Source organism: Erysipelothrix larvae, assembly GCF_001545095.1.
Classification (GTDB): Bacteria; Bacillota_I; Bacilli_A; order Erysipelotrichales; family Erysipelotrichaceae; genus Erysipelothrix; species Erysipelothrix larvae.
Genome location: NZ_CP013213.1, coordinates 115,344 through 346,029, shown reverse-complemented (window position 1 = coordinate 346,029; position 230,686 = coordinate 115,344). Strand labels below are relative to the sequence as shown.

Annotated in this window: 225 protein-coding genes, 5 tRNA genes and 1 other annotated feature (2 of these 231 only partly in view); of the genes, 60 read left to right on the top strand and 170 right to left on the bottom strand. The window is 37.3% G+C overall.

The window, feature by feature from the left end; all coding sequences use genetic code 11:
* The 15 genes from AOC36_RS01675 to cysS form a co-directional block, all read right to left on the bottom strand.
* Window positions 1-182, bottom strand: partial view of a hypothetical protein gene (locus AOC36_RS01675; protein WP_067630531.1) — the start only. The gene continues 409 nt to the left of window position 1, outside the view; the window shows 182 of its 591 coding nt (coding positions 1-182); it begins with the start codon at window positions 180-182; its stop codon lies beyond the left edge, outside the window.
* Window positions 183-201: 19 nt separating this feature from the next.
* Entirely contained in the window at window positions 202-864 is a 663-nt protein-coding gene (locus AOC36_RS01670; RefSeq protein WP_067630528.1) for a hypothetical protein, read from the bottom strand.
* A 270-nt stretch (window positions 865-1,134) separates the two neighbouring features.
* Window positions 1,135-2,469 (bottom strand): uracil-xanthine permease family protein, encoded by a 1,335-nt coding sequence (locus tag AOC36_RS01665; RefSeq protein ID WP_067630525.1) that lies wholly within the window; start codon window positions 2,467-2,469, stop codon window positions 1,135-1,137.
* Window positions 2,470-2,689: 220 nt separating this feature from the next.
* Window positions 2,690-3,520 carry a histidinol-phosphatase HisJ family protein gene (locus AOC36_RS01660; RefSeq protein WP_067630522.1) on the bottom strand — a complete coding sequence of 277 codons (831 nt, stop codon included), beginning with the start codon at window positions 3,518-3,520 and terminating at the stop codon, window positions 2,690-2,692.
* Entirely contained in the window at window positions 3,517-4,506 is a 990-nt protein-coding gene (gene fni, locus AOC36_RS01655) for a type 2 isopentenyl-diphosphate Delta-isomerase (RefSeq protein WP_067630518.1), read from the bottom strand. Before fni ends, AOC36_RS01660 begins: the two co-directional genes overlap by 4 nt.
* Window positions 4,507-4,514: 8 nt before the next feature.
* Window positions 4,515-5,483 (bottom strand): phosphomevalonate kinase, encoded by a 969-nt coding sequence (locus AOC36_RS01650; protein ID WP_067630514.1) that lies wholly within the window; start codon window positions 5,481-5,483, stop codon window positions 4,515-4,517.
* Entirely contained in the window at window positions 5,480-6,421 is a 942-nt protein-coding gene (mvaD, locus tag AOC36_RS01645; protein ID WP_067630510.1) for a diphosphomevalonate decarboxylase, read from the bottom strand. Before mvaD ends, AOC36_RS01650 begins: the two co-directional genes overlap by 4 nt.
* Window positions 6,414-7,358 (bottom strand): mevalonate kinase, encoded by a 945-nt coding sequence (gene mvk, locus AOC36_RS01640; protein WP_067630507.1) that lies wholly within the window; start codon window positions 7,356-7,358, stop codon window positions 6,414-6,416. Before mvk ends, mvaD begins: the two co-directional genes overlap by 8 nt.
* A 116-nt stretch (window positions 7,359-7,474) precedes the next feature.
* Window positions 7,475-8,014, bottom strand: a complete 540-nt coding sequence (nusG, locus tag AOC36_RS01635) for a transcription termination/antitermination protein NusG (protein ID WP_067630504.1) — start codon at window positions 8,012-8,014, stop codon at window positions 7,475-7,477.
* 4 nt (window positions 8,015-8,018) lie between these two features.
* Window positions 8,019-8,198, bottom strand: coding sequence for a preprotein translocase subunit SecE (gene secE / locus AOC36_RS01630; RefSeq protein ID WP_067630501.1), 180 nt, complete (start codon window positions 8,196-8,198; stop codon window positions 8,019-8,021).
* Between the two features lie 12 nt (window positions 8,199-8,210).
* Entirely contained in the window at window positions 8,211-8,369 is a 159-nt protein-coding gene (gene rpmG / locus AOC36_RS11755) for a 50S ribosomal protein L33 (RefSeq protein ID WP_078055037.1), read from the bottom strand.
* A 289-nt stretch (window positions 8,370-8,658) separates the two neighbouring features.
* A complete protein-coding gene (locus AOC36_RS01625) occupies window positions 8,659-9,273 on the bottom strand; it encodes a sigma-70 family RNA polymerase sigma factor (protein ID WP_067630499.1) in 615 nt (204 codons plus the stop codon).
* Window position 9,274: 1 nt separating this feature from the next.
* On the bottom strand, window positions 9,275-9,988 hold the full coding sequence (rlmB, locus tag AOC36_RS01620) for a 23S rRNA (guanosine(2251)-2'-O)-methyltransferase RlmB (protein ID WP_067630496.1): 714 nt from the start codon (window positions 9,986-9,988) through the stop codon (window positions 9,275-9,277).
* Window positions 9,985-10,362 carry a Mini-ribonuclease 3 gene (locus AOC36_RS01615; protein ID WP_067630493.1) on the bottom strand — a complete coding sequence of 126 codons (378 nt, stop codon included), beginning with the start codon at window positions 10,360-10,362 and terminating at the stop codon, window positions 9,985-9,987. Before AOC36_RS01615 ends, rlmB begins: the two co-directional genes overlap by 4 nt.
* Entirely contained in the window at window positions 10,359-11,687 is a 1,329-nt protein-coding gene (gene cysS, locus AOC36_RS01610) for a cysteine--tRNA ligase (RefSeq protein WP_067630490.1), read from the bottom strand. The genes AOC36_RS01615 and cysS overlap by 4 nt, the downstream gene beginning before the upstream one ends.
* Window positions 11,688-11,819: 132 nt before the next feature.
* Between cysS and AOC36_RS01605 the strand changes: the two genes are divergently transcribed.
* On the top strand, window positions 11,820-12,389 hold the full coding sequence (locus AOC36_RS01605) for an NADPH-dependent FMN reductase (protein WP_067630486.1): 570 nt from the start codon (window positions 11,820-11,822) through the stop codon (window positions 12,387-12,389).
* A gap of 10 nt (window positions 12,390-12,399) precedes the next feature.
* Here the strand turns inward: AOC36_RS01605 and AOC36_RS01600 are convergent, their stop codons facing one another.
* From AOC36_RS01600 to AOC36_RS01560, 9 genes are all read right to left on the bottom strand, one after another.
* On the bottom strand, window positions 12,400-13,281 hold the full coding sequence (locus AOC36_RS01600; RefSeq protein WP_067630483.1) for a MurR/RpiR family transcriptional regulator: 882 nt from the start codon (window positions 13,279-13,281) through the stop codon (window positions 12,400-12,402).
* Between the two features lie 335 nt (window positions 13,282-13,616).
* A complete protein-coding gene (gene glgP / locus AOC36_RS01595) occupies window positions 13,617-15,863 on the bottom strand; it encodes a glycogen/starch/alpha-glucan family phosphorylase (protein WP_067630480.1) in 2,247 nt (748 codons plus the stop codon).
* 131 nt (window positions 15,864-15,994) lie between these two features.
* Window positions 15,995-17,419 (bottom strand): 4-alpha-glucanotransferase, encoded by a 1,425-nt coding sequence (malQ, locus tag AOC36_RS01590; RefSeq protein ID WP_067630477.1) that lies wholly within the window; start codon window positions 17,417-17,419, stop codon window positions 15,995-15,997.
* Window positions 17,412-19,661, bottom strand: coding sequence for a glycogen/starch/alpha-glucan family phosphorylase (gene glgP / locus AOC36_RS01585; protein ID WP_067630474.1), 2,250 nt, complete (start codon window positions 19,659-19,661; stop codon window positions 17,412-17,414). Before glgP (AOC36_RS01585) ends, malQ begins: the two co-directional genes overlap by 8 nt.
* A 13-nt stretch (window positions 19,662-19,674) precedes the next feature.
* A complete protein-coding gene (locus AOC36_RS01580; protein ID WP_067630471.1) occupies window positions 19,675-20,673 on the bottom strand; it encodes a LacI family DNA-binding transcriptional regulator in 999 nt (332 codons plus the stop codon).
* 18 nt (window positions 20,674-20,691) lie between these two features.
* On the bottom strand, window positions 20,692-22,194 hold the full coding sequence (locus tag AOC36_RS01575; protein WP_067630468.1) for an alpha-amylase family glycosyl hydrolase: 1,503 nt from the start codon (window positions 22,192-22,194) through the stop codon (window positions 20,692-20,694).
* Window positions 22,191-23,042 carry a sugar ABC transporter permease gene (locus tag AOC36_RS01570; RefSeq protein ID WP_099091532.1) on the bottom strand — a complete coding sequence of 284 codons (852 nt, stop codon included), beginning with the start codon at window positions 23,040-23,042 and terminating at the stop codon, window positions 22,191-22,193. The genes AOC36_RS01575 and AOC36_RS01570 overlap by 4 nt, the downstream gene beginning before the upstream one ends.
* Complete coding sequence (locus AOC36_RS01565; RefSeq protein ID WP_067630465.1) at window positions 23,042-24,409, bottom strand: carbohydrate ABC transporter permease; 1,368 nt, start codon at window positions 24,407-24,409, stop codon at window positions 23,042-23,044. Before AOC36_RS01565 ends, AOC36_RS01570 begins: the two co-directional genes overlap by 1 nt.
* A 66-nt stretch (window positions 24,410-24,475) precedes the next feature.
* Window positions 24,476-25,672 (bottom strand): extracellular solute-binding protein, encoded by a 1,197-nt coding sequence (locus AOC36_RS01560; RefSeq protein WP_067630462.1) that lies wholly within the window; start codon window positions 25,670-25,672, stop codon window positions 24,476-24,478.
* A 298-nt stretch (window positions 25,673-25,970) separates the two neighbouring features.
* Here AOC36_RS01560 and AOC36_RS01555 point away from each other — a divergent pair, with 298 nt between their 5' ends.
* The gene (locus AOC36_RS01555; RefSeq protein ID WP_067630458.1) at window positions 25,971-26,198 is read left to right on the top strand and encodes a hypothetical protein; all 228 of its coding nucleotides are present in this window, start codon (window positions 25,971-25,973) and stop codon (window positions 26,196-26,198) included.
* A gap of 101 nt (window positions 26,199-26,299) precedes the next feature.
* Here the strand turns inward: AOC36_RS01555 and AOC36_RS01550 are convergent, their stop codons facing one another.
* The 14 genes from AOC36_RS01550 to ulaG all read right to left on the bottom strand — a co-directional run bounded on the left by AOC36_RS01550 (window position 26,300) and on the right by ulaG (window position 41,569).
* Complete coding sequence (locus AOC36_RS01550) at window positions 26,300-28,153, bottom strand: hypothetical protein (RefSeq protein WP_067630455.1); 1,854 nt, start codon at window positions 28,151-28,153, stop codon at window positions 26,300-26,302.
* 2 nt (window positions 28,154-28,155) lie between these two features.
* Entirely contained in the window at window positions 28,156-29,586 is a 1,431-nt protein-coding gene (locus AOC36_RS01545) for an alpha-amylase (RefSeq protein ID WP_067630451.1), read from the bottom strand.
* A gap of 675 nt (window positions 29,587-30,261) precedes the next feature.
* Window positions 30,262-31,470 (bottom strand): bifunctional folylpolyglutamate synthase/dihydrofolate synthase, encoded by a 1,209-nt coding sequence (locus AOC36_RS01540; protein WP_067630448.1) that lies wholly within the window; start codon window positions 31,468-31,470, stop codon window positions 30,262-30,264.
* Between the two features lie 2 nt (window positions 31,471-31,472).
* Window positions 31,473-32,123: a uracil-DNA glycosylase gene (locus tag AOC36_RS01535; RefSeq protein WP_067630445.1), complete on the bottom strand. Its 651-nt coding sequence runs from the start codon at window positions 32,121-32,123 to the stop codon at window positions 31,473-31,475.
* Window positions 32,116-33,492 carry a type 2 periplasmic-binding domain-containing protein gene (locus AOC36_RS01530; protein ID WP_067630442.1) on the bottom strand — a complete coding sequence of 459 codons (1,377 nt, stop codon included), beginning with the start codon at window positions 33,490-33,492 and terminating at the stop codon, window positions 32,116-32,118. The genes AOC36_RS01535 and AOC36_RS01530 overlap by 8 nt, the downstream gene beginning before the upstream one ends.
* Before the next feature lie 368 nt (window positions 33,493-33,860).
* Window positions 33,861-34,976: a hypothetical protein gene (locus tag AOC36_RS01525; protein ID WP_067630439.1), complete on the bottom strand. Its 1,116-nt coding sequence runs from the start codon at window positions 34,974-34,976 to the stop codon at window positions 33,861-33,863.
* Entirely contained in the window at window positions 34,954-35,439 is a 486-nt protein-coding gene (locus AOC36_RS01520; RefSeq protein WP_067630436.1) for an RNA polymerase sigma factor, read from the bottom strand. Before AOC36_RS01520 ends, AOC36_RS01525 begins: the two co-directional genes overlap by 23 nt.
* Window positions 35,440-35,653: 214 nt before the next feature.
* Window positions 35,654-36,682 (bottom strand): hypothetical protein, encoded by a 1,029-nt coding sequence (locus AOC36_RS01515; RefSeq protein ID WP_067630433.1) that lies wholly within the window; start codon window positions 36,680-36,682, stop codon window positions 35,654-35,656.
* Window positions 36,672-37,538, bottom strand: a complete 867-nt coding sequence (locus AOC36_RS01510) for an L-ribulose-5-phosphate 3-epimerase (protein WP_067630430.1) — start codon at window positions 37,536-37,538, stop codon at window positions 36,672-36,674. Before AOC36_RS01510 ends, AOC36_RS01515 begins: the two co-directional genes overlap by 11 nt.
* Complete coding sequence (locus AOC36_RS01505) at window positions 37,525-38,238, bottom strand: L-ribulose-5-phosphate 4-epimerase (protein WP_470295750.1); 714 nt, start codon at window positions 38,236-38,238, stop codon at window positions 37,525-37,527. Before AOC36_RS01505 ends, AOC36_RS01510 begins: the two co-directional genes overlap by 14 nt.
* A 44-nt stretch (window positions 38,239-38,282) precedes the next feature.
* Window positions 38,283-38,570 carry a PTS sugar transporter subunit IIB gene (locus AOC36_RS01500; protein WP_067630427.1) on the bottom strand — a complete coding sequence of 96 codons (288 nt, stop codon included), beginning with the start codon at window positions 38,568-38,570 and terminating at the stop codon, window positions 38,283-38,285.
* 12 nt (window positions 38,571-38,582) lie between these two features.
* Window positions 38,583-40,037, bottom strand: a complete 1,455-nt coding sequence (locus AOC36_RS01495; protein ID WP_067630424.1) for a PTS ascorbate transporter subunit IIC — start codon at window positions 40,035-40,037, stop codon at window positions 38,583-38,585.
* A gap of 18 nt (window positions 40,038-40,055) precedes the next feature.
* The gene (locus tag AOC36_RS01490) at window positions 40,056-40,511 is read right to left on the bottom strand and encodes a PTS sugar transporter subunit IIA (protein WP_067630421.1); all 456 of its coding nucleotides are present in this window, start codon (window positions 40,509-40,511) and stop codon (window positions 40,056-40,058) included.
* Window positions 40,508-41,569, bottom strand: coding sequence for an L-ascorbate 6-phosphate lactonase (ulaG, locus tag AOC36_RS01485; protein WP_067630418.1), 1,062 nt, complete (start codon window positions 41,567-41,569; stop codon window positions 40,508-40,510). Before ulaG ends, AOC36_RS01490 begins: the two co-directional genes overlap by 4 nt.
* Before the next feature lie 214 nt (window positions 41,570-41,783).
* Here ulaG and AOC36_RS01480 point away from each other — a divergent pair, with 214 nt between their 5' ends.
* Together AOC36_RS01480 and AOC36_RS01475 are read left to right on the top strand one after the other, a co-directional pair.
* A complete protein-coding gene (locus tag AOC36_RS01480) occupies window positions 41,784-42,563 on the top strand; it encodes a hypothetical protein (RefSeq protein WP_067630415.1) in 780 nt (259 codons plus the stop codon).
* On the top strand, window positions 42,550-43,329 hold the full coding sequence (locus tag AOC36_RS01475) for a DeoR/GlpR family DNA-binding transcription regulator (protein WP_198401188.1): 780 nt from the start codon (window positions 42,550-42,552) through the stop codon (window positions 43,327-43,329). The genes AOC36_RS01480 and AOC36_RS01475 overlap by 14 nt, the downstream gene beginning before the upstream one ends.
* A gap of 38 nt (window positions 43,330-43,367) precedes the next feature.
* On the opposite strand, the gene pepF is transcribed toward AOC36_RS01475, so the two are convergent.
* From pepF to AOC36_RS01450, 5 genes are all read right to left on the bottom strand, one after another.
* A complete protein-coding gene (pepF, locus tag AOC36_RS01470) occupies window positions 43,368-45,167 on the bottom strand; it encodes an oligoendopeptidase F (protein WP_067630408.1) in 1,800 nt (599 codons plus the stop codon).
* Window positions 45,168-45,290: 123 nt separating this feature from the next.
* Entirely contained in the window at window positions 45,291-45,974 is a 684-nt protein-coding gene (locus AOC36_RS01465; protein ID WP_067630403.1) for an ABC-2 transporter permease, read from the bottom strand.
* On the bottom strand, window positions 45,958-46,827 hold the full coding sequence (locus AOC36_RS01460) for an ABC transporter ATP-binding protein (protein ID WP_067630400.1): 870 nt from the start codon (window positions 46,825-46,827) through the stop codon (window positions 45,958-45,960). The genes AOC36_RS01465 and AOC36_RS01460 overlap by 17 nt, the downstream gene beginning before the upstream one ends.
* Entirely contained in the window at window positions 46,820-47,203 is a 384-nt protein-coding gene (locus tag AOC36_RS01455) for a GntR family transcriptional regulator (RefSeq protein WP_067630396.1), read from the bottom strand. Before AOC36_RS01455 ends, AOC36_RS01460 begins: the two co-directional genes overlap by 8 nt.
* Window positions 47,204-47,285: 82 nt before the next feature.
* On the bottom strand, window positions 47,286-48,128 hold the full coding sequence (locus AOC36_RS01450; protein ID WP_067630393.1) for a Cof-type HAD-IIB family hydrolase: 843 nt from the start codon (window positions 48,126-48,128) through the stop codon (window positions 47,286-47,288).
* 188 nt (window positions 48,129-48,316) lie between these two features.
* On the opposite strand from AOC36_RS01450, the gene AOC36_RS01445 reads away from it, so the two are divergent.
* From AOC36_RS01445 to AOC36_RS01435, 3 genes are all read left to right on the top strand, one after another.
* Window positions 48,317-48,934 carry a sugar O-acetyltransferase gene (locus AOC36_RS01445; protein WP_067630392.1) on the top strand — a complete coding sequence of 206 codons (618 nt, stop codon included), beginning with the start codon at window positions 48,317-48,319 and terminating at the stop codon, window positions 48,932-48,934.
* 78 nt (window positions 48,935-49,012) lie between these two features.
* On the top strand, window positions 49,013-49,648 hold the full coding sequence (locus tag AOC36_RS01440) for a hypothetical protein (protein ID WP_067630389.1): 636 nt from the start codon (window positions 49,013-49,015) through the stop codon (window positions 49,646-49,648).
* 133 nt (window positions 49,649-49,781) lie between these two features.
* Window positions 49,782-51,785, top strand: a complete 2,004-nt coding sequence (locus AOC36_RS01435; RefSeq protein WP_067630386.1) for a heavy metal translocating P-type ATPase — start codon at window positions 49,782-49,784, stop codon at window positions 51,783-51,785.
* Window positions 51,786-51,823: 38 nt separating this feature from the next.
* On the opposite strand, the gene AOC36_RS01430 is transcribed toward AOC36_RS01435, so the two are convergent.
* The 7 genes from AOC36_RS01430 to AOC36_RS01405 form a co-directional block, all read right to left on the bottom strand.
* A complete protein-coding gene (locus AOC36_RS01430; RefSeq protein WP_078055033.1) occupies window positions 51,824-52,585 on the bottom strand; it encodes an alpha/beta hydrolase in 762 nt (253 codons plus the stop codon).
* Window positions 52,586-52,598: 13 nt separating this feature from the next.
* Complete coding sequence (locus AOC36_RS01425; RefSeq protein ID WP_067630382.1) at window positions 52,599-53,480, bottom strand: ROK family protein; 882 nt, start codon at window positions 53,478-53,480, stop codon at window positions 52,599-52,601.
* A gap of 72 nt (window positions 53,481-53,552) precedes the next feature.
* Window positions 53,553-53,822 (bottom strand): PTS sugar transporter subunit IIB, encoded by a 270-nt coding sequence (locus tag AOC36_RS01420; protein ID WP_232505380.1) that lies wholly within the window; start codon window positions 53,820-53,822, stop codon window positions 53,553-53,555.
* 43 nt (window positions 53,823-53,865) lie between these two features.
* Window positions 53,866-55,161, bottom strand: coding sequence for a PTS sugar transporter subunit IIC (locus AOC36_RS01415; RefSeq protein ID WP_067630378.1), 1,296 nt, complete (start codon window positions 55,159-55,161; stop codon window positions 53,866-53,868).
* Between the two features lie 12 nt (window positions 55,162-55,173).
* Window positions 55,174-56,052 carry an AraC family transcriptional regulator gene (locus AOC36_RS01410; RefSeq protein WP_067630374.1) on the bottom strand — a complete coding sequence of 293 codons (879 nt, stop codon included), beginning with the start codon at window positions 56,050-56,052 and terminating at the stop codon, window positions 55,174-55,176.
* Between the two features lie 1,378 nt (window positions 56,053-57,430).
* Entirely contained in the window at window positions 57,431-57,556 is a 126-nt protein-coding gene (locus AOC36_RS12570) for a hypothetical protein (protein WP_257721651.1), read from the bottom strand.
* Window positions 57,557-57,565: 9 nt separating this feature from the next.
* Window positions 57,566-57,898 (bottom strand): periplasmic substrate-binding domain-containing protein, encoded by a 333-nt coding sequence (locus AOC36_RS01405; RefSeq protein ID WP_067630370.1) that lies wholly within the window; start codon window positions 57,896-57,898, stop codon window positions 57,566-57,568.
* A 101-nt stretch (window positions 57,899-57,999) separates the two neighbouring features.
* On the opposite strand from AOC36_RS01405, the gene AOC36_RS01400 reads away from it, so the two are divergent.
* Both AOC36_RS01400 and AOC36_RS01395 read left to right on the top strand, forming a co-directional pair.
* Window positions 58,000-58,075, top strand: a tRNA-Asn gene (locus AOC36_RS01400).
* 18 nt (window positions 58,076-58,093) lie between these two features.
* A tRNA-Glu gene (locus AOC36_RS01395) sits at window positions 58,094-58,169 on the top strand.
* 431 nt (window positions 58,170-58,600) lie between these two features.
* On the opposite strand, the gene murJ is transcribed toward AOC36_RS01395, so the two are convergent.
* The 7 genes from murJ to wecB all read right to left on the bottom strand — a co-directional run bounded on the left by murJ (window position 58,601) and on the right by wecB (window position 67,208).
* Window positions 58,601-60,118 carry a murein biosynthesis integral membrane protein MurJ gene (gene murJ, locus AOC36_RS01390; protein ID WP_067630365.1) on the bottom strand — a complete coding sequence of 506 codons (1,518 nt, stop codon included), beginning with the start codon at window positions 60,116-60,118 and terminating at the stop codon, window positions 58,601-58,603.
* Between the two features lie 112 nt (window positions 60,119-60,230).
* The gene (locus AOC36_RS01385) at window positions 60,231-60,944 is read right to left on the bottom strand and encodes a hypothetical protein (protein ID WP_067630361.1); all 714 of its coding nucleotides are present in this window, start codon (window positions 60,942-60,944) and stop codon (window positions 60,231-60,233) included.
* The gene (locus AOC36_RS01380) at window positions 60,945-62,024 is read right to left on the bottom strand and encodes a glycosyltransferase family 4 protein (RefSeq protein ID WP_067630358.1); all 1,080 of its coding nucleotides are present in this window, start codon (window positions 62,022-62,024) and stop codon (window positions 60,945-60,947) included. It abuts the gene before it with no gap.
* A gap of 45 nt (window positions 62,025-62,069) precedes the next feature.
* Window positions 62,070-63,209, bottom strand: coding sequence for a glycosyltransferase family 4 protein (locus AOC36_RS01375; protein WP_067630354.1), 1,140 nt, complete (start codon window positions 63,207-63,209; stop codon window positions 62,070-62,072).
* A 12-nt stretch (window positions 63,210-63,221) separates the two neighbouring features.
* Window positions 63,222-64,427 carry an O-antigen ligase family protein gene (locus AOC36_RS01370; RefSeq protein WP_067630350.1) on the bottom strand — a complete coding sequence of 402 codons (1,206 nt, stop codon included), beginning with the start codon at window positions 64,425-64,427 and terminating at the stop codon, window positions 63,222-63,224.
* Window positions 64,428-64,647: 220 nt separating this feature from the next.
* Window positions 64,648-65,850: a glycosyltransferase family 4 protein gene (locus AOC36_RS01365; RefSeq protein ID WP_067630345.1), complete on the bottom strand. Its 1,203-nt coding sequence runs from the start codon at window positions 65,848-65,850 to the stop codon at window positions 64,648-64,650.
* Between the two features lie 311 nt (window positions 65,851-66,161).
* The gene (gene wecB, locus AOC36_RS01360) at window positions 66,162-67,208 is read right to left on the bottom strand and encodes a non-hydrolyzing UDP-N-acetylglucosamine 2-epimerase (RefSeq protein ID WP_067634534.1); all 1,047 of its coding nucleotides are present in this window, start codon (window positions 67,206-67,208) and stop codon (window positions 66,162-66,164) included.
* A 119-nt stretch (window positions 67,209-67,327) separates the two neighbouring features.
* Here wecB and istA point away from each other — a divergent pair, with 119 nt between their 5' ends.
* Both istA and istB read left to right on the top strand, forming a co-directional pair.
* Complete coding sequence (gene istA / locus AOC36_RS01355) at window positions 67,328-68,776, top strand: IS21 family transposase (RefSeq protein ID WP_157777120.1); 1,449 nt, start codon at window positions 67,328-67,330, stop codon at window positions 68,774-68,776.
* Between the two features lie 11 nt (window positions 68,777-68,787).
* Window positions 68,788-69,534 (top strand): IS21-like element helper ATPase IstB, encoded by a 747-nt coding sequence (gene istB, locus AOC36_RS01350; protein WP_067630339.1) that lies wholly within the window; start codon window positions 68,788-68,790, stop codon window positions 69,532-69,534.
* 124 nt (window positions 69,535-69,658) lie between these two features.
* Here istB and AOC36_RS01345 read toward each other — a convergent pair whose 3' ends face one another.
* From AOC36_RS01345 to AOC36_RS12130, 17 genes are all read right to left on the bottom strand, one after another.
* Window positions 69,659-70,888, bottom strand: a complete 1,230-nt coding sequence (locus AOC36_RS01345; protein ID WP_067630336.1) for a nucleotide sugar dehydrogenase — start codon at window positions 70,886-70,888, stop codon at window positions 69,659-69,661.
* A gap of 378 nt (window positions 70,889-71,266) precedes the next feature.
* Window positions 71,267-72,541, bottom strand: coding sequence for a glycosyltransferase family 4 protein (locus AOC36_RS01340; RefSeq protein ID WP_067630333.1), 1,275 nt, complete (start codon window positions 72,539-72,541; stop codon window positions 71,267-71,269).
* Between the two features lie 74 nt (window positions 72,542-72,615).
* On the bottom strand, window positions 72,616-73,308 hold the full coding sequence (locus tag AOC36_RS01335) for a sugar transferase (protein WP_157777119.1): 693 nt from the start codon (window positions 73,306-73,308) through the stop codon (window positions 72,616-72,618).
* A 568-nt stretch (window positions 73,309-73,876) separates the two neighbouring features.
* The gene (locus tag AOC36_RS01330) at window positions 73,877-74,611 is read right to left on the bottom strand and encodes a CpsD/CapB family tyrosine-protein kinase (RefSeq protein WP_067630325.1); all 735 of its coding nucleotides are present in this window, start codon (window positions 74,609-74,611) and stop codon (window positions 73,877-73,879) included.
* A complete protein-coding gene (locus AOC36_RS01325; protein ID WP_067630320.1) occupies window positions 74,608-75,333 on the bottom strand; it encodes a YveK family protein in 726 nt (241 codons plus the stop codon). The genes AOC36_RS01330 and AOC36_RS01325 overlap by 4 nt, the downstream gene beginning before the upstream one ends.
* A gap of 822 nt (window positions 75,334-76,155) precedes the next feature.
* Entirely contained in the window at window positions 76,156-77,220 is a 1,065-nt protein-coding gene (locus AOC36_RS01320) for an EpsG family protein (RefSeq protein WP_067630317.1), read from the bottom strand.
* A 23-nt stretch (window positions 77,221-77,243) separates the two neighbouring features.
* On the bottom strand, window positions 77,244-78,344 hold the full coding sequence (locus tag AOC36_RS01315; RefSeq protein WP_067630313.1) for a glycosyltransferase: 1,101 nt from the start codon (window positions 78,342-78,344) through the stop codon (window positions 77,244-77,246).
* Window positions 78,337-79,494 carry a glycosyltransferase gene (locus AOC36_RS01310; RefSeq protein ID WP_067630309.1) on the bottom strand — a complete coding sequence of 386 codons (1,158 nt, stop codon included), beginning with the start codon at window positions 79,492-79,494 and terminating at the stop codon, window positions 78,337-78,339. Before AOC36_RS01310 ends, AOC36_RS01315 begins: the two co-directional genes overlap by 8 nt.
* Before the next feature lie 85 nt (window positions 79,495-79,579).
* Complete coding sequence (locus AOC36_RS01305; protein WP_067630305.1) at window positions 79,580-80,707, bottom strand: glycosyltransferase family 4 protein; 1,128 nt, start codon at window positions 80,705-80,707, stop codon at window positions 79,580-79,582.
* Between the two features lie 26 nt (window positions 80,708-80,733).
* Complete coding sequence (locus tag AOC36_RS01300; RefSeq protein ID WP_067630301.1) at window positions 80,734-81,594, bottom strand: NAD-dependent epimerase/dehydratase family protein; 861 nt, start codon at window positions 81,592-81,594, stop codon at window positions 80,734-80,736.
* A gap of 42 nt (window positions 81,595-81,636) precedes the next feature.
* Window positions 81,637-82,233 carry a sugar transferase gene (locus AOC36_RS01295; RefSeq protein ID WP_067634532.1) on the bottom strand — a complete coding sequence of 199 codons (597 nt, stop codon included), beginning with the start codon at window positions 82,231-82,233 and terminating at the stop codon, window positions 81,637-81,639.
* A 25-nt stretch (window positions 82,234-82,258) separates the two neighbouring features.
* Window positions 82,259-84,118 carry a polysaccharide biosynthesis protein gene (locus AOC36_RS01290; RefSeq protein ID WP_067630298.1) on the bottom strand — a complete coding sequence of 620 codons (1,860 nt, stop codon included), beginning with the start codon at window positions 84,116-84,118 and terminating at the stop codon, window positions 82,259-82,261.
* Between the two features lie 371 nt (window positions 84,119-84,489).
* Complete coding sequence (locus AOC36_RS01285; protein ID WP_067630295.1) at window positions 84,490-85,215, bottom strand: CpsD/CapB family tyrosine-protein kinase; 726 nt, start codon at window positions 85,213-85,215, stop codon at window positions 84,490-84,492.
* The gene (locus AOC36_RS01280) at window positions 85,215-85,937 is read right to left on the bottom strand and encodes a YveK family protein (protein ID WP_067630292.1); all 723 of its coding nucleotides are present in this window, start codon (window positions 85,935-85,937) and stop codon (window positions 85,215-85,217) included. The genes AOC36_RS01285 and AOC36_RS01280 overlap by 1 nt, the downstream gene beginning before the upstream one ends.
* A gap of 634 nt (window positions 85,938-86,571) precedes the next feature.
* Window positions 86,572-87,543 (bottom strand): CPBP family intramembrane glutamic endopeptidase, encoded by a 972-nt coding sequence (locus AOC36_RS01275; RefSeq protein ID WP_067630289.1) that lies wholly within the window; start codon window positions 87,541-87,543, stop codon window positions 86,572-86,574.
* A gap of 17 nt (window positions 87,544-87,560) precedes the next feature.
* Entirely contained in the window at window positions 87,561-87,812 is a 252-nt protein-coding gene (locus AOC36_RS01270) for a hypothetical protein (protein ID WP_067630286.1), read from the bottom strand.
* Between the two features lie 54 nt (window positions 87,813-87,866).
* On the bottom strand, window positions 87,867-88,019 hold the full coding sequence (locus tag AOC36_RS12130) for a hypothetical protein (protein WP_157777118.1): 153 nt from the start codon (window positions 88,017-88,019) through the stop codon (window positions 87,867-87,869).
* 211 nt (window positions 88,020-88,230) lie between these two features.
* Between AOC36_RS12130 and AOC36_RS01265 the strand changes: the two genes are divergently transcribed.
* Window positions 88,231-88,458: a CsbD family protein gene (locus AOC36_RS01265; RefSeq protein WP_067630284.1), complete on the top strand. Its 228-nt coding sequence runs from the start codon at window positions 88,231-88,233 to the stop codon at window positions 88,456-88,458.
* 46 nt (window positions 88,459-88,504) lie between these two features.
* Here the strand turns inward: AOC36_RS01265 and AOC36_RS01260 are convergent, their stop codons facing one another.
* Complete coding sequence (locus AOC36_RS01260) at window positions 88,505-89,401, bottom strand: hypothetical protein (protein WP_067630281.1); 897 nt, start codon at window positions 89,399-89,401, stop codon at window positions 88,505-88,507.
* Window positions 89,398-89,601, bottom strand: coding sequence for a helix-turn-helix transcriptional regulator (locus tag AOC36_RS01255; protein ID WP_067630278.1), 204 nt, complete (start codon window positions 89,599-89,601; stop codon window positions 89,398-89,400). Before AOC36_RS01255 ends, AOC36_RS01260 begins: the two co-directional genes overlap by 4 nt.
* A gap of 140 nt (window positions 89,602-89,741) precedes the next feature.
* Here AOC36_RS01255 and AOC36_RS01250 point away from each other — a divergent pair, with 140 nt between their 5' ends.
* The 3 genes from AOC36_RS01250 (at window position 89,742) to AOC36_RS01240 (ending at window position 93,633) form a co-directional block, all read left to right on the top strand.
* Window positions 89,742-90,410, top strand: a complete 669-nt coding sequence (locus AOC36_RS01250) for an AIM24 family protein (protein WP_067630276.1) — start codon at window positions 89,742-89,744, stop codon at window positions 90,408-90,410.
* 398 nt (window positions 90,411-90,808) lie between these two features.
* Window positions 90,809-91,999 carry a hypothetical protein gene (locus AOC36_RS01245; protein ID WP_067630274.1) on the top strand — a complete coding sequence of 397 codons (1,191 nt, stop codon included), beginning with the start codon at window positions 90,809-90,811 and terminating at the stop codon, window positions 91,997-91,999.
* A gap of 20 nt (window positions 92,000-92,019) precedes the next feature.
* Window positions 92,020-93,633, top strand: coding sequence for a gamma-glutamyltransferase family protein (locus AOC36_RS01240; RefSeq protein ID WP_067630272.1), 1,614 nt, complete (start codon window positions 92,020-92,022; stop codon window positions 93,631-93,633).
* Window positions 93,634-93,693: 60 nt separating this feature from the next.
* Here the strand turns inward: AOC36_RS01240 and AOC36_RS01235 are convergent, their stop codons facing one another.
* The 6 genes from AOC36_RS01235 to AOC36_RS01210 all read right to left on the bottom strand — a co-directional run bounded on the left by AOC36_RS01235 (window position 93,694) and on the right by AOC36_RS01210 (window position 100,683).
* Window positions 93,694-94,536, bottom strand: coding sequence for a metallophosphoesterase (locus AOC36_RS01235; protein ID WP_078055029.1), 843 nt, complete (start codon window positions 94,534-94,536; stop codon window positions 93,694-93,696).
* A 469-nt stretch (window positions 94,537-95,005) separates the two neighbouring features.
* Window positions 95,006-95,365, bottom strand: coding sequence for a hypothetical protein (locus AOC36_RS01230; protein ID WP_067630269.1), 360 nt, complete (start codon window positions 95,363-95,365; stop codon window positions 95,006-95,008).
* Window positions 95,366-96,126: 761 nt separating this feature from the next.
* Window positions 96,127-96,834 carry a hypothetical protein gene (locus AOC36_RS01225; protein WP_067630267.1) on the bottom strand — a complete coding sequence of 236 codons (708 nt, stop codon included), beginning with the start codon at window positions 96,832-96,834 and terminating at the stop codon, window positions 96,127-96,129.
* A 1,108-nt stretch (window positions 96,835-97,942) separates the two neighbouring features.
* Entirely contained in the window at window positions 97,943-98,224 is a 282-nt protein-coding gene (locus AOC36_RS01220) for a hypothetical protein (protein ID WP_157777117.1), read from the bottom strand.
* 421 nt (window positions 98,225-98,645) lie between these two features.
* A complete protein-coding gene (locus AOC36_RS12420; RefSeq protein ID WP_232505379.1) occupies window positions 98,646-99,074 on the bottom strand; it encodes an ATP-binding protein in 429 nt (142 codons plus the stop codon).
* 448 nt (window positions 99,075-99,522) lie between these two features.
* Window positions 99,523-100,683 carry a hypothetical protein gene (locus AOC36_RS01210; RefSeq protein WP_067630261.1) on the bottom strand — a complete coding sequence of 387 codons (1,161 nt, stop codon included), beginning with the start codon at window positions 100,681-100,683 and terminating at the stop codon, window positions 99,523-99,525.
* Window positions 100,684-102,122: 1,439 nt separating this feature from the next.
* On the opposite strand from AOC36_RS01210, the gene AOC36_RS01205 reads away from it, so the two are divergent.
* The 5 genes from AOC36_RS01205 to AOC36_RS01180 all read left to right on the top strand — a co-directional run bounded on the left by AOC36_RS01205 (window position 102,123) and on the right by AOC36_RS01180 (window position 105,693).
* Complete coding sequence (locus AOC36_RS01205; protein ID WP_067630258.1) at window positions 102,123-102,323, top strand: hypothetical protein; 201 nt, start codon at window positions 102,123-102,125, stop codon at window positions 102,321-102,323.
* Window positions 102,324-102,753: 430 nt separating this feature from the next.
* Window positions 102,754-103,533 (top strand): hypothetical protein, encoded by a 780-nt coding sequence (locus tag AOC36_RS01195; protein WP_198401187.1) that lies wholly within the window; start codon window positions 102,754-102,756, stop codon window positions 103,531-103,533.
* Window positions 103,524-104,576: a hypothetical protein gene (locus AOC36_RS01190; RefSeq protein ID WP_067630249.1), complete on the top strand. Its 1,053-nt coding sequence runs from the start codon at window positions 103,524-103,526 to the stop codon at window positions 104,574-104,576. Before AOC36_RS01195 ends, AOC36_RS01190 begins: the two co-directional genes overlap by 10 nt.
* On the top strand, window positions 104,573-105,265 hold the full coding sequence (locus AOC36_RS01185) for an ABC transporter ATP-binding protein (protein WP_067630247.1): 693 nt from the start codon (window positions 104,573-104,575) through the stop codon (window positions 105,263-105,265). Before AOC36_RS01190 ends, AOC36_RS01185 begins: the two co-directional genes overlap by 4 nt.
* Window positions 105,265-105,693: an ATP-binding cassette domain-containing protein gene (locus AOC36_RS01180; RefSeq protein WP_067630245.1), complete on the top strand. Its 429-nt coding sequence runs from the start codon at window positions 105,265-105,267 to the stop codon at window positions 105,691-105,693. The genes AOC36_RS01185 and AOC36_RS01180 overlap by 1 nt, the downstream gene beginning before the upstream one ends.
* Window positions 105,694-106,258: 565 nt before the next feature.
* Here AOC36_RS01180 and AOC36_RS01175 read toward each other — a convergent pair.
* The 12 genes from AOC36_RS01175 to AOC36_RS01120 all read right to left on the bottom strand — a co-directional run bounded on the left by AOC36_RS01175 (window position 106,259) and on the right by AOC36_RS01120 (window position 119,549).
* Window positions 106,259-106,334 (bottom strand) — tRNA-Glu (locus AOC36_RS01175).
* 20 nt (window positions 106,335-106,354) lie between these two features.
* Window positions 106,355-106,430 (bottom strand) — tRNA-Asn (locus AOC36_RS01170).
* 104 nt (window positions 106,431-106,534) lie between these two features.
* Window positions 106,535-107,767: an ABC transporter permease gene (locus AOC36_RS01165; protein WP_067630243.1), complete on the bottom strand. Its 1,233-nt coding sequence runs from the start codon at window positions 107,765-107,767 to the stop codon at window positions 106,535-106,537.
* A 1-nt stretch (window position 107,768) separates the two neighbouring features.
* Window positions 107,769-108,668, bottom strand: a complete 900-nt coding sequence (locus AOC36_RS01160) for an ABC transporter ATP-binding protein (protein ID WP_067630241.1) — start codon at window positions 108,666-108,668, stop codon at window positions 107,769-107,771.
* Between the two features lie 676 nt (window positions 108,669-109,344).
* Window positions 109,345-110,529 (bottom strand): O-antigen ligase family protein, encoded by a 1,185-nt coding sequence (locus AOC36_RS01155; protein WP_067630239.1) that lies wholly within the window; start codon window positions 110,527-110,529, stop codon window positions 109,345-109,347.
* Between the two features lie 42 nt (window positions 110,530-110,571).
* A complete protein-coding gene (locus AOC36_RS01150) occupies window positions 110,572-111,231 on the bottom strand; it encodes a hypothetical protein (RefSeq protein WP_067630237.1) in 660 nt (219 codons plus the stop codon).
* 42 nt (window positions 111,232-111,273) lie between these two features.
* Window positions 111,274-112,689 (bottom strand): Asp-tRNA(Asn)/Glu-tRNA(Gln) amidotransferase subunit GatB, encoded by a 1,416-nt coding sequence (gene gatB / locus AOC36_RS01145; RefSeq protein WP_067630235.1) that lies wholly within the window; start codon window positions 112,687-112,689, stop codon window positions 111,274-111,276.
* Window positions 112,679-114,037: an amidase family protein gene (locus tag AOC36_RS01140; protein ID WP_067630231.1), complete on the bottom strand. Its 1,359-nt coding sequence runs from the start codon at window positions 114,035-114,037 to the stop codon at window positions 112,679-112,681. Before AOC36_RS01140 ends, gatB begins: the two co-directional genes overlap by 11 nt.
* Window positions 114,034-114,330: an Asp-tRNA(Asn)/Glu-tRNA(Gln) amidotransferase subunit GatC gene (gene gatC / locus AOC36_RS01135; protein WP_067630228.1), complete on the bottom strand. Its 297-nt coding sequence runs from the start codon at window positions 114,328-114,330 to the stop codon at window positions 114,034-114,036. Before gatC ends, AOC36_RS01140 begins: the two co-directional genes overlap by 4 nt.
* 13 nt (window positions 114,331-114,343) lie before the next feature.
* Window positions 114,344-115,444 (bottom strand): CamS family sex pheromone protein, encoded by a 1,101-nt coding sequence (locus AOC36_RS01130; protein WP_067630225.1) that lies wholly within the window; start codon window positions 115,442-115,444, stop codon window positions 114,344-114,346.
* Window positions 115,441-117,420, bottom strand: coding sequence for an NAD-dependent DNA ligase LigA (ligA, locus tag AOC36_RS01125; protein WP_067630222.1), 1,980 nt, complete (start codon window positions 117,418-117,420; stop codon window positions 115,441-115,443). The genes AOC36_RS01130 and ligA overlap by 4 nt, the downstream gene beginning before the upstream one ends.
* A complete protein-coding gene (locus AOC36_RS01120; RefSeq protein WP_067630219.1) occupies window positions 117,417-119,549 on the bottom strand; it encodes an ATP-dependent helicase in 2,133 nt (710 codons plus the stop codon). The genes ligA and AOC36_RS01120 overlap by 4 nt, the downstream gene beginning before the upstream one ends.
* A gap of 104 nt (window positions 119,550-119,653) precedes the next feature.
* Here AOC36_RS01120 and AOC36_RS01115 point away from each other — a divergent pair, with 104 nt between their 5' ends.
* Together AOC36_RS01115 and AOC36_RS01110 are read left to right on the top strand one after the other, a co-directional pair.
* Window positions 119,654-120,505: a class I SAM-dependent methyltransferase gene (locus AOC36_RS01115; RefSeq protein ID WP_067630216.1), complete on the top strand. Its 852-nt coding sequence runs from the start codon at window positions 119,654-119,656 to the stop codon at window positions 120,503-120,505.
* Window positions 120,489-121,151: an RluA family pseudouridine synthase gene (locus AOC36_RS01110; RefSeq protein WP_067630213.1), complete on the top strand. Its 663-nt coding sequence runs from the start codon at window positions 120,489-120,491 to the stop codon at window positions 121,149-121,151. Before AOC36_RS01115 ends, AOC36_RS01110 begins: the two co-directional genes overlap by 17 nt.
* A 45-nt stretch (window positions 121,152-121,196) precedes the next feature.
* Here AOC36_RS01110 and AOC36_RS01105 read toward each other — a convergent pair whose 3' ends face one another.
* The 4 genes from AOC36_RS01105 to AOC36_RS01090 are packed head-to-tail and all read right to left on the bottom strand — an operon-like array spanning window position 121,197 to window position 124,842.
* The gene (locus tag AOC36_RS01105) at window positions 121,197-122,081 is read right to left on the bottom strand and encodes a patatin-like phospholipase family protein (RefSeq protein ID WP_067630210.1); all 885 of its coding nucleotides are present in this window, start codon (window positions 122,079-122,081) and stop codon (window positions 121,197-121,199) included.
* A gap of 9 nt (window positions 122,082-122,090) precedes the next feature.
* Complete coding sequence (gene cls, locus AOC36_RS01100; RefSeq protein WP_067630207.1) at window positions 122,091-123,608, bottom strand: cardiolipin synthase; 1,518 nt, start codon at window positions 123,606-123,608, stop codon at window positions 122,091-122,093.
* Between the two features lie 14 nt (window positions 123,609-123,622).
* On the bottom strand, window positions 123,623-124,039 hold the full coding sequence (locus AOC36_RS01095; RefSeq protein WP_067630204.1) for a GNAT family N-acetyltransferase: 417 nt from the start codon (window positions 124,037-124,039) through the stop codon (window positions 123,623-123,625).
* 2 nt (window positions 124,040-124,041) lie between these two features.
* Window positions 124,042-124,842, bottom strand: a complete 801-nt coding sequence (locus tag AOC36_RS01090) for a hypothetical protein (protein WP_067630200.1) — start codon at window positions 124,840-124,842, stop codon at window positions 124,042-124,044.
* A 67-nt stretch (window positions 124,843-124,909) separates the two neighbouring features.
* On the opposite strand from AOC36_RS01090, the gene AOC36_RS01085 reads away from it, so the two are divergent.
* Window positions 124,910-125,368, top strand: a complete 459-nt coding sequence (locus AOC36_RS01085) for a hypothetical protein (RefSeq protein ID WP_067630197.1) — start codon at window positions 124,910-124,912, stop codon at window positions 125,366-125,368.
* Window positions 125,369-125,412: 44 nt separating this feature from the next.
* Here AOC36_RS01085 and AOC36_RS01080 read toward each other — a convergent pair whose 3' ends face one another.
* Window positions 125,413-125,613, bottom strand: coding sequence for a cold-shock protein (locus AOC36_RS01080; protein WP_067630194.1), 201 nt, complete (start codon window positions 125,611-125,613; stop codon window positions 125,413-125,415).
* Between the two features lie 230 nt (window positions 125,614-125,843).
* On the opposite strand from AOC36_RS01080, the gene AOC36_RS01075 reads away from it, so the two are divergent.
* Entirely contained in the window at window positions 125,844-126,722 is an 879-nt protein-coding gene (locus AOC36_RS01075) for an RluA family pseudouridine synthase (RefSeq protein WP_067630191.1), read from the top strand.
* A 27-nt stretch (window positions 126,723-126,749) separates the two neighbouring features.
* On the opposite strand, the gene AOC36_RS01070 is transcribed toward AOC36_RS01075, so the two are convergent.
* The 6 genes from AOC36_RS01070 to AOC36_RS01045 form a co-directional block, all read right to left on the bottom strand.
* A complete protein-coding gene (locus tag AOC36_RS01070; RefSeq protein ID WP_067630188.1) occupies window positions 126,750-127,601 on the bottom strand; it encodes a hypothetical protein in 852 nt (283 codons plus the stop codon).
* 3 nt (window positions 127,602-127,604) lie between these two features.
* Entirely contained in the window at window positions 127,605-128,498 is an 894-nt protein-coding gene (locus tag AOC36_RS01065) for a lipoprotein (RefSeq protein ID WP_067630185.1), read from the bottom strand.
* Window positions 128,495-129,910 (bottom strand): sensor histidine kinase, encoded by a 1,416-nt coding sequence (locus tag AOC36_RS01060; RefSeq protein WP_067630182.1) that lies wholly within the window; start codon window positions 129,908-129,910, stop codon window positions 128,495-128,497. Before AOC36_RS01060 ends, AOC36_RS01065 begins: the two co-directional genes overlap by 4 nt.
* Window positions 129,897-130,565 carry a response regulator transcription factor gene (locus AOC36_RS01055; RefSeq protein ID WP_067630179.1) on the bottom strand — a complete coding sequence of 223 codons (669 nt, stop codon included), beginning with the start codon at window positions 130,563-130,565 and terminating at the stop codon, window positions 129,897-129,899. Before AOC36_RS01055 ends, AOC36_RS01060 begins: the two co-directional genes overlap by 14 nt.
* Before the next feature lie 94 nt (window positions 130,566-130,659).
* Entirely contained in the window at window positions 130,660-131,820 is a 1,161-nt protein-coding gene (locus AOC36_RS01050) for a DUF349 domain-containing protein (protein ID WP_067630176.1), read from the bottom strand.
* An 89-nt stretch (window positions 131,821-131,909) separates the two neighbouring features.
* Window positions 131,910-132,698 (bottom strand): methyltransferase domain-containing protein, encoded by a 789-nt coding sequence (locus AOC36_RS01045; protein WP_067630174.1) that lies wholly within the window; start codon window positions 132,696-132,698, stop codon window positions 131,910-131,912.
* Between the two features lie 82 nt (window positions 132,699-132,780).
* Here AOC36_RS01045 and AOC36_RS01040 point away from each other — a divergent pair, with 82 nt between their 5' ends.
* Window positions 132,781-133,317 (top strand): hypothetical protein, encoded by a 537-nt coding sequence (locus AOC36_RS01040; RefSeq protein ID WP_067630171.1) that lies wholly within the window; start codon window positions 132,781-132,783, stop codon window positions 133,315-133,317.
* Window positions 133,318-133,341: 24 nt separating this feature from the next.
* Here AOC36_RS01040 and AOC36_RS01035 read toward each other — a convergent pair whose 3' ends face one another.
* Window positions 133,342-134,013, bottom strand: coding sequence for a DsbA family oxidoreductase (locus AOC36_RS01035; RefSeq protein WP_067630168.1), 672 nt, complete (start codon window positions 134,011-134,013; stop codon window positions 133,342-133,344).
* Window positions 134,014-134,121: 108 nt separating this feature from the next.
* Here AOC36_RS01035 and AOC36_RS12415 point away from each other — a divergent pair, with 108 nt between their 5' ends.
* Window positions 134,122-134,319, top strand: coding sequence for a nitroreductase family protein (locus AOC36_RS12415; RefSeq protein WP_232505378.1), 198 nt, complete (start codon window positions 134,122-134,124; stop codon window positions 134,317-134,319).
* Between the two features lie 117 nt (window positions 134,320-134,436).
* On the top strand, window positions 134,437-134,868 hold the full coding sequence (locus AOC36_RS12410; RefSeq protein WP_232505377.1) for a nitroreductase family protein: 432 nt from the start codon (window positions 134,437-134,439) through the stop codon (window positions 134,866-134,868).
* A 24-nt stretch (window positions 134,869-134,892) separates the two neighbouring features.
* Here the strand turns inward: AOC36_RS12410 and AOC36_RS12295 are convergent, their stop codons facing one another.
* The 13 genes from AOC36_RS12295 to rplJ all read right to left on the bottom strand — a co-directional run bounded on the left by AOC36_RS12295 (window position 134,893) and on the right by rplJ (window position 152,532).
* Window positions 134,893-135,015, bottom strand: coding sequence for a putative metal homeostasis protein (locus AOC36_RS12295; RefSeq protein ID WP_099091531.1), 123 nt, complete (start codon window positions 135,013-135,015; stop codon window positions 134,893-134,895).
* A gap of 409 nt (window positions 135,016-135,424) precedes the next feature.
* On the bottom strand, window positions 135,425-135,982 hold the full coding sequence (locus AOC36_RS01025) for a helix-turn-helix domain-containing protein (protein ID WP_067630165.1): 558 nt from the start codon (window positions 135,980-135,982) through the stop codon (window positions 135,425-135,427).
* Between the two features lie 113 nt (window positions 135,983-136,095).
* Window positions 136,096-137,049 (bottom strand): ABC transporter ATP-binding protein, encoded by a 954-nt coding sequence (locus AOC36_RS01020; protein WP_067630162.1) that lies wholly within the window; start codon window positions 137,047-137,049, stop codon window positions 136,096-136,098.
* Window positions 137,042-138,121: an ABC transporter ATP-binding protein gene (locus AOC36_RS01015; protein WP_067630161.1), complete on the bottom strand. Its 1,080-nt coding sequence runs from the start codon at window positions 138,119-138,121 to the stop codon at window positions 137,042-137,044. The genes AOC36_RS01020 and AOC36_RS01015 overlap by 8 nt, the downstream gene beginning before the upstream one ends.
* A 9-nt stretch (window positions 138,122-138,130) precedes the next feature.
* Entirely contained in the window at window positions 138,131-139,159 is a 1,029-nt protein-coding gene (opp3C, locus tag AOC36_RS01010; RefSeq protein WP_067630158.1) for an oligopeptide ABC transporter permease, read from the bottom strand.
* A 2-nt stretch (window positions 139,160-139,161) separates the two neighbouring features.
* The gene (locus AOC36_RS01005; protein WP_067630155.1) at window positions 139,162-140,094 is read right to left on the bottom strand and encodes an ABC transporter permease; all 933 of its coding nucleotides are present in this window, start codon (window positions 140,092-140,094) and stop codon (window positions 139,162-139,164) included.
* Between the two features lie 74 nt (window positions 140,095-140,168).
* Complete coding sequence (locus AOC36_RS01000) at window positions 140,169-141,803, bottom strand: peptide ABC transporter substrate-binding protein (RefSeq protein WP_067630152.1); 1,635 nt, start codon at window positions 141,801-141,803, stop codon at window positions 140,169-140,171.
* Window positions 141,804-141,957: 154 nt separating this feature from the next.
* On the bottom strand, window positions 141,958-142,857 hold the full coding sequence (locus tag AOC36_RS00995; RefSeq protein ID WP_067630149.1) for an NAD(P)-dependent oxidoreductase: 900 nt from the start codon (window positions 142,855-142,857) through the stop codon (window positions 141,958-141,960).
* A 62-nt stretch (window positions 142,858-142,919) separates the two neighbouring features.
* Window positions 142,920-146,699: a DNA-directed RNA polymerase subunit beta' gene (gene rpoC / locus AOC36_RS00990; protein WP_067630146.1), complete on the bottom strand. Its 3,780-nt coding sequence runs from the start codon at window positions 146,697-146,699 to the stop codon at window positions 142,920-142,922.
* A 14-nt stretch (window positions 146,700-146,713) separates the two neighbouring features.
* The gene (gene rpoB / locus AOC36_RS00985) at window positions 146,714-150,874 is read right to left on the bottom strand and encodes a DNA-directed RNA polymerase subunit beta (protein WP_067630143.1); all 4,161 of its coding nucleotides are present in this window, start codon (window positions 150,872-150,874) and stop codon (window positions 146,714-146,716) included.
* Window positions 150,875-150,955: 81 nt separating this feature from the next.
* Window positions 150,956-151,555, bottom strand: coding sequence for a class I SAM-dependent methyltransferase (locus AOC36_RS00980; protein ID WP_067630140.1), 600 nt, complete (start codon window positions 151,553-151,555; stop codon window positions 150,956-150,958).
* A 39-nt stretch (window positions 151,556-151,594) separates the two neighbouring features.
* Entirely contained in the window at window positions 151,595-151,966 is a 372-nt protein-coding gene (gene rplL, locus AOC36_RS00975) for a 50S ribosomal protein L7/L12 (RefSeq protein WP_067630137.1), read from the bottom strand.
* Window positions 151,967-152,031: 65 nt separating this feature from the next.
* The gene (rplJ, locus tag AOC36_RS00970) at window positions 152,032-152,532 is read right to left on the bottom strand and encodes a 50S ribosomal protein L10 (protein ID WP_078055022.1); all 501 of its coding nucleotides are present in this window, start codon (window positions 152,530-152,532) and stop codon (window positions 152,032-152,034) included.
* A gap of 33 nt (window positions 152,533-152,565) precedes the next feature.
* Window positions 152,566-152,688: a sequence feature (ribosomal protein L10 leader region), on the bottom strand.
* A gap of 239 nt (window positions 152,689-152,927) precedes the next feature.
* Between rplJ and AOC36_RS00965 the strand changes: the two genes are divergently transcribed.
* Window positions 152,928-153,539: a transposase gene (locus tag AOC36_RS00965; RefSeq protein WP_078055021.1), complete on the top strand. Its 612-nt coding sequence runs from the start codon at window positions 152,928-152,930 to the stop codon at window positions 153,537-153,539.
* A gap of 103 nt (window positions 153,540-153,642) precedes the next feature.
* On the opposite strand, the gene AOC36_RS12125 is transcribed toward AOC36_RS00965, so the two are convergent.
* The 4 genes from AOC36_RS12125 to AOC36_RS00955 form a co-directional block, all read right to left on the bottom strand.
* Complete coding sequence (locus AOC36_RS12125) at window positions 153,643-153,810, bottom strand: hypothetical protein (protein ID WP_157777116.1); 168 nt, start codon at window positions 153,808-153,810, stop codon at window positions 153,643-153,645.
* A 31-nt stretch (window positions 153,811-153,841) separates the two neighbouring features.
* Window positions 153,842-154,045: a hypothetical protein gene (locus AOC36_RS00960; RefSeq protein WP_067630133.1), complete on the bottom strand. Its 204-nt coding sequence runs from the start codon at window positions 154,043-154,045 to the stop codon at window positions 153,842-153,844.
* Window positions 154,046-154,191: 146 nt separating this feature from the next.
* On the bottom strand, window positions 154,192-154,353 hold the full coding sequence (locus AOC36_RS12120; RefSeq protein ID WP_157777115.1) for a hypothetical protein: 162 nt from the start codon (window positions 154,351-154,353) through the stop codon (window positions 154,192-154,194).
* Between the two features lie 607 nt (window positions 154,354-154,960).
* Window positions 154,961-155,329 carry a hypothetical protein gene (locus AOC36_RS00955; protein ID WP_157777114.1) on the bottom strand — a complete coding sequence of 123 codons (369 nt, stop codon included), beginning with the start codon at window positions 155,327-155,329 and terminating at the stop codon, window positions 154,961-154,963.
* 205 nt (window positions 155,330-155,534) lie between these two features.
* Between AOC36_RS00955 and tnpA (AOC36_RS00950) the strand changes: the two genes are divergently transcribed.
* The 10 genes from tnpA (AOC36_RS00950) to AOC36_RS00905 all read left to right on the top strand — a co-directional run bounded on the left by tnpA (AOC36_RS00950) (window position 155,535) and on the right by AOC36_RS00905 (window position 165,297).
* Window positions 155,535-155,810, top strand: coding sequence for an IS66 family insertion sequence element accessory protein TnpA (tnpA, locus tag AOC36_RS00950; RefSeq protein ID WP_067630130.1), 276 nt, complete (start codon window positions 155,535-155,537; stop codon window positions 155,808-155,810).
* Window positions 155,803-156,102, top strand: coding sequence for an IS66 family insertion sequence element accessory protein TnpB (tnpB, locus tag AOC36_RS00945; RefSeq protein ID WP_067630129.1), 300 nt, complete (start codon window positions 155,803-155,805; stop codon window positions 156,100-156,102). The genes tnpA (AOC36_RS00950) and tnpB (AOC36_RS00945) overlap by 8 nt, the downstream gene beginning before the upstream one ends.
* Before the next feature lie 86 nt (window positions 156,103-156,188).
* On the top strand, window positions 156,189-157,592 hold the full coding sequence (locus tag AOC36_RS00940) for an ISL3 family transposase (RefSeq protein WP_078055020.1): 1,404 nt from the start codon (window positions 156,189-156,191) through the stop codon (window positions 157,590-157,592).
* Window positions 157,593-157,752: 160 nt separating this feature from the next.
* Window positions 157,753-158,166, top strand: a complete 414-nt coding sequence (locus AOC36_RS00935; RefSeq protein ID WP_067630128.1) for an IS66 family transposase — start codon at window positions 157,753-157,755, stop codon at window positions 158,164-158,166.
* Window positions 158,102-158,821, top strand: a complete 720-nt coding sequence (locus tag AOC36_RS12545) for an IS66 family transposase (RefSeq protein WP_067630127.1) — start codon at window positions 158,102-158,104, stop codon at window positions 158,819-158,821. The genes AOC36_RS00935 and AOC36_RS12545 overlap by 65 nt, the downstream gene beginning before the upstream one ends.
* Window positions 158,822-158,949: 128 nt before the next feature.
* A complete protein-coding gene (locus tag AOC36_RS12645) occupies window positions 158,950-159,309 on the top strand; it encodes an IS66 family transposase (protein ID WP_067630126.1) in 360 nt (119 codons plus the stop codon).
* Between the two features lie 262 nt (window positions 159,310-159,571).
* Entirely contained in the window at window positions 159,572-161,299 is a 1,728-nt protein-coding gene (locus AOC36_RS00920) for an ABC transporter ATP-binding protein (RefSeq protein WP_067630125.1), read from the top strand.
* Window positions 161,292-163,070 carry an ABC transporter ATP-binding protein gene (locus AOC36_RS00915; protein WP_067630124.1) on the top strand — a complete coding sequence of 593 codons (1,779 nt, stop codon included), beginning with the start codon at window positions 161,292-161,294 and terminating at the stop codon, window positions 163,068-163,070. Before AOC36_RS00920 ends, AOC36_RS00915 begins: the two co-directional genes overlap by 8 nt.
* Entirely contained in the window at window positions 163,067-164,080 is a 1,014-nt protein-coding gene (locus AOC36_RS00910; protein WP_067630122.1) for an ArsR/SmtB family transcription factor, read from the top strand. The genes AOC36_RS00915 and AOC36_RS00910 overlap by 4 nt, the downstream gene beginning before the upstream one ends.
* A gap of 119 nt (window positions 164,081-164,199) precedes the next feature.
* The gene (locus tag AOC36_RS00905) at window positions 164,200-165,297 is read left to right on the top strand and encodes a glycerol dehydrogenase (protein ID WP_067630120.1); all 1,098 of its coding nucleotides are present in this window, start codon (window positions 164,200-164,202) and stop codon (window positions 165,295-165,297) included.
* A gap of 89 nt (window positions 165,298-165,386) precedes the next feature.
* Here the strand turns inward: AOC36_RS00905 and AOC36_RS00900 are convergent, their stop codons facing one another.
* From AOC36_RS00900 to AOC36_RS00885, 5 genes are all read right to left on the bottom strand, one after another.
* Entirely contained in the window at window positions 165,387-165,833 is a 447-nt protein-coding gene (locus AOC36_RS00900) for a hypothetical protein (RefSeq protein WP_067630119.1), read from the bottom strand.
* 93 nt (window positions 165,834-165,926) lie between these two features.
* Window positions 165,927-166,082 carry a hypothetical protein gene (locus tag AOC36_RS12115; protein ID WP_157777113.1) on the bottom strand — a complete coding sequence of 52 codons (156 nt, stop codon included), beginning with the start codon at window positions 166,080-166,082 and terminating at the stop codon, window positions 165,927-165,929.
* Window positions 166,083-166,173: 91 nt separating this feature from the next.
* Window positions 166,174-166,869 (bottom strand): hypothetical protein, encoded by a 696-nt coding sequence (locus AOC36_RS00895; RefSeq protein WP_157777112.1) that lies wholly within the window; start codon window positions 166,867-166,869, stop codon window positions 166,174-166,176.
* Between the two features lie 15 nt (window positions 166,870-166,884).
* Window positions 166,885-167,163: a hypothetical protein gene (locus AOC36_RS00890; protein WP_067630117.1), complete on the bottom strand. Its 279-nt coding sequence runs from the start codon at window positions 167,161-167,163 to the stop codon at window positions 166,885-166,887.
* Window positions 167,164-167,428: 265 nt separating this feature from the next.
* Complete coding sequence (locus tag AOC36_RS00885; RefSeq protein ID WP_067630116.1) at window positions 167,429-167,620, bottom strand: hypothetical protein; 192 nt, start codon at window positions 167,618-167,620, stop codon at window positions 167,429-167,431.
* A gap of 420 nt (window positions 167,621-168,040) precedes the next feature.
* Here AOC36_RS00885 and AOC36_RS00880 point away from each other — a divergent pair, with 420 nt between their 5' ends.
* Together AOC36_RS00880 and AOC36_RS00875 are read left to right on the top strand one after the other, a co-directional pair.
* Window positions 168,041-169,234, top strand: coding sequence for a coenzyme F420-0:L-glutamate ligase (locus AOC36_RS00880; RefSeq protein WP_067630115.1), 1,194 nt, complete (start codon window positions 168,041-168,043; stop codon window positions 169,232-169,234).
* A gap of 943 nt (window positions 169,235-170,177) precedes the next feature.
* Entirely contained in the window at window positions 170,178-172,388 is a 2,211-nt protein-coding gene (locus AOC36_RS00875) for a hypothetical protein (RefSeq protein WP_067630114.1), read from the top strand.
* A gap of 216 nt (window positions 172,389-172,604) precedes the next feature.
* Here the strand turns inward: AOC36_RS00875 and AOC36_RS00870 are convergent, their stop codons facing one another.
* From AOC36_RS00870 to AOC36_RS00855, 4 genes are all read right to left on the bottom strand, one after another.
* A complete protein-coding gene (locus tag AOC36_RS00870) occupies window positions 172,605-173,183 on the bottom strand; it encodes a YdcF family protein (protein ID WP_067630103.1) in 579 nt (192 codons plus the stop codon).
* 86 nt (window positions 173,184-173,269) lie between these two features.
* Window positions 173,270-174,715: a glycoside hydrolase family 1 protein gene (locus tag AOC36_RS00865; protein ID WP_335338932.1), complete on the bottom strand. Its 1,446-nt coding sequence runs from the start codon at window positions 174,713-174,715 to the stop codon at window positions 173,270-173,272.
* Between the two features lie 56 nt (window positions 174,716-174,771).
* Complete coding sequence (locus AOC36_RS00860) at window positions 174,772-175,593, bottom strand: ZIP family metal transporter (protein WP_067630095.1); 822 nt, start codon at window positions 175,591-175,593, stop codon at window positions 174,772-174,774.
* Between the two features lie 253 nt (window positions 175,594-175,846).
* Window positions 175,847-176,449, bottom strand: coding sequence for a histidine phosphatase family protein (locus AOC36_RS00855; RefSeq protein WP_067630092.1), 603 nt, complete (start codon window positions 176,447-176,449; stop codon window positions 175,847-175,849).
* A 322-nt stretch (window positions 176,450-176,771) separates the two neighbouring features.
* On the opposite strand from AOC36_RS00855, the gene tnpA (AOC36_RS00850) reads away from it, so the two are divergent.
* The 7 genes from tnpA (AOC36_RS00850) (at window position 176,772) to AOC36_RS00820 (ending at window position 182,662) form a co-directional block, all read left to right on the top strand.
* Window positions 176,772-177,176, top strand: coding sequence for an IS200/IS605 family transposase (gene tnpA / locus AOC36_RS00850; RefSeq protein ID WP_067630089.1), 405 nt, complete (start codon window positions 176,772-176,774; stop codon window positions 177,174-177,176).
* The gene (gene tnpB / locus AOC36_RS00845) at window positions 177,173-178,306 is read left to right on the top strand and encodes an IS200/IS605 family element RNA-guided endonuclease TnpB (RefSeq protein WP_067630086.1); all 1,134 of its coding nucleotides are present in this window, start codon (window positions 177,173-177,175) and stop codon (window positions 178,304-178,306) included. Before tnpA (AOC36_RS00850) ends, tnpB (AOC36_RS00845) begins: the two co-directional genes overlap by 4 nt.
* A gap of 311 nt (window positions 178,307-178,617) precedes the next feature.
* Complete coding sequence (locus tag AOC36_RS00840) at window positions 178,618-179,286, top strand: response regulator transcription factor (RefSeq protein ID WP_067630083.1); 669 nt, start codon at window positions 178,618-178,620, stop codon at window positions 179,284-179,286.
* Between the two features lie 77 nt (window positions 179,287-179,363).
* Window positions 179,364-180,287, top strand: coding sequence for an ABC transporter ATP-binding protein (locus tag AOC36_RS00835; RefSeq protein ID WP_067630080.1), 924 nt, complete (start codon window positions 179,364-179,366; stop codon window positions 180,285-180,287).
* Complete coding sequence (locus AOC36_RS00830) at window positions 180,271-181,014, top strand: hypothetical protein (protein ID WP_067630077.1); 744 nt, start codon at window positions 180,271-180,273, stop codon at window positions 181,012-181,014. Before AOC36_RS00835 ends, AOC36_RS00830 begins: the two co-directional genes overlap by 17 nt.
* Window positions 181,015-181,026: 12 nt before the next feature.
* Window positions 181,027-181,764, top strand: a complete 738-nt coding sequence (locus AOC36_RS00825) for an ABC transporter permease (RefSeq protein ID WP_067630073.1) — start codon at window positions 181,027-181,029, stop codon at window positions 181,762-181,764.
* Window positions 181,765-181,774: 10 nt separating this feature from the next.
* Window positions 181,775-182,662: a sensor histidine kinase gene (locus tag AOC36_RS00820; protein ID WP_067630070.1), complete on the top strand. Its 888-nt coding sequence runs from the start codon at window positions 181,775-181,777 to the stop codon at window positions 182,660-182,662.
* Window positions 182,663-182,781: 119 nt separating this feature from the next.
* Here the strand turns inward: AOC36_RS00820 and AOC36_RS00815 are convergent, their stop codons facing one another.
* The 8 genes from AOC36_RS00815 to AOC36_RS00780 all read right to left on the bottom strand — a co-directional run bounded on the left by AOC36_RS00815 (window position 182,782) and on the right by AOC36_RS00780 (window position 190,281).
* A complete protein-coding gene (locus AOC36_RS00815; protein ID WP_067630068.1) occupies window positions 182,782-183,486 on the bottom strand; it encodes a GntR family transcriptional regulator in 705 nt (234 codons plus the stop codon).
* Between the two features lie 10 nt (window positions 183,487-183,496).
* On the bottom strand, window positions 183,497-183,967 hold the full coding sequence (locus tag AOC36_RS12605) for a DnaJ domain-containing protein (RefSeq protein ID WP_067630066.1): 471 nt from the start codon (window positions 183,965-183,967) through the stop codon (window positions 183,497-183,499).
* Between the two features lie 9 nt (window positions 183,968-183,976).
* Window positions 183,977-184,381, bottom strand: a complete 405-nt coding sequence (locus AOC36_RS00805) for a hypothetical protein (protein ID WP_067630064.1) — start codon at window positions 184,379-184,381, stop codon at window positions 183,977-183,979.
* A 145-nt stretch (window positions 184,382-184,526) separates the two neighbouring features.
* A complete protein-coding gene (locus tag AOC36_RS00800; protein ID WP_335338931.1) occupies window positions 184,527-184,976 on the bottom strand; it encodes a hypothetical protein in 450 nt (149 codons plus the stop codon).
* 141 nt (window positions 184,977-185,117) lie between these two features.
* Window positions 185,118-185,774, bottom strand: coding sequence for a potassium channel family protein (locus AOC36_RS00795; RefSeq protein WP_067630062.1), 657 nt, complete (start codon window positions 185,772-185,774; stop codon window positions 185,118-185,120).
* A 42-nt stretch (window positions 185,775-185,816) separates the two neighbouring features.
* Window positions 185,817-187,448 carry an ATP-binding cassette domain-containing protein gene (locus AOC36_RS00790; protein WP_067630059.1) on the bottom strand — a complete coding sequence of 544 codons (1,632 nt, stop codon included), beginning with the start codon at window positions 187,446-187,448 and terminating at the stop codon, window positions 185,817-185,819.
* Complete coding sequence (locus tag AOC36_RS00785; protein ID WP_067630057.1) at window positions 187,445-189,046, bottom strand: ATP-binding cassette domain-containing protein; 1,602 nt, start codon at window positions 189,044-189,046, stop codon at window positions 187,445-187,447. The genes AOC36_RS00790 and AOC36_RS00785 overlap by 4 nt, the downstream gene beginning before the upstream one ends.
* A 131-nt stretch (window positions 189,047-189,177) precedes the next feature.
* Window positions 189,178-190,281 (bottom strand): ABC transporter ATP-binding protein, encoded by a 1,104-nt coding sequence (locus tag AOC36_RS00780; protein WP_067630055.1) that lies wholly within the window; start codon window positions 190,279-190,281, stop codon window positions 189,178-189,180.
* A 104-nt stretch (window positions 190,282-190,385) separates the two neighbouring features.
* On the opposite strand from AOC36_RS00780, the gene AOC36_RS00775 reads away from it, so the two are divergent.
* Together AOC36_RS00775 and AOC36_RS00770 are read left to right on the top strand one after the other, a co-directional pair.
* Window positions 190,386-191,210, top strand: coding sequence for a helix-turn-helix domain-containing protein (locus AOC36_RS00775; RefSeq protein ID WP_067630054.1), 825 nt, complete (start codon window positions 190,386-190,388; stop codon window positions 191,208-191,210).
* Window positions 191,211-191,221: 11 nt separating this feature from the next.
* A complete protein-coding gene (locus AOC36_RS00770; protein WP_067630053.1) occupies window positions 191,222-192,367 on the top strand; it encodes a TraB/GumN family protein in 1,146 nt (381 codons plus the stop codon).
* 147 nt (window positions 192,368-192,514) lie between these two features.
* Here the strand turns inward: AOC36_RS00770 and AOC36_RS00765 are convergent, their stop codons facing one another.
* From AOC36_RS00765 to AOC36_RS00740, 6 genes are all read right to left on the bottom strand, one after another.
* The gene (locus AOC36_RS00765; protein WP_067630050.1) at window positions 192,515-193,363 is read right to left on the bottom strand and encodes a hypothetical protein; all 849 of its coding nucleotides are present in this window, start codon (window positions 193,361-193,363) and stop codon (window positions 192,515-192,517) included.
* Window positions 193,357-194,058 carry an ABC transporter ATP-binding protein gene (locus AOC36_RS00760; protein WP_067630047.1) on the bottom strand — a complete coding sequence of 234 codons (702 nt, stop codon included), beginning with the start codon at window positions 194,056-194,058 and terminating at the stop codon, window positions 193,357-193,359. Before AOC36_RS00760 ends, AOC36_RS00765 begins: the two co-directional genes overlap by 7 nt.
* The gene (locus AOC36_RS00755) at window positions 194,051-194,422 is read right to left on the bottom strand and encodes a GntR family transcriptional regulator (RefSeq protein WP_067630044.1); all 372 of its coding nucleotides are present in this window, start codon (window positions 194,420-194,422) and stop codon (window positions 194,051-194,053) included. Before AOC36_RS00755 ends, AOC36_RS00760 begins: the two co-directional genes overlap by 8 nt.
* A gap of 71 nt (window positions 194,423-194,493) precedes the next feature.
* Entirely contained in the window at window positions 194,494-195,852 is a 1,359-nt protein-coding gene (locus AOC36_RS00750; protein WP_067630041.1) for a PFL family protein, read from the bottom strand.
* 10 nt (window positions 195,853-195,862) lie between these two features.
* The gene (locus AOC36_RS00745) at window positions 195,863-196,126 is read right to left on the bottom strand and encodes an ACT domain-containing protein (protein ID WP_067630038.1); all 264 of its coding nucleotides are present in this window, start codon (window positions 196,124-196,126) and stop codon (window positions 195,863-195,865) included.
* An 85-nt stretch (window positions 196,127-196,211) separates the two neighbouring features.
* Window positions 196,212-197,045: a DegV family protein gene (locus tag AOC36_RS00740; RefSeq protein ID WP_067630035.1), complete on the bottom strand. Its 834-nt coding sequence runs from the start codon at window positions 197,043-197,045 to the stop codon at window positions 196,212-196,214.
* Between the two features lie 281 nt (window positions 197,046-197,326).
* Here AOC36_RS00740 and AOC36_RS00735 point away from each other — a divergent pair.
* Window positions 197,327-197,403: transfer RNA gene (locus AOC36_RS00735), tRNA-His, on the top strand.
* Window positions 197,404-197,545: 142 nt separating this feature from the next.
* Here AOC36_RS00735 and AOC36_RS00730 read toward each other — a convergent pair.
* Entirely contained in the window at window positions 197,546-198,007 is a 462-nt protein-coding gene (locus AOC36_RS00730; protein WP_078055019.1) for a DUF1307 domain-containing protein, read from the bottom strand.
* A gap of 498 nt (window positions 198,008-198,505) precedes the next feature.
* On the opposite strand from AOC36_RS00730, the gene AOC36_RS00725 reads away from it, so the two are divergent.
* Window positions 198,506-198,709 carry a cold-shock protein gene (locus tag AOC36_RS00725; RefSeq protein ID WP_067630029.1) on the top strand — a complete coding sequence of 68 codons (204 nt, stop codon included), beginning with the start codon at window positions 198,506-198,508 and terminating at the stop codon, window positions 198,707-198,709.
* Between the two features lie 28 nt (window positions 198,710-198,737).
* Here AOC36_RS00725 and AOC36_RS12110 read toward each other — a convergent pair whose 3' ends face one another.
* The 3 genes from AOC36_RS12110 to AOC36_RS00715 are packed head-to-tail and all read right to left on the bottom strand — an operon-like array spanning window position 198,738 to window position 199,631.
* Window positions 198,738-198,899, bottom strand: a complete 162-nt coding sequence (locus tag AOC36_RS12110) for a hypothetical protein (protein ID WP_157777111.1) — start codon at window positions 198,897-198,899, stop codon at window positions 198,738-198,740.
* A gap of 32 nt (window positions 198,900-198,931) precedes the next feature.
* On the bottom strand, window positions 198,932-199,258 hold the full coding sequence (locus tag AOC36_RS00720) for a YbjQ family protein (protein WP_067630028.1): 327 nt from the start codon (window positions 199,256-199,258) through the stop codon (window positions 198,932-198,934).
* A gap of 34 nt (window positions 199,259-199,292) precedes the next feature.
* The gene (locus AOC36_RS00715) at window positions 199,293-199,631 is read right to left on the bottom strand and encodes a zinc ribbon domain-containing protein YjdM (RefSeq protein WP_067630026.1); all 339 of its coding nucleotides are present in this window, start codon (window positions 199,629-199,631) and stop codon (window positions 199,293-199,295) included.
* Window positions 199,632-199,774: 143 nt separating this feature from the next.
* Between AOC36_RS00715 and AOC36_RS00710 the strand changes: the two genes are divergently transcribed.
* From AOC36_RS00710 to AOC36_RS00670, 9 genes are all read left to right on the top strand, one after another.
* The gene (locus tag AOC36_RS00710; RefSeq protein ID WP_067630024.1) at window positions 199,775-200,431 is read left to right on the top strand and encodes a response regulator transcription factor; all 657 of its coding nucleotides are present in this window, start codon (window positions 199,775-199,777) and stop codon (window positions 200,429-200,431) included.
* Window positions 200,428-202,008, top strand: a complete 1,581-nt coding sequence (locus AOC36_RS00705; RefSeq protein ID WP_067630023.1) for a HAMP domain-containing sensor histidine kinase — start codon at window positions 200,428-200,430, stop codon at window positions 202,006-202,008. The genes AOC36_RS00710 and AOC36_RS00705 overlap by 4 nt, the downstream gene beginning before the upstream one ends.
* On the top strand, window positions 201,995-202,846 hold the full coding sequence (locus AOC36_RS00700; protein WP_067630022.1) for an ATP-binding cassette domain-containing protein: 852 nt from the start codon (window positions 201,995-201,997) through the stop codon (window positions 202,844-202,846). The genes AOC36_RS00705 and AOC36_RS00700 overlap by 14 nt, the downstream gene beginning before the upstream one ends.
* Complete coding sequence (locus AOC36_RS00695; protein WP_067630006.1) at window positions 202,843-203,598, top strand: ABC transporter permease; 756 nt, start codon at window positions 202,843-202,845, stop codon at window positions 203,596-203,598. The genes AOC36_RS00700 and AOC36_RS00695 overlap by 4 nt, the downstream gene beginning before the upstream one ends.
* Window positions 203,599-203,990: 392 nt before the next feature.
* Entirely contained in the window at window positions 203,991-204,803 is an 813-nt protein-coding gene (locus AOC36_RS00690) for a MetQ/NlpA family ABC transporter substrate-binding protein (protein ID WP_067629996.1), read from the top strand.
* A gap of 486 nt (window positions 204,804-205,289) precedes the next feature.
* On the top strand, window positions 205,290-206,102 hold the full coding sequence (locus AOC36_RS00685; RefSeq protein ID WP_067629991.1) for a MetQ/NlpA family ABC transporter substrate-binding protein: 813 nt from the start codon (window positions 205,290-205,292) through the stop codon (window positions 206,100-206,102).
* A gap of 325 nt (window positions 206,103-206,427) precedes the next feature.
* Complete coding sequence (locus tag AOC36_RS00680) at window positions 206,428-207,240, top strand: MetQ/NlpA family ABC transporter substrate-binding protein (RefSeq protein WP_067629982.1); 813 nt, start codon at window positions 206,428-206,430, stop codon at window positions 207,238-207,240.
* A 323-nt stretch (window positions 207,241-207,563) separates the two neighbouring features.
* Window positions 207,564-208,034, top strand: a complete 471-nt coding sequence (locus AOC36_RS00675) for a DUF6431 domain-containing protein (RefSeq protein ID WP_067629969.1) — start codon at window positions 207,564-207,566, stop codon at window positions 208,032-208,034.
* Window positions 208,035-208,167: 133 nt separating this feature from the next.
* Window positions 208,168-209,643 carry an ISL3 family transposase gene (locus AOC36_RS00670; RefSeq protein WP_067629964.1) on the top strand — a complete coding sequence of 492 codons (1,476 nt, stop codon included), beginning with the start codon at window positions 208,168-208,170 and terminating at the stop codon, window positions 209,641-209,643.
* A gap of 171 nt (window positions 209,644-209,814) precedes the next feature.
* Here AOC36_RS00670 and AOC36_RS00665 read toward each other — a convergent pair whose 3' ends face one another.
* The 20 genes from AOC36_RS00665 to glgD all read right to left on the bottom strand — a co-directional run.
* Entirely contained in the window at window positions 209,815-211,995 is a 2,181-nt protein-coding gene (locus tag AOC36_RS00665; protein ID WP_067629958.1) for a transglutaminase-like domain-containing protein, read from the bottom strand.
* Window positions 211,992-213,020: a DUF58 domain-containing protein gene (locus AOC36_RS00660; RefSeq protein ID WP_067629955.1), complete on the bottom strand. Its 1,029-nt coding sequence runs from the start codon at window positions 213,018-213,020 to the stop codon at window positions 211,992-211,994. Before AOC36_RS00660 ends, AOC36_RS00665 begins: the two co-directional genes overlap by 4 nt.
* Window positions 213,020-213,946, bottom strand: coding sequence for an AAA family ATPase (locus AOC36_RS00655; protein WP_067629952.1), 927 nt, complete (start codon window positions 213,944-213,946; stop codon window positions 213,020-213,022). The genes AOC36_RS00660 and AOC36_RS00655 overlap by 1 nt, the downstream gene beginning before the upstream one ends.
* Before the next feature lie 69 nt (window positions 213,947-214,015).
* On the bottom strand, window positions 214,016-214,483 hold the full coding sequence (gene ybaK, locus AOC36_RS00650; protein ID WP_067629949.1) for a Cys-tRNA(Pro) deacylase: 468 nt from the start codon (window positions 214,481-214,483) through the stop codon (window positions 214,016-214,018).
* Window positions 214,484-214,615: 132 nt separating this feature from the next.
* Window positions 214,616-215,620 (bottom strand): type I glyceraldehyde-3-phosphate dehydrogenase, encoded by a 1,005-nt coding sequence (gene gap, locus AOC36_RS00645; protein ID WP_067629947.1) that lies wholly within the window; start codon window positions 215,618-215,620, stop codon window positions 214,616-214,618.
* 80 nt (window positions 215,621-215,700) lie between these two features.
* Entirely contained in the window at window positions 215,701-216,615 is a 915-nt protein-coding gene (locus AOC36_RS00640) for a GNAT family N-acetyltransferase (RefSeq protein ID WP_067629939.1), read from the bottom strand.
* Window positions 216,616-216,632: 17 nt separating this feature from the next.
* Entirely contained in the window at window positions 216,633-216,899 is a 267-nt protein-coding gene (locus AOC36_RS00635) for a hypothetical protein (RefSeq protein WP_067629936.1), read from the bottom strand.
* 20 nt (window positions 216,900-216,919) lie between these two features.
* Window positions 216,920-217,861, bottom strand: coding sequence for a DNA-binding protein WhiA (gene whiA, locus AOC36_RS00630; RefSeq protein ID WP_067629933.1), 942 nt, complete (start codon window positions 217,859-217,861; stop codon window positions 216,920-216,922).
* Entirely contained in the window at window positions 217,851-218,804 is a 954-nt protein-coding gene (locus AOC36_RS00625) for a gluconeogenesis factor YvcK family protein (RefSeq protein WP_067629930.1), read from the bottom strand. Before AOC36_RS00625 ends, whiA begins: the two co-directional genes overlap by 11 nt.
* A complete protein-coding gene (gene rapZ, locus AOC36_RS00620) occupies window positions 218,797-219,657 on the bottom strand; it encodes an RNase adapter RapZ (protein ID WP_067629927.1) in 861 nt (286 codons plus the stop codon). Before rapZ ends, AOC36_RS00625 begins: the two co-directional genes overlap by 8 nt.
* 198 nt (window positions 219,658-219,855) lie before the next feature.
* The gene (locus AOC36_RS00615) at window positions 219,856-220,521 is read right to left on the bottom strand and encodes a hypothetical protein (protein ID WP_067629923.1); all 666 of its coding nucleotides are present in this window, start codon (window positions 220,519-220,521) and stop codon (window positions 219,856-219,858) included.
* A 13-nt stretch (window positions 220,522-220,534) separates the two neighbouring features.
* Window positions 220,535-221,083, bottom strand: coding sequence for a TetR/AcrR family transcriptional regulator (locus tag AOC36_RS00610; protein ID WP_067629920.1), 549 nt, complete (start codon window positions 221,081-221,083; stop codon window positions 220,535-220,537).
* 162 nt (window positions 221,084-221,245) lie between these two features.
* Window positions 221,246-221,647, bottom strand: coding sequence for a hypothetical protein (locus AOC36_RS00605; protein WP_232505376.1), 402 nt, complete (start codon window positions 221,645-221,647; stop codon window positions 221,246-221,248).
* A 154-nt stretch (window positions 221,648-221,801) separates the two neighbouring features.
* Entirely contained in the window at window positions 221,802-222,734 is a 933-nt protein-coding gene (gene trxB, locus AOC36_RS00600) for a thioredoxin-disulfide reductase (protein WP_067629917.1), read from the bottom strand.
* Entirely contained in the window at window positions 222,713-224,170 is a 1,458-nt protein-coding gene (gene lgt, locus AOC36_RS00595; RefSeq protein ID WP_067629914.1) for a prolipoprotein diacylglyceryl transferase, read from the bottom strand. The genes trxB and lgt overlap by 22 nt, the downstream gene beginning before the upstream one ends.
* On the bottom strand, window positions 224,167-225,114 hold the full coding sequence (hprK, locus tag AOC36_RS00590; RefSeq protein ID WP_232505375.1) for an HPr(Ser) kinase/phosphatase: 948 nt from the start codon (window positions 225,112-225,114) through the stop codon (window positions 224,167-224,169). The genes lgt and hprK overlap by 4 nt, the downstream gene beginning before the upstream one ends.
* 4 nt (window positions 225,115-225,118) lie before the next feature.
* Window positions 225,119-227,944, bottom strand: a complete 2,826-nt coding sequence (gene uvrA / locus AOC36_RS00585; protein WP_067629908.1) for an excinuclease ABC subunit UvrA — start codon at window positions 227,942-227,944, stop codon at window positions 225,119-225,121.
* 89 nt (window positions 227,945-228,033) lie between these two features.
* Entirely contained in the window at window positions 228,034-228,801 is a 768-nt protein-coding gene (locus tag AOC36_RS00580; protein WP_067629905.1) for a tyrosine-protein phosphatase, read from the bottom strand.
* A 222-nt stretch (window positions 228,802-229,023) separates the two neighbouring features.
* Complete coding sequence (gene glgA / locus AOC36_RS00575; RefSeq protein ID WP_067629903.1) at window positions 229,024-230,451, bottom strand: glycogen synthase GlgA; 1,428 nt, start codon at window positions 230,449-230,451, stop codon at window positions 229,024-229,026.
* A protein-coding gene (glgD, locus tag AOC36_RS00570) for a glucose-1-phosphate adenylyltransferase subunit GlgD (protein ID WP_067629900.1) crosses the window boundary here: on the bottom strand, window positions 230,448-230,686 show its final stretch. It continues 916 nt past the right edge of the window; the window shows 239 of its 1,155 coding nt (coding positions 917-1,155); its start codon lies beyond the right edge, outside the window; it ends in the stop codon at window positions 230,448-230,450. The genes glgA and glgD overlap by 4 nt, the downstream gene beginning before the upstream one ends.

Here is a 230,686-nt window from a genome sequence, read left to right as displayed (position 1 = left end):
TTTATCAAATAGAGACTGACCTCAAAGTCCATTGTATTATCAAACTCATAGGTAAACGTTGATGACGTACCTGGATGGACATCATCAACGTTTATTTCAAGTAAAACTGCATTTTGATTTTCAAATGCACGATTAAGATCAATCACTGAGATTGGCGTGAACAAACAAATGAATGTTGCCACTAATGCTCTCATATAGATACTATGGTTCAACTACATTTGTGTCAGCTACATACTCTTGTACTTTTTTCCAAGCATCATCTCCTGATATATCTTTATTATTTCTATACTGTAAAGCTTCAGTTTGAAGAGTTAGTTCTAAATCCTTTCTTTGTGCATTATTGCCAGCATCTGGACTAAAGTAAATTGTGTATGTTACTTCATATTTTTCGACTCCGTTAACTTCAGGTTCTTTTTCCGCTGAACCTTCAATAACCTTCGTCCCAGAAATATAAGAGTTTGATGTTAGATTCTTTGCATTTTGAGGTGTAAAATTAGAGGTAACTTCTCCTTCATATACTAAAATTACTGGTGTCCCTTCACCTGTAGTGAGTTCAGCAAGTCCCCCGGTTAATCCGATTGAATTACGAATCCATGCACTCTTTGTTCCTCCGTTTGTGAAGCTCGCTTTTACTACAACATAATCCCCTGGATTAAAGTTTAAGAGCTTGTTATCCGGCACTTTCTCTTCACTACCATTATAGTAGAGTTCATAAGTACCATCGATATCCAACGTACCTGCTGTAATGCTTGCCTCTCCAGTTACCTTATCGCTGAAGTACGCTACAAGTGATCCAGCGAAAATAAATAATGAACATAAACTAATAAAGAGTGCTAAACTCTTTTTCTTTGTATTATCTTTCATAGACAATCCCCCTTTAACGCCCCCATTATAAAATAAATTTATTCATACCACAAACTCTAAAATTTTATGATTATAAGTTAGATTAATAATAATTAGATTTTTGGATATCCCCTTTATTTCACACTTTGTTTCTCCATTAATGTGTTCGTTCAGTCCCTTAAAGTTCTTATTTATTGGTAATTTTTGTCCTTTCTTGTTTTATGCCAATTAAAAATACCTGTAACAAATTTCTGTTACAGGTATCATTATTTCATGATGTTGTGTGTATCTTTATTCTGTTTCCTTTTTAAAACTGAGCAAGATATTAAACAATATTCCGACGATTGATGCGGTTGCGATTGCAGGTAATTCCCATGTTCCAATCAAAATCATGCCGCCTTCAAATGCGAATGAACCACCAAGCCCGATGATCAAGATTACTGAAATGATGGCAAGGTTTCGTGCATCAAAGAGGTCAACGCCTTTATTAATAATAATCGCAATCCCTTGTGCCCCAATAACACCAAAGAGGTAAATCCCAACGCCATTGATTACAGCGGATGGAATCGAGCTAACAAGTGCTGAGAGTGGACTTACAAATGAAATTAACATTGTGATAATCGCAGCGGTACCAAGCACATACACTGAGAAGTTATTTGTGATTGCCATCGTTGAAATATTTTCGCCGTAGTTTGTTCCTGCAGGACCACCAAACATTGCGCTGACAATATCACCCACACCATCACCGATGAGGTTTGAGCCTAAACGATTGCCAATATCATAACGTTTCTTAGAATTCTTCATTTTCGCTACGTTGTTTACATAGATATCCAATTGGAATAAATGCGCAGTTGATTCTGGTATGGTTGCGATTGCAATTGGCATAATTGCTGTCACTGCCTTCCAGTTTGCACTTGGTAGGGTGATATGTGGTGCCTGAAGTACTGGTTGAGAGAATATTGATCCAAAGTCAATCATACCTAACGCAATACTCAAACCATATCCAACAAGAATTCCCATAAGAATTGGCACTTGACCTAAGATACCTTTTTTTAGGTATACTGAGAATAGAATGGTAGAAGTTAAAGTAACAATCGCAACGATTGCGGACTTCATATCCATTGATGCAACCCCGTCAACCACTTGATATCCAAGTGCACCGGTCATTGCAGAACCTGCGAGGGAAAGACCAATAATAATCGCAATTGATCCTGTTACTGTTGCAGGCAAGAATTTTTCAATTTTATCTTGTCCGAATTTATTTACGACAAGTCCTGCGATAATTGATACAAGACCGGACATGATAATTCCAAATTGTGCTTGTGAGATTAAAATATCTGGAGCTACTTCTCCATAGGTAGCACCGGTGATTCCGACAATTGCGGAAATATATGAGAAACTTGATCCATAATACAATGGAATTTTCCCCTTAGTTACAAATAAGAAGCATAATGTTGCAAGCCCACTTGCGAAAATAGTGGTAGAAACATGGAACCCAGTTAATAGTGCAACCATAACGGTCGCTGGGAACATTACTAAAATCTGTTGTACTGCAAACAGTACAAGTTTGCCAAACGATGGCTTTTCATCTGGTAAATAACCAGTAAATGTTTGATTTGTTGACATCAAACGTCCTCCTTCTCCCTTAATTTTAGAAGAAGTCCTTAATCGCACAAAAAAAGAGCGGTTGCCCTTAAAATGTTGCTACAACACCTTGTTGATCTCTCGGGATCATCTTAAAGGACTTTTCCTTAAAGGAATTGTAGCACAAACAGATGGTTAGATTCAATAGATATTAGTAAAGTCTATACGATTGAATCAGATCCATTGCTTTAAAACTTTTAAATTAAAGTGCATGAAAGATGGGAACCATATTGTCAAAAGTACAGGTGGCTTTAAACCCAATCTCTCTTAAAATTTGCTTCGATTCTTCAATATGAAACCCCAGATGATCTTGTTGATGAGCGTCACTTCCAATCGTGATAATGGTGCCTCCCAGTTGATGATATAACGTTAAAATTTCACGTGAAGGTGTTAGTCCTTTTACCCCATAACGCACTGAGGATGTATTCACTTCAATCCCTTTTCCATCTTTAATCACCAGCTTCAAAATCTGCGTGATTTGATCTTTTGTGGATTCAAAAGCATCGACTTCCACATCAAGGTAACGGCGCAACAAATCCATATGTGCTAAACAACTGTAGTTTTTAAATTGAGTGATAACATCAAGCATTTCTTGATAATACGCTTGATAACATTGAGCGTGTGTCTTACCCGCTTGAAATTCCCCCGTCCAAAATTCTTGATCTTTGATTTGATGGATCGACAACAGCACAAAATCCATCGGATAGCGTTGAAATAATGCTTCGTACAAGGGGATTGTATGTGTTTGAATGCCAAACTCTAATCCCTTTTTCACACAAATCAACCCTTTATATTTCTCTTGAAGGGACGCAATTTGCGCAAAATAGTTTGGGTAATCCACATTCAACAATTTAAACCCTTGAACAGTCTTGGGTTCACGGGGATCATCCCAATCAATCTTGATTCCATAATCTACATGATCCGTAAAGCATATTTCAGTTAATCCTAATTCAATCGCGTCTTTGACGACGGTTTCCATTTCATACCATGAATCATCGCTGTATGCACTGTGTACGTGATAATCTGCTCTCATGAGTGTCTCCATTGTATGTCTTCGCATACATAGTGTACGGTAGTCAATTCGGATAGTGTGCGTTTATTCAACATCACCATAATATGTTTTAAGTCTTCAATAAACCCATCCAGATCCATATCATCATGAACTGCTAAATCTAAGAACATTTTAGAAATTCCCACACCGTGAGCACCCAACACTAGACATTTAATGACATCCAGCGGTGTTTTAACACCTCCTGATGCAAGAAACTCAACATCATGCATATTTACTTGATTATCCAGTAGTGATTCAAGGGTGCTCATGCCCCAGTCTTTGAGGTAATCATACCGTGGTTTTTCATTTCGACTGTCTTCAATCCAAATAAAGTTGGTCCCACCTCGCCCTGAAACATCCACACTTTTTACGCCAATTTCAATGAGTTTTCGTACAGACTCACGATCCATACCATTCCCAACTTCTTTCACAAGCACCGGAACATCCACACCTGCAACAATTTGTTCGATATGAGAAATCCAATGTCTAAAGGTGCGATCCCCTTCACGCATTGTGAGTTCTTGGGCAACATTAATATGAATTTGAAGTGCATCTGCTTTGATCATCTCAATGGCACGTTGTGCATCTTCAAGTGTCGCATTACAATTTACATTTCCCATAATAAATCCATCCGGATTGACTTCACGAACAATCGCATACGACGATCGAAGTGATGCATCATCAAGGGCTGCATGTTGCGACCCAACTGCCATCGCAAGACCATACTTCTTCGCAATCAACGCTAACTTGCGATTGATTTCTTTTGTTTTCTCACTGCCTCCTGTCATGGCATTGATATAAAACGGAACAGCAAAAGAATGCCCTAAGTAGGTTGCACTTAAATCAACATCGGCTACATCGATTTCGGGTAAACTGTTTTGTTTCAATCGCATGGATTCAAACGGACTCTTTTGATCTGGTTGTTTTAATGCGAACTCAACATGTTCGTCTTTTCGTTTTGAACGCATAATTCCTCCTATATCTCCACAGGAATAATCCCGTGCTTTTCCCATTCACGATACAAAGGGGTTGGATCAAGATCCCTACCTAGGGCAATACCACAATCACCACCACCTGCTCCACTTACTTTCGCAACAAAGCCACAATCTTGTGCACTTTGGATGAGATGTGTTAACTGTTCTGTTTCAATCGCTTGATGCGTCCACTTTTGAAATGATCGCATCCAATCTCGATACATATCAATATACTTCAAGTTTTGTGGATTGGATATAAATCCCATCACAATTTCTTGGGCCTCATCACAACGCTTCACATACGCATCCGGATACAGTGTTTCAAATCTTTTTGCATGATTCAAAGCATCGGGAGTTTTATATGGGGATTGGGTCCATCCCACAAAGATATCAACGTCCAGTTTTAGGGGTTGGATCATTAATTGATTCCATTCCATTTCAACACACCGAATATCCGCAGTCACACACGCAGTATCATAGCGCGTATAGGCCAGTGATTGTCCATATACGGCAACCGCAATATCGCCACCTGAACTCATTTCATGCATCAAATATTGCGTATATACACTCAGTTTAAACAGGGTCAATGCATCCACATTGAGTGCATGATAGTGAAGCATCGCATCCAACACACTCACAATCACAACACCACTTGAACCAAATCCATACTTCTTACCTTCCACATCAAGGGTACTGGTAATCTTCATTTTAAATGGCTTGAATGAAACCTGTTTAAACCTTAAATATGCTTCACAGACTTCATACGCTTGTTTAACATAACGCAATGATTTCTCATCACTGTGTTGTGGTCGAAATGTCCCATATTGGGTTTCAATGCGTGTCTCTGGTGATGCTTCAATACGTGTTATCATTTTTTGTTTCACCGCAATAAGCACTGCACTGTTTCCAGGTTGCATTACAGAGTACTCACCCATCACATAGAGTTTTCCAGGGTGTTTAACTTCAATCATACGACATATGCCCCTGGACCAGGTTTACTGATATGAACTTCAATTCCATTCAAGACCTTTAATACATCGTCTACATATTCTTGGGTCGTAATGAGTTTTACATTTGGTCCAGCATCCATCGTAAAGTACACTGGAATACTGTCCTGTAGATCTCGAATTCGATTCATAATATCAAGGGTTTCAGGTTCAAAATACCACAGGCCCACTGCCATTAGCGAAGCATGCATACGCAAAGCATTTTCCTGGGAAATTTTCCCAACCGTATGAATATCATGTGCTTTTAAGGCGTTTTCTAAGTTCACAAGGTCACGTTCACTTTGCCTAACCCACCCTTCATAGTACACGGATTCTTCCACTGTCTTATCCATCGCCATTGAACTTGAGAAACGTTTTTGTTTCGAATTTAATACACAGACGATCATCCGGATATCATCCCAAGGGTTCATATCAATCGGATGGGCAATGCTTGTTTGATCATCATCACCCTGTTCCCACTTCACAAATCCACCATAAATAGAACGACTTGCACTTCCTGACCCCATGCGCGCCAGACGGGTAAGTGTGGTATCATCGAGGTCTAAATCAAGGGTTGCGGCTTTCGCAAGCGCTGCAAATGCTGACGCAGATGATGCAAGCCCTGCTGCCATAGGCACATGATTCCATGACTCAATTTTCGCTTTTTGTGGTAAATCATAGCGCGAACGCAGAAAACGCATAAAAGAGAATACACGTTGTGCTTCTTCTTGGTCTTGGTATACGCCATCCAAATAGAACACATCGTGATCTAAGGAATCATCGTAGGTCACGGATGTTTCGGTATAAAACCCATCCAATGTTAAGGAAAGACTTGAGTTATACGGCAACCTCAAGTCTTTATCTTTCTTACCCCAGTATTTAATCAAGGCGATATTAGTGTGTGCTCTTACGCGTTTACTCATGTGAAACAATCTCCTTTAAATCATAGAACCAAGTATTGCTAGCACCTGCTTCTTTTAGTTTTTGTGAAACATAATTTGCTGCTTCATAAGTTGAGCATAAGGCAATCATACACCCACCTTTGCCACCGCCTGTCAGTTTAGCGCCCAATGCACCACTTTCGATTGCAACCTCAACAAGATGCTCAAGACGATCATCGCTGACATCAATTTGTCGCAGTAATGCTTGAGCTTCATTCATGGTCCGTCCAAGCATAACACTATCATTTGTCTCAAGACATTCGCTTGCAAGCATTGTAAGTTCTCCCAAACGATCCAAGATTGGATTGATATGATCTGGATTATTATTCCATAGAGTACGTACAGAGCTGACTGCTTGCTTGGTTTGTCCAAATACACCCGTATCCGCAACAACAAGCACTCCGTCAATTGACATTGGTAAGTACTTCTTTCCTCGATTTTTCTCAAAAAACACGGCTTTTCCCGATGCGATGGTCGTTGCATCTAAACCACTTGGACTTTCATGATAAATGGATTCCGCTACCCCAACCAATTCCGTTAAAACATCTTCGGTTAAATCCACTTTAAACGCATCGTATAACGCACGAACAACCGCGACAGAAACCGCGGCACTTGAACCCAATCCACGTTGGGCGGGTAAGTTTGATTCAATTCTTAATTGCAATCCATCATTCTCTTTGCCCAGTTCTTTCATCGTCCGTTCAACCAGTGCACGAACACCCTCAAGCAATACGGGTGCTTCATTGAGTTTTCCATGATAAAAATCGCAATCTACTGTATTGTCACCTTGAATAAAATCAACGCTACACTGTATCGCAACTTTAGAAAAAGGTAACGCAATTGCAGGTTGCCCATAAACAACAGAATGCTCCCCCATTAAAATTATTTTGCCACCAGCAATACCTTGTCCAACTGTCATTTAATCACACTCCGATAACTTCTATCCTAATTATAGAATCCTTTACTCTTGTGTGCAACATATAGTACTTGCTTCACACAAGAAAACAAAGTAAAAAGAGCACATTAGCGTGCTCCCTATAGTTTCTCCAAATCAGTATATGATATCTCAGTTGGTGTTTCACGACCAAACAAGATTGTAAGTACCATTGCTGTTTGTGCATCATCATTCATTGAATCAATCACGCCATCTAAACCACTAAAAGGTCCAGATAAGATTTTAACGCGATCACCCACACCAAAATCAACCACGAGTTTCTTATCACTCATACCAATTCTACGTAGAATTGATTCGATTTCTTCTGGAGATACAGGGAATGGTTTCGCACCACCACCTGATGATCCAATAAATCCGGTTACGCCGGGTGTATTTCGAACAACATACCACGCTTCATCGGTCATAATCATTTCCACAAAGAGATACCCTGGGAAGAGATTACGCATTTTCTCAACTTTTTTACCTGATTTATTAAATTCAATCACTGTTTCTTCTGCAACCAACACTCTGAATAAAGAATCTTGAATTCCCATCGATTCAACACGACGTTCTAGATTTTCTTTAACTCTATTTTCATGACCGGAGTAAGTGTTTACGACATACCAAAGTTTTTCTTCCATAATATTAGAATGCACCTACTACTTTCAAGAATGCAGAAATTAAGAACTCAGCTGCAATGAAGAATACTGCAAAGAATCCCACAAAAGCCAAAACAGTAAACGTATTCGAGACATTCTCTTTACGCTTAGGCCATTCAATTTTACGAATTTCTTCTTTTAGACCACTTAGTGTAAACCATTTCATACTTGACACCTCCTATTTTGACTCTCGATGTAATGTATGTTTGCCACATCGCTTACAATATTTCATCATTTCAAGTCGTTCTTCTGATTTAACATGATTTCGAAATGTGGAATAATTCCGCGACAAACATTCTGTACAAACGAGTATCACTTTTTTTCGCTTATTTGTCATACTAAAAACCCCACTTTCGTGCTACATAACTTTATCATAGCGCACCTTTATTGTCAATGTTTAGTGCTTATCTCATCATTATGAAGCCACCCCTTTGACTACACAACATTCTCATTTAAATTTGACCTGGGTTTGCCCTTTAAATAATTGCGACTAAAGAACTCACATACATCATTAAATCATGTCTAAATCACCGCAGCTAAGACAGTCCTTTGACCAGGTTCTTTGTCACGCTTAATCGTGATGGATTACCTACCCCCACATAATTTCATAAAATAATGAATAGCTATTAGTTCATGTAATCTTTAAACAACTCTACTTTACGGGTTAATTTTTGGAGAATGTTGTCAACTTGTTTTGATGTGAGATCCAGTGTTTGCGCAATTTCTTTATAGGCATACCCTTGTGCTTTCATAACGAATATACGCCGTTCTGTATCTGTGATGGTGCTTTTAAACATATAACTCATTTCATGATCCACTTCTTTGATATAGGTATAGGTTTCCGGACAAAAGGAACGATTTTCACTTGCGATTACATCATGATAATCCAGTTTCCCGTCTTCACTGATTGTACTATCCAAGGACACTGCATAGTGATTCATCATACCTTTGAGGGATATGTGTGTTCGAATGGATGTTCGTATGTGATCAATTACCGTGAGCTTGACAAAATGTGCAAGCCCCGTTAATCGGCTTGCATCATAGTTTCGAATGCTCTTTTCATACCCCATAAATCCTGCTTGTCGTGCATCATGGAGTGTTGTGTTTGAGAGATGATACTTCATCAAGTAAACATTCGCCATTTTATACACGAGTAATTTATACCGACAATCCAATCCTTCTTTTGCTTCAAAATTTCCTTTTCGAATCATATAGAGCGCTTCAAAATCATGATACGACACATTAATCTCCCCTTCTTCGCATTACCTCGTATAGGATTACTGCACTTGCGACAGACACATTCAATGAGTTAACGGTTCCAACCATTGGAATGGTGACTAAAATATCGGCATTTTCTTTCACAATCCGTGAAATTCCTTTTCCTTCTGATCCCATAACAATGACCAACGGCATATCGACTGGGAATTGTGTATATGAAACTGCATCAACGCCATTCTCACACGCTACCACCCAATACCCTTGTTCTTTGAGGCTTTGAAGTGTTTGCGAAAGGTTTGTGACACTTGCAACCGGGACGGTATGAATGGCACCTGTAGATACTTTCGCAACCGTTGCATTGAGTCCAACACTGCGGTGTTTTCCAATTATTACCCCATCCACACCGACAGCATCACAGGTTCTGAGAATCGCACCCAAATTATGTGGGTCTTCAACCTGATCAAGCATCACCAATAACTTATGTGCTCCGTTTTGTATAATTGATTCAAGCGGTGTTGTCTTATAGCCATCGATTTCTAATAGAATGCCTTGATGATTTCCGTTTGCTTTTTGGTCCAACTGTTTTTTATCAACACGTTGCACAGAAACATTCATCTTCTTTAAAAGTCCTTCGATTTCATTGAGATTACCTTGTTTTAAACTATACGCCTTGAGCGGTCTGTTTCCATTCTTTAAATATGCAAGTACATTGTTTTTTCCATATAAAATTTCACTCATTGTGATTCCACCTTCTTAATAAACTCAGACCACAACTGGTCGAGCCGCTTATGATGTCCTTCTAAATATAAATATCCCCACAGTGCTTCAAACCCCGTTGCGATACGATATGTGATCACATCGGCATTTTTCGCAACAGATTTTGACTTCGCATTTCTACCCCGTTTATAGACATTCACTTCTGTCTCATTTAAAAGATCGGATTCAATCAAAGACACCATAAACTCTGCTTGGGCACTGGCACTGACAAATCGCGTGGATTGTTGTTGGAGGCGGCTCAGTTGGGACACACCTTTTGACACCAAGTATTCCCGTACTTGAAGTGACAATACCGCATCTCCAATAAAAGCAAGTACATTCCCCGATTCGTTCATAAAACCCCCTCAGCTTGAAGCACATTACGCAGTGCATCGGCCGTTTCAAAGTCACGATTTGCCTTGGCTTCTAGCCACTGAAGATACATCTCACGTTGGGCTTGTGTCAATTCAAAGACGTCAAATTCCAAGCCTAAAACATCCAACATAAAGCGTAGGGTATTGGTATATTTTGAGACAGCATCCAATGCATCCTTTTGACGCAGTGCTTGATTTAAGTGTTTCATACATGCATAAAGAGATACCGTTGCATTCGCGACATTCAAATCATCATACAGTGCATTTAAAAAATCACGGTTTAAATCCTCATCGATCAAAGATGTCTCGATGTGATTCAGTGAGAGGGTGCGTTGTGCTTGTTTAAGCACGGTTTCAAACTTCACAATATCATTTTGTGCTTGTTGGATTGTTTCATCGGTAATGTTCAATACAATGCGATAATGTGTGGACAATAAAAGCCACCGGGTTGCATTTGAACCCAGTTTTTCAATAAAGTCTTTGGCCCAAATTACATTACCAAAGGACTTGCTCATTTTCTCGCCATCAATGTTCAACATTGCATTATGAACCCACAGGTTGGCGAGATCATGGTGGTGAAGCGCATGTGCTTGCGCTGCTTCATTTTCATGGTGTGGAAATTTCAAGTCTTGTCCACCCCCATGAATATCAATGCGTGTGCCAAAGGTGTTATAGATCATGACCACACATTCAGTATGCCATCCAGGACGGCCCATTCCCCATGGTGATTCCCATTTAATGCCTGCATCATCTGTAACTTTCCATAACGCAAAATCTAAAGGATCTTCTTTCTTATCATTCTCATCAATGCGTGCACCTACTTGAAGTGCTTCAAGGTTTTGGTGTGAGAGTGTTCCATAATTGGACACATTGCGTACTCTGAAATACACATCACCTTCCACACAGTAAGCATACCCTTTTGTTTCGAGTTCTTTGATAAACGCGATGATGTCGTCCATCACTTCAGTAACACGTGGTGTTTTATAGATTCCCTCAGCATGAAGTGCCTGTCTAACAGATTCATAGGCATGAATATAACGCTCTGAGATTTCTTTTTCTGTTGTCATTTCTTCCAACGCTTTTCGAATAATTTTATCGTCTACATCCGTATAGTTTGAGACAAACTTAACGTGATATCCTTTTGTTTCTAAGACACGTCTTAATAAATCAAAGACAACAATCGGCCGTGCATTTCCAATATGTGCATAATTATAGACCGTCGGTCCACACAAGTACAAAGACACTTCTGGTGCATTGATTGGCACAAAGTCTTCGATTTGGTTTGATTTAGTATTGAATAGTTTCATACGTTGCCTCCATCTTTATTTAGTATACCATACACCATCGTGCTTTTTTTCACACAGATGCCTAATTACTTCACTTTTAATATCATCGCAAGTTTCGTATAATAGTGTTCGTAAAAAGGAGCATACATTGCCATGAATATCGTCGCACTAATTGGTTCAGTTTCAGGAAAGAAAACAAAAACCGCATTAAATACCGTCATGAACTGTTTCGATGACGTACACACAAAAACAAGCTTAAATATTGGTGAATATGCCCTTCAATTTAGTGATGGGCGTCCGATTTGGGAATACAATGAAGATACACAGACACTCATCAATACAATCCTTGCCTGTGACATTTTAATTGTTGGGACACCAACCTATCAAACGTCCATACCCGGAGCCCTTAAAAATGTCTTCGATTTATTACCACCCAACGCACTAAAAAACAAGGTGGTTGGTATTGTGGCATTGGCAGGCTCTTCAAAACACTACCTCATGGTTGAATCACAACTGAAACCAATCCTTGCATATATGGGTGCATTCTTAGTTCAAAAATATGTATTTATTGAAGATGCAGACTTTGAGGATGGCATCATAGCCAACACCAACATTCTCCATCGCATCCATCAACTGTGCTATGACAGTATGTTTATGGCAAAAACCTATGAGCACTCAAAAGGTGCATACAACCCAACACATACACAGACCCATACTTTGTAATCGAAGGGTGTTATTCATGATTTTTGGTGTTCTCTTTGGGACCAATCCCTTCAAAAAGCTTGAAAAATGATGTGCGCTTATGATCGAGATGTGCTTTGTAGTCAAGGCTAAAGAATGCCGCAAATATAATATCCAACACATACATGATGGTAAGCCGTGTCGCAAAGGATGAGATCTTATCATAATGATCTTCAAAGGAAGCAAGATATAACACATAGTCCGATGCATCAACATGCGGATTGCCTTGGGTGGAAGTCAACAATAAGATCTTCGTTTTATTGATCTTGAGAATATTATAAATCAATTGTACCGTAGGACCCCGTCCACCATACGAAATAATAATCGCAAAGTCATCCTCTGTACTGTTTGCAGCGGTCAACCGCTGTACATACTCTTCCACAGGAGCCAATACATCAATCCCAATCTCTTGCATTTGAAACTTAAAATTTTCTGCGAAGTATAGATTTGCAGAGGAAGCATAGAGACTTATGCGCTTTGATTTTCGCATCTGATTCACCACTTCACCCAAAACATCCAAATCCATCAATCCATCGGACTCATCAATCGTTTTAAGGTAGATTTGATGCATGTTCTTCATAATTTGATAGTTTGTATCCGTCTCTAGAATTGGGAAGTTATAGTCCTCTATGGACGTTTCATGGCGTGATCCAATCAAGGACTTCGCAATCTCGCCTTTTAAGTCTGAAATGCCACTTAACCCTAATTTATCCACAAGGCGATAAATGGTGGATACTGATACATACGATGCCTCAGCGATTTCTTTTGGCCGTAGGCTCACAATTTTTGAAGGATCCTCTAAAATAAAATCAACCAACACTTTTTCATTGTTTGTTAAGTCTTTAAGCTCAACCAGTTTTCTTAGTATTGACATAACTCAGTTTCCTTTCACGTTGTTACTCATGAGAAAAAAATTTCAAAGATGCTTTTCTTACCTTCATTTTACGATAGAATCTTATCATGCACAACGGCATTTTCCCTTTATAATATAAATATAGACGGAAAAAACCAACCAACCAAGGATATCACAAACCATGTTTACCTCATGGATTTACATTACACAAATAACTTCCTAAAACGTGATATCCGCTCCGTCTTTTTTTTGCGTACGTATTAGCTCAATCTAGCCCTTCATGCCAATCATAAATCTACAGTGAGCGACTCCATTAACACTAAAGGCTGTCGATTTTTGGATCAACAGCCTTGGTTTTACTTTAAATTCCAAATGTCTTCGTTATACGATGCGATTGTGCGATCACTGGAGAAGAATCCAGCATTCGCAATGTTCATCATCATCTTAGAAGCCCATTCCATTCTATTTTCATAGTCTTCAAACATTTCATTTTTAACCCAAACATAGTCTTCAAAATCAAGTAAGGTCATGAACGGATCATGATCTACTAGGTGATAACGAAGGCGGTTCAAGCAGTCAAAGGTTCCAATATTACGCATCGGTTCAGATGTAAGGAAATCCACACAACGGCGAATCCATGGTGTATTTTCATACATAGCACGTGGATTATACGATCCAGACCCCAGCAAATCAATGACTTCATCCGAGTGTTTCCCAAAAATATAGATGCTTTCATCGCCAACATGTTCAGCGATTTCTACATTCGCCCCATCAAGGGTTCCTAATGTTAAAGCACCATTCAACATGAGTTTCATGTTACCCGTACCACTTGCTTCTTTACTTGCCAGTGAAATTTGTTCAGACACATCACATGCAGGAATCAACATTTCCGCTTTGGTTACATTGTAATTTTCCACAAAGACAATTTGAATGTGTTTGCGAACGTCTTCATCCGACTCAATCAATGTTTGCATAACAAGCAATGCATGAATAATGTCTTTCGCAATCACATAAGCGGGTGCAGCTTTTGATCCAAAGAAAAATGTAATCGGACGTTTTGGCACAACACCATCTTTAATGCGTAAATACAGATAGATAATGTAGAGTAAGTTCATTTGTTGACGTTTGTATTCATGAAGGCGCTTGATTTGAATATCAAAGATAGAATTCACATTAACCTTGCGTCCCGATATCTCGTAGATATAGTCGACACATTGTTGTTTCTTAAGGTGTTTAATATCTAAAAGTTCTTGAAGTGCTTCTTTGTCCTCTTTGAATGCCTCAAGTTTCACAAGGCTCATTGCATCTTGAGTGAAGTCTTCACCAATCTTGGATTCTATCCACGATGTGAGTTCACGGTTACTGAATTGTAACCAACGACGGAAGGTAATTCCGTTTGTTTTGTTGTTGAAGCGTTCAGGATACAACTCATAAAAGCTCTTTAAGGTTGTCTTCTTTAAGATTTCAGTATGCAACGCCGCAACACCATTAATGCTGTGGGAGAAGTTACATGCTAATGCAGCCATGTGAACAATGTAGTAATACCCAACAATCCCAATGAACGGATCTTTGCTGCGTGAGCGTGCTTCACGGTCTAATTTCCAAATCATTTCCGATAAGTTACGATCAATGGTCTCAAAATATGAGATTGGCCATGTTTCAAGTGCTTCTGCCAAAATCGTATGGTTTGTATACGCACAGGTCTTGGTGACAATTTCCACAATTTTATCAAATGCAATCCCACGTTTCTCAAGTTCAAGGGCTAGCATTGGAATCACCATCACAGGATGGGTGTCGTTTAATTGAATCGCTACATGTTCGTGTAAGGTTTCAATATGCGCTTCATGTTGGCTTAAAACCCATGCTAAGTTACATTTCACCATAAAATACTGTTGGATAAAACGCAACCGTTTTCCTGCATCCGTTGAATCGTCTGGGTATAAGAAAAGGGTTAAGTTTTTATCGATGGCTTCTAAGTTAAATTGAATGCCATCACCCACTAGTGTTTCATCCACACTCTCTAAATCAAATAAACGCAAGGTTGTTTTTTCACCATTGTATCCCAAAATATCAAGGTTATACATACGTCCAATCACAGAGGTGCTTCCCAGTGTTACTGGAACTGTGAAATCTGTTTTTGTAAGCCAGCTTGGTTTTTCTAACCACACATCTTTGGTTTCATGTTGGAAATGATCCTTACCGAATACTTGTTTAAACAGTCCAAAGTGATAGTTTAGACCTAAGCCTTCACCATTAAGACCCAGTGTTGCGATTGAATCCAAGAAACATGCCGCAAGACGTCCAAGACCACCATTGCCCAATGATGGTTCAGGTTCGTATTCTTCAAGGTCAGATAAGCGATAGCCCATGCTTTCTACTGCTTCCTTTACTTCATCGTAAATGCCTAAATTCATAAGGTTGTTTGATAAGAGCTTCCCAATTAGAAACTCAGCTGACATATAGTAAAGGGTTCGGTCCCCACTAACATGGGGTATGTTTTTCATTTTGTTTTGTACACATTGGTTCACTGCGTGATAAAGTTTATCGATTGTTACACCGTCTAAATCTTGTCCAAGCAACGCCAATAATTCTTGACGAATCATAAAAAATCTCCTTTTATTCCTTGTATACTTTACCACAAAATTGGATGTAAACCAAATAAGATGTGAAAATAAAAACGAGTCAGACCAATTGATTTGACATAAGTCAATTGATTTGCCTCGTTTTTTACTTTTTAGTTTCGGTTGGTTTGTTCCATCATGATTTTGAATTTCAACAAGCGTTTATTAAATTCATCATCAAAATCCACGACTTTCCATTCCCAGTTAGGACTGCCAACGGTTCCTGGTGCATTCATACGTGCTGCATTACCCAAGCGCAAAATATCTTGCATCGGTAAGATCGCATAGTCCGCATTCAATGAAAGGGTATAATGACATACACGGTCAATAAAGTTGAAATCCTTGATGCCACATTTGCCGATATCACGGCGTACTTCCATTCTACGTTTCCACGTATTATCTTGAACCCAGCCACCAATTGGTTGATTATCATGAGTTCCAGTATAAATCAGAAGATTTTGCGGCATTGTTTTATCCCGTTCAATTTCTTCTTTTTTAATTGAATATTGAATGATTTGCATGCCTTTAAGTTTGTAATCATCCCGTAATTCAAGCACTTCCGGTCTTAAATCGCCTAAATCTTCCACAACAATCTTTAAATCTGGGATTTGGGCATACATTGAATCAAAGAATTGATTGCGTGGCCCAATACGCCACTCACCATCTTTAGCGGTGGTTGACTTGCCATCCACAACCCAATACGTATCAAAAGCCCTAAAGTGGTCAATACGAATGATATCAAACATGGTCTGGTTCCATGACAAACGATCAACCCAATAGCGGTAGTTATCCTTTGCCATCCGTTCCCATGCATAAATCGGATTGCCCCACAACTGACCTTCATCACTGAAGTAATCAGGTGGAACACCTGCAACCAATGTTGATGTCCCATCTTCATCCAAGAAGAAAAGATCACGGTTAAAGTATACATCTGCTGAGTCATGACCTAGGTAGATTGGAATATCTCCCATAATCAAAACATCTTTTGCGTTGGCATACGCTTTTAATTCAAGCCATTGTTCCATAAAAATATATTGGAGGAACTTATGGTAATTCACAATGTCTTCATCTGGTATGAGTCGGGTCCACTGTGTCCAAGATACAAAACCATTGATCGTACGCAGTGACATAAACACAGCATAATCATGAAGCCATGCCGTCTCTTTCACAAACTTCTCATAGTTTTCATCCGGTACAAAGTGTGCATACGCTTCTTTTAGAAAGACATCTTTCTTAATTCGAACCGCATCATAGTCAACATGCCCTGTCTTTACATCAAAGCTTGGCACACTTAATCCAAGCGCTTGATACAGTTTCTCCACAGAGATATATATTTCATCCCCGGCAAATGCAGAATAGGATTGATAGGGCGAATTCCCATACCCTAATGGGTTTAATGGGAGAATTTGCCACAATGATGCATGTGTACTTGACAACTTGTCAATCCATTCATAAGCATGTTTCCCTAAATCACCGATCCCAAAGGATCCTGGAAGACTCGATACCGCAAGCAGTATTCCGCCTCGTCGATTATTCATGGTTCACCTTCCATATTTCGTCTGCATATTGCGCAATCGTACGATCACTTGAGAAGTATCCCGCATTGGAAATATTCACAATCATCATCTTCGCCCAGTGAAGACGATCCTCATATGCATCAAGCATTCTATTTTTTGTTTCAACATAATCATCAAAATCCAAGAGTGTCATAAACCAGTCTTTACTGATTAGTTCATGGTGAAGGCGTGACAAGTTTTCGTGTGTTCCTTCTTTCAACATTTCTTCACTTACCAAGGTATCAATTGCACGTTTAATGTTGTCATTGGTTTCATAGTAATGACGTGCATTGTATCCAGAAGTTGCGTATAGGTCAATGACTGTATCACTGTGTTTTCCAAAGATAAACACATTTTCAGGTCCTACAAGATCAGCAATCTCTACGTTTGCACCATCGAGTGTTCCTAAGGTTAAGGCCCCATTCAGCATCAACTTCATATTCCCTGTACCACTTGCTTCTTTACTTGCAAGTGAAATTTGTTCTGAAATATCACCCGCAGGAATCAAATGTTCTGCTTTGGATACATTGTAGTTTTCCACAAATACAATTTGAAGATACTGCGATACCACAGGATCTTTTTCAATGATTGAAGAGAGTGTAAGCAATGCGTGAATGATATCCTTCGCAATGGTATAAGCAGGTGCTGCTTTTGAACCAAAGAAGAAGGTTACCGGACGTTTTGGAAGATGCCCTTCACGAATCTCATGCATCATATGAATAATGTAAAGTAAGTTTAATTGTTGACGTTTGTACTCATGAAGCCGTTTGATTTGAATATCAAACACAGATGTAGGATTTACATCAATCCCTTCTGTTTTCTTAATGTAGGATACAAGATCGTCTTTACGTTCTTGTTTGATGCGCAGTACATCTTCTTGGACTCTCGCATCATCTTTAAATGCTTCAAATGCACGAAGTTGGGTTGCTTCACTTAAGAATCCATCGCCAATTTTGTCAATGAGATATTGAGTTAGTTCAGGATTACTGAATTGCAACCAACGACGGAATGTAATCCCATTTGTTTTGTTGTTGAAGCGATCTGGATATAGATCTGCAAATGCCTTCAACTCAGAATTCACTAAAATATCAGTATGTAGGGATGCAACACCATTGGTACTGTAGCTGAAGTGAATGGATAAAGAAGCCATATGAACACGTTTGTCTTTATCTAAAATCGCAACCGCTGGGTCTTTTGATACCGCATCAACTTTCTTTTGTAATTTCTTAATAATCACCACTAATTCATGATCCATAGCTTCAAAATAGCTCAACGGCCATTTTTCGAGTGCTTCCGCAAGAATTGTGTGGTTTGTATATGCAAACATTTTTTGAACATCACTGCATGCTTCATCAAATGATTTGCCATGTTTCATCAAGCGTTGGATTACCAATAAAATTGACATCGCAGGGTGCGTATCGTTGATTTGTACAACGACGGATTGATAGAGATGGTCAATATCATCGTGATGCTTATCAAAGATATAGCTCACATTACTCATTGTCATGAAGTATTGTTGCGCAAAACGAAGACGCAATCCTTGTTCTGTTGAGTCATCTGGATATAAGAATAAGGTTAGGTTTGAATCCACTTTACTTTGATCAAAATCAATGCCTTGTGTTACCAGTGTCTCATCAATTGAATCAAGATCAAAAAGACGCAGTGTGGTTTTTTTCCCACGATATCCTAAGACATCAATTTCATGCATTCTTGATGTGACATTCACATCACTGAGTTTAAAAGAATACACGGTATCTGTTTTACGTAACCATGATGGTTTATCAAGCCATACATCCTTTGTTTCAACTTGCATGTGATTTTCAAACACTTGTTTAAAAAGTCCAAAGTGATACACAAGTCCCAATCCTTCACCATTAATGCCCAAGGTTGCGATTGAATCTAAGAAACACGCTGCAAGACGTCCCAGTCCACCATTTCCTAAGGATGGTTCTGGATCATAGCCTTCTACTTCAGAAATATCACGACCATGTTCTTTCAAGGTTTGTGCGATTTCATGATAAATACCAAGGTTCATCATGTTATTTGATAAGAGTTTCCCAATTAAGAATTCCGCAGACATATAGTAAACCGTACGATCACCGTGAACATGTTCCATATTCTCAATGCGTTTTTGTGTTACCGATAAGACTGCTTGATATAAAGCATCCAATGATGCTTCTTCGATGTTATTGTTTGTTATTGCCAAAAGTTCCTCGCGAATCATAAATTCCTCCTCTTTAAAGTATGACATCGTCGTAGTTAATACGATCAATTTTATAAACAATGTGTTTTATACGTCCCTCTTCCCCCAAAAACAGACGATGTGCTTCATCCACAGCAGACTCAGAGATTTCGAAGAAATCTTGACATACTGTTAGGATGCGATAATTCATATAACCCAGTAGTTTGATGCCATCATAACCACAGACAGGTCTAAATATATCTTTCTCTTTGAGTGCTTTAATTGCGCCAATGGCCATCAAATCCGAAGCACAGACTACAATATTGGCTTTCTCACCGTATTTCATGCATAAATCATGGGCTTTGCGTTCACTAAAGTCCGCAAATTGAACATTGATGTCAACGCCACATTCTTGTCCTGCTTTCAATACACCTTTAAGTCTCAGTTCTGTAACAAATCCATCTTGACGTCCTCCCAAATACAGGATTTGACGTAAGTGATTGCCATCAAAGCCATCAATCATCTGTTTTGTAATATCATATTGTGCCAACAAATGATCTACCATAACCGATGTTGTTCGCTTTGTTACAATCGGTGCATCGACAACGACACTTAGGAAATGATCTTCTTCAATCATTTCTTTAAAATGCGGTTGTTCCTTATGGAGTCCATAAACGATTAATGCTTGGACTTGTAAAGACTTGAAGAACTGAATTAACTCTTTTTTATTTTTATCCTCAAACATTGTCGAGAATATCGTAACGAGTTCATACTTATACTCCTTGGAGCGATTAAACGCCCCAAAGAGATATTGCATGTTGATTTCATCGATTGCTTGTCGTTTATTATTGATAAACACAACGATCGCAATCCGTTTGTTTTGTTTCGATGATAAAGCACTGGCAACAGTATTGGGTACATAGTCAAGCGCGTCGACTGCATCCATTACTTTTTTCCGCGTCGTATCACTGACATAAGCATAGTTATTGAGTACTTTCGAGACCGTTGATACCCCAACCCCTGCTTTTTTTGCGACATCATTAATTGTTGCCATACTTCCACCTCACTTGTTTTATTGTGTTATGGTTACAACCACACTTGACCATCCGCCCAGAGTCAACTCATTTTGAGAATGCGATTGTGTTCCATCCACTAATGTTACCTTTTCTATTCCATTTATTTTAACAGTTTGTGAATCATCTGAGAAGTTGTGAATCACAATAATTTCATCCATTTGTGTCGCATAGATCGATTCTTCACCCAAATCGACCACTTTAACACTTGCTCGTGAAATTTGTGGATACATATTTCGCACACATACAACCCGTTGGTAATGCATCAACAACGACGTTTTATCTTCAAGTTGTTCTTTTACCCCTTTTTCAAGCGTATTGGTTTGGGTTGCATTGGGTGGGGGATTTGGAATAAAGGCATCATCGCTGGTACTCCATACCATCGGTAAGCGTTTGTTTTCATCAATCCCACTTCCCTTCATCCCAATTTCTTCTCCATAATAAATGAAGACATTTCCTGGCATTAAAAGGTAAGTACTTGCTGCCATGCGTTGATAGTTTTCATTCACACTTAAATAACCCGCACTGCGGTTATTGTCATGATTGGATAGAAAGACTGCATCCAAGGCACCTTCATTGAACGATTGAATCGTATCCGTGTGATTTACCACAAGATTAGCAAGTGCGTTTCCTTGGCCTCTTTGAATTGATTTCACGATATCACCACTTTGTTGACTGAAATCAAAGTTGAAGAAACTATCCACACCACTTGCAAACATACGATTCACAATACTTCCAGAAGTCCATGCCTCACCCACAAGATAAGCATCGCTTCGTTCTTGTTTAACTATATCATTAAACCAGGTTAAGAATTCAACATTCTTTTCAAGATTTTCCGCAAAGAAATGGGTTGTTGCATCAAGACGGAAGCCTTTTATGCCTTTATCCATCCAAAATCCAACAATATCTTGAATTTCAGACCGAACCGTTTCATTCGCAAGATTTAAGTCAGGCATTCCTTCCCAAAACACTGCTTCAAAATACAAATCATTGCCAGCTCGGGCGAACCCTGTTTGTGGCGTTGTTGAGAAATTATAGAAATCACACTCTGGTGTTTGATCACAGGTGCCATTCAGCTGTGCTGAAACAGCTTTTAAAAACCAAGGATGACGTGATGAGGTATGGTTAAGTACGAGATCAAGAATCAAGTCCATCCCCCGTTCATTCATTTCATCTACCAAGGCATCAAAGTCTTCCATTGTTCCAAAATCTTCATCAACACCATAATAATCGACAACATCATATTTATGATAAGTTGGGGATGGATGGATTGGTGTGAGCCAAATAGCATTTGCACCCAAATCATATTGGATGTAATCTAACTTCTCACGAATACCGTTTAAATCCCCAATACCATCGCCATCACTATCACTAAATGATCCTACAAAGATTTGATAGTAGGTGCTGTTGATTTCGGGTTTAACATACTCCAGTTCATCAGAACTTGAAGCACACCCCGTCAACAATAAGATACTGAGAATAAGAGAAAGTAGTCGTTTCACCCTTTAACAGATCCTCCAGTAACTCCCGAAACATAGTATTTCTGCATGAAGATAAAGAGAATTGTAATTGGAATCGCAACCACAACCGCACCGGCACAGAATTGTGTAAAGTAAGTCCCAATATTTTCACGTTTCAACATTTCATACAAACCAATCGCCATGGTGAAGTTATTATAACTATCACGCATAATGATTGAAGCAAACACGAAGTCTACCCATGGTGCCATAAAGGATGTAAGAATGGTATAAATAACGATTGGTTTTGACATTGGAAGGGTAATCTTCCAGAAAATTTGACTTTTTGTTGCGCCATCAATCATCGCTGATTCATCAATTGCCTTTGGAATCGTATCAAAGAACCCTTTGGAGATGTAATACCCCATTGCAGCGCCCCCTGAATACACAAGGATTAATGCCCAAAGTGTTTGTGTTAGTCCAAACATTTTCAAGATATGATAAATCGCAATCATCGACATAAAGCCTGGAAACATCCCGATTACAAGAATAATCTTCATGTATTTCTCACGCATACTAAATCGTAAACGAGAGAATGCATAGCTGGTCATCAACACAAGCATTGTGGAAATAACACAGGAGATGACTGCCACAAATAATGTGTTTCCAAACCAACGCGGAAAGTTAAACAAGCGAGTATCTGTAAATAAGTTAATGTAATTATCAAAGGTAAATTGTCTTGGAATAATGTTATTGGTAGGTCCAGTTGATTCGCCTCTAAAGGATTGTAGAACAAGCCATACAATCGGCAACAACCACACCGTACATAGTACCGTAAGGAATGAATGTCCAGTAATTGATGTGAGTCTTTGTTTGAATTTTATACTTTTCATTATTGGAATGTACTCTCCCTTCCGTCTTCAAGTGTTCTTCTAAATACTACAAGTGATAACGTAGCCATAATCATAAAGATTATGATCCCAATTGCAGATGCAAGTGCATAGTTCTTTTCAGTAAGTGCAAGTTTATAAAGCCATGTTACAAGTAAGTCCGTACGTCCCGCTTTATAATAACTCAAGGTTAGCGGTCCACCACCGGTGAGAAGGAAGATTACGTTGAAGTTATTGATATTTCCTACAAACTGAGTAATCAGATACGGTGTTGTGACATTTAACATATATGGCAAGGTAATTTTTCTGAATTGTACCCAAGCGGATGCACCATCAATGCGTGCACTTTCATACATATCTTGCGGTACGTTCATCAAGATTCCCGATGTAATCAACATTGTATATGGAATCCCTACCCATACGTTCACAACAATTACCGTAATACGGGCAATGTTAGGATCCGTTAAGAACTTGATCGGTTGGAATTCACTGATCCAACCCCACGATGCAAGCAATCCATTCAATGCACCATTATCGGATAAGAGTTGGGACATCAACATTAAACTTACAAATTGTGGTACCGCAATGGTAACAACCAACAGCGTACGCCATAGTTTTTTGAGTTTAATTTGTTTGTGATTGATTAACATCGCCACAAGCATTCCCAAGACATAGTTTAAGAATGTTGCAAAGAATGCCCAAATGAGTGTCCACAGTAACAACGAATAGAATGTTCCTGAGATAATTCCATTGCTTGCAACTAAGTCTCTAAAGTTATTGAGCCCAACCCATGTAAACAAGTTTCCTGGAGGTTGGTGGTTAATATCGTAATTGGTAAAAGCGATAAAGATCATAAAGATCAGTGGTAGTATCGTAAAGATTGTAACAAGTACTGTTGGTAATGAAAGTACTGTGATATGAAACTTCCCATCCATTAAATCATGACAATCTTGTTTGAATGATATGAGTGGTTGTTTGGACTCACATAACTGCTGATTCTCAACGGCGTTTTTTACACTTAAGCGATAGACACCCACAAATGCAATGAATAGAAGTACAGCCATAACTCCAAAGAGAAGAAACAACATTGAGTTATCCCCTTGAGTATAGACATAGATACCCCGTGCTTCATCAAAGACTTGCCCTTGTTCTACCGTACCTAAGGTACGAAGACCCGCAATTTGCGATAAACCTGACGTTATCATATATGCGATAAATCCAATTTGAATCAAAAGATATGTAAACCCTCTTACGTATTGTTTTCGCAAGAATGATCCCGCTCCCATCACAACCAGTGACAGTTTCGTTTTTGAATCGCCATCTTTTATTGCAAACTTAAATGGTTCGAAAAATTGTTTAAGTTTCTCCATTATTGACTCCTTTATAAAACACAAAATTGGAGGTGGACAACCACCTCCAACCCATGTTTAGTTATTTTACTTAGTGATTTGAGCAACCATTTCATCCAATAGTTCTTGCATTGGACGTGTGCTTCCGTTTTCAATTTCAGTACCGAATGCTTCAGCAGGACCCCAGAATGTATCAATAACATCCATTTGGCTTGATGAGTAAGGTGCTTGAGCAGCAAGTGCGCTTAATGCAACGTTTGCTTGTACAGCTTCGCTTGCAGCAGCTTTTAAGTTAGAAGGGCCTGTAGCACGTTCTTCAAAACGAATAATTTGGCTTTCTTCATTACTTAAGAATTCAGCAAGTTTCATTGCTTCTTCAGGGAATTCTGTACTTGTTTTCACACCGTACAATTTATATCCACCAAAGCTACCTAATTGAACTTGTTCACCAGCTTTTGTAAATGTTGGAAGTTTAGTAGCAGCATAGCCTTCACCAAATGCGTTCTCAAAGTCATCAGCCATCCATGTTCCAGAAACAGCCGCAATAATTGAACCATCTTCTAATCCTGCAAGTAATGCAGCATCGTCACCAGTAATGTGTGCTTGTGAGTTAGCGAATGTACGAATTGCTTCACCAACTGCAAGACCTGCTTCATTATTCCAGTCAACAATTTGTTTACCATCAGCTAAGCTCAGTTCTCCACCAGCTCCTAAGAAGAATGAAGCAATATACCAACCATTTGATAGGTCGAAGTAGATTCTCTTACCTTCAGCATCAGCACGTGCAACCATTGCATCCAATGATTTTACGTCTTCTTCTGAGAAGATTTCTGAGTTGTAGTACATGAAGTATCCATTATCTGCTGAGAATGGATAAGCAAATAGTTTGTCATCTAACATAGAAGCTTCAACTGAACCTTGTCCATTTGCAGCGATAATTGCATCTTTGTTTAGTGTGATTTGGTAAAGAGCACCTGCATCAACTAATGTACGTAATTGGTCATTAGGGAATGCAAACACGTCAGCAGCTGCATCTAAGTCAGCAAGTACTTGTTCACGTGCGTCTGGTTCACCAACAACACCAAGTTCGATTGTATAGTCTGTATCTGGGTTTGCAGCTTTAAACGCTTCAACACGTTCTTTCAAGAACGCTTGGTCATCTTGTGACCCCCATAATTTTAAAGTTACTGGACCTTTGTCATCACCACTTGATGTAGATCCGCATGCTACTAGTGCAAAAGTAGCCAGTGTAATCGCTAATAAGCGAAAACCTTTCTTAAACATATTATTTCCTCCTACGAAAACTTATGAAATCGTTTTCCTACCACTATTATACAAAAATTATGCTACGTGTCAACACTTATGTATGCGATTTCAGAAAACGTTTCCCACAAAATGTTGGAAACCTACTTTTTAAGCACTTTTCTGGATATAAATTTTTTTTGTATTTTTTTAAGATTTTGCAATGATTGTTTTTGTTATAAGAATATTCGGATCAAATCTATCTTTACAAACTTGACTGTTTGTTTGATGATTTGCTTCAATGATTCATATAAGGCGAAAGCCAATGGGGATAGCTCTTATGATAAAATCAATCAATACACTTTTAAACCTTTTACTGATTGCGACACTTCTTGGCGTCGTATTTGTCGCTTATTATTTGAACTTTTCAATTGCATTGGACGCCTTAGATTGGAATTGGAGTGCTGAAGAATACCTGAATGCCAGTGCACCCTTTAGATATTATATTTTCCTTTCACCTTATTTGGTTTCAGGGTTATTTATTGGAAAAAAATTCAACAATCGTTAATCAAAAGTTACAGTAAAAGAGGTGCTCCCACATTTGTGATCGCACCTCTTTTTGAAACCATATCCTTTAGATTTTTAATTAACTAAACCCACGCTTTATGATTAAGCATTGATTTCATACCCAATCGTTTTATCCACAATGTTTATGTTCCATGTTGTATTACCATACACGTAGATTAAGGTAGTGTCGTTCATACGGGCATGGTATCCTTCAGTTACCTGATACATATCATTGCGTACTTGAATCCATTTCTGAACCGTTTCATTCATCGATTGATACGCATCCAGTGTTTTCCATCGAATCATATTAATGTCATCGGGTGATTGATACGAATTATGATCCCCTTGTTTATCTCTAAAGAAGCTTTGACCAATTTGTAAGAATGCAACCCCTTGTGACATTAAAATAATTCCAATCATAAACAATGCTTTTTCCCATGACTCACCATTCATCTTCACACGATCTGCGACCGTTAAGTTATCATGACATTCGACATAGTTTACACTTTGTTTGGTATGTGTAAAGACGGTTGGTCTATACCCTGGATCTGCGCTCCCAAAGATTGCGGATACGATTGAATCAACAGGGATTCCACGATGACCAGCAAACCCTAAGTCTTCTCCATCCAAAGAACCACCAATGGTATTTCTAAAGACATCATTGAAAAACCCAACATCAGGGAGTTTGTATTGATTTTCAATGGTTGCGCACAGTCCATCATCAAGAACTGTTGGCATTTTCCACCCTTCACCGTATACCATAATCTCTGGCATACGCACTTGGATTTGACGCATCGTTTCAATATCTGTAAGCCCCATTAAATCAAATCTAAAGCCATCAACTTTAAAGGTGTCCACATAATAGGCACAGGTATCAACAATCAGTTTGCGACACATTACTTTCTCTGATGCGAGCTCATTTCCACAAAATGACCCGTCACTCAGTTTCATATCCTCACGATATCTAAAGTAATAATAAGGGACAAGAATATTTAGGGGATGGTATTGTTGTTTATACACATGATTAAACACCACATCCATATTCACACCCACACCTGCTTTATGATACCCATCAACTACTTTCGCAAAATCACGAATGATTTGATGTGCATCTTTGACATTGCTGCTGTAACTTCCTTCAAGTGCCATATATTGCATGGGATCATAACCCCAGTTGTATTTACGAAGCGGGTTCAATTCATCCACCGTTTCAAAATCATTGATCGGCATGAGTTGAATGTGACTCACCCCTAAATCAAGAATGTGTTTCATGCCATAATTCCCATGACTTTCTAAAAGGCCTAAGAAATTACCACGATTTATAAAAGGAACTTCAGGGTCCATTGAGAAATCACGCACATGGACTTCAAGCAAAGTTTGCGGTCCTTTTGGTTTAAAGTCTTCGATTTCAAGGTCAAGTTTAGTGAAATCCACAACCACAGACCCACCCCGATTTGGCATGGACGCTTTAGCATAAGGATCGGTTGTTGTTAAGCGTTCACCATGTGCCACCACTGCGTAGGCATATAAAGCGCCATGCAAATTTTGATCAAATTGCGCCGTATAGATCCCTTTAATATTTCGGGTCATTGGATAGGTATTGCCATCGAGTTTTAATTGAACATCTTCAGAAGTTGGAGACCATACAGCAAAATAGGTTTTTTCATCTTCTACCCACGATCCAAGACGAGCATCTTCGACACCAAAGGTGTCTTCAAACCACTGTGTCTTCACAATCATCCGTGGAATTACATGAACATACACATCGCCAATCACAAGTTCAATTGGCGTTCCAATCGGTAATTCAGGACAACTTAGTTCATAAACCCATTGTCCTTCATGACCATTTACACTCAACACTTCCAACGTATTAATGCCATACAACACCTTATCAACTAAAGGCGTATCACTGAGCAGGTGTAAAATATGAACATCATCATAATAAGCAATCATCATCGTTATCGTTCCTCACTCACATAGACGGAGATGCTTTTCTCCATTACTGAGAACACAGCGGTCCCGTCACTATCTACTTCTACCACTAAATCTGGGTTTAGTGCATCTACAAACGTCTTCCCTGCGTTTCGTTTCCCAACAAACATCCGCTTTTGCGCTTGGTTTGCGTTATTTATCACCACAACACAACCATCCCCTTCATCGTTTCCTGTATAGACCCATCCTATCTGATGTGCATCATCCAGAAAATCAAAACGGGTACCGTAGAGGTTTGTTTGGCGTAATTTCATTAACAGTTCCAAACATTCGACTTTCTCCATGCCATTCTCAGGATCTCCATACAAATCACCATAAAATACACAGGGTGTCCCCGCATCTCTTAATAGAGTCAATGCATACGCATGCGGTTTAAACCAATGTTCCACAAAGGATTCAAGAGATTGCCCAGGTTGTGTATCATGGTTATCAACAAAGGTTATTGAATAATGGGGGTTATTACTTACAAGTGTACCATTAAATATCGTCCGTAAATCATAGTTTTCTTTCTCTATCGAGGCATTTTGTAGTGCATGGTGCAGTGGGACATCAAATAAACTCATTGAAAAGTCCACATCCATTAAGTAATTATGAAGCGCTTTTAAATCACCACTCCAATATTCACCCACTGCTACAAGTGTATTGTCTTCACCCCGTAATGCACGCAGTGCTTCTTTAAAGAATGGGAATTGAATGTGTTTTACCGCATCCAATCTTACACCATCAAATTTCACGAGATCTTTATACCAGCGAATCCAACGCAACAACTCATCACGCACTTCTTGATTGCTGAAGTCAACATCCGCACCCATTAGGTAATCATAGTTAACGTACTCAGCATCCACTTTTGTCGCCCATTCTTTACCATCAAACAAGAAAACACCTTGTTCATGATCACGTGCATCATAATCAATTCCCGTAAAATGCGTATGATTCCACTTAAAGTCAGAATACACATCCCCACGCCCTTCAAAATTATATTGCGTCCACGCTTCAATCGTTTTCTCTTCAATTTCTTCCATTCGATTTTCACTATTTACGAGCTTGGCTGGAACTTCTTCAGTACCATCCGCCCCAATCCGGTGATTCAGAACGACATCGACCATCACATCAATTCCCTCGTCCTTTAGTGCTTGGATTGCTTCGAGGTATTCTTGCTTTGTACCATACTTCGTACGCTCAGACCCCTTTTGATCAAACTCCCCTAAATCGTAGAGGTCATAAACCCCATACCCTGTATCATTTGATCCTGCTGCCCCTTTATAAGCTGGGGGAAGCCATATCATTGTTAGTCCAAGTTCTTTATAGTGTTTTGCTTCTTCTTTAATCTTTACCCATAGGTTATCTTCAGTTTTTACATACCATTGAAATGCCTGGAATAATGTTTTTCGGTTCATAAACCGTTACCTCCATAATTTCTAGCCTCAATTATAACACAAACAAATACAACTAAAATTATTGTCACCCTCAAATAAATCGTCATCCAGTATAAAATCACTAATGAACCCCCAGTAAACTTATATAATTTTAATCGATTTTAGGAATTTGTTAAGGGATTGCTCAATTTAACAAGATTCTTTAAAAATTCATGATATCAAACGAGCATCAACAACGGTTGACGTCCACATTATAACAAATCCCCAACCACTATACATCATTACCACGCCTTTGAAAACCTTGACGTCGCAAAAAATACACTTTATTCCCATAAATTTATGTCTGACTCACCTTGCGTCTCCATCTATCTTGTCCATCTTCTCGTGAATTGATGCGCCATACTTATCGCAAAATCGGTGATGGTATAAATCAACACAGGGTACAGCCTGATCATTTATGGGGTATCAACAACCAGCATCCTTTATCAGTGCAATCATCAATGGTCTTAAAAAGAGCTCACCTTATTTGCATTCAATGAAGGATGCAAAGCACTTATGGATAAACCTATTTAAGTAGTGTCTGAAAATAATAAAGAACCACATCATGTGGTTCTTTATTTTAAGTGGACTATGCAAATATGAGCTCTTTTTTGTCTTTGATAGGTTTATAACATATGCTCAGACATACACTCAAACTCATTGTTGACTCAAATATTCACGAGCTTCGGAAATAAAGTAAAGCGATCCTGTAATGATAAACGTGCCACCATTTCTATGGTTTAGTCCATAATCAATGGCTTCATACTTATCTTTAATCACAATGGCATCATGTCCCATCGCCAAATTCTCTGCAGATTCAGCACGACTAAAGTTAAATTCAGTAATGATGAGTGTATCCGCTTGTGCTTCAAGCAAGCTAACCATGGTCTTATATTCTTTATCTTTTAATGCTGTAAATAATATTGTCCACGGTTTTGGAAGCAGTTGAAGACTCTCTATAAGCTTTGTGACACCATTCATATTATGTGCACCATCAAGATAAACAGATTCACGAATCTCTTCAAAACGCCCCGCCCAGTGTGTTAATTCTAACCCTGATTTAATGGTATCGCTCGATATTTGGGGATCATATTGTTTCACAATATACGCAGCTAAGGTTGCATTCTCAACTTGATAAATCGGTTGATTCACCAAACTAATCTCTGTATCAAAGACCTTAAAGGTGACTGATTTTTGATCAACTTTGTAATCTGGTATGTTGATTTGAAGATACGGTGCATGTCTTTGTCTTGCGACTTCCTTAATGACATCTTGCGCACTTTTTTGTTTTTCTGTGGTAAGCATTGGGACCCCTTGTTTAATGATTCCAGCTTTTTCAAAGGCAATCTTTTCAAGTGTATCCCCTAAGATATCCATGTGATCAAAATCAACATGGGTTATGGCACTGACTTTAGGAATGATCACATTCGTTGCATCCAAACGCCCCCCTAAACCCACTTCATAAATACAGACATCAACCTTTTGATCTCTGTAGTAAATAAGGGAAATCAGCATATCGATTTCAAACATACTGAGTCCATGTTTTTCCCACACTGCATGGGTATCATTAATGTACTGAAGCAACACATCATCAGCAATAGGCTCATTATTAATCCGAATGCGATCATTGTGTGCGATTAAATGTGGTGAAGTAAAACTTCCGACACGGTATCCTGCATTTTCAAGGATGCTTCGTGTAAAATCTGTGGTAGAACCTTTTCCATTGGTTCCCCCAATATGAATACATGACAGTGCGTTTTGAGGATTGTTGTATTCAGGCAATGCATTGAGTAGACCATCTATTCCCAGTCTTCGATTCTTGCGCGCTTCTAAGACTTCAAGCGCTTCTTTTAAGGTATCAAACATAATTAGCTCCAATCAATCGGTGTTTTATTCATCTTCTTTAATTCTTGATTAATTCTTGAAAAGGGCTTTGACCCAAAAAAACCACGATAAGCACTTAATGGAGAAGGATGTGGACCACTGATTAGTATATGATGGTCGTCGATATATTTTGCTTTCGATTGCGCTTCCTTACCCCACAATACAAATATCACGGGTTCTTCACGTTTATTCAGTGTGTGAATCACTGCATCACTTAATACTTCCCATCCCTTATTTTGATGGGATAAGGGTTTTCCATGTTCAACACTTAAAAGTGTATTCAACAACAACACCCCTTGTTGAGCCCATGAGGTTAAATCACCACTGAGTCGGGTAATCTTCAAATCATCATACAGTTCCCTGTAGATGTTCGCCAAGCTTTTAGGGAGTGGTACCCCTTCATTAACAGAAAAACTCAACCCCATCGCTTGGTTTGGTCCATGGTATGGATCTTGCCCTAATATCACGACCTTGCATGCATCAAAGGGGGTTACGTTAAAGGCATTGAAGAGTTGTTCCTTGGGTGGGTAAATCGTTTTTGTGGCATAAGCTTCATCAACAAAGTTCATTAAGTCCTTAAACGCTTGCGAATGAAGGACCTCTTCAAGTGCTCTTTCCCATGTAGCATCAATCATCACTTGCCTCCACTGCGTGAGTGTCAATCCATTCAGTAGCACGTTGGACAATGACCTCTTGAACTTCTTGAGCACTTAGTTTTTGATCGTATAAATCTTTGAGGACATCCATGATATCGACTTCTTGAAACACATAACGCGATAATACTGCAGGATTATCATCCAGTGTCATTACCGGAACAGAATCACTGTAACTATAAGCACGAATCTTATTTAAGGTTTCATCATCAACCTGTAAGTTTTGAAATTCATGACGCATCATCACAAAGGTTTTACTTGAAGCACTTGAATAAACACTTGCGGCAGCAGGCGCTCTTAAGATTCTTAAGACCTCTGCAGTTGCGGAAGGATATTCAACATCGTTCGACATCACATAGCCATCCACTTCAGCCATCGGTGAAAGACGGGTCCCTTTAAAACTTGGGAACGGTGCATACACATATTCATCCCCAGTTAATGCACTGTGCTCATCCAATTGCATCCAGTCAATTGCGATTGTAAAGAGGGTTTCTCTATTATACAGCGCTTCTTCATAACGCCATGCTAAAGATTCAGCACTCGAAACTGTACCATCTTCTTGCGTTGGCACAATCGGTGCATCACGCAATGCTTCAATCAGAGCTAATCCATCCAGAAATTCACTGGAACCAAATCCAGGATCTGAACCACGGTTTGTGAAGTTAAGCAGCCAACGTCCTCCTGTTAAGAAGGGGTAAAAGGATTCTTGGTCCACAAAGGTCAGCGGGAATACAGTATCCATTTGTTCAAGAAGTTGTGGTGCGAATTCAATAATATCTTCCCAGGATTCAAAGATATCGGGTAAACCCGACAAATCTTCATCGGTTAGGTCATAGCCTAATTCTTCAGCAAAGGTTTTGTTATATACAAAAAGCCACCCCTTTGTGCTATTAGGTACAAATACAATTCCCGATGCATTGCTGGCATCTTGCAGCTGGGTTGGAACATTGGCAAGAATGGTATCTCCCACAGCACTTCCCATATCAAACACCTTATCCATAATAAAAGCAGCACTGGTTTGCCCCGTTACATTTAGATCAAAAGGTAAGCCCTCAGCGGCTAATTCATCTAAAGTTAAACTTTCTCTAACCGTGATTTCAAGTGCCCCTTCATATTCAGGGTGTAGGGTAATCCATGTCTCTTCTAGGTATTGCTTCAAAGAATCAGATTCAACCTGAACACTGACCTTTGCATCTTCTTCAAGGTAAAACACTTTATTATTCTCATCATAACAAATCTGTGTTCCATCCAATACACATCGTGCGTTCCAAATAATAATTCCTGTGATTACCCCTGAGATAAGGATAACACCAACCAATATCATAATCATGTTTTTTTGTTGTTTACTCATAAGTTATTGTCCAATCTTCACGTCATTATAATCATATCAAAATTGAAACATTTTATGTAGTGTTAACACTTGAAACATGTATGATTTTCGTGTGAACTTGTGTTAGATTATTTCAAGAATGAAAAAAATGTCTTTGAAACGACATAAAAAGAGTTGCAACAAAAGTATATGAAATTCTACACTATTTCGTTACAACCCTATTTATTCTAAGACTAATTTGTTAAGGATATTAAACTATACCCTATGAAAAACTTAAGTGTGGTATTTCCGTGATTTTTTTATGACTCGTTTATCGCGATTAATAAACCATTTCTTTGTACCCGTTGTTTCTTAGCTTCAATTCACTCATGATGAGACTGTTAATTTCATCATGGTTTCAGTTGATAAATGGCATCTAAGACACTTTGATAAGCGAATCCATCAAACTGATCAAAGTATATTCCGCCTGAGTGAATTGTTTGCTGCGCATCGATCTGCGCACTCCAAGCATCATTACCTTCATAGCCCTTATAGAGATTCACAAACAGGATGACATCATCCCCTTCTTGAAGGATTGTCGATGTATCATAGTATTGAACGACGATGACATCATCAAAAACATGGTTCGTAAACGAATCTTTGATTTCGATGGTCACAAAGGTTCTACTTGCATTTGAAGCTTCTGGCAGTTCAATGTGTAAAACAGTGCCTTGAATCAGTTCAAACATTTCAAATGCTTGACCAAACGCACTTGTCTTTAACATAAAGGTGGCGTCGTTGAGGCGTTTGTTCAGATCTTCAATCAAGGTTGTATACGGTTTACCATCATATTTATTAAGTCCTTCAAATGCAGTATGTGAGTTTAAATTTCCCATATCATCAATTTCAAATAAGACAAAAGTGGTGTAGGATAAAGTCCACCCGCTCTCTCCCATATAGAGTGGAAGGACATACACCCCACCGACCCTTAAATCCGTTTTAGGGTATGTTTCATAATACATAGTGCTACTTGATAACCCAACATCAAAGGCCTTAATTTGACCCTTCAAATCTCCCTTTACGGACTGAAGGATTTCAAGTGTGACCGGTGTTATGATGCTGAATTCTGTTTCATTTGGTTCACGAAGTTCAACCACTCTTGCGATTACAATTGCTTCTATTTCATGTCTAAACCAATCGTCAATTGTTTCAATCACATAGGCTAGGGAGTCTTCAGTTTTCGAATTACTATCATTTAATCGATCACTGACAAGTAAGGATGTATCAATCGGTAATCCTGTGATGGTCTGTGTTTCAACGCCGCCATCAATCGGCCGATTTCCTGGTATTATTTGTTGGTAAATCAGCACCATTGCGACCACCACCATCATACTGACACTCAACCTCAACCCGCTTCTTCTGAAGGTCATCCTTTGTTCTTTTGCCCGTTTGCTTACCTTATCCACAAGTTCTTCACTGGGATTAAATGCTTCCTTAATGGTTTTAATATCGCTCTTCTTCATCATTTGATTCCTCCAAGATGGCTTTTAGGGATGCGCGTCCACGTTTCATCTGCATACGTACCGTTGATTCCTTTCGTCCTAATAGCGACGCAATTTCTTTTGTTTTATAATCCTCGAAATAGTAAAGATATATAACCGTTCGTACGGTTTCATCCAGTGAGAAAAGTGCATCAATCACTTCTTGATGTGTTTCATGTTTGATTGGAGCACTGATATGTTCCTCATCCAAAGTTTCATAAGACCTTTTATTTTTGATATAGTTCTGGCAACATATCATCGTTGTCTTAATGAGCCATCCTTTGCGATGCCCTTCGTTGAGAAAAACGCGGGGTCGCTTAAAATATGCCATGAATACTTCTTGAAAAATATCATCCGCATCAGTGGCACCCTTTACACGAACCAGTGCAATTCCATATACTACGCTCTTATACATTTCCACAACTTCTCGATCTTTATCGAATGGCACACGCCTCATCCTCACTCACGTTTTAAACATATCTTCATTATACAGTATGAACCAAACAACGCCTTGCAAGAATCGTTCATTTCGCATGGCGCTGTTGATCACACACAGCGCTGTTCACTAATAAATGGAAGAAATCGGTCAAAATGTCACAAATATTGGGGAATATTTTTTATAGGGTCGTAATTAAAAAAAGGGTGATTGTCACTCACCCTCATCATGATTCGTTTTCTAAGATATAAACCGCCGCTTCATTTCGAGTATGATTTGCTGCAGCAATGATCACTTGATCACCACGATACCCTACCGCTAGGTTTGCAGGACCTCCGTGATCAATCACATTCAAGCTGTACTGACCGTTTTCATAGGTAATTGTAAAGAGCTCACAATTTACACGCCGAATGCCACCCACAAAGGCTGGTTTTCCAAATAAATCCGCACATACGAGCGCATGGCCAAAGTCAAGTTCTCCTGGGAAGGTATAAACCGCTTCATACGCACCGTCTTTTGCTTCATAGACTTTGATTGTATTTCCATGGAAGGGTTCGATGGTAATCAACTCATCCACCCCATCTCCATTTAGGTCCATGACCGCAACTTCACTGATCATCGAATCCATAATTTTTTCAACCTTCCAGTCCTTCTTACCATGATTCAGCGTAATAATCCCCTGATCACTGGTAAAATACCCTAAAGGTCCATCCAAGGTTTCTTTTCTAAAATATCCATGATTGCGATAAAACCCAGTTTCAATCATCGAAAGCTTGATGCCCTCACGTGGATCTTCTGGAAGTTCCCCACTGTAAATCGACCCAGGCAGTGACCAATCATCCTTATATTGTTTATCATCTGCAATCGTAGCACACACAACGATGTTTTTTCCCTCAATGGGATAGATATCAAAACGATGCAAATACGGAAGGAACATGACATCATGAATTACCCAACCCGTATCTTTATGATACTTACCCCAAACAAGTTTGGATTGAGATGGCGATACCTTAAGGTAAAAATCCATGACTGCGAGAAACTCATTTTTCTTATTTGGGATTGGAATAATGGACATACATCCACCCCCTTTTTCCCATAATAGTTCGCGGTGCTCAAAGTTCTCTCCACGATACATATATCCTGGATAACCAGCTTCTTCAGACGCAATCAATACAGCCAATTCATCATCTACTTCCATAACCTGGGCTGCATAGGCTCGGTAGAGTTCATCACAGTGAATATGTTTAATCTTCATGCTTTTCTCCTGCTATTTTATCAAGTATTCTTCGTATAAATATGCCATTATCTCTGATTGCATGGCAGAAATCAGGATTTTTTTGAGCCCAAAATTCGCATCCAAATAAGCGAACCCCTTGGTCCCAGAGTGCTTGAATTCCTGCTTCAAAATCCACAATCCCTTCCCCAAACTGCAAGTCGCGATACACGCCTTCTTTCGCTTCTTTAAGGTGTGCTGCGACAATATAACCGCGTCCACATTCGATATCACGGAGTATTGATGTTTGATAGAGATTATTGGAGTTTGTGATATTGCCTAAATCTGGATACACTTTTAAATATGGGTTTTGAAATGTATTACACCATGAAACTGCCTTTTCAATGGTATCCATAAACGGTGTTTCCATGGTTTCAAAAGCACAGATAATCCCTTTCTTTGAAGCATAATCCAAGCATTTTTTTAAGTTTGTTTTAAATCGTTGGATTGTAGCTTCATCAGAGTCTTCATAATAGACGTCATAGCCTGCCATTTGTATGATTGATGCGCCAATAAAGACTGCAAGATCAACAGTACGGTAGAAAATATCGAGTGATCGCTCTACAATTGAGGGATCATTTGATCCCAAAGGATACCGTCGATGACCACTTAAACAAATTGAACGTGTGTTTACTTTCGATTCCACAATCGTATCAAGGATATGTTCTTGTAAGTCTTGGTCATATAAGCGTTCTAGTTTTTCATCCGTTTCATCAATGGATAATTCAAGAAAGTCATACCCAAACTCTCTGACGAGCAAGTACTTCTCAAGCAAAGGCTTATCATTAGGCATTGACTTTTCATACAATGAAATACAATAGTCTCTATTTTTGCCCATAATATGCATCCTTCCCATGTTTTCTTAAATAGTGTTTATCAAGTAAGGTTTGTTCAATTGAATCAAGGGTATGATGTCCAAGGGATAAGGATACAAAATTCATGTTCGCGACTGTTTCCAATATGACCGCATTGTGCACTGCTTCAAAAGCATCTTTTCCCCACACAAATGGACCGTGGTTTCGTACAAGTACTGCAGGAATGCTTGTGTAATCTACAGATTGGAAGGTTTCCACAATGACCTTTCCTGTATTCAATTCATAGTCTTGAATAATTTCAGCATCATTCATTGAACGGGTACAGGGTACAGGCCCATAAAAGGTATCTGCATGGGTTGTCCCTAATGGATTGATGTCTTGTCCCGCTTGTGCAAAGGATGTTGCCCATTTTGAGTGCGTATGTACCACGCCATTTATTTCAGGAAAACACTGATATAAATGAAGGTGCGTTGCAAGATCAGAACTTGGATTGAGCGTTCCTTCAACCACAGTCCCTTCCATATCAACCACCACAATATCGTCCACACTCATGTCATCATATTCAACCCCACTGGGTTTAATTGCAATTACACCTTGATCACGATCAATCTCTGATACATTCCCCCATGTGAATGTCACAAGTCCATACTTTGGTAATTGTAAATTCGCATCCAAGACGCGTTGTTTCAGTTCTTTTGTTCTCATATATTCGTGAATTAACACAGTCCCCTCCTTTATATAATACAATAGGGCTTGCGCCCTATTGTTTACGCAAGTTTTGCGTTTTTTAAACCTTCAATCACTTCTTGTTCAGACATGACGTTTTGGATTGGAATTACGTGTACTCCTTTTTCTTGTGCACCTTTGAATAAGTGTACGAACGTCGGTGATGTAAATACAACATCATACATTGTAGCTGAAGATTTTCCTTCAGATATTGATGTATGGTGCATATTTGTTATTTTAAGCCCCAACGTTTTCATTGCCTTCTTAACCGTCATACTAAGCATTAAACTTGTTCCGGATCCATTTGCACATGCAACAAGTATTTTCATTTTTGCCTCCTATTATTTAGCTTTCATTTCAGCGTATTTATCATAATCTTCTGTAATTAAGAAATATCCTTCCGGATCTGCTTTATATTGAAGCTGAGGGATTGCGAATAGAATCAACGCTACAACTGCAACACCAGCATAGCCTAAGAAGTGTAGAATGTATGTAAAGATTGGCCATACCGTTGCCCAGTCAAACATACCTAAGTAACCACCATATTGCGCAAGTCCTACGGATGTCGCAATGAGTGCAGAACCAAACACTTGGAGTAATCCAGAGGTGAATGGGAAAATCATTGCTGCTTTCGATCCACCACGGTTGTTTGCGAATACACCGATTGCAGCATTGTCAAAGAATACTGGTATAAATCCTGCGATAACAATCGTTGGTGATTTCAGTAAAATGAGGAGTCCAATTGCTAAGAATTGTCCTAAAGCACCAAACATAAAGCCAATGGTTACAGCATTTGGTGAACCAAAGCCAAAGGTTGCAGCAACATCAATACCTGGTACAGCACCTGGTAAGATTGTATTTGAAATCCCTTGGAATGATTGAGTAAGCTCACCAACGAAGGTACGAACACCCAGTTGTAAGATTGCAAGGTAAACGGCAAAGTTAAGCGCTGTCTTTAAGATATAGAAGAAGAAACTGTCTGCTTGTTTCATAAATTCAGCAGCTACTAAATAATCTTTACCCAATACCAACAGAATGATTCCAAAGAAGAATAGCATCAGAATTGAAGTCGATACCATGTTTTCTTGGAAGATTGATAAGAATCCTGGTAACTCAATGTCTTCAAGACGTTTCGATGTTTTCGTACGTGTTTTTTCAGCTAATTTCGCAAAGATTGCTACCCCAAACATTTGTTGGTGAGCAATCGCAAAGCCAGCTCCTTCCGTTAGTTCTTGACAGATATCAACTGTAATATTTGATCCAACGGCCCAATATAACCCCAGTAAAATTGACATAACAACAAGCATTGGTGTTCCTGTAAGTTCAGGAATTGCCCATAGAATCAACCAAAATGCAGTTGCAGCTTGTTGAATTTGTACGTTCCCTGTCGTAAACACGGCACGCATCTTAGTGAATTTCTTAAGTCTTACTAAGAGCAAGTTAACCACAAACGCAATCAACAATAACCACATGACATTGGTGAACGTTTGATTGAACGTTGCTTCAATCCCTGCATCCACAGCATTTTGACCAAAGTATGGATCGATAACCATCGCATTCAAATTGAAGCGATCTTTCAGACCTACCAAGATTGGTCTAAAGTTATTAACTAACCCCCCAGACCCCACTTGCAAGATCATGTATCCCACGGTTGCTTTTAAGAACCCCGCTAGCGATTCATACCATGGTTTACGAAGTAAAATGTAACCAATTAACACAATGAATCCGATAAAGAAGTTCGGTTGTGTTAAGATGTTGGTCATAAAATATTGCCAAATTCTTACAAAGATTTCCATATATTTATTCTTCCCCTATTATAAGTTATATGTATTCGCGATTGTTTTTAAGTCTTCCAATGACTTTGTTTCTTTCAAGGCTTCCACAACATCTTCATTCATGAGTAGTTCCATAAGATCTGTAATGTTTTGAAGGTGTTGATCTGCGTCTTCAGCTGCCAGTGTAAAGAACAATTGTGCATCCTTAATTTCTCCATTATCATCAAAGAGTACCGGTTTTTCAACTTTCATAAATGCGATCCCAGTTTTAAATACACCTTCTCCTCCTTGTGTAGAATGCGGCATTGCAATTCCTGGTAAGATTACAATATAAGGACCGTGTTCGTGAATATTATCCACAATGGCGTTCTCATATTGTTCATTGATATATCCTTGATTCCTTAATGTGTTACATGAGGCACGTACCGCTTCTTCCCATGTATCGAAAGAATCATAAAATGCTACTAACCCATCATTAATGAACTTGCTAATCATAAGATTGACTTAAAGGGTACGTTTGGTTCATCTGTGAAGGCATCTTCAAATCCACGACGATAATGATATTCTCGTTTATCCTTATCAACGGGCCAAACAAATTTGCCACCCACATCCCAAATAAATGGTTTGAATTTATATTGAAGCGCATATTTTTTTGCTTCATATAGCATTGCAATTTCTTTTGGATCTGCTTTAAAGTTTGTCCACACATCATAATGCAGTGGAATGAGCACTTTACAATCCAAGGCTTCTGCCATTCTCAATAAGTCAATTGATGTCATTTTATCTTGGTTTCCAATTGGGTTTTCCCCAAAAGAACCAAACGCAACATCAATATCTGGATAATCATTGCCATGTTTTTTGAATTGAACACTGTAATGTGAATCCCCTGAATGATAGACTGTTCCTGCTGGCATTTTGATGACATAGTTTACGGCTTTTTCATCCATATTATCTGGAAGAACACCGCGTATGTCTTCATCCGCTGTGACTAAACACGTTCTATCAAAACTATCCACTACATGAATTTCAGTGTCTTTAACTTTAATGACATCCCCTGGTTTCACGACCACACACCGTGACGCTGGAACACCATATCCAAGCCATTTATTCACACTTTCTTGAGGCCCAATAAATGGAACTTCTTCACTGATGTTCTCAAGTACCGCTGCTGCGAAAAACGGATCAATATGATCATTATGATAATGTGTTGATAGCACTGCATCAACATGTGTTACTGCAAATGGATCAAACACGATTGGTGCTGCACGTAGATTCGGTTGTGTCATACGACCACCCGTCATGTTTCGCATTTGATGGAATGGATCCATCTCTTTTTTCTTCTGTGTCCGTTTTCCATTTCCAAACCATAAGTCGATTGCGATATTTGTATTATTTTCTGTTTTGAACCAAACACCCGTACATCCAATCCACCACATCGCAAACGTATTCTTATCGACTACTGTTTCATCGATTTCTTCGTTGAGCCATGTTCCCCATTCAGGAAACGCACCCAGAATCCATGATTCTCGAGTTATATCTTTTATCTTTGGCATTTTGAATACCCCCTCCTTTACACCCTTAATTTAATCTATTTTCACTGTACCTACAATGGATTTTTATGAACGATTTCATTTATTAATGATTGATTGATAGATAATTTCTATTATTTGAACAATCACACCAATTTTATGAACAATTCGAAATAATTAACCATTGATTCACTGAAAAGTACATGATATTCTTTAGATAATAAGGGGGGCGTTTTACATGTGGTTCATCAAAAAACATCTAAAACTGATTGGAAAGAGTCTTCTTTACCTCGGTTTTCTTTTTGTGATATTTACGCTATGGACATCACAAAATTCTACGTTAATGAAAGGGGTTCTTACCTTAATCATGGTCTTTGTTCTTATGTCCAATATCCTTTATGACTATCTAAAGAAGTTAAATGAAGACCTACAGATTGCATTGGTTGTTGAATGTGACCTTGATAAAGTATCATCGATAATGGAAAGAATAAAACGCTTTGATGTATTTAAAGGCATGAAACCAACGCTCATTTTGACACAAACACTTGTTTATCTTGACGCACATAATCCACAAGGTTGTATCAATCATATTAAAGAACACGAATCATTTTTCACCGGACATCCTGATTACTTATTAATACACTATCATTCATTGTTTAAATCTTATGTTTACTTGGGGGACGTTGATGAGGCGACTGAAAACTATACACAACTTCAACGGTTCAAGCAAACAAGCAAGAAGAAAAATGATATATCTCAATTATATAGTTGGCATGAAATTGACGCAGATTACTACCACATCACCAAATCCTATAAAAAGAGCCTTGAAGCATACAAGGCAGTGGATCTCAAACGCTATAATAATCGCGAATGCATTCATTATTATTATGGACGTGCTTGTTTAGAACTTGATATGAAACACCGATCAAACATCCGTAAATATTGTAAACAGATCGAAGACATCAACAAAGACTCACCCTATATAGGAGCACTGAATGCTTATGATGAAACAATCTAAAGACGTTATCTACAAACGCCGCGATGCTATCTTTCTTGATTTATTGAAACATCGTGATTTATCCGTAACACACCTTTCAAGTACTTATGATGTATCCGAGCTCACCATTCGTCGTGATTTCATGTATTTTGAAAAAAAGGGACTGATTGAACGTTATTATGGTGGTGCACGCCTTCTTGATTATAAAAATACAAGTATCCCTGAGAAAAACCTCTCTATGCTTAAAAACTCAATCGCGAAGGCCGCGGCTGATTTGATTGATTCGGGAGACATTGTCTTTGTGAACACATCTTCTACCGCAATCCTTATCTTAAAGTATCTTGGAGACAAGGAAGTGACCATTATCACAAACAATGGTCAAGCTTCATTGATTCCCTATAAGAATCGATCGAATGTCATCCTTACAGGGGGTGAGTTGACACCACCCAAAGACTCAATGACGGGTGATTTCGCACTGCAAATGATTTCCCAAATCAGAGCAACTAAAGCAATCTTAGGATGCAGTGGGTTTTCAATTGAACAAGGGATGACAACATCGGTCCGACGCGAAGTCGCAATCAATCAGATGATGATTAGTAATTGCCGTGGTCGGCGTATCTTAGTGGTAGACCATGGAAAAATTGGGCAAGAGGCAAATTACAAAACAGGCTCAGTACACGAGTTTGACTATCTTATAACCGATCCTTTTGCCAATGATGAAGTAGTCCAGGAAATTGATGAACAAACCGGTATTAAGGTGATTAAAGCAGACTTAATTTCTTATTAAAATAACGAAAGGCCCGCAAATTGCGAGCCTTTTTTGTTTTACTTAATAATGATTGAACGTAACTCTTTGAGTCGTTTATCAAATGCTTTAAATGTTTCATTGACTGCAGTTGGTTCAGTCATATCAACTCCAGCTTCTTTAAGCACATCAATTGGGTACTTGCTGCTTCCCGATTTAAGGAAGTTTAAGTAAGGTGTCACATCGCCACCGTTGTAGATGTGTTCACTAAACATCGTCGATGCTGAGAACCCTGTTGCATATTGATATACATAGTAGTTGTAGTAGAAGTGAGGGATGCGTGACCATTCATGACGAATTTCAGGCGTGCTGATTGCATCACCATAATAGAACTTGTTAAGGTCATAATAAGTATCTGCTAAGAAATCCGATGTTAATGGGGTTCCTTCTTGATCCTTCACATGAATAATATGTTCAAACTCTGCAAATTGAGTTTGACGGAATACCGTTCCCTTGACCGTGTCTAAGTAATGATTCAATAAGTAAGCACGGATTTTTGGATCCGTATATTGATCCAACAAGTAATTCAACAGTAAGTTTTCATTGGTTGTTGATGCAATCTCAGCCAAGAAAATTGAATAGTCACCATAAATGTACGGTTGATATTTACGTGTAAAGTATGAGTGAACAGAGTGTCCTAACTCATGCGCAAGGGTAAACATGTTGTCAATGTTTTCTTGCCAGTTGAGCAAGATGTAAGGGTTTGTTCCATAGACACCAGATGAATAAGCACCACTGCGTTTCCCTTTATTCTCAGTCACATCGATCCACCGTTCAGAGAATGCTCGCTTAAGGACTGAACGATATTCATCGCCTAACACACCCAATGCTTCAAGAATAATTTCTTGAGCTTCATGATATGTAAACTTAAGGTCAACATCTTCAACCATTGGTACATAGATATCATACATTTGAATATCATCAACCTTTAAAGCATCTTGTCGCAAGGCAACATAATCATGGAGTAGGCCAATATTTTGATGAACACCATCAATGAGGGCATCAAATACTGATTCATCAATATGATTTGAGAACAACGCAGCATGACGTGCTGAGTTAAACCCACGCAATATTGCTTTAAAGTTTTGACCTTTAACATTGCCGGTTAATGTACTCGCAAGGGTATTTTTAAGTTTTCCATAAGTTTCATGAATTCCCAAGAATGCTTCTTTACGTACATTACGATCTTTACTCTCCATAAAGAGTGCATAACGACCATGTGATAATTGCGCATCTTCGCCGTGTTCATCCTTGATGGTTGGGAAGATAATGTCCGCGTTATTGAGCATTCCAAATGTTTGTGAAGGGCTTGAGAACACTTCTCCAGCACCCGCTAAGATTTTTTCTTCTTTTTCACTTAAGATATGTTCGCGAGACTTAAATAATTGATCAAACTGGTGTTTATAAAGGGATAGCCCTTCATTTGTTTCGAGATACTCACGCAATACTTTCTCATCAATTGATAACAGTTCTGTGTCATAAAATGAGAAATTTGCACTAAACTTCGCAACCAATGACATCACTTTGCCACTCATTGCTTGTGCTTGGGGGTCGGTTGTATCTACGTCAAAATTTAAATGAGCATACACATACAACAGCTCCAAACGATGACTTAAATCATCTCTAAATTTCAGTCCTTCAAGAAGACTGGCGGCACTTTTACCTAAAGTACCTTTATAGTTGGCAATCTTATCCATTTCTGAAACCACTGCATCAAACGCATCGTTCCATGCTGCGTCGTTTTCGAAAATTGGCGTCAGATCCCAAGTATCTTCAAGCTTCACATCTTTACGTGAAGGTAATTCTTTCACATTTGCCATGTTTCATATCTCCTTTTGTTCCTTAAGCTCAATTTTACCATATTTCTGTAAAGAAGTATTTATATGAGCGACAACAAATTAGATATGTTTATGAAAACATGCACAAAGTTTCATAATAAGACCTTAACTTTGTGAGTGGGATATTGTCATTTCGCGGTTTTCATAAAATTTTAGTGACAGAAAGTAAGAAACCCCAAGCGCAGCTAACACCAAACACCCTCCGATGACCACAATCAGCCACAGATGGCTGGCTAGAAATGCGAGGGTTTGGATGCTCATAACTTGCGATAACAGATAGGAAGAACCCACAATTAAGGCCATCATTGTTACCATTAATAGGTAGGTATACGTCTTTGCTTTTATATACCCAACTTTAAAGAAGATGGGAAGTTGTGTCGCTTGCATCACGATAAACACCCCCAGTAATCCTACAAATATCGCGATTGTTTCAGTATGATTCATGGGAATCTTAAATAGCCATGAAAACACATATGCCACACCAAGCGAGCACAATGCACCGATAAAATTCATCAATAACATCCAAAGATATCGCCCTTGAACTACGTGTTTTTTATCAATGCCACAAATGATATATAAGGTATCAATACCATTTTGATCTCCTACCGCAAATGGGTAACTAACATAGATAGTGATAAACATCATCATCATTGCCATTGATGCACTGATTGATTGATTACTGAATGCGAAAAATCCAGCAATCCCTAAGTAAATCATGATATTTTTAAGCGTTAAGAATGGTTTGATTGTAAGAAAATCGAGTTTAATAAAATTATGAATTGCTTTCATGTGTACCTCCACGGTTAAAGAAAATAATAATCTGGTCCAGTGTGATGGGTTCAATCAATAACCCATTTGAATTTGATGAAATCTTTTCGATAAGCATCATACATTCAAATCCTGTCGAATGTTTCTTAAGTCCAATTAATGTACTTGCATCAAGTCCCTCAAGATCATCCAATCCCCCCTTAACAATCACATACCGTTCTAGAAGATCTTGTGTTGGACCAGAATATAGGATCGAACCATTTAGAATAAAGACAATGTTATCCGCGATCGCCTCTAAATCTGACGTAATGTGGGTTGAAAATAGGACTGTATGTGCTTCATCGCATACAAACTCTTGCAATAAGTCACACACTTCTTCACGTGCTACAGGATCAAGTCCACTGGTTGGCTCATCAAGAATTAAAATTTTCGCTTCATGGGATAAGGCCACAGCAATCATCAATTTCACACCCATACCCCGTGATAGTTCTTGAACGCGTAAGGACGTGTCTATTGAAAAGCGTTTTAGATAATTGAAGAAGCAGGTTTCATCCCAATTTGAGTAAAATAAGGAAAACACCTGATTCACTTCTACCATGGTCCATTCCTTTACAAGTGTGGGCGAATCCATAACCACCCCAATCTCTTGCATATACGCTACATCTTTTGAAGAAATCGTCTTGCCTAAGACCTGAATTTCTCCCCCATCTGCTTTTATCATTGACAGCATTGATTTGATTGTCGTTGTTTTCCCAGAACCATTTGGTCCAATAAACCCGGTGATGTATCCCCTGGGTACTGTAAAAGACACCGTGTCTAAGGTAAATGTTTTAAAGTGTTTTGTTAGGTTTTTGACTTCAATAGCATTACGCATCATGACTCTCCTTCATAATTGTTCTCAGTATTTCTATCAATTCTTCTTCTGAACATTGAATCCTTGAAGCCAATTCAAACGCTTCAAAAAAGTGAGCTTCTATTTGTCGCATCGTATTTTCATAATTAATGCTTGGATTGATTGGCAAGACATAACAACCCTTTCCTTGAACATTCACAACATACCCTTCAGATTCTAAGTCTTTGTATGCCCGTGTTGTCGTGATGACACTGATTTTTAAATCTTTGGCCAATTGTCGGATCGAAGGCAAAAGATCATCCGCCTGCACATCCCCAGCTAATATTGCTTCAATAATTTGTTGTTTGATTTGTTCATAGATTGGCACTGAAGACCGATTTGATAGTACAATTTTCATAAATTCACCTCTGATGTATATACACATATATACAGTATAATCACTTACGCTCTTTGTCAAGTACTAATTTAAAAAAACTGCCCTAAGGCAGCTCGTTGATATATTGGTCAAGGATATGTGCAATCCCATCTTCATTGTTTGTTAAGGTAATGAGGTCTGCGGACTTTTTCACTTCATCCACAGCATTTCCCATTGCGACACCAATGTTTGCATATTGAATCAATGCTAAGTCATTATGACTATCACCAAAAGCAATGGTTTGACTTTGGTCAATCCCATACTTATGCAGAACTGAATCTAAGGCAAACGCCTTGTTGACACCTTTACTTGTGAATTCAATAAAGAATGGTGAAGAAAACGCGACGGTCATGTCATCCTCAACGGGTTCTTTAAGTGCATCATACATTTCAATGAGCTCATCAGGATCTCCAGAAATCAGGATTTTATAGACCGGAAAATCTACGTAGGTTTTCAAATCTACTTCCATAACTTTTAAATTACAAACACGAGCTTCATTTTTTATAATATTTCCATAAGTACCATTAATATTTACATCCTTAGGGTATGCATCATTCACAAGCAAATACTCACCCTTCACTACCATCGGAATGACATCAAAATCTTCACAATGCTTTAAGAACTTTTGTGCAAGTTCTGGTTCAACTGTATTTTCATAGATTACTGTATCTGATGTACAATCGGTAATGCATGCACCATTATAGGATGCAATCAACCCTTGATGATGTTCCAATCCTAACGTCTTTGAATAATAATGCATTCCAGGTGTTGGTCTACCTGATGCTAAAACGACTTTAATACCCTTCTTTTGTGCTAACTCTAACTTTTGCTTTGTACGATTACTAATTGTGTGGTCACTTTTCGCCAGTGTCCCATCTATATCCAAAATAATTGCTCTAATATCCACTTCACTCACCTCTTTGTACATTATACGTGAAACGAAACAAGAGTCCACATAAGTTGGGATACTTTCAAAAAAATATCACAAATACCCCCTAACACAACCAACCCTTTGAAATCTTATTTCTTTGCAATAGCTATGGAAACCCTTTCAATAATAAAGTATGATTAATATGAATAATTTGGAGGAAACAAATGTCTCAATATACAAAAATGATTTCACAACAACTTTATGATCCTGCGGATCAGCAACTTGTAAAACTACGCGCTCATGCACGCTCGCAAATACACCAGTTCAATCAGTCACTGGATCGTGACCAAAGAAAAGCCTTGCTTAAAGATTTCCTAGGAAATATCGGGGAACACATTCTAATCGAACCACCCTTTCGATGTGACTATGGGTTCAATATCCATATAGGCGAAAACTTCTTTGCGAATTTTGGATTCACAGTCCTCGATTCTGCCCTTATCACCATTGGAGATAACTGTCAGTTTGGACCAAATGTATCCCTTTATACACCCATTCACCCACTTACCCCCCATGCACGAAACACCGGCATTGAAGGCGCAAAACCCATCACCATTGGTGACAATGTTTGGCTTGGTGGAAGCGTTACTGTAAATCCAGGTGTAACCATTGGCAATAATACAGTCATTGGTTCGGGTTCCGTTGTAACCAAAGATATTCCAGATAATGTCATTGCGGTAGGAAACCCTTGTCGTGTCTTACGCCAAATTACTGATGAAGACACACACTATTGGGACCAACACGTCGAAGAGGCTCAAGCCTCATCGCAAAATGAAACACAGTGAACCCTTGATTTCATGCTATACTTAAGATAATAAGTATGACAAACACCCATTATTACCGGTGAGTACGACGTTTTCGCGATGTCAGACAGCATCATTCACAGTGACATCACCATTAATATCAAGAATACAAAGATTGGAGTATCAATAATGATTGAACTATGTCTTGCAGGAATTGTGATTATTAGTATCGGTTTCATGCTTTTTGAGTGCTTTAGAAATAAACGCTTTAAAACATTACTCATTTATATTCTTTGTATCGCAATTTGTGGAGGTATTGGTGGAATCTATTTCCTTGTTCAACCAAAAATCCAACAAAAAAGCGCACTGAACACATGCAACAAAAATACCTTAGGTCAACCTCAATATGGAACTTCCTATCAAGTTGGTGAATCCAAAACCATTCTATTTGAAGATGCATTTTATCTTGATGGATCACAACACTGCTCACAACTACAATTCACAATCGATCTCATTCAATATAACAAGTCTGCCAAGCAACTTAAGAAAAATGTTATTAACATTCAAGATCAATCCGGAGTTGTCTCAATCCTTGACAACCTATCATCGGTATACATTCAAAATGGACTGATGGAGGTCGATGTTGACTTTGTCATCCTTGATACATCCCAAGAAGAACCCGTCCGTTTACATGTACGTGGTAAATATACCTTCTCTGAATCAGACTTTACATTACTTGAGAAACGACTTTTCTAACATGAAAAAATTCCTCGAAACGGGGATTTTTTTGACTTAATCATAAAAATATTTTTGATTGACATAAATATGTTCCCACTTTATAATATTAGTATATGAACACATGCTCATATACTAATATAAGGAGGACACCATGACACATCAAGCACATACGCATGAAACATGCCACCATGACCACGCGCATCATGACCATCATGGACACGATCATCATGGACATGATCATCATCATGAACACGACCATGCTCATGGACACCATCATGACCACAACCATAATTCACCCGGTTTAATCGCCGCCTACTTCGTTGGACTTGCACTGTATATCGTCGCCCTATTGATTCCTCAAGGATTCTTAAGAAACACATTATATGTCGCAACCCTTTTATTTAGTGGACTCCACATTATACTTGAAGGATTTCAAGATACATATTATGCAACAAAATCAAACCACAAATTCACACCCAATGTCCATGTCTTAATGACACTGGCTGCCTTTGGTGCCATCATCATTGGCGAGTATCAAGAAGCTGCACTTCTGATTCTCATCTTTGCAGGTGCCCACTTCTTGGAAGGCTATGCTGAAGGACGCAGTAAAAAAGAAATCACAAACCTTTTAAAACTCAAACCAACACAAGCACGTCTTTTAAATCAAGACGGATCTATCACACTTGTTGATGTGTCTACGTTAAAAATCGGGGATCACTTACAAGTATTAAGCGGAGATCAAATCGCGACGGATGGTTTTATCATAAGTGGTTGGGCTACCATTGACCAATCTTCCATTACAGGGGAAAGTATTCCTGTTGATAAACAAACGGGTGATCTCGTATTTGGAAGCACCATCAATGGAAACACTGTTTTCGAGATGGAAGTATCCAAAGACAGTTCTGATACAGTATTTGCGAAAATTGTTGCTTTAGTAAGTCAAGCACAATCAAACATCTCAAAGACTGCAGTGCTTATCAAACGCATTGAACCCATCTACGTAACAGGTGTCCTAATCGCAGCACCTATCTTCTATCTCTTAGGTCTCAGTGTCTTTGGATGGGGTCATACAATGAGTTTCTATCGAACCATGGTAATGTTAATTGTCGCATCCCCATGTGCCCTTGCTGCTACGGATATCCCAGCAACCCTCTCTGCGATTTCAAACCTCGCAAAACGGGGCGTACTCTTTAAGGGTGGATCCTATCTTTCAAATCTATCAGACATTAAGGTCGTTGCATTTGATAAAACAGGAACACTGACTGAAGGGAAACCCGTAGTCACAGATGTTCAATTTACAGATGCACTTGACCCTAAACAACAAAAACAAGCACTTAACATCTTTGTTAATATGGAACGCAAATCAAATCATCCACTTGCTGATGCTATTACGGCGCACTTCAAAGATGAACCTATCCTTGATATCGAAGTCATTAACTTAATTGGGTCTGGACTGAGCGCACGTTATGACAGTCGCTCTTATATTATTGGAAAGCCTAGCGTATTTTCCGATATCAACGCAGATATTCAAAGCAAAACACGTCAACTTGAAGATGATGGAAAAACCGTAATTTATCTATCAATTGATAGCAGTGTTGTCGGATTAATTGCAATCCAAGACATCCCAAAACAAAGTGCTGCTCATGCTATTCAATACTTCAAGGATAACAATGTTCATACAGTCATGCTTACAGGTGATGCAAAACAAACCGGTGAAGCCATTGGTAAACAATTGGGCATCGATGAAATCATCGCAAACGTGCTTCCTGAAGATAAAGCGACGATCATAACGTCACTTCAATCAAAACACGGTCCAATCGCGATGCTTGGGGATGGTGTCAATGATGCTCCCGCCTTAGTTAATGCCGATATTGGTGTTGCGATGGGGGATGGCACTGATATCGCTATTGATGCCGCCGATGCTGTTCTTATGGAAAATGACCTCTCTAAGTTTGTGTACACACATAAACTATCCAAAAAACTGCGCCGTGTTGTAATTCAAAATATTATCTTCGCAATGGGTGTGGTAGTCTTCTTACTCATAATGAATATTATCGGTCAAATGGACATGTGGTTTGCGGTATTGATGCATGAAGGCAGTACTATACTCGTCATACTCAGTGGTCTAAGACTTCTAAAAGGCATACAAGAATAAGAAAAGGGTGTGAATTATCACACCCTTTTCTTTCTCATTTATCGCTTTAAATAAGCAATAAATCGTTTAATAGATTCGTCCCAAAACGTCCACGAATGATCATCATCCAATTCAAAATATTCATGATGAATATTCTTTGAAGCGACATACTTCACAAACTCCCGATTATTCTCAATTAAGAAATCACGCGATCCACAGCTTAAATAGAGATAAGGAATGTCCCCTTGATTTTGGTCCAACATTTGATAGATATCAAACGCACTCGGATTTTCTTCAAATTGTGCTTGATAAGACATACCAAACATATTAATACCACTGTAGTTTTTCTTTAAGTCGTCAGACTTTTGGATTGGCGCAGAGAATGAACCAATTACTGAAAAAACATCACGATACTTTAACCCATTCATCAAGGATCCAAAACCACCCATCGATAACCCTGCGATGTAGGTATCTTCTCGCTTAGGTGATAAGGGGAACATGCGACGGGTCATCGACACCAACTCATCACCAATCCACGCACTATAATCAACATTTGAAAGGGCGTTGTTAACATACATTGAGTTTTCACCACTCGGCATGACCACCGCAATATTTGCTCCTTCGAGGTAATTATGTAATAAGGTTCGATCAATCCAATCGTGTCGATTCCCCAACATTCCATGGAGTAAGTATAAGGTCTTAAATGGTTTTAAGTCTTCATACTTAAACTGTTGATTTAACGCATCTACAGGGAGTAAAACGGTTAATTCCACATGTCTCTTTAAAGCATTTGAATAATAATCAACTGATAATTTTGCCATTACTGTGTCTCCTTCATTGTTTATTTTCTTCGTAATTCATCAGTGCACCAAATAGATTTGCATCATTTCTAAAAGCAGCTTGAATAAGTCTTGGTTTTGCAAGTTTGAAAGGAATTGCTTCATAGTATGCATCAACATGATGTTGAAGTGCTTCTACAAACACATGCCGTGAACTAATGCCGCCTCCAATCGCAATCACTTCAGGATCATAGACGAATTGCAAGTTAAAAATATAAGGCACTACGCCACTACAATATTGATCCATGGCTTGTCTTGCTTCCATTTCTTGTGCCTCATAGGCATCAAAGAAAAGATGACCATCTACCAAATCCGGTTCAAGATTCTTTAACCTTGCATATATTCTCAGCATTTTATGCACACTTCCGTCCATTCCGAAATAATGACCTTCTGAACCACTTCCAGAACCCATGAAACTGAATTCCCCGGCAGAAAAATGATGGCCACGATGAACCGCGCGATTTTTGATAATCCCTCCACCGATTCCGGTACCAAACACTAACACAATCGCATCATCTATCCCCTGAAGTGAGCCAAGTTTTGCTTCTGCATTCGCAGCACACTTACCATCATTATCAAATGCAACAAAAACGTCACAAAAACTATGAAACAGCTCAACCATATTGGTCTCATCTAAATAGAGTAATGCACCAGAGGTGTAAGCATACCCTCGTATATTATCAATACGTCCAGGCATACTCACTGCTATCCCCGCTATATCATCAAACGACTCATAAATCTCTTTGACACACTCTACAAACTTTTCCTTTGATTTCTTAGGTGTATCAACACTTCCTTTTTCTAAGATTTGATGTGCTTCATTTATCAGTGCATACTTAATGTGTGTTCCACCAATGTCATAAACTAATACATTCATATCATCATCCTTTCTATAAAAAATATAGATGTTACAATCACACCTATATTTTATCCTTTTTATTTGTAGTTGTTATGAACTTGTTAACTCGATAACCCGTTCAATCACTTTTTTTCCATCCATCATGCCATATGCGACCATGTCAATAGCCTCAACAGGAATTGGATCGACTGATAATTTAATAGATTTTAATTGATGTCGAATCTGAGGACCGATTAATATAACATCAACTTCTGGTTTCTTTTTTGAAACGAAGGCAGATGGTTTAGCTTCGATTGAGCATTCAAAACCAATTGAATCCGCGTAGGCTTTCATTTTTGTAACTAGTAAACTTGTTGACATTCCACCATTGCATAATAAGAGTATATTTTTCAACACTAGTCCTCTATGCGTACGTTCTTGCCGACTCAACCGGTTGATTTTCTTCTTCATAAGCGAGGTTATCTGCTTTGCGGAAGAATGGGTAATAGATTAATGCATCTACAACAATTATTAACACTACAGTTAAAACACCAGCAAATCCGATTGTGAAAAATGGTGTGATAAATGCTGGCATAATCCATGGTAAACTGATTGTAGGATTAAGTGTATTAAAAACGCCTAAAGTATAAGCGAGGTATCCGAGTAAGGTATTCACAATTGATGTTGCAACCATAGGTGTTAAAAACAATGGATTCAACATAATTGGTAAACCAAAAATGAATGGCTCATTAATGTTAAATAGGCTTGGTCCAACCGATAATTTTCCTAAAGCTTTATAGCGTTCAGATTTCGCGATAAATGGAATAATCAAAGCTAGACCTAATGTATTTCCAGTTCCACCTACCGCATAGAATGCGAATGATGCGCTAAATGCAAGATAAGGCATTGTTTCTCCAGCCATAAATGCAGTTAAGTTAGCTTGTCCTACAGTCATCAATACTGGCATATAAACACTCAATAGAGTCATTGGGTGAATTCCAAAGAACCAAAAAACGTTAATCAGAACTAATAACGCTAATACTGATGGTAATGATGTTCCCAAATTTACAATCGGTTGTCCAAGAACTGTTGTGATAAAGTCATAGAAATTTCCATATTGAGTCATTCCAAAACCAACACGCACAAAGAACACACCTGTGAATATTATGATTGCGATAAATGTTGGTGATAAAGACTGACTAACCATCGGCGGTACAGATTCAGGAAGTTTTACTACGATCCCTTTTTTATCAAGATAAACAAATAAACTCGATATAATGACTGCAACAATCATCCCTCCAAAAATACCATTGCTTCCAAGATAGTCGAAATTTAGTCCTGCTACTACGCCTCCATCATATGCAATGGTTTGCGGCGCAAGAATAAGGAATGCTGCAAGTGAAATAATTCCTCCTGTAACGCCACTTCTGCCTCTTAGGGCTGTGTTGTTGTAACCAATCATAAAACTCATATAAAGTGCTGCAATTTCCATCGTTACCTTGATTGTTGCAGCTAAGTGTACATCAATTCCGTTTGTGGTCAACCATGTAGTCCAAGCTTCAAACGGTAGATTAAGTAATATTGCTAATAAACTTACCCCCAGTGTCAATGGCATTGTTGCCATAGCCCCATATTGAATTGCTTTTACGACTGTATTTTCTGAGATTTTCGCTGCAAATGGAACGATTTTCTCATCAACAAATTGTCCAATTCCTGACATTAAATTTTCCTCCTATAAACTGCCTTTTTCTTTCATGTCTAATCTATATTTTAGTGGTGTAATACCTGTTACTTTTTTAAAGTTACGTATGAACGTATGCTCAGACGAATATCCACATTCAAATGCAACGTCAATTATTCTCTGGTTTGATTGTTCTAGACTGTACATAGCTTTCCGTATACGTATGCTATTCAAGTAATCATTAAACGTTTGATTTTTATATTTCTTAAATAAATAGGCGACATGCTGTGGTGTGTATCCAAAGAAATGAGAGATTTTTCCAAGGCTCAAAGGACTTCTGTAGTTTAGCAGTATATGATTACATATTTGGTCCAACACATCATGTACTTCTACTTTACTTTCAACATCCTCAGAGTAATTGATGCTATCAAGCATTAATGCTAATAGGCTTAATAATGCTCCCTTGAACCTAAGCTGACTTTGTACTGTACGTTTACTGATGTTTTCTACAAGTCTTGCTAACTCAATGGTAAATGCCTGCTTGTCTCGAATCAGAAAAGCATTCCCAGATAATGGTTCCAAGCATTGATTTTCAATCAGAACACTCGGGTTAATGTGCAGACATTGTGTGTAATGCGCGCCATGACTGACCACAATTTTATGTGGTGTTGAAGAACCAATTACCAAAATTTGCCCAGCTTCAACTTCAAACATCTTTTCATCAGTGTATACAGTTGACTTCCCCTTTAATACATACAAAACTTCAATCCATTCATGCCAATGTAACTCCACAATATTATTATGAGGAAAATTTCCTTCTAAATGCATAAACATTGTCACATTTTGTGCATCAACAAGACTTATCTCAAGTGGTTTTAGGTTTTGGTATTCTTCATCATGAATAAACTTTGGAGTTCGATCTGTGTTCATACATATCCCCATTTCATTTATTTTGATTTACAGCATCCACTGTTCTCAAAATTGACTAGTATATAACATTAAACGTCAATTGGTGCACCCTTACACTTGTTAATTTTGATAGCCATATGATAGCACTTACAAGACGATAGTTATGTCTAAATTGTAACGTATTCATGTACATTTATTAAGATGATAGACAATTATATATAGAGCCATTATTGTTAAGATTTTCACATTTTTACTCAAGAAAATAGTCATTCACAGTTTATACATTAACAAACACTTAGTTAAACGTTGTCACATATTAGTATTTGAATATTTCCTCAAGAACACTTAATTAACAACAGTTTTGAAGTGATGGACAATTTTTAAGATTATCAAACATCAAGAAAATAGCTATCAGTATAAAATTGGAGGTCTAATATGTATAGTAGTAATAGAACAATCACGAACTATTTTAGTTCATTTTCTCAATTAAGTATGCAAAACACTTTTTCAATAAATATAATTAAGTTATTTAAAAACATTTTCAATTTAAAAAGTGTAAAGATTCTCTAATACTGAAGTCAATTCGATAACAATGTATTATCCAGACCTAAATATCCAACAACTTCACAGTCTACTTCACCACGGGTTTCCCATGAATTTATGAATTTACCAATGTGTTAGGTTTGTTTCTTAATGTTGACAATAGATTTGCTAGAATTTGGAAACCTCACTCTCTTTGTAAAACAAAACCAATGACCAATCATGCATTGTTTCTGAGGATTCCCTTGATGTTGTTTCATCCATTCATTGTGATGCTTCATATACCATCACGCCCTTATTAAATATATGTTCTTTAACGTTAGGTCCGGTTCGTTTGAGCCAACGATAGGTGCTATATCCTATATTGATTCAACTGTTATGTCATTGTAAAAACATTTGGATTTGATTCAAACACCGACCAACATAAACGCACTTATAAGCAGCAACTAAAAGTTTTTCTAAAGTAATGCTTCAACAAACTTTCCTATTAGTTTGTTGGACTATATCAGATTACACCATATATTTATATACTTCTTTTCAAAGAATTGAGTATAACTATAATTTTAATCTGAACGTATCCACATTATTTTTGCGAGTCAATTGGCATTAGTATCATCTCAAGATAGGTCAATCCATCTATATCTCCATATTTTCTTCAATAAGTTTGAAACTAGACATTTCACAAAACAATTGTCTTTTTTCCATAAGAAAAGCCAGCAAACACGATGGCATACAGTGATTTGCTGACTGATATAGGGCCTGTCCTCTTTACGGAAGGGGGACAGTGACCAAATGATCCATACCCTATTTATATATTAACACCAACTCAAACAGATTGAAAATCAATGTTTTCTATGATTTACTGACCACCTTTTTTCTTCACATGCGTAAACTCATTTGAAGCTTGTGTTTTATCTTGATATGGAGTGCCTTCAAATTCAGCTTTTATTGGCGTTTTATATCCATTTTCAATGATAAAAATCATCGGTAAGTCTTATGATAAAATCTTTTGAACTTCATCATAATATTGCTTACGATCTTTAACTTCTGAATACTGATCTGCTTTGCCTAGCAATTCATCCAAATGAGGATTTTTATATCCTGCAATGTTCACTGAACCAACAGTTTTTACACGATTATCAATTCCAGAAACATCCGGTCCTTGATATCCTGCAAGCATTGTTATTGAGAAGTTCTTATCGTACATTATTTTAGTTTGCCATGCTGACATTTCTTGTGAATTTAGTTTAAGCCTAATTCCTGCTTTTTCAAGATTCTCAGCGACAATCGTTGCGATATCTTCATTATTACAACTTATAAATAACATCGTTAAAATGACATCTGCTCAACTTAATATTTACTTCTATGAATATAAGTAAATATATGCTTTACGAATATCTTTTTTTGGGTTATAATTAACTAGCAATTGCCTGAATAGCTCAGTCGGCAGAGCAACTGGCTGTTAACCAGTGGGTCGTAGGTTCGAGTCCTACTTCAGGCGCCATTTTATTATTTCACCTTCGGCCTGTTGGTGAAGCGGTCAACACACATGCCTTTCACGCATGCATTCACGGGTTCGAATCCCGTACAGGTCACCATTAATATTAATCAACCTCATTGAGTATCAATGAGGTTTTTTATTATAGTAAATGCAGCGATTCTCTCTTGTTTATTTTATGCAAATGAGCTGCTGCTGTAGTATCCCTTTCTATTATCTTCTTGTATATGTTGTCAATTATTTTTCGGATTAAACTATTATGAAAAAGCTGTGCTACACAAAACAACCCATACAACAATGGATGCTGAAAAGGAGAAAGATAAGTATAATTGACTAATATAGCGACTTACCATAAAATTCGCTAAGAGACATGAGAAAAATTATTTCACCTAATATAGGAATGTAAGAATTACTCTAGTTCCTCATGATGTGATACATCCTAAATATCAAGATTGTTAAGTTCTCAATATTTATGCATCTCCCTTAGAACTATGTAATTTTGATTTAAATGATAGCCCCTAATCACTTTCTTTAACGTAATTTAATCTTTTTCCTTAAGCTATGTACAATATTAGCAACACCATCTATTTTCAAAATAATTATTAAAATAGAATATATGACGGCCCCAACGATAATGACGCTAATCAGAGACATACTTGAACTGATTGAAGTAGATAATCTCTTGTAAAGCAGTAATGAAATCACAGCCATACCTAATGATGCAAACGCTATTTTAACTAGGGACTTAAATGTACTCATAGTATCTAGAGAGCCTATCTTTTTCCTCAAACTAATGTATAGCAATATCGTTGTTACTAGCGACGACAAACTTGTTGCAAGAGCAAGACCACCTATGCCTAAGTAACGAGTCAAGCTCAAAAGTAAAATAATATTGACTACAACGCCTATCGTTGCATTGATAACTGGAGTTTTTGTATCCTGAATCGAATAAAACGCCTTCGATAGAACGTCTCGTAAGCCAGTCCATAACATACCGACGGAATAATAGAACAAAGCAGTTGAAGTCATTTTGACTGCATTATCATCAAATGCACCTCTGCCAAAAAGAAGAGATACTATCGGTTCTGCAAATATCATTGCACCAACAGATACAGGAATTACTAGAAGACTAATCCCTACAATAGACTGTGAGACATTTTTCTTAAGACCAACCATATTCCCTTCAGCTGCCATCTTTGAAATAGTTGGGTATAAAACGGTTGTTATAGAAACTACAAATATTCCTCGAACAAATCCGTTTAATTTGCCAGCATAGTTTAATGCTGATATGCTTCCGACTTCTAATGATGAAGCAATCGTCCGGTCTATTAAAACATTGAGATCATTAACTGAAGTTCCTAATATTATTGGTATAGAAATCAGGAGCATCATCTTTATGTGTTTATCTTTGAGATTCAAAGACAAAGAATGTTTGTATTTTTTCTTTTTAATAAATGGAATAAGCAAGCCTAATTGAGATATTGTCGCAATCAAAGTACCAACCGCTAATAACAAAACATTAGTTTTTCCGCTGATAACTATAAAGATAACAGTGATTAAATTTAGTGGGAAGCCAATTAATGCTGGAATTGCATAATTTCCGTTTAGTTGTAGAAAAGGAGTAAAAACATAAAGAATCGCTGTGATATTGATTCCTATTAAGCTAATTCTAGTAAATTTAATTGCCAAATCAAGCGTTTCACCCTCAAATCCAGATGCAAACATGCTTACAAGATTTGAAGTAAATATCATTCCAAGAATTGTAACGCCAATACACATTACCAGTAATATATTAACTAAGTTACTAGTAAATATATGTGCATTTTCTTCCCCTTCATCATTTTTAATTTTACTATACATTGGAATATATCCAGTACTAATACCAGCACCAACAAAAGAGAAAATTACTGAAGGAATAGTCATAGATATTAAGTAAGCATCACTAACACTAGTAGCCCCATAATAGAATGAAAGTACCATATCCCTTCCAAACCCAAACACTTTTGATAACATAGTTAAACACATAATCAGTATTGCAGTTTTCTTCATTTTGCTCCCTCATTTTCTTTTTAGACACAAACGTTAATTTAACAGAGTATATATCCAAACAATATTTAAATTTGTAAGCACTACATTCAAGACATTTTAATTAAACACGTTTTTAATCTGTATATGATTTGTACTTTTCCTGTATCTTTCGAGAATTTTCTATTGGTGAACCAATGGTATCTATATCAATTGACTCACCAATCTTTTGATATGATCTTCTCATAATATTGAAACACTTCATATTTTGCACCAAGCCTTCAATTAGTTGGTCATCATCCATAGAATCAAAACGACGTTGGAGGTCATTACGTTGTCTAATTCTTTTTACAATATCACTGTAATCTAAATTGCAGTTCACACAAATTATTGAGTCAACATAGCCTATCATACTCTCAATCAGACTAGATAGCAGGTTTTGATTATTAATAGTGTCTACATGAGAAATAGAAGCAGTATATTGTAATATACCTTCTTCTAGTATCATGACCTCCCCACATCCTTTATCCTTCACTCTTCTGACTTGATACAGCAGCTTTATTAATCTCAAAGCATACAGTACTCGCTCTTTACTAACATCGAACAAAAACAAATACTTCATAATCTTAATATTTTGAGTTCTCTGTTTTCTAGAAAATGCCGCAAACGTTACCGTTATTATTTTGCTTATTCTATGCTTTTCTTTATAAAAATAAACATCCTTCAAATTCAGGAAATGAACACCTTCCTTTTCCATTAAGTTTTCTAATTCATTTACAATGGTAGTTTTACCACATCCAGGCAATCCGTTAAATTCAATTAAAATACATGTATTGTTTCTAGTTCCCATTCATAACGATCCTTTTGTTTTACATGTTTTGTCATCATAAATTCCAATATGCTCCAAGAATTTTGGTATGACTGTTTTAGTATCATATTTTTCTGATGCTAAGAAAGCGTTAATTTTCATGTTTAACAGTAAATCATTCCTATTTGCAATCACTGAAAGTTTAGATATCAAGTCCTGTGTATTGTTTGGTTCAAATAATAACCCCGTTACTTGGTCGGTTATAACTTCTTCGTTATACTTCCATCGTGAAGCAAGAACAGGTAAGCTTGCAATAAAAGCATCAATTGCAGCTCCTGGAAAACCCTCTCCTTCATAATAAGTAGGAAACACCATGAAATCATATTTTGATAGCGTTTCTGTAATCTCGTTTTGTGTTAAAACCCCTTTGTAGGCGATATTATTACCAACATTATCTTGTATGACGTTAGTAAAATCATTTTCATATCCTTTTTGAATCGGCCCATAAATATCTAAAATAATAGGAGTTTCGTTATTGTTGTTGAATGTCCTTATTGCTTCCACTGCAATTTCTACGCCTTTTTCTCTTGAAACCCTCGAGAAAAACACTGCTTTCAAAGGAGCGTTAATTGTTTCATTGCATTTATTTTGATCTCCTGATCGTCGGAAATTGGGTAAGTAGTAGGCATTTTTCACGCCTATTCCACTTAATCGACTTATCATTTGCTCTGTCTCAACATAAATCCCATCTATTCCCTGACTATAATTCAGCAGTCTTTTTGAACTTTTCAAAAGGTCGGGCAACCAACCACCAATTACAACATAATTCAATCTTCGTTCCGTTTTTTTACTTTTCCATTTTATAAACATAGGCAATAGAATAGATAAACCTTTTTTACCCAAAGCAAACACTGTATTATCAGAGTCTTTTAGGTTCCTTCTCATGGTTTTAAAGAATTTTATTGGCTGCTTTCTTATATACGACGTATCACTAAATAGGACATTTTTCTCTCCAAGCAGGTTCACAATCTCATCTTTTAAGACTCTCGTCTTAATAGTTTGACCATCTATTTGATTCGTCCGATAACCAAAATTCCCACATATAAATATTTTTCTGTTCATTATCTTGTTCCCCCCTAAGATGTTTCAAAGCTAGTCTGATTGTGATTATCTTGTGAATAATTCAATATATTTTTTCGCCATTGATTCTGAGGAATATCTATGCTCTATGGTTGATCTTGCATTGGCCCTTAACGTTTCGTCCTCTTTTATGGTGCTTAAGTTATCCATAATCACTTTTGCAATCTCATTAGCATCTCCATAATTTACTAGATAGCCATTTACTCCATTTTGAATTATATTAGTCAAGCCTCCGATACTGGACGCGATGACTACAAGTCCTGCAGCCATTGCTTCTCCACAAGAATAAGAAAATGATTCTTCTCCATTATCCCCATATGGGATGGATGGGACTAGTGCTATATCATATTCAATCATTTTTTTATTTGCCTGATTTCGAGGAATCACTCCCAAAAACTTAACATTATCTTCGATCCCAAGATCTTTAACAATGGTATTTAGATTATTAAATTCTGGCCCATCCCCAATGATATCAAAGTAAACATTAATGTCATTATCAATTAATATCCTAATAGCTTCCAGCGCTATATGGACTCCTTTATATTTTAGTAGACTCCCTATGAACATACACTTAAGTATTGAGTCCTGTTGTTTTTCAATTTTCTTTACCGGTATGTCATCAAGAATGAGTCCATTAGAAATCATAGCGATATCATTTCTATTTGATTGGTCCTTAATATACTTCTCAATAAATGTACTTACAGCGACTACCTTCTCGATATTTCGGTAAGCTTCTATCTCAATTTCTTTAATTTTACTAATTGAACTGCTACTATATCCTTTAGCTCTGATTTGTTCTGAATAGATAGAATGTACAGTTAAGACAACTGTAATATTCTTGTTATTTAGGTACTGTTTAACTGTCCCATACCAATCTACGGATTCAATGTTTATAATTATGTCACTTCCATTTTCTACAGCTTCTTTTAGTGCTTTCTTCACATAAATTTCTCTAGTAATGTATCTCCACTTAAATGCTAAATCCTTATTTATGAATCCTAGAATTTTATGTGGCAAGGAAACAATGCACCTATAAATACCTTCAGGATAGGAAGATATCATATTAGTCTCAACGTTATATGCGTTCAATCCATGTTTTAATGACTCAACATGTGTTCTAACACCACTGGAAACTTTCTTTGGAACACCAAGTATTACTACTTTCATAAACTAGACCTCCTAATCAATTCTCGAAATGTATTTATATTCTTTTTCTATTTCTCTAAACAGTAAAAAATAGACATAGTTCCATGTGAAAAAATTTAAGAAATGATCCGAAACGAGACCAGTGACTAAATAAGCAATTAACAAGGAAAAGAACGAAATTGCTATTGGTGATTTACTATTTTTCATGATTATTTTGCTATCTATAAATATTTTGATTAAGAAAATAATAAATGCTATCAACCCAAGTAACCCTCCGATAATAAGGGCTTGTAAAAACATATTATGTGAATAATGTCCATAGAAATCCATTGCTCTCAACCCTTGAAATCCAAGAGGTGTAAAAGGATGTTGAGTGCTCCAACCAAGTAACTCTTTCCATATAGTTAACCTATTAGCAAATGCAAAATTCACATTTCCTGCATCTCTAGAAGACAAATTTTCAATAGTTACTAAATACCGATTCAACACTTCATAGAAATGCTTTTGTAAAATATACACACCAATAAAACTCATAATACTGATATAACTAACCCATTTTAAAAATTTCTTGGGCGAAAACAGAACGGAAATTAATAGAAATGAGACGATTGAAATCAATAGGGTCATCAATGCCTCCCTAGAACCTGTTGCAATAATCCCAACTAGATTAACACCCATATAAACCACAAATAACTTTTCTTTTGTTTCAAAAAAGTGACCCAAACCAATTACAAATGCTAATACAAAAAGTGACCCTGCTAGGTTTGCGCTACTAATAAATCCAGATCCTCTAATACCAGTTCTTAAATATAATAGAATAGCGACTCCAATTGATGATGATATCATGATAGTGGAAATATACTCTTCGAGCTGTGGTCTTCCTTTGTCAATAAAAACCAGCGGTGTCAAACTAAGCAACCAATATGTGATATCTTTAATTTGGGAAGTAATATACTTAGATGTATAAAAGAAACTAATTATCGATAAAATAACAATGGTGTAAATAGCCATTAGTGCTAATTTATTTCTTAACGGAGTTGTATTCACATACAACTTTCTCATCAACAAGTCCTTTACAACATTTAGGAAAATTATAATAAATACAATAGTCTCAACTTGTATCGTAATCCGACCTACATTAAATAAAGTAATAAAAGGGAAAGTATAGATGACAAATATTAATAATTTATTGATACTCACACTTGCATTATCTGAACTTCTCATTTCCTCTTTTTTCATACAATTCGATCCTCCTTTCTGTACCATCAGCATATTTATTTTTCTAGTACACGTGTAATCAACTGCTCGGCTCTAAACTTGATTTATTTTAGTGATATGAACAATCCAAAGTGCATCAATTTGACTATGTATGCATTGTCTTGAGGATTATTTTATTATCATCAGATATATCAGAGTTTATTCATGCATTCCAAAACATTCTCCATCTCACTAACACATGTTATTTATTAACGATAATAAGTTCATCAAAAATACTTTCAATCGTATTAATCCACTTTGTACCAACAAATAGTTCCTGCACTCTTTCTTTTGAATATTTTATAGCACTAAGATATTTTTGCTCATTATTTAGTAACCCTTCAATTTTGTCAGCGATTTGATGCGTCATTTTTTCTTTGTCTGAAAAGTGAACAATGTACTCCATATCTCCAACCACTTCTTTAGAACCACCAGCATCAGTTGCGATTACTGGTATTTCAAATCCCATTGCTTCTCTTAACGATCCAGGGAGTCCTTCACTTCTTGATGCTGATATAAATAGATTTAAACTTTTGTAAAAGAGCTCTTTATCACTTATCCAATCTTCAATCCTTAATTTGTCACCTAAGTGATTAATATCATCGTTTACTTTGGCATCCAGTAGAAGATCATCAGTTTCAGTTTTTCCTGCTACATAAAAAATAATATTTTGTACTTTCCTTTTATTGATTAACTCATTAGCTACTTCAACAACATAATCAAAGCCTTTGCTATACCTACACCCTCCTAAAAAACCAATCGTAAATGAATCCTCGGTAAACCCCATTTTCTCTTTTGCAGTTTTCTTTGAGTAGTTATTTGTGAATATCTTTGAATCAATTTGTGAATATACGGTTGAGATATTATTGACTCTTCCAATTGATTCAAAGTTCTTTCTTTGAAAATCTGCTTCAACGATTATATAGTTTGCTATGAATGAAATTAGTTTTAAAGCAAATTTGGAATTTATTGTACTCCACATATTCGAAACAACTCGAGTTTTTTTAAATTTATATTTCGACGCTAACAATAATAATGTAAAATTTTCGCACCATATAATGTCATAGTTTTCATGCTTTATGCCTTTTAAATATGAATTTGATGATAAGATTAGAAGCAATGGCAACACAATTTTCCTTAACTTCCTATTATTAAGTGCAAATTTGATGCCTTTTGTAAACGGCTCATAATGAACATATATTCCTTCATTCATTGCGTTTAATGATAAAGGACATTCCTCTTGAACTAGTAATGTGGCCTCATACTTGTCTTTATTTATATTCTTTAAGATATTAAGGAGCATTGTTTGTCCACCCGACATGGTATTTTTTGATACTGCCATGAATAGAACCTTAGTTTTCTTTTTTTCTAATGTGTTCTTTTTTGCAATACATTCATCACTCATATCATCGTCTCCTAAATACTTACTCTTTTTCAGGCAAATTATTCCCTTTAGTAAGCCTTCTAATCTTCTAGTGTCTTTATTTAACTGTTGTTAAATACACGCTAATCTATCCTTGAATCTTAAACACTTAAAGATTCATAAATGTATAAATCGTATTTCTATATTTGTATTTTTACTTAACTCTATGCGTTGATACTCCTATGATGAGTCTATTAATTAACGAATCGTTTACTATCATTTTTGTTGCAATGTACGTTTCTCTACATTAGCAATGATACTTTTAGTCTGTATTTGATTCGAATTCATAAACCTTAAAGATTTTCTAGAATATCAACGATTTTCTTACTTGCAAAACCATCTCCATATGGATTACTTGCTCTACTCATCTTGTTATACGCTTCTACATCTTCAAGAAGACTCTTAAAGCTACTATAGATTGCTTCTTCTTCTGTGCCTACCAACTTCAGTGTTCCCGCATCAATACCTTCTGGTCTTTCGGTAGTTTCCCTCATCACAAGTACTGGTTTCCCTAAACTTGGTGCTTCCTCTTGAATTCCACCACTATCAGTTAATATGAGGTAAGATCTCGATAGGAAATTATGAAAATCCAATACATCAAGGGGTTCAATTATTCTTATTCTGTCTGTATCACAAAATATTTCTTGAGCGGCCTCTCTTATGATAGGATTCATGTGAATTGGGTAGATAACTTTTATATCCGGTGTTTCATCGATAATTCTTCTTACGGCTCTAAACATATTTTGCATGGGTTCCCCAATATTTTCCCTTCGATGAGCAGTTATCATAATGAGCCTACTATCATTCGCCCACTCTAAATGTTCATGCCAATAACTCTCTCGTACTGTTGTTCTGAGTGCATCGATTGCGGTATTACCTGTAACATATATTGCTTTTGGATTCTTGCCCTCTTTAAGTAGATTTTTTTTCGTTGTTTCTGTCGGAGTAAAATTCAAATTGGATATAATGCCTACTGCTTGCCTATTGAACTCTTCAGGATAAGGCGAATAAATATCATAGGTTCTCAATCCAGCTTCGACATGCCCTACTGAGATTTGCAAATAAAAGCAAGCTAAGGCTGTTACAAAGGTTGTGGAAGTATCACCATGTACCAAGACTATATCAGGTTTTACTTCTTCCAAAACATGCTTCATTTTCTCTAAAATACTGATTGTTACATCATATAGTGATTGACTAACCTTCATAATAGATAAATCATAATCAGGGACCACATTGAAGGCATTTAACACTTGATCGAGCATTTCTCTATGTTGTCCGGTTACGCAAACAACTGTTTCTAATTTTTCCCTTGTTTTGAGTTCTTTAACCAAAGGGCACATTTTTATTGTATTTGTTAATCTAAAAGTGGGCCAATTCTCAATTGAAAACTGGTCCACTATTTTTATAACTTCAGAAGTGTGTGATAATGCTTTTGGAGGTGAAAGAGGTGATATCACAAATGAGCAAATATTCAATTATCACATTAAAAAAGAAAGGATGGTCCAACAGAAAGATTGCCCTTGAATTGGGTATAGACCGAAAGACGGTCGCACGGTATCTTCAGGAATATAATAAATGTCAAATACAATTGATTGATAATCATGATTTATCAGACGAAAGAAAAGTAGAAGTCATTGATCAAATTGTTGGGGACCGTCACTATGATGCAAGCAAACGAGGTAAGCGCAAGTTAACGCAAGAAATTCAAGCACGCATCATTGAAATTATGGATTCAGAAAAAGATAAAGATATGTTACTAGGAAGACATCATAAGCAAAAGTTAACAGTCACTCAAATTTTTGAAATTATCAAAAGCGAGGGACATGATATTGGTCAGACAACCATACGAAATTTTGTGCATGAAATTCAAGCTTCACGAGAAACATTTATTCGACAAGATTATCGATATGGTGAGCGGTTAGAGTTTGACTTTGGAGAAGTAAAGCTTTTAATTAATGGTGAACCAAGAACATATTATCTCGCTGTTTTCTCATCACCAGCAAGCGGATATCGGTATGCATATTTATATCCAAACCAACGCAAACAAGTATTCATAGATGCACATGTTCGCTTCTTTGAGCATTCTAAAGGCTCTTGGGGTGAAGTTGTATATGACAATATGAGAAACGTCGTGAAGCGCTTTATAACGCCTTATGAAAAAGAAATTAATGATGATTGCCTCAAACTGGCACTCTATTATAATTTTGAAATTAACCTGACTAATATACGAAGTGGTCATGAAAAAGGAAGTGTAGAAAACAGTGTTAAGGTAATTCGAAATCGTGTATTCGCAAAGGACTATAAGTTTGAAACATTTGAAGAGGCATGTGTTCATCTTGAACAGACTCTTGATGAAATCAATATAAAGAGTTCAATCGAAGATGAAAAGAAAGAACTTCAACCTTACAGAATTCCTTATGAATTCGCTGATATCGAAGTATATAGTGTTGACAAGTATGGTTGTATACACGTTGAAAATAATTTTTATTCAGTCCCAGACTATCTCCAACACAAAAGAGTTACGGTCAAAAACACCGTAAATTCGATACGCATCTATTCAAATCACACATTTGTGTACGAACATAAAAAGATAGATGGTCATCATCAATATCAGCTTGTGTTGGACCACTATCTGAATACAATGATGACTAAGCCGGGATCTGTAAAGAATTCACTTGTCCTAAAACAACATCCTGAGCTTTATAACATCTACCATAATCATTATAAAACAAGAACTAAAGAGTTCATAGAAATTCTTCAAGAAAACAGGAATGAAACGTATAAAACGCTCAAAGATGCTTTAAAGTATCGGTTGGTTTCAAATACAATTGACACCGTTGAGTATGATGACAGCATACAAGAACAATCACGTAAACAACTTAAGAAAATAAGCCAATTAATGCACTAGGAGATAAATTAATGGAAACAATTGAACAATTGTCAAAAGAATTAAAACTTTCATTCATAAAAACACACTATGAAGCAGCAATACAGGAAGCGAAACACAAAGGATTGGATTTTCAAGAATTTCTTAACGAACTGCTTTATTGCGAACGAAACAATCGTCGTGACAACGGAATAAAACAACGCATTCGTGCTGCTCGATTTCCTCAAAACAAGACATTGGAGGATTTTACGACTGTAAAATTTAATTCAGAATTAAAACGAAAGTTTAAAGAACTGGAAACATTGAACTTTATAGAAAATAAAGAAAACATTATCTTAATGAGTAATCCTGGAATGGGAAAAACACATTATGCGACCGCACTTGGAATCAAAGCTTGTCTAGAAAATAAAAAAGTGCTATTTATCAGCGTTCCTAATCTAATTATAGAGTTAAAAGAAGCTATGTCAAAAAATCAAATTACGCAATACAAAAAGAAGTTTGAAAAATTTGATCTAGTAATTCTTGATGAACTCGGCTATGTATCATTTGATAAAGAAGGAAGTGAAATTCTATTCAATCTAATCTCAAATAGAATAACAGTGGGCTCTATGATTATTACAACAAATTTAATGTTCGATAGATGGGAAGAAATATTCAAAGACCCCATTCTAACAACTGCTCTAGTCGACCGCTTAACCTATAAATCACATCTATTAAATATGAGTGGAGAGAGTTATCGTGTTGAAGAAACAATTGCTTGGCTAAAGAGCAAAGAATGACAAACGGTAGTGGACCAGTTTTCAATTGAGATTTGGACCATTATTCAGTTGACAAATACATTTATCGCTTCTGGTCTAGTGCCAAAGACCACCATTACTTTTTTCATTTTTAATTAGTCCATTCTTAAAGTTTGTAGATGCCATCAAAATCACAGATATTTTTTGTGTCAAGGATCAATTTATGTTTTACTATGTTAAGACTACTCTTGATATGATCATGAGCTGTAATTATAACTAGAAGCTCAACATCATTTAAGAAATCTTCAAAATCCATAACTTGACACTCTACTATTTTCTCTTTAACGTATGGATCATACACTTTGATCCTACTTGCTAAGTGATTTTCCATTTTTTCAAGCAACTGAAGGGTTGGACTTTCTCGTGTGTCATCAACATTCTCTTTATACGTTAACCCATATATTCCAACTTTAGAAATATCATTAATTCCATTGTCGCTCATTATATCTTGTATCCTGCCTATTACGTGCACAGGCATTGAATCATTGACTTTTCTTGCAGTATGGATCAAGTTTGCCAAATCAGGATAATCCCCTACTAAGAACCATGGATCTACAGATATACAATGCCCGCCAACTCCAGGACCCGGTTGTAATATATTGACTCTTGGATGAAAATTGGCAATTCGAATTATCTCATAAACATCCATATCATCAGACCTGCAAATTTTTGCTAACTCATTACTGAATGCTATATTTACATCCCTAAATGTATTTTCAACAACTTTTGACATTTCTGCTGATCTTATATCAGTTACAACAATTTCAGATTTACAGAAAGTGGCATAGAGTTCCTTTACCTTTTCTCCAATAGAAGCATCATCTGCTCCTATGGTTCGCGAATTGTGTTCTAGTTCGTAAATCATATTCCCTGGAATGATTCTCTCGGGTGCATGAACTAAATGAACATCCTTGCCAATGGTTATGTTTCTGTTCTCGATAATTGGACGAATATACTTATCAATAGAACCAGGTGAAATTGTAGACTCAATAATGATAATTGATTGTGGCTCACATATATCTAATATATTATTTACTGCAGCAATAACATACTTCGGATCCAATTTTTTACTTGAACTTTCATATGGAGTTGGGACTGCAACAATATAAATATTGGTTTTAAAGTATTCCGTAGTGAATTTAATTCCGTTATTTCTTGCTTCACTAAATAAAGACTCAAGCCCATCCTCCTCAAACGTTAAATCGCCTTTAGATAGTGACTCGACAAGTTTATTATTCAAATCAGTACCTACAACATCAACACCGTTCTTTGCAAACATCAACGCTGTCGGCAATCCTATATAACCTAATCCAATTACATTTAAATTTGGTTTCATATTTCCCCCTTAGTATCCTAATGAATCACTTTTTATTATTTGAATACCTGTTTTACCTTACTTTTACGCCTTGTCTATATATTATGATTTCTACCGAAATCGGGACATATCACTTCTTGATATGCTTCTCTTATTCCCCATTGTCTTTGAATCATTGGATTTATTTTTCGCATTCACTAATTCCAAAGATAAACGAAAGGTTTTATACTTAACACCCTGAAAAACAGTTCTTGATCTATTAACCCAATTAAAAAGTGAGTCTATGCATCGTTATTCAATTTATCATTTTACTGTTTTAGATAGTCTGAGTGAAATGTAATGTCAATCCTATGCTTGCTGAGTCACAGTCTCTGACAAGTGTATTAGAACATTGAATCATTAAAATTCTCTTTCCATGACTGACACTAATTTCTTTGTGAGTTCTACATAATCAAAATCTTTTGCACCTTCAATCGCATTGTTGCTCATCGTTAAATATTCATCTTTTGACATATTATAGATTTCTAGTATCCCATCAGCAAGCGCTATAGATGTATCTTGCGCTAGTGTAATGCCACAGTTGTATTTTTCAATTGGTGAATATCCTATTTTGACTGTTGATATTATTGGTTTTCCTGATGCCATGTACTCAAATAGTTTATTTGAGCTATTACCTCTAGACCAATTATACCTACTTTGAGAATAGTTCAAGATATTCACTGAAGAATTACTCAAAATGGTAGATACATACTTTTTATCAACATATCCTTTTAATTTTACGTTAGTAATTTGTTCCTCAATAACTCGCTCTCTTAGTGATTCTAGTTCGTTTCCATCTCCATAAATTAGAAATTGGATATCCTCATAGTTTGCTAATAACTTTGCAGCATCTACAATGTTTCCAACATTGTTTACCGGTCGAATCGCTCCAATATAAATCACATTGAACTTTTCGCCACCTAAATCAAGATCACTATAACTATGCTTCACCTTATTCTCAGTGAACTCTTTTAAATCGATTCCATTGTTAATGTAATGGCACTTATTAGTGTCAACATTTCCACCTTGCAAAGTAGACCATCCTTTATCGGTGATATATGTAACATCACCTTCTTTTAGAAAGATTAATGCATCAGATTTTTTATAAATCCAGCGTTCTCCCCGTAATAACATTTTTCCAACAAGTCCATTTTCATTCAGTCTTCCGCCATGAAAGAACACCTCAGGCCAAAAATCACGTACTTCACAAATGCATGGCACTCCAATTTTCCTAGATAATTTGAGCCCTGCAAACATTGTTAATGGATGTGGTGAGGAGGCAATGATAATATCTGGTATGTTCCCTTTCTTTATGAGCACTTTTGCTGTTTTTATAAGGTTCCTATAATAAGACACCATATTCAAAACTCTTTTTAAGCCATTACTAGATGATGGATATGTCTTTATAAACGTAAATGGAACCATCGAGTCATTATCTTCAATGTATAATGAATCATCTTCAATCAAATTATCACCAGTATAATGAAGGTATGAAGCCGAGAATACTCTGGATGAATAACCATATTTATGCAATTGCTTTGAAAACTCGTATGGCCTTGTAAGTCCACTCATTGTTGGTGGAGTTGCATAGTGATGAAACATCCAAACCTTCTTGTCAGTATACGCTTTTCTCATTTAATCCCCCCGTGAAGTAAAAAGTTCCTTTCCATTTTTCTTTATAAGTCATTCTCTCTTATTTGAACAGATCGTTATCTCGCACCTTCTTTAAAGAAAATGACCTTGAAAGTCATAAACAGGATTTTAAGGTCCAACCATAAGCTCGCATCGTTAATGTATTTTAAATCATAAGCTAATTTTTCTTTTGGGTTTAGGTCATATCCACCATTGACTTGAGCTAGTCCAGTAATCCCTGGCTTTACAGCAAGTCTCTTATAGAAGCCGGGAATAGTCTGATTAAACTTATTTGTTAGTGCTATTGTTTCAGGACGTGGTCCTACAAAACTCATTTCTCCTTTGATCACATTTATCACTTGTGGTAGCTCATCAAATCGTATTTTTCTAATTATTTTCCCTACCTTAGTAATTCTACAATCATTTTTAGTTGTCCAAACCATATCCCTTGATTTATCCAAAGGAGCATGAGACATTGTTCTTATTTTGAAAATAGTAAATGACTCTCCGTCTTTCCCAAACCGTTCTTGTTTAAACAAAATTGGACCCTTTGAATCTAACTTAACAGCCAAACCTGTTAGTAGCACGATTAACAGAGATGGAACAAGGAAAATCGCAGAGAGTATTAAATCAATAACTCTTTTAATAAATAAAAATAAAAAAGACACACCAATCTCCTGACTTAAGTTCTCGAAAGAGTCAAAATTATCTCCATTTTCATATTTTATTTCGTCATATTCACTTTTTAAAACAGTATTCGTTCTATTCATTCCTTTCACCTTACAACTTTCCGTACTTACAATTTGATAATCTATAGACAAAATCTGAATAAACATTAATACTCGCGCTCTCTTTTTAAAAACTATCAATGTCAAAATGGATAAGACAACCGAGTAGAATCAGTGAACATACTACGAGTTTGTTTGAAATTACGTTTTGCGCTACTTTCAATTGATTTATTATATTTGTTTCAAATTTTCCAAGTGCGGATATTTCATTTTTTGAGTTATCCCAATTACTTGTCTCTTAATCTCTTGATTAACATTCTTCTTATATGCTAAAACTCATCATGAAATTATTTTCCTTTTTTAAAATCAATTGAGTTGTTTATAAGTTAAAGAATGTGTTACTGCAAAAACATCTCTACACACTACCTCACTGCAAATGCTTAATCTTCTTAATTATTAACGAAAAAAATGTATCCAATATATTCTATAAATAATATCATATCAATCAATTTCTAACTTGCATTTGATCCCCCCATAAATGGTTCATTTACTCAATTGGCTTACGCATTCCTGCTTCGTCATTCCTCGGTAAGTACGACTTCATAAAATTCTATTTATTACCACTTTGATAATAGTAGGAGTACTTATCCCGACTGCCTTTGCGTTTTGATCTCTCATCTATATAATCATTAAAAATAATACCTAGAATATTCGCTTCCATCGATACCAGATCTTTCATAGCATTTTTAACTAGTTCTTTTTCCGCATGATTTTGTCTTACCACATAAAGAACGCCATCAACATGTTGAGACAATACTACCGAGTCTGTTACTACCCCAGCTGGTGGTGAGTCTATGATGATATAGTCATAGCGTTTTCGAAGTGTTTCAATCGAGGTCTTTGCGCGATCCCTTGAAAGTAACTCCACGGCATTTGGTGGAATCGGTCCTGAGAAGATGACATCCATTTCAAGACTAGGACTTTTATAAATTGCGTCTTTAATTTGAGCTTTGCTCGCAAGTACCGAGGATAATCCACTGGTAATTTTATAGTTTACATTTAGGTACTTTTGGATTACAGGGGCTCTCAAATCCGCATCAATTAACAGTACCTTATGACCCGCCATCGATAATGTACGTGCAACATTTATTGAAACGGTACTCTTCCCTTCATTCGGCACAGAACTTGTCACAAGTATTGTTTTCACTTCACCACTAAAGGTCAAAAAGCTTAAATTTGTTCTTAACGACTTATACCCTTCTAGATATGCAAAGGGAGACTTGTTACTTAAAATGTATGTTTTATTCTTCTTGACTTGCTTATTTCTTTTCTTAAAACTGATCATTTTCTCATACCTCGGCTTGCATCTTCAAAATTGGGAATAATACCAATAACTGGAAATCCCAACTCTTCTTCAACATTTTCAGGGATTTTATATGTTCGATCTAAGAAGTGCTTAATTAGAACGATTCCGATACTAAGTGCTAGCCCCAATACAAAAGCAACTAATGTATTCATACGAACATTAGGTGAGACCGGAGATGTTGGCAACTGTGGTGTTGATACAACTCCCACTGAACCAGCACCTACAAGTTCTACAATTATATCTGGTGCGACATTCACTATTTCTTGAGTATAGCGAAGTGCTGCCTTTTTATCAGTATCACGCACAGACACACGGATTACTTGTGTACTATCTACTGCAGAAACAGTGACTTTCTTTGCAAGTGACTCTGGTGTAATGTCAAGCGACAAATTATTCACCACATTTCCCATCACGTTATTACTCTTGATGATAATGCTATAAACTGATGCAAGATTCTTGGCAGATGTAATTTCATCATTCGTAATTGAACTTCCTCCAGAATCTTTTCGGTTGGTTACAATAAGTACCGCATTACTTTCGTATACCGGATTAATAAAGAATACAGAAAATATATAAGCAAACAATGCAAACGCAACCCCCACAATTGCAATTTGCACAAGTTTTGATCGGATTACCCCCAAAAGATCAACAATGCTTATTTCTTCTTCCTGATTCATTTTTATGTTATTCTTAGGTTCCACATTTACCTCCCGTTTCCATAATGAAACTATGGCAACTCTCTTTCAAACCTTTGATATGAAGGACAATATAATTAGTGTTCTTCACAGGCATACCTAAGATACATCGCGATAAAAAAACTAAAAAAGCGAGATTTCTTAAGTAGACTGTTATGCTTTGTGAATGAACATTCACGCATATAGACTAATTTTAAGAATCCCGCTGTAAGAGTAGTAAATAATCCGCTCAATAATATGTAAAAACACTTTAAAAAACTTAAAGATACAATAAAAGAATTAAATGGCACTACCCCTTGGAATTCCACCCATTGCCACATCAACTTATAAGATTACCTCTAAATTCTAGCAGATTTGTATTTTTTTTACCACGCTCTCAAAAAAATAGAAATCTGCTGCATGAAACTGAATGTTAAGTCAATCAATTTGATATAGAACGACTATTTATCTAAATTCTGAATTAAAAAATAATAACCCATTAAACACTTAATAAGCGAAAATGTGTGATAATTATAGTTAATATCGTCTTCCCCAATCAATCTTTGGTTTGATATAGAAATCATTCATGTCAAACGAAATTCATTTTTTCTAACGAATCCTATTCATCATTTGATCGTATTATATTCCAATCCATTTTGCTATAAATGTCTTTTTTCGCTGTTAGTTATTAATTTCATTAATCTCAAATCACATTATTGGCTACATTTATTTTCAACCCGTTTATTCTTCAATACATAAGTTATCTTCTTCTTTTACAAAAAAACCTCCCCCAACACTTTGGTATCAGTGTAATAGGAAGAGGTTAGATCAGAGATATTCAACAATGCTTTATGGCCAAAAAAAACGAAACGGAACGATTTCAAAACCATCGACTTGCATGAACACGATATAGATGGAAAGCATCAATATCATCACACCATAGTTAATCAATACCTTCACTTTATAATCTTTAAGAGAATAAATCACTTCAGGAACCAAAACAATAATGAAGATATAGTAATAGTCTACGATTCGCATCACGTTAGTTCCTACAGACGCAAACATCATCATCGAACATCCAAGAATTACATAATTATAGAGCCCAATTGTATGTTTACTATACTGTATTGCATATCGATAGCGTGTGAAGCAACCAATCAAAATAACTGTACTAAAGATTAATCGATTATACGCAGCACTTTCTACTACCTCATAACTACTGTAGAAACTCTGAGATACCCAGGTATATAAGGGTACTCGAAGTATAAAAAGCAATAAGTTTAGTCCAAGCAGTGCAATAACCGTTATTTTTTTAAGATGGATTGTGTGTATAAAGTATGCAAAAACGAAGATTAGAGCAGATCGATGAAATAACGATGCAAAGAATATAAGTAAAAGAAATGACACTAATTTCCGTTGTCGAATAAACGTATAACTTGTAAGTATAATCGCATATGCAATGGATTGTCGAAGTCCTGAGAAAACAAATGAATAGTACTCAAATGCAATATATAACAAAAAACTCATAGTTGGATATCGCGAATATCTGTAGATAAAGACCCCAACTGGAATAAGACAGATCAGTGCTATTATTGTCAGAAATATCTGATTATCAGGAAAGAGAACACTGATTAGTTTATTCAATATGATGTACCCATTTTCAAATCGATTTTCAAGAAGTACAGATAACGTCGTAGATCGTGCTGATTCAAAAAAATCTAAGTATACCTTAACATCAACCCCAATTAAGTCATCCCTAATCGCTAATATAAGTATTAATTGAAAGGTAATCAAGCCAATCATCACTTTTTTTATCTTTTTTCGTTTGGTATCACTCTGATGATTCAATGTAATCAGCCGAAAGATAAACGCATTGATTCCTATCAATATGAGATTAATTCCATATATAGTCATCAGAAGCAGTCATTTCCTCTCTATTATTCATGATTATTGTGAACATTGCGTTTCAGCCATGTTTCAAACTCCTTTACTTTGCCCTCAAGCGTATACCCGGCTGATTCCAAATCTTTTTTTCTTGATATTCTATGCTTAATGTTCGTCTTCATTATTCCATCCACCCAATGATCTACGGAATCAATTGGAAGAAACTCTATGAGTTCAGTGATTTCACTTTCTCTTGGAATTGTATTCGAAGCGAATATGGGAAGATCACTTGCTTGTGCTTCAACAAGCACGATTCCAAATCCCTCATGAATCGACGGAAGTAAGAATATATCAGAAGCACTCATATATTGACCAACATTGTGTGTCGTTCCCACAAAGTGAACACGTTTGTCAAGCTTCTTTTGCTTTACCAACGCTTCAATCGAAGGTCTTGTGGCACCATCTCCCACAAGCAATAATGCAAATCGATCATCCAACCTTTCTATGATATCGATTAAGAACGGGTGGTTTTTTTCACTAGAGAACCTTCCTACATGAAGTAGGATGATCTTATTACGAAGATTCAGATTACGTCTAAGTTCATCTCGCCAAGTTTTTCTAAAGATAAACTGATTTAAATCAATAACACTGCTCACTAAAAGGTTTTGTGATGTAGGTTTCCAATCAATCCCATGCAACCATGTTCCTGCATCACAAGATGCAGCAAAGTAATGACTCGCAAGATTATGATTTAGTTTTTTAAGGACCTCGTAAATCATCGTTTTTTGAATTGACTGCTGTCTATTAACACTATGAGAGTGATTAATCCTTATACCAACCTGCGCTTTTTTTGCAAGATAAAGTGGTACTACACTCGCAAGATTTAGATGACTATGCACGACATCATAATTTCCATAGTTAATAATATTCCGTATTTCCGTGAAGTTCTTGATCAGTGATTTCTTCTTTGGCGTCACATGATAAATCTTAGAACCCAATGCTTTTAATTCTTTTTCTAACATCCCAGTTGATGGCTCATGAACGATAAAATCGAAGCAAATCTGCTTTCGATTTAAGTATTTATAGTATGTATACAAAAGCGATTCAACACCACCACTTCCAAGATCTGATACGACATGAAGTACTTTAATCATAATTCTCTCCTAAAAAGAAGGCTTTAAAGAATGCCTCGTCTTTAGTCTTGAGAATTTCTGGATAAAAGTGTTTGCTGTGTATAAAATTCTCTGATGCCATATAAGTCAATGATGCCTTTTTAAGTGAACTTAAAATGCTTGAAATGTGATTCACATCTCCGACATTAAATGTGTTTTCACCCTCAATTAATTCCGGAATCCCTCCGACGTTCGAACCAAATACTGGGCACCCCTGATTCATTGCTTCTATAAGCGCTCGCGGCAGTCCTTCAGTTTGACTTGGTTGAATATAAAGATCAATTTTATTCAAAAATCTCACAATTTCTTTGCGATTCAAAACACCCAAAAAATGTAATTTATCAATGACACCTTCTTGTGTGGCAATTTTTTTGAGATAGGTATTATCCCCTTTCCCCACAAGATAGTATTCAAACTCATACCCTTGTCGCTTTAGTTGTCCTAATGCTTTGATCACATAGTGTTGTCCCTTGTATTTAATATCTATAGGTCCAATGGTCCCTAATATAAGATGTGAAAGGTTGCTTTCATTTATTTTCTTAATACGATTTGTCAGAACCGATTGATTCATATTATCTAAATTCACATCAGAATATCCTGCAGTCTTCCCAATCGAAGGATACCGTTCTTGGAGATATTTTTGTGTTACGTATCGCACATAATCAGCCTTTTTCACAACACAACGTGTAAAATATGAAAGGTATGGTGCAAGTATCTTACCGATTTTACCATGAAACCTAAATGCATCGTGAGCATCACCAACAACTTCTACCATCAGTGGTTTTTTATATTTTATGGCATAGTGTGCAGCAATGATACCGTAGATACTGGGTAATTGAACAATAATTGAATCACTCCCTTTGACAGATTGCTTGATGCGTCGAATTGCACTGCCAATTGTTTGTATTCTCCAAAAGTTTGGTAATGGTTCAAACGAAACATTCTTCACACGACTTGATTCATCCAAAGGCAAGCCACCGTTTTCTTCTGCTATTTTACAGCGAGCCATTATTTTCAAGGTCGAACACCACCGAAGATAACGATCAAATACATTATTTGATAATACCCCTGAAGAATAGATTTTCGATTCTTTCAATACAAACTCATGATCATGAACAAATAAACATCTCATATGAGACTCCCCCCTTAACTAAATATGCTGTGATTATGTGCGTCATTTTATAAAAACGCATGCTCTTTATACGATTAATTGTTGATCAAGAACCCATTACCTCACTGTAGAGCTTTGACATTTCTTCCATAACATTATTGAGCGAATAACATTGAATTTTTGATTTACTGTTTTTCATAAACTTTGACTGTACTTCCGATGACTTTTGAATACGCATGATTGCTTGAGCATACTCATGACTGTTGTTATTGCGAACAACAAATCCATTATGTCCATGATTCACAAGATCAACATTCCCTCTGCATCCTGACACAACAACGGGTAATCCTTCTGCCATTGCTTCCATCAATGCAACAGACAGTCCCTCACGGATTGAAGGAAGTACAAATACATCGGATGCTTTCACAATTTCAATGACATCATTTCGATACCCAAGGAGATGAATACGCTCAGAAACCCCCATTTCACTCGACAACTCAAGAAGTGTTGATTCTAAGGGCCCAGCACCACAAACTATATAGTGAAATTGCTTCGATTCTATGCGCGACATTGCTTCAATGATTATGCGATGATTCTTATTTGTGCTTAATTCTCCGACTGATAAGATGCAAAACGCATCGTGAGGAATGTTTAATGCCTTCCGTTTTTCATTTCGATCAATTGTAATACCATTTATAGCATCAAGATTAACCCCTACACCATTTGTAAAGCTGACCTTCTTTGCTTTAAAACGAAGTGCACGTAAATAATCCTCTTGGTTTATAGTGATTAAGAGGTCTGTATACCTGGAAAGCCATCTTTCGATTGAGTAAAAGAGAATCCAATTCAGCAACCGGGCCCCTTTATAAAAGTGGAAACCATGTGCAGTATAAATGAGTTTTGTTCCATGTTTTCGAGCACTGCGAGATGCGAGCCGAGTTACCGTTCCACCAACAGGGGTGTGGCAATGTATAATGTCAAAATGTGTTGTATCCACAAGTCTCTTTATCGCCTTATACGCTTGAAAATTCCCTGTCCTGAATGGATTGCGTTCAAACGGAAGTTCATGAAACACATCACAGTGTGGAATGATACAATCATCAGCGTTTTCATAATCGTTTTGGGCACAAACATGAACTTCATACCCATTGTTTTTAAACCATTCGAGGTACGGAAGATGAAATGCCGCAATATGCCGCTTCACAACCGTTGCTACAAACATTACTTTCTTCATATTTTTCTCTTTCTATTTAACATGATTTATGTTTTCTTCATTTCCTGATTTGAGATTTCTTGAATTGACTCTTCAAGATTACATACCCTATATTCACGTTTATACTCAGACATACTTTTGTCATAGACCAGATTTCCCGTCAATTTCTTTACCATTGGGAGTTTCATTGCTCTAAGTAAAACTGCAAATCCCTTTGACAAAATAATGGGTTTACCATAATAGCGGCCAATTAATTTAACTAGATTTCCCGTGTCGACATACTCATTATTTTGTGGATAAAACACTCCAGAACTCTGGTCATCAATAATTTGTTTGCTGATTTCAGACACATTATCAATGTAAATCATGCTTCTTTGGTTGTTAATATATGGAAAAATCGGGCACTTACATACAAAGTTCTTTAGTTTTGTAAAATTACCTTTACTGTTCAAACCATACACCATCGGAAGGCGCAATATTGCAACTTTGAATGATTCATCTGAGAGAGATTCAAGCAACTGCTCCGCATGCAGTTTTGAGAGTCCGTAATAAGTTTCTGGATTTGGAAATGTATCAAGGGTAATTATTTCTTGTTTTGTGCCATACACACTCATTGAGCTTAGAAAGATAAACTGATGAACCTTCTCTTTTTTTGCTTTAAGTGCAACTTGAAAACTCAAGTCACGATTTACCTTTTGATAGAGATCGCTGTTCGCCTTTGTTTCTTTGATATGTGCGATTCCTGCTGCATGATAAATAACATCGTACTTTGAGAAATCCATCGTTTTCCATGTGCCATTCCGTAATGAAATGCGTGTAATACTATAATTGTGTTTCGTTTTGTTTAACCATAATTCTAATTGCCTACCAATATAACTATTTGAACCTGTGATTAAAATATTTATCATACGATCCTCCATCTATTAATCCAGTTGCGTTAATTAATTCAATTACTTATGATTCTTTTTTCCTTCAACAACTCCATCACTACTAATTACTTTAAAAATTGTTCGTATAAAACACACCACGTCCATTTTAAGACCTATATTGGTAACATATTGCCCATCAAACCACGCTTTTTGGTCATTTGACAGTTCATCCCTTCCGCTAATTTGGGCAAGTCCTGTTAACCTAGGACAGACATCAAATGCACTCACATCATCACGCAATTGAGTGAGTTCAATTTGGTTTGGCAACTGCGGGCGTGGACCGATAATTGACATATCACCCTTAATTATGTTGATCAATTGTGGCAGTTCATCAAGACTGGTTTTTCTCAAGAATGCACCAACGCGTGTAATAAGCATGTGTGAATTTTGGAGTTGGTCTGTTGGTACATTATCTGGAGTATTCGTCGTCATCGTTCTAAACTTCAAAATGTAAAATTCTTTCTTGTGTTTTCCGAGTCTTTTTTGCTTAAACAAGATGGTTCCATCAGAATCCAGCTTGATTGCTGCTGCAACAAGCGCCATAATTGGGAATAAGATGATGAGTCCCAGTACCGAAATATTAATATCCATCAAACGCTTCAAAACTAAATAGTTCATACCTTTATACAAATTCCCTTCATGATTATCTTTCTTCAAATACATAGGTCCTTACAACGGATTGTAATGCGTGTTTTATCTCCCTTGGCTCACAGTACATCGTTGCATTTTTTAATATTTGAAGATATTTTTCGATGACTTCATCTTCCCAAACTTGTGGTTGTGCGATAAAAATCAAATCATTTGCAGTTCGTCTGAGCCCCTCTTCATCCATAAGAAGCTCTTCATATAATTTCTCCCCCGGTCTTAAACCAACAAATTTAATTTGGATGTCTTTGTTTAGTTCATATCCTGATAACTGAATCATTTTTTCTGCTAAATCTTTAATTTTCACAGGTTTCCCCATATCTAGAACAAAGATTTCTCCCCCTTTAGCAAGGGTTGATGCTTCTAGAACAAGGTTAACGGCTTCTGGAATTGTCATGAAGTATCGGACGATGTTTGGATCGGTAACCGTAACTGGACCCCCTTGTTCAATTTGCTTTTGAAAGAGCGGAATCACAGATCCATTTGAACCTAAGACATTCCCAAATCGAACTGCCACAAAGCGCGTCTTTGACTTCATGCACGTTTCACTATGTATCATCATTTCCACAAAACGCTTGGTGGCTCCCATTACATTTGTTGGGTTAACTGCTTTATCCGTTGATATATTCACAAAAGTTTTTACATTAAATTCTATGCTTACGTCAATGAGCATTTTTGTTCCAAAAATATTATTATTAATCGCTTCCCTTGGTGTCCGTTCCATGAGTGGAACATGTTTGTATGCTGCTGCATGGAACACTTGATTACATCCATGTCTTGCAAATATTTTTCTCAGTTTCTCTTTATCGTTGATTGATCCAACGATTGCGACGATTTCAATTCCTTCTTGAATATTTCCCTGTCTTTGGTCAAATAATAATTCTTGTTCAATGTGATATAATCCACTTTCATTGATGTCATAAAGGACAATACTTTTTGGGTTATACTTAACGATTTGCCGTACGAGTTCACTACCTATGGAGCCCCCCGCTCCAGTCACTAGAATCGATTGTTCAAATAAGCATTCCTTTATATGATCGGTATCAAGATGAACTACATCTCGATTAAGTAAATCGTGTATTTCAATCTTACGAATTGGTGAAGCTTGCGCATGTGGCTTATCAAGACTAAGTGAAGACATCAGGGACACATTTACGACACCAGTATCCAGCACTTTATTGATAACTTGTTTCCTTTGTTTTGGATTGGTCCTTTGGATCGCGATGATTACATGATCAACGCGATGTCTTTTCACAATGTCCCCCAACATGGATCCGTCTCCTAACACTGGTACTCCTTTAATTGTTAAACCTTTGAGTTGAGGGTCGTCGTCGATAAATCCAATGATTCGATATTGATATTTGTCATTGGTCTGCAACTCTTTTAGCGCTAATCTTCCTGCATTACCTGCCCCATAAATTACAATTCTCTCTTGAAACGAGCGAACAATGATTTTGCGCTTATAAATTGAGAGTATTCGATAATGAAAATGATTCAGTTCCATTATCAACGTGATGACAAAGAAACTTATGAGTATCGTGTTCATCGGTAAGCTTCTTATGATTGCTGTATATTCACGCAATAGAATTGTCGAGGCAGTAGCGATGATCGTTGCAATTACAATGTTAACGCCTACATTAACACTGACATCTCTTAACAATGTATGATATAACCGTAACATAGCGAATGCTACGAAATAGATGAGTAATAGATAGGGTGTAACACGAAGCATGTCATCAAGTGCAATTGAAAATGTAACTGAGCTATCTGTGTGTATCCAATAGGAAAGAATGTATCCAAACCATACAGTCAGTAAATCAATCCCCAATATGATCGTTGTTATAATTTTGTACTTCATTTTTTAGTTCCACCTTTAATAATAACTTCCAAATATTCTTTCACTTTATAAGGGTTTCATCATGGAATGCACATTTCAAAACTCTTATTTTTTTCACTGTATCAGTATTTTTCCCCTTCCATACTGACCAGATTAACGCTTAATGTGAACATGCTTTACGGGAGTCATAATCTTTAAATCAAAAAGATATAACCCGGGAAATCAACGTTCTTCCTTATAGTTTCAAAGTGCTTGTTTGGGCTATCACCCATCGCCTATCCATGCAGTGCAATTTTTTTCAACATGGTCTTTTGATATATATATCTCGATTTATTGATCTACCATAATGTGTGTTTTAGTCTCTATGATCATTTCTTTTTTAAGTCATCACGCTAGTCTTCACTTGAGTAGTAATTGTTAAACTTACGCTTACGCGCAAAGTTATCTTGTGTGAAATTATTAAAGACTACTCCTAAAATGTTCGTACCAGATGCTATATAATCTTTTGTTGTTCTTTTGATTAGATCTTTCTCAGCAAAGTTTTGGCGAACAACATACAGAAGTCCATCCACACTTTGGGACAATACCTTTGCATCTGTGACGATACCTGAAGGCGGAGAATCAATGATAATGTAATCGTATCGTTCTCTTAATTCACCAATAAGTCGCTTAGCACGTCCTTTCGATAACAGTTCAACCGCATTTGGAGGGATGGGTCCCGAAAACATAATTTCAATTTCCATTGCTGGATACTTGTAGATTGCTTCTTCTGCTGGAATCTTATTTGCAAGTACAGAAGATAGTCCATTGTTGATGTTGTTTGTGATTTTCAGATACTTTTGAATTACTGGTGCTCTTAAGTCCCCATCAATTAACAACACATAGTTTCCGGCCATTGCTAAAGAGCGTGCCAAGTTTATCGCAATTGTACTCTTTCCTTCATGTGCTACACTGCTTGTAACTAGAATCGTTTTTACTTCTCCGCCATAAGTTAAAAAACTTAAATTAGTACGCAACGATTTATATCCTTCTAAATATGCGAAGGGAGATTCATCATGAATTATATGAGTCCCTTCAAAAATATTCAGTTTATTTTTCTTAACTTTCTTCCTAAACATCAACGTAATCCTCGACTTACTTGTTCAAAATTTGGAATTATTCCAATAACTGGAATCCCCAGTTCTTTCTCCAGAGGTTCTGGTAACCGATAGGTTCTGTCTAAGATATGACCTAATAGAACAACCCCAATTGATATCATCACACCAAAAACAAACGCCATAATTGTAATCATTTTTACGTTTGGTGATACTGGATTAATCGGAAGCTGTGGAATAGATGCTACGCCAACCGAACCTGCTTCAACGAGTTCTACTATTATTTCAGGTGCAACTTCAACAATTTCTTGTATGTAAAGTAATGCATTGTTTGGATTCTCATCCCTTACTGCAACATTAATAACCTGTGTTTTATCAATTGCTGATACGGTCACTTTGGACGCTAATTCATTGGTTGTCATATCCAATGACAAGTTCTCGATGAGTCTTCCCATGACGATATTACTTTTGATTATTATGCTATAGACAGGTGCTAGATTTTGTGCTGATGTAATTTCATCGTAAGTAATTGCTTGATTTGATTCATCCCTTCGATTGTTCACAATCAAAATTGCACTGCTTTCGTAAATCGGGCGAATGAACACCGATGCAAACCCAAATGCACATCCCCCACATATAAGTCCAACGATCAAAATCAGTATCATCTTCTTTTTGATGGCTTCGTATAATTCCACAAAACTCAAATCATCTTCTTGATCTGTCAATAAATCTCTAGTTGGTTCCACACTTTCCTCCTACTCTCATTGTGACAATGAGAATCCTTCAATAATCTCGTATTGTTATGACTAACCACTCTCACAGGTTTCGTAATATTTCATAAGCAAAAAACGCGATTCTTAAGTGGCCAGGATTTGATAAAAATGCAGGACGCATTATATCAATCAACACCTTCCAGGTAGAATCACGTTTTATGAGTAGTATAAAGAACGCCGTATAAGTATCTCACAGCGTGTAAATGATAAAGAATCACTCTTTATGAGTTCTATGGCACTACCCCAATGAAAATTCCCCCATTGCCACATAAACATATTTGATTACATGAAAATTCTAGCAGATAAAAAAATTTTTGTATCGTTTTAAAATAATTATTTAACATTAGTATGGTCATAGATTTCTTATATATTTGAGTACTCAAAAAAATACCATACATATTGTTATAATGTTTTAGTTAACTTTCATTACCCATTCCCACTTCACCAAAATTATCGCCATTTTCAAGCGTTATGTTATAAATATTTAATGCGTGTATTAGGCCTAATTTCCAGTAGTATGACACCTCAAAAGAAAAGACTCAATAAGGTTTGATCATTGAGTCCATGGATAGATAGGCTTTAAAATTGATTGATAAAATGGAATGCTTTATCGCTTTCCAACTAATAATACCATCGAAAGAATACCCATAAGGATTAGGAGCATTCCACTAATTGAAACAAACATATATAAATGGCTTCCCTGATGGGTCTTATTATCTCTGATGTACATTTTGATATCATGACTGTGTTTCAAAACGAAGTATAAACCAATGAAAAACAGAGTCAGTTCAAAGTAAAAACTGATGCTTTGCCTTTGTTCTACACGATATCTGGATATGAGGTATGTAAAAGCATAACTCAGTATTGCATTGTTAATAAAGTGATAAATCATTGCCCACCCTACTGAATATTCTATCGCCACATATCCCAGTACAATTCCAATAAAAAAAGCATTGACAGATTGTGGGATATTTCCATGAATCAAAGAAAACATGATTGATGATGCGACGATTGCAAATACTTTCCCAAATCGAATAATTGGATTGATGAACACATCCCGAAACAATAATTCTTCACCCAGTGGCGCAATGATTATCCCTCCCAGCATTAATGGAATGCTAAATAAAACCTCATCAAAAATAATGAGGTCCACATAGATAGAATATCCAAAGGTATTGCATAGATACTCGATTACCGTAAGTACAACAGTCGTAATTAAATGAAGTCCACCCATCACTGTGAGTATTTTCAAAAACGAAACAACATTCATTGTTTGGGGACGCTCATTCCACCACTGATACCTCTGAGTGTGCTTCACAATAAAGACGTATCCAATTCCAACAAGCATTCCACCAATACTAAGCCATACATCAAGTTCGAGTTCACTGAGTTCGCCACTGATCCAATTATGATTTTCATTAACTAAATACTGAGACACGATTAATTTAATCGCAACAAAAACGCCTAAAGCAATCAACTGATACCAAATTAAGATACGATTTTGCTTTCTTAAAATTTTTGCCTTCTCAAAAAGACTCATCCGTGTTACATCATCTTCATCAACATGAACTCTGCGCATATTCCCCCATAATTGTTTTACCAATAACTAAAAATAAAAATCATCTCTCCTATTTCTTCACATACCATGATATATGCCTGCGTTTCAGGATTTGTACTTGGATACTTTGTTTCTATTAAGTATCCGTCATAGGAACCACAAGCTTTCGCTTTTTGAGTGAAATCTATTGAATCAAACGTTCCCTGCATCGATTGCAAACTTCCAGATGCAACTTGATTATACTGTGTTTTTTGAACAGTCCATGATTCAAGTTCAACTGCATCCAACATTTGAACATACGCATCATCATATTCATAAATGATATAATCACTTGCTTCACCAAACTAACGATCTTCTTGATACACATCCTCACGAATCGAACTCTTCGGTGCGCTTAATCCAAAATCCTTAAAATCTTTTACAGCACTATTGGTCTGACCACAGCCAACTAACAACACAAGAAAACTCATAAATACCTTGAATGTTTTACGATCCATACAATGTTTACACTCCTAATATAATAATTTTATCAACAATCGTTAACTTAAACAATCCTTCATTCCCTTTACCTATAAGAACACAAAATACCCCATAATTTACCGACAATTATCATCGATGGGTTTTTGAAACAATTATAAGTCACACAAAGCATAACAATTGTTGTTGGGTATCAATGGTGCTACTATAATGTTAAAGGAGGGCTCGACCATGCCAGACAATTCAACAGGCGACAAAATCAAAGGTAAAGTTAAAGAAACCGTTGGTGACTTAACTGGAGATACTAAAACCAAAGCTGAAGGAATCTTTGATCAAGCAGTAGGTAAAGTTAAGGAAGTTGCCCATGATGTAAAAGAAAAAGCAGAAGACGTAGCACACGACGTCTTTGACAAAGCTGAAGATGTTGTTGATGATATAAAAGATAAATTCAACAAATAATCTGCTTAATATACAGGGATCATACACACTATGACCCCTGTTTTTTTTATTCAACAACCAGTATCACTATCCCCATATCAAAATCATTAAATACAACGCTCACTGGACTAAGTCCAAGATAGAACAAATCCGGGTCCATATTTTTTGTGTAGACATGATCCTCTCTCGCTTTTTGATACGCGTCAATCGTGCCATTGAATACCCGAAGGCTATCAATATCTAGATTCAGTATCCGATTTAAAATTCTATAATTATCTTGTGAAACAACAATTGATTGTGTCTTTGAATCTAACTGCCCTTCAATAGGACCAAAGCTCACACTCGATCCAGCGGTTTGAGTAAACCCTACGATGGTTACATTGTTTTTTTGATGATCAGATTCAATATTTTGTATCCTTTGCCATCCCACAAAGAGTCCAATCGTAATGATTGCAATACACACACTTTTAATAAATGAATGCTTCAAAACAAGTGATTGCTCATCTGATTCATATACTTTCTTAATTGAATGATAGGTCAAGAGTTGGTAAATCGTAAAGAGAACTGCCATCAAGAAAAGCAAATCTGCGTTTGTGAACACGTTAATGTGTAGCCACGATTCCAGAATAACCCAAATAATAATTGTCGCCATTAAGAGGATCGAGGCCGTTGATCTTCGAACACTTGCATCAATCTGATATGCACGCTCATCTTCATCAAGCACATCAATATGCTCTTTCAAAAACAACTTCAAAGGAAGCCCTGATTTTCGCTTTTCAATAATCAAACTCGAAACCAAGAAAACAACAAACCCAACCAGCATTACTAAAAAGAAGACAAAATCCTTAGATGTAACTCTACCTAATGTCACATCTTTAATAAATGCACGATAGACTTGGTGCGAAAAAAAGAGACCCCACACCACAATGACAAGATACACCACTCGATTCCTAAACCGTTTCATTTTTCATCCTCCATCATAAATATGTCATTTATATTCGCATCCAATGCGATACTAATCTTAAAAGCAAGTTCTAAAGTGGGATTATAGGACCCCTTTTCAAGGGAGATTATGGTCTGCCTTGAAACTTGCACCATCGAAGCGAGATCAATTTGAGTGTACCCTTTAATTTCTCGAATTTCTTTAATTCTATTTGTAATCACCACACCACCTCCTATGTAAAGTAAACTTAACATAGAATCGATGTGATGTCAAGTATACTTTACACTATTGTTTGAATATTTAGATAATGATATAATTTTCTTATTAGTCACATGCATACACGCATCTATAAGGAGGACTCATGAAGTACCGTATTGTTGGAGAACCATTACCAGTTGCAATTTGTGAATTGGAAAAGGGCGAAAAAATGTTTAGTGAAGTCGGTGGACGTACATGGGTAAAAGGCCCCATTAATACTGAGACTAAAGGCGGTGGGCTTGGAAAAATGATGGGTAGGATGGTATCTGGTGAAAGTTTATTCCTCAGTTATTATGAAGCCCAAGGTCCAGTAGAAATAGCATTTGCATCCTCTTTTCCAGGAAGTATTCGTGCTTATGAACTCCAAGCGGGTCAATCCCTAATTTGTCAGAAAAGAGCATTTCTTGGCGCAACAGAATCCGTAAAGCTTGAGATTCATATGCAAAAGAAACTCGGAGCAGGTCTTGTTGGGGGTGAAGGATTTATCCTTCAGAAGATCACTGGTCCTGGAATTGCTTTTGTAGAAATTGATGGTCACGCTGTTGACTATGAACTACAATCAGGGGAAGAACTTGTTTGTGATACAGGAATCATGGCCGTTATGGATTCAACTTGTTCCCTTGAGGTTGTCAGCGTTAAGGGACTCAAGAACAAATTACTTGGCGGTGAAGGATTCTTTGATACCGTAATAAAAGGACCTGGAACTGTGACATTACAATCAATCACAATTACAGGTCTTGCAGGCGTACTTGCTCCATTTGTTGCGAAATAAGGTTGATACATCGTATCACCTTTTTTTTCGCAGATTTTCTTACTTCTCACTTATTTCCGAAGTAATAACTCAGTTGTAATTATTCAAAGAATTCTGTATTTGTTATACCTTTTTGAAACTGTGCTTAACATCTATGGAACGTAGTTTTGCTACCCTAATTATGAGGAATAATTTGATCTAAAAGCGTGCCCTAATTTCCATAGATACATTTCACTCTTGAAAATATCGTCCGTCCTTTTCATATAATTCTGCAAATATTTTCACAAGTTAGTTCATTTTCATCACATTTTCATGATTTGTTACAAATCCTTGAACTGCATTTCGTAAATAATCCCTTGAAATCAATAAACCCCAGTGCTATACTGTATCGCAATATACAAAAAAAGGGAGAAGTGTATATGACTATATTTGGAGCATTATTAGTGTGCTTTGGAATTTTCGCAATCGGAGACTTTTTAGGCATTGCGACCAAGGCAAAAGTATCATCTGTATTTGTAGCGTTAATTATCTTTTTGGTAGGATTTATGAGTGGCATTATACCAAAAGATATTATCGCAATTTCTGGATTAGATGTAGTATCTACATGGGCTGCAGGATTCTTAGTATTCCACATGGGTACCATGATTAACATCAAACAACTTATCCAAGAATGGCGAACCGTTTTACTGACTGTTTTATCCATGGTTGTAGCGGGTGTAGCACTTTTGGTCTTGATCCCAGTTATTGGATCAAACAATGTGATCGCATCAATTCCAATTATTAATGGAGGACTCATCGCGACGAAAATGATGTCTGATGCTGCGATGGCGGTGGATGCACCGACAGTTGCTGCATTTGCCGCAATCCTCTATGCTGTTCAAAAATTTGTTGGAACCCCAATTGCGTCCTTTTTTGGACTCAAAGAGGCACGACTCATCATCGAACGATACCGTGCTGGAAAACCAACAAGTCCGCTTGTAAAAGAAGGCAAAGCAGTAGAAAAGGAAACAACTGTACCATTTTATGAAAAATATGATAAGTATTTTACAGACTTTGTCTGCCTTGGTTTGAGTGCCTTATTTGTATTTATCGCAAACATCAGCGCAAAAGGATTATTACAAGTTGGCATAAACATCCACTATACGATTCTTTGTCTACTCTTTGGTGCTGTTATTGGTTATACAGGATTAGTACCACCAAAAATACTTGAAAAAGGGAAAACATCTGGATTCTTATCAATTGTGGTATTTGCATCCATCATTCCTTCACTCGCGTCAATTTCATTCAGCGATTTCGCCGAATTAGGACTTAACTTACTCTTAGTCTTTGTTGTCACAATCGCAGCATTACTCTTAGTATTCTATGTGTTACCGACTGGAAAAATCGTGGGTTCAAAAAACATTGCTGTTGGGATTGCTGTTGGACAACTCCTTGGATTCCCATCAACCTACTTAATTGCAAACGAAATTGCTAAGGCAGTGAGTGATGACAAGGATGAACAAGCTGCAGTGCTTGAAGTAATTGCACCAACCTATGTAATTGCAGGTTTTGCTTCAGTTACAACTTTCTCAGTTGTAATTGCTGGAATTCTTGCACCACTGATTAAATAACAAAAGGAGGTATTTAGTTTATGTTAAAATTTAACCCATACGTTCACTACTATACATCACAGCGAAACCTCGTTTATGGTGCCAATGGAATGGTAGGAAGCTCAAACCCCTATGCTGCACAAGCGGGACTTGAGATCTTAAAAAAAGGGGGGAACGCCATTGATGCCGCAATCGCAACAGCCGCAACCCTTACCGTGTGTGAACCTTCAGGAAATGGTATTGGTGGTGACGCATTCGCAATCATCAGTTATCAAGGAAAACTATATGGCCTAAATGGTTCTGGTTTTGCACCTGAACTCATTAACGCAGATGAATTACGTAAAAAAGGTGATACGATTGATCTCTTTGGTGTGACACCCGTTACTGTACCTGGTATTCCAAAATCATGGGCAGCATTATCCAAAAAATTTGGAAAATTGCCTCTGATTGATGTGCTTGAACCGGCGATTTTTCTTGCAGAAAACGGCTATGCTGTAGCCCCAACTGTAGGCAGGCTATTCAAACGATACGCGAAAACTTACGGTGACCAACTCAAAAATCACCCAGAGCTGAAGACATGGTTTGATACTTTTAAAATCCATGAGGGTATCCCTCAAGTTGGGGATAAGATTGTCCTCAAAGATCACGCAAAAACTTTGCGACTTATCGGTGAAACGAATTCCGATGCATTCTATAAAGGTGAAATTGCGGATGCAATTGATGCCTTTATGAAGGATTACAATGGGTATTTACGTAAAAGTGATTTAGAAAAATTTGACGTTGAATTTGTTCAACCCTTATCCACAAATTACCGAGGTTACGATGTGTGGCAACTACCACCAAATACCCAAGGTCCCGTTGTTTTAGAAGCACTTAACATCTTAGAAAACTTCGAACTAAGTAATGGGAAAGATGTCGACTCATACCACAAGATTATCGAATCCATCAAGCTTGCATTTAGTGATGGACTCCAATACATTGGAGATCCAAAATTCACTCATGTAAATCTCGACATGCTCTTGTCAAAAGAATACGCAAAGAAAAGAGCAGCTGTAATTGATTTAAATGAAGCATGCATGCCAACATTTGATGAAGCACCTGGTGGTGGAACCGTTTATCTTGCAACTGCAGATAACGAAGGAAACATGGTATCATACATACAAAGTTGTTACACTGGATTTGGTTCAGGGTGCTTTGTACCAGGTTATGGCGTCGCACTTCATAACCGTGGTGCGCAATTTAACCTAAAGAAAGGTCATGCTAATGAACTCGCACCATTTAAACGACCTTACCATACCATTATCCCAGGATTCTTAAGTCAAGATGATGTCCATCTAGGACCTTTTGGAATTATGGGAGGACCCCTTCAACCTCAAGCACACGTACAGGCAGTTACAAACCTCATTGATTTCCACCTTAATCCACAAGATGCATTGGATGCACCGCGTTGGCAATGGCTCAAGGATAAAACAATTGAAGTTGAACCCGACTTCCCAAAGAGCATCGCTTTAGGACTCTTAAACCTGGGACACAATGTCATTTATGCGAATGAATCTTTGATGTATGGACGTGGACAAATCATCATCAAACAAAAGAATGGCGTTTATGTTGGAGGCACAGAATCCCGTGCCGATGGAACACTGGCCGCTTATTAGTAATCCAATTGAAAAGCTCCGTACAAGGAGCTTTTTTATTCCATTCATCTAAAACCTACTTTATGATCCTAAGCGAACCACCACAAGCTCAGGTCGATTATTGATGCGTAAAGGAATGATACTATTTCCCAATCCTCGACTCACAACCATCCGTGTTTTGTCCCTTTCATAAACCCCTTCTGAATAATCAGGGAACAACCCTTGATTAGGGGCGACAAGTCCGCCCAAAAACGGCAACCGTACTTGACCACCATGTGCATGTCCCGTAAGTACTAGATCAACACCGGATGATGTATAGACATCAAAAAACTCTGGTCTATGTGATAGCACAATCGAATAGTCATGTTTCGTTTCAATAAGCTGTTCCAGTTTCTTAGATAAGAAACCTTCCCGTTCAATTACATCAAGTCCTCCTGTAAAATCTGGATCACTTAATCCAATAAGCTGAATAGAAACATCATTCACCTCGATGATCGTATCGGTATCTTCTAAGATAAATACGCCTGCTTCAAGTAATTGTTGTTTTAGGTCCGCATATTGATGCGTCCATGCTTCATGATTCCCTGTTATAAAGTATATTGGAGCAAAATCAGTGAGTCCCCGAATCAGTGTCATCGCAGCCTCAACATCAGTATGACTTGAATCAATTAAATCACCTGTGATTGCGATAATATCTGGCGACTCCTTCTTAATGCGATCAATGAGTTTGTGTTGTTGTGACCCAAATGATGCATTATGAACGTCTGAAACCTGTACAATCGTAAAACCCTGCAACCCTTGTGATGCTTCATTAACTGCCACTGTAATCGTGGTCGTTTGAATCGCATGGTTTCCCCAATACAACCACATACAGATGCCAACAACACCAATAAATACGCATAGTTTTCTTTTTTTCTTCGACATAAGCACCTCTTTTTGTGATAATCATACCATACAAAGCAATCATATATAATGCCTACTAGCATGATTTATTATTGGTGATTGTAACATGAAGTCTCGTTTAAAGAAGGTGTATGAAGAATAAACCCATGCACGTTTTAAAAAAACTTCTGAGAAAACCACCATGACTATGATCTTGCGCAAATACTCCCTCACATCTTATTTGATTTTGTCAAAGTTGGTCTTGCATATTGTCTAATCGCACTTAATCTAAATGGGAAGATTCATTATCAAAGGGTATGATACTAAGATTTTGCATGATTATCTAAAGACCCCAGATAATCTTTCCATGATGTTTTTATACTATCCACCTATTCGCTGCATATGCTGTAATAGTAACCACGGTAAAAGCTAAGGAGAATGCAATAATCATGCAACTAATTTACTTAAATAAAACGTAAATTTATGAGTGCTTTTTTGCAACACTCCCTTACTATTCCCTTTCCTTTTTCTTTAATATTTCTGAAAAGTAAAAATCCGACTCACTTGACCACACATCTTTTACTAGGTGCGTGTATTCGTAGAACTCTAAAGTAATATCATGGTAGACAAGTTGCAGTTTCCCTAAATGAACTAGATCTTTAAATCTATATGCTTTATCTGACACATGATAAGCGTCTACAGAACCGTCTATATTAAAATAAACAAGCTGAAAATCAGGATCATTCTCTAAAACATCTCCCCTGATATAAGGGTGTTGCCACACTTCATAATTTTCGTGTTTTTCAATTCTTCTAGAATAGATAGCTGTCAAATCAGATTCTTCTATTACAGTTCCGTCTTCATATATCATAAAATCCCCCTTGTACTTAATAGGTTGTGTCAAAACTGATTAGTAAATCAACCAGTAAAACAGCTCACGACCCCTTTATTCACTACTGTTTTATATCATTTTTTGTCTTTCCCCCCCTTAGTTTGGGTGGACTTACAAACATTTAATGCCCTCATATTCAAAAAGAGGTAGCAATTCTCTACAATTGTAAGCAACTAACCACAATAGGAGAACTACTATCATGGTTAAGATTATATCACTTCAGCTTTCAATTTTAAACTTCATTTCTAAATCAATTTTCAAACATTGTTTTTTCTTATTCGTTTCCTACCTAAAGATAAAAACCCATCTCCAGTATCCGATCCTTACCGATACTTTCGAGTTGATCAACCACCTGATATCCATAAACAACATACTCCCATAACTTTTGAACAAGCGAAGGCTGAATGCTTTGAACGAAAAGGTAAGGACCAGACGCAAAGGTTCAGCGATTCCTAAGAAGACTTCTTGTCCACGATGTGGTGCTCCCCATGACTATACTCACGATAACAATGGTAAGTCAACTCAGTTTCAGTGTAAGGCGTATAATTAGATCAATGAGGAATACTCCTTGGATGATTTTAGTGCCAACGTTTCAAAAGTCTTTTTTGATGCATAGATTTCAATTGGGATACTTGCAAAAGCATGAACCTCTTGGTGATACAAAGGTGGTCTGCTTACTGAATTCATTTATTTCTTTGAAATACATCCTTGATTTGATGCACTCTATCGAGGTTTAACCACTACTCATGCATAAATGCCTTAATATCATTAATTAATGTTGTGTAAGGCGCTCCATTGTATTTACGAAATTGCTCATAATTGGAATGTGAATCAGTATTTCCATTTTCATCAATTTCAAAGAGGACAAACAAATCATATTCAATCCGCCATCCTTCCTCTTCGTTCGCAAGGGGAAGCACATAAACGCCACCCTCCCGTGTTGCATACCATGAATGCTGGGACATTTCCGTATACGCACTAAACCCTATTTCGCGTACAGTCAGTGTTCCTTCGACACTCCCTACAACTGTTTCAAGCACTTCTACCGATACATCCGTAATAACATTAATAAGCTCATCACTTAATCTTGATTCTCCAATATCGACTACTTTCGCAATCACAATTGCATCTATGTCATGTTTAAACCAATCATCAAGCCCCTCGATTTGATAATCCAACATCAGTGAAACCGATCCATCTTTTTGCCAAGCATCCGGTACAATAAATGAATCTTCGATGGGCAATCCAACAATACCTTGTACTTCGTCTCCTTTTGGTAACATACTTTGAATAATAGCTAAACCAACAACAAGTACCATCACAAGCACAAACCCAAAACCCACTTGCTGTTTCTTTTTAGCAACTTGTACACGTTGTTTCGTTTTTTCCACAAGTGCATCACTGGTTTCAAATGAAGATTTCAAAAACTCAATTTCTCTTTTATTCATCTCTCAATTCCTCCAATTTTTTTTAATTTTCCCTGCCACATTTCATCTGTATCCATACTGTACCTTCTTTTACATTTAAGATTGAGTCAATTTCTTTCGTCAAATATGCTTCAAAATAGTATAGTTACAGCTCCGCTCGATACTTATCATCAAGCTTCAACAACCCATCCAAAACAAATTGATAGGCATCATGCGTAGAACACTTAACATCATATTCCTCAGTCAGCTCACTAACATTCCGCGGTTTACTTTCAAATCAGTTTTGGCGTCTAATCAATGTTGTCTTGATTAGCCAGCCTTTACAATGACCTTCACTCACAAAAATTCGCGGTCTCTTACAATACGACATGAATACTACTTGAAATATATCATCCGCATCATATCGATTTCCAACACGTATCAGTGCTATTCAATAGACCGTGCTTTTATACCGCTCAATGAGTTTATAAGCCCTGGTATTTTGTGTCTTCAACCGATTTTCCATCAAACCCTCATTTTCTACACCATCCGCATTTAAGCTATTATCTGTGAACTTACATCAATGTTAATCATCATTCTTTCGATGCATCAAATATCAACGGTTGATTGGTTCACTAATAAATGGTCGAAACAACTTAAAATGTCACAGACTCACATGTATTTAATCAAAATTTGCAACAGTTTTTTCATCACGATCCAAACAAATGCCCTTCCCAAAATAAAAAGAACCCAATATCTGAACGATAGGTTCTCTAATAAGAATAAAAGGCCAGCCCTAAATTTCATCAATAATTAAAAAAGCACGCCGAGCACAATTCTACAAAATTATCATTCTTTTCACGTCCTATCTGTTTTAATTTATAAACCTGAAATGCCTAGATTGCGATAAGAACAAGATATAAACCAATTATATTAACTGCTTCAAATTTTCTACTAGTACTATCAAAATCCCATTTTGTAGTCGGAAGAGTTTATACACCTCAAACCCAAAGAGTTTCAATCGTTTCACAATTATGCCATGCCCTTATCACGCATTAAATTAAATATCAACGAAAATATACGCTGTGTATTTCGAAGCACCATAATACATCATTGTGATTTTTAAATTGCGTACAGCTTTGCACTATGACTATTTAAAATTATAATAGCATAAACAATATGCGTAATATGGATCACTGATTCTATTCTGATCCCCTCCCCATAGAACCACCCCTGTTATTTGGTGGGGATAAAGGGGATCGAATTGTATTGTATAACCCAATCCTACATTCGTATTATTCCTTGTATTTATCGCAAGTAATGGAGGTTTCATTTTTGAAAGCCTATTACAGTCAATAAGTTCTGCTGTTCTTGAAATAACCAAAACTGAAATTAAGACCAATGATAACTTGAGTATTATTCTTTTTTTCATTCGATGCCCCCCTTTAGGTATAATTATGATAAGGAGTTTGGTAACATACAAGATTAACTTAGCTATACCTGTCAACATTAGTATGTAGTATGTGCAATTGATCTGCGCCTCCATTCTCATCATAATAATCCTAAAACTTACATGATTTTCCTGCGATATAGACACATGAGCGTGGCGAAGAACACGGACAAATGTTGAATGAGCGATTGTCGGATTACTAAATACATCTTCCCATTTTGAGAAATTCATGTTTGTGGTGAAGATTGTTGACTCTGACGCGTGATACTTATCGACCAGTTGGAATAACATCTATAAATTCGCTGCATTGAAGAGCAAGTAACCAATCTTGTCGATGAATAGACATTTGTATTTCACGAAACGTTTGATTCTGCTTCAAATCTGTTTTCCAGCTTTGCTTTCTTCAATTGAGTGATAAGTGCGTGACATTTAATGTAGTATGCGATTCCTGCTTTTTGGCAAATAAAATACCATTCGACGCTGCTAAGTGCGTTTTCCCTGCACCACTAGAACCCATGAATGCAATGTTCCGATTCTCGTGGATAAAGCGATGCGTTATGAAATCAATAATTTGATCTTTATTAATATTTTCTTGAAAGTCAAAGTCATCCAATCCCTTAAAGTGTGGGAATCCTCCAACTATCACCGTCGCCTTTATTATATTGGCTTCACGATACCACTCCTCATAGTCTGTCATTTTTATTAAGCCTTGGACATCTGTATACCTGAAGTTGTTTACAAAATCAATTGTTTCTTCTGTATGATTCTGAATCCCTATAAATTTAAGATATTCAAAGTTGCTAAGCAAATGTCCATACTCAGTATTCGTCATAGCTTGCTCCTATTCTATTAATATTATCTTCGGAAATATCTTTGCCCCTAACATCATCGAAGAGTAATTCTTTTCTTTTCACTTCATGGTTCTAAATGAAAAGTGGCGTGTGAACTTGGGTTTGAAACTGAATGATTTCAGATAACGTGTTACATATAGTATAGTAAACGATTCAAACGTAGGGTATAACTAATCACTACGAACAAGACGTCCCTAACAGGGCGTTTTCTCTTGTGCATATATCATATCAATCTGTAGGTGTTAATCACAAACGGAAACTTATTGCAGCTTACTATAGCACAGCAAATCAAGTTCCTGTATTCGTTTGTTAAGGAGCGATGTCTTCCCTTTCTCAATTACAAAAAAGGATCTTTAGATCCAGAGTTGAAATGGTACACATACCTCATTGACATCGTAACAATAGCATATTTATGTGACTTTGATTCCCCTAACTCAGCAACAAATAATCTATTAATTCTTTCTCGATTTTCATCTCATAAGAAAGTGCACCAAAGAGCGGAACTAAATACGGATTTGTTGTTGTCAAGTGTCCGTCTTTCCTAACAAAATTATCAAAAGAGACAAATGTCTCACTGATGGCATCAGAAATCGGAACTTTACTATTATTATGTAAATCTAAAACATATTGTTGGCTTAACTGAAAGTACAATTCTATATAATCAGTTTTATCATATTTTCTACCAATTGAACCTATTAATGTTAACAATTGACGATTTCTTAATTGTCTCGTAATACCTTTTATCGAATACAAGTCATTTAGTGATGGACTAACAATTTTCGAATAGATCGTTTTCACGTCATCTGAACCCAGTGCTTCACCACTAGTTGCTTCGCAGAGATAGAGAAACATATAATTTTCAAAGACACTTAACAATATCTCAATGTGGCTTGTCTCTTGGGTTTCAATATATCGCTCAAGATAATGACGATAATTCTTTACACCTAAACTTGGCGACAGATTTCCTGTCAAGAAGTATTCTTCTAGCGTTAGTGATGTACCAACCTGCTTTGGACCTACTAGCCTGTAATCATAAAGAGCATATCCCTGCATAATCGTGAGTATGACATTTCCAATGAACAATGGAATAACAAAGAAACCAAAATTCGGATAAAGAAACAAAGCGATGATAGTCATAGAAAATATTGATGATACTTCATTAATGCGTATTCCTGTTTTAAACCGCTTCTGCATTTTCTCCTCTTTAAACCCCTCTGGTATTTCTCTTAATAGATTGAGTAAAAACACATCTCTTTGCGTCTCTTTACTATTTAAAAGTCTTAACGGTCTAAACTTTATATTCCCGTCAAATATGAACGGATATATTACATAATATTGGATAGTTTTGAACCAACAAAAATAAACAAACACTTTGAATAAAGATCTCAACAAGAGAAAAACATATTCAATAAGACCGAATAATGCAAATGTTGAAAAAAGAAACAATAAAAACTTCGACAAATGAACTGCGCTACCATCTACAGGTAGCATTTTGCCTAAAAGAAACTGATAGACACTTATATAGAATGGTACCAAAAATACTACACTAATTATTAAAAATGTTGTTTGCTTTTTACAAAATGTTTTCATATTCACCCCCAAATTAAATACCGATCTTTTCATCCCTTTTTCTTTCGTAATCAAGAATGCACCCACTTTCGCACTTGACCATTGTTTGCATTGATTCTTTGTAAAATTGGTGCATCTCACTTATGAGCAAAGTGTCTGCAACTTAACATAAGCTTGCTTCTTACCCGTATTATCACACAAAATTTAATTATGTTCCACTAACGGACCCTCAATAAAACAATCTAGTTGTACCTAATGCATAAATTGTCGCAGTCACGCCAACCGATACCTCCAAAGCTAGTTTCCTGTTAACCTGAACAGAAACTTTGATACCTGGAGCTCCATATAATAATACTGACGTTTAATATGCCCAGTTCCTATTTTTTTCTTCTCTCAATTGCTTCAGCTGTATTTCTATTGCCATCATTTACTATTTCAGTTAAGTTGCGTGCGTTTCTTCTTGTCACAGCGGAGTTTTCACGTATTTCTTATTCCTCATGGATATTGAAGAAATCGGCTTTTTCTTTTCTTTCGATTTTTCTGCCCAAATTGGTTCTCGGGCATAGGTATACTTTTCCCTTCGTGTTAATTTAAAAATCAAAGGGATCCAATCAATCGTTGTTTACAGCGATCTTCTTTTTTCATATTTCCCTAAGCGTTCAGGGGTTACGCGATCAATTTCAATAGAGTCTTTTCAAGATTTGCTCCAAACCAATTGGGTTCCTGCTATTTCACTAAATCGCTTACGATTATCTTTAGGTTGTGAACCAAGATATATTACGTTGGTTGAATTTTTCCTCGATGATATATGTGCAACTTCGTTTTCTTACTTATCAATAAGTTGTTCAAAAGATTGTATACAAGCTTTATTACGTACACCATGTGCTCGTACTGCTCCTTATATATTTTGAATATCTTTAATTTCAGGCAATTGAACAAATTCATCCCCAATTTAGCCTTATTCAAGTTTCTAGTTGTAGGAACGAAAGACTCACTATACTACTTCCTTCACCCATTATCATTGCTTTTTGGATTGTGGTTCGTTACTCTTAGTGGCAAACACCTGTAGCTGGATTTTTACCAGCTAGATAGGAACTATGCCTGGCACACTAAGAGAAATGGTCATAAACCATTTATTTAAAGGGCCTAAGACCATTTTTTAGCTTCTGAGGTGTCAAAGACGGGATTATAGCACTAAATAGAGCCATTCTCTCAATAAACATTGACTTTTCTCGTTACTTCACACACTTAATTCACTTTAAAAGAAAAAATTGATACCTACGAAAGAATTGATTAACCTTTCTTCAAAACGAGACCACTGAAAATTATTAAAGTACAATAAAATCGATGATCATAAAAAAACTTGGTCATAAATAAGCTTAAATTGTGTAAAATTGGTTGCATTGGTAATATAGTAATCAAAGGTAGGTTTCTATTTCTTATTATAACCAGGGGGTATTATGAAAAAAAGAAAAATATTAAATAGGATGAGTTTTACACTGATTTTGCTAATCATGTTTACTACAAACGTGAGTGCTTATATTGGACCCAATTGGGCATCTTCAAAAGAAAGTTCTCCTATTGGACTTTACTATGACGGTTATGTTCAAGTTTCTCCAGGATACCGATATAATTCTCAAAAAGAGTACAGTCGTGGATAGATAAGATATTATGAAGGTTCAGTAGGAACACATGATACAGGAAAACTATATAATAATACATATAGAGGATCAGGCATTTATTCAAGATCCTACAGGTATTGGGATAGCCTAAACCCATGGGCTCCACGAACCCAGTTTAGATATGGATTTGAATATAGATCAATCAATTCCCGATAGGTCTAGTTTTTAATGTGTTGGTAATCAATTAATATAAAGAATATGGAAAAGATTCTACCCTAATAATGTAAGGAGATATTTATGAAAATAAAGACTTTTGTCTTGTCATTTCTTTATTCAGCAACAACGTTTATTTTAGTTGTCTATATTTCTGTATCATATAACTATAATCGCATAAATCGGTTCGGATTGAGAGAGAATGTAAAAAAAATTAACGTAACATCTCTTGCTCCTACTGATCTAGACAATAGAGTTGATAATAAACGCAATACAGACGTTGTTCCAACAAACAAAAACGAGCATAATTTATGTTCCTAACGACTCAAATGGAATTGAGGTTATGGTAATCAATAGAGGAATCGAGGATGTTTTCAAAGGCGTTATGTCAAGCAGTGCTGACTTTTTATTAACTTCAAACAATACCTTTTTCTCAAGAAATATTGAACAGTATGGATTCGATCGGAGTCAATTTACGGGGGAATTCATGAAAAATGAGCGCCTAAACTTTGATTATATTGCGAACTATGAAGGATTTGGAACCACAGTTGAAGGGTTGTATTATCTTGAAACTGACTGCAAAGAATGTTCAGAAGAATGGGAACACGTCTTTCCACAAGAAATCTATGATGTATCAAGCATGCCCGTCAATCGGAGTTTCATTAATGTTGTAATTAACAATCCAGCTATAAATATAATGCTTATTTCATATCTTATTATCAGTATGATTGTTTACATGTTCATCAAGCATCATCTCATTTTGGATCGAAGAAGAATTGCAGTCAATAGATTATATGGAGGTCATAGGGGATCCATTACGTTGATGTACCTTAAATCTTTATTAAAGATCGAGTTTGGTTCTGTGGTGGTCGCTGGATTGGTTCTCATGCCAATCATGAACCCTTTGTTTATTACAGAAAAAGTACCCGGTATTGGTCTAATAAGTACACTTATATCATTAACCATCTTGTTTATCACAACGTCCGTTTCTGTTTATTTAAACACAAAATCTGGAGGTGGTACAGCATGGAAATGATCAAATTAGTCGGTAAGGATTTAGCGAAAGTGAAATCACTTGCACTCAGTTTCATTGTTCAATTACTGATATCATTGTTCTGTCTCATATTAGTTACCAATCAATTTCATAGTGGACTTTCGACGCTAATACTGCTTAATACAGTGAAACAAAACAACATTATTGGGATACGGACTCAGAACAAATCAAATGTCATCGAATTAGGTGATGAACAACAATTGACAGATGGGCTTATTTCTATTTTAGAAGGTTATAAAGCGTATTCGTGGTATTCAACCCATGAGAACGCATATATAAAAATTCACTTCTTCGGTGATTTCATGAGTCGAGAAAACCAAAGGAATGATGAAGATATGATTCTTTATGGTAAAAACATTAGTAGAAATATACTTGAGACTACGATGCGTGAATATAAAATAAATGAAAATAATGTATTTAAAGAACAAGCGTATTTTGATAGCAGAAACGGAAGTGTAGACCTTCAAAATTCGATTGTGATTGTTAGCAGTGATGCACATTCAATAAGCAACTTAACATATGATGAAAACCAGCAAATCCTAAACAATTTGCACCTATATGATAGTGATGAAGACCACGTCGTCCAAGCAATTGGACTTTTAGACAATGATAAAATGACAATTTATCCACACTATGTCAATGAATCGTCACCATTTGTACAAACGTTTATGAATGACTTAGTGTTGTTTATATTCTTTGCACTCGTCTTCGTTTTTGTATTGATAAACCTAACCTTGATTTTAAATGACATTGTTAGAACAAATTTAAGAGAATACTCAATTAGCATGCTCTATGGCGCAACCAACACGCAAATTATCGTTAGAATTGAACTGCTTGTCTTATTCATGTATTTAATTCCTGCACTTCTATTAACGACCGTAATTATGAGTGTTGTGCCAGACGGTATTTCACCAGCATATTTCTATGGTGCATTAGCAATTGGTCAAGTTATAGTCACAGTTCCACTAATTAAAACACTGTTCAACTCAGAAATATCAAGTCTATTAAGGAGTGATTTCAAATGAAAATAGTCGAAACAAAACAGATTCGAAAAGAATATAATGATGGTGAAAGTGTACTTGTAGCACTCGATGATCTAGACTTTTCCATAGAAGCGTCTGAAATCGTTGCAATTATAGGACCATCGGGTTGCGGGAAAACAACACTGGTCAATATCCTTGGGTTAATTTTGGATGCGACTCGTGGAACTGTCATAATTGATGGGCGGAATACAACTGAATTGAGCGAAAAAGAAAAAGCAACACTTAGAAATTCATTTTTTGGTTACTTAACACAAGATTTCTCTTTAATTGAAAACGATTCAGTATTTGATAACATACGAATTCCACTCATGTACTCAGCGCAAAAGATTGGAAAAAAAGAACAGAGAACTCGAGTGGAAAAGTATCTGAGCCAATTAAGTTTAGAAAGTATTATCGACAAAAAAGTTAAAAATTTATCAGGAGGTCAACGACAAAGAGTTGCGCTCATAAGAGCAATCATAAATGAACCTAGGGTTGTGATTGCTGACGAACCCACTGGATCCTTAGACTCTGAAACTTCAAAAGATATTTTCAGTCTTCTTAAAGGACTTGTGAACGAAGGTATTTCTGTTCTAATGGTCACGCATAATGTTGAGCTCGCAAACCAGTGTGATCGGATTATTGAGATGCTCGATGGAACTATTAAACCTGAACAGGGTGTAACAAGGTAGTGGAAGTTGAGCATACAGGGAAGAACCACTCATCGCGAGAGGTTCTTTTTTCCATTCTCACAACAGAAACATTCGTAACGCCATCACTAGGTTTATTACAATTGATATTTGATGTGAAACAAGAAGCTTTAAAAGCTTTGAAATCATTATATATTGAACAATTAGCAAACAAGAAGGTAGAAAATCTTTCAGGGGGACAAAAACAGCGGGTTGCGATAGCAAGGGCAATTGTAACTAAACCATCAGTTCTTTTGGCTGATGAGCCTACTGGAGCATTGGACTCAAAGACTTCTTTAGAGATTATCGGGGTGATTAAGTCATTAAATCAACAAGGAATGACTTCAATAATAGTAACGCATGACATCAATGTTGCAAACGAGTGCCGAAAGATAGTGAATATAGAAGATGGGAAAAATGTAGACTTATGAACTGCTCAATCTATAAATAAGAATTCTCGAAAAAATATAAATCCCATATCAAGCGAATTTGAAAATGTCTCGATAATTTTTAAACATAACCACAGGATTAAGCATGATCTCTGTGCTTCATTGTTTGGGCGGTACAAAATAACTTAGGATAAGACCTAGTTACAGCTATAAAAATAATGGGGTAATGATTACCCCAAAGAAGTTTGGAGGACACTTTCGGGTGTCCTTTTCAAACATCAGATTGAACGATACGATAAGTTGCATCATCATCTTTAATCATTCATAACCTCTTGATTTACTGTCTTGGGTTTACGTTTACCTTTTGGACTTCGGTTTGTTTATCAACCTCATCCCCCATTTAGCCTTATATCAAGTTTCTTTTCGTAGGCTCAAATGACTCACTACCCCACTTCTTTCACCCCATCATCACTGATTTCGACTTGTGATTCGTTACACTTGACGGTAAATAACTTTGACTGGACTTGCACCAGCTAGATAGATGCCATGCCTGGCACACTAAGAAAAAACCCTCAGCAAATAATGCTAAGGGTTTGTTATTTTCACATGGTGACCTGTACGGGATTCGAACCCGTGAATGCATGCGTGAAAGGCATGTGTGTTGACCGCTTCACCAACAGGCCATGTTGTAATAATGAGCAAATGGCGCCTGAAGTAGGACTCGAACCTACGACCCACTGGTTAACAGCCAGTTGCTCTGCCGACTGAGCTATTCAGGCAAGTGCTTATAAAATATAACATACAAACTATAAGTGGTCAAGCAATTTTTAAAAAGTTTCTTAAAATAAATTTCCAATAGAAAAGAGGGCCGAAACCCTCCCTACTATTCTCCACGTCTCCACGCTATAAATACATCTTTAAGCTTTAGTTTATTTCCATAATTGAGTGAACCATATCGGTAGATATATATTGATATCATTGCAATAAATGCGGTAGTTCCAACAATTGTTAATAAAGATAACAGCAGCTCAATAACATTCACTGATGTTAGCAAATACCGAATTGGCATTGTGAACAAGGATGTAAAGGGTATATATGAGCTTATCTTTACAAAGCCAGCATCTGGAAGATTCATTGACATTGCCGCAACAAAATACGCGATAACAAATACAAACGTTACAGGTTGAACTGCACTGTTCACATCTTCAACCTTAGACACGAGTGAACCCAGTGCTGCATAGATAAACAAGTATAAAATGTACCCAAAGATTGAGAATACTAAGAACACAAGAATTGCATCCCAACTCATATTCCCACCAATAAGACTCATAATGCTTTCAGGTATATACTCATGATTCAAAAAGACTCCTAATGCTGTGATTCCAACAATCGAAAGGAATTGGACAATACCAACAATCCCTGCTGAAAATACTTTTCCTAAAATAAGCACGCGGGGTTGTGTACTTGTGATTAATAACTCCATTGTCCGGTTGTCTTTTTCTCGTGCTACGGATGTTGAAACATTTGCACCATATAACAGAATCAAGAAATACGTCACAAAGATAAAGATATAGACGAAGATTAGTCCTTGGGTTCCATCTGTTCCCAACGCAATTTGGTTTGTTTGAATTGGAATGCTTAATGCATCAGTAACAACATTTGGATCGACATTATTTTGTTCCAAGAACAAATTAAAGTTTACAGTCTGTGTGATTGTATAAGCGACACTATTACCCATATTGGCTAATGAAGTATCGAATAAATAGGATGTAAAGTTTGTTGCTGAGTGAAATACAATCCCTTCGTCGATTGTACGATCAATGACTGCAGCTTTAAGCTCTTCTTCACTTGTAAAGATTTGCGCATTCTTTATAAAATCAACAAAAAGCAGGCGGTCTGCTTCGTTTTCAAAGAGCAGTCCAAATGTATCATCAAAGACTACTTCAAACTGACCTTCAGATTCACCACTTTCAGAATCAAAAATACCGGATGCAAATCGTGGTACAAAGGTGATTCCAAAGGCAACGACTGCAATCACAAGTGTTGATATAATCACACTCTTTTTAAAGAGCAAGCTTTTTAATTCAAAATTAAATACTACATTAAATCGTTTCATATTATCGCCCTACCTCATTCACAAATATATCCTGTAATGTCGGCTCATAATCGCCAACAGTATGTATATCAACACCTTCATTAATTAAGGTTTGAATAAGATCAGTCTTTGTTTGGTTATCCAACAAGGCTACCACAATATGCTTCCCATCAAGAGACACATCGTAGCCTTTGGCTGTAAATGATTCAGAAAGTTCTTGAAGCGAATAATTATTCGCGCTCACAAATACCTTGTTTAGTCCTAAATCACGCTTGATTGACTTTAAATCACCTTCTAGGACAATTTCACCGAAGTTAATAATCGCAATCCGATCACAGAATGTCTCAACATAGCTCATTTGATGACTTGAAAAAATCACGAAACGATTCTCACTCACATACTCTACCAAAGCATCTTGAAACACTTTAGAGTTTACTGGGTCTAGACCACTAAACGGTTCGTCTAAAATCAAAATATCGGGTTCATTCAAAAAGGCTTGAGTAATTTGAACCTTTTGTTGGTTCCCTTTTGAAAGTGTCTCTAGTTTACGATCTAAGTATTGGTCGATTTCAAACCGATGTGCCCATTTCATCGCGGAAGCCTCTGCATCATGTTTACTTGCCCCTCTTAACATCGCAAAGTACACCAATTGGTCTTTAATTTTTGCCTTTGAATACATGCCACGTTCTTCAGGCAAATATCCTATCTTATAATTTTCCAAATTAAATGGTGTTCCATCAATTAAAATTTCGCCACTATTTGCTCTAAAGACATCCATAAGAATTCGAATTGATGTTGTCTTTCCGGCACCATTTCGACCCAAATAACCAAAGACTTCACCACTATTTACAGTAAATGATACATCTTTAAGTACATGGAAATCTCCAAAGTATTTATTTATTCCTTTGAATTCTAGTTTCATACCCTACCTCCTTAATGTATTATAACACTAGTACAATTACTATTCAATTTATTAATACCATTCTAAATTTTTTATATTATTTTCGATTTCTTGTAAATTACATCGTCTTAACATGACACTTCTTAGGAAATCACAAGAAGCTCTTCCAAACCTTAACAACCTGCTAGCCTCAAGAATACGTTTGCGTTTCGATGAAACATGAACTGAGCATCATCGTCTTTTTGAGTATGGCTTGAATCGCTAATACTCATGAAAGTCCACTTTGATATAGATGATGCTTATTTATTATATGTTATAGACGATGTATAAAGGTCCATTAATGACCTTTCCCCAGCACTAATTGTCGTCACTTCATCGAAATACACCATCACATCCCAAAATCAAAGAACTCTACAACATGACAGATTAGGAACATAATGATTTAAATTATCTACCATGAACCCTAAAGGATATCCTTTGTAAATATGGGTTCGACCTCTATCTATGCATCCAACAAGAGCGCTTTCTATTTACCTATAATCTGAAAGTGAATCTCAATCCAAATGTATGGTTCGCTATGAAATCAGCAACCCAATAAACCCTTTTTTGTCCAACAAAAAAATTGCAGTGTATTCCTCAACTTAATAAGGATACACCGCAACATCGTTGTAGTGAGATTGCATCATGAATCATTACTTTAAAGTTTCTCATGATGCGCATCTACAATTTCTTTTGTAATATTAGGACCGGGTGTTTGTCGAATTGGAATGATAAACACGAGGGCTAAAAGAATACTGGTTTGAACTGCGTAGATTGCGATATCAAAAATTGAATACACCAAGGTTGCACTTAAGATTCCAAGGGCTAATGGCATGTCCAATGGATGAGCATCGCGCGTATAACGATATACAATCTCAATTAGATAGGCACCACCGATTATAGATCCAAATAAACCAAAGTTAATTAAGGTGTCTAAAAAGATATTGTGAGCATCCGAATAGTTGAAATGAAGGGCATAGGTGAAGAATCCTTCGCCAAAAAAAGGATTTACACGAATCTGGGCAATCGCATCATCCCAGATATGATAGCGAATTGGTGCATGATTTTCTAACTCCATAAAGCGCGGGAATAAATCTGGATTCACAAGAATAAAAATAGCGACCAAACTTCCAATAAAGACTAAAAGTTTTAATTGCGTCCACCGTTCTTGGGCAACTAAAATTATGATAATCCCTAAAGCAAGTGCCAATAAGATTGAGCGTGTTTGTGTTAAAAGAAGTGCATAAGAATTAATCATGAACGCTCCCATATAGAATGCGGCTTCTTTATACCGCTTGAATGCAATCTGCAACTCAATTTGGTTGAAGATAATCAACAATACTAGAAGCAAAATAAAGGCATAGAGATTTGGGTTATCAAACGTAGAATAGGCACGATAATACCCATCTCTAAATTGAGGTAAGTGCCCTCTTGCGATAATCGTATCAAGGATGTCTGTTACTGGTTTAGCCCATTCTGGATTCATATTCACAAAGTTAAAGAAGAAATTGATGATGGATGCGACTGTAATATGATATTGCATCAAGTTATAGCGTGAGGGCGTCATGATACGCCTAAAGTGAGTAATCATCACATACAACATAAAGACATAGACAACTGTTATAATTCCTTGCGTATTGTTTGCATTTACCGCAATAACAAACGCATACGCTAAAAAGAGCCATAAAAATGACCACTTGAATTTATGATTCTTGATGTAATCATATAACCAGTATATTACAAACAACACAAGACTTGGCAAAAATACAAAGTCAGGCATAAAGAGCAATAAAATAAACACTGGTAATTCAAAGCGCTCTAAATAAGAGGCTCTTTTTTCCACGCTCATACCTCCCTTGGGTACAATAGAAAAGAAAGCGAGATTTTACTCGCCACTTTCCCCACTGTTAGTTTCCGCATTGTTTGATTCAGAGTCTTGATTTGCTTCGTCATCAATTTGTCTGAAGTAATCTACAATTTCTTGAGACAATGGTGTTGTAAGTACTTGAGCGGAAGGCTCTTCCATGTTCGAAGACTTCCAGTAAAGCACATAAATATAATCCGGTTTAGACTCTTCAGTCACTTCCTTTTGATTATAAACATGGATTTCAAGATCATATTGCTTCTTCGTATCTTGAATCGTAAAGTATACTTCTGGGTCTAATGTTTCGGTTACCTTAGCATACGCATTGGTTGCGGTAGTTTTAAGTGTCTCCTCGCTTGCATCCGGTGCTAATACATAAATCCGCAGCGTTGCAGTTTTCAATTCCGCGAAAGCTGCGTCAACACCATCCAGTGCCGTAATATTTGACACAATTGTATTTATTTCTGATTGTTGGATGGCCGGATTTAAATCATTTTCAAATCGATTGCCACTAACAGGTGCCCCTGATCCACGTGTTGCAGTCAATGCTACATATCCTAAAAATAATACCGGGATTGCGATTATGACCGCACTCACGATAAGAACATAATAAGACCAATCCTTTTTCTTACCTTTTGATTTCTTTTTTGTTGTACTTTTTGTATTCACTTTTTTACTCATGAAAAGGTCCTCCCTTTTGCACTCTCAATTTTAACGTATTCGTCATCGTTTCGCAAGTTCACTCACTACAAGCTTATTCGTGACTTGTGGATTTGCTTGGCCTTTAGACAACTTCATTACTTGACCCATTACGAATTTTTGAGCACGATCCAAGCCATTTTTGTAATCTTCAACTGCTTGTGGGTTTGCATCCAAGACTTCTTGAATCCATCCCAAGAGAATTGCTTCATCAGAAACTTGAACCATCCCCTTTTTCTTAATGATCTCCTTAGGACCCAATCCTTTTTGCATTTCCACAAAAACGTCTTTGGCTTGTTTTGAGGAAATAGTTTTAGATTCGATTGCATCCAAGAATTCCACAAAATGTTTTGGTGTAATCCAGCTATCTAAGGTTTGTTCACCCTTATGATCCACTACCGCCAACAAATCTTGGGTAATCCAATTAACCGCTAATTTATAGGATGAGGTCAAGACTGATATTTGATCAAAATAATCTGCCAATTCCTTATTACGTGTCAGTACATCCGCATCATATTCACTTAACCCACAGGTCTCAATATAACGTGTAATGCGTTCTGAAGGAAGTTCATACCATGGCTCTTCAAACATTTCTTGAGGAATACGGATTGGTGTAATATTTGGTTCTGTAAAATATCGATAGTCCACAGCCGTCTCTTTTAAGCGCATGGATTGTGTTGTTTGTGTTTTTTCGTCAAAACGACGCGTTTCACTCACAACCTTTTCACCACGATTCAGCACTTCTTCCTGACGTTTCAACTCATATTCAAGCGCCTTTTGAACATTACTAATCGAATTAAGGTTCTTTACTTCTACTTTCGTACCAAACGCTTCAACTCCTATAGGACGAATGGATACATTCACATCACAACGTAATGATCCATCAGACATACGTCCATCAGATACACCTAAATATACAACAAGCATGCGAATGCCTTCAACATAAGCTGCTGCTTCTTCGGGTGTTCTAAAATCTGCTTCGGTTACAATTTCAACAAGCGGCGTTCCAGCGCGGTTAAAGTCAATGAGTGTTTTATCCCCTTCATGAAATTGTTTTGCTGTATCTTCTTCAAGGTGAAGTCGATTAATACGAATTGTTTTTAATGTATCACCTACATAAATATCAAACACTCCATTCTTACCAATTGGATGTTCTTGTTGTGTAATTTGATATCCTTTTGGAAGATCTGAATAGTAGTAGTTCTTGCGATCAAAGGTCAATACAGGGTCAATCTCACATTTGAGTGCTTTACATAAACGCACACCAAATTGGACTGCCTTTTTGTTTACTTGTGGTAAGGTTCCAGGGTAAGCCAAATCAATCTCATTAATTGCGGTATTTGGTCTTCCTCCAAATGAAAGCGGAGCTCCTGAGAACATTTTTGTTTCAGTTTTTAATTCACAGTGGATTTCAATTCCAACAACAGCTTCATAGTTCATCCTTAAAGTCTCCTTCCCAACCAATGATTGATTCAAATTGATGTGCATAAGCAAACAAGGTTTGTTCATCAAAAGCCTTTGCACTCACATTAATTCCAAATGGCATTCCATCTACTTTTCCAATCGGTTGTGTAAGACTTGGGAATCCTGTAAAGTTATTAATAATCATATGATTTTCTGCAATTAAGTTTTGGTCTGAAAGCTCATCGACTTCAGATCCACTGATTAGTGGTGCAACAGTTGAAGTTGCAAGACACACCATGACATCTACATCTGATATCATTGCGGAATAGGCATCAACAATCAAGCGACGAATCCGTTTTGCTTTATTGAATATTTCTTCTTGATTCGCATCATCAAGTCCAAAGGCACCAAAGATAAAGCGTTTCTTAATGTTTGTACTGAATCCATTCGTACGTGTATTCGTCATAAGCGCTTCTAATGAATCGCCTTCTTGAGTCAGCCCAAAACGAAGCCCATCAAGGTTTGCATGATTTGCAACAGCCTCACAGGTAGAGATTGTGTAATACACAGGTAAGATGGTGACGAGAAGTTCACGACTCATGTGCTTTTCAATAAGAATCGCACCTTTTTCTTCAAGGTCTTTTTTAAATGATTCAAATAACGCTAATGCTTGTGGATCTGTGATTGCATCCATTACATCTTTGAAGATTCCAATACGTTTACCTTGCAAATCCATATCGAGAAGTTTTGAGTATTCGGGTACAGATTCAAATGATGAGGTCATATCGCGATCATCACGGCCTGCAAGAACCTCCAAAGTTTGAGCTGCATCTTCAATTGTGTTCACAAAATAACCCACATGATCCAATGAAGAAGCATACGGTATCACACCATAACGAGAAATACGACCGTAGGTTGGTTTAACACCGATTGTTCCACAATATGCCGCTGGTTTTCTCACACTATCACCGGTATCAGATCCCAAAGCAAGGCGCACTAGGTGTTTCCCTGCAAGTGCTGCAGAACCCCCTGAAGACCCACCTGAGATGCGGTCATAATCATATGGATTATGAACCGGACCTGTTAGCGCACTTAAATTGGTTCCACCCATTCCAAGTTCATCCATCGATGTTTTCACCACTAAATCAGCACCAGAGAGCTTCAACAATTGTACAACATGAGAATCGTAAATTGATGTGTAATTCGACAACAAATTACAACTTGCGGTCGTTAAGGTCCCTTTCATATTAAAATTATCTTTAAGTGCAACAGACCAGCCTTTTAGTGGGCCTGTTGGGAGGGGTTCAAAATTATCAATATACGATACAACCGCATTCAAGGATGCATCGTGTTCTTTTATCTTGGATATTACTGCTTCACTCATTTCTCAATCACCTTCACAATCTCAATGTAATCACCTTGCGTTTTAGGTGCATTCTCAAACATCACTTCTTGTGATAGAACGTGGGTTACCACATCCTCACGCAACCAATTTGTTTCAACTTCAAAAGGATAGGACATCATGGCTACATTATCGGTATCCACATCCTGTATTGCTTCCAACTGAGCCATAAAGATTTCACTTTCTTTAAGAATAAAAGCGCGCTCTTCGTCAGAGATTGTAAGCATTAAATCTTCACACAAACTATCTATTTGTTCATTCGTAAATCGCTTCATGTTTATCCTCCTGTTATTGTAAAACCGTCATTGTAGGTTTTGAATTCGGTTGTTTTGATATCACAACACGCGTTGTCTGGTACACAGACACACTCACTGTAATTGGCACTTTTAAGCCATCAAAAGTTTCAATCAATTGAGATAAGTACTGGCTTACACCATACAACTCAGTAAAGGTCTTAGCACCGGTTCTTACACTGATATCAAGGGATAAGATCTGATTATCCACAACAAACACCTTACCAATTACACCCACATTTTCTTCACTCATAAACGTTGATACCTTTGTTTTAAGTGTTGAAAATTGACTTGTGATTTCAGGGAACAGCTCAGATGCACTTGAAGAACTCAGTAACATCCATTGTTCATGATTTCGTGTAAACGTCGTTGTACTTCCTGTTGATAAAGCATCACCAATATAATATCCAGGCAAGGTATTATCTGGCAGTTTATCTGAAAAGCTTTCTTGAACATAAATCGCAATATAAATTGGAATATCATTCATATTCTCTAATGTACGCATATATGCACTGAGTTGAAGCCCAATAGAGCGTCCAATTTCAAATAAAGTATCATCGGATAATTGTACGGTTGCGCCCGTTTGCTCATCTGTAGTATAAACACGATCCATGACCATCGCAATACTTACGCCATCAATTTGAGATGCATCATTGGTTTTATGGAAATTGATTTCGTATAAGTCCCTTACAAACACAGGGCGTTTCAAAATACTTCCATCCACTTCAATCCCATTTTCATATAACGTATTCAACCCGTTTGGATTGTCTTCTGTTTTATACTGCATCAGCGATAAATAGCGTTCTTCATCTAACACAGATCCTTCTGATAACTTATAGGTATTAATACTAAAATGCGCTTTGGACTTGTCAATTAAGCGTCGCCCAATCTCCATAACATCCACTTCACGGTATACATCCGCATGTTGCTTACGAATGCTACTTGCAACAAAAGGCGACAACATATCGTAGTCCCCCTCATTGACCTTAGTCACAACTTCTGATTGTGTTTGCTCATTATCTGGTGTTTCATTCTCTTTTTGAGAACACCCAACCAGTAATACCGCAACTAATAGTATCGATAATAATTTTTTCATGACGTAACCTCCTGGATAAATCGTGCCTCATCCCATGTTTCAACATTGAGACTTTGAGCTTTCACAAGCTTTGAACCCGCACTTTCTCCATATACTACAACATCTGTCTTACTGCTCACACTGCCACTCACACTACCACCCATCGATTCAATCAATGCTTGGGCTTGCTTGCGATCATATTGAGCCATTGTTCCAGTTAAGACAAATTTTAGACCTGCGAATTTATTGGACGTTGTTTTATCCTGGTACTCCATATTTAAACCCGCGTCCTTTAATGCTTGAATTAACAGATGATTGTGGTCATCTTCAAAGAATGATACCACAGATTGGGCGATTACGTCACCTATATCGTTCAATTCCATTAAATCTTCAAAGCGCGCTTGCATCAGTGTATCCATCGTTTTCGCATACATTGCAAGAACATGTGCTGTTTTTTCACCAACATGGCGAATTCCTAAACCAAAAATTAACTTTTCTAATGAATTCGATTTGCTATCTTCAATTGCACTGAGTAATTTTGTTGCAGATTTCTTGCCCATTTTATCCAAAATAATAAGACGATCTACCTTTTCATAGAGTGTATAGATTTCAGGGATTGTATTGATGAGTCCAGCGCTGTGTAATTGTTCAACACGACGCTCTCCTAAGGTATCGATGTTCATCGCATCGCGTGATGCAAAATGACTGAGAGATTGCACAATCTGCGCAGGGCAATCGGCATTCACGCAATAAGTATCTGCCTCATCACCAAAACGCATTGCATTCCCACCACATACTGGACACACTTTAGGGAAATCATACGATACACAGGCTTCTGTTCGTTTGGTGATATCCACTTGAACAATCTCAGGAATAATCTCCCCTGCTTTTCGTACGAGTACGGTATCATGCACGCGAATATCTTTGCGTGTTATATAGTCCTGATTATGCAGTGTTGCATATTGAACCACTGATCCAGATATTTCGACAGGTTTAAGACGTGCATTGGGCGTCATTTTCCCGGTTCGACCCACTGTAATAAAAATATCCTCCACTACACTTTCAACTTCTTGCGCTTTAAACTTATACGCAATCGCAAATCGTGGAATACGGACTGTGAATCCCAGGGCTTCTTGAATATCAAATTCATTCACCTTAATCACTACACCATCAATTTCATAGTCAAGGTCATACCTAAAGGTTTCAATTTCATGAATGCGCGCAATGACGTCATCCATCGTATCACAAACACGAATCTCTGGATTGACTTTAAATCCTAGGCTCTTGAGTGTCTTAAGCGCTTCATATTGAGACGTTACGCCAAAGTTTTGTGCATCAACAAGTGTATACCAAAATGCATCTAAGCCCCGTCCAGCTACAACTTTTGAATCCAACTGACGAATGGTCCCTGACGCTGCATTGCGTGGATTCGCAAAGACTTGTTCGTGTGCCTCTTGACGGCGCTCATTCACGCGTGTAAATGAAGCAATTGGCATAAACACTTCACCACGTAAGGTAAGGGTTTCTGTTTGATTGAGTGAGAGTGGTACAGAGTTAATCACCCGTACATTTGAGGTTACATCTTCACCCACTGAACCATCCCCACGTGTCACGGCTTGGACATATTGACCCTCATCATAATCCAGGGACATTGCCAGACCATCTATTTTTAATTCCACAACATAGCTTACCTGTGGAAACTGATTTCGAATTCGTCGATCAAAAGCTCTTAAATCTTCCTCATTAAATGCATTTCCCAAAGAATACATTGCATGCTTATGGGTTACCTTATGAAATCGATCTAAAACAACTCCCCCAACTTTTTGTGTAATTGAGTTTTGATCATAGTACTCTGGATACTGTGCTTCAAGCTCCAACAATTCTTGATACAATGCATCATATGCAACATCAGATATCGTGGGTGCATCCAACACATGATACTCTGTGTTGTAACGCTGTAATAATTGTCGTAGTTCTTGTAGTCGATCTAAACTCATGTTAAGACTCCTTTTAATCGTATCCCTGCAAACATTCTGGATATGGTCTTGGTCCCAAAGGGAAACTTAAACGCAATTTTAACCGTATCCTCATCAATACTAATCACAATCCCTTCACCAAACTCATCATGCACAATTAAATCACCCGGTCGATAATTGTTCTTTGCACGGGTAATCAGTTCACTTTGACGGGTTTCAAACTGAGGTGTGCTTTGACGTGGTGCAGCCCGTTTTGTCTCATGGACAAGGCTTGGATTTTCCATTTCTTTAATAAACCGAGACGGTCGATTTCCCCGTCCCATGACATAACTAAATCCTTGATTACTGGATAAAAACAACCGTTTTTTGGCACGGGTTACTGCCACATACGCTAAACGACGTTCTTCTTGTATTCCCTCTTTCCCTTCAATAACACTGGTACGATTAGGAAATACATCATCATTGAGTCCCATAATAAAAACAGTATCAAACTCCAGTCCTTTTGCTGCATGGACGGTCATTAAACGCACAAACTCACCCTCAAGTACAGAGTCTTTATCACCATATAACGATACCATCTGCACATAACTTTCAAGCGAAGCACTTGGGTTTGATTCTTGAAAAGAGATGGCATCTCCCATCAATTCCTTAATGCTTTCTAAACGCTCAATTTCTTCATCTTTTTCATACATCTTGCGAAGCCCACTGTCCTCAAGAATGCGTTGCATCAGACGGTCAATTGAAGGATAGAGGATATAATACGCTCTTAAATCTTCAATCAATCGCACAAACCCTGCGATATTTGCCTTAGCTTCACCAATTGCCTCCAAATAACACATATGTTCATACATCGTACGCCCATTTTCTTTTGCTTCATCCGCAATCTTATTCAATGTTTTTTCCCCTATCTTACGACGTGGGGTTACGATACTGCGACGCAGCGCTAAATCATCACCATGGGTAATCATCCGTAAGTAACTCATCATATCTTTAATCTCAGCACGATCATAGAATCGGAGTCCACCATACACAACATAGGGAATCCCCATATTAACCAAGGTCTTTTCAATGCTTCGAGACAAATAGTTCGAACGGTATAACACCGCCATATCCAAATAAGAATGCCCTTCTTCATGAAGCATCCGCATTTTCTTCGCAATCCAATAACTTTCCATTTCTTCATCATCCTGATGACCATAGATTACCGGTTCATCCGACTCAAAGTTCGCAATTAAATCTTTTTTCACGCGATTTGTATTCCAATTAATTAACTGATTCGCACAATCCAAAATCTTTTGTGTTGAACGATAATTTTGATTCAGCGTAATCGTTATGGAATCGGGATAGTGCTTGTTAAAACCAACAATAAAATCCATGTTCGCACCACGCCATGTATAGATGGTTTGATCTGGATCCCCGACGACATATAACTCATTCTCATCACCCACAAGTGAGTCAATAATACTATATTGAATGTGATCAACGTCTTGAAACTCATCCACTAAAATGACATTAAACCGGCGTTGCCACCGTTGTTTGACTGTTTCGTTTGTTTTAAACAAATGATTCACCTGCAGCAATAAATCGTCAAAATCCAACGCAAACATTTCCTTAAGCTGTGTTTGATAAAACTCATACACCTTGGCCATGCATCCATCTTCATAAGACCCATAGGACATCGCATGGGCTTGATCGGGAGAAATCCCCGCTACTTTATTATTTGAAATATATCCCAACACGCGACCATACTTCAATGCTTTTCGCTCATAACCAAATTGACGGTACGCTTCTTTTAAGATGGACTGTTGGTCTGTAGAATCCAGAATTGTAAAGTTTCGCACTAGGCCTAATGCTTCAAACTCTTCACGAATAATACGCACGCATAATGCATGAATCGTAGAGGTATTTACACCGGATTCATCCTTCAACATATCTTGAAGGCGTGCCTTCATTTCATTGGCCGCTTTGTTTGTAAATGTAATCGCACATATTTTACGTGGACTTATACCAACAGTTTTCACCAAATGTACTATACGCGTCGTTAAAACACGCGTCTTGCCACTTCCCGCCCCAGCAATTACGCGCACATGTTTATACGGCGTTAAAACCGCTTCTTTTTGTTGTTCATTAAGACCGTTAATATATTCCACTTTTATCACCGATTCTATTATACCATAAGGCTTGCCACCAATTGATGTGAGATTGCATTATATCACATGCTATAATGATACAAGAAGACGATGGAGAACCTTAAATGAGACTAGCAAAAGATTGGATTGAATATGAATGCATCGATTGTGGTGATGGCATGAAGATTGAACGCTTTGGACCTTATATTCTAAAACGTAAAGAACCCTCATGGACACAACCACTGACAAACACACCGTTTGAATTCAACGGAATTCATACGCAACATGGATGGGAAACCCATAACCTACCCGATACATGGACCATTCACTATAAAGATATGGCTATGGAATTGAAACCTACAGAATTTAAGCATCTAGGAATTTTCCCCGAACAAGCGGTTAATTGGGATTTTATCCGTGCTTCCATTCAAAGGGCAAACAAACCCCTTCGGATCTTAAACCTATTTGGATATACCGGTGGTGCAACGATTGCATGTGCGATGGAAAATGTTGAAGAAGTCGTCCATATTGACGCCTTGAAATCTGCGATTTCTCGAACCCAAGAAAACATTAAACTCAACACACTTGAAGACAAAAAAATACGCACAATCGTTGATGATGTGATGAAATTCTTGGCACGTGAGAAACGACGTGGTAGAACCTACCATGGTGTTATCCTTGATCCTCCTTCATTTGGACGTGGACCAAATAAAGAAATCTGGGAAATAAAGAAAGATTTAGAACCGCTTTTAAACGCAGTCAATGATATTTTAGATAAAGATGTAGAATTCATTGTGCTCAATACATACTCATCGCATATCACAAAACGCGAAGTCCATGCAATTGCATCACGCATCTTTAAACCCTTAAAAGGCATCTTGGACACCCAACACATTGGCGTTCCCATTACCCTTAAAGATAAACCCCTCATTTTAGGACAAACAACACGGTGGACAAAACATGAAAATTTACTATGAAGATAACCATGTGATCGTGATTGATAAACCTGTCAATCAACCCTCACAACAAGACGCATCTTTTCACCTTGATACACTGACAATGGTGAAAGACTACATCAAAGAAACCTACAACAAACCCGGCAATGTTTATGTTGGCTTGGTTCATCGCTTAGACCGTCCCGTAGGCGGACTCATGGTATTTGCGAAAACCTCAAAAGCAGCAAGCCGGCTCTCAGATCAAGTGCGCACACGCACCCTTGAGAAAGAATACATTGCGATTGTTGAAGGTGAGATGCCTTTAGGAACCTATACCGATTGGCTCATTAAAGATGGAAATACCAACACCAGCAAAGTCACACATAAAGATAAAAAGAATGCAAAACAAGCAACACTCACTGTGCTTGAAAGTGATTATAATAAAAAGGAAAACCTGAGTCGAGTTCGCATCAAACTTGAAACCGGAAGGCATCATCAGATACGTGTTCAATGCGCCTCTAGAAACCATCCTTTATGGGGAGATGCTCGGTATAACCCACGTTCAAAACCCGGTCAACAAATTGCATTGTGGTCGTATAAACTATCGTTTATGCACCCTACAAAAAAAGAGAAGATCACACTTACCAGCGAACTTCCCACTTCATATCCATTTAACCTATGGAAATAAACTTAAATCTACGATGATTATTACACTGATCGAATGCATCCGTTCTTATGAATTAAGCAAGGGATTCATTCGGTTTTTTGCCTGCTGATAGAGCGTATCAATTGCGTCTCTTCGTGATTCACAATCTTTGTATGCTAATGCATATAGAGCATTATACTGTTCAAGTGTTCCACCAAAACGTCCAACACCCATTTCTTGTGAAGGAAACAAATTGATGGCTTTTCCTTCATCAATCAGTGCATCGATTTGAGCACGTTCTTCGTAATATTTGTTGGTTCTATTTTGAAAGGAACGATTCAACTCTGGATACTTACGATAGAGAATGTTCATTGCTTTATATGTGATGCCTTTTTGAGGTTTTCTTACATAATCCGCAGATTTTGTTGAAACAACAAGATGATAATCACACCCATGCTCAATGCTTTGACTCACAGGAATCATGGTTGTAATGCCACCATCCATGTATTTCTTACCATTAATCTTCACGGCGCGTCCCATAACTGGAAGGGTACACGCTGCTTTTATATACTGTGCTTTCGCATCAATTTCATATTTATTCTTCCATACTGTTTCTTGAAGTTCTAAATCATAAACCCCTGCATAGAATTCGCCGTTTATTTTGCTGATATCTTCAAGCGGATAATCTAAATCCTTGATGATTGTCTCAAACATATAGTTATATCCAACGACTTGTCGCTCAAAGATTACAGCACCTAAACCTGAATTTCTCCAATCCGCTGCTTTTGTTGTTGAAGCGAGATGTAAAGTTTCTTTCTTTCCTAATACAAACATACTGCCATACAGCGCGCCTGAAGAAATCCCAATTGTTACATCAAACTCATATCCATTTTCAATGAGCCATGCTAAACACCCTGCTGTGTAAGCACCTCTCATTCCGCCCCCTTCTAATACTAGTCCTATTTTTGCCATATTCTACTCCTATAATAATCCACTAAAGATACGCACTGTTGCTCTAAAGAGTTTCACAATAAATGCTGTGCTCCTAATCTCAGTATACGTAACTTCATGCGATACATCCAAAGTCTTGATAAAGTCTTCATAACATGCACTTACAACTTGTGTGTCCACAAACAACAAGGAACACTCAAAGTGCATGTAATAGCTTCTAAAGTCCATATTGGTTGTCCCAACAATACTAATCTTATCATCACTTACCATTGTTTTGGAATGAACAAACCCTGGTGTGTATTCATAAATTTTAACACCATGTTCCAATAACACCTCATAGTTTGATTTTGTCCCCTGAAACACAATCTTCTTATCGGGAATATGTGGCACTAAAATTCGAACATCCACACCTCTTTTAGCTGCAATACACAGTGCTTGAATCATTTCATGCCCAATAATCAAATAAGGCGTTTGAATGTAAAGATATTCTTTTGCGTTATTAATCAGATTTAAATGTGCTTCAATCCCAACATCAATCCCATCCGTTGGAGCATCTGCAAAAGGTTGAACATATCCGTTTCCTTCTGGCACTCTCCCAAAATCATATTTATATGATTCGGGGTTTTCCGCAATCCCTGTATAATAACGATAGAATTGAAGAAACATCAAAGTTAATGAATACACAGCTTCTCCTTCAATAAGAACAGCTGTATCTTTCCAATGCCCAAATCGGACGATACGATTAATATACTCATCTGCAATATTAATTCCTCCTACAATTCCATATCGTCCATCAACAATCACTGCTTTACGGTGTGATCGGTTATTCATTTGCATTGCAAGGCGTGGTACTAGAGGATTAAAAATTACACTCTTAATCCCAGCTGCTTCACATTGCTTCTTTAATTCAACAAAGGGTGCACAACCCCAGTCATCGTAGATAAGCCGTACATCCACCCCTTCATTCACTTTCCGAGTAAGTACTTCCAAGGTGGTCTGCCACATATATCCATCTTTAATAATGAAGTATTCTAAGAAGATAAACTTTTCTGCTTTTTCAAGGATTTCAAGCATTCTTTCGAACTTTCGTTCACCGATTTCAAGATACTCAGCATTCAAATTTCGATAAATTGGATAATGTGCTGTATTGTATACAAAGTTAGCCTGTGTATGGAGTGCGGGATCAATCTGATGAATCTCTTGGAGTATATCAGCATCTTGGTCATCTACTTGATAAGGATACGACTCTGAAATTTTCTCACGTAACTTCTTAGGCATCTGACGACCGCCAACAAGCAGATAAATAATTGCACCAAATGGTGGGAACACCAAAATTACAATGGACCATGCTAATGCATACATCGGATCATCATTCTTATTGACAAGCCATAGCACAAGAAAGAATGAGATGAACATCATTAAAACATAAAGCCATGTATATCTAAATAAAAGATCTGCAGCAAAAAAGAGTATGAGTGCTAATTCGGAAATAAAAATCAGACCCACAACAAAAATCTTATTCGTCAGCAATTTTAGTAGTTTCTTCATTGATACATTCACCTTTATATTGTTATTCGATAGATTTCTTTTTGCTTTTCCCCAAAGGCATAGAGTTCGTGATTCGAATTCACATCCACTGTATAGAGATATTTTGCCCCTAAGTGTAAAATAGTTTTTCGAGATGCTTCATTATCTGGATTACATGTAATGTATACATCATCGATTTCTGGATAATCTCTTTTTATGATTCGCAAAAGTTCAATACATGCCTTCTGAGCATATCCGTGTCCTCTATAAGGCATATAGACAACATAGCCAACATTACCATAATATTCTAAATCAATACCTTCTTCAAACCGGTATTCACAACGCCCCACTACTTTTTCTAATGTGTCAACATAGATATCGAACACGCGTGTAAAAACGTTCATAACTTCATATTGATCACTTACATCAATGAGCGTAATGTCGTCAATCATACTTATACCCTTAAGAATGTAGCCTTATCAGACACATATAGCACAAGAACTGCAAGTAAAATCACACCAATTATTGATATCACTGGTGGAACACTGCTGAGGGTTAAGAATTGAAGCCCAAGATAGGCAACAAAGAACAAGACTGCAGTAATCGCAATATTGATGCCTACTTTCTGTTTCCCAGCAAAAGATTTGTCGATGAGTTTAAACGCTAAGCGATACATGAAGAGCAAGGTAATATACATTAAGGCCAATGTAATGTAAGTTGTTGCAGGTGTTTCGATAATCGTTTGGACAACACGATCAATTTGTTCTTGTGTTACAGTTTCACTGACTTCCGCAATTGATTCTCCTGAATTAATCGCAAAACTATACATAAGCATATTCACAAAATAGAATAAAGACCCTTGAATCGGATTAATCCATGAGAACAATCCCGCGAATACGCCGGTCATTTCTCCAGTATCCTCATTCACATTTCCTCGCTTATGTTGAATAAACGTAATAATTATCGTCGTCGCCATAAATGATATGGTAGCTATAAGTGCGGTATAAAACCCCGTTGCGAAGGTACTTTGTTCGATAAATTCTGTGTATGCTTCTGGAGTACCAAAAATAGCACCTACGAGCACACTATTTAAAAGATTACCGATTGCATTATAAACGAAAAATGCACCGATACCCCATAAAATCGCAGATATAACAAATCCCTTCTTACGATATTTCACAAATGCGAATATCGAAAGTCCAACCATCAATGCGATAGAAACTCCCATTGCGACCATTGCTAATTGATTAACCATAAAACCTCCAAGTTTATATATTTACTTTCATACCATTTCATTATATTATAAATGAAGGAGGAATTCTATGAACAATTACAAATCAGAGAGCTCTCTTGATCTTGATCCTAAACTTACGATATGCCTAATATGGATTGTTAGCTTAATTACAAGTGCGGGTATATCAAAGTCAAACGGACTAAGCACGGTGATTATTATCGTTTCAACCCTACTGTTACTGATCTATGAAAAGAAAAATACATTGGTTCGAAATCATGCGGCACAGTGTCTTGCATTAAACCTGGCGACTATTTTAGTATCAATCCTTGTGAATTCAATCTTTAGAATTCTTGTTGCACTAGTCTTTTGGATCCCTGTCCTGAATGTTGTATCCACTTCAATGCTCATCATCGCAATGACCATTGTATCTGTATTCTTTGTGTTGATCAACTTACTGGGACTTGTGAAGTCATTCAAATTCGAACCGGTATCTCTTCCTTATATTTCAAAATATGCAGAGATCATTGAACAAGCAATTGGACGATAAAAAAGCAGTGCATAACACTGCTTTTTATGAGTTTGTGATTATTATTAAGCAACTCTAACGTTTGCTGCTTGCTCACCACGTGGACCTTCAACGATATCGAATGTAACATTTTGACCTTCTTCTAGCGTTTTGTATCCATCAGAGTCGATTGCGGAATAATGAACGAAAATGTCTTTTCCGCCTTCAACAGTAATAAAACCATAACCCTTCTCAGCGTTAAAGAATTTTACTTTACCTGTGCTCATCTAAGTACCTCCTATCAGAAATAAGATGAACTCAAGCGTCATTTGTAAAACTTAAGTCTAAACCAGCAGTTCTCCACACAACATTTTGAGTATCACGATATAATTTCATAATGAAATCAAAATCTTCTTATTACTTACAAATCGTAACATTCAAGACATTATATGTCAAATATAATTATCTATATTTAATACAAAAATTAAGCGTTTTCATCCTTTGAAAGGGGAATTTTATGAAACCAATCCTAATAAGTGTAAAACATGATGATACACTTCTCAATTATTTGCTCAATGCAAACCTCGATTACTCACGAACTAAAATCAAGTCACTTTTAAAACACCAATGTATCCTTGTTAACGATACAGTCGTGTCTCAGTTTGATGAACCCATTGCGAAAGGTGAGACCATAAAGATCGTTCAACACAATGATCAACTTGATTTACCCTTCCCATTACTCTATGAAGATCGTAATATTATCGTCATTGATAAACCTTATGGGCTTCTTACAATATCAACAGAAAAGAAAGAACCGAATACTGCATTTAGAGCAGTCAGTCAGTATGTTAAGAAGAAAGATCCCCGCAATAAAATCTATGTCATTCATCGTTTAGATAAAAATACTTCGGGTGTTGTTATGTTTGCGAAAAGCGAAGCGGTCCAAAAAGCGTACCAAGAAAATTGGAATGATCGCGTAAAGGAACGGATGTATGTTGCGATTGTCGAAGGACATCTTGATCAGGATACCGGAACGGTTGAATCCTTCCTGAAGGAAAACAAAACAACGCACATGTATTCCTCAAACTCAGGACAACATGCGATTACACATTATCGTACGATTCGAAAAGGGAAAGACTTTACCGTACTTGCGGTTCACATTGATACTGGGCGTAAGAATCAAATCCGTGTTCACATGCAAGACCTTAAGACTCCGATTTTAGGGGATCGTAAATACGATGCAACCCGCAATCCACTTAATCGTATGGCACTGCATGCGTATCGATTAAAAATTGAAAATCCGTTCACCCATAAAATGAACACGTATGTGGCACCAATTCCACGTCAATTTACACGATATGCACGGATTACTGAATCCCAAATTAAGAGTATATAAAAAAGACCAATCGGTCTTTTTTTCATACTATTTTACATATGCTGGTGAATTTATTTTAAGTTGCTCCTTCAGCCGTGCATCAAACACTTCGAAATTATATTCACTCATCAATAGTTGCCCCATCTTCACATCAATGAAATCAGTTTGTTGTAAGATTGTATCCACAATCGTATCGTCGGACAGTTCATTGTCAGTCAATACAAACACATAAAACACTTCATTATCAGTATCGTTATAGATTGCTACATCAAATGCATTTTTTAGTGTTGCAATTTGCGTCTTCATACCATCAACAAACGAAGTATTTTGATTTGTATAGATTACGGATGTCTTACCTTCTGGTGAGATTTGAGATTCTAGTGTTTCAATACTTTTTGATTCACTGAGGATGGTTTTTACCTTATTTGCATCCGCTTCTTCAGAAAACAGATAGACATTCAAGGTTTTCATATCATATTCAGACTTAACAGACGCTAAATCACCTTCACGAAGTTGTGAGCCAAAGTATTCAAGTAAATAAACTTGAGGTCTTAGGATTTGTTCAATGTATGCTTCTACAGAACCATAATAGGTTGTCATGTACGTATCAAAGTTATCCCCCAATTCCTCTTTAATAAGGGCTAACTGTTCTTCAACCGCAGCCTCAATATCAATTGGGTTCTTTTCTTGCATATTCGCAATCGCAATCCCTTCAAGTTCATTTATCAAAATGTTTCCTGTATCATTTGTAATCAATGATTGGAAAACAAAATCTTCAGTATAATCTGTACCATTGTATGTAAATAATGTTTCGGGTTCGCTCATGACTGCATGGTGTGCTGTTGATGAACACCCTGCAAGTACAAGCGCAACCAATCCAAGTAAGATTCCTTTTTTCATCGCTTAATCCTCGATTTCCAAGTGGGCTTTTATTTGTGCTTCAAACGCATCTGTAAATTCCACTTTTTCTTGAAGCAATGACCACATTGCTCTATTTTCTATTGAACTGTCAAAGGTCTTCACTGCATCTTGGTAGCCTGCATCCCCTTTGAAGTCTTCAAATGAATCCCCATACGCATAGATGCGGTGGTAACCATATGTCGTTTGAACCCATCCACTTAGCTGACCTTTGTTAAGTGCGAGTGCTGCTTGTAAAAACGGAGCTTCAAAGCTTGTGTTTACATCTGTATAGCCTAGATTTTCAAAAACTACAGTCTTTCCGTCAATTAAGTCCGCAAGTAAAGTTTCCATTTCTGCAGGATCACCCGTTGCGAATATACGGTCAATTTCTTCAATTTTCTGCTGGGTTGCTGTTGTGAAAGCACCATCACTGTCAAACAGCACAAGCACGTGTTTTACTTGCCTTGGATTCAGTTTTTCTAAGAATGCTTCGTCATTAAAGTTGGCATCAATATACGATGCAATATGATTTTGCTTACGAATCCCATTTTCAATATACAATAAAAGATCATCGATGCCACCGGTATATCCAGCAGATCGTACAATCGCGTCCAAATAGGCTTTACTTTCTTCATCTGAATAATAATCCATAATGCTATCAAACTGCGTTTGAGCATTCTTCTTTTCTTCATCTGTTAACACTAGATCACCCACAACGAGGTTTTCAAGTATTTGATACATATATGAAACACCATATAGGTCCACAAGTTTCTCATAGTATTCATCTGCTGTGACTGTCTCACCATTAAATGTGTAAACCGCATCTGGGGCGACATTTGTTTGCGAACATCCAGCTAATAGTAGGACTAAAACGAGTCCAAAGATTAGTTTTTTCATGTTTGAGTTTCCTCTTTCTCTAGGTTAAGTTCAAACCAGAAGGTTGAACCTACTCCCACTTGGCTGTTTACACCAAATGGAACTTTGTGTAATTGTAACACATGTTTCACGATTGACAAGCCAATTCCTGACCCAATTTTTTCTCGAATGTGATTTGTTTCGCTTCGGACATAACGTTCCCAGACTCTTTGCGATTCACTTTCATCCATACCAGGCCCATTATCAATGACTTCTACACGGACATGATCCTTGATTTTTGTACACCTTAACGTTACAGATACATGATCTCCACCGTGCTGAAGTGCATTATTGACAAGATTATAAAGAACTTGATGAATTTTAACCGAATCACCGTTAACCAAATAGTGTGCAACACCATCTATTTGGATCGTTTGATTGAGTCCAATAATACTTTGATAACGCCCCATGACATCTGCCAATACTTTATCCATATACAGTGTTTCAAGATTTAATGTATCGATCCCATCTTGAAGTCTAGACAGATCCAGTAAATCATCCACAAGGCGTCCTAAGTGTTGTGCTTCATCAACAATCACTTGTGCATTTTCAGTGTTATCTTCACTGGGAATATCACGAATGAGTTCGCCATAGCCTTGAATCATGGTTAAGGGCGTTTTAAAATCATGACTTACATTTGCAAGCAATTCTTTTCGCATCGTATCCACTTCTTTCAGCGATAAATGTGCTTCGTTGAGTGTGTGTGATAGTTCATTGACTTCTCGATAGCCTGTCGCATCAAAGGGATGCATCTCAAGGGATGAGCCCAGACGCTTTGCTTCTTGGTTTAATAGAATCAAAGGGTTTGATAATTGCCGGGATACAAACCACGAGAAGATTAATGCAGCGAGTGCAAGGATGCCACTGATAATAAATAACTGTATCTTCAGTGTCGATACAGTCGCATCTACTGGGACAATCAAAGCCTGAATCACTACCATGGTTGTATCATCCATAATGGACACATACGTAATGTATTCGCTATTGTCTCCAATATAGGGGGTGGTGGTGTTAATCTGAATATAGACACTCCCACCATTTTGATACGCTGCAAGATAGATGCGTTGATATTGGGAACTCAGTATATCCTGAATCCAAATGCTTGGTACCCCAACACTCTCACTGATTAGGATCCCTTGATTACTCACAACGCGAATATGAAACTCATTCTCAATTGCGAAGCGTTCAAGTGACGCTAACCCTTGGTCTTCCTTATAATTTCGAATCACCTGAGCTGCTGTTCTTTCTACATTTTGTTTCTTAATGCTTCGATAAAATGAATCTAAGAAACCAACTTGAAATATCCACAACAAACCAAGTAAGAAAATAAGGAAAATCAAGAAATAACTGAATAAATTCCAGCGTATACTGAGCTGATCCTTAAATTTCTTCAAATCGATAACCCACCCCTCGTTCAGTAATGATGCACATGCCATACTGTTTAAGTTTTTGTCTAAGTACCTTAATGTGTGTATCCAAGGTTCTAACATCTCCATTGAAATCTTCACCCCACACATTGTCAATGCATCCATTTCGTGTTGCACTATGACCTCGATGCTTGATGAGATACAACAGTAAATTAAATTCCTTAGAGGATAATTCAACGAGTTCACCATCAAGGGTCAAATCTCTACGTGTGTTGTTGAGGACAAGGCCTTTATATATATACAGATCTTCTTCTAAATGTGAAGCTCTATTAAGAATTGCTTGAATACGAAGCATTAATTCTTTTAGTGAGAAAGGTTTCACAACATAGTCATCAATCCCCAATTGAAGACCTGTAAGCCGATCTTCGAGTTCTGACTTTGCGGTCAACATTAATACTGGAACATCACTAAATTCTCGAAGATGGGTCACTGCGGTATACCCATCCATATGTGGCATCATGACATCCATGATCACACAATCACAGGGATTGTTTTTTAGGTATTCTAAAGCTTCGACACCTGAGCCAACGCCACTGATGTCGAAATCATAGACCGCACCATATTTTTGAACCATCACTCTGATATTCGGTTCATCATCAACTATTAAGATTTTCTTTTTCATATTAGACCCTACCATTAAATCAAACCTATGTGTTTTATTAATGTGATTTTATCATTATTTTAAGAAAAAGCCCTCCATATGGAAGGCTTATGACTTAAATTCGATCAATATCGTCGTTCAATTTCTTGAGTTCATCGTATAAATCGTCAAGTTTTTTATTGTTTTCTTCTAAGTATCCTCGTGTTTCTTCAAGCTCAGTCACTGTTTCTTCAGTTTGAGATGGTCTTGATTCGAGTTGTGATACTTTCGCTTCAATCTTTTCATTCATTGATTCAAGGGATTCGATGGCATGATTTACATCATCAATACGATCAAATGCTGATTGACGACGTTCTTCACGTGTTTGATTACGACTTGATGAAAGTCTTTCATAGAATTCATCACGACCTTCGCGGAAACGTGCCCATAGTTTTTCTTCATGACGACGTCCACTGTGTCCAATTGCTTTCCATTCTTCCATGATTTCATCAAAACGTGCTCTTACTGTTTCAAAGTCCATTGAGTCTTTAAGACTTTCTGTTTCTTCAATCAATTTTTCTTTTGCTTCACGTGCTACTTTTTCAGCTTCACGAATTCCTGCAAAGTGCTCTTCTTGAGCTCTATAGAATGTTTGACGTGCATCATTGAAACGTTCCCAAAGTTTGTTTTCAACTTCTCTACTTGCAAACCCAGCTTCTTTCCACGCATCCATTAATTCACGCATTCTTGTTGATGTTTGACGCCATTCTGTTGAATCTTTCAATTTCTCAGCTTCAAGAATTAGTTTTTCCTTAACATCTTTTGCCTCTTCGCGTTTTGCACTTTGTTCTTCATAGAATTGATTACGACGTTCAAAGAAATAATCATTAATGCTTGAGAATTCTTCCCAAAGCTTATCGTTTAATTCTTTACCAGCAAATCCGAGTTCACGCCATTTCGCTTGAAGTTCTTTAAATGCATCTGCCGTTTTTTGGAATTCCTCAGAATCTTTAATTTTATTCGCTTCTTCAATTAATGCGCGTTTTCCTTCAACTGCATCAACCACACGACCTTTACGTGTTTCATAACGACTCAATTCTGCTTGAAATTTCTCATCTAAGGCAGGATCATCACTTTCTGAACGCAAGCTCTCCCATTCAGTTTTAATTTCTTCCAGAGTCTCATCTCCAGTTGCTGGGTCTAAACGACGTACTCGATGAATTAAATCATACTTTCTTTCGTTGCTAACTGAGTAATAGCTTTCCCATGTAAAATCATTTCGATTATTGTTCTCCATAATATCCTCCTTAAGCATAACCACACCTTATATTTTACCATGTTTTAGGGCAAATTCTAAACGATATTGTCCTATAAGTTATAAATACCTCAATTTTTAGTGTATTTTCTCACATAACACGCAATTCTTACGCACAATTTATCAACACCATGCAATCGGCTCACAAATTTTTGAGGTGTTGTGTAGGTATAAGGTGTCATTGAAAACAAGTCCAATAGGGCTTGATTGCCCTCAATTTCAATCATTGCATCAATTTTTCTTTCTGTTTCAAGCTTCAATTCTTGAAGATATGGGACTGGATCATTCAATCGTACCGCATCATACACAAGCTCTTTAAGCTCATAAAGATGATCGGCATCCGGAACAACTTGAATAAAAGTTCCCCCCTCTTTCAAAATACGTTGAACTTCTTTTGGATCAAAAGGTGCAAACACTGAATAGCATACATCTACCGAGTCATCTAAAAGCGATATTGCATAACTTGACCCAATCACCCATGTAATTGATTTGTTGCGCTGTGAGGCTTTATCTACAGCTGTCTTCGAAATATCAATTCCAATTGTTTCTACCGGAAATGCGCGATGTATTTGCTGCGTATACCATCCTTCTCCGCACCCTAAATCAACAATATTTGTAACATGGGGTGGTATTTGCTCAATAATCCCTTCGCATAATACGCGATAATAACCCTGATCTAAAAAGCGAGACCGCGCATCAACCATTTTTTTATCATCCCCTTGTATCTTAGACTTACGTTTTTGTGACATTAAGAGATTTAATGTGTTCTTTCGTGATAAATCATAGGAATGACCTTGACCACAAATCCATTGTGTCCCCTTATTCATGAGCTTATCTTTACATACCGGACACTGTAACATTTTGAAATCCTCCCTTTGTATGATACTTGCAAGATTTAATTTACTTCGCTATAATCATAACATGCAATGAATAGGAGGCACTATGAAAAAACAAATCTTAGCATTTTTTCTAGTTTTCACGCTATTGCTAACAGGCTGTGCTAACAGCTCCAATAAGGCAGATTTGTCTGATTATGATTTATTAACGGTAACCGATCACAATTTTATCACCGGAAACTATGAAGATATCATGACAAGCTTACTTGCTAAAGAACCGGGTATTTACTTCTTTGGCTATGCAACTTGTGCGTGGTGTCGTGAACTTGTTCCCGAACTGCAAGAAGTAGTTTCAGAGGCAAACCTTTATGTAAACTACGTTGATGTGAGTGATAGAAATAACTGGACACTTGCGCTCAATAACGAACTTACTGAGTTTGGTTCCCAGTTTGAAGAAGGTGCTCAATACGAAGGTGTCCCGTATGTTATCTTTGTTGGAGATGATGGAACACTCGCGGCACATGTTGGAACACTTCCAACCCATAACGCGCAACAACGTCTTATGACAGACACTGAACGGGCATACCTGCAACGTGTACTTCGTGAAACGATTGAATCTGTTGGCCTTAGCGCCCAAGAGTAAAAGGATGCATCCGCATCTTTTTTTTTACCCAATCATGCATACACCATCTTTACACTGATATGCTTCTGCATCATAATTTTGTAGTGTTTTATTCAACACATCTTCAAAGACTTCAACAGGCTGAGCGCCTTGAACAACAACCCCATCGATTTCAAAATAAGGAACGCCTCGAATCGACTTCATATGTGCTTCATACTCATCTTCTTGAACACAACGTTCAGTCCACGATTCTTTCAATGCTTCATCATACAAGCCTTGTGACAAGCCAGTTTTAAGCCATAATTGATTGAGGATATGCACATCTTGAATGTCATACCCATCTACAAAAATTGCCTTTGTGAATGCATCAAATAGAACAGTACCCTTTTGATGTTTTTTCGCCATTTGAAGTAAACGATGCGCCGTCAGTGTATTCCCTTGAATCATCGTATCCGCATGATATTCCAATCCAACGCGATGTGCCATTTCTTCGATTTGCTTTTGTGATTGCGCTGCTTGTTCCAATGAAATCCCATATTTATTAGCAACTATTTCATTGATGTGCTCTATCTTATCTCTTCGATAAAATGGATCCAGTTCAAAACTCTTCATCTCGACGCTTACTTGTGCATTTAAGTTCAACAACGCCAATTCTAAATTTCGTTTGCCGATATAGCAAAACGGACATACAAAATCCGACCATATTACAATTTTCATCACCATCAACTCCTCAAGCTTCATCTTATCAAACTTATTCCATATGCAGGTACTTGATGCCCATGATATAATATTTTATGTAAAACATTTTAGGAAAGGAAGGTTATGATGAATCAAACAATTCAAACACAACTCAATCATAAAACCATTCGCAAATTTAAGGACACGGCGTTGGATCAAGCCACCATCAACACCTTGGTGGATGTCGCACAACACACATCAACAAGTTCGTTCTTACAAGGGATGTCAATCATCAGTGTAACGGATAAAGCGAAGAAAAAAGCGATTGCAGACATAGGAAAGTAACATTATATTGGTGAAAATGGTCATCTCTTTATTTTTATTCTTGATAACTATAGAAATTTTCAAATCGCTAAAGAAGCTGGAGTTACCAGCGATATGGGGTCAACCACCACGAAATTCTTGAGCAGTTTTAGTGATTGCCTCTTAGCGTGTCAAAATGTTATGGTTGCAGCTGAAAGTATGGGTTTAGGTGGTGTTATCTTAGGAAGTATCCTCAATGATGCACAGCAACTTATTGAAATTCTTGAACTCCCAAAGCTCACCTTCCCAATTATTGGATTAGTTGTGGGCTATCCAGACCAACAGCCACAACTTAAACCAAGACTGCCACAAGAGCTCATTCACTTTGAAAACAAATATTGTATACTTGATAATTATCATGAGGCCCTTCAAGCATATGACGCTGTTGTTACTGAGTACTATGACTTAAGAGATATGAATAACCGCATTGATAGTTTTACACTGCAAGCGACAAAATCTCAACAAACTGTTAACGAAGGGCGTTTAAAGCTTAAAAAAACCCTCGAAAAACAAGGACTTCTGGTAAAATAAAAACTGTCATTTCTGACAGTTTTCTTATTTAGCTAGAGCTTTAACTTTGCGTTTGTGATCTTTGATAATACGAAGCGCATGTTTACGTGTTTTGATATTCTTTGATTTCAATTGACGATAAGCTGTTGATACATCATTTTTAGCCATTTTCTACACCTCCAAACGATTCATTGTAAATTAGACAAGGTCTATTATACATTATCATAGCATGAATTGCAACGATATTATGAAATACAATTTTTCAAAACTGAATTAAATGAAATGAAAAACTAAATCTCATTTTTGCAACAATTCGTGGAATTTGAGCATTCAAGAAGTTCTACTCTATAGAGCGGGGATAATTTTTATTTTATGAGTATACAGTTTAAGCATCTTCCCCATTAATGAATAGAAGAAGCATTATGGCAGAAATAAACATTTATCCTTAAAGGACCGCGAAATAATTGAAATCCATCATAACAATAAGACACTGTGTATCGCTATTGCATAAAACTTAGGCATGGACCAATCCTTCATTATGCAGTTTTTGAAAACTTTATGACACAATATTATTGTTTTATATACTTGTATTAAACACTGATTTCATATTGAATTTACAGTACTTAATAAACATTTCTATGATATATCCGGTGAATTTTTTAGCAATTCGTATATTTATCAATCCGATTGGAAATACAATTAATGCAAAGAGGGTATTTACCCAATCAAATGCTTGCATTCCCGTTACATTAACAAACAATAAAATAAACGGTGATGCGATAAAAGTGAGTACAATAAGCCAATAGGAAAGTAGGAGTGTAGCAACAGTGATTGCAACGCCTGAAAATAAAAATATATTAAAAAATAAACTTCCAAATAGTGCATAATAATTAATGTTCTTCATAACTTTCTCCTCTTTATTCGTATCACTCATTTCACGAGTACTGTCATAAAATCGATCTATTGGAACTTCATACAATCTACTCAGCTCCTCCAGGACATAAACATTGGGCATGGTCTTGTTTTGTTCCCATCGTGATATTGTTTGTCTTGTTACAAACATTACTTTTGACACATCCTCTTGTGTCAATTTTTTTTCTAAACGTACTTGACGTAAGTTTTCACCTAAATTCATATATCTCTCCTTAATACTCTAATTACTTTACGTTATAAACGAATATGAGTAAAGCAACAAATCTGTTACAAGACGAAAAAAGGCACACTTTTCAATGTACCTTTAACCAATCCTTACTCAACGATGGGTTGAAGTGATTCTGAATAATCTCCACATTCCCAATCTTTGATATCCTCAGGCGTTCCTAATACTCTATGAGTTTCTGACAACTGTACTGTCTCACCGGCATTGTAATCAATTGCACCTTTGATATACCGAACACGTTTTCGTTTCTTTTCTCGAATCGGATCGGGATGAGGAATTGCGGATAATAACGCCTTAGTATAAGGATGTATTGGATTGTCATAAATGTCACTTACCGTTCCCATCTCGACGATATGTCCCAGATGCATTACTGCAACACGGTCGGAAATTGAACGAACCATACTTAAATCATGGGCAATAAACAGATACGTGAGTTTTTGCTCACGCTGTAGTTTTCGCATAAGGTTAATAACTTGTGCTTGAATTGAAACATCAAGTGCCGAAATAATTTCATCACAAATTATAAACTTTGGTTCCAATATGATTGCTCTTGCAACCCCAATTCTTTGACGTTGACCACCTGAAAATTGATGCGGATAGCGTGTCATAAATTCTTCGCTTAACCCAACTTTTTCAAGCACCTCTTTTACGCGTTGTTTACGTTCTTGATCACTCTTTGTTTCTTTATGAATATCCAACCCATACGCAACAGTATCTAAAATCTTCTTACGCGGATTTAATGAAGCCATTGGATCTTGGAAAATCATCTGCATATTTTTACGCAAATGGCGTTGTTCATGATTATTAAGTTTTCCTGTTATGCGTTGGCCCATAAAGGTTACATCCCCTTGTGGATCGTAAATTCGAATCAGAGCGCGTCCTAAGGTTGACTTTCCACTCCCACTCTCACCAACGATACTGAAGGTTTCTCCTTCATATACCTCAAAGGAAACCCCATCAACAGCTTTTACTGTTGTTTTTCGATCAATATGGAAATATTGCTTCAGGTTATCCACCCTTAGCATCACATTTCGTTCACTCATCATGGTTCTCCTTTCTCAAGACTTCTAAACGATGTTTTAAGATTTCAGGCATCTCAAGTTTTGGTGCACGTGGGTCTAATAACCACGATGCTGCGCGGTGTGTATCCGTGATGTCAAACATTGGCGGTTCTTTTTCAAAGTCTATCTTCAGTGCATACTCACTCCGATATGCAAATGCATCTCCTTTAGGTGGATGTATCATATTTGGAGGGCTCCCTGGAATTGAATAGAGTTCTGTGTCATTTCCTGTTGTAGAAGGTAAGGATGACAAAAGACCCCATGTATATGGATGACGCGGATCATAGAACACTTCGTCTACAAGCCCTTCTTCAACAATCTTTCCTGCATACATTACAGCCACACGATCCGCAACATTAGCAACTACCCCTAAATCATGGGTAATAAAGATGATGGAAATCCCTGTCTTCTTTTGAATTTCTTTAATTAAATCTAGAATTTGTGCTTGGATTGTTACATCTAGCGCTGTTGTTGGTTCATCCGCAATCAGTAGATGTGGCTCTGAAGCAAGGGCAATCGCAATGACCACACGCTGTCTCATCCCACCGGATAATTGGTGCGGGTATTGTTTAAACCGCTTCTCAGGATCATTAATCCCAACCATATCTAACAGTTCAATGGAACGCGCTTTTGCTTGCGCCTTAGGCATATCCTTTTTATGCACTAAGATGCTTTCCATGATCTGCTTGCCAATTTGCATTGTAGGATTCAATGCAGTCATTGGATCTTGAAAAATAATAGAAATTTGACGACCACGAATGCGAGTCTGAAAATCCTTTTCGCTCATTTTGGTTAAATCCAGCACTTCAGGTGGATTCACCGTATCATCAAAACGGTATAGGATTTCTCCATTCCCCACCTTTCCATTATCATCAATAATCCCTAAAATCGCTTTTGTTGTTACTGACTTCCCACTACCGCTCTCACCAACGATAGCAAGTGTCTCTCCCTTATTTACATGTAAATTAATATTACGAATGACATGATTGGTACCCCGTGACAAATTAAAAGATAACGTAAAGTCATTGATTTCTAAAATTCGATTTTCTTTCATACCAATCACCTAGTGTCCTTTCATTGTTGGGTCAATTGCATCTCGTAGTCCATCCGCAATCAAATTGAAACTTAACATTAATAACGATAATACAATCACTGGAAATATCAGTAAGTGGGGGTGAGTTAACATGCTGTTATACCCAGTATTAATTAATGACCCCAGTGATGCTTGTGGTTCTGCAAGACCTAATCCTACAAATGCTAAGAACGCTTCATAGAAAATCGCATTTGGAATTGAGAACATCGTCATAACAATCATTTGTCCCATAATATTTGGTAAGATTTCTTTGACGATAATCATCATTTTTCGTGCTCCAAGTACATCAGCAGCTAATACAAACTCTTGTTCTTTGAGCTTCAAAACTTGAGATCTGACAACACGACTCATTCCAATCCATCCTGTAATCATCAAAGATACAATGATGGATACCATCCCTGGCTTAAACACAAGCACAAACAGTGTTACGACTACTAAGTTAGGAATCCCATTAATGACTTCAAGAATCCGTTGCATCAGCATATCCACTTTACCACCAAAATATCCTGAGATGGTTCCGTAAGTTACCCCAATTACAAAGTCAATCAACACTGCAACAATCGCAATGATAAATGATACTCGAGTTCCAGACCAAATACGTGTAAAGAGGTCACGACCTAATGTATCGGAACCAAACCAGAAGTATTGAGTAACACCCAGTTGTTCATAGACATTCACACCCCGTGAGGTTCCATCAAAGAATCCTAAATTTTCAAGTCCTGGAATACGTGGCGGTAAGTTATTATACCCTTTGAATATTTCATCAAAGCGATATCCGCTAATCATTGGACCAATGATTGCCATCACGATAATGATTGAAATTACAATAAGGCCGATGACTGCACCTTTATTTTTCTTGAACCGTTCCCAACCATCACGAAGGGCTGATTCGTCTTCTCCTTGAACCATTTCTTGTTCAGGTCTGTCGATGTATCCAACATGTACAAAGTCATCTTGTGTAAGTGCATCAAGTGGCGCAACATTTTCTTTTTCACTCATTGTTATGCCCCCTTTCCAACACGAATTCGTGGATCAATGACACCATATAAAATATCAACGATCAAGTTCACGACGATGTATAAAGCACTATAGATAAAGGCAATCATGACGATTACATTGTAGTCACTACTTTGAATCGCAGTCACAAGCATACTCCCTATTCCTGGGATACTAAATATTTTCTCAACAACCAATGAACCGGTTAATACATTTACAACAAGCGGTCCATATATTGTAATGACTGAGATTAAGGCATTCCTAAATCCATGACCAAAGATTTGTTGTTTTCGAGGAAGCCCTTTAACGCGTGCAAGTTTGATATATTCTGAATCCAATACCTCAACAAATTCAGTTCTTAAGAACCGTGTTACTTGCGCCATGATAAACATTGACAGTGAAATTGTTGGTAGTATTGAAGATAAAAATGGTTGTGAGGTAATAAACGTTAACGGGAACCATCCCAGTTTATAACCTAATGTAAAGCTCAGTGTGAGAGCAAATACAAATGACGGTACACTGACACCAATTACTGCGATAACCGTTGAAATTGTATCGGCCCATGAATTTTGTTTAGACCCTGATATCGTTCCAAATAACACACCGAAGATACTCCCAAGCAAGAGTGCTTGAAATCCAAGTCGAATTGATACCCCTAATCGTGGTAATACAATGCTAGATACTGGAGCATTCTTCAAAATTGAATAAGAAATTCCAAAATCACCTCTTAATGCATTTTTCAAGAATATAAAGAATTTCTCAAAGAAAGGGCGATCTAAACCGTAGAAACGTCTCAATATTTCAAGTTGTTCTGCAGTTAGTTTTTCTGTGTTAAATGGAGATCCAGGCATAAAGTCGAGCAATAAGAATAATACGAATAATATTACCAGTAAGGTAATACATGCCCAAAATACCCGTTTAAGTGTATATTTCCACATAGTTTCTCCTCCTTTTGATTAAAACAGGAGTACTCATAGAATACTCCTGTGCCGTACTTTAGTTGAGTTAATTCTTAATCAGCAATCTTCACATTGCGGTATGCAGTCGATCCAACGACATGAATTTCAATACCTGTAACTTTAGGATTAATCAGCATTGCTTCACCAGATTGCCATACTGGAGCTACGATCGCGTTATTGAGGAATACCTCTTCTGCATCTTTCATTGCTTCCCAACGTTCATTTGGTTGTAATGCCAATGAACCAACTGGAGATACTGATTCAATCAATGCATTGTATTCTGCATTGTTCCATGCAATGATTTGTTCTTTATGAAGTCCAAAGTTATCACCTAAGTAAGTGAATGGGTCTGAGTAGTCAGGACCCCAACGTGTTAGACCAAGTTCATAGTCTAGTGTTGCATCTTGCATACGTTCAAGTCTCTCAGATTTTGGAATTGATGTGATGTTTACAGTAACACCAATTTCTTCAAGGTCAGCTTTAATTTGAGCTGCATTTGTTTTTGATTCCTCTGAATCTTCAATCAGAAGTTCAAATTCAAATTTATCAACACCCAATGCTGCTTTTGCTTTTTCAATATGCTCTTTTGCAGTTGCGACATTGTATGCTAGGAATGGATCAATACCATCACGGAAATCTTTACCATTCAATGATGCAAGCCCTACAGGTACAATATACTCAGCAGGAAGTGATCCATCTTTCATAATGTTATCGGTAATGTTAGAACGGTCAAGTGCATAAGCAATTGCAAGACGAAGGTCTGTGTTTTCTAGCATTTCCACTTTCGCAAGGTTAAATGCGATATACCAAACATATCCAATTGGAACTTGTTTGAATGCTTCTGTATCTTTATATTGATCAACAAGTGATGCGGAAATCTTTGTGACATCAATTGTTCCACTGTCAAATTGAAGTGCTGAACTTTGGTAGTCAGCAGATAATGTATAAGCAATACCATCAATATTTACATTGGCTGCATCATAGTATTTTTCATTCTTAGTCAGTTTCCATGAACTTGATTTTGTCCATTCAGTGAAAATGAATGGTCCATTTGAAAGTAGATTTTCTACAGAGAGTGCATATTGATCCCCTTTCTCTGTAACAAATTTTTCATTCAAAGGATTAAATGCAGGGAATGCCATGAGTTGTTCAAAGAATGGCACTGCATTTTCAAGGTGAACAACCAATGTTTTATCATCCGTTGCTTCAACACCCAGTTCAGTTGTAGGTAAGTCACCTGAGTATACTTGTTCGCTATTTACGATTTGTGCTGTGGTAATCATGTAGTTATAGTCACTAGCAGTTGCTGGGTCAACTAAACGTCTCCAAGCAAACACAAAGTCATGTGCTGTTACTGGTGCATACTCTTCACCATCACTGGTGTACCAATAAATATCATCTCTGAGTGTAAAGGTATAAGTAAGACCATCATCGCTTACGGTTGGGAGTTCTTTTGCAGCGCGCGGAATAATAGTTCCTGCAGCATCATAATCCAAAAGCCCATCGGTAAACTGCTCGATAACCTCAAAGGATAGACCATCGGTAGCAACACTTGTATCAAGTGTACGAATGTCTGTATCTTTAGCTACACGCAATACTTTACCAGTATTGGTATCACCACCTGAACACCCTGCTAATACTAGCAGAAGCGCGAGTGTAGAAATTAAAATCTTTTTGAATTGGTGCATAATTTTCTCCTCCCGAATTCTTTCATCTAATTGTTGTGATTGTATAACTAAAATCACACGTTGTCAACACAATTTTCACATTTCTTTCACTTTTAAGAAACATTTTTCATTTGTTTGCTGAAACAATGTAAAAATTTATGAAAAAAAGGGAAATTCATCCCTTTCTTAAATCGACTCTATTATCAGGCACTTCTCCGCTGATAATACGTTTGATGTTATTCGCAAAAAGTTGAGTGGTCCGCCGATTATTATTTTGTGATCCAGCAGAAGCATGTCCCGTAATATAAACATTGGGACAATCCCATAATGGGTGATCACTAGGCATTGGTTCGACTTCAAAAACATCAATCACAAACCCTTTGAGATGTCCTATTGACTGACAAACATCATCATAGTCAATCAGAGACCCTCTCCCAACGTTTATAAAAACAGACTCCGGTTTCATCTTTAAAAAGTGTGTCTTATTCAGTAATTTTACAGTTGCTTTATTCTCTGGTAGTGCACAGATTACAAAATCTACACTGCTTAGATATTTCTCAAAGTTAGGAAGGGCATCACATTGATCAAATCCTTCAATCATGCGTCCATCGGAGTTAAGTCCAATGAATGTCACATCAAAGCCTTTAAGTCGTTTCACAACTTCTTGAGGTATCGCTCCGGTTCCTAACAAAAGCGCTGTAGACCCTTCGATGCTTTTGAGTGAACGATCAGGATTCCATTCATGTTTCGCCTGAGAAATATCAAACATTCGATGTTTCTTGTAGATTGCTAAGATGTAACTAACGACATACTCAGCAATTGGAATACTATAGATACCTCGTGAATTTAACAGCGTTATCTTATGTTTTCTGAGATAATCCAAATCCAACATATTATACCCTGAACTAGCGAGTTGAATGGTTTGAAGATGAGGAAGTGTGTAATATTCATTGACGAATTTATGATCCCCACAGATCATCCTCACATCTTCCGTAGGCTCAAATACTATATGATCGCGTACATCCTCTAATTCTTCAAGGATATATTCGAACTTTCTGTCGAGTAAAACTTTCATTATCATCACCTCAAATGCATTATAACATAAAAACGACACACCCATTGGATGTGTCGCTTTGGTTAACCGCGTACGATTTCTTGTAGAATTGAGCTTGCTTCTTCTTCTTGGATGTTACGTTCTTCACGCATTTCCTTCAGTTCAGCTGCAAGTTCATGAATACGAACTGTTGATTCTCTGTGACCATGGTAACCCGTTCCCGCAGGAATCATCTTACCAATGATAACATTTTCCTTCAAGCCTGAAAGTGGATCCACTTTTGACTTAATCGCAGCATCCGTAAGAACTTTAGTCGTTTCTTGGAATGATGCAGCAGATAGGAATGATTCAGTTTCAACAGACGCTTTCGAAATACCCATTAATACAGGACGGAAACGTGCAGGTAATTGTCCAGAAAGTAGTGCATTTTCGTTAATGTCATGCATACGTTCGATGTTGATTTGAACACCTGGGCTAATGCCTGTGTCTTGGCCATCAACGATCATAACTTTACGCATCATTTGACGAATCATTACCTCAAGGTGCTTATCAGAGATTTCAATACCACCGCTTTGGTATACTTTCTTAACTTCTTTCAAGATGTAATCTTGTACTGCAGAACGACCTGCAAATTCAAGAAGTTGTTTTGGATCAACAGATCCTTCAGTGAGTTTCTCACCCGCATGCACTTCAACACCTGGTTTCAACCATGAACGAGCTGGTTGATTTGGAAGTGTTTTGTGTTCAACGGTACGTTTGTCGTTTGTTACGGTAATAATGTAGCCAATACCGTCATCATTTTGACGAATATCAGTTACTTCACCTGTGATTTCAGAAATGATTGCAGCAAGTTTTGGAGTACGTGCTTCGAAAAGTTCCTCAACACGTGGAAGACCTTGAGTGATATCTTCCCCACCAGCTGTCGCAACCCCTCCGGTATGGAATGTACGCATTGTTAGCTGTGTACCTGGTTCCCCGATTGATTGAGCCGCCATAATACCCACAGCTTCTCCACCTTCAACCACTTGACCTGTAGCCATGTTACGACCGTAACATTTCGCACAGATACCGTGTTTCGCTTCACAGGTAAACACGTTACGAATGGACACTTCTTTTATTCCAGAGTTCACAATACGACGTGCAATAATTTCATCGATGAATTCATCTTCTTCGATAATCACTTCTTTAGTTTTTGGATCAACGATTGTTTCTTTGATATATCGACCCACTAAACGATCATACAATGATTCAATGATTGTATTTGATTTTTGATCAATAATTTCTGCTACTACATAACCTTCAGCAGCACCACAGTCATCTTCAGTAATCATGACGTCTTGCGCAACGTCAACCAGACGACGTGTTAAGTATCCAGATTCCGCAGTCTTAAGCGCAGTATCGGTCATCCCTTTACGCACACCGTGGGTTGAGTTAAAGAACTCACTCACGTTTAGACCTTCACGGAATGAAGAATAGATCGGAACCTCAATAATACTTGGTTGGAATCCTTTGTTTGACTTAGACTGAGTAGGACGTGCCATAAGACCACGCATACCTGCGAGCTGCGTAAAGTTAGAAACGTTACCACGCGCTCCAGAAGTCGCCATCATATTAATCGGGTTTTTACGTTCAAGGTTTTGCATCAACTCGCTACCAACAACGTTTTTAACGCCATCCCAAAGTTGCATTAATTTACCTTCCCACTCTTGAGGTGTGAGAAGACCACGATCGAATTGAGTCATCAAGCGAACTGCTTTTTCTTTCCCTTCATCGATGTATTTTTGCTTGTTAGGGGCAACATTAATGTCACTAAGCGCAACAGTCATACCCGCACGCGTTGAGTACAAGAATCCAAGATCTTTAATTTGGTCAAGAATCTCAGAAGTCTTATCGGTTGAATAACGATCAAAGATTTCCTTGATAATGATCTCAAGATCTTTTTTCTTGAAGTCAGCATTTAAAGGCATTTGACTGATAATTTCAGGTACATCTTGTCCCATTTGCACAAAGAACTTATCTGGAGTTGTCTTAAAGTTATCTTTGTTTACTTCATTCAAGTAAGGGAAATCAGATGGGAACATTTCATTGAAGATTAACTTACCAAGTGTTGTGATAAGATAAAGTCCATTTTGTTTTGCACTGAAGTTTCCTTTGTTCAAGGAAGCAGCACGAATGCAGATACGTGTATGCAAGTGGATAAAGCCTTGTTCATATGCAAGGCGTGCTTCGTTAACACTTCTAAACGCCTTACCTTGGTTATTACCAAAGTTACGCCATTTTTCAGCACCTTGGAAGTCGCCTAATGATTCAAGTTCATCTGCTTTTTCAAAGAACTCTTCTTTTGTTTCTTCCATTGTTAGATAGAAGTTACCTAAAACCATATCCTGTGATGGTGTAACGATTGGTTTACCATCTTTAGGTCCAAGGATATTATGTGAACCAAGCATTAGAATTTCAGCTTCTGCTTGAGCCATTTCTGATAGAGGCACGTGAACCGCCATTTGGTCACCATCAAAGTCCGCGTTAAACGCAGGTGTTACAAGCGGGTGAAGACGAATCGCACGTCCTTCAATTAGTTTTGGTTTAAACGCTTGGATCCCAAGACGGTGAAGTGTTGGCGCACGGTTTAACAGTACTGGATGATCTCTAATGACATCTTCCACAACATCCCACACACGAGGATCTTGGCGTTCGATCAATTTTTCAGCGGCTTTCGCATTGTTGCTGATGCCACGAATCTTCATTTCATTTACAACAAATGGTTTAAAGAGATTGATTGCCATTTCTTTAGGAATACCACATTCATACATCTTCAAGTCTGGTCCAACTGCGATAACAGAACGACCTGAGAAGTCAACACGCTTACCCAGTAAGTTTTGACGGAAACGACCTTGTTTCCCTTTTAAGTTGTGTGAGAGTGATTTTAATGGACGACCACCTGCACCTGTAACTGGTTTTGAACGACGTCCGTTGTCAATCAAAGCATCTACAGCTTCTTGTAACATACGTTTTTCGTTTTGAACAATGATTGCAGGTGTTCCCATCTCAAGTAATTTCTTAAGACGGTTGTTACGTGTAATAACACGGCGATAAAGGTCATTCAAGTCAGATGCAGCGAAACGACCCCCATCAAGTTGAAGCATTGGACGCAAGTCTGGTGGAATAACTGGTAATACTGAAAGTACCATCCACTCAGGCTTGTTATCTGAATTAATGAAGGCTTCAACAGTTTCCAAACGACGAATCAATCGACGGCGTTTGTCACCTTTTGCGGATTCAAGCTGAGCCATAATATCTTGATGTTCAGCATCTAAATCTGCTTGCGCTAGAAGCGTACGAATCGCTTCGGCTCCGGTTTGTGCTTCAAATGAAACATAACCGAATTCTTGTTGATAATCACGGTATTCTTTTTCATTGAGGATTTGTTTGTATTCTAGATTTGTATCGCGTGGATCTGTAACAACCCACTTAACAAAGTATACAACTTCTTCCAAATTCTTTGGTGTAATGTTGAGTAATAAACTCATACGTGATGGAATACCACGTAGATACCAAATATGTGCAACAGGTGCTGCTAATTCGATATGTCCCATACGTTCACGACGTACGGATGCTTTTGTTACTTCAACACCACAGCGATCACAAACGACACCGCGGTAACGTACTTTCTTATATTTTCCACAATAACATTCCCAGTCCTTTGTTGGACCAAAAATACGCTCGCAGAAAAGTCCGTCACGTTCTGGTTTTTGAGAACGGTAATTAATCGTTTCAGGCTTCTTAACTTCACCATAAGACCATTCAAAGATTCTTTCTGGTGAAGCAAGTGCTAGTTGAATCGAGGCAAAATTGTTTATGCTCATATGTTCACGCCTCCTTAATCTTCATATTCGTCATCAAATCCGACAACGACAGGTTCTTGAGTCACTTCTTCCTCATCATCAGAAATCAGTTCATCAGAATCACTGTAGCTTTCGTCTTCAGTTTCTGTATCAATACCATATTCTGTTGTTACAGAAACTTCTTCCTCATCATCAAGAACTTCTCCTAATGTGAGTTTGATTTCTGTTTCACTTTCATCCAAGAACTTAACATCCAGTGCCAAGGCTTGAAGCTCATGCTTAAGAACTCTAAATGATTCAGGAATTCCTGGTTCAGGAATATCACGGCCATTTTGAATTGCTGCATAAGTCTTCGTACGACCATTGATGTCATCCGACTTAATTGTCATTAATTCTTGAAGCGTATGTGCTGCACCGTATGCATAAAGTGCCCAAACTTCCATTTCCCCGAAACGTTGTCCACCATTTTGTGCTTTACCACCCAATGGTTGTTGCGTTACAAGTGAGTATGGCCCTGTTGCACGTGCATGCAATTTATCGTCAACCATGTGTGAAAGTTTAATGAGGTACATAACACCTACTGAGATACGCTCATCAAAGGCTTCCCCAGTACGTCCATCGTACAAGGTCATTTTACCATCATCACTTACATGGCCTTCTTTCATAATATTAAAGAGTTCATCGGTTTCAATACCATCAAATACTGGGGTTGCAAACTTCACACCAAGATTCTTAGCAGCAAGTCCTAAGTGCAATTCCAATACTTGTCCGATATTCATACGGCTTGGTACCCCTAGTGGATTCAACATGACATCGACTGCTGTACCATCTGCCATAAATGGCATGTCTTCTACTGGCAAGATCTTCGAGATAACCCCTTTGTTACCGTGACGTCCCGCCATTTTATCACCTTCTGTGATTTTACGTTTTTGTACAATATATACTTTAACAACTTCACTGACACCTGGATCTAAATCATGACCTTCATCTCTACTAAAGATACGAATGTCTTGAACAATCCCGCTACCACCATGTGGTACCTTCATTGAGTTATCACGCACTTCACGTGATTTCTCACCAAAGATTGCAAGTAAGAGTTTTTCTTCAGGTGATATTTCACTTTGTCCCTTCGGTGTTACCTTACCAACAAGGATGTCACCTTCTTTAACTTCAGCACCAATCATAACAATTCCACGTGCATCAAGATGACGACATGCGGATTCGCTTACGTTTGGAATATCACGCGTGATTTCTTCAGGTCCAAGTTTTGTATCTCGTACTTCCATTGTGTACTCATCAATATGGATTGAAGTATACACATCTTCTTTAACAAGACGCTCACTCATGATGATCGCATCTTCATAGTTATATCCATACCAAGTCATAAACGCAACTGTAATGTTTTGTCCAAGTGCTAACTCACCATTGTCTCCTGAAGGACCATCTGCAAGCATATCACCTGCGATAATACGTTCCCCATGAGAAACAATTGGTTTTTGGTTAATACACATACCTTGGTTTGAACGACGGAATTTTTGAAGTAGATATGTATGATCTACGCCTTCATCATCAAGAATAACAATGCGACGTGCATCAACATACTTCACAATCCCTGTATGTTTTGAAACAACTGCAGAACCCGAGTCTTTTGCGACACGGTGCTCTATACCAGTTCCTACATACGGAGCTGTTGGCTTCATAAGCGGAACAGCTTGACGTTGCATGTTCGCTCCCATGAGGGCACGAGACGCATCATCGCTTTCCAAGAATGGAATCGCTGCAGTCGCAACAGATACGATTTGACGTGGACTCACGTCTGCAAGTTCAACAGTATCTTTTGAAGCCAAGATGTTTTCACCTTTATAACGAACAACGACTTGTTCAGATTTAAAGTGACCTTCAAGAACCTCATTGGCTTGCGCAATAACATAGTCCATTTCATCATCTGCTGATAAGTAAACGACATCTTCAGTTACAAATCCCTCTTTAACAATACGGTATGGTGTTTGAATAAATCCATATTCATTCACCCGTCCATACGTTGTAAGGTTTGAGATCAGACCGATATTTGGACCTTCTGGTGTTTCAATCGGACAAATACGACCATAGTGTGAACTATGAACGTCACGCACTTCGAAACTAGCACGGTCACGTGTAAGACCACCTGGTCCAAGCGCTGAAATACGACGTTTGTTTGTAAGTTCCGCAAGTGGGTTTGTTTGGTCCATGAATTGTGATAACTGTGATGAAGAGAAGAACTCTTTAACCATCGCAGTTAATGGACGTACGTTTGTAAGGTTCTTTGGTGTCATGTTAGACATATCCGAAGTAATCGACATACGTTCTTTAACAACACGTTCCATACGGCTTAAACCAATACGGAATTGATTTTGAATTAACTCACCAACTGTACGAATACGGCGGTTACCTAATTGGTCAATATCATCATCACTTCCAACACCATCAAGGAAGTTTAAGAAGTATGAGTATTGTGAATAGATATCCGATGCAACGATTGTTTTCTTTTCCAAGAATGGATCGATACCAACAACCTTAACCGGTTGCGTATCTGGTTCTGTTTGAACAAAGGTTGTTTGTACAGCAGCTCCAATCAACCAAAGGGTTACAGCTCCTTGGTCAACAGCATCAAAGACAACTTTTTCATTTGTTTTATTTAATTTCACAGGATTTGTATTTGGAATATAACGATCAATCACAAGTCCCTTAGCAGACACAAGGTCTTGACCATTCGCATCAAGAACACGTCCCAATGTATACAGACGTGAACCATAGTTCAGGACTGCATTCACGTTTGCATTCGTAAGCGTTACTGGTGTTGCGATAATTCCGGTATAGATTGAAATATCTTGTCCTTCTAACACTTCAAGGTCAGATGGTGTTAATACAAGACCTGCTTCAAATACAGCTTCCTTCACTTGAACATCACGTGCTAAAACACGTCCTACTAAATTAATTTCATTGGACACTGTCTTTTGAGTGATTTCAGGATAAGAGAAGATGTTACGAAGTGGGAATGATTCCATTTGAATTCCTGAAGCCAATACTTCACGAGCTTTAAGGATATCATCACGCATTTCAACATGCGTCCCAGCAGCAAACACGACATTACCGTGAATGTCCTTAAGATCATTCACAAGATAATTTCCACCAATACGGTTATAAATTTCTAATTTCTTATGCAATTTATAACGACCTGCTTTATTCAGATCATAACGACGTGGATCTAAGAACTTCGCATGCATTAATGTAATCGCACCATCAAGTGTCGGAATTTCATCCGTACGTTGATTTTCATACATAACACGCAATGAATCTTCAAATGTCACGGTCTTATCTTGAACAAGTGTATTTACGATTTCAGGATAGTTTCCAAAATACGCTGTATATAATAAAGCGTATAGACTCAAAAACTCACGGCCTTCACTTGAAACCGCGTCCCATTCTTCATTTATAGGTAAGTTCATTGCTTTAAGGAATGATTTGAATGCTGTAGTTTCCATTCCATCTTCACCTTCAAGAAGGTCAAGACTCATACCGAATGCTTTGAAAAGGATTGATGAAACGATTGTACGTTTACGGTCAACCTTCATGTTAACAACACGACCTGTTGCAGCTTTACGATCATCACTCATATATTCTAACCATGTACCACGACTTGGTATCATTTCAGAAGTATAGGTGTCACGTCCTGTTTTTTCATCTGTTTCAGTTTTAAAATAAGCACCGGGTGAACGAACAATTTGTGAAACGATTACACGTTCTGCTCCATTAATAATGAACGTTCCAGATTCAGTCATCAATGGTAAATCACCCAAGAAAACTTCCTCTTCTTTTTCAATTACTTCACCAGTTTGGCGATCTACTAACTCTAAACGCATCTTTGCGCGTAAAGGAGCAGCGTAAGTTGCTTCTCGAGTACGACACTCATCTACATTATATTTTGGTTCATCAAATTCGTAATTTACGAATCGTAAACGAACATTTTCATTATGGCTAATTATAGGATAGATTTCATTGAAGACCTCTGGTAATCCCTCATTTTTGAACCACTCATAAGCCTCAGTTTGAATTTCAACTAGATTTGGCAAATCTAATTGCCCACTTACTTGAGAATAATCGCGGCGTTCTGCTTTATTCCCAAATTTCTTAATACGATATACTTGGTTTTTCTCCATCTATGCCATCCTTTCTGTACCCGACAAACTATCAAAAAAAGTACATAAAAGCACACTCTTATGCAATTTACTATAATACACCTAATTTTCTTTATTGTCAAACACTTTAATGCTTTGGTATACAATAAAGCCACGATCGCGATAAATGGGGGTGCAATTACCGAAAAGTGTCGCACAATATGCTTGTGCACTTTTACCACCGTGTTGTTTTCTCATTACGAAAATTAAGGACCCGTTTGTCTTAAGGGCTTGATGTGCTTCTTGGAAAAGTCTATACAACACTTTTTTCCCAACTCTTATTGGAGGGTTTGTGATAATTGAATCAAAATTACCACTGACACCATCCTGGACGATGTTTGTGCCATTAACGTCATACTTGCGATAGTTTATATTCGCAAGTTCAACGGCACGCGCATTTACATCAACTCCTGTCATTTCGACCTCGAAGTTACGGTCTAGCACGACACCAATAACTCCAATTCCGCAACCCAGATCACACACGCTCCCTTTAATATCTAAGTCCATACAACTTTCAAGTAAAGTTTCAGTCCCGATATCAAGATGGTCTTTTGAAAAAACACCATCATCTGTGAGCAGTGTATAATCAATGCCTAAAAACCGGAAAGAAATTTCTCTCCGGTTTTGTTTTAGATTTGTATTGTCTGTAAAGTAATGACTCACAAACAATCACCTCACCTTGGGCCTTTAGCTTAGTCTTAATTACTTAACTTCTACTACAGCACCAGCATCTTGTAACTTAGTCTTAAGTTCATCTGCTTCAGCTGGTTTGATGTTTTCTTTGATTGGTGATGGTGCGTTGTCTACAAGAGCTTTCGCTTCCATCATACCAAGACCTGTGATTTCACGTAAGAGTTTGATAACTCCAACTTTTGAACCTGTAACTTCTTTAAGGATTACAGATACTTCGCTTGGTCCTTCTACTTCTTCAGCTTCAGCTGCAGCAGCAACCGCAACAGGAGCAGCAGCACTTACACCAAATTCTTCTTCAATTGCTTTTACTAATTCGTTAAGCTCTAAAATTGTCATCTCCTTAAGAGAAGCAATTAGTTCTTCAGATGTTAATTTAGCCATCTTAATATTTCCTCCTTCAATAATAGACGTATATGTCTTATGGTTTGAGCCAAGGCTCAATTCAACTATTCTCCAGCTTCTTCGCGCTGTTGTGCCACTTGGCTAACAGCATAAGCAAAGCTTCTAATTGGAGATTGGAACATACCAAGAAGCATTGAAATCATGCCATCGTGATTTGGTAATGTTGAAAGTTCCTTTAATTCATCTGCATTGACGACTTTACCGTCAACAACTCCTGCCTTAAGAACCAACTTCTTGTGCTTCTTAGCAAATTGAGCTAATACGCGACTTGGTGCAACAGCATCATTACTGAATGCTACAGCGTTAGGTCCTGTAAGTGATTCCTTTAAGCTATCGAAACTTGTATCTTCAACTGCACGTTGGAACATTGAGTTCTTGTATACTTTGAATTCAATGTCTTCCTTACGAAGAAGGTTACGAAGATTTGTGATTTCTTGAACGCTAAGTCCACGGTATTCAACGACTACTGTAGAAGCTGCATTTTCAACTTTTCCACGAATCTCGCTAACGAGTTCCTTTTTACTTTCTAGTATTTCTGTACGCAAATGATTCACCTCCATCTACACTGTTCATCAACTACACCCATTTAAAAAACTCGTATCCAAGACACGAGTTAAAAAGTTTTATACATTCAAACTTCAACCTCGGTAACATGATTAAGGTTTCCCCGTTACTGTCTTTGGTATATTGATAACGTATGAATAATACCACACCTGCCCTATCTTGTAAAGTCAAACAGTTAGTTTTATACACTATTTGTCTTGAACGGGTAACCATTCAGCGAGAGGAAGATAGCTAGCAAAAAGGATATCCAAGACTTAGTGTTCTAAGTCAAAGATATCCTCGATTTGTTTTAGGGTGTTTTTCCCTTGTAAATTACTGGTTTGTATTACTGTTTGAACCACTGCATAATGATCAAGTCGAAACCATTTCTATTGATATGTATGAACCGTATATGCAGCTTAACACATCATGTTTTCATAAAGCTGAAATCATTACGGATCGTTTCCATATCGTTCAACATTTGAATCGTGCACTCAATTCAACGCGCATTTCTGTTATGAACGACGAACCAAACTCGAAGACAAAATTTAAAACCTATTGGAAGCTGATACTAAAAGATAACCTCAAACTTGATAATAATAACAGCAATTATTATCGATGCTATCGACACTTGATGAACGAATCCATGGTTGTCGATGATTTATTAAGAGTTGATAAGATATTGGAAGAAACATATTGGGTGCATCAACGTTTAACTCAAGCAATCCGTAATAAGAACATCACCACACTCTTAGAGATTCTAAATGACCCACCTAAGAACATATCGAAACAGATGAAGAAAGCAATAAATACGTTAACAAAATATGAAGTATCAGTCTCAAACGCACTAAAGTATCCATACTCTAACGGCCGTTTAGAAGGAACAAATAACTTAATCAAAGTGATTAAGCGGATAGCATTTGGCTATCGAAGTTTTGAAAATTTTAGAACAAGAGTTCTCTTAATTTGTAATACTATGGTAAGATTGGAAATAAAAAGTACTCACTAGAAATTCTAGCGAGTACCGTAACTTAAGATTCTATGGTTTGGCTTCCACCAACACCAGATTTTAAAGAACCAAACCTTAGTCTTTACATTATTCAATAAGCAAACTATTTTCGTTTCAGGAAATCTGGCAAGCCTGTTGCACCAAAAACAAATGCAATAAGACCGATTGATGGATTTTGTGTGAGTGCCATAATGATACCGCCTATTACAGCACCTTTTACTAATCCAACAAAAACATCCTCTAACGATTCTGATTCATTCTTTTTTTTCATCTGTAAAATCCCTCCCTACGTCTCGTACTTGTTAGAATGGATCTGGTCCCTTTTGGTTAATTATCGTCAGCCGATTTATATAATGATTAAAATCATATACAATTCCTGACCCTGTATTTTTCTTTCTCATTTCAGCGGCTTTAGTTGCTCTATAAACCCACGTTAGTGTCTCAGCAAGCAATTCAAGTTTATTATCAGCACTCGAAAAGTCTAAATCACCCTCAAAGGCTTTCACTACTCTTTCAACTCTATACGACGGAATCCATATTCTGATAGAGTTCCATCTTGATTCAACAGCAACTGCGTTATGGTGCGGAAATGATAGATATCGCTTAAATCTATTACTTTGCCTATTCTCGGTTTCTTTTTTATATTTATATATTAATTCAAAAGTTTTTTTCTAAAACTATCTTTGTTGTAGTCTGTCCCAAACTCTTTATTCATCGAAGTGAAATCAAAATTATCAATTAAGTGGATTATTTCTTCTTCATTAATCAAAAATACACCGTTCTCATATGTAAAATTATTCTCAATTTCTTCCATGAGTAAGTTTAAATCATGCGATGAAGAACTCGTCTATTCAGCACTCACAGGTACAATCATTGTCGTTAGTATTAATATAGATAAAACAAATATACTAAAATTCTTAAATATTCTATTCAAATTATTACCCCACTCTACCTTTCGGTGATACTTACATCCTAACATATATCAGACAATGAATAGTGAAAAAAACCAACAAAAAAACATTGCTATTTAGACGTTTAAGTGATACCTATAGAAATCCATTATGTACTATAATTACACCAACCAAATTAAACCCAAGCTGGCAAAGAGTAACTTAGTCTGTACAGGGATAACATATAGTTCAAGACATCCCAATCGGTTTGGTTGTTTCTTTGTTTAATTGGCTTCCTTAGTTTCGTGATTAAACCATTATGTAAGATATTCACCATAATGCTATGTAGGTGACCTTTGAATTACTGACTCAAACAAATTGTATTTTTTTTATTCTTAGCATAATTATTATGTAACGTGTGTTTATATAGTTGATAACACCTACTTAAACAGGCTCAATTCTAGTAACCAATTGAGCCTGTTTTTATTATTTATTGTTATGCATTGTAGAATAAGAATTTAGTGATTTATACTATGACATCGACAAAATATCATTAATTAGACTTCCAAATTCATGTTCAATATATTCACTTATTACTATTGAATCCTCATTAAGTGCTTTTATAATCGCTTTATTGTTTAGTTTCGCAAGTTTATATTGGTCATTCTTATCCGAATTCTCATAGATATCATTGACCTTATTTATAGCAACATTTCCTTCATTTTCTATAATAATGATAGAATTACTGTCAGAGTCATCTGACAGTACTAAACTGTCTTCGATTATTTTTGCTAAAACACCTTTATTCCTTATTTTCGCATAGTTAGAAAGTACAGTGTGCGTATAATTTGGAATTCTTGATTCATTTTCTGAACCAAGAATCCAAAAATAGTAGAGCATTCTAATATTAATCGCACTTATCATTTGATCAAGCATTTGATCACTCGTGTCAAACACAATTGAATAGTTGGTTAACCAAAAAGGAACACTATATTTTTCTTTTATACTTTCTAAAGTGATCGTGTTATTCCTTCGTAAGCGTAAATTTACGACCCGTATATTAAATTGTAATCGCTAGAGATATGATTATATCGAGGTGATATTAATGAAGTATACTCATGATCAATGGAAAGAAATTATTGATGGTTTTGAGACATCAGGCTTAACCATGAAAGAATATTGTAGAAAACACACTGTTTCCACATCCAGGTTTTGCGTTTTAAGAAAACGTATGCGAGAGCAGGAGACACCATTTCTTCCAGTCATTATGAAGGCCGAGAATTCTATGAAGTTTAGAGTGAATGGACACTTGATTGAAATAATGGATGAAGTGGATCCGAAGTTGCTTTCTTTGATTTTGAAGGCTGCTAAGTATGATTGATGTTACGAAAGTTAAGAATGTGTACATTGCACAGGGTTATACTGATCTTCGAAAAGGGATTGATGGATACAGCACTTTCGTTTCTGGAACGATGAAACTTGATCCTTTCTCATCAAGCCTTTTCTTATTTTGCAATCGTTCAAGAGACAAACTAAAAGTGCTCTTCTGGGATGGGAATGGTTTTTGGCTCTTTTATAAGCGGCTGGAAAGTGGGAAATTCAAGTGGCCAAAGCCAAATGATACATCATCATTAAGGGTCAATCACTTTTTATGTGGGATTGCCTGTGAATGACATTTGTAAAATAATAACAACTTGAATGAAAAAAGACCTTACTGTAGAATTTATTTTGCAGAATAAACAAACAGGAAGGTCCATACATGAATTATACACAGACACTAACCCAATCACAAGAACTATGTTTAAATCATTTCTTAATCCCTAATACACTCCGTGGATTTCATAACACCAACACCACAATCGAAACAACAAGATCCCAAAGAGATGCTTATTGCATGCATGGTATTTTAGAAGTTCAAGAAACAGATAAAGTATGCAGCGGTTGTGGTAAGGTGATGCATATAAACAATCGTAAACCGTGCACACTAAGGCATTTAAGTATTGGTGCAACACTGATGCATGTTCGTTTTGATAGACCCCAATTCTATTGTGTTTCTTGTAGGAATTCAAAGATGCAGAGTGTACCGTTTAAGGCTGAAAACCACTTTATTACTATTGAACTTGAAAACTATACAAGAGACCTACTCAGTATTGGAACATATACCCTCAAGCAAGTCGCTGAGATTACAGGATTAGGGAAAAACACTGTTAAAGCCATCGACCTCAAACGCTTGAAAGAACTCTATACAATTGATGGCGAGGTACTAAAGAAACCAGAGGACTACACACGATACCTAGGCATTGATGAGTTTAAACTCCATGATGGACATAAGTATGCAACCCATATTATCGATATGGAAACGGGTCACATTTTATGGATTGCACACGGAAAGAAGAAGCAAGTCGTCTATGATTTTATAGAGCATGTTGGCCTAAAGTGGATGGATCACGTTGAAGCTGTTGCATGCGATATGAACTCAAATTACCAAGAAGCGTTTGAAGAAAAATGCGAACACATCCAAGTTGTATTTGATCATTTTCATATCATCAAAAACTTTAATGATAAGGTCATCAACGAGGTTCGCAAGGATGAGCAAAATCGTTTGAAGAATGAAGGGAATATAGAGGCTGCTGCGGCACTTAAGAAGACAAGATACATCTTAATGTCATCACGAGAAACGCTCATTAGAAAAGACAATGAAGCCAGAAATGGAAAGATTATCAAGGAAGGCAGTTCTTTATTTAATATACCCAACATTACGCGTAAAGAAGGTCATGAAGTACGTTACGATGAACTATTGAAAGAGAATGCATTAATCTTCACACTGGATGTGGTAAAAGAGAAATTGCGCTACGCATACACCCTTAATGATGAGAGTAAAATGGCAGATGAAATCAGTTCAATTGTCGAAATCTGTCAAGCTACAAAAAACAAACACTTTCAATGGTTTGGACGACTCTTAGACAATCACTTTGAAGGAATCATCGCTCATGCAACTATTAAGATTTCTGCGGGTAAAATAGAAGGTATCAATAATAAAATCAAGACTCTACGAAGACAAGGTTATGGTTACCCTGATGATGAATACTTCTTCTTAAAGTTAATTGATGCAAGTAGGAAAACCTATGTTAGGAATGTGCCATCCCACAAGATTTGTGATTGAACCATCATTAAAAACTAACGCACCAACAATTAAAGTGGCTCCTTGAAGGTCTAAATGTCAATAAAAAAAAGCTTTTCAAGAGGTGAAAAACAGACGGATTTAACTGGAACAAATAAATTATATACACTTTTGAGAACCATAAATTTAGTATAATTAGTCTATGATAAAACTTGAGAAAAACACCCTTGAAAAATCAGAGATTGAATCAATGACACATGATGAGATTGTGTCTTTAGTTGGTGGTTTAATCCATGATAATAATCTGCTCATAGAAGCGATTCGAGCTCTTAGGCATGATAAATTTGGGTCCAAATCAGAAAAGACGAAAGCGATATTAAACCAGCTTTCGCTTTTTGACGAGGTAGAAATACTATCCGAAGAAGAAAATGAAATTGAAGAAGAGTTCGTTGACAAAGGGAAACGAGGACGGAAGAAAGTTTCTGTTTCAAACCCAAATCTTGAAATCGTAGAAATAGTTCACGCAATGGACGAGCTATTAGAAGACGGTTATGAAAAAATCAGCAAAAAAGAAACAGAACATCTTCGTTATCGTTTTTGCAAAGGTATGGATTGAACGAAACATCTGTCCAGACTATGAAAAAGAACTTGTAGATGGTACGATTGAAATCCTAACAAAACATCATAGGTACCAATTTATAAAAGGAAGTATCGCAAGTCCTGAAATTGTATCCAGCATCATCAATAATAAATATGTAAAACATCTTCCACTCTATAGGATGGAAAAAGTGTTCGATGATCTAGGTGCATCAATATCAAGAATGACAATGTCAAATTGGCTCGTTGCATCATGTGATAAGTATTTAGCTCCAATCGCTAGAATGATGAAAGATCATCTCTTATCACGGGACATAATACATGCTGATGAAACGACCGTCCAAGTACTGAACCATCAGGATGGTAGCACAAATAAAAAATCCTTCATGTGGGTATATAGAAGCAATAAATACGACCCAAGCATCATCATCTACGACACTAATCCAAGCAGAAAATTTGCGGTCGTTGAGCAATTCTTAGGTAATTACTCAGGGTACATTCATTCAGATGGATATGAAGTGTATAAGAAGCTTCAAAACGTGACCCAAATTGGATGTCTCGCTCATGGAAGGCGCAAGATTGTATACGTTCTTAAGAAAGCGGATAAGAACAGTGCAACTGCTAAGGATGCAGCATCCATTCTGCGATGCATCAAAGCGATTTATAAAAATTGAGAAGTTGCTTATAGGCAAAACACCTGAAGCGTGTTTTGAAATTAGAATGGAGAAAACAAAACCGCTTCTCCAGGATTTCAAGAGCAAACTTTTAGAAATCAAAAGGCAAAACGCTTCCCAAAAGTAACTTGGGAGAGGCGATTAATTATAATCTCAATCAATTTGAGACTTTTGAGCGTGTCCTTCTAAATGGTCGCCTCGCAATTGACAATAACATTTGCGAAAACTCGATCCGTCCTTTTACGGTGGGCCGGAGTAATTGGTTATTTTCTAATACAACAAGTGGAGCGAAGACAAGTGCAACAATCTACACCGTCGTTCAAAGTTCCAGAGAGAACGGCCTCCGCATAGAACCATACCTAAACTATATCTTTAATACCTTGTCCACCATAGATCCAAGGGATTGGAGTGCTGAAATCATTGAATCACTTCTCCCACACAGCAAAGATCTTCCACTTGAAATTTACACTTCAAAGAAACGTTCCTGAAAATTGAAATCGGAACTTTTTTTATGTGTCAATACGCCTGTTTAATTTACGCTTACATTCTAATAACTTTGATTCGAGCATTTATTCAACTGAAAATTGAATGTTACTTATTCATTCTCAAATTGAACCAAAGCGACTCATTCCCCTATAGTTAGATAAGTATCTAATTAGTTGTTAGAAATTGCTTGACTTATCTCAAACATCGGATTAAGATGTATTTAACAACAACTTAGATATCCATCTAACAACAGAGGAGACAGCCATGATATCAACACTCAATCGTTTAATCAAAGTTGGTAATCAAACCAAGAAAGTCATCAACTTGTGCATACTTTATACAAATATTGGGCTTTTAAGCATTATCACAACTGGTGCGATCGGCTCAATCACACAACATACTTTGGCCTTTGATTCTCAAAGTATGCGAAACGGTGTCCTCGTTCTCATTGTTGCTTCAGTTCTTGAAACATTGATAACCTGGATATCAAACGTGCAAAAAGTCACAATGAAACAATCACTTCTTGTTGCATTCAAAGACAAAACAGCGCAGTCCATTTTAAAATCTGAATTTAGCTATTCTCAGTCATTAGAGAAAGGTGATATTATTGGGAGGCTGAGTTCGGACTTAAGCTCAATTGCAACGGCTTCTGAAATGTCCATCACCATTATTCGTTCGACAATCCTTTTGGTGATAACATTAATTGGCATGGCGTATTTTGATATGCGCTTAATGGCTGCATTCGCAATCACAATTCCCCTATACTTTTTGGTGGGATGGTTTATCGTAGCCAAGTCTACCGGGAATATCGTACCTTGGAAAAATGCAATGGGAGAAACCAACGCCCTGATTCAAGAACTCCTTTCAAATCGAAGCACCATTAAAGCATTTACACTGAAATTCACCACCCTAGGTTGGCTTAAAGACGCATTAAATAAAAGTGCATCATTAGGAATCCGAGGCATTAGCAAACTTTACCTTATGAACCTACCACAACTCGTCATGATGAACCTTCCGTACTTCCTAATTGCAATTGTCGGTGTTTATGCAGCCTCCACAAATACTTTAAGTGTGAGCGCCCTTGTTTCTACATTTTTACTGGCACAAATTGCATATGGATTATTGTCCGATATCTCAAACTCTACCCAAAACATACCCCAACTCCTTGCCTCAACGCAGCGGATTTTCCCTATTTGGGATACACCTTCTGAACCATCAGGCACTGCACTTCCCACAAATACACAATCACAACCCATCATCCAATTTGACAACGTAACCTTTAGTTACCCTACATCTCCTGAGACCACAATTCTCAACAAGCTCTCATTCACCCTTTTTGAAGGCGAACACATTGGCCTTGTAGGAACCAGCGGATCTGGAAAGTCAACCATCTTTAAACTCTTGAGCGGGCTGTATACCCCCAGTTCTGGATGCATTAGGGTCTACGGTGTTGACATAAACGATTGGGACAAGACACACCTCAGAAACACCTTATCAATCATTTCTCAAAACACATATTTATTTGAGGATACACTCTTTAGTAACCTTCAAATTGCCTGTCCTTCGCTAAATGAAGCACAAGCATTGAAGGCATTGAAAGCAGTGAATCTTGAGGCTTTTGTCCAGACACTTCCGGATGGATTAATGAGCAATCTTGGTGAGAAAGGGTCGAAATTGTCTGGGGGACAACGACAACGTATCTCCATCGCACGATCCATTCTCAAAGATTCCCCAATTGTTTTGTATGATGAAGTAACCTCTGCCTTGGATGCTGAGTCCGAACAAGCTATAGACCAACTTATCATGTCCAACAAAAAAACAAAAACACAACTTATCATTGCACACCGCTTCTCTACCATCAAAGATATGGATCGAATTCTTGTGCTTGACAAGGGTCGAGTTGTCGAAGAGGGTACCCACACATCACTCATCAAAAACAATGCACTCTATAAGAAGCTCTACACAAAACAAGGAGACTTGACTCATGAATAAGAAGAAAATTTTCCACACACTTTATCGCATCAGCAAACTTGGTTCATACGCTTTTCTTCTTTCAATTTTTGGAAGCATGATTGGTGGTTTCATAAATTATCTCTTCTCATTTATCATTGGTGAGCTTTCTCGTGTTGCCGTCCAACAAGCAACACTTCAACATTTTGATATGAACCCCTTCATTACGTTAGGACTCATTTCAATCCTTGCACTCCCCCTTTTACTCTGTGGTCAAACGATGACAGTAGCGGGTGGTTTAAGAGCTGAAAATAATTTGAAAACAATTGTTGTATCAAATACCCTATCGCATGATGAAAAGGAAATTAAAGATACACATACCGGCGATTTAATGGCCCGATTAACCAGTGATGCTGCAGTCATCGAAGACTTCTACTTCCAAGGACTCAACTACCGCGTCATTAATCCCTTCGTATCTGGGCTCGCATCTCTTATCACAATCTTTGCCCTTAACATTCCCTTGGGATTTGTATCCATTGTATTTGGATTGATTACCTTTCTTGCATCCTCACGATTTGCACCATCAATCCAAAAAGCAGCCCAACACATGCGCGCATTTACCAGCTCATCAACACGAATCATCTCTGAAATCTTATCGAATGAAGAAACCATTCGTCTCTCAAATGCTCAAGAACACTTTCTAAAAATTTACCACGAAGAAAACACAAGATTAAAAGATGCCAGTGTGAAAACCGATACCTATAGCATCTCTGCTGAATCATTAAACAGCACGCTTTCAATTGCAACACAAATTACGTATCTCATAATCTGTGCCTATTTATCACTCAATCACAACTTCGACTTCGCAAGTATCTTAGTCTTAATTCGACTTCAACCTCACGTTTCCTATGCTTTTGGTAACTTAAGCGCAAGCTGGAACTACTTTGTGGAAATCTCAGTTTCCGCACATCGTATTTTGGAAGTCATTGACACTCAACAAGAAGACACCCGAAATCACAATCCAATCCTTAACCTGGATGAGATGACCCCACCATCGATTACCTTTGATCACGTGACTTTTAGCTATACACAAGGTCAATCCCTCTTCAATGACCTATCGCTTGAAATCCCATCCAATCAAACCATTGCTTTTGTTGGGGAATCGGGAAGTGGTAAATCATCACTCTTCCAGCTACTCTTAGGTTTCTATAATCCTACTTCAGGTGTCATCAAGTTAAACAATCACAGACTCAGTGATTTCTCACTGGACTCGTGTCGAAGTCATATGATTTATATTCAACAAGAAGCACCTTTGTTTAATCGTACAATCTATGAAAACATCGCATTGGGATCAAAACTTCCACCTGATTCCATCACCCAAACGATGGTCGAACAAGCAGCAAAAGAGGCAAACATTCATGAATTTATCCAGTCTTTACCACAAGGCTACGATACAAAGGTTGGAGAAAACGCAAATCAAATATCTGGCGGTCAGAAACAACGCATTGCGATTGCACGTGCTTTTATGAGCGACGCACCGATTTTGATTATGGATGAACCAACATCTGCTTTAGATTCTGAGTCAGAAACACTCATTCAAGAAGCCCTAAACCGTCTTAAAACACGAAAAACTGTGCTAATAGCAGCACATCGTTTGTCCACAATTAAAGAAGCCGATAGCATTATCGTTTTAGACCATGGTAAAATTATTGAAGAAGGATCCCATCAAGAACTCTTGAAAAAGAAAGGGACCTACTATAACTATGCACGCCTTCAAAGCAAGCTTGGTGCATTAGAAACAGGTAACCTATGATTACAATTAATACAAAACCAAATTTAGCATTCGAAGCCTACACTTTCATTCTTAGAAAACTTAACAACAGTGAACGTTACGCACACACCACACACGCAGAGTTCAAAGCGAACATTGATGCAATATACGACGAATCCACGCCCCTATTCGATGCATTATTTCATGAAAAAGAAACGATTCGCTCGCTGTTTACAGATTTAAATGATGTACTAAAAATAAATAATTTACTCCCTTATTATTATTTCTATTCCAAACATCGATCTGAACAAACCCCGAATCAATCACATTCAATCCGGGAAGACATGTATAAATATATTACGAACCTCCACGATCTCGCCAGTGATGAACCTTGCGATAAGGATGCGTCTGCTTTTCACATCATTCAAGGACTTAATCTTGAAATCGGAGATAAATGGCATTTAATGAATTTCTATGAGAATTCTGAAACACTGTATCCACAGTATGAATCAATCATGGACACAGTCATCGACTTTATCACCCCTTATCTCACACACTTTGATTCTTACCTTAACGACTTCAACCATGAGTGGCAGACAATTGACCAATCAACCGGCCTCAAAAACCACTTCAAAGACATGTATAAAATTACAATCAATGATTCTGAAAACATTACACTGAGTCCAAGCATCCTTGGCTGTAATCAAGGTGTCTTTATCGATTCAGAAATCTTTATCGGTGTCTTACTGAATACATCCGTATTAAAACGAAACACCCTCACGTTTGAAAGTGTAACTCGAATCCTTAAATTACTGGGAGATCCAACCAAATCATCGATTCTCCAACTCTTACACCATAAAAAAATGTACGGCAAAGAGCTTGCAAATGAGACTGGGCTTACCCCAGCAACAATCTCGTACCACATGCAAGAACTCATCAACGAACAACTTATTTCGATCACAACCCAAGATTCAAGCAATCGTATTTATTATCAACTCAACAATGAGATGCTTCTTGGAGCTCTTGATTTCGCGCAAAGTATGTTCCACTAAGCGAATTGATTGATAACACCATCGAACTATTACTCCCATCAACACACGTACTTTTTGTGAGTTGCGGATACTTATTTATCATCTTTTTGTAGACCTGTTAATCAGGTGAAAGGACCACCATGTCTCGTATATTTATAAGCCCATCACGATACATTCAAGGTAATAATGTATTATCAACACACCTTAATGCCATTCAAGAGCTTGGAAACAACGCACTCTTAGTCTGCGACGATTTTGTCTATAATCTTGTCGGTCAAACACTCGAAACAGACCTTCAAGCATTGGGAATGCAAATCATTGTGGCGCATTTCAAGGGTGAATCTTCACAGCAAGCAATCCAGTCACTTTGCGATAACGCACACAAAGCATCCATCGATTGTGTGATTGGACTGGGTGGTGGTAAAACCCTGGATGTTTCAAAAGCAATCAGCAATCAAATGCATGTTCCTATTGCGATTTTACCAACCACTGCTGCAACCGATGCTCCAACCTCAGCGATATCGGTAATCTACTCCAAAGACGGTACCATCGACCATTATCAGCATTACGCAAAGAGCCCTGATCTCGTCTTAGTGGATACTGGGATTATCTGCAAAGCACCCCCAAGGCTTTTCGCATCAGGTATTGCAGATGCAATGTCAACCTGGGTCGAAGCACAATCCGTTATCAAAGCTAACGGCACAACATTGGTCGGTGCAAGTCCAACCCTTGCAGCTCAAGCGATTGCGAAACAATGCGAAGCTGTTCTCTTTAAATACGGACTTGAAGCGATGGAAGCTTGCATAAACAACACCGTCACGCAAGCCTTTGAAGACGTCGTGGAAGCCAACACACTCCTTAGTGGACTGGGCTTTGAAAGCTGTGGATTAGCTGCTGCTCATGCGATACATAATGGATTCAGCACACTTCAAGGTGACATTCAAACCCTAACACACGGTGAAATCGTAGCCTACACAACCTTGACACAACTCGTACTTGAAAAAAGACCAATGGAAGACCTTGATCGTTATATCACCTTTTATCAAGCCCTCAATCTTCCAACAACACTCAAAGACTTGAAGCTTGAGCATGCGTCCTATGACACACTCCTTAAGGTTGGACAACATGCCACGAAAGAGAATGAAACCATTCATCAAATGGGACATAATTACACAGCAAATGATGTTACGGATGCATTATTTGCACTCGATAAGTATGTAAGAACCCATCATTCATAGCACGATGTAAAAAAGAGAAAATCTACAGTTTTCTCTTTTTTGTTTTGATATTATTCGTATATCTTAAGTGTTTACCCACTAACCCTTATTTAAGATACAGCGACATTCTTTCGTTCTATATTATCAATGATTAGGTAAATAATTCCTATGTTAATAATTGGGAAAATACCCCTTATATTAAATACATACATCATCCCCTGAACCACGCCGACACATCCTATTACCCCCATGGTCAATGCAGGATTTTTGAGTTTTTGCACCTTGGATAAAATCCACCATTTTGATCGGAAAATATAAAGATAAACAATCATAAGTAATGCAACTGAAAGATCCGTACCCCATGGTACTCGATTTGTAGTACTGATTAGCAAGAGTGGCATTGATAAGGCAAATTGTGCGTATATCGTAGATATATTGAGTTCATTAACATTAATTTCAAGTGCTTCTTTGTTGAAGCGTAAAAACAAGGTGTCAAACAACACAATGCTCATTCCCAAAACAACACTTGCAATCAAATAGACTGTTTTATTCACCATAGTTGTCTCTACAAACAAAAAGAAAAACATAACAATTTGGGTTGTTTTATTTATTCTAAATCGACGATTTCTAATACTTCCATGTTGATAGAACTATACGATGAGACTCACTAACGCACCAAAACGCAACAATCCCAGGACGATTTCATTTTGGCCTATTATGCCACCACCTTGATATCTCAGGATTCCAATTGCTATTAGTAAAAGTGCTTCAATACCTGAAATCATAATCCCGTTTTTCTTCTTCATCGTTTCCTCCGATCTGTCCCCTCCAAAATTAGGGACATTAACATTACATTCAGCGTTCAAATTATGCGATACATAAACGCTGTAATTATCATCACACAGAATTCTTTAGCGGTTCTTTGCTATCAAAAATCGCATAAAATACCATCATATTTACAACTGAAACAACAATCCCAAAGTCATAAGCATAAATTACAACCTGTAGAATGCCAATTATACCCATAACAAAAACAGTATAATTCCTGTTCTCAAACTTTTGAACGGTCGACAAGAGCCACCATTTGCGTTTAGCCATGATAAGGTACCCCACAAATAAGAGTGCAACAAACATATCTGTAATCACAGAAGTTCGAATCATTACACCGATAAAAAACAAAGGGGCGATCACGAGATTTTGTGCATATAAAATTTCGTTATTAATCTGGAAGCGTTCAATATGTAAGTGTGCCCTATTTCGAAATAAGATCATATAATCAACAAACACGACAATGCATGCGAAAACAATCGATGCGATTAAAAACATTTGAGGTGGCAACCAGAATGGTCCAAAGCACCACATACAAAATATCATCAATTGACATCCCTGATTAATCATTGCAACCTTATCGCGTACATTGCCCCATATAAGTCCCCATCCAATAAGCGCAAGAAGCGAACAAACATAAAAGATTGCTGGGATGCCACGATTCCCTTCAAACATAATTCCTAAATCCTGCAACACTCCAATCGTAATTAACAAGATTGCTTCCACACATGATGGAACCATCTCATGTTTCATAAACTTCATCATACCCTCCCCTTATCTTCATTGATAAAATATTAAAACAAATAAAGTGACGAGTGCATAAATCGCTGCCCCACAAAGTACCAGTGTAACCCACTTATTTTGTGTAGGTGTTATGACTTCCGTCACATTTTTGTCGTTTTGAACTTTGTATGCGCGAACAAAGTATAGGATGCCAAATGTAAGGAGTAATACCCTTATCACTCCATCCACAATAACTATTCCACTCGAAGGTATTATCCTCATAACGCCTAAAAGAGTAAAACCGAAAATATCATATTTTAAACTTAGTTTTTTCATCAAAATCTCCCTTTAGGTGCAGCACACTAAATCAAATCATCAATGCAAAGCTGTCACCACCTCTTTACTTTAATCCCTTAATTTATTTTTCAAAACATGTTCTTGACAGGCTCTAACTTCAATACCACCAACATCCCTGCGATACAAAAAACGCACCACACACGTACATAATATCTAGACATTAAATATTTGGAGTTGATGGATTAATGACATCTATCGATTCTTCCATCCCTTTATCATAGATTTTTCCAACATCACATCAGCTTTAATTCTTAAAATACTCGATTATTTGTAATAGGTATGTCGTAAGCATACCCGAAATAAATCCAGTCACACTGTAAACAACAAATATAAGAAGTAGGTTATTTGAGAAATCAAAGTTAAAAATCTTAAGCAAAATAATTAATACGATATCAATTCCAATAAATAATAGATATTCTTTTTGTTTTTCTTTCATCGTAACCTCCGCCCTATCGGCTCGTATTAATTCAATTGAATCAGGCCGTTGATATAATATTTATCAATATCCTAATGATCAAATAACTTCCAATGATAACATTATAAAGTGTCATCACAGCCAATTACAATAAAGTATGATCAGTTATTCTTTTATCTATACCTTTCCGATGCATTATTTTAGTTTATTATGAATTATTGGGTTCAAAAGTTACTATGTGTCATAGATTTTCACAAATTAATGGTACACCTAAACTGTATGAATAAATTATAGGTGGGAGCATATTTATATCATATACCCCTCTTTACGTGTCTTCTTCCCCTTTTGATATTACCAAAGGACTAAATCACAAATATACCCAATATTTCTTAGCAATTTCTCACCTTGATTGTGGTACAATATTTCAGTGAGGAGATTATTATGGACAGAAAAATAGGAACAGTTTCTCGTGGCATTCGCTGCCCAATAATTAAAGAAGGTGACAACCTTGTTGACATCGTAGTCGACAGTGTTACCAGTGCTCAAGAAAGCGGTCAATTTACAATAAGCGATCGTGATATTGTTTGTATCACTGAATCAATCGTTGCACGTGCTCAAGGCAATTATGCAAGCATTGATGCAATTGCTCAAGACGTACATAACAAGTTCAAAGATGAAATCGTTGGGATTACATTTCCAATTTTATCAAGAAATCGATTCTCTACTGTGTTAAAAGGGATTGCACGCGGATCAAAGCACATTGTGTTGATGCTTAGCTATCCATCAGACGAAGTTGGGAATGCTTTACTTTCTTTTGAAGATCTTGATAAAGCAAAAATTAACCCATACAGCGATACACTAACACTCGAACAATTTAAAGAACACTTTGGATCTCCGATTCATCCATTTACAGGTATGGACTATGTGTCATACTATAAAGAAGTTATTGAAAAAGAGGATTGTGAAGCAACAATCATCTTCAGCAATCATGCTACAAAAATTCTAGACTACACAAAACACGTGCTCACTTGTGATATTCATACACGCGCACGTACTAAACAACAACTCCTTGATGGAGGTGCAAAAACCGTTTATGGACTCGACGATATTTTGTCATCCCCAATAAATGGCAGTGGGTATAATGATGCATACGGTCTTTTGGGTTCAAACAAAGCGACCGAAGATTCCGTAAAACTCTTCCCACGTGATGGGTTTTCGTTTGTTGATCAAGTTCAAAAACGTTTCCTTGACGAAACGGGAAAACACATTGAAGTAATGATTTTTGGAGATGGTGCTTTTAAAGACCCAATGGGTAAAATCTGGGAACTCGCAGATCCAACTGTAGCCCCTGGTTACACACAAGGCCTTGAAGGAACACCAAACGAACTCAAGCTTAAATATCTTGCAGATAATGAGTTTAAAGACCTTACTGGTGAAGCGCTACGGAATGCGATAATGGAATCAATCCATCGCAAAGCTGACAACCTTGTTGGAAGCATGGCTGCACAAGGTACGACACCGCGTCGTCTTGTAGACCTCATTGGATCACTGTGTGACTTAACAAGTGGTTCTGGAGATAAGGGAACCCCTGTTATCCACATCCAAGGTTACTTTGATAATTATGCTTCAGAATAAACAAGACTTCGGTCTTGTTTTTTTATTAAAATTAAGTGCTGTATTAAAGTGATTTTTCTTTATTAGTTTACGAGGTTAATAAAATGGTACAAACCCTAAGTTTCTACCAATCCAATACCTCCTATAAAGGAGTAAGCATATGATAACAGTTTTCTCAAAAGGAATATTATAATTTTCTCAATTCAATTAATCCAAAAACAATACCTTGTCCGTGCTGTTCAAAAACAGATACACTGATTCGTCTTGGAATCTATCAGTAGACCATACCACCAAAAACACAAAACGATCAAGCGATTTTTAATGGCATTAAACGCATACTGCTTCACCTATAATTTCAAAATACATACTATGAAATTGATTATCACGCGAAATTAATCAATATTTTGACAATTTAATATAAAAATAATTGATAAATAACCAATATAGGCTTACATCCCTATAAAATAATGTTATAATTAACGCAACAAACATCAGAGACTTTGTTGTTTGGGTCGGGGAACCAATACGCGACAATAAAGGGGGGAAGAAACAACAAGTAGCGATAACATCATAATCTAATTTGAATTATTTTTACCATTTAATGATGAAGCTGTACGCAGAATCAAATCCCATATATTTAGGTACTACTATGGTCGATTACTTACCCTATCATCCTTTTTTTATATTAAACAGAGTAAGGCCAATCATTGATTCAAGGTTTCATCTTGGGATTAATAACCAGATACAAAACAATATTTCAAAATAAATGAACAATGTTTTTTATGAACACACTTGAGGCTTAATATTGTGCAATCAGTACGACGTAAGTTATTTTTGTACTGCCCTTACAATAGCCAAATAAGTGGTTATATTGTGAATGCATCAGTTATTATAATCCTAGCGAATAGTACCTTGCGGAGGGAACGTGAAATAACAAAGAGGCCTATTTCACAAGAATAAAACTATGAGGAAAATAATCAAAACGATATTTAAGAATTTATTCATCTTAGTATTCCTTATTGGGTGTGAATTCAGCCCAACATTTGTCCATGCCATTGGGGAAGCAACTCTGGCAGATCTTGTTAGTCAGACTCAAGATGGGGGTACACTTGTAATTGATAAAAACTACAGTTTAGATAAGCCAATTGAAATCACGAAAGATATTACGATTCAATCAGAGATGGGGAACATCATTGTTGCTTCAAAATCAAGACATTTTATAGTTAACGGAGCATCACTCACACTTGATGGGATTATAATTGATGGCAATACAACAGGTGGCGGTATCTTAGTACAAGAAAAAAATAATACTCTTGGGTCGCTAATTATTAAGCACAACACAACACTTCGCCAAAACTATAGCAGTGGACACGGAGGTGCAATTGAAGGTCTTGGTGCATACATCCACTTAGAGAGTGGTGCTGTTGTTAGTGAAAATAAAGCTGGATACACCCCTTCTTCGGTCTATTCAGGATCAGGCGGGGGCATCTTTCTAGATGGAGACAACAGTACATTAATTGTTGAGAAAGATGTTACACTCACGAAAAATGTCGCAACCAATAAAGGGGGGGCAATCTCAATAAATAGAGGTAAGGTTGACATCAGTGGTATCATAAACAATAATACAGCATACCGCTCAGGTGGAGGAGTTTATATATTTGAGGATACTCACCCTATAGATGTAAGTGATGCAACACTATCCAATAATATAGCATATGGGTTTGCGGCATCAATTGATACACCCTATTATAAAGCGATTCAGTCTGGTGGGGGAGGAATGGTTGTTGTACTAGGTGCAAATTACAACCAAGAAATACATATTACAAACACTACATTCTCCTATAATAAGTCAGATACGATACCAAACCCTGATATCTTTTTTGGGAAAACTTACACACCAAGTCAATTATTCCAAGGAGGAGGGCTCGCTATATTCTCGAGTAGTAATAATACTCCAACAACATGGATTGAAGCTTCAACATTCATCGGAAATCACGCAGGAAGTGGTGGCGGTATCTTCACTAACACTAATACAGTTATTGAGAATACAACTATCCAAGGTAATACGACATTTGATTATACAACTAAAGATGAAGCACTCCTAAACCGTGCAGATTTGGGTGGTGGCATTTTCTTTGATGCTGCTCACAACAAAGTGGATAATACAAACGAGCTGACTATTAAAGGTGGTAGTATTACCGATAATTTTTCCTTAAGAGACGCTGGTATCCACTTAGAAAATGGGTGTTTAGATTCAATTCACATTGATGGAGCACTTTTTGAAAACAACAAAATTGGTATGAATGGCGTTGCCTGGGAAATAGACGACTCGAGTTTCACCGTTAAGGATGAAAAAACCAATAAGTTATATACTGAAATCTACAGTGAGAATATTAAAAACATCACTGGTGTAACTCAACCTTATACTAATCTTTATAATAATGTTGATATCTCATTTGTACTCGTCACAAAAGTTACCTTTGATGCAAATGGAGGCATCTATGATGCATCTGCAGTTGACTTCTTTAATACACTCCTATCAAGTCAAAACGACGGATCAAGAAAACTTGATGAAGCAGATGTAACAGGGAAGCTTTCTTTCAATGTTTATCTCGACCAAGGAAGTAAATTAAACACTAATCTTGTTCCTATTCGAGATGGATATACATTCCTTGGTTGGCTTAGCCCTAGTTCTGGAATGCTAGAAGATGGATTTGAGATCATTGACCCTATCACTTTCACCGCTCAATGGAAACTCAACGAAACATTAAATAATGATAATGAAGAACCTACCAAGGAGAATCAAGTTCCTACACTTGAAGATAAAGATAAATCGCCAAATAATGATCCTAAAACAACTCCAGATAATACGACAGAAGTCAAGAAAACACCACCGATTTCTGGAAATACAAATACTCCTCCAAGTTCTGGAAATCAAAATATTCCACCAAGTTCTGAAGTTGACAATACACCAAAAGTTAAAATTGACACACCACACCAAAATTCAGAAACACCTAAGTCAACCGATGCGTTCACTCAAAAACCTGTTTCATCACTCCCACAATCAGGAACCACTAATACTGCGTTATTTGTTGAAGGTTCAGCAATAGCCTTAGGTATCATTATGTTTTTAATCAATATACATACACTTAAGAAAGCTACAAAAAATAATTAACCGCGTTCAACATGTGTTTTCATGGAATCGATTCAACAAAAACATGTTGTTGATATTGAGAAAGGTGATGATGCTTCCCTGCTATCAGCATCATCACCTCTCGTTTTTTTATGCACCTTTCATAAGCTTAACAATAATAATACATCGTCCATTTTCGAGTACTCATATTTAAGCAATGTGCAATATTGTGGGTGTACGTAAATCACGAGGTCTTTTTTAATGAGAAAAAATCAAATGATATCCTAATGCAACAATTTCTCGCAAATACGAACTAAATGTTGCGATGGTTGTTGAAGGTGCTGCGAGACCATACACAGTCTCAATACCAGCATTTCTTGCAGTTCGCTTCGCTCTATAAATATGATAATCATTGGATACAATAATTGCTGTATCCGTTTTGATGATTTGCAACGCATTTTCAATATTCTCAATTGTAGAAGTTGAAGTCTGTTCGATATAGATCCGTGTCGGGTCGATTCCTTTCTCTACTAAAGTCCGTCCCATCACAACACCTTCAGGCTCTGACTCGTTTTCTCCCTGTCCACCTGTTACAATCACAACCGTTTCAGGGTTATCCACGAGGTATTGGTACGCTGTATCGAGACGTTCTTGTAAGACACGCGTAGGTATTGCGGGATTTTCTCCTTTTACTCTTGCACCTAAAACAATCATTACTTCAACACCTTTAGGAGGCACTTCACGATATGTACTCAAAATAAGCCCGAATATAAACAAGCCATATATTATGCCAAGACTGATAAATCCAATAAGAATGCGTTTTAGTTTCTTTTTCATAAGTCCCTCTCTTCTTCGTATATTATATATAATAGTCTAATGAAGAAAAAGAGACTTTCGCCTCCTTTTAGTGTTAATTTATGTGATTAGTCTTCAAACAGATTTGATCCATTTGTCGCAATTACATCTTGATACCAGAAGTAACTATCCTTCTTAATTCGTCTCAAGTCACTGCCTTCAGCTTCTTCACGGTTTACAAATACAAAGCCATAGCGTTTTTGATAACCATTAAGCCAGCTCAACAAGTCCGTGTAACTCCAAGTGCAATAGCCTAAAACTGGAATTCCTTCCTCTAGCGCATCGTGAATTGCCAGGCAATGTTTCTTAAGATAATCAATACGATAGCCATCATGCACTTTATCGCCTTCTTCTAATTTATCATACTCCCCGAGTCCATTTTCAGTAATGAGGAGTGGTAAATCATAGCGTTCATAAAGACGGCGCAGAGAAATATGAAGCCCAATCGGATCAATTGCCCAATCCCAGTTTGTTGTTTCTAAATATGGGTTTGGAGTCGTTTTAAAGAACCCAGGTAGTCCTGTACTCTTTGTTGTTCCTTTTTTTCCTTCGTAGTTTGGTTTCGATTGTTCTAGAACTTCATCTAAAGGCATCATTTCAACAGTACCTGATTGATAGTAATTAATTCCCATAAAGTCTGGTTTTGCAGATTCAAGAAGTTTTTGATCGGCTTCAGTTACTTCAAAATCCAAACCAACCTTTTTCAACTGATTCATCACAAGACGTGGATAGCGTCCCCACACATAAACATCAGTCCAGAAATCATTTTGAAGTGCTTTTGCATTTTCATGCGCCAAGACATTTTTTGGATCACAATCTTTCGGATACACTGGACCATATGCAAAGCTTGGTCCAATTTTCCCTTGGTATCCACCTTCATGGTATGCATTAATTACAGAGGCATTCGCAAGGTTTGCGTGGTGGTTAACTTGGAATGCAAGTTTTGGATTTTTATATCCTGGAGGGTGTGAACCCATTAAATAGCCATGCATTACAAAGATGTTTTGCTCATTCAGTGAAACCCAATATTTTACACGGTCACCAAAGCGCTCAAAGAGTAGTTTCGCGTAGTTTGTAAAGTCTTCTATAATCTTTCTGCTTTCCCACCCTTGGTACTCATCATATAAAGCTTGTGGTAAATCCCAGTGATAAATTGTGAGTACTGGAGTAATATCATTTGCAATTAACTCATCGATGAGATTGTTGTAGAACTCAATTCCCATCTCATTTACTTCGCCACGCCCTGTAGGAAGGACGCGACTCCATGCTACTGAGAAACGATATGCCTTGAGGCCTTGTTCCTTCATTAACTGAACATCCTCTTTATAACGGTGATAATGATCTACAGCGATATCACCATTTGTTCCCTTGAAGGTTTTCCCTTCAATGCGTGTAAAGTTATCCCAAACTGAAGGCCCTTTACCATCTTCATTATATGCACCCTCTACTTGATAAGCAGCTGATGCTGAACCCCATAAAAAGTTCTCAGGGAACCTATTTGTTTTCTTATTCATCATATTCCTCACTTTCCCGTGTATATCTCTATAATACCCTAAATTTATGAAATTTATTACCCAAGTGCCACATCAAGAATCATCATGATGCAAAATCCAATCATTGCACCCATTGTTGCAAGGTCAGAGTGTGATGTGTCCTTTGCACTTTGTGCTTCTGGAATCAATTCCTCAACGACAACATAGATCATAGCTCCTGCTGCAAATGCGAGTGCAAAAGGAAGAATGGGTTGCATCACTGTAACAAGAAGTGCCCCCAATACCCCAGCAACTGGTTCTACAATTCCTGATGCTTGTCCATAGACAAAGGCTTTCCATCGTGAAAATCCTTCACGTCTTAAGGGGATCGAAACCGCTGCGCCTTCTGGAAAGTTTTGAAGCCCAATCCCAATTGCAAGCGCAATTGCACTCCCAACTGTTGCTGTTGAAGCGCCACTTGCTGCAGCACCAAATGCCACACCCACAGCCAAACCTTCTGGTATGTTATGAAGCGTGATTGCAAGTACTAATAATACACTTCGTTGCCAACTGGTTTTAATCCCTTCAGCATCACGTGTATCATGATTCATATGTAAGTGCGGTAAGAGTTTATCCGTTGCGAGTAAAAATAAGCCTCCAGCCATAAATCCAATTGCCGCAACTAACCATGGAATATAACCAAGTCCTTCTGCCATCTCAATGGATGGTGCTAAGAGTGACCAAAAACTTGCTGCAATCATAACCCCTGATGCAAAACCTAACATTGTATTCAATACTTTCGCATTAATCTGCTTAAAGAAAAACACAAGTGCAGCGCCTAATGCGGTGACACCCCACGTAAATAGAGTTGCCATTAACGCCAACAATATCGGGTCCAGAGTACTTATCTTATCAATCATGATTAAATCTCCTTATACGTTATTATTATACATGGAAGACGCTTCTTATGGTGATAAACTCGTGCATTTCAATGATTTTTTTTATAGGATATCCCGTACGAAACCACTCTCATCTTATTGATTTCTGTCTTAGGCATCAATAAGGAGCATATCGCGCACGTTCACGTGTTTTGCCCACACCTTAAGCGCAATTATGATGCGACGTTTCATTAATCAAAAAAGGTCCGCCCAAACCAAGCAGACCACCATTCATTTACTTTTTACGAATTGCTTCAAAATCATTTAATGTTATATAATGATTCTTCTCATCAAAATCAATATTTAGAATATACCCTAATCCATTATGTGTCTCAATATCATAATAATTGTCAAATGAGCAAGGCATCAAGAACATAAGAATGGTACGAATAACGCCTGAGTGACATACTATGGTCACGGAATCTTCATTATTATCAATCATTTCACACAACACAGCTGTTAATTTCCCAAATAATCTTAAGCTTACTTGAGAAATTGTTTCTCCTTGAACATGGGGTTGATTCTTAACATAGTTATCGTTGTAAGGTGTCGCTACTTTGTCCCAACGAACATCTTCGTATTCCCCAAAGTTAATTTCACGAAATGCAAATGTAGATTCTGTGATTGGTGTTTCTTCACCATAGAGTAACTTAAAGGTGTCAATGGTACGTTGTAAATCCGAGGTATAATAGCGATCTGTCTTTGGATAATCATATTCATCTCGATATCCTTTCAACTCCTCAATTCCCTTCTCAGATAACAATGTATTGGACCATCCTGTATAGAGCCCTAAATCATTTCCAACAGTATAACCATGTCTAACTAATACAATTTTCATCTTTGCTTTACTTCTCTTGCATTCATTATACACTAAAATATCAACCAAAATCACCGGATAATCGATTTCCTAACCCCTTAATTCTTTTATAAGTTCACCTTAAAACCGCTATTATTTTTATTTGCTCCTCTTTTTTATCAACATTACGTTTGATAAGTTAATAATATATAGGATGAGTCCGGGATTCTATACAGGCTCAAACGATATTTAACAGAAATGCCAAGAAGTCTCCGACTTCTATAAGTGGGGGATGAATTGGCTGTCTTTAACCCTTAAATCATGATATAATATAGTCAGTAGAAATGTAAGGGGAGTGCATAATATGCAGGTTTTAGACAATAATGCTCATTCTGTGTTTTTATTGACATATCATATGGTTTTTGTCACAAAATATCGCAGAAAAGTCATCAACGATTCAATTTCGAAACGGGCTCATGAAATCTTTGTTTCCATTGCTCCAAACTACAATATCACCTGTATTGAATGGAATCATGATGTTGACCATGTTCATATTCTATTCAAAGCCCATCCAAATACACCACTTAGCAAGTTTATCAATGCTTACAAAAGTGCAAGCAGTCGCTTGATTAAGAAAGAATTTCCAAAAGTGAAAGCATCCCTTTGGAAAGATGCTTTTTGCTCAAAGAGTTTCTGCTTTATTTCTGTTGGTGGTGCTCCTCTAGAAGTGTTGAAACAGTATATTGAGACACAGGGGGAAAAGCGATGAAACGTGCCTACAGGTTTAGAATTTATCCAAACCAAGAGCAAATCATCTTTTTCGCAAAAACGTTTGGTTGTGTTCGTAAGACGTATAACCTCATGCTTGAAGAGCGGCTTCAAATGAATGAGGATTATCGAAACGGACTTCCAACAAACGATAAAATTCCAACACCTGCAAAGTATAAGGAAGATTACCCTTATTTGAAGGAAGTAGACAGTCTTGCCTTAGCGAATGCACAATTGAATCTTGACCGAGCATTTAAGAATTGTTATCGAGATCCAAAGGTAGGTGAGCCAAAGTATAAATCAAGAAAAATGGAGCAGTCCTATACCACAAACAATCAAAAAGGAACAATATCCATTAAAGATCATAAATACCTTAAACTGCCAAAACTTAAGAGTCTTGTAAGAATCAAGATGCATCGTCACCCAAAAGGTGATATTAAATCCGCAACGATATCAAGGAGTACAACAGGAATCTATCACGTCTCACTCTTAGTCGAAGAAACAATCGAGCACCTACCTAAGACGGGGTCTGAGGTTGGGATTGATCTTGGATTGATTGCTTTTGCGGTGCTCTCTGATGGAACACAGATTCCAAACCCACGATTCACGAACCAAGAAGCACAAACACTGAAACGAGAACAACGTAAGTTATCAAAACGTAAAAGGGAGGCAAAGAAACGGGGTGTCCCGCTGAGTGAAGCCAAGAATTACCAAAAGCAAAAGTTAAAAGTCGCACGAATCCATGAGAAGATCGCAAATCGACGCAATGATTTCTTAAACAAGGTGAGTAAGGAGCTAATCGAGAACCATGATGTGCTCTGTATAGAAACCTTAAAAGTTAAAGAAATGATGAAGACGAAGCGGGTTTCAAAGAGTATTGCAGATGTGTCGTGGTCACAATTTGTGGCAAAGCTCGAATACAAAGCCGATTGGTATGGGAAAAAAGTAATCAAGATTGATTCCTGGTATCCGTCCAGTCAACTGTGTTCTCACTGTGGACATAATGATGGAAAGAAACCAATGGAGATACGTCAATGGGAATGTTCCAACTGCAACATCACACACGATCGTGATTTGAATGCAAGCATCAATATCCTGAATGAAGGATTAAGACTTTCGCATCAATCCTAAGAATGAAAAACAATAAACCGATGGGACATCGGGGATAGCTTGATAAATAAAAGTGACCGCTGGTCGACAGGAATGTCGATTAAGTTTGCTTTGTTCTCAAGAAGCCCCCACTTCGAGCGTATGCTTAGTGGCGGGTAGTTCACTCCATAGTCACACATCTTGATAAAGCGATATGAATCAATAGCTTAACCTTTTCTTTGATTGTACGTATGCGTCTAAATTCATCCCTGATATTTATCCAATCACACCAACACAAGCGTTGAAAGCATCCTGATGAAATGCTATGATATTAATAAAATGGGAGGGATCATATGAACATCCTAATCGTAGAAGATGATAATGAAATAAACCAATTGCTCTTTGAATTACTTTCACCACACTACACGATAACCCAAGCCTACTCAGGCACTGAAGCACTGCGTCTTATAGAATCTGATTCTTTTGATTGTGTGCTCTTGGACTTAATGCTCCCCGGCCTTTCTGGAGCTGAAGTAATTCAACAGGCACGCCTTTTAACAACATCCCCTTTCATTATCATATCCGCGCTCTCGGATGTCTCAAATCGTGTAAACCTTCTAGAACTTGGAGCAGATGATTATATTACTAAACCTTTTGATAATCGGGAAGTCTTAGCCCGCGTTCAAGTTCAACTACGAAAACGTTCACCCAAAGAAGTCTTACCAGAAGTAATTCGTGTTAATAATGTCACTTATCATGAAGCATCCCGTACATTTTTTTGTGATGATGCGCCTTTGACACTCACGCTCAAAGAACAAGAACTTCTTGTTTTCATGATGCGTGCCCCTAATCGTGTCTTCACAAAAGCAACACTCTACGAACAGATATGGGAGGACACCTATTATGGTGACGATAATACCTTGTCCGTTCATATCTCACGCCTTCGAAAAACACTTGCAGACCATAATGCGAAAATATCAATCGACACAATTTGGGGTTTAGGCTATAAATTATCGATTTAAGACTTATTTAAGACTTACTTACAATGAATTTAAACTTTCATTGCTATACTTTTCCCATGAAAGAAAGGTGACATATTATGACAACAGTTATAAAAACACACAATCTCACGAAAAATTATGGTGATTATGCAGCGGTAAACAACGTCTCACTATCCCTTGAATTTGGTGACATCTACGGTCTTATCGGTCGAAATGGTGCCGGTAAGTCAACACTCTTTAAACTTTTAATGGGACTCACACAACCAACAAATGGGGATATCGCATTGTTTGGTGATCCATCCGATTCAGGGCTTCGCGTTGGAAGACACAATATTGGATTCATGAACGGGCCTAGCTTCTTCTCCTATTTGAATGCCTATGATAATCTCAACTACTTTAGACTTCTCAAAGGGATTCAAGATAAAACAGAAATTGATCGTGTCTTAAAGCTTGTTGATTTGGCAGGGGTGAAAAAACCCTTTAAATCCTACTCAATGGGTATGAAGCAAAGACTTGGAATTGCGAATGCGTTGATGGGATCGCCTAAGGTGATTATTCTGGACGAACCCGTTAATGGACTTGATCCACAAGGGATTGCTGACTTTAGGAAACTCATTCAACACCTCAATAAAGAAATTGGTATCACATTCGTTGTTTCATCCCACATTTTAGGTGAACTCGGATTAATGGCAACTCGTTTTGGATTTATTGAAAAAGGAAAACTTATTGAAGAAATTACAGCTCAAGAACTCCATGAGAGAACCCGCAGTTCTTTGAAGATTGTCGTCGATAATGTTGCGAAAGCTTCTATACTCCTTGAAGAAGAAGCAAATACAACCAATTTCCGTGTCTTTGATGATAAAACAATCATTCTTAATGATTATGTTCACGAACCAAATATTATTAACAACTTAATGGTGAGCAATGGAATCACACTGTATCAAATTTCGACCAATGAAGCCAGTCTCGAAGACTACTTCCTTAATCTGATTGGAGGACCAAGCGATGCTTCAATACATTAAAGCTGAACTCTATCGACTCGCTCGCAAACGTTCCACCTATATTTACTACGGTGTCTTGGTTGCTGCATTTGTGGGCATCATGCTACTTTTAGTTAATGTTGATTCCCCAACTTTCTTCCTTGAACTCGGATTTGGATTGGTCCAAGTCGTTTCACTCTTTGTAACAACTCAAGTATTCTTAGCAGTATACTGTGATGATATCGCATCAAAAACATATGCCAACACAATTAGTACAGGTTTATCGCGCACTGCACTCATCCTATCAAAAGTACTCCTATTTGTAATTCATACTGTTACAGTCTTTATCGGACTTGTCTTAGTGTATGGTGGGCTATATGTTTACTATGGTGGTAGTTTTGAAGGAACCCAACTTATACTGGTTCAAGGGTTGTTAAAATTCTTGGTGTGTGTCATTGCAAGTTCTGTTGCCTATGCAACCCTATCTTCAATTGTCTTGCTACAGTTTCAATCCTCAACGATCAGTGTTGCACTCTATCTCTTCTTTAACTTAGGTTTTGTTTACAATATCTTGAATATGGTAAGAAATATCATTCCGTTTTTGGATGAAGCAATGCAATTTTCAATTACAGAGCAAATTATGAATCTTATGGGATCTGGACCTGATCTTAGTCTTAATGTTCAATTCTTTGGAATCATGGCAGCCTACGTCTTGGTATCCATCTCAATATCAACATTCCTCTTCAACAAAAAGGAAATTTCTGTTTAAAGGAGGCCGGTTGTGATTCAAACAATTCATGCAGAACTTTATCGTCTGTCACATAAACGATCAACGAAAATATACTATGGTGTTTGGATTGGCTTATTTCTCTTTGTGACCGTTGTCCTTTCGACATTTGAAAGTGGAGAGCAAATACTTCTTGAAGGAATCAATGCGCTTCAATTTGTTTCCCTTATCATCAGTGCACATGCATTTTCGGCAGTATATTGTGATGATTTCAAAGCAAATACATTGGGGAATCTTGTGAGCACTGGAAAATCACACGCAACAGTTGTGAGTTCAAAACTCATCGTGATGACGCTCTTTACAGGATTTGTAGCCCTTATTCACGGATTTATTTTCATAGGGATATATCTTCTCTTTGGTGGAAGATTTTCCCCCTATGATATGAAACTTTTACAGATGCTTGTTAGAATTGGTGGCTATACCTTTGCCTCTATTATTGGTTTTAGTGCAATCACATCGGTTGTTGTTTACCGTTTCAAAAACACTGCCTTAAGTATTGTTGGCTATATTCTTATCACAACTGGGTGGCTAAACTATCTCTTTTCACGATTTATTGAGTTGTTTGAGCCACTTAAAGAATTATCTACCGTTACCCTGAGTTCAATGCTCGCCCAAATCAGAGTTGGAAGTCAAGAAGTCTCACCAACACTCTTTATTGCAGTTCTATTACTGGTTGTACTTACTTCAAGTGCACTTTCAACTTGCTTCTTAAAACAAAGCGACCTAAGCTAGGAGGGTTTTTATGATTTTGTTCATTATCGGATTATTGATTGGTGGTATTCTTGTTTACATAATCCTTTCACATGAAATAAGAGGTCTTGCAAAGCAGATCAATGTATCGCGAAATTTCAAGACACTTTCACCGATTCAAATTATGGATAATGAACCATCCCTAAACAACCTTGTTTATGAACTGAATAATCTTTTATCAGAATATTATGACTTGATACAATACAACGATCGGATGCTGCAACAACTACAGCAAATGACGACATCAATCGCACATGATTTCAGAACTCCCCTTACATCCATGCTTGGTTATATTCAAATAGTCCAAGACAGTAATTTATCAGACAAAGACAAAGAACGACTCAGCCTCGTAGAAAAACGTATTAAAGTATTAAACAACCATGTTGAAGACTTTTATATGCTCAGTCAGCTCAGCTCTGATGAATTCCCACTGTCGATTGAGCCACAGAATCCAAATCGGATACTGCAAGAAAACCTCGCACTTTATTATGATTCCTTAAATCAACACTTCGAGTCCATTGAAATCAATATCGGTGACGATGCCATCACAGGCGACTTTGATGTTGCAGCATTCAATCGTATTATCAGTAATCTTATTAAGAACGCATTAAATCATGGGAGTCAATATTTCTCGATTTCCACGATAAGAACTTCAGAACGCACGCTTAATATCTCATTTGTAAATAAAGGAGCCTCTGAATCTCTTGATCTAAACCGAATCTTTGATCGCACATACCGTAATAGCAAAGATAGATCCAACGCCTCAAGCGGTCTTGGCCTCTCTATTGCTTATGAGTTAGCAAAATCGATGGATATGGCGCTTTCAGCACATCAAAGTAATGATGAAATTACATTTACACTGACACTCTATGTTCGATAGAAACGACACAATGTCGTTTTTTTTATACATTGAACATCGCTTAATACTCTGGATTATGTGGCACTGGGATATTAACAAACTTCCATAAAAAAAGCAGCATCCGTAGACACTGCCCTTTATTATGCTTCAAACTCTACAACATAAGGATATGTTTGTGTATCAATATATCCTGTATGGAATCCAATAATCATACCATGATGGTTTAATACAGTGCGACCACGTTTCAACAACAGATCGACATCCGCTTCAAATACTTCTTGAGCTTCTGAGTTTTCACTGCGATGTATAATGACAAATTCATCTCGTACCTTATAAGCATCATAGTTCTTTGACGCAAGAAACTCATGCAATGTCATTTGGTCGAGCTTCATTTGATCATCTTCATCAAAATCAAAGTATTGAAATGAATAAACAAACGCTGCAACTAATACGCCTTCATTATAGTAATACTTCTTGAACTTCCTGTATCGATTCCCAAAGATTGGGAAATATTCATGCGATTCATCTATTTCAACAACATCCAATGATGAACGTTGAATTGATGTGTTGGCTTCACTTGCGAGAATTGAAGAAAAAGAAGCTACGTGTTCTAATTGCGACAGTATATTATTTTTTACTACTCTTGTCCCTACCCCACTCTTTTTTGTTACATATCCCTCTTCAGTTAAAATCTTGACTGCATTTCGTATGGTAATTTTACTCACTTGGAACATTTGTTCAAGTTGAATCTCAGTTGGAAGTAGACTTCCAAGTGGATACTTACCATCAATGATATCACTTCTTAACTGTTCCGCAATTTGTATATATAACGGGGCATGTCTCATAATAATCCTCCTATATTAATCTAAAGAAAAACGAAAGTATATTCAGAATAATCTGCAATACAAACATTGCATACAACATTCTAAATATTAGTCCACCCAAAGTCGTAGGCCGTTGATTTGTTGTCCGACGATATTGGGTTTGTTGGTATTGACGCGCTTGTTGTTGGCGCAACATTTCTGCAAAAAGGTCTTCAAAACTTGAATAACCTCCGGTGTACTGTTGTCCATTTCCACCTGGCCTTTGTTGGTATCCACCATAATTAGGTCCAGAAGATCCGAATTGATCATACTGTGCTTTCTTGTTTGGATCGGACAACACATCATAAGCAACATTCACTTCTTTCATGATTGCTTCAGCTTCTGGTGCTTTATTGACATCTGGATGGTACTTTTGTGCCATTTTTCGATATGCCTTTTTTATCTGATCCTGTGTTGCATCTCTTGCAACACCTAATGTCTTATAATAATCTTTTTGTGACATCAAACACTCCTATGATTTTGCATCGAATTTTGTTCGACACTGTGGACATGTAACAACAATCTGTTTTTTCCCTCTTGGTACGCGCATTTCGCGCTTGCAGTTTGGACACTTAAGATACTTATATTTCGGCAAATCCTTAATGCGTTTGAAAAACTTGCCAATTGGACGTGTTATTTTCACGCGCGCATTCATGTAAATACGGTTTTCATTATAACGTTTAGAGTAATTTTTTGAAAACATTCTTAAGTAACCAATCAATATAATAACCAATACAATCACTGGCATATATTGGAAGCGAATAAATATATTCGCAAGTATTAATGCTAATGCTAACCACGTTAAGTCACGTGATAAGATATCTGGCCCATAACGACCTTTCATAAATGACTGAAGTTTTGCTTGCCATTTACCCATAATAAATCACCTTCTAATCCATGCTAGTAATTATATCATTAATTCATTATAAATCTTAGGTAAAATGGCTACTTTACATAACTTCACACACTTAATTCACGTTCTTCCCCAAAAAAACCAGAATAAGAAATCTCTGGTTCATAAACTATACATTTGGATAGATATCGTCAACAGTTTTCTCTGGGTCAATCACAATAAACAAGCGACCATCACTGGTTACTTTTGATGATTGATATAAGTTGTCATTACCATCTGCGTCTTGCGCTTTGAATGGGAAATAGACACGACGTTCGTTAATTGAATCATCATCATAAATCATGTCCATCATTTCAATATCTGCATAACGGTCAGCACGGTTTGACATTCCGATTTCTAAAACACCAGAGTTGATATCTGTTGTTTGACCTGCATCAGCTTCAGGGAATATCTCAATCTTGAAAGATTGACATGGATAGATCTCTGTGAATTCTCCCCCATTGATACGGCCAAAGCTTGTGGTTACTTGCTTAATCCAAAGATCCCCAACAAATTCTAAATCAACATTCCAAGCTTGTCCATTTCTAAAGATAAAACGTAATGCTTTTACTTTTTTCATAATGAATCCTCCATAATAGAATTGTAACACTAACAAAGGTTTTTAGTGACTATTTCGCCCTTATTTCAACGAATATTTTAGTTGGATTTGTGATAAATCATAAGATTATCACAGGCATGATGCAATATTTCAAACATTCAACTAAAAATGTAAGTTCTCGTTTAAATTTTTGTTTTCAGACAGAACTAAAAATAAATCTTTATCTTGAATTACATAGGTTGGATCTATTTGAGCATCAAATGTCGGTAATCCTTGTGATTTAATCGCAATAATATTGAAATCATATTTCTTTCTAAAGTGAAGTTCATTAATGCGATGTCCTACCCACTTATCCAACACGCATATCTCCACTAAATGATACCGATCATCCAGCTTAAAGGCTTCAAGTACATTTGCACTTGCAAGCTCATTCGCAAGGCGTCTTCCCATTTCTACTTCAGGCAAAACAACACGCGATGCCCCTACTTTTAACAACACTTCTTTGTAGTTGGCATTCTTTGTTTTCACAATTACGTGCTCAACACCCAGTTTTTTTAAGTTCATGATGCCCAGGATTGTGATTTCAAGTTTCTCACCTGTCGCGACAATCCCGATATCAACACTCCCCACACCGGTTTCTTTTAACTGATCCAGCTTTGTAAAGTCTGCTTGAACTGCATTGTCCACTGCATCCATAACACCTTCAACGTGATCCATATTTTCATCAACTGCAATCACACTGACGCCATCTTCCGCAAGACCACGTGCGACCGCTGAACCAAATAATCCCAAGCCTAACACCGCTACCGATTTAACCATGTTGATGTCCTCCAAGTAACTTCACCACTATTTTACCACATTTTAAGCTGCTTTAAGCATACTATCAACAAGGGTTTGTGTGTCTGTAACCCGTTTAACCTGTCCATTGTCTACACGGTAGATGGCATCATACAAGTCAAGGTTTTCTTCAAAGTATATATGACTGACATTTACAATTGCTTGATCCAGTTTAAGAAGATCATGTTCAATTTCTTGAGCAACATACCCATCTAAGGCTGCAAATATTTCATCGCAGACAATGATGGAACAGTCCAAACACAATGCACGTGCACTCAACAATCGGGCGCGCTGCCCACCACTTAAATTTGCGCCATTATTAATGAGTTCCATATTTAGGTCTAAATCATCTAAGCGTACTTGTTTGAGTGCTTCATGAATTTTATCATCCGATATGGCTTGATGTAGTGTAACATTTTCTTTCAACGTTCCATTAAATATATACCCTACTTGGTCAACCGTTGCAAAGTTCTTATAATAACTCATGGCATCAATCTCGTAGATGCCCATATCATTCATCAATACTTCTCCAATCAATGGCTTGATGGATTGACGCATTGTTTTCAAAATCGTACTCTTACCTGCTCCTGAAGGACCCACAATTAGGACTTTATCATCGTGTCCAAGTTCTATATTAACATCGTGTAAGATTGGTGTATCATACCCCAAATCAGTGTCGATGAAGTCAAAGGATTCATACGATTCTACAGTCTCAGGACGATTTACAACTTCATTTTTTAAACGCTCATCAAAGGTACGAATTACATCTTGAATCGACATCATTTGCGTAAGGGTTGGGACGATTTGTTGCATCGGCCACACAATATTTGAGAACGCCATAATCACCATAATGACCGCACCAATCGTTGCACCTGCTTGATTCGCAAACCATAATCCACCACAAATTGCGATAAAAAATACAATCATTTGAAGTGTTTGATTTAATGCATCAATATACGTTGATTTTACATCAAGATTATAATTATCTTCTTGAACTTTAGAAGCATAATCAAAGAACATCTTTTTACGGGACGTTTCCAATTGGTGTTGCTTAATAACTTCAAACCCTTCCAAACTCTCTTCCACAAACGATGTATAATTGTTCAAGGATTCTGTTTTCTTTGTTTCACTCTTTTGAAGTGGTTTTCCACTACGCGCTGAGATTGCACCAAAGACCAGCATCAGTGCGGTTGAACCAACACCAACCCATACATTCACGGTAAATAGAATGTATAAAGATACAAGGGCATTACTCATCAATAATACCAACATCGATATTTGATCAAAGAACTTACCTTCGTAACGATCCATATCTTGTGTTAATTGTGAGCGATAAATTGGAGTAAACTCTTTTTGGAGTTGTGTAATATCCTTTTGCATCAATTTATCAATATACGTATTCTTAAGTAGCATCATGCTTTGCTTAATATAATTTGTTTTTACACTTAATTGGACCATACTGTTTCCAAAATTTAAAACTACAACAATTAAAAACTGAGGGATGAGTGATAGCATACCATCCAAGTTTCCTGCATACCCATAATCAACGATATCACCTAAAAGAAAGGTCACCCATCCTTGGATTAATGCACCTATAGTAAGGGCTAAAACTAAATACGTCAGTTGTTTTTTATCACCAAATCGTACGCTTTTCATACTGCACTTCCTTTCAAGTCAATAATTGTTTCAAATTGTGTTTTCAAGTAATCCAGGTGTCGGTGTGATACACAGACAACACTTCGATCAAGCTTCGCAATCGTTTCATAGATATGGCGGGATGTTTCATCATCTAGACTTGCAGATGGTTCATCGATAAACAGAATGTCGCACTCACGGTAGAGTTCTCGTGCAATTGATAGCCTTTGTTTTTGACCACCCGATACATTGTTCCCATTTTGAATTAATACATGGTCAACGCCTTCATCCAATGTCTCAATCCAACGCCAAAGATCTACATCTTTGAGTACTTTCTCAAGGCGTTTTTCATCATACGGTTGATTTAATACAATGTTATTTTTGATAGAATCTTCAAACATAAAGTGTTGTTGTCTTACATACCCACTGACTTTCAAATAATCACAATGATTTACTGACTGAAGCTCATTTTGATTCACATGTATTGATCCCTGATAGTCAGTGAGCGTTTGTGTGAGACAATTCAACAACGTTGTTTTCCCAATCCCAGAAGGACCATATATCAACACTTTGGATTGTGGCTCAATGGTAAACTCTAGATGATTAAACACTTCATGATCACCATAAGCATACCTTAAGTTTTCCACTACCAGCCCGTTAAACGCGTCAATGCTTTCACCTTCAACAACCGCTTCACTTGTTTTTTTAGTAATACGATTGTATACATCGATTGCTGCTTTATACCGGTTGATAAATGAGGTCATGTTAATAAACCCCCATACCATTTGCCCCGATAAGTTGAAAACCAATACCATTGATCCCATGTTTATATCACCAATTGTCCACAAGTATGCCGCATACACAAGCATGACGATTTGATACGATGAACCGATCCCTTCGGTCAATCCATTTTGAAATCCATTCAAACGTTGATAGCGATTTTTAAGTGACTCAACGGTTTCAATGATTGACTTCGCGATCATCTTAAATGTATCTTCCACATGGTATAATTTCATGACTTCAAGTCCATTCAATACGTTGGATAACTCTAGGTTATAATCAACGTTCGCATGTTGATTATTTTCTTGTGCAGCTCTTACCGGTTTTTCAAAGAGTCTCGATATGCCATATAGTACCATCGCCACTAGAATTGTTGAAATTGACATCAAAGGATTAACAGCAACCCATAATATCACAGCACCAATCACGAAAGTTCCACCCGAACTGATAATATTTATCAGAGACAAAAAGTAATCTTTTTCAAAGAGGTTCAAGTCTGATACCATATTTGATAAGTACTGTTCTTTTGGTTGACTTCGATATGCTTGGATATCTAAGTTCATGATACGTTCAAATGATGCAGTGCGCACATCCACCAATATATCTCTCATAAACCCAATCCGTAACCAACGGGATATCAAAAACGAAAGTGGGACAAATAAGAACAGTCCTAATGTTGTGAGTGCTACCCAAATCATTTCCTGTGGTGTTGTTGCAGTGAGCATGTTGAATCCTTGTGCCAATGCGAGTGTCACTGCTAAGTTTGCAAACATTGCAATGACTGCACCCGTGATATACTTCGCAAACTCAAATTTATTTTTAAACAATAGTTTTTTCATAGAATTCACCTCGTGTTTTCATTATACACATTCTATAAAATTTATTCATATTTTCATGGCAAGGAGTAAAAATTTAGTGGTAAGTGGTAAAAAAAAGAGCAACCGCTCTTTTTCTTGAAGGAGAATCTTCTTTATCGAATTACATTTTCTGTTTCAATATCAAAGAAATGTGCTTTATTAACATTAAAGCTCAATTCAACATCCGTTCCTGGTGTATATACATCTTGTACACCAACCTTAGAAATAAACTCATGACTTCCAATTTGTGCATAAAGCATTACTTCAGCACCCAACAATTCAGACACAACAACTTTTGATTTTAAGACAGATTCTGGTTGAGCTGATAATACTAAGAGATCTGCATGAATATCTTCTGGACGAATTCCAAAGACTACTTCTTTGCCATTGTATCCTTTATCGTTAAGCAATTTAGCTTTACCTTCAGGTACGTTAAGTGCAAATCCATCATTATCGAAGATTTTTCCATCTTTATATGTCACTTTGAAGAAGTTCATCGCAGGTGACCCTATGAATCCTGCAACAAATACATTCTCAGGATTGTTGTACACTTCTTTTGGAGAACCGATTTGTTGAATGAATCCATCTTTCATAATAACAATACGATCTGCCATTGTCATCGCTTCAGTTTGGTCATGGGTAACATAGATTGTTGTTGTTCCAAGACGTTGGTGCAGTTTCGCAATTTCGGCACGCATTGCAACACGGAGTTTCGCATCAAGGTTTGACAATGGCTCATCCATGAGGAATACTTGTGCATTACGAACAATCGCACGTCCTAACGCAACACGTTGACGCTCCCCACCAGATAATGCTGAAGGTTTACGTTTTAGGTATGTTTTCAATCCGAGGATATCCGCTGCATCATTTACTAAACGATCAATTTCAGGTTTTGGTACTTTACGTAGTTTCAAACCAAATGCCATATTATCATAAACCGTCATATGTGGATAAAGCGCGTAGTTTTGGAAAACCATCGCAATATCACGATCTTTAGGTTCAACGTCATTTACAACGCGATCGCCAATGGAAATTTCTCCAGATGTAATGTCTTCAAGTCCAGCAATCATACGGAGTGTTGTTGATTTACCACAACCTGATGGTCCTACAAAAACAACAAACTCTGAATCGTGAATTTCGAGGTTAAAATCAGTTACTGAGTAACGTGGATTTCCGTCATATTTTTTATGTACATTTTTTAGTGTTATATTCGCCATATTAATCACCTACTATTTTCTTTCTTTACCGTTTCATTATAATTTGTGACCATAAAATATGATATAGTAATAGTGCACAAAGAATTTGTATAAGGAGTAACGCAATGAAATTTACGCAACTCAAAGAAATATTTCCTGAAGCCAAACTTCTCGACAATCCCTCAGAGCGTGACGATGATTTATCGTACTTTAGCGAAGGAAAATGGATTACACTTCCAAAAGCATCATTATCTTCACGAGAAATCAAACTCTTAAATTCTCTGTATCATCAAATTAACCAGACATCTCAGTGGTTCGACTTTTTGATCTTAGGGAACAATACACTGAATGAATCGTCACAAACTTACTCAATTATTCAATTCAACGTTGATGCAATCAATGATACGCAATTATGGCTTGATGTGCTATCTGAATACTTTGGAAGCATTGAAGATGCCTTCTTTGTGACACCAACATATGGTCTGCTTGTCTATAAAGGAACCTTAACGCTGGACCTTGATCAATTCGAAGCAATGATGGGACCCTTGGACGAAGACTTTGAAACCAAAGCTTCCTTTTATATCGGTTTTTCACATCAGTTGGATCAACACTTTGTTGAACTCTTTAAAGCAGAACAAGCATTATTTTTAAAATACCAAGCGCATAGTCCAATCAGTAATTTCTTAAAAATCTACCTGCCTGCGCTGATTAAACCCGTACTGGATGATTATCCAGTATCCAAAGAACTCAAACAGATTATCACGACACAAGATATGTCACTGCTCATTAAGACCTTGTGGGACCACAAAGGAAATATTTCCTCAAGTGCTCAGAGTTTATTTCTCCATCGGAATACACTTTTATATCGCATTGATCGATTCTATGAGATCACCGGTATTAATCTTAAGAACCTTGACGACTTGTTGTTGTGTTATCTACTTATAATGTAAAGGATGGATGTATGAACACACTGAACTATAACGATAAAACCATAACCTTTGTCTCGACTGCCCATGTATCAAAAGATAGCGTCGACGAAGTAAAACATGTCATTGAAACCCTGCAACCAGATACTGTCTGTGTTGAACTTGATTATGGCCGAGCTCAAGGACTTACAAACCCTAAGGCATCAAAACCCTTGGATATTCGTGAAGTAATCAAATCCAAAAAATTTGGACTTTTTATCACAAATCTGATTCTGTCATCCTATCAAAAACAAATCGCTGATGACTTAGGATCAGAAGTTGGTGGTGAAATGAAACAAGCCATATTATCCGGTAAGGAAATCAATGCCTCCATTCAGTACATTGACCGTAATGTTCAAACAACGTTCAAACGACTTTGGAATTCAATGGGATTGTGGAAAAAGACTCAAGTTGCAACTGCTCTTATTATGTCTTTATTTGCAAGTGATGACGAGATTGACGCGCAGGAAATTGAGAATCTCAAATCCAGCGATTTATTATATAAATCAATTGAGGAACTTGATGATAAATACCCAGAAATAAGTCAAGTTATCTTACATGAACGCAATTACTTTATGGCTGAAAAAATCAAGAAACTATCGGGAACAAATATAGTGGTTGTACTTGGAGCTGCTCATACAGATGGTGTGATTAAAGCACTCAATGAATCACACGATCTCACAAAACTCAATCATGTTCCAGAAGAAAAGAAGAACAATTGGATGCAATGGATCCTTCCCGTCTTCTTTGTAGTAATGCTTGTACTTTTGACGCTTGATAATCCTGAAGTTGGCTTCCAACAACTCCTCCTATGGATTGGAATAAGTTCTGGTCTTGCGGTAATTGGTGCATTGATTTCACGCGCACACCCACTTACCATTCTTGTCACGGCATGTACAACCTGGTTGAGCATCTTATCACCAGTCCTTGCAGTTGGTATGTTTGCAGGGCTCACAGAAGCCTATATGAGACCCCCACTTGAAACAGAATTTAACACGATGACAACGGATGCGAAATCTTTAAAAGGTTGGTATGGTAACCGTATCCTTCGTATTGCTTTAGTCTTTATTCTTACTTCAATCTTTGCTTCCATCGGCACATTTGTGAGTGGTGCAAATATCATCAGCCAATTTTTCAGATAAACTCACTGAACATGTGATTTGATAATACTGCTTTGAGCTCTCAAAAAGTTAACAACTAAGACAAAAAACACGATTAACGACCTAAAGAAAAGGCCTGTAACGCTTAAGTATCATTTCAATACTTCATATCGTTACAGTGCCTTCTTTTTAGTCTATGACTTCAAGCTTATGATCCCAAAGCCAAACTGTTGCGAATCCCATAAATCCTGCTAACAGAGCTTTTAGGAATGTTAATAACAATAGTGTCTGAACTCCTGCTTGGTTAACCGCAATCGTGAATAAATCCGCCCAGTTAACGACACCAGAAATTGCAGTGTTCTCAATATTTTGGTAGAAACCTGGATCGAGTTGTGCCACAATCGTTGATGTATCAAAATTTCCAATTAGTTGTCCAAAAGCAAAGACAATTAACAAGTAAATAATAACAAACCACATTACACGTCTATTTTGGAAACGACTTGAATTCACAATCGCACCTACCATTAAGAATAATGAGCATGTAAAGATCGTAGATACCAATGACTCAACACCCCACACTAAGAAGAGTGACCAATCAATGTATGACAGAACATAACTGAATAGATCCTTCACGACCGCAAACACTTCACTGAGGTCCCTAAACATAATAGACATCGAAATGAGTGATGCAACACTTGCCACAACAGAGATTAGAATAGTCCATAAAATTGCGACAACTATTTTGCTTACAAAGATTTCCCATGAAGCAACCGGTTGTGTAAACGCACGATAAGATTCTTCACGATAGAGTGATTTATATAATAATCGAATGAATGCCATGATTGACATTACAAACGCTGCAACAATCAGTGCAAACATTGCAAGCATTGCTGCGGATACAAAGAATACAGAAGCTGTACTTTCACCGGTAAATGACATCAATGTAAGAAGTGTGAATGCAACGAGTATCGCAACAATAACATTTCTAAAACTTTGCCATGAATCGATGAATCCATTTTTAATTAATTTGATTACCATTTGAACACCTCTCTGAATAGCGCATCTACTGACATGCCTTTTTCTAAGCGTAAATCATCGCAGTTTTCATGCAAAAACACTGTACCATCCTTTAAGAATATGACTTCATCGAGCACATTTTCAATGTCTTGAATTAAGTGCGTTGAGATAATCAAAAGTGAATCTTCGCTATAGTTTGATAAAACTGTTTGAATAATTGAATCCCGCGCAGCTGGGTCGACCCCTGCAATTGGTTCATCAAGAATATAGACTTCTGATCGACGTGCTAGGCATAATGCGAGTTGAAATTTCTCGCGCATTCCCTTAGACATCTTACGCAATTCCATATCCATCGTTAATTGGAGTCGTTCCATAAGTTCAATAAACCGTTGTGCATCGAAGTCTTTATACATATCAGTGTATAAAGATAACACACGTTTTCCGGTAATCTTACTATCAAACGTATCCACATCCGGTAAGTAAGAGATAATACCTTTTGAATGGGGACCAATTTTTTGATCTGCAATCAAAATGTTCCCTGAATAATCCCTTAATAACCCTACTAAAATCTTAATCAATGTCGTTTTACCCGCACCATTTGGTCCGCATAAACCAACAATTTTTCCTCGAGAGAGTGTCAAATTGATATCGCTTAGGACTTGCACCTTGCCGTATCCTTTTGACACTCCCTTTATTTGAATAACATTCTCAACCATCTGTCTTTCCCTCTCTGACACGATTATAAATCTCGATTACTTCATCTTGATCTAGCTTCAACGCTCTAACTTTCGCTACAAATTCTTCCACTGTTTCAAGCGTAATCTTATGTTTCAATTGCGCTATCTTCTCAATATCATCGGTCACAAACTTCCCCTTAGTTCGATCCGTTTCCAATAATCCATCCCGTTCTAGTTCATTAAGTGCTTTTTGAACAGTGTTTGGATTCACTTTAAATTGCGTTGCAAGATCTCGGATTGAATCGATGCGTTCGCCAGGACTTAATGCCCCTGAAGCGATTCGCAAAACAAACATATCCATGATTTGCTGATAAATCGCAATTGAGTTACTCTTAAACGTCATAAGTGTCCCTCCTTTGTATCACTATAGTAGTACAATACCACAAATTAGGGGACAACGCAACCCTTTCTCTCTTAATTTTTAAAACTATGTAACGGAGCTGGGATAAACCCACCACGATTTACAAACTGAGAACAATCTGCTGTATTCACCGGCATAATCGGAGCGGTTCCTAAAAGGCCACCAAACTCAACAATATCGCCCACTTCTTTTCCAATTACAGGAATGATACGAACTGCTGTTGTTTTTTGATTAATCATACCAATGGCCATCTCATCCGCAATAATCCCTGATAACGTTTTTGCAGAGGTTGATCCAGGAACTGCAACCATGTCCAAACCAACAGAACACACACAGGTCATCGCTTCCAGTTTTTCAAGTGTCAAAAATCCATCTTTAACCGCTTGAATCATCCCTTGATCTTCACTCACTGGAATAAAGGCACCACTAAGTCCACCGACATGTGAGGATGCCATAAGTCCCCCTTTTTTAATGCTGTCATTTAATAATGCCAGCGCAGCAGTTGTGCCTGGTGCTCCAGCATATTCTAATCCCATTTCATTAAATATCTCAGCAATACTGTCTCCTACTGCAGGCGTTGGAGCTAAAGATAAGTCAACAATTCCAAACTCAACACCTAAGCGTCTTGCAGCTTCAATTCCAATAAGCTGTCCAATGCGTGTAATCTTAAATGCACTGTTCTTTATCGCATCACATAAGACTTGGAACGGTTCATGTCGCACTTCTTTTAAGGCACGCTTTACAACCCCAGGGCCACTTACCCCAACACTTACAACACAGTCAGGTTGACCAATGCCATGATAAGCACCCGCCATAAATGGATTATCATCAACTGCATTGGTAAAAACAACAAACTTCGTACACCCATTCAGTGCTGAATCTTGTGTTAAAGTTGCGCATTCAACGAGCATTTCACCAACCATTAAGACTGCATCCATGTTAATTCCTGTCTTGGTAGAACCAACATTCAAAGATGAACATACGCGCTCTGTTTGGGCCAATGCCTGAGGGATTGATTGGATTAATTTACGATCTGAGTCCGTCATTCCTTTTTGAACAAGCGCACTAAATCCTCCAATAAAATTAACACCTGTGTCGCGTGCTGCTTTATCTAGGGTATGCGCAATCGATACATAATCATCGACATCACACGCGCCAGCCACTAAAGCAATTGGCGTTACTGAGATACGCTTGTTAACAATCTCAACACCGTATTCTTTTTCAAGTGATTCACCAACTTGAACTAAGTCCTTCGCTTTTGTCACAATTTTATTGTATATTTTTTGATTTAGTTTATCGATGTTCTCATCGACACAATCCAATAAACTAATCCCCATCGTAATGGTTCGAACATCAAACTTCTCTTCTTCAATCATCCGAATCGTTTCTAATACTTCTAGATTTGTAATCATACTAAAACTCCTAAACTCGATGCATTGCTTCAAAGATTTCTTCACGTTGAACTCGAATTTCAACGCCGAGTGCTTCACCTGTTTTTTTGAGATTCTCATACACTCCCTCAAATGTGCCTTCTTGGTACTCCACAATCATAATCATATTAAAATAATCATGTAATATTGTTTGCGAAATATCCAATACATTAACATCATGTTCTGCAAGGACAGTGCATACTTTAGCAATAATCCCAATCTTGTCTTTCCCAACCACTGTTACGATAGCTCTCACGTTTAAAATCCTCCTTCATCTTGATTTTTTTTATGAGCAAAAACCTATGAAAAAAGCGAAGTAAATTTCGCTTATTGGTACTTCTTTAGAATTTCTTCATACATGTGACCGCAATCGTTCCCGGTCCAGTATGGGCTAAAACAATCGGATAAATATTGCGACGAACAACACTTCTCCCTAAGATCCGTTCTACTTCCGCAATAACCTCTAGCATGTCTTCTTCTGGTGCATCACCACTCAAGACTGCCCAATCATAATCATCTGGGTTTCGATCTTCCACTACATACGAAACACCTTTCTTCAAAGCTTTCTTATGTGTTCTAACTTTATCAAGAAGGTCTATTTCTCCATCTGTTACGCTGAGTATTGGCATAATCTTCAACAAGTTTGCAACCGCAGCTGCAGCCGGTTTAATACGCCCACCCCTCTTTAGATATTCAATTGATTCTGGGATCAATGATGCGAACATAAATGAGTTTGATTCAATATTTTGTTTAATCTCAACCAATGGCACACCTGATTCCGCGAGTTCTTTCGCGCGTAACGTTACATATAAAAGCGGGTAACTTACCGCAAGTGTATCAACAACAACTACTCTCCCACCAAATTCTTCAGCTAAAATACATGCTGTCTGATATGTGCCACTTAGTTTACTTGAAATTGGTAGATATAATACTTGATCGTGTGTTTCTAATAAGTTTTTAAATAATGTTCCTGTATTAAAGAGGTTAGGTTGCGATGTACTGACTGTTGCACCATTTTTCATTGCTTCAATAAATGCTTCACGAGAGATTCCTTCTTCTTCTAAAAAATCTTCACCATCGATTGTCAGTGGCATTCGAGCCACGAAAATTCCAAGTGATTCTGCATCTTCTCTCGATAAGTCTGCAGATGAGTCTGTTACTATAGCAGTTTTCATCGTTAACTCCTTTCATCTATATATAATAGCATAGGTTGACTTTAAAAGTAAGATTCAGTTTCACTGCCATATCTACATCATGAACACTTTATCCTCACAACTTAGTTTATTCCGAATCAATGTGCTTAAAAAAACAGTATTTTCCATTAAGTCAATGTGTGATTAGGATGCAGCTTTTTCATAAATAAATTGATTCTAGACGCACAACACATGAATCTACTAAAAAATGATTTTTCCTATTTACAAAATAACCTAAATAATGTAGAATGAATAAGCACATGGCGGTCGTGGCGAAGGTGGTTAACGCACCGGGTTGTGGCTCCGGCACTCGCGGGTTCAAGTCCCGTCGATCGCCCCATTAAGCAAACAAACCTACTAAAAAGTAGGTTTTTTTATGTCAAAATGAAAAATGCGGCGATAGAAACTCCCTCTCTATCATAAGAACTCTTGTCGATATACTTGGGAAAAGAAAAGAGCTTTCGCTCTTCTCTTTTTAAAATCTATTTGGTTTTACATGTAAAGCCTGAGCTTTCTAGTGCAGTTACAGATTTTTTTAGTGAAATCAATTTAGTTTCTTTTGCAGCATCATCTGATGACAACAATCCTAATTGTTGCAGCGTTGATATACTCGCAGATTCCAAATCATAACGTGCTTTATCCTTAATTGATGTATCACTTAACTTTTCATAGCTAACTTCAACACCATCTAGTGAATTAACCGATTCAATAGCAGCGTCAATTTGCACTATTGCACTTTCAAGTTGTTCCTTACTACTATAATCTATGATTCCTTCAAAAAGAATCACTTTAACAATATCACCTTCAGACTCAAGTGTCTGTTTGGACGTAGTATAAGCACTATACTGTTTATCCATTGTACACTCCGTCACACTTGAATTACTCTTATTACCACAGCCAGTAAGGAAAGCAGTTAAAATACACAAAACTAGAACTTTCTTCATAAGTGTCCCCTCTCATATACTCTTTAATTATAGTTCATATAAAATGAGAAACAAGATATTAAATTTATTTATATGGTGTGATTCAGTGGATAAAATTCATCAATTATCCAATAAACCATCCATTTTGCGTGCCTGCCAGTATAATTTTTCTTTCCTCTAAGGTTAAGGGCTTGAACTAATTACTCATGATAAGCTCCTTCTTTTTTAAGTCATGCAACATACTCATACTATGGCTTAATGAAAGACTTATTGCAACTGGAAGTTTATGAATAACTAACATCAACTTCGCCCCCCTTAAAGTGGAACTTAACTTTTCACTTAACTTTTTCCATTAAGTTTGTGTTAAAAATTGTCTATTAAGTTTGTGTTAAAAATTTGACTTAAGTGCCCATTCATGTTAATGTAGTAAAGGTTATAAGAAATGTTACACTTTATTAATAATAGTTTTCTCTTTGTTAATTGAAATGTATAAACGCTTATTCTAGACAGGAGGACACTATGGATTCAGGAAAAGTAAAATTCTTTAATGCAGAAAAAGGTTTCGGTTTTATCATCGTTGATGGTTCAAACGAAGAAATCTTTGTACATTACTCAGGTATTGCTGCACAAGGCTACAAGTCATTAAACGAAGGTCAAGCAGTTATGTTTGATATCGTAGACGGACGTCGTGGTAAGCAAGCTGAAAATGTAAAACCATTATAAGCTAATAAAAGGAGCTCGCGCTCCTTTTTTATTTATCTTTCTGACCTTTATACTTTTCAAACAAATCCCGTTCTTCTTGTGTTGCCTCATCTGTCAACTCAAAGTCACCGGTTTCAGGATCAAAAACCATAACACTCAACAACTCAACAGGCAACTCATTAAACAAATCTGTTTTTACTTTTTCTGGCATTTTTCGTTGCCTCCTTTACACAATCAGTTTCCTTATTGTTTTTCATTCACAACCACTGCGGTTCCAGTACACGACACCATAATCATGCCACCACCACCGAGTGTCTCATAATCGATGCGCAACCCAACAACAGCATTCGCCCCCATTGACATTGCACGTGATTCAAGTTCTCTGAGAGCATCCGTCCGCGATTGAATAATTTCTTCTTCATATCCTTTTGAACGCCCGCCTACTAAATTTCGAAAGCTCGCACCAATATCCTTAATGAAGTCAATCCCATTGATGACTTCTCCAAAAACAACACCTTTATACTCAACAATCTCATAGCCTTCTAATGTATGCGTTGTTACGATTTTCATACTGTTCTCCTTTTTAGTATTTCAAAAGAAATACCTATGCTTTCTTCACAAGCTCTGATTTCAAGTCCATCACACCATACCCATCAACACGAGCAGTTATGTTGTGATCACCGTTTACTTCTAAACGTATGTTTGATACCTTTGTTCCTTGTTTAATACTATCTGAACTTCCTTTTATTTTCACATCTTTTATCATAATTGCATTATCACCATCTTGGAGCACATTACCGTAGGCATCTTTTACAGCATTTGCTTCCTTTTCAAGATCCATTTCATGCTGACTCCATTCATGGCCACATTCTGGACAAATAAAAAGGGTTCCGTCTTCATAGGTATAGGTTCCATTACAATTTGGACAACTTGGATATTCCATACTATCCCTCGCTTTCACAAAGATTATATCGAAATCATTTACTTATCGCAACACCTAACCTTTACTTTAAACATCATACAATTCATAATAAATTCATAATAAATTCACACAATTATTTTACAGTATCAGTACGGGAGGTCCTTATGACAAAAATATTGTATTTAGAAGATGATCCAATTATTCGTGAAGTCACACTCGAATATCTCTTAATGAAACACTATGATGTTGATGTCTGCTGTGATGGACAAGAGGCACTTGATTGCATCAACACAACCCAATATTCATGTGCTATCTTAGACATTCTCGTACCCGTTGTATCGGGTTTTGATGTCTTGAAATCGTTATCTACACTTCAAAAGGATTGTGCAGTCATCATGTTGAGTGCTTTGGATGATGAAAAAAGTCAATTAGAAGCATTCAACAATTTCGCAGATGATTACATCATCAAACCCTTTTCACCCTTGTTGTTATTAAAACGCATCGAAGCTGTTTTAAGACGATCAAAATCACATCCGTTTGATGCATCGTTAACAGTGTCAAAAGAAGGATATCAAGTGTTCTATAATCATCAATCATTAAACCTAACCGTAACAGAGTTTCTCATATTTGACGTTTTATACACAAGCCCAACACAAGTCTTCTCGCGCGAACAACTACTGAACGTGATTGCTCCGGATGATTTTATGGTGAGTGATCGTGTTATTGACGCACATATCAAAAATCTAAGAAAGAAACTGCCCTTATCGTGCATAAAAACAGTGGTCGGATTAGGTTATCAGTTTAAAGGACCCGCGTTATGAAAATTTCTAGACGCATATTTATCACGTTGATTGGCGCTACATTTTTGGTAGGCATTGTGTCGATCTCTTATTTCGTGTTATTACTCCCTGGATTATACACTGAAGCAAAAGAACAAGAGTACCTCAGATCAACTGAAACATTCCACAGAAGTGTGACACGCAATGATTTCTCAATCAATTCACCACCAAATTTAGGAAACCTGCAGGCTGTTACACTAAGAATTCCGTTAAGTGGGTACGATGTGAGCGTTTTTTCACCATCATTATATGCACAACTTGAAGTGAATGATGCAACATTGAAAGACATGATTGATGCCTTCGTTGACCGAACACATCATGTTGAAGATAACAGTGACATCAATATCGATGATCTCTTTACAGACTTTGATTTCTCGATATTTAGACAATATTTTCAAGACAGCGGTTTGACACAACTCGTAAATATTCACCATGTAGAGACAAACGACTTCACAGTTGATGAAGGTGCCCATACGTCACAACTCATCACAAGTGATGACATTATTTTGTTTGGCAGTCGTATAAAATCAAATGGCGGAACTTATAGTGGATATATGGCATTCTCGCACGACGATAACTTCCTTTATTTCAGTGTGTCCTCTGCTGCAACACCCGACCTTTCTGAACTCACTCCGATTGTTTTAAATAGCGTTCCAATGATTGCCAGTTTGTTGATTGTGATTGCGATTTTAAGTTCAACGGTGTTGTCAAAATATCTCGCAAAACCCGTTGAAGTGTTAGCACATCAAGTTAAGCACTTTGACACAGAAAAGACCGATCAATTTTCCCAACCCAATCGTGGAGATGAATTTGAAATATTAGAAACCGCACTCAACCGTTTGAGCGCTGACTTAAAGCAATCGATGCATGTTTTAAGCGTTCAGAACAAGGAACTTAAACAGGCAAAATCAAAGCAGGAGCTCTTTATTACAAATGCTACGCATCAACTCAAAACACCCTTATCCAGTGCGTCATTATTAATCCAAGGATACCTCGATGGTGTCGGTCAGTATCAAGACCCTCACGTTACATTACCAAGAGTTATGCTTGAGTTAAAGAAGATGAATGAACTCATTCATGCCTCTTTAAATATTGCGCCTCAGACGTCTGACAATTCACTTCAAACAATCAATCTGAAAGAAAGTATTGATTCTATCATCACTTTTTATCATCCAAAGATTATGGATAAAAACCTACTGATTCACATTGATGTGCCTAATGGAAACATTGTAACTGACCCGCAATATTTTATTCCCTCTCTTGAAAATATTCTCTCAAACGCAATTAAATACACGGCCACAAACGCCTCTGTATCCATCACCTATTCATCCACCTATCTAACCATCGTCAGTGAAGGCACCTTCATTGATGAAGCAATCCTTCCGAATATATCCGATCCTTTTGTTCGATCTCATACTGAAAAAGAATCTGGAACTGGACTTGGTTTGTATTTGGTAGACACATTCTTAACCTATCTAAATATCCCTTGGACCATCGAAAATACAGAAAAAGGGGTAGCAGTAAAACTAAAACTAGGAGAACACTATGATAACAATTGAAAATCTATCCGTTTACTACAAAGACTTTAAAGCACTTGAGATAAAGGATACCCTAACCATTAATCCTAACGATCGTATTGGTGTTATTGGCGCAAATGGTGCTGGTAAAACTACCTTAATCAAAGCCTGCTTAGGGATGATTGATTATCAAGGTTCCATCACCAGTGTCTTAAATCCTGAAGAAATGGCAGTTCATATGCAGTCGAATGAATATGTAGAATCAATTTCATGTAAAACACTGCTCGAGACTATTTTGAATACTTCCTATTCACAAAACACCAAACTTCAAGACATTGTACATACCTTTGAATTTGAACCAAGCCTTAAAAAACGGTTCAAAGAACTTTCCGGGGGACAAAAACAACGGCTCACGTTAATATTAGTCCTCATGCAAGATTCTAAAATTACATTTTTTGATGAAGTCACAACTGGATTGGACTTTGAAACCCGTCAGTTATTGATGCGTTTGATTAATGACTGGTACAAAGGCAAAGATGCTTCAATACTCTTTGTAACCCATTATTACGAAGAACTTGAACAACTCACCAATAAGTTGATGATTCTTGATAAAGGGCACCTTGTTGATATGGGGTATCGTGATGACTTATTTAAAAAGTATTGTGGGCATTCAATCATAACCTTCCGCGATCATCATGATTTATCATGGGATGTTAAACAACTACTTGCACCTGATAACATGACTGCCTTGTCTTGCGCAAACAAAGAAGATGAGCGATATGTTATAAATCGCCTGATTGATTTAGGAATTAGCTTCAAACGAAGCGATAACGATGTTGAAATATTAACAATGAATGCAATCGGAGGACAAGTACAATGAAACGTCTAATTACCTACGAAATCAAAAATATCCTTACAAATATCTTTGCAATAATCTTTGGAGTTTTCTTTCCAATTTTCATGACACTCCTCTTTTACTTAATTTACAAAGAAGAAATTCCTGCATCCGCATTAAGTGGTTTCACGTTAAAGCTTTTTGTGACTAACATGCTGATCATTCCTTTAGCCCTGGTATTCATTGGATTTGCTGCACTGTTTTCCCAGGAAATTGAAAAAGGAGTTACCCAACGACTTACCCTTTTTGGCATCACAACATCCAAGCAACTTCTCGCTAAAATGGCTGCACAAGCACTCACACTTCTGACAACGATTATTCTCTATAGCGTAATCCTTGTTCCTATTTTAAAGATTCCAATGCCTTCGATGGTTTCATTCTTAACGTTCGTTATTTCCTTGATCTTATTCTCTGTTTTCAGTTTTATCATTGCTTATTCAATTGCAACTTTAACACGAAAATTCAGTGTTACGTATGGCATTACCATGGTAACATACTTCGGTATCATGATCCTTTCTGGCATGATGGGTATTCAACCTGAAAATCTTCCCCAAGGACTGCGTTATGCATCAAACCTCCTGCCAACGACTCATGTTGCATCAGTCATTCCAGAGATATGGAATAACAGCACTTCAAACTTCGCTCCAATGATTCAATCCTTTATCTTCATGGGTGCCCTCTCCGCAATTTTATATTTTATAACACTCAATAAAAACAAGCGAACTCTAAGTAAATAGGAACGTTAATCATAACTGATATCTATATCGATAATTTGTAAAGGAGTCATTTGCTTGACACTGCTTATAATTCTTGTCTATAATGCTCGCATACAAACACATATATAGCGTTGAAAAGAAGAGTAGTATGGGACGCATTGCACTAGAGAGTCTTCAGATGGTGAAAGAAGAACCTTGCGAAACATATGAACATGGACTTGGAGCTTGTGATATCGAGATTGGGTTACTGATTTAGATTTCACTGGGATCGCCCATTATAGCGATAGAGTTTGATAGAACTCGATAAGGTATATATCGTGAGATATATGCAAATTAAGGTGGTAACATGAGCCCGCTCATCCTTATGGATGACGGGTTTTTCTTTTCTTCAACACTACAAAAAGGAGGCATATATGAAAAAGTTATTCATTTCTAGTTTGTTAGTTTTACTTGTATTAGTCGGGTGTGGTCAAGCATCCACAAGTAGCGATCCAGATCGTACATCCTTTAAAGTGGGGATTACCGATGGATATCAACGCTTAGCATGGAAACATGTTGCACAAGAAGCTGAAAAGGAAGGCATTACCCTTGAGATTGTTGAGTTTAGTGATTATACCATTCCAAACAATGCATTAAATAGTGGTGATATTGATTTAAACAGTTTCCAAACAATTATCTATTTGGACACTGAATCAAGCGACAATAACTATGACCTAACCTACATCGCAAAAACAATCATTGAACCGATGGCATTATACTCCAATAAGATTAACACTTTGGACGAGCTTGAAGATGGTGGAACGGTAGTTTTAGGTGATGATGTTTCAAACCAAGGACGTGCATTAAACCTTCTTGCGAAAGCCGGACTCATTGAACTTTCAACTTCTGAAACTGAGATTCCCAGTTTAAAAGAAATTACTTCAAATCCTAAGAATCTTGAGTTTATTGAAACGCTCCCTAATAGCATTCCTTCCTTTCTTTCTGAAGTAGATCTTGGTGTCATCAATGGATCTGTTGCGAATGATGCTGGACTTTCATTAAGTGATGCCTTATTTAAAGAAGCGGTTGATGTAGAATCGGAAAACCCTTTTATTAATGTCATTGCGGTACGAACTGAAGACAAAGATAATCCGGGCATTTTACGACTTGCAGAGCTGTTTAGATCAGATGCGGTTAAGGAAATTATCGAAACAGAAACAAAAGGTGCAACCGTGCCGCTTTGGTAACATTGCTTCAGTATTACACCTAAAATCCATATCCATGAGACACCTATATCACCCTTGGATTCTTTTGAATAAACCGTGAATTTGATCGCGTGATTCAACACTAAATCACTCTTTGAAAATTTTTCATGAAAATATTTTGTGTTTTCACTTGACATTGTAACTGCTTATTGACTATAATGCTCTCATACAACAAATATTTAGCGTTGAAGAGAAGAGTAGTATGGGACGCATTGCACTAGAGAGTCTTCAGATGGTGAAAGAAGAACCTTGGGAAACATATGAACATGGACTTGGAGCTTGTGATATCGAGATTGGTTTACTGATTTAGATTTCACTGGGATCGCCCATTATAGCGATAGAGTTTGATAGAACTCGATAAGGTATATATCGTGAGATATATGCAAATTAAGGTGGTAACATGAGCCCGCTCATCCTTATGGATGGCGGGTTTTTTATTTCTCTAAGATGCTTAAGAAGGAGGCACATATGAAAAAGTTATTAATTTCTAGTTTGTTAGTATTATTTGTTTTAGTTGGGTGTGGTCAATCATCCACAAGTAGCGATCCAGATCGTACATCCTTTAAAGTGGGGATTACCGATGGATATCAACTCTTAGCATGGAAACATGTTGCACAAGAAGCTGAAAAAGAAGGCATTACCCTTGAGATTGTTGAGTTTAGTGATTATACCATTCCAAACAATGCATTAAATAGTGGTGATATTGATTTAAATAGTTTCCAACACATTCTTTATCTAAATACAGAAATCGAAGCAAACAACTATGACATTACATCTATTGCAAAGACAATCATTGAACCGATGGCTATCTACTCAAACAAGCTTGATTCACTTGACGATCTTCAAGATGGTGCGCGTGTCGTAATCCCAGATGATACATCAAACCAAGGGCGTGCATTAAATCTTCTTGCGAAAGCCGGACTCATTGAACTTTCAACTTCAGAAACTGAAATTCCAAGTTTAAAAGAGATTACTTCAAATCCTAAGAACCTCGAGTTCATTGAATCACTAGCAAACAGTATCCCACCATACTTATCAGAAGTTGACCTAGCTGTAATCAATGGATCAATCGCAAATGATGCAGGTCTCGTATTAAGCAATGCATTATTTACAGAAGCGGTTGATTTAGAATCAGAAAACCCATTTATTAATGTTATTGCGGTACGAACTGAAGATAAGGAAAACGCAAATATCTTACGTCTTGTTGAACTCTTTAGATCTGATGCAGTCAAAGAAATCATTGAAACTGAAACAAATGGTGCAACATTACCTGTATGGTAAGATGTATCGTTGAAGAATACTAAAAATTCAATTCAATCTTAGGTGTGGTTAACGATACGACCACACAACAGAACACTAATCGTGAATGGATGCATTTTGGTTTCAGGTCTAAGTGTGTTACAAATAGACCTAACCCACTATGTATTAACACATTTTCGTCACTGTTAGATGTTCCTGGGGTAGCCCATTACAGCGCGCGAGTTAATTGAGCTCAACAACGTATAGTGCAAAAGATATACAATTTAAGGCAATTACACAATCGCTCGTTTGCCCTTATGGAAAACGAGCTTTTATTTACACTAAATAGTTCAAAAAGGAGGCGTATATGAAGAAATTACTTGTATTATGTTTAACGAGTTTATTGGTTTTGACTGGGTGTTCTCAATCATCTCGAGAAACAGACCCAAATCGTACATCATTCAAAGTTGGTATTGTTGATGGTTATCAGTTACTGGCATGGAAATATGTGCGTCAAGAAGCAGAAAAAGAAGGTATAACGTTAGATATTGTTGAGTTTGATGACTATACCATTCCCAACGCTGCACTCAATAATGGAGATGTAGACTTGAATTGTTTCCAACATATTCTTTATCTTAATACTGAAATCAAGGCAAATAATTATGACCTTACACCGATCGCAAAGACAGTTCTTGCACCAATGGGACTTTATTCAAACAAGATAACCGATCTCTCTGAACTTCAAGAGGGTGCGCGCATTGTGCTTCCAGATGACACCTCAAATCAAGGACGTGCTTTAAATTTACTTGCATCAGCTGGTCTTATTGAACTTTCAACATCTGAAACCGAAATTCCAAGTTTGAAAGATATTACTTCGAATCCCAAAAATTTAGAAATCATCGAATCACTCGCAAATAGCATCCCTCCTTTCTTAGCTGAAGTCGACCTTGCCGCAATCAATGGAAATGTTGCCTTTGATGCGGGGATACGCTTGAATGATTCAATATTTCAAGAAGTTGTGGACTTAGAATCAGACAATCCCTTTATAAACGTCATTGCCGTTCGTTCTGAAGAGAAAGACAATCAATACATACAACGTCTTGTTGAACTGTACTTGTCAGATCCTGTTAAAGAAATTATTGAAACTGAAACAAACGGGAGTACACTTCCTATTTGGTAGCATTAAAAAACACTGTAATTTTATATACAGTGTTTTTCGGATATTAAACTTTACTTGGGGTTTTCACTCGCAACACTATTTCTTGGGGTGAGGTAATCTTGCTCTAGCCTCTGTCTTTAAAGAAGTTTGGGGATTTCTGTTGTAAACTGATTATCTTAGACCAGCAGAATAAAAAATCACTTTACTTTATGCACAATTAAGTGCTGTATTAAAGTGATTTTTTTTGTATTATTAGTTTAACGAGGTTAATAAAATGGTAGAAACCCCAAGTTTCCAGACCTAAGTTTCTACCAATCCAATACCTCCTATAAAGGAGTAAGAATATGATAACAGTTTTCTCAAACACATTCAATAATAAACAGTTTTCTCAAAAGGAATATTACAAATTTCTCAATTCAATTAATCCAAAAACAATACCTTGTCCGTGCTGTTCAAAAACAGATACACTGATTCGTTATGGATACTATCCGAAAACCATAATTACTGGGCGATTAACCATTGTCGTAGAAATCGCACGTTTCTTTTGTAATCAATGTAAGAGAACTCATGCAATAATACCAAGTAACTTACTTCCCTATTTTCAACTGTCTGTACCCACAATTGAAATAATATTAACCCATGAACTTGATAGCACGCTTTTAACTGATATTGATGAATCAACATATATTCGGATAAAAATACGTTTTAACGATTATGAATCGGTGAGACATTTAAGTTATTTGGAACGATTGAATTACTTCATATTATCCACAAAACGGAATATCTATCATTCCGCCATTACTTCACCAACATGAGAAAAATAGTTTTAACTCCTCAGATTGAATATAATGAAGATGGTTATTTAAATAACAGACAATCATTTTTATATTTAGGAGCAAGATACATAATGAAACCTTATCAAAATAGTCAAAGAGAGGCAGGGTTTCTATGAACGCTAATGCCACTCTTTTAAGTAACGAAAAAATTCTTGAATTATTTAACTTAGAACACCATCAAGTCCAGAAGATTGATATCAAAGGTCAAAGTGACGCATTGAATGTGTACATTACGCTTCAGGTAGAGGAACAAACATGCCCAATTTGTGAAAGCAAAACATCCACAATCAAAGATTATTCTGAAAAGAAGCTTCTCCACTCACTGGTAACACATATACCCTGTTACATTCGTTACCGTGCACGACGTTATAAATGCACAACGTGTAATAAATGCTTTTTTGAACACAATCCATTTGCGTATCGAAATATGAAGATTACTCAGCTGACCGTATATAATGTCCTGAATGATCTTAAATCGCCACATGAAACGTTTACCACAGTTGCCAATAGATATCGGTTATCTCCCACTACAGTATCATCTATTTTCGATTCCCACGTTTCTGTCTCCAGACAAAAACTACCCGCTTATCTGCTTATTGATGAATGTTATGCGTACCACAGTGATCGCAGTGATTATGTATGCGTTCTTATTGATGCAATGACAAAGAATATCGTAGATATATTACCGTCCCGTAAGAAACAAGACTTAGTCGCGTATTTTAGCCAAATCCCCCTTGAAGAACGCAAAGGAGTCTTAGGTATTGGAATCGACATGTGGTATAGCTATAGAGTCGTCGCAAAACAATTCCTTCCAAACGCGTTTATCAGTGTTGATCGTTTTCATGTTTATAGTGATTTAATGAAACGTATCGACTCTATTAGGGTAGACACTATGAAGAAACTAAAACCTCCTAAGAACTGGAAGCAAACAGAAGATAAAGTCAAAAGACAAGAATATTATAAGCGTGACCAGCAATACTATCTGCTTAAAAAGTTCAACTGGTTACTCTATAAAAACCCCAAAGCAACAACCACAGTTAAAGATAAGAAATACAATATATTTGATCCAAATGTACCGAAACAACGCAATAAGAAATTGGGAAAGTTTCTAAACCTTTACGACATAATAGACCTAATTCTTCAAACGAGCAATGGCCTTGAAGATGCATATAACATGAAGTTCTTACTCGATCAATTCTTCAATGAATCAAAAGCTGAGAATGCACACGAGAATCTGAACACACTCATCAGAGTGATGGCTCAGAGTAGAGTTGCATCAATCGTTGATTTTAGCCGAACTTTAGGAAAGTGGAAAAATGAAATTGTCGCAACTTTCAATAAAGTAGAAAAATGCACAAAGGTCACAAATAAGAAAACAGGAGAAACCCATTATGAAGTTTCCATAACACACATAAACAGTGCGTTGATTGAGAATCGAAATCGCATAATCAAGCAAATAAAAAACAATGCAAGTGGCTATCGTAATTGGGAGCGGTTTAGGAATCGTGTGTTGTATGTGCTTAATGAAGACGCAACATATCGAATTAACCCAATAATTAAAACAACCTATGACAAAGGACTCTCTTAAGAAATGACTCATTATTGATATACTATAACAAAAAGAGGGAAGCTATAGTCATGTGCGACTACGCTTCCCTTTGGTCTTTAACAAACTTGTTTGGGGTAACTTACTCCCCAAGTTATTTTATATCATTTTCTGAATTATCCCCAAGTTATTTCAGACCGCCTGTTTTTCTTTTTACTTCTTAAAGAAGATTCTTTTAATGTTTACACATTTCAACAGTTTCCTAAACGCTTGTTTCTCTTTAACAGATAGCGCTCGGTCATTGTGGTTACCATACCGAATGTCAAGGAATGGTTTAACCAAGGTTTTGTAAGTATTTTGATAGTCTTCAGGAATCATCTCTCCATAAAGTTCAACACCAACATGTTGCGGTCGCGCACATTGCCACTCAAGACATTTTAAGACCCCTACAAAGGTTTTTTGATAGGACTTCCCACGAGATATCATGAGATGCGTTAGCATCAAGCGTATCGCTCGTTTAAACACATAATACAACAAGCCCATCACACCAAGAATCATGATCCCGTATTGTATGGTCTGAGTTGGTGTAAGTTTATTGAAGTCGAAGATTACATTCTCTTCTATTTCTGTGGGTCTTGAGGGATTTTCATTTTGTTGTGGGTTATTGGTGTCTGGTGTTGTGGATTGATCAGGATCTGTTGGATCTGACGGGTTTGGCGTTGGTGTTTCTTGATCTGGTGTTGTGGATTCTTGATTTAGAAAATCAAAATTAAATGTTGGTGTTGCTTCAAATGGAATCCATCCATATCCGTCAAAATAGACTTCAGCCCAAGCATGTGCATCTGCATTTCGAATTGTATATTCTTGGTCTGTCACACTTGATATAACACCTGTCGAATATCCTTTAGCCCATCGTGCTGGAATCCCTAGTGATCTCAACAACACAACCATCGCAGTTGAATAGTGCTCACAATACCCTTCTTTCGTTTCAAAGAGGAAGTGATATACAAATTCCATTGTGTCCGGTGTATAAGCGACACTTTCGAGTGCATACTTAAAATCATCATTCTCAGCAAGATACTTACGAACCGCTTCAACTTTATCATACTGAGTTTGCGCATCTACTGTGATTTCGGATGCTAAGTTTTTTACACTTTGCGAAACTGAACTTGGAATTTGCACCCACAATGCAGGCATGGATTCTGGAACTACAACATTTCTCAGATCTTCTTCAGATATATCCAACTCATGCCATGAATAGCTCATTCCTTCAATTAAACTTTGATCTTGTGATGGAAGTTCAATACTTGAAAACCCGATGCGATTTCCTTCAATCGAATAGAGTCCAATATTAATCATCCGAAAATCCGAAATTGAATCAAAGGTTACGTTTCCAAAAGGGAGTGGAATATAGGGTAGTCCGCCTGATACATAGGTAATTGTGGATGTTTCCATGGACTCAGAGACTCTGTTATTGGCTTCCGCAAAGGTGTCTCCTTGCCTATATTGACTTTGATAGACACGGTCGTTTTCTTTCCACCCTTTACCGGAGTACTCATATTTATTTTCTAACTTCCAATAGGTCGGTTTTGTTTGTTTAACTCTGAATACTGTATTGTAATTCATCTGCAATGGGCCACCTAGCATCGAATCATCCAAACTATATCCACTATATGCACCTAACCCAGTTACACGATTTAATTGAAAAATACGATAGAATCCGTTATTTGACAAGTTTATTCGATAAGGATTCGTCGTTTGACGAATTGTAGTATAAATATCTTTATAAACAACTGGATAGTTTACAGATGCAAGGAAAAGCAAACCAACAAGAACGCAGGTTCCTAGAGTATAGAGTGGTTTTCTAAGAAGATCGTACTCATACAGAATCCATAATCGCCAGAGGATTGTGGAAATTACAAGTTGATAAAGTGGCAGTCTTATAATCACATTATTAAATGCAATAAGGATAAAAAAGTAGATAAGAATTACCGCGGATGCATACCACACACGCTGTTTTCTTACCGTTGATTTAATTAATATCACTAATACAAGACCAACTAGAAAGATCCCCACATCATAGATAATCAATGAACTGCTTCGATTGAAAAATCCATAAAGATTTCTCACGACGTACACCGTAAATGTTTGGACCCAGTCTAAAATCATGGTGGGTTTTTCTTGTAAGTAACTATAGGCTAATCCATACAGTGATATTAATTGTAATGGAATTGAGATCAGCTGTTGATCTACAAAGTTTTCAATGAAATTCACGATGAGAATAAACGCAATTAAATACTTTGTCTCAGTATAGATTGTTGAAGAAATAAAGGGGCTGACGATACTCAAAAATACCAATGAGGAGAGCGCAAATGTTATAAGTTTCTTTCTCATTTTAATTCACCACTTTCGTCAAATTCACCAATAATATCCAAAACTCCGTTTTGTTCAAAGACAACAAGTTGCTTATCACAATAAATCTGTGCAGTATTCTGTATTAGGTTCAAGCGTTTTGGTGAAAAGAGTATCGCATCATGTCGCACACTTCCAACGTCAAAATCATCGCACATTTTAAGCTCAGCATAATCACGGTTGATTGGATTAGGGATGTACTCATTTCCCAAAAGACCAAATTGTAGCGTTGTTCCATTGAAACAATTGACATCGAGTGTGTAAAAAAGTGATAGCATCCATTCTGCATTGGCATCATCTGCAGCAACGAAAATAAAGATAACTGGCTTATCATTTTCATGTTCATATTCACGATAAATAAGGGTATTTGTTTTAGATGATAATTTCCAATCAATACGATTCATACGATCACCTGGATTATATTCTCTAATGAGTTTGACATCAAAGGTCTCCCGATTTTTATAAGGTGCTTGAATGTTAAATTTTCGATCTAAATAATCCGCAACAAACGGTCCTGATTTATTAATCTCAGGACATATAATTAAATCCTTCAGTGTATCATCTATAACACGTCGTTCCATCAAACCAATAAAATCGCGTACATTTAATTGTAGTGAATTCATTTCGTATATTCCGCGATTAAGGATATGTGTCTTTACAGCTAAAATCTCGTGTTTTTTCGTAGGGAGCATTTTAAGTTCAGATTGTATGAGCATGTTGTTTACTTTAGTATTAAGTTGAATATTAAGAAATCTGAATCGAACATGTGTTCGCGTGTAGATTCTTACTTCAAGTGTTTCTTTATGAGTCAGGGTCATCTCTTTGGATAATCCTTCCATCGAAATATTGATTGGTAAAAAAAGCATGATTACCAACGCAATCATCAAGGTAGTAATAAAGAAGAGTAAAATCCAATTCGAATGGTTATTGAAGGTAAAAGCAAACACGACTAAAAAACACCACGCTAAGAAGACAATGCTGTTTCTTATCTGTGCACTCAGTTTCATTATTGAACCGGAGCTTTCACATTCGCTAAGATTTCTTCAAGGATTCGATCTGTGAAGTCATGTGCTGAGCGTGTATGCACACGGTGACTACATACTGGAACAAAGAGTGTCGAGAAATCTTCTGGAATACAGTAATCTCTGTTTTGAGTGACTGCGTACGCTTTCGCAACACGAACTAAGTCTAAAGCACCACGAGGGCTTACCCCTAGACGAATATTCGAATGTTTACGTGTTTGTCTTACTAAATCTAAAGCATATTCATACAATTCTTTTTTAATTGTAACCTTATCTACGGCGTCTTTTAAGTACATGATATCCTCACGAGACGCTACTGCTTGCAACGTTGGAAGAATCGTCTTACGTTGTGGCGACTCTAAAAGATCCAATTCTTCAAGATAGGTTGGATAGCCCATTGATAACCGAATAATGAACCGGTCAAGTTGCGCTTCTGGTAGTGGGTATGTCCCCTCATAAGTTGAAGGATTTTGCGTTGCCAGCACAAAGAAGGTATCGCCCAATGAATAGGTAACCCCATCCTGACTGACGTTTCCTTCACTCATTGCTTCCAAGAGCGCAGATTGTGTTCGTGGCGTTGTCCGATTAATTTCATCCGCTAGTAAAATATCTGTAAAGATTGGACCTTTTTTAAATTCAAAGTGTTGCGTTGATGTATTAAAGATTGAGATCCCAATTATGTCACTTGGCATCATATCTGGCGTAAACTGAACACGACTTGCTTGCAATCCCATAACCCTTGAAAGAGACCGTACGAGCATTGTTTTCCCGATACCTGGAACATCTTCATAAAGTACATGACCCCCTGCTAAAAAAGCAGCGAGTGTGAGTTGGATGACACTTTCTTTTCCAAGAATAACCTTGCTTGTTTCACTTATTATACGTTGTATAATCGGATTTCTTTGTTCCATAATCAGCCTCCATGTAATCTTATTTTAGACTATTTTACACTCTTTTCATAGTAAAAAAAGGATATAGTTTTATCCCTGCACATAATCACCAACTTTAATATTTATACACTCGATTAATTGATGTGGGTCAATAATAATCTGGCATCCTCTATGACCTCCACTTATAGCTATCACTTCCTGTTCTAAACAAGATTCATGAATATATGTTGGATACAATTTCTTCATCCCTATTGGAGAACAACCACCACGCTGATATCCAGTCTTTTGTGTGAGTTGATTAAGGGGAAGCATCGATAATGATTTATGACCACTTGCTTTTGATAATTTCTTTAGATCAACGTGCTCTGATACTGGAATCAAACAAACAACAAGATCATCTTTGTCGCATACTACTAATGTCTTAAAGACCTCTTCGACATTTCTTGAGACCAGACGAGCAACTTCTTCACCATCCATATGTTCTTTAGACACTTTAAATTCAACTACCTGATAAGGAATTTTAAGCTGATCTAATGTTCGCATTGCATTTGTCTTCATATCTAAAAATCTCCCATCATTTCTAAAAGATAGTATATCCTATCCTCAATGCTCATGCAAATTGCACCAAAACACAAAAAAACAAGACCCAAATCACGGGTCCTGCCTTTTAAAGTATATATTATCTACTAATTAGAATTTAGCAGCTACATAGTGAGCTGTACGTACTAATTGGTTTGTGTATGATGCTTCATTATCATACCAAGCAGCAACTTTAACAAGTGTTACGCCACCTTGTTTGATAACTTTAGTTTGTGTAGCATCAAATAATGAACCATAAGCCATACCGATGATGTCTGATGATACTAGAGGTTCTTCAGTGTAACCATATGATTCGTTAGCAGCAGCTTTCATAGCAGCATTTACTGCATCAGCATCACAATCTTTTTCAACTACAGCAACGAGTTCTGTGATTGAACCTGTGATAACTGGAACACGTTGTGCTCCACCATCTAATTTACCTTGTAATTCAGGAATTACAAGACCGATAGCTTTAGCAGCACCTGTTGAGTTAGGAACGATATTAGCTGCAGCAGCACGAGCACGACGTAAGTCACCTTTAGCGTGAGGAGCATCTAATGTGTTTTGGTCATTTGTGTATGCGTGGATAGTAGTCATAGAACCACCAACGATACCAAATTTATCATTTAATACTTTAGCCATAGGAGCCAAGCAGTTTGTTGTACATGAAGCACCTGAGATAACTGTTTCGCTACCATCAAGAATTTCGTGGTTTGTGTTGTAAACAACTGTTTTAATGTTTCCTGTTGCAGGAGCTGAAACGATAACTTTACGAGCACCAGCTTCTAAGTGAAGACCAGCTTTTTCTTCTGTTGTAAAGAATCCTGTACATTCAAGAACTACGTCTACACCTAATTCTTTCCATGGTAAGTTTTTAGGATCGCGTTCGCTTAATACTTTGATTTCATGTCCATCAACTTCAAATGCACCTTCTTTTACTACAACATCTTTGCCGTAACGTCCTTGTGCTGAGTCATATTTCAATAAATGAGCCAATGTTTTAGCATCTGTTAAATCATTGATTGCTACGATTTCCATATCGTCTGATCCGATGATAAGACGTGTTGCTAGACGTCCAATACGTCCAAATCCGTTAATTGCCACCTTAACTGTCATGTTTAAAGTTCCTCCTTATTTTTGACAACTATAATTATACACTATATGAGAAAATAGTCAATTGTGAGAACCTTATCAATCTACTGATTATCTCTATTAAATAGTGGTTTTCCATACGCATGGAACGCGGAATAGGCAGATAAAATTCTTATATGATATAAACGCTCAAAGAGCTCTTGATCATTAATACGTCCGAGCAAGAACGGTCGCTTCACTCTACGTGATTCAGGATAAAGTTTTCTTATCTGCTCCGCTGTAGTAGTTGTGAGGATAACCCTTGTCTGACCTCGACTCACAAACGACATCAATTGCATCAGAGTTCCACTCTTGTCATAACAACATTCTTTTACCTCTACATACCCATTATGTTGGATATAAGCAGCATATCCTACAAGGATATTATCAACCGTCAAGCCAACTATTTTTCCATTTTTTGCTGCATATTCTTTTTTCAACAGTTCAAAATCTTCCAATGTTCTCACAAAATACCCCGTAAAATGTTGCGTAAATGTCTCATATACGCGTTTCAAATCTTTAGCTTCTGGGTTTAGAAGAATTCCATCGATTCCAAATTCAAACATTGATCGAGCATTAATGTTATACTCGTAATCTTCGATAACAGGTTCAAAACCAAAATTTGAGAATATCTTGGGTTCGTAAGCACTTAATAATGTCACGATGTCTTTTTGTGATAATTCATCTAATAAAGCTTCCATGAATTTCTTCATATATCCTTGCCCTTGGTATTCTGGACGCGTCAAAAGCCCCGTGATATACGATACTCGAATCTTTTTATCATGGAGCGATAAGACCTTACTACGCACTTGGGCACTTGAAATGATTGACCCATCATTTCCGCGATATACATAACTTTCATCATCCTTATAGTGGTGATTAAAATAAGCATTGATTGACCCACCATCTTGATGGTGAAATGCTTCTTTCCAATATTTATGGATGAGATTTTTTTCTTCACTTCTTGCTTTATCTAACATACATGTTCCCCGCTCAATTATTCTTCGTCATCATCCTTTACTTCATGAACCGTAAACTCAACATCCACGACATCATCTGCAGATGTATTGCGTGGCGGTTCATTGTAGTGTGTTCGTGTTCTTTGTTCAGCCTGCCTTTTTGGTGCAAATATCTTATACAGAATATACACCACAAGGATTACAGGTGCTAGATAAACAAACAACTGAATTGCAAGCACAGGTAATATAATAAAGACTACGACAAATATCACAATTAAGATGATTGTTGCGATGAGATTAGACATAATGAATCCTTCTTCCTAACTTACTTATTATCATCGAATTTCTGTGCTAATTCAATGATTTTGTTGAAACGATGTTGTAATCCTGACTTACTTATTTTATTTCCAGTACGGTCCTGATATTCTTCGATGAGCTCATTAAGGCTTGCTTCTGGCATGTCCATCCGTAAGTCACCAACTTCGATTAGTTTTTGGTCAATATAGTTATACCGATTATTCTTAATCAAAGTATAAATTGCATCCAGTTGAGCACTTCCTGCCTTGATGCTTTTCATTTCATTTGCTACTTCACAGTTATCAAGACGCGTGAGGGAGTTTTTAAAATCGCGTTGTATTCGCACATCTTCAAATTCCATGGTGCTCTCATGAGCATATACAATTTTTAAAAAGTCTGCTATATGGTCTGCTGCCTTGATATAGACAACGGGTTTATTACGCCGAAGCATACTTTTCGCATTGAGCTCAAAACGTCCCAGAATTTTTTGAATAAATTCAGCCATTTCTTCATTATTGCATCGAATTTCAGCATGATAATTTGCTGTATTTGGTGCATTAACGCTACCACCTGCAAGAAACGCGCCTGCTAAATAAGCACGGGCATTCGCTTCTTTTACTACAATAATGTTATAAGGCACGGGCCGTAGTCCTTTAGATGAATAAATTCCTAAATCTTCTAAAATACTCATGGCCTGTTCAGTTACTAAGAGACGATAAATATTCCGTTTATCAAGGTTACTTCGTCTTAATACTGTGAGCTCGACTTCAGCGTGATACAACTCTTTAACAAGCGTCATGATAAATCGTGCAGTTGCTGCATTATCGAGTTCAATTTTCAGCATGATGACACGATTAACAATTTGCATGGAAGCGTTGAGATGCATAAAAGCACTCAACAGCGCTCGCTTTTGTTCTAAGTTATATTCTTGATGTGTTATTTCTTGTTTCACATCACTACTAAACGACATATCCCATCTCCTTTAATAATGCCTCAAAGCTTGCCTTCACTTTCACTGAATCGTGTCGAATTTGATCAACACCAGTTTTCAGTAAATCATGTTTCACAAGTCTGTACTCATGTTCAGTCTTCTCAAAGTGAACACCTTTACTTCCAGTCTCAAGATAACGCTTGGCAAGATTTTCATCTGTTTTAGTAATATTTTCAACAACAAAGTCAAACTTAATATTACAATGGCGCAAGATCGCATCAACATGGTCTTCACCATTATATCCATCTGTCTCACCTGGTTGAGTCATTGCATTACAATAATACACTTTTTTTGCCTTAGTGAATTCGAGTGCTCTTCTAATATCTGGAATCGCAACATTTGGAAGGATTGACGTAAAAAGCGAACCAATCCCAAAGAGAATCACATCTGCATTTACGATTGCATCAATGGATTCTTCGGTCGCACGTACGGGTTCATCATAAAATACTTCGGTAATTGCATTTTTAAACAAAGGGATATTTGATTCCCCCCGAACGATGGTACCATCTTCCATACGCGCAAGAAGCGTTAGCAATTGAAGTGAAGATGGAATAATGCGTCCTTTAACTTTCATAATCTTGGACACTGAACCAATTGCTTCCATAAAACTACCGGTGGTTTGAGTCAGTGCTGTAAGAATTAAGTTTCCCAGACTGTGTCCACCAAGGGATTCACTGTCGACAACGTTAAAACGGTAATCCATAATCGAAGACATTAACGATTGCTCATCTGATAAGGAAACCATCACATTTCGAATATCTCCCATTGCTGGCATCGAAAATTCATCTCTTAATCGTCCAGTACTACCACCATCGTCTGCAACGGTAACGATGGTTGCGAGTTCAATTCCTTCAACTTGTTTTATACCTCTTAAAATAACGGATTGCCCGGTCCCCCCGCCAAGGATCACCACTTTAATCATGGTAAACTTCCTTTGCATCACGATGATTCTTAAAGGTCACATATTGGTTGTGATAGTGATCAAAGAGCCAATTGGTTACTGACACTGATCGGTGTTGCCCCCCTGTACACCCAATTGCTACAGTTAAATGGTTTCGATTTTCAACCTTAGCAGATTGAAGCGCAAAGTCTAAGTAATCTGTTAAGTGTTTAAGCAGTTCCGCTGTCTTTTCATCGTTGATTACATAATCATATACTGGTTTATCATTCCCGCTCAACGATCGTAGTGTTTCATCCCAGTATGGGTTTTTTAACGATCGCACATCAAATACTAAATCTGCATCAAGTGGAAGACCATGTCTAAATCCAAATGACAAAAAACTAACTGATAGGGATGGTGTCGCATTCTTCCCAAATACTTCTTGTAAACGTGATGCGAGGTTTGCTTGTGTTATTAATGATGTATCGAGGATAAAGGTAGCTTCTTCCTTAATATCCGAGTATACATTTTGTTCCAACTCAATTGCTTCTCCTAATGAGTTCGCAACACCTGCTAATAATAATGGATGTTTGCGTCGTGTGTGCTTGTATCTTAAAAGCAAGGATTCATAACTTGCATCCAAAAAGAGCACACTCACATATGCATCCAGATTCTCAAGTGAATGCTTGAACTTGTAAAAGTCTTGTGCACTTACGGATAAAGCAACATGGTCATAGCGCACTTCGTTTCCATGTTGAATTGTGTTTGATAGTTCATCAATCAATGATGCAGGCAAACGATCAATACAATAATACCCCATATCTTCAAGTGCAGCCATAGCACTTGTCTTACCCGCTCCAGCTAATCCAGTTACCAATACGATTCTACGTTTCATAAATGACACCTCTCTCATTCATTATAGCAAAATTTTCACATACTTGATGAATTGAAGACGGTAGTTTTCTTCTTTTTTATTAAAATATCCACGCTTTACTTTCATTTATCACAAACCATCCGTTTTATCCCGTTGTTTTTTTATAAACAGGAAATGAAAAAGAGCCTTTTTATAAGTGGCTCTTTGATTTTGACTTGTTTAAACTGTTTCTTTATATAATTTCCATCCCATATAAACAATCCATACATATGCCAGTGTCTTTGGAATCATGAGCATTCCTACCAAAGGATATTCCGCGCTAAAGAGTACAACCGGAATATAAAATGCAAATGATAAAGCGATTGCAAGCGGCATAAAGCGAAATACCTTATCGTCTTTTCGCTTAACTAGGTGTGCAAACAACATAATAATCATGAATCCCATGATTGCGAAGGGTACATTACGAATGATACCCCATTTTAGTGGTTGATGATAACTTAGCCACTGATTTTGTGGGAGTAAACACAATCCGATACGAATAATTGCGAGTGCCCATAGAATAATTGTGACTGGCTTACGCCCTTCAACTTCATAACGTTCTCGCCAAATATAATAGAGAATCAGATAGAAAATCGTCATCGTAATAGACGTAACCAGTTTCCCAATGCCCAATGCTGCTGCATTTGCTTCAAGGCCAGTCGTCCAAAGTGCTACCATACGTGGTACGAGGTGAAAACTGTCCCCAACACCTAATAGAACCGCCATAATTCCAAACTTCTTCACAAGTCCGTTTGACTTGCCCTTTGTCATCATTATATAACCGGCTGTAATGACGCCAACCAAATAACAAATATCAAAAATAGTTTCAGCGATTGCTTGTGCCATATTCATGCTCCTTTTAGTAAACTACTCGTTTCACAACTTCAATAAAACAATCAATGTTTGGAGCGTTTGTTCTTAAGTTTTCCATCATATTCATGATGATCAAATCCGCAAAATCCACTTCTGATAGAGATTCATTCCAAATACTTGGAAGGATTTGCTCATCTTTTCCGATGCGTCGGATAATGTCGGTTCTTAGTACACTTTGCATCGACTGCATCCGTTGTCTCCCTATCACCTGCACATTGGTTAAACTGTTCATTAACGCACCCGTGGAATCGCTTATTTCTTCTTTTAAGAATTCATAAATGTCTCTGAGTTGTTGTGTGAAACACACAGCTGTTATTTGCCGATTCATTTCTATCAACGCATGTTTCCACGTTTCTTCAGTGATCACCAGTAGAATCTCATCCTTATTCGCAAAGTAATTGTAGATTGTGCCACTCGCTACACCCACCTTTTGTGATAATGTACGAATGCTAAGATTTTGTGGACCTTCTTGGTCTATGATTTCTCTTGCACACTCTAAGATACACTCGCGAAGAGTTTCGTCCTTTTTCCTCATAAATCTCCTTTCAGACAAATCAATATAAACGATTAAACGCATATAATGAACATGTTCATTTATAGTGTACTCCTTTATTTTGACTTGTCAAGCATTTAAATGAACGCGTTCATTTAAATCCATAATAATAGTAGGTCACTTTCAAAACCTACTAATTTGGTTTTATATTTTAATTGATCTTTTCTCAATTCGCCACCCAATGAACCAACACAGTACCAATCCATAGTTTTCAAGCGCTCCTACAAGGCTGATTATTTTTGTGGAATCAGATAAATAGCCTAGGAGATGGTTTGTTCCAAAATAGAACCCTCCAAGTGATAAGGAAAGTAGGAGTACTTGAAGATAATACCAGTCATATCTCAGGAATACTGCGACGATAAATGGAATGATTGCTAAGTTCCAAAAAGCAATTTCTCTTTGCCATCCAACAGCAACACCATATTCTGAGTGTGAACCCATAAATTGTGGAAAAAAGATTTGCAAGAACGCAGCGCTAACCATCAATATCATCACTATTATTAACATGACTCTTAAAAATTTATTCATTTTATAATTAAAGCTCATAATAAAAACCCCCTAGAACAAAATAAACCAGTCTCTGTGTTATAAGTATACCAAAGGGGCTCTTTGTTATTTGCGATACTTTTAGTAAGAATAAATAATTTTATATAGAATTAGGTAAAGCTTTTTAAACTCAGCAAAAAAGGCCGATTGGCCTTTACTTAGCTATAGTCTGAATGTAATGGAATGCTTCTTGTGCAGCAACTGATCCATCAGATGTCGCAGTCACAATTTGACGAAGTGGTTTATCCAATGCATCGCCTGCTGCGAATACACCTGGAACACTGGTATGCATGCGAGAATCTGCAATTATGTAACCTTGAGAATCTAATACACCAAGATTTTTCAAATACCCTGTTGCTGGATCAGCACCAATGTAAGGGAAAACACCATCCGCTTTAATTTCAAGTGGCTCATTTGTATCTGAATGCACAAATTTCATTCCAGAAATTTTTCCATCATCATTAAGAATATAAGCAGCTGGTTTATGTTTACGAACTACTTCTATTTTTGGATTCTTCAACAATTCTTCTTGGGCATGTGTATCACCACGGAATACATCCCGTCGTATCACAATCGTCACCTTATCCGCAAATTGGGTGAGGTAAACTGCTTCTTCAAGTGCTGAGTTTCCACCACCAATTACAATCACATTCTTTTGTTTGAAAAATGCACCATCACAAACAGCACAATAAGAAAGTCCCCGTCCCAAGAGTAATTCATCTTCTGGGAATCCTAGGGTTCTTTCAACAGTTCCAGTTGCAGCAATAACAGCTTTTGCAGTATAGCGACTACCATCTTCTGTAACCACCACACGCACATCACCATCAACTTCAATGTCTTTAACATCCCCATAGAGATATTGTGCCCCATAATTAGTTGAGTGCGTATACATTTTCATTGATAAATCTGCACCATTTATTGAGTCAATACCTGGATAATTGCAGATAATATCTGTTTTTATCATCTTTCCACCGGGTGCTTCACGTTCCATCATCGCAACATTTAATCCAGCACGAGATGCATATAAAGCTGCGGTCATCCCTGCAGGACCACCACCGATAATAATTACATCATATTGTACGTCCATTCATGATCCTCCTTTAAAATTTCGAGAAGTTCATTCCAATCCGAAATGAGTCTGTTTGGTTCTTCAACACGAAGTGCTGCTTCTCTTTTTTCGTCAAACAAATATCCAATCGTAAATGCACCTGCACGTCGACCAGCAACAATGTCTGTTGGTGTGTCACCAATATATATCAACTGTGATTGATCAGCGCACAGTTCTCGTGCTGCCTTCAGGATACCATCAGGATCTGGCTTATGCTTTTCATATTCATGAAGTCCGTATACCAAGTCAAACAGATGTGTCATGTTCGTAAGCTCAAGCGCATAATCAATCGGTTCTTTTAATTTGCTGGAAACAATACCAAGGGTATATCCTTCATCCTTAAGCTTTTGAAGAACTTCAATCGCATGATCCATAGGCTTAACATATTCTTTGTGAAGTTTCATGTTTAGCATTCTGTAATAGGCGACAACTTCTTCCACTTCATCTTGTTCAAAGTACAATCCAAAACTATCCCACAGTGTTGGACCAATAAATGAGTAATAATCTTGTTCTGTTAATTCAAGGTCTGGTTTACGTTCTTTAAACACCGTTTTGAATGTTTCAAGGATAAGTGCTTGCGTATCCATAACGGTACCATCAAAATCCAATAACAACAACGGTTTTGACCGTTTCGTAAATCGTCTAAATCCGCCAAAGGTTCCAAAAATACCCACTGCGATGAATACAAGACTTGTCGCTTGAGCGGTTCTAATCCCCATAAAATAAAGGCTATCTGTTCTAAATCCTTCAACCCAAAAACGCACCACACCATACCACATGAGATAGGCGAACACTAAGTCACCTCGTTTTGGCTTACTGAATCGTTTTAGTACAAGAACAATCAAAATCCACCCAAGGACATTGAGTGAGCTTTCCATAAAGAATGTTGGCATACGATATTGACCGTTGATAAACATTCCATTCTTGATAAATTCTGGAAAGAAGTTAAAGAAACTTTCAGATACTACTGTCCCATAGGCTTCTTGGTTCATGAAATTTCCCCAACGGCCTAAAGCTTGAGCAAGCAATACGTTTGGAACAATCATATCTGCCCAATGGAGGAAAGCAATTCCTTTTTTCTTTAAATAGTAATAGGCAAACCCTGAACCAAGCACGAGTCCGCCTTGAATCGCAAGACCCCCATCTCGTGTCATTAAGATCTCAATTGGATTACTCAAATAGTTCGGTAGATTGTAAAAAAGTACATACCATAAACGCGCACCGACAATTCCAAAAAACATCACACCAATAAAGACGTTGTCCAAGATTTCTTCATCATAACCTGCTTTGCGAATATTATAGCGACTTATTAAGTAGGCAATATAAGCCCCTGTTACAATTAATACCGCATACCATGCAATCGATAAAGACCCGATTTGCACGAATGTTTTCATATCTGGAAAAAACTGAATCATACGTCTTGCTCCTCACTCATCTTCCTCATGTGATCCATCACACGTTTATCAAATGTTTCGGCAGCATTAATCCCACGTTGCTTCAACATAAAGTCACGCACACCTGATTCAACAAGTGCCGCCATATCTCGGCCTTCTTTAACCGGGAATACCAACTTCGGTAATTTTTCATCAAATATTTCAAAGATTTCTTCATCTTCAATACCAATTCTTCGGTATACATTCTTAGAATCCCAGGGTTGAAATTCAATCACAAAATCAACATGCTCTTGTTCTAAGAACGCACGTACACCAAACATTTGAGTTACGTCAATAATTCCAATTCCACGAATCTCAAGTAATCCTCGCGTAAGTTCAGGCGATGTTCCCATCACTCGATTGCGTACCACCCAGCAATCAACACGGTCATCCGCTATTAAAGAGTGCCCTCTCAGTATGAGTTCTAGTGCAACTTCACTTTTCCCCATGCCTGACTCACCAATCATCAAGACACCTTTACCAAAAACATTCATCAATACACCATGAATATTGATTACAGGTGCGAGCATCTCATCAAGTAAGGACACAACTTCAACAATTACTTCCGAGCTTGTGACTTTAGTTGTAAGCACTGGGTAATTTTTAGCGTTTGCCACTTCCAACAATTCCTTTGGAACATCATTACCACCCGATACAATAATCGTTGGTGATTCGTCATTTGTTAAGAAATCAAAGCGATCTTTAAGGGTTTCTGAATCCATTCCACGAATGTATGCAGATTCCTTGTTTCCAATAATGTTAACGCGTTTACGCTCTACATGATCATAAAACCCTGTGAGTTCAAGTCCAGGTCGTGATGTACTTTGTAAACGAATTGGACGTTTGAGTGCATCCTTATTTCCCGCTACTTGCTTATAACCTAGTTTATCAACCAAAACTGATACTTCGCATGTTTGAAGTTCCATCATATCATCCTTTCGCTAGTATTTTATTTAAGTAATGACCTGTATAGCTTGTTTCGCATTTCGCAACTTTTTCTGGAGTTCCACTGACAAGAATTGTCCCACCACGTGTTCCACCTTCAGGCCCCATATCTATAATATAATCGCTTGACTTAATTACATCAAGGTTATGTTCAATTACAAGCACGGTATCGCCTTGATCAACAATGCGTTGTAAGACACCAATCAACTTCTCTACATCATATGAGTGAAGGCCTGTCGTAGGCTCATCCAACACAAACATCGTTTTCCCTGTGGAAGGGCGTTGAAGTTCACTCGCGAGTTTAACACGCTGTGCTTCTCCACCCGATAATGTCGTCGCACTTTGCCCAAGTTTAATATAGTCAAGGCCGACATCACATAAGGTTTGCAATCCATTTTTTATCTTAGGGATTGCACTAAAGAAATCAATTGCTTCCAAAATACTCATATCCAATACATCAAATATTGTCTTGTCTTTATAAGTAATGCTGAGGGTTTCGTCGTTGTAACGTTTTCCATCACATTCACTACACTTCACGTAAACATCTGGTAAAAAATGCATTGAAATACGCTTTACACCATCACCCTTACACGTTTCACAGCGTCCGCCAGGAATGTTAAAGGAGAATCGTCCTTTATCATACCCCCGCATTTTTGCTTCGGGTGTGCGTGCAAACAACTCACGAATGTCATCAAATACTCCGGTATACGTTACAGGGTTTGATCGTGGAGTTCTCCCGATTGGATTTTGATCGATTGTTATTAATTTGTCAATGTTCTCAAGACCCTTGATTTTCTTATGTTTACCCGGCTTGATACGCTGACGTCCAAGCTCATGATAAATTGCCTTTGATAATACTTCATTCACTAACGAAGATTTACCACTACCACTCACTCCCGTGACTGAAATAAAGGTTCCAAGTGGGAACTTAACATTCACATTTTTAAGATTATTTTCTTGTGCTCCTACAACTTCTAGGAACAACTTATTCCCTTTGCGTCTTTTCTTAGGCACTTCTATTTTACGCACACCACTTAAATACTGACCCGTAATAGACTCTTTTGTATTCTTAATCACTTCAAGTGGGCCATTTGCAATGACTTCGCCACCTCTTTCACCCGCACCAGGACCAATATCAACAATCCAGTCTGATTCTTCCATTGTTTCTTCATCATGTTCAACAACGATTAAGGTATTTCCTAAATCACGCATACGTTTTAATGTATCAATGAGTCGCGCATTGTCTCGTTGGTGAAGCCCAATTGATGGTTCATCCAAGACGTACAGAACACCCGATAATTGTGATCCGATTTGAGTTGCAAGACGAATCCGTTGTGCTTCTCCTCCCGATAAACTTCCAGCGATACGATCAAGAGTTAGGTATTCAAGTCCAACATTCACTAAGAATTGAAGGCGGTCTTTGATTTCTTTAAGTACAAGCTCAGCAATCTGAGCTTTCATTGGATCAAGTTTGAGATCAATGATAAATTTTAAAGCATCTTCGACTGATTTCTGTGTAAATTCATACAGATTTAACCCACCTACTCTAACTGCCAAGGCAGATTCGTTCAGTCTACTTCCATGACAAACACTACATACTGCTTCTGACATAAAGGATGCATACCATTCACGTGAAGATGATGATGTTGTTTCACGATGTCTTCGTTCAATCATCCGTGCAACACCTTCAAGCGGCTCATTGCGTTGGAAGACATTTCCAGAACGTGATTCGATTTTGTACTTCACAGGAACCTGACTTCCGTTTAGTAAAATATCCATTTGTTTCCCGGTTAAACTTTTTAGCGGTTTATCAATATCTACTTTTGCGAAGTTACATAATATCTCAAATGTTTGCCATTCAATATTCTGGGTATTCACAATGTTCTTGTAGTAACGAATACCCCCTTTTGAGATAGGCAAACTTGGATCTGGAATCAAGAAATCCTCATCCACTGACTGTGTAAATCCAAGGCCATTACAATTATGACATGCTCCAAGTGGTGCATTGAATGAGAACAGACGTGGTTCAATATGTGAAATACTAAATCCACAGATTGGACATGAGAATGTGTTTGAAAACACGATAATCTCATCGCCTATCTTCACGTTCAGAATCCCTTCACTCAGTTTTAATACAGTTTCAATTGAATCGTTTAGACGATAACGGCTATCGTCACGTTTCACAATACGGTCAACAACTACGGAAATCGTATGTTTCTTATTTTTTTCTAATTCAATCGGTTCTTCTAAAAGGTGTAATTCACCATCAATATAGGTTCGTAAATATCCCTCTTTTCGAAGTGAATCCAACAAATCTTTGTGTTCCCCTTTTTGATCTTTTACCACGGGCGCTAATAGTTCGAGTCGAGATCCATCTTCATATTCCATAATACGATCTACCATTTGCTTCACAGTTTGTGATGTAATTTCAATATTATGATGTGGACAATATGGCGTCCCTACACGCGCATAAAGAAGTCGTAAATAGTCGTAAATTTCAGTTACAGTCCCCACTGTAGAACGCGGATTATTGCTTGTTGTCTTTTGGTCAATCGCGATTGCAGGCGAAAGTCCTTCAATGACTTCAACATCCGGTTTTTCCATGTTATCAAGAAATTGACGAGCATATGAGCTAAGGGATTCCACATATCTACGTTGTCCTTCTGCGTAAATTGTATCAAATGCAAGAGAAGTCTTTCCTGAACCTGATAAACCAGTCATAATGACAAGCTTATCTCGAGGTATCTCTAAAGAGATATTCTTCAAGTTATTCTCTTTTGCCCCCTTTATAATGATTTTATCGTTTTTCATAAACCCTCCGAGTCTTTTGTTATTATATCACGATTATGTGCGTTTCAATAGCATCACGAACTGGCAAAAAAGAAACAGTTCCCTGCTTCTTAATCTAAATACATATGATAGAGTTTTGCAATCTTAGAATCATCTAAATCGAGTTTATTATAAAGAAAATTCGTTCTGTTTCCAAAATTATCATCAATTAATTTTATCGCGTGTTTAAGATAGGATTCCTTTACACGTAGCATTTCATACATGTTTTGAACCAATGGTTCTGATACACCTTGTTCTCTAAGCTCGTTAATTCTAATTTGGTTATCATGTTCCCTTAACTCATTTGTAAGCAAATAGTCTTCCATGATTGTATCATCATCTACATTTAAAGCTGTTAACAAATAGAGTGCAGCAATCCCCGTACGGTCTTTCCCTGCAAAGCAATGCCATAACAATGATCCGCCTTCTTGGTTTAATAGGATATCAAAAAATTGACGGTACTGTGATATTGCATTGTCGCTAAGAATAAATGATTCATATGAACGCATTAAAGACTCATCTGCTGATACATTGGAGAGATATTCAAGGAAGGCTTCTTGAGTCGTGGAATATTCCGCACCTCCAGAAACATCGAGTAAGTGATTCGTTGCTCCCTGTATCTCAGAATTTGGACTCTTTTCTGCTTCAATTGGGCGTCTTAAATCCACGATAGTCTTGAGTTGATAGACGGTTTCAAGGGTTTGAATTTCTTGGCTTGGAAGGTCATATAATTGACCACTACGCAATAATTTATAAGGCTTAATCGATTTCCCTTCCTGATTCTTCATGCCACCCAAATCTCTAAAGTTAGACAATTTCACAAATGTTTTATCAACCATATAAGCACCTCCGTAATGTGTACTATTATATCAAAAATCCAAACCTTTTAGTATACATTTAAGAAACCTTCCCCTCAAATCCATTGTTCTTTATCAAATCTTAGGAATCAAAAATGACATGCTGTGATAAGGTAATATCGCAAAGCATCTCCCTACTTCATGAACCGATTGATTAATTTATGTGAACCCAGGACATAAAGAAAACGGCATCTGCCGTTTTTCTTACATCAAACTCTTATATAGATCAATATACTGATCTGCGGATTTATCCCATCCAAAATCTTGACGCATAGCATGCCGTACAAGCCGCGTGTATGCTGGTTTGCGACGGTAAACTTCAAGCGCTTCATCAATCATGTGCATCATGACTTCAGCTGAGAAGATATTAAAGCTAAAGCCCGTTCCTTTTTCTTCAAAGCGGTTGTAAGGTTCTACTGTGTCTTTAAGCCCACCTGTTTCATGAACGATTGGAATTGATCCATAACGCAGTGCGATCAACTGTGAAAGTCCACATGGTTCAAATGCAGAAGGCATTAGGAAGAAATCGCTGGCTGCATAGATTTGTTGTGCAAGCGATGCATCAAATTCTATCCGAGCAGACATCTTATGTGGATATCTTCCTGCCATTTCTTTATAGTAGGACTCATATTCATACTCACCGGTTCCTAACACAACATATTGTACTTCACGTTGCATCAGTGGCTCTAACACTGCAGAAACAAGTTGGAATCCTTTCTGGTCCGTTAATCGACTGATACTTGCGATCATTGGAATGTTTGGATTCACTTCAAGCCCTAATAGTTTTTGAAGTTCTTGTTTATGTCTGTATTTCCCGGGTAATCGTTTATCAGAGTAATTATCAAATAATGCATTGTCCGTTGCTGGATTATAGAGATCTGTATCAATACCATTCAAAATCCCATGGAGTTTCCAATCATTGAAACGCAACACACCATCAAGGGTTTCCCCAAACTCTGATGTTTTGATTTCTTCAGCATATTGTGGGCTTACTGTAGTCACACAATCTGCATATTGGATCCCACCTTGAAGGAAGTTTACTTTATCATAGTATTTTACACCTTGATCCACAAAGCTTTCCATACCAATCCCAAAGCAACTCTCAAGGATGATTGGGTTATATATCCCTTGGAACTTAAGGTTGTGGATTGTTAATACTTTTCGAATATTCTTGAGTGGTTCCATCCATGAATACTTATGCACAAGCAACATAGGAATCATTGCTGTGTGCCAGTCATGCACGTGAATAATATTTGGTACAATACTGAGACGATCCATAATCTCGCATACTGCCATCGAAAAGTAGGCAAAGCGTTCTCCATCATCCCAATGTCCATAGAGTCCTTCACGCTTAAAGAAGGATTCATTATCTACAAAATAATACGTAACCCCTTCTAACACAAGCTTTTTAACACCACAATAAACATGCCTCCACCCCATCTTTATTTTAAAATCTAAGATATGTTCAACAGCATCGCGATATTTATCAGGGATTTGGCTATAGAATGGTAAAATCACTTCTACTTCAATCCCTTTTTCAATTAATGTTTTTGGCAAAGCACCCACTACATCCGCAAGACCACCAGTCTTTACAAACGGCACGCACTCTGCAGCTGCAAAGAGTACTTTCATAGTTTATCTCCTAATTGAATGTGTGCCTTCTTGCTTATTACAATTGGATTATCGGCGGTTCCAACAATTTGCACACCGGATTCAACCACAACCCCTTTGTCCAAAATAGCATATTCAATCCGTGATCCGCGCTTAACCTTAGCACCTGCACCAATTACTGAATTTCCTACAAATGCTTCTGGTTCAATCAATGTTTTTCTTGATATAATTGAGTTTTCAACATGCCCTTCAATGA

Excerpts from the sequence above, each read along its gene's own strand:
- AOC36_RS01065 (WP_067630185.1), bottom strand. The coding sequence starts at position 128,498 with ATGAAAAAACTAATCTTTGGACTCGTTTTAGTCCTACTATTAGCTGGA.
- AOC36_RS00835 (WP_067630080.1), top strand. The coding sequence starts at position 179,364 with ATGACAACAGTTATAAAAACACACAATCTCACGAAAAATTATGGTGAT.
- AOC36_RS00830 (WP_067630077.1), top strand. The coding sequence starts at position 180,271 with ATGCTTCAATACATTAAAGCTGAACTCTATCGACTCGCTCGCAAACGT.
- AOC36_RS00955 (WP_157777114.1), bottom strand. The coding sequence starts at position 155,329 with ATGCTCTACTATTTTTGGATTCTTGGTTCAGAAAATGAATCAAGAATT.
- AOC36_RS12110 (WP_157777111.1), bottom strand. The coding sequence starts at position 198,899 with ATGCCAGAAAAAGTAAAAACAGATTTGTTTAATGAGTTGCCTGTTGAG.
- tnpB (WP_067630129.1), top strand. The coding sequence starts at position 155,803 with ATGATTGATGTTACGAAAGTTAAGAATGTGTACATTGCACAGGGTTAT.
- AOC36_RS00905 (WP_067630120.1), top strand. The coding sequence starts at position 164,200 with ATGTCTCGTATATTTATAAGCCCATCACGATACATTCAAGGTAATAAT.
- rlmB (WP_067630496.1), bottom strand. The coding sequence starts at position 9,988 with ATGAGTGAAATTTTATATGGAAAAAACAATGTACTTGCATATTTAAAG.
- AOC36_RS01320 (WP_067630317.1), bottom strand. The coding sequence starts at position 77,220 with ATGACTATATATGGAATTAATCTCATATTGATAGGAATCAATGCGTTT.
- AOC36_RS01535 (WP_067630445.1), bottom strand. The coding sequence starts at position 32,123 with ATGATTGATGCTACATGGGAAAGAGCACTTGAAGAGGTCCTTCATTCG.
- AOC36_RS00775 (WP_067630054.1), top strand. The coding sequence starts at position 190,386 with ATGAAATTTACGCAACTCAAAGAAATATTTCCTGAAGCCAAACTTCTC.
- AOC36_RS00815 (WP_067630068.1), bottom strand. The coding sequence starts at position 183,486 with ATGAGACATGCCCCGTTATATATACAAATTGCGGAACAGTTAAGAAGT.
- AOC36_RS12125 (WP_157777116.1), bottom strand. The coding sequence starts at position 153,810 with ATGAAAAAAAAGAATGAATCAGAATCGTTAGAGGATGTTTTTGTTGGA.
- AOC36_RS01455 (WP_067630396.1), bottom strand. The coding sequence starts at position 47,203 with ATGAAAATTGTACTATCAAATCGGTCTTCAGTGCCAATCTATGAACAA.
- AOC36_RS00640 (WP_067629939.1), bottom strand. The coding sequence starts at position 216,615 with ATGTTAGATAAAGCAAGAAGTGAAGAAAAAAATCTCATCCATAAATAT.
- AOC36_RS01000 (WP_067630152.1), bottom strand. The coding sequence starts at position 141,803 with ATGCACCAATTCAAAAAGATTTTAATTTCTACACTCGCGCTTCTGCTA.
- tnpA (WP_067630089.1), top strand. The coding sequence starts at position 176,772 with ATGCAGGTTTTAGACAATAATGCTCATTCTGTGTTTTTATTGACATAT.
- AOC36_RS00655 (WP_067629952.1), bottom strand. The coding sequence starts at position 213,946 with ATGGAACAAAGAAATCCGATTATACAACGTATAATAAGTGAAACAAGC.
- AOC36_RS00800 (WP_335338931.1), bottom strand. The coding sequence starts at position 184,976 with ATGAAAAAAGTAAAAGCATTACGTTTTATCTTTAGAAATGGACAAGCT.
- AOC36_RS01210 (WP_067630261.1), bottom strand. The coding sequence starts at position 100,683 with ATGAAAACATTTTGTAAAAAGCAAACAACATTTTTAATAATTAGTGTA.
- AOC36_RS01090 (WP_067630200.1), bottom strand. The coding sequence starts at position 124,842 with ATGGTTAATCAATTAGCAATGGTCGCAATGGGAGTTTCTATCGCATTG.
- AOC36_RS01310 (WP_067630309.1), bottom strand. The coding sequence starts at position 79,494 with ATGAGATGTTTATTTGTTCATGATCATGAGTTTGTATTGAAAGAATCG.
- AOC36_RS00710 (WP_067630024.1), top strand. The coding sequence starts at position 199,775 with ATGACAAAAATATTGTATTTAGAAGATGATCCAATTATTCGTGAAGTC.
- AOC36_RS12605 (WP_067630066.1), bottom strand. The coding sequence starts at position 183,967 with ATGTCACAAAAAGATTATTATAAGACATTAGGTGTTGCAAGAGATGCA.
- AOC36_RS01265 (WP_067630284.1), top strand. The coding sequence starts at position 88,231 with ATGCCAGACAATTCAACAGGCGACAAAATCAAAGGTAAAGTTAAAGAA.
- AOC36_RS00965 (WP_078055021.1), top strand. The coding sequence starts at position 152,928 with ATGTATGAACCGTATATGCAGCTTAACACATCATGTTTTCATAAAGCT.
- istA (WP_157777120.1), top strand. The coding sequence starts at position 67,328 with ATGAGCAAATATTCAATTATCACATTAAAAAAGAAAGGATGGTCCAAC.
- AOC36_RS01275 (WP_067630289.1), bottom strand. The coding sequence starts at position 87,543 with ATGCGCAGAGTTCATGTTGATGAAGATGATGTAACACGGATGAGTCTT.
- rpoB (WP_067630143.1), bottom strand. The coding sequence starts at position 150,874 with ATGGAGAAAAACCAAGTATATCGTATTAAGAAATTTGGGAATAAAGCA.
- AOC36_RS00865 (WP_335338932.1), bottom strand. The coding sequence starts at position 174,715 with ATGAATAAGAAAACAAATAGGTTCCCTGAGAACTTTTTATGGGGTTCA.
- AOC36_RS01665 (WP_067630525.1), bottom strand. The coding sequence starts at position 2,469 with ATGTCAACAAATCAAACATTTACTGGTTATTTACCAGATGAAAAGCCA.
- AOC36_RS00780 (WP_067630055.1), bottom strand. The coding sequence starts at position 190,281 with ATGGCGAATATAACACTAAAAAATGTACATAAAAAATATGACGGAAAT.
- AOC36_RS01095 (WP_067630204.1), bottom strand. The coding sequence starts at position 124,039 with ATGATTGACGACATTACGCTCATTGATGTAAGTGATCAATATGAAGTT.
- AOC36_RS12295 (WP_099091531.1), bottom strand. The coding sequence starts at position 135,015 with ATGGCTAAAAATGATGTATCAACAGCTTATCGTCAATTGAAATCAAAG.
- AOC36_RS01340 (WP_067630333.1), bottom strand. The coding sequence starts at position 72,541 with ATGAGAAAAGCGTATACTGACAAGAAGGTTTGGATGTTTCATCACTAT.
- AOC36_RS01070 (WP_067630188.1), bottom strand. The coding sequence starts at position 127,601 with ATGAAAAAAGGAATCTTACTTGGATTGGTTGCGCTTGTACTTGCAGGG.
- AOC36_RS12120 (WP_157777115.1), bottom strand. The coding sequence starts at position 154,353 with ATGGAAGAAATTGAGAATAATTTTACATATGAGAACGGTGTATTTTTG.
- AOC36_RS00610 (WP_067629920.1), bottom strand. The coding sequence starts at position 221,083 with ATGAGGAAAAAGGACGAAACTCTTCGCGAGTGTATCTTAGAGTGTGCA.
- cls (WP_067630207.1), bottom strand. The coding sequence starts at position 123,608 with ATGAAGAAACTACTAAAATTGCTGACGAATAAGATTTTTGTTGTGGGT.
- rpoC (WP_067630146.1), bottom strand. The coding sequence starts at position 146,699 with ATGAGCATAAACAATTTTGCCTCGATTCAACTAGCACTTGCTTCACCA.
- AOC36_RS01105 (WP_067630210.1), bottom strand. The coding sequence starts at position 122,081 with ATGGCAAAAATAGGACTAGTATTAGAAGGGGGCGGAATGAGAGGTGCT.
- AOC36_RS12570 (WP_257721651.1), bottom strand. The coding sequence starts at position 57,556 with ATGATTTTTATCATTGAAAATGGATATAAAACGCCAATAAAAGCTGAA.
- AOC36_RS01300 (WP_067630301.1), bottom strand. The coding sequence starts at position 81,594 with ATGATAAATATTTTAATCACAGGTTCAAATAGTTATATTGGTAGGCAA.
- AOC36_RS01085 (WP_067630197.1), top strand. The coding sequence starts at position 124,910 with ATGAACAATTACAAATCAGAGAGCTCTCTTGATCTTGATCCTAAACTT.
- AOC36_RS01040 (WP_067630171.1), top strand. The coding sequence starts at position 132,781 with ATGAAAAAACAAATCTTAGCATTTTTTCTAGTTTTCACGCTATTGCTA.
- AOC36_RS00680 (WP_067629982.1), top strand. The coding sequence starts at position 206,428 with ATGAAGAAATTACTTGTATTATGTTTAACGAGTTTATTGGTTTTGACT.
- AOC36_RS00995 (WP_067630149.1), bottom strand. The coding sequence starts at position 142,857 with ATGAAAGTTTTACTCGACAGAAAGTTCGAATATATCCTTGAAGAATTA.
- AOC36_RS00760 (WP_067630047.1), bottom strand. The coding sequence starts at position 194,058 with ATGGTTGAGAATGTTATTCAAATAAAGGGAGTGTCAAAAGGATACGGC.
- AOC36_RS01110 (WP_067630213.1), top strand. The coding sequence starts at position 120,489 with ATGAAAATTTACTATGAAGATAACCATGTGATCGTGATTGATAAACCT.
- AOC36_RS01495 (WP_067630424.1), bottom strand. The coding sequence starts at position 40,037 with ATGGAAATCTTTGTAAGAATTTGGCAATATTTTATGACCAACATCTTA.
- AOC36_RS00755 (WP_067630044.1), bottom strand. The coding sequence starts at position 194,422 with ATGACGTTTAAGAGTAACTCAATTGCGATTTATCAGCAAATCATGGAT.
- AOC36_RS01185 (WP_067630247.1), top strand. The coding sequence starts at position 104,573 with ATGAAAATAGTCGAAACAAAACAGATTCGAAAAGAATATAATGATGGT.
- AOC36_RS01380 (WP_067630358.1), bottom strand. The coding sequence starts at position 62,024 with ATGAACAGAAAAATATTTATATGTGGGAATTTTGGTTATCGGACGAAT.
- AOC36_RS12130 (WP_157777118.1), bottom strand. The coding sequence starts at position 88,019 with ATGGATCGTAAAACATTCAAGGTATTTATGAGTTTTCTTGTGTTGTTA.
- AOC36_RS01560 (WP_067630462.1), bottom strand. The coding sequence starts at position 25,672 with ATGTTTAAGAAAGGTTTTCGCTTATTAGCGATTACACTGGCTACTTTT.
- whiA (WP_067629933.1), bottom strand. The coding sequence starts at position 217,861 with ATGTCGTTTAGTAGTGATGTGAAACAAGAAATAACACATCAAGAATAT.
- AOC36_RS01555 (WP_067630458.1), top strand. The coding sequence starts at position 25,971 with ATGATAAAATCAATCAATACACTTTTAAACCTTTTACTGATTGCGACA.
- AOC36_RS01130 (WP_067630225.1), bottom strand. The coding sequence starts at position 115,444 with ATGAAAAAATTATTATCGATACTATTAGTTGCGGTATTACTGGTTGGG.
- AOC36_RS01160 (WP_067630241.1), bottom strand. The coding sequence starts at position 108,668 with ATGAAACTAGAATTCAAAGGAATAAATAAATACTTTGGAGATTTCCAT.
- AOC36_RS01225 (WP_067630267.1), bottom strand. The coding sequence starts at position 96,834 with ATGAATAAAAGAGAAATTGAGTTTTTGAAATCTTCATTTGAAACCAGT.
- AOC36_RS00705 (WP_067630023.1), top strand. The coding sequence starts at position 200,428 with ATGAAAATTTCTAGACGCATATTTATCACGTTGATTGGCGCTACATTT.
- fni (WP_067630518.1), bottom strand. The coding sequence starts at position 4,506 with ATGCGTTCAAAACGAAAAGACGAACATGTTGAGTTCGCATTAAAACAA.
- uvrA (WP_067629908.1), bottom strand. The coding sequence starts at position 227,944 with ATGAAAAACGATAAAATCATTATAAAGGGGGCAAAAGAGAATAACTTG.
- AOC36_RS01465 (WP_067630403.1), bottom strand. The coding sequence starts at position 45,974 with ATGAAAGCAATTCATAATTTTATTAAACTCGATTTTCTTACAATCAAA.
- mvaD (WP_067630510.1), bottom strand. The coding sequence starts at position 6,421 with ATGAGTAAACGCGTAAGAGCACACACTAATATCGCCTTGATTAAATAC.
- AOC36_RS01475 (WP_198401188.1), top strand. The coding sequence starts at position 42,550 with ATGAAACAATCTAAAGACGTTATCTACAAACGCCGCGATGCTATCTTT.
- AOC36_RS01490 (WP_067630421.1), bottom strand. The coding sequence starts at position 40,511 with ATGATTAGCAAGTTCATTAATGATGGGTTAGTAGCATTTTATGATTCT.
- rpmG (WP_078055037.1), bottom strand. The coding sequence starts at position 8,369 with ATGACAAATAAGCGAAAAAAAGTGATACTCGTTTGTACAGAATGTTTG.
- AOC36_RS00700 (WP_067630022.1), top strand. The coding sequence starts at position 201,995 with ATGATAACAATTGAAAATCTATCCGTTTACTACAAAGACTTTAAAGCA.
- AOC36_RS01545 (WP_067630451.1), bottom strand. The coding sequence starts at position 29,586 with ATGAACCGAAAAACATTATTCCAGGCATTTCAATGGTATGTAAAAACT.
- AOC36_RS00685 (WP_067629991.1), top strand. The coding sequence starts at position 205,290 with ATGAAAAAGTTATTAATTTCTAGTTTGTTAGTATTATTTGTTTTAGTT.
- secE (WP_067630501.1), bottom strand. The coding sequence starts at position 8,198 with ATGAAATGGTTTACACTAAGTGGTCTAAAAGAAGAAATTCGTAAAATT.
- AOC36_RS00750 (WP_067630041.1), bottom strand. The coding sequence starts at position 195,852 with ATGATTACAAATCTAGAAGTATTAGAAACGATTCGGATGATTGAAGAA.
- nusG (WP_067630504.1), bottom strand. The coding sequence starts at position 8,014 with ATGGAAGAAAAACTTTGGTATGTCGTAAACACTTACTCCGGTCATGAA.
- murJ (WP_067630365.1), bottom strand. The coding sequence starts at position 60,118 with ATGAAGAAAACTGCAATACTGATTATGTGTTTAACTATGTTATCAAAA.
- AOC36_RS01540 (WP_067630448.1), bottom strand. The coding sequence starts at position 31,470 with ATGTTTGATACCTTAAAAGAAGCGCTTGAAGTCTTAGAAGCGCGCAAG.
- ulaG (WP_067630418.1), bottom strand. The coding sequence starts at position 41,569 with ATGCCAAAGATAAAAGATATAACTCGAGAATCATGGATTCTGGGTGCG.
- AOC36_RS01435 (WP_067630386.1), top strand. The coding sequence starts at position 49,782 with ATGACACATCAAGCACATACGCATGAAACATGCCACCATGACCACGCG.
- AOC36_RS00605 (WP_232505376.1), bottom strand. The coding sequence starts at position 221,647 with ATGAGCTTTAATTATAAAATGAATAAATTTTTAAGAGTCATGTTAATA.
- AOC36_RS00855 (WP_067630092.1), bottom strand. The coding sequence starts at position 176,449 with ATGAAAATTGTATTAGTTAGACATGGTTATACTGTTGGAAATGATTTA.
- AOC36_RS00795 (WP_067630062.1), bottom strand. The coding sequence starts at position 185,774 with ATGGTTAAATCGGTAGCGGTGTTAGGCTTGGGATTATTTGGTTCAGCG.
- AOC36_RS01115 (WP_067630216.1), top strand. The coding sequence starts at position 119,654 with ATGAGACTAGCAAAAGATTGGATTGAATATGAATGCATCGATTGTGGT.
- AOC36_RS00895 (WP_157777112.1), bottom strand. The coding sequence starts at position 166,869 with ATGATGAAGTTTATGAAACATGAGATGGTTCCATCATGTGTGGAAGCA.
- AOC36_RS01290 (WP_067630298.1), bottom strand. The coding sequence starts at position 84,118 with ATGAAGTACAAAATTATAACAACGATCATATTGGGGATTGATTTACTG.
- AOC36_RS01045 (WP_067630174.1), bottom strand. The coding sequence starts at position 132,698 with ATGTTACAGTGTCCGGTATGTAAAGATAAGCTCATGAATAAGGGGACA.
- AOC36_RS00840 (WP_067630083.1), top strand. The coding sequence starts at position 178,618 with ATGAACATCCTAATCGTAGAAGATGATAATGAAATAAACCAATTGCTC.
- trxB (WP_067629917.1), bottom strand. The coding sequence starts at position 222,734 with ATGGACGTACAATATGATGTAATTATTATCGGTGGTGGTCCTGCAGGG.
- rapZ (WP_067629927.1), bottom strand. The coding sequence starts at position 219,657 with ATGAAACGTAGAATCGTATTGGTAACTGGATTAGCTGGAGCGGGTAAG.
- AOC36_RS01480 (WP_067630415.1), top strand. The coding sequence starts at position 41,784 with ATGTGGTTCATCAAAAAACATCTAAAACTGATTGGAAAGAGTCTTCTT.
- AOC36_RS01650 (WP_067630514.1), bottom strand. The coding sequence starts at position 5,483 with ATGATTGAAGTTAAACACCCTGGAAAACTCTATGTGATGGGTGAGTAC.
- AOC36_RS01075 (WP_067630191.1), top strand. The coding sequence starts at position 125,844 with ATGAAACCAATCCTAATAAGTGTAAAACATGATGATACACTTCTCAAT.
- AOC36_RS00665 (WP_067629958.1), bottom strand. The coding sequence starts at position 211,995 with ATGAGAAAGAAACTTATAACATTTGCGCTCTCCTCATTGGTATTTTTG.
- AOC36_RS01335 (WP_157777119.1), bottom strand. The coding sequence starts at position 73,308 with ATGAATAGAACGAATACTGTTTTAAAAAGTGAATATGACGAAATAAAA.
- AOC36_RS01285 (WP_067630295.1), bottom strand. The coding sequence starts at position 85,215 with ATGTTTAGGAAGAAAGTTAAGAAAAATAAACTGAATATTTTTGAAGGG.
- tnpB (WP_067630086.1), top strand. The coding sequence starts at position 177,173 with ATGAAACGTGCCTACAGGTTTAGAATTTATCCAAACCAAGAGCAAATC.
- rplL (WP_067630137.1), bottom strand. The coding sequence starts at position 151,966 with ATGGCTAAATTAACATCTGAAGAACTAATTGCTTCTCTTAAGGAGATG.
- AOC36_RS12115 (WP_157777113.1), bottom strand. The coding sequence starts at position 166,082 with ATGAAGAAGAAAAACGGGATTATGATTTCAGGTATTGAAGCACTTTTA.
- AOC36_RS00920 (WP_067630125.1), top strand. The coding sequence starts at position 159,572 with ATGATATCAACACTCAATCGTTTAATCAAAGTTGGTAATCAAACCAAG.
- glgA (WP_067629903.1), bottom strand. The coding sequence starts at position 230,451 with ATGAAAGTACTCTTTGCAGCTGCAGAGTGCGTGCCGTTTGTAAAGACT.
- AOC36_RS01270 (WP_067630286.1), bottom strand. The coding sequence starts at position 87,812 with ATGTTGGATGCAGTTGAACTTGAATCATGGACTGTTCAAAAAACACAG.
- AOC36_RS12415 (WP_232505378.1), top strand. The coding sequence starts at position 134,122 with ATGAATCAAACAATTCAAACACAACTCAATCATAAAACCATTCGCAAA.
- AOC36_RS01440 (WP_067630389.1), top strand. The coding sequence starts at position 49,013 with ATGTCAGACAGCATCATTCACAGTGACATCACCATTAATATCAAGAAT.
- AOC36_RS00670 (WP_067629964.1), top strand. The coding sequence starts at position 208,168 with ATGAACGCTAATGCCACTCTTTTAAGTAACGAAAAAATTCTTGAATTA.
- AOC36_RS01305 (WP_067630305.1), bottom strand. The coding sequence starts at position 80,707 with ATGAAGAAAGTAATGTTTGTAGCAACGGTTGTGAAGCGGCATATTGCG.
- AOC36_RS01515 (WP_067630433.1), bottom strand. The coding sequence starts at position 36,682 with ATGAAGATTAAACATATTCACTGTGATGAACTCTACCGAGCCTATGCA.
- AOC36_RS01205 (WP_067630258.1), top strand. The coding sequence starts at position 102,123 with ATGAAAAAAAGAAAAATATTAAATAGGATGAGTTTTACACTGATTTTG.
- AOC36_RS01415 (WP_067630378.1), bottom strand. The coding sequence starts at position 55,161 with ATGTCAGGAATTGGACAATTTGTTGATGAGAAAATCGTTCCATTTGCA.
- AOC36_RS00900 (WP_067630119.1), bottom strand. The coding sequence starts at position 165,833 with ATGGTGAATAAAACAGTCTATTTGATTGCAAGTGTTGTTTTGGGAATG.
- AOC36_RS01410 (WP_067630374.1), bottom strand. The coding sequence starts at position 56,052 with ATGAACACAGATCGAACTCCAAAGTTTATTCATGATGAAGAATACCAA.
- AOC36_RS01615 (WP_067630493.1), bottom strand. The coding sequence starts at position 10,362 with ATGAACGAATCGGGGAATGTACTTGCTTTTATTGGAGATGCGGTATTG.
- AOC36_RS01660 (WP_067630522.1), bottom strand. The coding sequence starts at position 3,520 with ATGAGAGCAGATTATCACGTACACAGTGCATACAGCGATGATTCATGG.
- AOC36_RS01445 (WP_067630392.1), top strand. The coding sequence starts at position 48,317 with ATGTCTCAATATACAAAAATGATTTCACAACAACTTTATGATCCTGCG.
- AOC36_RS01035 (WP_067630168.1), bottom strand. The coding sequence starts at position 134,013 with ATGAAAATTGTAATATGGTCGGATTTTGTATGTCCGTTTTGCTATATC.
- AOC36_RS01580 (WP_067630471.1), bottom strand. The coding sequence starts at position 20,673 with ATGGCAACAATTAATGATGTCGCAAAAAAAGCAGGGGTTGGGGTATCA.
- AOC36_RS00860 (WP_067630095.1), bottom strand. The coding sequence starts at position 175,593 with ATGATTGATAAGATAAGTACTCTGGACCCGATATTGTTGGCGTTAATG.
- AOC36_RS00790 (WP_067630059.1), bottom strand. The coding sequence starts at position 187,448 with ATGAAAAGCGTACGATTTGGTGATAAAAAACAACTGACGTATTTAGTT.
- AOC36_RS01150 (WP_067630237.1), bottom strand. The coding sequence starts at position 111,231 with ATGAGTAAAAAAGTGAATACAAAAAGTACAACAAAAAAGAAATCAAAA.
- AOC36_RS01015 (WP_067630161.1), bottom strand. The coding sequence starts at position 138,121 with ATGAAAGAAAATCGAATTTTAGAAATCAATGACTTTACGTTATCTTTT.
- AOC36_RS00675 (WP_067629969.1), top strand. The coding sequence starts at position 207,564 with ATGATAACAGTTTTCTCAAACACATTCAATAATAAACAGTTTTCTCAA.
- opp3C (WP_067630158.1), bottom strand. The coding sequence starts at position 139,159 with ATGAGTGAAAAAGAAAATGTTGCGCCACTTGATGCACTTACACAAGAT.
- AOC36_RS01430 (WP_078055033.1), bottom strand. The coding sequence starts at position 52,585 with ATGGCAAAATTATCAGTTGATTATTATTCAAATGCTTTAAAGAGACAT.
- pepF (WP_067630408.1), bottom strand. The coding sequence starts at position 45,167 with ATGGCAAATGTGAAAGAATTACCTTCACGTAAAGATGTGAAGCTTGAA.
- AOC36_RS01080 (WP_067630194.1), bottom strand. The coding sequence starts at position 125,613 with ATGAGCACAGGTAAAGTAAAATTCTTTAACGCTGAGAAGGGTTATGGT.
- AOC36_RS01220 (WP_157777117.1), bottom strand. The coding sequence starts at position 98,224 with ATGAAAAAAAGAATAATACTCAAGTTATCATTGGTCTTAATTTCAGTT.
- AOC36_RS00885 (WP_067630116.1), bottom strand. The coding sequence starts at position 167,620 with ATGAAAGAAAAACAAAAAGAATATCTATTATTTATTGGAATTGATATC.
- glgP (WP_067630480.1), bottom strand. The coding sequence starts at position 15,863 with ATGATTCGTCAAGAATTATTGGCGTTGCTTGGACAAGATTTAGACGGT.
- AOC36_RS01330 (WP_067630325.1), bottom strand. The coding sequence starts at position 74,611 with ATGATCAGTTTTAAGAAAAGAAATAAGCAAGTCAAGAAGAATAAAACA.
- AOC36_RS00660 (WP_067629955.1), bottom strand. The coding sequence starts at position 213,020 with ATGAAACTGAGTGCACAGATAAGAAACAGCATTGTCTTCTTAGCGTGG.
- hprK (WP_232505375.1), bottom strand. The coding sequence starts at position 225,114 with ATGGAACTTCAAACATGCGAAGTATCAGTTTTGGTTGATAAACTAGGT.
- AOC36_RS01050 (WP_067630176.1), bottom strand. The coding sequence starts at position 131,820 with ATGGAGAACAATAATCGAAATGATTTTACATGGGAAAGCTATTACTCA.
- istB (WP_067630339.1), top strand. The coding sequence starts at position 68,788 with ATGGAAACAATTGAACAATTGTCAAAAGAATTAAAACTTTCATTCATA.
- AOC36_RS01420 (WP_232505380.1), bottom strand. The coding sequence starts at position 53,822 with ATGTCAACAAGTTTACTAGTTACAAAAATGAAAGCCTACGCGGATTCA.
- AOC36_RS00580 (WP_067629905.1), bottom strand. The coding sequence starts at position 228,801 with ATGGTTGATAAAACATTTGTGAAATTGTCTAACTTTAGAGATTTGGGT.
- AOC36_RS01005 (WP_067630155.1), bottom strand. The coding sequence starts at position 140,094 with ATGTGGAAATATACACTTAAACGGGTATTTTGGGCATGTATTACCTTA.
- AOC36_RS01375 (WP_067630354.1), bottom strand. The coding sequence starts at position 63,209 with ATGAAAGTAGTAATACTTGGTGTTCCAAAGAAAGTTTCCAGTGGTGTT.
- AOC36_RS00725 (WP_067630029.1), top strand. The coding sequence starts at position 198,506 with ATGGATTCAGGAAAAGTAAAATTCTTTAATGCAGAAAAAGGTTTCGGT.
- AOC36_RS01250 (WP_067630276.1), top strand. The coding sequence starts at position 89,742 with ATGAAGTACCGTATTGTTGGAGAACCATTACCAGTTGCAATTTGTGAA.
- AOC36_RS00805 (WP_067630064.1), bottom strand. The coding sequence starts at position 184,381 with ATGGGTAAATGGCAAGCAAAACTTCAGTCATTTATGAAAGGTCGTTAT.
- AOC36_RS01530 (WP_067630442.1), bottom strand. The coding sequence starts at position 33,492 with ATGAGTAAACAACAAAAAAACATGATTATGATATTGGTTGGTGTTATC.
- AOC36_RS00765 (WP_067630050.1), bottom strand. The coding sequence starts at position 193,363 with ATGGTAATCAAATTAATTAAAAATGGATTCATCGATTCATGGCAAAGT.
- AOC36_RS00940 (WP_078055020.1), top strand. The coding sequence starts at position 156,189 with ATGAATTATACACAGACACTAACCCAATCACAAGAACTATGTTTAAAT.
- AOC36_RS01055 (WP_067630179.1), bottom strand. The coding sequence starts at position 130,565 with ATGAAAAAGAAAATCTTAATAGTTGATGATGAACCGAATATCAGAGTG.
- AOC36_RS00870 (WP_067630103.1), bottom strand. The coding sequence starts at position 173,183 with ATGAAAAAGAAACTAAAACGCATTCTTATTGGATTTATCAGTCTTGGC.
- AOC36_RS00625 (WP_067629930.1), bottom strand. The coding sequence starts at position 218,804 with ATGATTAAAGTGGTGATCCTTGGCGGGGGGACCGGGCAATCCGTTATT.
- AOC36_RS00915 (WP_067630124.1), top strand. The coding sequence starts at position 161,292 with ATGAATAAGAAGAAAATTTTCCACACACTTTATCGCATCAGCAAACTT.
- AOC36_RS01230 (WP_067630269.1), bottom strand. The coding sequence starts at position 95,365 with ATGATATATGAAGACGGAACTGTAATAGAAGAATCTGATTTGACAGCT.
- AOC36_RS00785 (WP_067630057.1), bottom strand. The coding sequence starts at position 189,046 with ATGAAAAAACTATTGTTTAAAAATAAATTTGAGTTTGCGAAGTATATC.
- AOC36_RS01500 (WP_067630427.1), bottom strand. The coding sequence starts at position 38,570 with ATGAAAATACTTGTTGCATGTGCAAATGGATCCGGAACAAGTTTAATG.
- AOC36_RS01245 (WP_067630274.1), top strand. The coding sequence starts at position 90,809 with ATGACTATATTTGGAGCATTATTAGTGTGCTTTGGAATTTTCGCAATC.
- AOC36_RS00910 (WP_067630122.1), top strand. The coding sequence starts at position 163,067 with ATGATTACAATTAATACAAAACCAAATTTAGCATTCGAAGCCTACACT.
- gap (WP_067629947.1), bottom strand. The coding sequence starts at position 215,620 with ATGACAGTTAAGGTGGCAATTAACGGATTTGGACGTATTGGACGTCTA.
- AOC36_RS00740 (WP_067630035.1), bottom strand. The coding sequence starts at position 197,045 with ATGAAAACTGCTATAGTAACAGACTCATCTGCAGACTTATCGAGAGAA.
- AOC36_RS01025 (WP_067630165.1), bottom strand. The coding sequence starts at position 135,982 with ATGAATTTAGGTGAAAACTTACGTCAAGTACGTTTAGAAAAAAAATTG.
- tnpA (WP_067630130.1), top strand. The coding sequence starts at position 155,535 with ATGAAGTATACTCATGATCAATGGAAAGAAATTATTGATGGTTTTGAG.
- AOC36_RS00690 (WP_067629996.1), top strand. The coding sequence starts at position 203,991 with ATGAAAAAGTTATTCATTTCTAGTTTGTTAGTTTTACTTGTATTAGTC.
- AOC36_RS00820 (WP_067630070.1), top strand. The coding sequence starts at position 181,775 with ATGATTTTGTTCATTATCGGATTATTGATTGGTGGTATTCTTGTTTAC.
- AOC36_RS01295 (WP_067634532.1), bottom strand. The coding sequence starts at position 82,233 with ATGAACTATTTAGTTTTGAAGCGTTTGATGGATATTAATATTTCGGTA.
- AOC36_RS00615 (WP_067629923.1), bottom strand. The coding sequence starts at position 220,521 with ATGGCACAAGCAATCGCTGAAACTATTTTTGATATTTGTTATTTGGTT.
- gatC (WP_067630228.1), bottom strand. The coding sequence starts at position 114,330 with ATGAAGCGATTTACGAATGAACAAATAGATAGTTTGTGTGAAGATTTA.
- AOC36_RS01235 (WP_078055029.1), bottom strand. The coding sequence starts at position 94,536 with ATGTCGAAGAAAAAAAGAAAACTATGCGTATTTATTGGTGTTGTTGGC.
- AOC36_RS01020 (WP_067630162.1), bottom strand. The coding sequence starts at position 137,049 with ATGAGTGAACGAAATGTGATGCTAAGGGTGGATAACCTGAAGCAATAT.
- AOC36_RS01510 (WP_067630430.1), bottom strand. The coding sequence starts at position 37,538 with ATGGGCAAAAATAGAGACTATTGTATTTCATTGTATGAAAAGTCAATG.
- AOC36_RS01425 (WP_067630382.1), bottom strand. The coding sequence starts at position 53,480 with ATGAATGTATTAGTTTATGACATTGGTGGAACACACATTAAGTATGCA.
- AOC36_RS01260 (WP_067630281.1), bottom strand. The coding sequence starts at position 89,401 with ATGAAACGGTTTAGGAATCGAGTGGTGTATCTTGTCATTGTGGTGTGG.
- AOC36_RS01315 (WP_067630313.1), bottom strand. The coding sequence starts at position 78,344 with ATGATTAAAGTACTTCATGTCGTATCAGATCTTGGAAGTGGTGGTGTT.
- gatB (WP_067630235.1), bottom strand. The coding sequence starts at position 112,689 with ATGAACTATGAAGCTGTTGTTGGAATTGAAATCCACTGTGAATTAAAA.
- AOC36_RS00935 (WP_067630128.1), top strand. The coding sequence starts at position 157,753 with ATGATAAAACTTGAGAAAAACACCCTTGAAAAATCAGAGATTGAATCA.
- AOC36_RS01385 (WP_067630361.1), bottom strand. The coding sequence starts at position 60,944 with ATGGGAACTAGAAACAATACATGTATTTTAATTGAATTTAACGGATTG.
- AOC36_RS00635 (WP_067629936.1), bottom strand. The coding sequence starts at position 216,899 with ATGTCTAATCTCATCGCAACAATCATCTTAATTGTGATATTTGTCGTA.
- AOC36_RS00875 (WP_067630114.1), top strand. The coding sequence starts at position 170,178 with ATGAGGAAAATAATCAAAACGATATTTAAGAATTTATTCATCTTAGTA.
- AOC36_RS01405 (WP_067630370.1), bottom strand. The coding sequence starts at position 57,898 with ATGTTATTTATAAGTTGTAATAATGAAGATATCGCAACGATTGTCGCT.
- AOC36_RS12420 (WP_232505379.1), bottom strand. The coding sequence starts at position 99,074 with ATGACGAATACTGAGTATGGACATTTGCTTAGCAACTTTGAATATCTT.
- ligA (WP_067630222.1), bottom strand. The coding sequence starts at position 117,420 with ATGAGTTTAGATCGACTACAAGAACTACGACAATTATTACAGCGTTAC.
- AOC36_RS00730 (WP_078055019.1), bottom strand. The coding sequence starts at position 198,007 with ATGAAGAAAGTTCTAGTTTTGTGTATTTTAACTGCTTTCCTTACTGGC.
- lgt (WP_067629914.1), bottom strand. The coding sequence starts at position 224,170 with ATGATTCAGTTTTTTCCAGATATGAAAACATTCGTGCAAATCGGGTCT.
- AOC36_RS01460 (WP_067630400.1), bottom strand. The coding sequence starts at position 46,827 with ATGCGTAATGCTATTGAAGTCAAAAACCTAACAAAACACTTTAAAACA.
- cysS (WP_067630490.1), bottom strand. The coding sequence starts at position 11,687 with ATGAAACTATTCAATACTAAATCAAACCAAATCGAAGACTTTGTGCCA.
- AOC36_RS01670 (WP_067630528.1), bottom strand. The coding sequence starts at position 864 with ATGAAAGATAATACAAAGAAAAAGAGTTTAGCACTCTTTATTAGTTTA.
- AOC36_RS00770 (WP_067630053.1), top strand. The coding sequence starts at position 191,222 with ATGAACACACTGAACTATAACGATAAAACCATAACCTTTGTCTCGACT.
- AOC36_RS01190 (WP_067630249.1), top strand. The coding sequence starts at position 103,524 with ATGGAAATGATCAAATTAGTCGGTAAGGATTTAGCGAAAGTGAAATCA.
- AOC36_RS01370 (WP_067630350.1), bottom strand. The coding sequence starts at position 64,427 with ATGAAAAAAGAGGAAATGAGAAGTTCAGATAATGCAAGTGTGAGTATC.
- wecB (WP_067634534.1), bottom strand. The coding sequence starts at position 67,208 with ATGTGCCCTTTGGTTAAAGAACTCAAAACAAGGGAAAAATTAGAAACA.
- AOC36_RS01605 (WP_067630486.1), top strand. The coding sequence starts at position 11,820 with ATGAATATCGTCGCACTAATTGGTTCAGTTTCAGGAAAGAAAACAAAA.
- AOC36_RS00890 (WP_067630117.1), bottom strand. The coding sequence starts at position 167,163 with ATGAAAAAACTAAGTTTAAAATATGATATTTTCGGTTTTACTCTTTTA.
- AOC36_RS00720 (WP_067630028.1), bottom strand. The coding sequence starts at position 199,258 with ATGAAAATCGTAACAACGCATACATTAGAAGGCTATGAGATTGTTGAG.
- ybaK (WP_067629949.1), bottom strand. The coding sequence starts at position 214,483 with ATGAAGACAAATGCAATGCGAACATTAGATCAGCTTAAAATTCCTTAT.
- AOC36_RS01140 (WP_067630231.1), bottom strand. The coding sequence starts at position 114,037 with ATGAGTGAAGCAGTAATATCCAAGATAAAAGAACACGATGCATCCTTG.
- AOC36_RS01345 (WP_067630336.1), bottom strand. The coding sequence starts at position 70,888 with ATGAAACCAAATTTAAATGTAATTGGATTAGGTTATATAGGATTGCCG.
- AOC36_RS01365 (WP_067630345.1), bottom strand. The coding sequence starts at position 65,850 with ATGAGTGATGAATGTATTGCAAAAAAGAACACATTAGAAAAAAAGAAA.
- AOC36_RS01550 (WP_067630455.1), bottom strand. The coding sequence starts at position 28,153 with ATGATGATTGCTTATTATGATGATGTTCATATTTTACACCTGCTCAGT.
- AOC36_RS01600 (WP_067630483.1), bottom strand. The coding sequence starts at position 13,281 with ATGTCAATACTAAGAAAACTGGTTGAGCTTAAAGACTTAACAAACAAT.
- AOC36_RS00880 (WP_067630115.1), top strand. The coding sequence starts at position 168,041 with ATGGACAGAAAAATAGGAACAGTTTCTCGTGGCATTCGCTGCCCAATA.
- AOC36_RS01565 (WP_067630465.1), bottom strand. The coding sequence starts at position 24,409 with ATGGAGAAACTTAAACAATTTTTCGAACCATTTAAGTTTGCAATAAAA.
- AOC36_RS01165 (WP_067630243.1), bottom strand. The coding sequence starts at position 107,767 with ATGAAACGATTTAATGTAGTATTTAATTTTGAATTAAAAAGCTTGCTC.
- AOC36_RS01570 (WP_099091532.1), bottom strand. The coding sequence starts at position 23,042 with ATGAAAAGTATAAAATTCAAACAAAGACTCACATCAATTACTGGACAT.
- AOC36_RS12545 (WP_067630127.1), top strand. The coding sequence starts at position 158,102 with ATGAAAAAATCAGCAAAAAAGAAACAGAACATCTTCGTTATCGTTTTT.
- malQ (WP_067630477.1), bottom strand. The coding sequence starts at position 17,419 with ATGAATAATCGACGAGGCGGAATACTGCTTGCGGTATCGAGTCTTCCA.
- AOC36_RS00695 (WP_067630006.1), top strand. The coding sequence starts at position 202,843 with ATGAAACGTCTAATTACCTACGAAATCAAAAATATCCTTACAAATATC.
- mvk (WP_067630507.1), bottom strand. The coding sequence starts at position 7,358 with ATGACAGTTGGACAAGGTATTGCTGGTGGCAAAATAATTTTAATGGGG.
- AOC36_RS01240 (WP_067630272.1), top strand. The coding sequence starts at position 92,020 with ATGTTAAAATTTAACCCATACGTTCACTACTATACATCACAGCGAAAC.
- AOC36_RS01525 (WP_067630439.1), bottom strand. The coding sequence starts at position 34,976 with ATGATGAAGAAGAGCGATATTAAAACCATTAAGGAAGCATTTAATCCC.
- AOC36_RS00715 (WP_067630026.1), bottom strand. The coding sequence starts at position 199,631 with ATGGAATATCCAAGTTGTCCAAATTGTAATGGAACCTATACCTATGAA.
- glgP (WP_067630474.1), bottom strand. The coding sequence starts at position 19,661 with ATGATTCGCGAGGAACTTTTGGCAATAACAAACAATAACATCGAAGAA.